General features: G+C 33.9%; 226 protein-coding genes, 5 pseudogenes, 2 riboswitches and 2 other annotated features (1 of these 235 only partly in view). Of the genes and pseudogenes, 178 read left to right on the top strand and 53 right to left on the bottom strand.

From position 1 onward, the window contains the following. The 6 genes and pseudogenes from FS802_RS04845 to FS802_RS04810 all read left to right on the top strand — a co-directional run. Positions 1 to 1,011, top strand: the 3' portion of a protein-coding gene (locus tag FS802_RS04845; RefSeq protein ID WP_141545868.1) for a bifunctional S-methyl-5'-thioadenosine deaminase/S-adenosylhomocysteine deaminase. It extends 315 nt beyond the left edge of the window; the window shows 1,011 of its 1,326 coding nt (coding positions 316-1,326); its start codon lies beyond the left edge, outside the window; it ends in the stop codon at positions 1,009 to 1,011. Between the two features lie 154 nt (positions 1,012 to 1,165). Continuing rightward, entirely contained in the window at positions 1,166 to 2,794 is a 1,629-nt protein-coding gene (locus FS802_RS04840) for a peptide ABC transporter substrate-binding protein (protein WP_098654399.1), read from the top strand. 443 nt (positions 2,795 to 3,237) lie between these two features. Continuing rightward, a complete protein-coding gene (locus tag FS802_RS04830; protein WP_144524905.1) occupies positions 3,238 to 3,447 on the top strand; it encodes a hypothetical protein in 210 nt (69 codons plus the stop codon). A gap of 59 nt (positions 3,448 to 3,506) precedes the next feature. Continuing rightward, on the top strand, positions 3,507 to 3,887 hold the full coding sequence (locus FS802_RS04825; RefSeq protein WP_000771817.1) for a BA_1872 family lipoprotein: 381 nt from the start codon (positions 3,507 to 3,509) through the stop codon (positions 3,885 to 3,887). 327 nt (positions 3,888 to 4,214) lie between these two features. After that, positions 4,215 to 6,260 carry a class I SAM-dependent methyltransferase gene (locus FS802_RS04815; RefSeq protein ID WP_078176846.1) on the top strand — a complete coding sequence of 682 codons (2,046 nt, stop codon included), beginning with the start codon at positions 4,215 to 4,217 and terminating at the stop codon, positions 6,258 to 6,260. A gap of 27 nt (positions 6,261 to 6,287) precedes the next feature. Next, positions 6,288 to 6,434, top strand: a pseudogene (locus tag FS802_RS04810) (radical SAM/SPASM domain-containing protein); the annotation flags it as partial. A gap of 166 nt (positions 6,435 to 6,600) precedes the next feature. Here FS802_RS04810 and FS802_RS04805 read toward each other — a convergent pair. Beyond that, a complete protein-coding gene (locus tag FS802_RS04805; protein WP_000483961.1) occupies positions 6,601 to 7,125 on the bottom strand; it encodes a GNAT family N-acetyltransferase in 525 nt (174 codons plus the stop codon). A 142-nt stretch (positions 7,126 to 7,267) separates the two neighbouring features. Here FS802_RS04805 and FS802_RS04800 point away from each other — a divergent pair, with 142 nt between their 5' ends. The 3 genes from FS802_RS04800 to FS802_RS04790 all read left to right on the top strand — a co-directional run bounded on the left by FS802_RS04800 (position 7,268) and on the right by FS802_RS04790 (position 10,047). Next, a complete protein-coding gene (locus tag FS802_RS04800) occupies positions 7,268 to 7,966 on the top strand; it encodes a response regulator transcription factor (protein ID WP_144524904.1) in 699 nt (232 codons plus the stop codon). Then, on the top strand, positions 7,956 to 9,023 hold the full coding sequence (locus FS802_RS04795) for a sensor histidine kinase (RefSeq protein WP_141528736.1): 1,068 nt from the start codon (positions 7,956 to 7,958) through the stop codon (positions 9,021 to 9,023). The genes FS802_RS04800 and FS802_RS04795 overlap by 11 nt, the downstream gene beginning before the upstream one ends. Positions 9,024 to 9,105: 82 nt before the next feature. Beyond that, positions 9,106 to 10,047 carry a M23 family metallopeptidase gene (locus tag FS802_RS04790; RefSeq protein WP_078183611.1) on the top strand — a complete coding sequence of 314 codons (942 nt, stop codon included), beginning with the start codon at positions 9,106 to 9,108 and terminating at the stop codon, positions 10,045 to 10,047. On the opposite strand, the gene FS802_RS04785 is transcribed toward FS802_RS04790, so the two are convergent. Further along, positions 10,004 to 11,299, bottom strand: coding sequence for an Nramp family divalent metal transporter (locus FS802_RS04785; protein ID WP_078183610.1), 1,296 nt, complete (start codon positions 11,297 to 11,299; stop codon positions 10,004 to 10,006). The two genes, FS802_RS04790 and FS802_RS04785, sit on opposite strands and share 44 nt — an antisense overlap. Positions 11,300 to 11,791: 492 nt before the next feature. Between FS802_RS04785 and trhO the strand changes: the two genes are divergently transcribed. Then, complete coding sequence (gene trhO / locus FS802_RS04780; RefSeq protein WP_000246220.1) at positions 11,792 to 12,751, top strand: oxygen-dependent tRNA uridine(34) hydroxylase TrhO; 960 nt, start codon at positions 11,792 to 11,794, stop codon at positions 12,749 to 12,751. 173 nt (positions 12,752 to 12,924) lie between these two features. Here trhO and FS802_RS04775 read toward each other — a convergent pair whose 3' ends face one another. Then, entirely contained in the window at positions 12,925 to 14,400 is a 1,476-nt protein-coding gene (locus FS802_RS04775; protein WP_064476412.1) for a hypothetical protein, read from the bottom strand. Positions 14,401 to 14,574: 174 nt separating this feature from the next. Here FS802_RS04775 and panE point away from each other — a divergent pair, with 174 nt between their 5' ends. Beyond that, positions 14,575 to 15,519 carry a 2-dehydropantoate 2-reductase gene (gene panE / locus FS802_RS04770; protein WP_144524903.1) on the top strand — a complete coding sequence of 315 codons (945 nt, stop codon included), beginning with the start codon at positions 14,575 to 14,577 and terminating at the stop codon, positions 15,517 to 15,519. 55 nt (positions 15,520 to 15,574) lie between these two features. Here panE and FS802_RS31465 read toward each other — a convergent pair whose 3' ends face one another. After that, positions 15,575 to 15,703 carry a hypothetical protein gene (locus tag FS802_RS31465; protein WP_000031869.1) on the bottom strand — a complete coding sequence of 43 codons (129 nt, stop codon included), beginning with the start codon at positions 15,701 to 15,703 and terminating at the stop codon, positions 15,575 to 15,577. A gap of 138 nt (positions 15,704 to 15,841) precedes the next feature. Beyond that, positions 15,842 to 15,988, top strand: a riboswitch (cyclic di-AMP (ydaO/yuaA leader). Positions 15,989 to 16,131: 143 nt separating this feature from the next. On the opposite strand from FS802_RS31465, the gene FS802_RS04765 reads away from it, so the two are divergent. The 13 genes and pseudogenes from FS802_RS04765 (at position 16,132) to FS802_RS04705 (ending at position 30,819) form a co-directional block, all read left to right on the top strand. Then, entirely contained in the window at positions 16,132 to 17,958 is a 1,827-nt protein-coding gene (locus tag FS802_RS04765) for an APC family permease (RefSeq protein ID WP_000254869.1), read from the top strand. A gap of 593 nt (positions 17,959 to 18,551) precedes the next feature. After that, positions 18,552 to 19,712: a non-hemolytic enterotoxin NHE subunit A gene (gene nheA, locus FS802_RS04760; protein ID WP_098720570.1), complete on the top strand. Its 1,161-nt coding sequence runs from the start codon at positions 18,552 to 18,554 to the stop codon at positions 19,710 to 19,712. Positions 19,713 to 19,743: 31 nt separating this feature from the next. Beyond that, positions 19,744 to 20,952 carry a non-hemolytic enterotoxin NHE subunit B gene (gene nheB, locus FS802_RS04755; protein ID WP_000162959.1) on the top strand — a complete coding sequence of 403 codons (1,209 nt, stop codon included), beginning with the start codon at positions 19,744 to 19,746 and terminating at the stop codon, positions 20,950 to 20,952. Positions 20,953 to 21,059: 107 nt separating this feature from the next. Next, positions 21,060 to 22,139, top strand: a complete 1,080-nt coding sequence (gene nheC / locus FS802_RS04750) for a non-hemolytic enterotoxin NHE subunit C (RefSeq protein WP_078183607.1) — start codon at positions 21,060 to 21,062, stop codon at positions 22,137 to 22,139. Positions 22,140 to 22,370: 231 nt separating this feature from the next. Beyond that, the gene (locus FS802_RS04745; RefSeq protein WP_078183606.1) at positions 22,371 to 22,997 is read left to right on the top strand and encodes a LysE family translocator; all 627 of its coding nucleotides are present in this window, start codon (positions 22,371 to 22,373) and stop codon (positions 22,995 to 22,997) included. 368 nt (positions 22,998 to 23,365) lie between these two features. Continuing rightward, entirely contained in the window at positions 23,366 to 24,313 is a 948-nt protein-coding gene (locus FS802_RS04740) for a DNA-binding transcriptional repressor DeoR (protein WP_048543254.1), read from the top strand. A 307-nt stretch (positions 24,314 to 24,620) separates the two neighbouring features. Continuing rightward, positions 24,621 to 25,292, top strand: coding sequence for a deoxyribose-phosphate aldolase (deoC, locus tag FS802_RS04735; protein ID WP_001017444.1), 672 nt, complete (start codon positions 24,621 to 24,623; stop codon positions 25,290 to 25,292). 102 nt (positions 25,293 to 25,394) lie between these two features. Continuing rightward, entirely contained in the window at positions 25,395 to 26,576 is a 1,182-nt protein-coding gene (locus tag FS802_RS04730) for a NupC/NupG family nucleoside CNT transporter (RefSeq protein WP_000876170.1), read from the top strand. Positions 26,577 to 26,612: 36 nt separating this feature from the next. Then, positions 26,613 to 27,914, top strand: coding sequence for a pyrimidine-nucleoside phosphorylase (locus FS802_RS04725; protein ID WP_001983022.1), 1,302 nt, complete (start codon positions 26,613 to 26,615; stop codon positions 27,912 to 27,914). Positions 27,915 to 27,947: 33 nt separating this feature from the next. After that, entirely contained in the window at positions 27,948 to 28,343 is a 396-nt protein-coding gene (locus FS802_RS04720) for a cytidine deaminase (RefSeq protein ID WP_000358539.1), read from the top strand. Between the two features lie 75 nt (positions 28,344 to 28,418). Next, a pseudogene (locus FS802_RS04715) lies at positions 28,419 to 29,763 on the top strand (IS3 family transposase). Between the two features lie 165 nt (positions 29,764 to 29,928). Further along, entirely contained in the window at positions 29,929 to 30,324 is a 396-nt protein-coding gene (locus FS802_RS04710; RefSeq protein ID WP_098275097.1) for a DUF2871 domain-containing protein, read from the top strand. A 15-nt stretch (positions 30,325 to 30,339) separates the two neighbouring features. After that, positions 30,340 to 30,819, top strand: coding sequence for a CcdC family protein (locus FS802_RS04705; protein WP_000561059.1), 480 nt, complete (start codon positions 30,340 to 30,342; stop codon positions 30,817 to 30,819). Positions 30,820 to 30,869: 50 nt separating this feature from the next. On the opposite strand, the gene FS802_RS04700 is transcribed toward FS802_RS04705, so the two are convergent. Next, the gene (locus FS802_RS04700; RefSeq protein ID WP_000789778.1) at positions 30,870 to 31,100 is read right to left on the bottom strand and encodes a DUF896 domain-containing protein; all 231 of its coding nucleotides are present in this window, start codon (positions 31,098 to 31,100) and stop codon (positions 30,870 to 30,872) included. Between the two features lie 146 nt (positions 31,101 to 31,246). Further along, positions 31,247 to 31,954 carry an alpha/beta fold hydrolase gene (locus FS802_RS04695; protein WP_000109161.1) on the bottom strand — a complete coding sequence of 236 codons (708 nt, stop codon included), beginning with the start codon at positions 31,952 to 31,954 and terminating at the stop codon, positions 31,247 to 31,249. Positions 31,955 to 32,097: 143 nt separating this feature from the next. On the opposite strand from FS802_RS04695, the gene FS802_RS04690 reads away from it, so the two are divergent. Beyond that, complete coding sequence (locus tag FS802_RS04690; protein ID WP_001100316.1) at positions 32,098 to 32,970, top strand: LysR family transcriptional regulator; 873 nt, start codon at positions 32,098 to 32,100, stop codon at positions 32,968 to 32,970. A 45-nt stretch (positions 32,971 to 33,015) separates the two neighbouring features. Here the strand turns inward: FS802_RS04690 and FS802_RS04685 are convergent, their stop codons facing one another. Both FS802_RS04685 and FS802_RS04680 read right to left on the bottom strand, forming a co-directional pair. After that, positions 33,016 to 33,732 carry an urease accessory protein UreH domain-containing protein gene (locus tag FS802_RS04685; protein ID WP_222129163.1) on the bottom strand — a complete coding sequence of 239 codons (717 nt, stop codon included), beginning with the start codon at positions 33,730 to 33,732 and terminating at the stop codon, positions 33,016 to 33,018. Positions 33,733 to 33,747: 15 nt separating this feature from the next. Further along, a complete protein-coding gene (locus FS802_RS04680) occupies positions 33,748 to 34,680 on the bottom strand; it encodes a F510_1955 family glycosylhydrolase (protein ID WP_078183604.1) in 933 nt (310 codons plus the stop codon). 221 nt (positions 34,681 to 34,901) lie between these two features. Here FS802_RS04680 and FS802_RS04675 point away from each other — a divergent pair, with 221 nt between their 5' ends. Next, on the top strand, positions 34,902 to 36,185 hold the full coding sequence (locus tag FS802_RS04675; RefSeq protein ID WP_078183603.1) for an aminopeptidase P family protein: 1,284 nt from the start codon (positions 34,902 to 34,904) through the stop codon (positions 36,183 to 36,185). Between the two features lie 187 nt (positions 36,186 to 36,372). Here the strand turns inward: FS802_RS04675 and FS802_RS04670 are convergent, their stop codons facing one another. Beyond that, entirely contained in the window at positions 36,373 to 36,918 is a 546-nt protein-coding gene (locus FS802_RS04670; protein WP_078183602.1) for a hypothetical protein, read from the bottom strand. Between the two features lie 332 nt (positions 36,919 to 37,250). Between FS802_RS04670 and topB the strand changes: the two genes are divergently transcribed. Next, a complete protein-coding gene (topB, locus tag FS802_RS04660; protein ID WP_078183601.1) occupies positions 37,251 to 39,395 on the top strand; it encodes a DNA topoisomerase III in 2,145 nt (714 codons plus the stop codon). Between the two features lie 675 nt (positions 39,396 to 40,070). Here the strand turns inward: topB and FS802_RS04655 are convergent. Further along, positions 40,071 to 40,712 carry a TetR/AcrR family transcriptional regulator gene (locus FS802_RS04655; protein WP_088045712.1) on the bottom strand — a complete coding sequence of 214 codons (642 nt, stop codon included), beginning with the start codon at positions 40,710 to 40,712 and terminating at the stop codon, positions 40,071 to 40,073. A gap of 155 nt (positions 40,713 to 40,867) precedes the next feature. Beyond that, a complete protein-coding gene (locus FS802_RS32030) occupies positions 40,868 to 41,116 on the bottom strand; it encodes a hypothetical protein (protein WP_260989058.1) in 249 nt (82 codons plus the stop codon). A gap of 804 nt (positions 41,117 to 41,920) precedes the next feature. On the opposite strand from FS802_RS32030, the gene FS802_RS04645 reads away from it, so the two are divergent. The 3 genes from FS802_RS04645 (at position 41,921) to FS802_RS04635 (ending at position 44,346) form a co-directional block, all read left to right on the top strand. Further along, positions 41,921 to 42,958, top strand: a complete 1,038-nt coding sequence (locus tag FS802_RS04645) for a glycosyl hydrolase family 18 protein (RefSeq protein WP_144524901.1) — start codon at positions 41,921 to 41,923, stop codon at positions 42,956 to 42,958. Between the two features lie 143 nt (positions 42,959 to 43,101). Beyond that, complete coding sequence (locus tag FS802_RS04640; protein WP_144524899.1) at positions 43,102 to 44,007, top strand: DMT family transporter; 906 nt, start codon at positions 43,102 to 43,104, stop codon at positions 44,005 to 44,007. Between the two features lie 198 nt (positions 44,008 to 44,205). Further along, positions 44,206 to 44,346: a YrzO family protein gene (locus FS802_RS04635; RefSeq protein ID WP_144524897.1), complete on the top strand. Its 141-nt coding sequence runs from the start codon at positions 44,206 to 44,208 to the stop codon at positions 44,344 to 44,346. Positions 44,347 to 44,800: 454 nt separating this feature from the next. On the opposite strand, the gene FS802_RS04630 is transcribed toward FS802_RS04635, so the two are convergent. The 4 genes from FS802_RS04630 to alr (FS802_RS04615) all read right to left on the bottom strand — a co-directional run bounded on the left by FS802_RS04630 (position 44,801) and on the right by alr (FS802_RS04615) (position 50,219). Continuing rightward, a complete protein-coding gene (locus FS802_RS04630) occupies positions 44,801 to 45,931 on the bottom strand; it encodes a Ger(x)C family spore germination protein (protein ID WP_144524895.1) in 1,131 nt (376 codons plus the stop codon). Then, entirely contained in the window at positions 45,928 to 47,031 is a 1,104-nt protein-coding gene (locus FS802_RS04625) for a GerAB/ArcD/ProY family transporter (protein WP_144524893.1), read from the bottom strand. The genes FS802_RS04630 and FS802_RS04625 overlap by 4 nt, the downstream gene beginning before the upstream one ends. After that, entirely contained in the window at positions 47,018 to 48,532 is a 1,515-nt protein-coding gene (locus FS802_RS04620; protein ID WP_144524891.1) for a spore germination protein, read from the bottom strand. Before FS802_RS04620 ends, FS802_RS04625 begins: the two co-directional genes overlap by 14 nt. A 571-nt stretch (positions 48,533 to 49,103) precedes the next feature. Further along, positions 49,104 to 50,219 (bottom strand): alanine racemase, encoded by a 1,116-nt coding sequence (gene alr, locus FS802_RS04615; RefSeq protein ID WP_098199399.1) that lies wholly within the window; start codon positions 50,217 to 50,219, stop codon positions 49,104 to 49,106. A gap of 1,319 nt (positions 50,220 to 51,538) precedes the next feature. Between alr (FS802_RS04615) and FS802_RS04610 the strand changes: the two genes are divergently transcribed. Both FS802_RS04610 and FS802_RS04605 read left to right on the top strand, forming a co-directional pair. Next, the gene (locus tag FS802_RS04610) at positions 51,539 to 52,786 is read left to right on the top strand and encodes a DUF4153 domain-containing protein (RefSeq protein WP_000354056.1); all 1,248 of its coding nucleotides are present in this window, start codon (positions 51,539 to 51,541) and stop codon (positions 52,784 to 52,786) included. 84 nt (positions 52,787 to 52,870) lie between these two features. Beyond that, positions 52,871 to 52,976: riboswitch (SAM riboswitch) on the top strand. 82 nt (positions 52,977 to 53,058) lie between these two features. Next, a complete protein-coding gene (locus FS802_RS04605; protein WP_000091039.1) occupies positions 53,059 to 54,300 on the top strand; it encodes an MFS transporter in 1,242 nt (413 codons plus the stop codon). A 46-nt stretch (positions 54,301 to 54,346) separates the two neighbouring features. Here the strand turns inward: FS802_RS04605 and FS802_RS04600 are convergent, their stop codons facing one another. Beyond that, positions 54,347 to 55,306 (bottom strand): arsenic resistance protein, encoded by a 960-nt coding sequence (locus FS802_RS04600; protein ID WP_144524889.1) that lies wholly within the window; start codon positions 55,304 to 55,306, stop codon positions 54,347 to 54,349. 294 nt (positions 55,307 to 55,600) lie between these two features. Here FS802_RS04600 and FS802_RS04595 point away from each other — a divergent pair, with 294 nt between their 5' ends. The 5 genes from FS802_RS04595 (at position 55,601) to FS802_RS04575 (ending at position 61,079) form a co-directional block, all read left to right on the top strand. Then, entirely contained in the window at positions 55,601 to 56,293 is a 693-nt protein-coding gene (locus FS802_RS04595; RefSeq protein WP_078183599.1) for an FMN-dependent NADH-azoreductase, read from the top strand. Between the two features lie 235 nt (positions 56,294 to 56,528). After that, positions 56,529 to 57,884: a branched-chain amino acid transport system II carrier protein gene (gene brnQ / locus FS802_RS04590; protein ID WP_001284769.1), complete on the top strand. Its 1,356-nt coding sequence runs from the start codon at positions 56,529 to 56,531 to the stop codon at positions 57,882 to 57,884. Positions 57,885 to 57,967: 83 nt separating this feature from the next. Beyond that, positions 57,968 to 58,387, top strand: coding sequence for a VOC family protein (locus tag FS802_RS04585; protein ID WP_000750864.1), 420 nt, complete (start codon positions 57,968 to 57,970; stop codon positions 58,385 to 58,387). A gap of 332 nt (positions 58,388 to 58,719) precedes the next feature. Continuing rightward, complete coding sequence (locus FS802_RS04580; RefSeq protein WP_098654396.1) at positions 58,720 to 60,369, top strand: copper resistance CopC/CopD family protein; 1,650 nt, start codon at positions 58,720 to 58,722, stop codon at positions 60,367 to 60,369. Positions 60,370 to 60,458: 89 nt separating this feature from the next. After that, positions 60,459 to 61,079 (top strand): YcnI family copper-binding membrane protein, encoded by a 621-nt coding sequence (locus tag FS802_RS04575; protein ID WP_078183597.1) that lies wholly within the window; start codon positions 60,459 to 60,461, stop codon positions 61,077 to 61,079. Between the two features lie 42 nt (positions 61,080 to 61,121). Here the strand turns inward: FS802_RS04575 and FS802_RS04570 are convergent, their stop codons facing one another. Then, a complete protein-coding gene (locus FS802_RS04570; protein WP_144524887.1) occupies positions 61,122 to 62,027 on the bottom strand; it encodes a DMT family transporter in 906 nt (301 codons plus the stop codon). Positions 62,028 to 62,124: 97 nt separating this feature from the next. Between FS802_RS04570 and FS802_RS04565 the strand changes: the two genes are divergently transcribed. The 4 genes from FS802_RS04565 to FS802_RS04550 all read left to right on the top strand — a co-directional run bounded on the left by FS802_RS04565 (position 62,125) and on the right by FS802_RS04550 (position 64,927). Next, positions 62,125 to 62,994: a LysR family transcriptional regulator gene (locus FS802_RS04565; RefSeq protein WP_144524885.1), complete on the top strand. Its 870-nt coding sequence runs from the start codon at positions 62,125 to 62,127 to the stop codon at positions 62,992 to 62,994. 120 nt (positions 62,995 to 63,114) lie between these two features. Further along, positions 63,115 to 63,546, top strand: a complete 432-nt coding sequence (locus FS802_RS04560; RefSeq protein ID WP_000704066.1) for an Rrf2 family transcriptional regulator — start codon at positions 63,115 to 63,117, stop codon at positions 63,544 to 63,546. Positions 63,547 to 63,616: 70 nt separating this feature from the next. Next, the gene (locus FS802_RS04555; RefSeq protein WP_088093077.1) at positions 63,617 to 64,267 is read left to right on the top strand and encodes a DsbA family oxidoreductase; all 651 of its coding nucleotides are present in this window, start codon (positions 63,617 to 63,619) and stop codon (positions 64,265 to 64,267) included. A gap of 57 nt (positions 64,268 to 64,324) precedes the next feature. Beyond that, a complete protein-coding gene (locus FS802_RS04550; protein WP_001277030.1) occupies positions 64,325 to 64,927 on the top strand; it encodes a nitroreductase family protein in 603 nt (200 codons plus the stop codon). A gap of 154 nt (positions 64,928 to 65,081) precedes the next feature. Here FS802_RS04550 and FS802_RS04545 read toward each other — a convergent pair whose 3' ends face one another. After that, positions 65,082 to 65,498 carry a GNAT family N-acetyltransferase gene (locus FS802_RS04545; RefSeq protein WP_000860623.1) on the bottom strand — a complete coding sequence of 139 codons (417 nt, stop codon included), beginning with the start codon at positions 65,496 to 65,498 and terminating at the stop codon, positions 65,082 to 65,084. A gap of 183 nt (positions 65,499 to 65,681) precedes the next feature. On the opposite strand from FS802_RS04545, the gene FS802_RS31455 reads away from it, so the two are divergent. The 3 genes from FS802_RS31455 to FS802_RS04535 all read left to right on the top strand — a co-directional run bounded on the left by FS802_RS31455 (position 65,682) and on the right by FS802_RS04535 (position 68,712). After that, the gene (locus FS802_RS31455; protein ID WP_000997339.1) at positions 65,682 to 65,816 is read left to right on the top strand and encodes a hypothetical protein; all 135 of its coding nucleotides are present in this window, start codon (positions 65,682 to 65,684) and stop codon (positions 65,814 to 65,816) included. A 105-nt stretch (positions 65,817 to 65,921) separates the two neighbouring features. Further along, entirely contained in the window at positions 65,922 to 67,532 is a 1,611-nt protein-coding gene (locus FS802_RS04540) for an amidase family protein (protein ID WP_144524883.1), read from the top strand. A 166-nt stretch (positions 67,533 to 67,698) separates the two neighbouring features. After that, positions 67,699 to 68,712: an AI-2E family transporter gene (locus FS802_RS04535; RefSeq protein WP_001006591.1), complete on the top strand. Its 1,014-nt coding sequence runs from the start codon at positions 67,699 to 67,701 to the stop codon at positions 68,710 to 68,712. Between the two features lie 86 nt (positions 68,713 to 68,798). Here FS802_RS04535 and FS802_RS04530 read toward each other — a convergent pair whose 3' ends face one another. Beyond that, on the bottom strand, positions 68,799 to 69,743 hold the full coding sequence (locus tag FS802_RS04530) for an L-lactate dehydrogenase (protein WP_000715323.1): 945 nt from the start codon (positions 69,741 to 69,743) through the stop codon (positions 68,799 to 68,801). A gap of 201 nt (positions 69,744 to 69,944) precedes the next feature. Here FS802_RS04530 and FS802_RS04525 point away from each other — a divergent pair, with 201 nt between their 5' ends. From FS802_RS04525 to FS802_RS04475, 11 genes are all read left to right on the top strand, one after another. Further along, complete coding sequence (locus FS802_RS04525; protein WP_098720805.1) at positions 69,945 to 71,381, top strand: flavin monoamine oxidase family protein; 1,437 nt, start codon at positions 69,945 to 69,947, stop codon at positions 71,379 to 71,381. 103 nt (positions 71,382 to 71,484) lie between these two features. Further along, complete coding sequence (locus FS802_RS04520; protein ID WP_180230933.1) at positions 71,485 to 72,408, top strand: CobW family GTP-binding protein; 924 nt, start codon at positions 71,485 to 71,487, stop codon at positions 72,406 to 72,408. Between the two features lie 130 nt (positions 72,409 to 72,538). After that, complete coding sequence (locus tag FS802_RS04515; RefSeq protein WP_141520034.1) at positions 72,539 to 73,144, top strand: TetR/AcrR family transcriptional regulator; 606 nt, start codon at positions 72,539 to 72,541, stop codon at positions 73,142 to 73,144. A 15-nt stretch (positions 73,145 to 73,159) separates the two neighbouring features. Next, positions 73,160 to 74,650 (top strand): o-succinylbenzoate--CoA ligase, encoded by a 1,491-nt coding sequence (locus tag FS802_RS04510; RefSeq protein ID WP_098720806.1) that lies wholly within the window; start codon positions 73,160 to 73,162, stop codon positions 74,648 to 74,650. Between the two features lie 4 nt (positions 74,651 to 74,654). Beyond that, entirely contained in the window at positions 74,655 to 75,071 is a 417-nt protein-coding gene (locus FS802_RS04505) for a MaoC family dehydratase (RefSeq protein ID WP_098653800.1), read from the top strand. Further along, the gene (locus tag FS802_RS04500; protein WP_098653799.1) at positions 75,071 to 76,066 is read left to right on the top strand and encodes a 3-oxoacyl-ACP synthase; all 996 of its coding nucleotides are present in this window, start codon (positions 75,071 to 75,073) and stop codon (positions 76,064 to 76,066) included. Before FS802_RS04505 ends, FS802_RS04500 begins: the two co-directional genes overlap by 1 nt. Before the next feature lie 181 nt (positions 76,067 to 76,247). Beyond that, on the top strand, positions 76,248 to 77,465 hold the full coding sequence (locus FS802_RS04495; protein WP_098653798.1) for a substrate-binding domain-containing protein: 1,218 nt from the start codon (positions 76,248 to 76,250) through the stop codon (positions 77,463 to 77,465). Positions 77,466 to 77,554: 89 nt separating this feature from the next. After that, the gene (locus FS802_RS04490) at positions 77,555 to 78,328 is read left to right on the top strand and encodes an ABC transporter ATP-binding protein (protein ID WP_098653796.1); all 774 of its coding nucleotides are present in this window, start codon (positions 77,555 to 77,557) and stop codon (positions 78,326 to 78,328) included. Next, positions 78,306 to 79,007, top strand: coding sequence for a branched-chain amino acid ABC transporter ATP-binding protein (locus FS802_RS04485; RefSeq protein ID WP_098653795.1), 702 nt, complete (start codon positions 78,306 to 78,308; stop codon positions 79,005 to 79,007). Before FS802_RS04490 ends, FS802_RS04485 begins: the two co-directional genes overlap by 23 nt. A gap of 21 nt (positions 79,008 to 79,028) precedes the next feature. Further along, on the top strand, positions 79,029 to 79,889 hold the full coding sequence (locus FS802_RS04480) for a branched-chain amino acid ABC transporter permease (RefSeq protein ID WP_098049250.1): 861 nt from the start codon (positions 79,029 to 79,031) through the stop codon (positions 79,887 to 79,889). A gap of 49 nt (positions 79,890 to 79,938) precedes the next feature. Further along, a complete protein-coding gene (locus FS802_RS04475; protein ID WP_141547110.1) occupies positions 79,939 to 80,892 on the top strand; it encodes a branched-chain amino acid ABC transporter permease in 954 nt (317 codons plus the stop codon). 92 nt (positions 80,893 to 80,984) lie between these two features. Here FS802_RS04475 and FS802_RS04470 read toward each other — a convergent pair whose 3' ends face one another. Then, positions 80,985 to 81,773 (bottom strand): LysR family transcriptional regulator, encoded by a 789-nt coding sequence (locus tag FS802_RS04470; protein WP_098653793.1) that lies wholly within the window; start codon positions 81,771 to 81,773, stop codon positions 80,985 to 80,987. Positions 81,774 to 81,893: 120 nt separating this feature from the next. Between FS802_RS04470 and FS802_RS04465 the strand changes: the two genes are divergently transcribed. The 12 genes from FS802_RS04465 (at position 81,894) to FS802_RS04410 (ending at position 95,386) form a co-directional block, all read left to right on the top strand. Then, on the top strand, positions 81,894 to 82,442 hold the full coding sequence (locus FS802_RS04465; RefSeq protein ID WP_088093088.1) for a DUF4865 family protein: 549 nt from the start codon (positions 81,894 to 81,896) through the stop codon (positions 82,440 to 82,442). Between the two features lie 41 nt (positions 82,443 to 82,483). After that, positions 82,484 to 82,891 (top strand): tautomerase family protein, encoded by a 408-nt coding sequence (locus tag FS802_RS04460; RefSeq protein WP_088093089.1) that lies wholly within the window; start codon positions 82,484 to 82,486, stop codon positions 82,889 to 82,891. Between the two features lies 1 nt (position 82,892). After that, positions 82,893 to 83,216, top strand: a complete 324-nt coding sequence (locus tag FS802_RS04455) for a carboxymuconolactone decarboxylase family protein (protein ID WP_088093090.1) — start codon at positions 82,893 to 82,895, stop codon at positions 83,214 to 83,216. A gap of 153 nt (positions 83,217 to 83,369) precedes the next feature. Then, the gene (locus FS802_RS04450; RefSeq protein ID WP_048543221.1) at positions 83,370 to 83,813 is read left to right on the top strand and encodes a MarR family winged helix-turn-helix transcriptional regulator; all 444 of its coding nucleotides are present in this window, start codon (positions 83,370 to 83,372) and stop codon (positions 83,811 to 83,813) included. Between the two features lie 83 nt (positions 83,814 to 83,896). Further along, the gene (locus FS802_RS04445; RefSeq protein ID WP_098079507.1) at positions 83,897 to 84,952 is read left to right on the top strand and encodes an LLM class flavin-dependent oxidoreductase; all 1,056 of its coding nucleotides are present in this window, start codon (positions 83,897 to 83,899) and stop codon (positions 84,950 to 84,952) included. Positions 84,953 to 85,569: 617 nt separating this feature from the next. Further along, positions 85,570 to 86,973, top strand: a complete 1,404-nt coding sequence (gene cydA / locus FS802_RS04440) for a cytochrome ubiquinol oxidase subunit I (protein ID WP_098079445.1) — start codon at positions 85,570 to 85,572, stop codon at positions 86,971 to 86,973. After that, entirely contained in the window at positions 86,960 to 87,976 is a 1,017-nt protein-coding gene (cydB, locus tag FS802_RS04435) for a cytochrome d ubiquinol oxidase subunit II (protein WP_000950065.1), read from the top strand. The genes cydA and cydB overlap by 14 nt, the downstream gene beginning before the upstream one ends. After that, positions 87,976 to 89,691: a thiol reductant ABC exporter subunit CydD gene (gene cydD, locus FS802_RS04430; protein WP_098653792.1), complete on the top strand. Its 1,716-nt coding sequence runs from the start codon at positions 87,976 to 87,978 to the stop codon at positions 89,689 to 89,691. The genes cydB and cydD overlap by 1 nt, the downstream gene beginning before the upstream one ends. A gap of 2 nt (positions 89,692 to 89,693) precedes the next feature. Then, a complete protein-coding gene (gene cydC / locus FS802_RS04425; RefSeq protein ID WP_000073468.1) occupies positions 89,694 to 91,418 on the top strand; it encodes a thiol reductant ABC exporter subunit CydC in 1,725 nt (574 codons plus the stop codon). Between the two features lie 431 nt (positions 91,419 to 91,849). Beyond that, positions 91,850 to 94,411: a glycosyltransferase gene (locus FS802_RS04420; protein WP_098653791.1), complete on the top strand. Its 2,562-nt coding sequence runs from the start codon at positions 91,850 to 91,852 to the stop codon at positions 94,409 to 94,411. A gap of 206 nt (positions 94,412 to 94,617) precedes the next feature. Next, complete coding sequence (locus FS802_RS04415; RefSeq protein ID WP_098096275.1) at positions 94,618 to 94,839, top strand: hypothetical protein; 222 nt, start codon at positions 94,618 to 94,620, stop codon at positions 94,837 to 94,839. Positions 94,840 to 94,939: 100 nt separating this feature from the next. After that, positions 94,940 to 95,386: a DUF6376 family protein gene (locus FS802_RS04410; RefSeq protein WP_098653790.1), complete on the top strand. Its 447-nt coding sequence runs from the start codon at positions 94,940 to 94,942 to the stop codon at positions 95,384 to 95,386. Positions 95,387 to 95,475: 89 nt separating this feature from the next. On the opposite strand, the gene FS802_RS04405 is transcribed toward FS802_RS04410, so the two are convergent. Continuing rightward, a complete protein-coding gene (locus tag FS802_RS04405; RefSeq protein ID WP_098653789.1) occupies positions 95,476 to 96,477 on the bottom strand; it encodes a S66 family peptidase in 1,002 nt (333 codons plus the stop codon). 188 nt (positions 96,478 to 96,665) lie between these two features. On the opposite strand from FS802_RS04405, the gene FS802_RS04400 reads away from it, so the two are divergent. After that, positions 96,666 to 97,619, top strand: coding sequence for a D-alanyl-D-alanine carboxypeptidase family protein (locus tag FS802_RS04400; protein WP_064476350.1), 954 nt, complete (start codon positions 96,666 to 96,668; stop codon positions 97,617 to 97,619). 245 nt (positions 97,620 to 97,864) lie between these two features. Next, positions 97,865 to 98,467 carry a nitroreductase family protein gene (locus tag FS802_RS04395; protein WP_002096693.1) on the top strand — a complete coding sequence of 201 codons (603 nt, stop codon included), beginning with the start codon at positions 97,865 to 97,867 and terminating at the stop codon, positions 98,465 to 98,467. 198 nt (positions 98,468 to 98,665) lie between these two features. Here the strand turns inward: FS802_RS04395 and FS802_RS04390 are convergent, their stop codons facing one another. Next, positions 98,666 to 98,836 (bottom strand): hypothetical protein, encoded by a 171-nt coding sequence (locus tag FS802_RS04390; protein WP_000789354.1) that lies wholly within the window; start codon positions 98,834 to 98,836, stop codon positions 98,666 to 98,668. A gap of 699 nt (positions 98,837 to 99,535) precedes the next feature. On the opposite strand from FS802_RS04390, the gene entFM reads away from it, so the two are divergent. Next, positions 99,536 to 100,828, top strand: coding sequence for an enterotoxin EntFM (entFM, locus tag FS802_RS04385; protein ID WP_144524879.1), 1,293 nt, complete (start codon positions 99,536 to 99,538; stop codon positions 100,826 to 100,828). Positions 100,829 to 100,926: 98 nt separating this feature from the next. Here the strand turns inward: entFM and FS802_RS04380 are convergent, their stop codons facing one another. Beyond that, positions 100,927 to 101,691, bottom strand: coding sequence for an alpha/beta fold hydrolase (locus tag FS802_RS04380; RefSeq protein WP_001194960.1), 765 nt, complete (start codon positions 101,689 to 101,691; stop codon positions 100,927 to 100,929). 240 nt (positions 101,692 to 101,931) lie between these two features. On the opposite strand from FS802_RS04380, the gene FS802_RS04375 reads away from it, so the two are divergent. From FS802_RS04375 to hitS, 3 genes are all read left to right on the top strand, one after another. Then, positions 101,932 to 103,692, top strand: a complete 1,761-nt coding sequence (locus FS802_RS04375) for an ABC transporter ATP-binding protein (protein WP_064476346.1) — start codon at positions 101,932 to 101,934, stop codon at positions 103,690 to 103,692. An 88-nt stretch (positions 103,693 to 103,780) separates the two neighbouring features. Beyond that, the gene (gene hitR, locus FS802_RS04370; RefSeq protein WP_064476345.1) at positions 103,781 to 104,458 is read left to right on the top strand and encodes an envelope stress response regulator transcription factor HitR; all 678 of its coding nucleotides are present in this window, start codon (positions 103,781 to 103,783) and stop codon (positions 104,456 to 104,458) included. Further along, positions 104,455 to 105,528 (top strand): envelope stress sensor histidine kinase HitS, encoded by a 1,074-nt coding sequence (gene hitS, locus FS802_RS04365; protein WP_098653788.1) that lies wholly within the window; start codon positions 104,455 to 104,457, stop codon positions 105,526 to 105,528. Before hitR ends, hitS begins: the two co-directional genes overlap by 4 nt. A gap of 23 nt (positions 105,529 to 105,551) precedes the next feature. Here hitS and FS802_RS04360 read toward each other — a convergent pair whose 3' ends face one another. Beyond that, entirely contained in the window at positions 105,552 to 106,145 is a 594-nt protein-coding gene (locus FS802_RS04360) for a DUF3139 domain-containing protein (protein ID WP_098275056.1), read from the bottom strand. A gap of 190 nt (positions 106,146 to 106,335) precedes the next feature. Between FS802_RS04360 and FS802_RS04355 the strand changes: the two genes are divergently transcribed. The 5 genes from FS802_RS04355 (at position 106,336) to FS802_RS04335 (ending at position 110,314) form a co-directional block, all read left to right on the top strand. Continuing rightward, a complete protein-coding gene (locus FS802_RS04355; RefSeq protein ID WP_000818989.1) occupies positions 106,336 to 107,055 on the top strand; it encodes a 3-ketoacyl-ACP reductase in 720 nt (239 codons plus the stop codon). 150 nt (positions 107,056 to 107,205) lie between these two features. Then, a complete protein-coding gene (locus FS802_RS04350; RefSeq protein WP_098653787.1) occupies positions 107,206 to 107,877 on the top strand; it encodes an O-methyltransferase in 672 nt (223 codons plus the stop codon). Positions 107,878 to 107,930: 53 nt separating this feature from the next. After that, positions 107,931 to 108,371 carry an ASCH domain-containing protein gene (locus FS802_RS04345; RefSeq protein WP_098653786.1) on the top strand — a complete coding sequence of 147 codons (441 nt, stop codon included), beginning with the start codon at positions 107,931 to 107,933 and terminating at the stop codon, positions 108,369 to 108,371. Between the two features lie 125 nt (positions 108,372 to 108,496). Further along, positions 108,497 to 109,369, top strand: coding sequence for an aminoglycoside 6-adenylyltransferase (locus FS802_RS04340; protein WP_098653785.1), 873 nt, complete (start codon positions 108,497 to 108,499; stop codon positions 109,367 to 109,369). Positions 109,370 to 109,486: 117 nt separating this feature from the next. Then, entirely contained in the window at positions 109,487 to 110,314 is an 828-nt protein-coding gene (locus FS802_RS04335) for a peptidoglycan-N-acetylglucosamine deacetylase (RefSeq protein WP_098653784.1), read from the top strand. Between the two features lie 88 nt (positions 110,315 to 110,402). Here the strand turns inward: FS802_RS04335 and FS802_RS04330 are convergent, their stop codons facing one another. Continuing rightward, positions 110,403 to 111,011 carry an NUDIX hydrolase gene (locus FS802_RS04330; RefSeq protein ID WP_098653783.1) on the bottom strand — a complete coding sequence of 203 codons (609 nt, stop codon included), beginning with the start codon at positions 111,009 to 111,011 and terminating at the stop codon, positions 110,403 to 110,405. Between the two features lie 82 nt (positions 111,012 to 111,093). Here FS802_RS04330 and FS802_RS04325 point away from each other — a divergent pair, with 82 nt between their 5' ends. From FS802_RS04325 to bcbE, 22 genes and pseudogenes are all read left to right on the top strand, one after another. Next, complete coding sequence (locus FS802_RS04325) at positions 111,094 to 111,741, top strand: pyridoxamine 5'-phosphate oxidase family protein (protein WP_144525005.1); 648 nt, start codon at positions 111,094 to 111,096, stop codon at positions 111,739 to 111,741. Positions 111,742 to 111,975: 234 nt separating this feature from the next. Next, positions 111,976 to 112,207: a binding site (T-box leader), on the top strand. A 115-nt stretch (positions 112,208 to 112,322) separates the two neighbouring features. Next, positions 112,323 to 112,554, top strand: a binding site (T-box leader). A gap of 154 nt (positions 112,555 to 112,708) precedes the next feature. Continuing rightward, entirely contained in the window at positions 112,709 to 114,004 is a 1,296-nt protein-coding gene (locus FS802_RS04320) for a homoserine dehydrogenase (RefSeq protein ID WP_144524877.1), read from the top strand. Beyond that, a complete protein-coding gene (gene thrC, locus FS802_RS04315; protein ID WP_098653781.1) occupies positions 113,997 to 115,055 on the top strand; it encodes a threonine synthase in 1,059 nt (352 codons plus the stop codon). Before FS802_RS04320 ends, thrC begins: the two co-directional genes overlap by 8 nt. Further along, the gene (thrB, locus tag FS802_RS04310; protein WP_098653780.1) at positions 115,052 to 115,945 is read left to right on the top strand and encodes a homoserine kinase; all 894 of its coding nucleotides are present in this window, start codon (positions 115,052 to 115,054) and stop codon (positions 115,943 to 115,945) included. Before thrC ends, thrB begins: the two co-directional genes overlap by 4 nt. 112 nt (positions 115,946 to 116,057) lie before the next feature. Continuing rightward, complete coding sequence (locus FS802_RS04305; RefSeq protein ID WP_000712287.1) at positions 116,058 to 116,267, top strand: DUF6366 family protein; 210 nt, start codon at positions 116,058 to 116,060, stop codon at positions 116,265 to 116,267. A gap of 210 nt (positions 116,268 to 116,477) precedes the next feature. Continuing rightward, positions 116,478 to 118,781 (top strand): glycoside hydrolase, encoded by a 2,304-nt coding sequence (locus tag FS802_RS04300; protein ID WP_098653779.1) that lies wholly within the window; start codon positions 116,478 to 116,480, stop codon positions 118,779 to 118,781. 283 nt (positions 118,782 to 119,064) lie between these two features. Continuing rightward, positions 119,065 to 120,066 carry an LCP family protein gene (locus tag FS802_RS04295; protein ID WP_098653778.1) on the top strand — a complete coding sequence of 334 codons (1,002 nt, stop codon included), beginning with the start codon at positions 119,065 to 119,067 and terminating at the stop codon, positions 120,064 to 120,066. Positions 120,067 to 120,230: 164 nt separating this feature from the next. Beyond that, positions 120,231 to 121,478 carry a hypothetical protein gene (locus FS802_RS04285; RefSeq protein ID WP_098653777.1) on the top strand — a complete coding sequence of 416 codons (1,248 nt, stop codon included), beginning with the start codon at positions 120,231 to 120,233 and terminating at the stop codon, positions 121,476 to 121,478. A gap of 13 nt (positions 121,479 to 121,491) precedes the next feature. Then, on the top strand, positions 121,492 to 122,181 hold the full coding sequence (locus FS802_RS04280) for a response regulator transcription factor (protein ID WP_001142159.1): 690 nt from the start codon (positions 121,492 to 121,494) through the stop codon (positions 122,179 to 122,181). After that, a complete protein-coding gene (locus FS802_RS04275) occupies positions 122,178 to 123,539 on the top strand; it encodes a sensor histidine kinase (protein WP_088058227.1) in 1,362 nt (453 codons plus the stop codon). Before FS802_RS04280 ends, FS802_RS04275 begins: the two co-directional genes overlap by 4 nt. A 101-nt stretch (positions 123,540 to 123,640) precedes the next feature. Further along, entirely contained in the window at positions 123,641 to 124,462 is an 822-nt protein-coding gene (locus FS802_RS04270) for a peptidoglycan-N-acetylglucosamine deacetylase (protein ID WP_000409390.1), read from the top strand. A gap of 14 nt (positions 124,463 to 124,476) precedes the next feature. Beyond that, positions 124,477 to 125,133, top strand: a complete 657-nt coding sequence (locus FS802_RS04265) for a YkyA family protein (protein WP_144524876.1) — start codon at positions 124,477 to 124,479, stop codon at positions 125,131 to 125,133. A 159-nt stretch (positions 125,134 to 125,292) separates the two neighbouring features. After that, positions 125,293 to 125,973: an MgtC/SapB family protein gene (locus FS802_RS04260; RefSeq protein ID WP_000119503.1), complete on the top strand. Its 681-nt coding sequence runs from the start codon at positions 125,293 to 125,295 to the stop codon at positions 125,971 to 125,973. Between the two features lie 96 nt (positions 125,974 to 126,069). Continuing rightward, positions 126,070 to 126,608 (top strand): annotated as a pseudogene (locus FS802_RS04255) (GNAT family N-acetyltransferase). 312 nt (positions 126,609 to 126,920) lie between these two features. Continuing rightward, positions 126,921 to 128,729 (top strand): IucA/IucC family protein, encoded by a 1,809-nt coding sequence (locus tag FS802_RS04250; protein ID WP_098653775.1) that lies wholly within the window; start codon positions 126,921 to 126,923, stop codon positions 128,727 to 128,729. 60 nt (positions 128,730 to 128,789) lie between these two features. Further along, a complete protein-coding gene (locus FS802_RS04245; protein WP_002203456.1) occupies positions 128,790 to 130,628 on the top strand; it encodes an IucA/IucC family protein in 1,839 nt (612 codons plus the stop codon). Continuing rightward, positions 130,615 to 131,853 (top strand): 3,4-dihydroxybenzoic acid-AMP ligase AsbC, encoded by a 1,239-nt coding sequence (asbC, locus tag FS802_RS04240; protein ID WP_098653774.1) that lies wholly within the window; start codon positions 130,615 to 130,617, stop codon positions 131,851 to 131,853. The genes FS802_RS04245 and asbC overlap by 14 nt, the downstream gene beginning before the upstream one ends. Further along, positions 131,850 to 132,104, top strand: coding sequence for a petrobactin biosynthesis protein AsbD (asbD, locus tag FS802_RS04235; protein ID WP_001250755.1), 255 nt, complete (start codon positions 131,850 to 131,852; stop codon positions 132,102 to 132,104). The genes asbC and asbD overlap by 4 nt, the downstream gene beginning before the upstream one ends. A 44-nt stretch (positions 132,105 to 132,148) precedes the next feature. Continuing rightward, entirely contained in the window at positions 132,149 to 133,132 is a 984-nt protein-coding gene (gene asbE / locus FS802_RS04230; RefSeq protein ID WP_098653773.1) for a petrobactin biosynthesis protein AsbE, read from the top strand. A 36-nt stretch (positions 133,133 to 133,168) separates the two neighbouring features. Continuing rightward, positions 133,169 to 134,011, top strand: a complete 843-nt coding sequence (gene asbF, locus FS802_RS04225; protein ID WP_098707364.1) for a petrobactin biosynthesis 3-dehydroshikimate dehydratase AsbF — start codon at positions 133,169 to 133,171, stop codon at positions 134,009 to 134,011. Between the two features lie 126 nt (positions 134,012 to 134,137). Further along, positions 134,138 to 134,344, top strand: a complete 207-nt coding sequence (locus FS802_RS04220; RefSeq protein WP_000113545.1) for an alpha/beta-type small acid-soluble spore protein — start codon at positions 134,138 to 134,140, stop codon at positions 134,342 to 134,344. 237 nt (positions 134,345 to 134,581) lie between these two features. Beyond that, a complete protein-coding gene (gene bcbE / locus FS802_RS04215) occupies positions 134,582 to 135,811 on the top strand; it encodes a bacillibactin exporter BcbE (RefSeq protein ID WP_098653771.1) in 1,230 nt (409 codons plus the stop codon). Positions 135,812 to 135,864: 53 nt separating this feature from the next. On the opposite strand, the gene FS802_RS04210 is transcribed toward bcbE, so the two are convergent. Next, on the bottom strand, positions 135,865 to 136,479 hold the full coding sequence (locus FS802_RS04210; RefSeq protein ID WP_001287293.1) for a LysE/ArgO family amino acid transporter: 615 nt from the start codon (positions 136,477 to 136,479) through the stop codon (positions 135,865 to 135,867). A 118-nt stretch (positions 136,480 to 136,597) separates the two neighbouring features. Here FS802_RS04210 and FS802_RS04205 point away from each other — a divergent pair, with 118 nt between their 5' ends. Together FS802_RS04205 and FS802_RS04200 are read left to right on the top strand one after the other, a co-directional pair. Next, positions 136,598 to 138,040, top strand: coding sequence for an aminotransferase-like domain-containing protein (locus tag FS802_RS04205; RefSeq protein WP_098653770.1), 1,443 nt, complete (start codon positions 136,598 to 136,600; stop codon positions 138,038 to 138,040). Between the two features lie 12 nt (positions 138,041 to 138,052). After that, the gene (locus FS802_RS04200; protein ID WP_000816376.1) at positions 138,053 to 138,220 is read left to right on the top strand and encodes a DUF3933 family protein; all 168 of its coding nucleotides are present in this window, start codon (positions 138,053 to 138,055) and stop codon (positions 138,218 to 138,220) included. A gap of 111 nt (positions 138,221 to 138,331) precedes the next feature. Here the strand turns inward: FS802_RS04200 and FS802_RS04195 are convergent, their stop codons facing one another. Together FS802_RS04195 and FS802_RS04190 are read right to left on the bottom strand one after the other, a co-directional pair. Next, positions 138,332 to 139,297 carry a patatin-like phospholipase family protein gene (locus FS802_RS04195; protein ID WP_000686805.1) on the bottom strand — a complete coding sequence of 322 codons (966 nt, stop codon included), beginning with the start codon at positions 139,295 to 139,297 and terminating at the stop codon, positions 138,332 to 138,334. 87 nt (positions 139,298 to 139,384) lie between these two features. Further along, positions 139,385 to 139,531 (bottom strand): YjcZ family sporulation protein, encoded by a 147-nt coding sequence (locus tag FS802_RS04190; protein ID WP_000540425.1) that lies wholly within the window; start codon positions 139,529 to 139,531, stop codon positions 139,385 to 139,387. Positions 139,532 to 139,751: 220 nt separating this feature from the next. Between FS802_RS04190 and FS802_RS04185 the strand changes: the two genes are divergently transcribed. From FS802_RS04185 to FS802_RS04170, 4 genes are all read left to right on the top strand, one after another. Next, positions 139,752 to 140,504 (top strand): YwqG family protein, encoded by a 753-nt coding sequence (locus FS802_RS04185; RefSeq protein ID WP_098707365.1) that lies wholly within the window; start codon positions 139,752 to 139,754, stop codon positions 140,502 to 140,504. Between the two features lie 145 nt (positions 140,505 to 140,649). Further along, positions 140,650 to 141,810: a transglutaminase domain-containing protein gene (locus FS802_RS04180; RefSeq protein ID WP_000520869.1), complete on the top strand. Its 1,161-nt coding sequence runs from the start codon at positions 140,650 to 140,652 to the stop codon at positions 141,808 to 141,810. 103 nt (positions 141,811 to 141,913) lie between these two features. After that, the gene (locus FS802_RS04175; protein ID WP_002203457.1) at positions 141,914 to 142,111 is read left to right on the top strand and encodes a DUF4083 domain-containing protein; all 198 of its coding nucleotides are present in this window, start codon (positions 141,914 to 141,916) and stop codon (positions 142,109 to 142,111) included. Positions 142,112 to 142,141: 30 nt separating this feature from the next. Further along, positions 142,142 to 142,603, top strand: coding sequence for an NUDIX hydrolase (locus FS802_RS04170; RefSeq protein ID WP_000024987.1), 462 nt, complete (start codon positions 142,142 to 142,144; stop codon positions 142,601 to 142,603). Between the two features lie 45 nt (positions 142,604 to 142,648). On the opposite strand, the gene nadE is transcribed toward FS802_RS04170, so the two are convergent. After that, on the bottom strand, positions 142,649 to 143,467 hold the full coding sequence (gene nadE / locus FS802_RS04165; protein WP_000174887.1) for an ammonia-dependent NAD(+) synthetase: 819 nt from the start codon (positions 143,465 to 143,467) through the stop codon (positions 142,649 to 142,651). 270 nt (positions 143,468 to 143,737) lie between these two features. Here nadE and FS802_RS04160 point away from each other — a divergent pair, with 270 nt between their 5' ends. The 4 genes from FS802_RS04160 to galT all read left to right on the top strand — a co-directional run bounded on the left by FS802_RS04160 (position 143,738) and on the right by galT (position 148,949). Further along, positions 143,738 to 145,618 carry an ABC transporter permease gene (locus tag FS802_RS04160; RefSeq protein WP_098653768.1) on the top strand — a complete coding sequence of 627 codons (1,881 nt, stop codon included), beginning with the start codon at positions 143,738 to 143,740 and terminating at the stop codon, positions 145,616 to 145,618. Positions 145,619 to 145,733: 115 nt separating this feature from the next. Then, entirely contained in the window at positions 145,734 to 146,021 is a 288-nt protein-coding gene (locus FS802_RS04155; protein ID WP_000648329.1) for an AbrB/MazE/SpoVT family DNA-binding domain-containing protein, read from the top strand. Positions 146,022 to 146,296: 275 nt separating this feature from the next. Continuing rightward, positions 146,297 to 147,247, top strand: coding sequence for a serine protease (locus FS802_RS04150; protein WP_001089046.1), 951 nt, complete (start codon positions 146,297 to 146,299; stop codon positions 147,245 to 147,247). A 211-nt stretch (positions 147,248 to 147,458) separates the two neighbouring features. Continuing rightward, positions 147,459 to 148,949, top strand: coding sequence for a UDP-glucose--hexose-1-phosphate uridylyltransferase (gene galT, locus FS802_RS04145; RefSeq protein ID WP_000640225.1), 1,491 nt, complete (start codon positions 147,459 to 147,461; stop codon positions 148,947 to 148,949). A gap of 304 nt (positions 148,950 to 149,253) precedes the next feature. On the opposite strand, the gene FS802_RS04140 is transcribed toward galT, so the two are convergent. Beyond that, on the bottom strand, positions 149,254 to 149,562 hold the full coding sequence (locus tag FS802_RS04140; protein WP_001259914.1) for an ArsR/SmtB family transcription factor: 309 nt from the start codon (positions 149,560 to 149,562) through the stop codon (positions 149,254 to 149,256). Between the two features lie 107 nt (positions 149,563 to 149,669). On the opposite strand from FS802_RS04140, the gene FS802_RS04135 reads away from it, so the two are divergent. From FS802_RS04135 to FS802_RS04120, 4 genes and pseudogenes are all read left to right on the top strand, one after another. Beyond that, the gene (locus tag FS802_RS04135) at positions 149,670 to 150,605 is read left to right on the top strand and encodes an aldo/keto reductase (RefSeq protein WP_098653767.1); all 936 of its coding nucleotides are present in this window, start codon (positions 149,670 to 149,672) and stop codon (positions 150,603 to 150,605) included. 202 nt (positions 150,606 to 150,807) lie between these two features. Beyond that, a complete protein-coding gene (locus FS802_RS04130; RefSeq protein ID WP_098653766.1) occupies positions 150,808 to 151,983 on the top strand; it encodes an MFS transporter in 1,176 nt (391 codons plus the stop codon). Positions 151,984 to 152,031: 48 nt separating this feature from the next. After that, positions 152,032 to 152,239, top strand: a pseudogene (locus FS802_RS31825) (hypothetical protein). Positions 152,240 to 152,382: 143 nt separating this feature from the next. Then, positions 152,383 to 152,745, top strand: a complete 363-nt coding sequence (locus tag FS802_RS04120; RefSeq protein WP_001198797.1) for a DUF805 domain-containing protein — start codon at positions 152,383 to 152,385, stop codon at positions 152,743 to 152,745. A gap of 164 nt (positions 152,746 to 152,909) precedes the next feature. On the opposite strand, the gene FS802_RS04115 is transcribed toward FS802_RS04120, so the two are convergent. Both FS802_RS04115 and FS802_RS04110 read right to left on the bottom strand, forming a co-directional pair. After that, positions 152,910 to 153,134 (bottom strand): hypothetical protein, encoded by a 225-nt coding sequence (locus FS802_RS04115; RefSeq protein ID WP_098775992.1) that lies wholly within the window; start codon positions 153,132 to 153,134, stop codon positions 152,910 to 152,912. Between the two features lie 84 nt (positions 153,135 to 153,218). Then, positions 153,219 to 153,566: a DUF4257 domain-containing protein gene (locus FS802_RS04110; RefSeq protein WP_000426320.1), complete on the bottom strand. Its 348-nt coding sequence runs from the start codon at positions 153,564 to 153,566 to the stop codon at positions 153,219 to 153,221. A gap of 196 nt (positions 153,567 to 153,762) precedes the next feature. Between FS802_RS04110 and FS802_RS04105 the strand changes: the two genes are divergently transcribed. From FS802_RS04105 to FS802_RS04085, 6 genes and pseudogenes are all read left to right on the top strand, one after another. Continuing rightward, entirely contained in the window at positions 153,763 to 154,290 is a 528-nt protein-coding gene (locus FS802_RS04105; protein ID WP_098653764.1) for a DinB family protein, read from the top strand. 182 nt (positions 154,291 to 154,472) lie between these two features. Beyond that, positions 154,473 to 155,522: a ribosome small subunit-dependent GTPase A gene (gene rsgA / locus FS802_RS04100; protein WP_141545891.1), complete on the top strand. Its 1,050-nt coding sequence runs from the start codon at positions 154,473 to 154,475 to the stop codon at positions 155,520 to 155,522. A gap of 206 nt (positions 155,523 to 155,728) precedes the next feature. Continuing rightward, a pseudogene (locus FS802_RS32025) lies at positions 155,729 to 156,769 on the top strand (cache domain-containing protein); the annotation flags it as partial. Beyond that, positions 156,764 to 157,711, top strand: a complete 948-nt coding sequence (locus tag FS802_RS32020; protein WP_442752348.1) for a methyl-accepting chemotaxis protein — start codon at positions 156,764 to 156,766, stop codon at positions 157,709 to 157,711. The pseudogene FS802_RS32025 and the gene FS802_RS32020, both read left to right, overlap by 6 nt. Before the next feature lie 196 nt (positions 157,712 to 157,907). Next, complete coding sequence (locus tag FS802_RS04090; protein WP_000539573.1) at positions 157,908 to 158,213, top strand: hypothetical protein; 306 nt, start codon at positions 157,908 to 157,910, stop codon at positions 158,211 to 158,213. Between the two features lie 296 nt (positions 158,214 to 158,509). After that, positions 158,510 to 158,878, top strand: a complete 369-nt coding sequence (locus tag FS802_RS04085) for a DUF3979 family protein (RefSeq protein WP_000965083.1) — start codon at positions 158,510 to 158,512, stop codon at positions 158,876 to 158,878. Between the two features lie 36 nt (positions 158,879 to 158,914). On the opposite strand, the gene FS802_RS04080 is transcribed toward FS802_RS04085, so the two are convergent. After that, positions 158,915 to 159,955, bottom strand: a complete 1,041-nt coding sequence (locus FS802_RS04080) for a YkvI family membrane protein (protein ID WP_098653762.1) — start codon at positions 159,953 to 159,955, stop codon at positions 158,915 to 158,917. Between the two features lie 241 nt (positions 159,956 to 160,196). Between FS802_RS04080 and FS802_RS04075 the strand changes: the two genes are divergently transcribed. From FS802_RS04075 to FS802_RS04065, 3 genes are all read left to right on the top strand, one after another. Next, positions 160,197 to 160,640: a Dps family protein gene (locus FS802_RS04075; protein ID WP_000105195.1), complete on the top strand. Its 444-nt coding sequence runs from the start codon at positions 160,197 to 160,199 to the stop codon at positions 160,638 to 160,640. A 106-nt stretch (positions 160,641 to 160,746) separates the two neighbouring features. Next, entirely contained in the window at positions 160,747 to 161,202 is a 456-nt protein-coding gene (locus tag FS802_RS04070; protein ID WP_000488201.1) for a DUF3939 domain-containing protein, read from the top strand. A 208-nt stretch (positions 161,203 to 161,410) separates the two neighbouring features. Next, positions 161,411 to 162,355: an alpha/beta hydrolase gene (locus FS802_RS04065; protein WP_098707369.1), complete on the top strand. Its 945-nt coding sequence runs from the start codon at positions 161,411 to 161,413 to the stop codon at positions 162,353 to 162,355. Positions 162,356 to 162,400: 45 nt separating this feature from the next. Here FS802_RS04065 and FS802_RS04060 read toward each other — a convergent pair whose 3' ends face one another. Next, positions 162,401 to 163,402 (bottom strand): LLM class flavin-dependent oxidoreductase, encoded by a 1,002-nt coding sequence (locus tag FS802_RS04060; protein ID WP_000594033.1) that lies wholly within the window; start codon positions 163,400 to 163,402, stop codon positions 162,401 to 162,403. Positions 163,403 to 163,506: 104 nt separating this feature from the next. Further along, entirely contained in the window at positions 163,507 to 163,698 is a 192-nt protein-coding gene (locus FS802_RS04055) for a DUF3896 family protein (RefSeq protein ID WP_098653761.1), read from the bottom strand. Positions 163,699 to 163,875: 177 nt separating this feature from the next. On the opposite strand from FS802_RS04055, the gene FS802_RS04050 reads away from it, so the two are divergent. Next, positions 163,876 to 165,339 (top strand): flavin monoamine oxidase family protein, encoded by a 1,464-nt coding sequence (locus FS802_RS04050; protein ID WP_098653760.1) that lies wholly within the window; start codon positions 163,876 to 163,878, stop codon positions 165,337 to 165,339. A gap of 84 nt (positions 165,340 to 165,423) precedes the next feature. Further along, on the top strand, positions 165,424 to 166,008 hold the full coding sequence (locus tag FS802_RS04045; protein WP_098653759.1) for a GNAT family N-acetyltransferase: 585 nt from the start codon (positions 165,424 to 165,426) through the stop codon (positions 166,006 to 166,008). A 24-nt stretch (positions 166,009 to 166,032) separates the two neighbouring features. On the opposite strand, the gene FS802_RS04040 is transcribed toward FS802_RS04045, so the two are convergent. Beyond that, positions 166,033 to 166,935 carry an aldo/keto reductase gene (locus FS802_RS04040; RefSeq protein ID WP_144524874.1) on the bottom strand — a complete coding sequence of 301 codons (903 nt, stop codon included), beginning with the start codon at positions 166,933 to 166,935 and terminating at the stop codon, positions 166,033 to 166,035. 165 nt (positions 166,936 to 167,100) lie between these two features. Here FS802_RS04040 and FS802_RS04035 point away from each other — a divergent pair, with 165 nt between their 5' ends. Further along, entirely contained in the window at positions 167,101 to 168,051 is a 951-nt protein-coding gene (locus FS802_RS04035) for a CobW family GTP-binding protein (RefSeq protein WP_098653757.1), read from the top strand. Positions 168,052 to 168,147: 96 nt separating this feature from the next. Here FS802_RS04035 and FS802_RS04030 read toward each other — a convergent pair whose 3' ends face one another. Next, on the bottom strand, positions 168,148 to 168,618 hold the full coding sequence (locus tag FS802_RS04030; RefSeq protein WP_098707372.1) for a GNAT family N-acetyltransferase: 471 nt from the start codon (positions 168,616 to 168,618) through the stop codon (positions 168,148 to 168,150). A gap of 135 nt (positions 168,619 to 168,753) precedes the next feature. After that, positions 168,754 to 169,704 (bottom strand): metal ABC transporter substrate-binding protein, encoded by a 951-nt coding sequence (locus FS802_RS04025; protein WP_087980876.1) that lies wholly within the window; start codon positions 169,702 to 169,704, stop codon positions 168,754 to 168,756. 267 nt (positions 169,705 to 169,971) lie between these two features. Between FS802_RS04025 and FS802_RS30955 the strand changes: the two genes are divergently transcribed. The 6 genes from FS802_RS30955 (at position 169,972) to FS802_RS04000 (ending at position 176,273) form a co-directional block, all read left to right on the top strand. Then, on the top strand, positions 169,972 to 170,121 hold the full coding sequence (locus tag FS802_RS30955) for a hypothetical protein (protein ID WP_000540925.1): 150 nt from the start codon (positions 169,972 to 169,974) through the stop codon (positions 170,119 to 170,121). Between the two features lie 115 nt (positions 170,122 to 170,236). Further along, positions 170,237 to 170,896, top strand: coding sequence for an oxidoreductase (locus FS802_RS04020; RefSeq protein WP_001042749.1), 660 nt, complete (start codon positions 170,237 to 170,239; stop codon positions 170,894 to 170,896). 859 nt (positions 170,897 to 171,755) lie between these two features. After that, positions 171,756 to 172,523 (top strand): ABC transporter ATP-binding protein, encoded by a 768-nt coding sequence (locus FS802_RS04015; protein WP_001244402.1) that lies wholly within the window; start codon positions 171,756 to 171,758, stop codon positions 172,521 to 172,523. Beyond that, positions 172,513 to 174,501: an FtsX-like permease family protein gene (locus FS802_RS04010; protein ID WP_000286985.1), complete on the top strand. Its 1,989-nt coding sequence runs from the start codon at positions 172,513 to 172,515 to the stop codon at positions 174,499 to 174,501. Before FS802_RS04015 ends, FS802_RS04010 begins: the two co-directional genes overlap by 11 nt. Positions 174,502 to 174,582: 81 nt before the next feature. Next, a complete protein-coding gene (locus FS802_RS04005) occupies positions 174,583 to 175,254 on the top strand; it encodes a response regulator transcription factor (RefSeq protein WP_000720522.1) in 672 nt (223 codons plus the stop codon). After that, positions 175,251 to 176,273 carry a sensor histidine kinase gene (locus tag FS802_RS04000; RefSeq protein ID WP_001020444.1) on the top strand — a complete coding sequence of 341 codons (1,023 nt, stop codon included), beginning with the start codon at positions 175,251 to 175,253 and terminating at the stop codon, positions 176,271 to 176,273. The genes FS802_RS04005 and FS802_RS04000 overlap by 4 nt, the downstream gene beginning before the upstream one ends. Before the next feature lie 776 nt (positions 176,274 to 177,049). On the opposite strand, the gene namA is transcribed toward FS802_RS04000, so the two are convergent. Beyond that, on the bottom strand, positions 177,050 to 178,087 hold the full coding sequence (gene namA, locus FS802_RS03995; protein WP_001086182.1) for an NADPH dehydrogenase NamA: 1,038 nt from the start codon (positions 178,085 to 178,087) through the stop codon (positions 177,050 to 177,052). Positions 178,088 to 178,220: 133 nt separating this feature from the next. Between namA and FS802_RS03990 the strand changes: the two genes are divergently transcribed. The 6 genes from FS802_RS03990 (at position 178,221) to FS802_RS03965 (ending at position 183,089) form a co-directional block, all read left to right on the top strand. Next, the gene (locus tag FS802_RS03990) at positions 178,221 to 178,673 is read left to right on the top strand and encodes a methylated-DNA--[protein]-cysteine S-methyltransferase (protein WP_000283909.1); all 453 of its coding nucleotides are present in this window, start codon (positions 178,221 to 178,223) and stop codon (positions 178,671 to 178,673) included. A 7-nt stretch (positions 178,674 to 178,680) separates the two neighbouring features. Beyond that, complete coding sequence (locus FS802_RS03985; RefSeq protein ID WP_078183102.1) at positions 178,681 to 179,685, top strand: DUF2628 domain-containing protein; 1,005 nt, start codon at positions 178,681 to 178,683, stop codon at positions 179,683 to 179,685. 84 nt (positions 179,686 to 179,769) lie between these two features. Then, on the top strand, positions 179,770 to 181,431 hold the full coding sequence (locus FS802_RS03980; protein WP_000824266.1) for a peptide ABC transporter substrate-binding protein: 1,662 nt from the start codon (positions 179,770 to 179,772) through the stop codon (positions 181,429 to 181,431). Between the two features lie 58 nt (positions 181,432 to 181,489). Beyond that, entirely contained in the window at positions 181,490 to 181,906 is a 417-nt protein-coding gene (gene fosB, locus FS802_RS03975) for a FosBx1 family fosfomycin resistance bacillithiol transferase (RefSeq protein WP_000911696.1), read from the top strand. 12 nt (positions 181,907 to 181,918) lie between these two features. Continuing rightward, positions 181,919 to 182,464 (top strand): short-chain dehydrogenase, encoded by a 546-nt coding sequence (locus FS802_RS03970; RefSeq protein ID WP_000543156.1) that lies wholly within the window; start codon positions 181,919 to 181,921, stop codon positions 182,462 to 182,464. Positions 182,465 to 182,477: 13 nt separating this feature from the next. Further along, complete coding sequence (locus FS802_RS03965; protein WP_000859200.1) at positions 182,478 to 183,089, top strand: phosphoserine phosphatase 1; 612 nt, start codon at positions 182,478 to 182,480, stop codon at positions 183,087 to 183,089. Positions 183,090 to 183,134: 45 nt separating this feature from the next. Here FS802_RS03965 and exsB read toward each other — a convergent pair whose 3' ends face one another. After that, entirely contained in the window at positions 183,135 to 183,713 is a 579-nt protein-coding gene (exsB, locus tag FS802_RS03960; RefSeq protein WP_000817494.1) for an exosporium protein ExsB, read from the bottom strand. 181 nt (positions 183,714 to 183,894) lie between these two features. Between exsB and cotH the strand changes: the two genes are divergently transcribed. The 8 genes from cotH to FS802_RS03915 all read left to right on the top strand — a co-directional run bounded on the left by cotH (position 183,895) and on the right by FS802_RS03915 (position 191,675). Next, entirely contained in the window at positions 183,895 to 184,971 is a 1,077-nt protein-coding gene (cotH, locus tag FS802_RS03955) for a spore coat protein CotH (protein ID WP_000937986.1), read from the top strand. A 106-nt stretch (positions 184,972 to 185,077) separates the two neighbouring features. After that, positions 185,078 to 185,695: an NUDIX hydrolase N-terminal domain-containing protein gene (locus FS802_RS03950; protein ID WP_000216907.1), complete on the top strand. Its 618-nt coding sequence runs from the start codon at positions 185,078 to 185,080 to the stop codon at positions 185,693 to 185,695. A 104-nt stretch (positions 185,696 to 185,799) separates the two neighbouring features. After that, positions 185,800 to 186,402, top strand: a complete 603-nt coding sequence (uptA, locus tag FS802_RS03945; protein WP_000881203.1) for an undecaprenyl phosphate transporter UptA — start codon at positions 185,800 to 185,802, stop codon at positions 186,400 to 186,402. Between the two features lie 97 nt (positions 186,403 to 186,499). After that, the gene (locus FS802_RS03940) at positions 186,500 to 187,879 is read left to right on the top strand and encodes a putative polysaccharide biosynthesis protein (protein WP_002096686.1); all 1,380 of its coding nucleotides are present in this window, start codon (positions 186,500 to 186,502) and stop codon (positions 187,877 to 187,879) included. 184 nt (positions 187,880 to 188,063) lie between these two features. Next, positions 188,064 to 189,005 carry a magnesium transporter CorA family protein gene (locus FS802_RS03935; protein ID WP_000932392.1) on the top strand — a complete coding sequence of 314 codons (942 nt, stop codon included), beginning with the start codon at positions 188,064 to 188,066 and terminating at the stop codon, positions 189,003 to 189,005. Between the two features lie 198 nt (positions 189,006 to 189,203). Next, positions 189,204 to 190,100, top strand: a complete 897-nt coding sequence (locus FS802_RS03930) for a permease (RefSeq protein ID WP_000418724.1) — start codon at positions 189,204 to 189,206, stop codon at positions 190,098 to 190,100. 3 nt (positions 190,101 to 190,103) lie between these two features. Continuing rightward, complete coding sequence (locus tag FS802_RS03925) at positions 190,104 to 190,973, top strand: TIGR03943 family putative permease subunit (protein ID WP_000488062.1); 870 nt, start codon at positions 190,104 to 190,106, stop codon at positions 190,971 to 190,973. Between the two features lie 195 nt (positions 190,974 to 191,168). Then, positions 191,169 to 191,675: an acyl-CoA thioesterase gene (locus tag FS802_RS03915; protein WP_000141167.1), complete on the top strand. Its 507-nt coding sequence runs from the start codon at positions 191,169 to 191,171 to the stop codon at positions 191,673 to 191,675. A 126-nt stretch (positions 191,676 to 191,801) separates the two neighbouring features. Here FS802_RS03915 and FS802_RS03910 read toward each other — a convergent pair whose 3' ends face one another. After that, positions 191,802 to 191,888, bottom strand: a complete 87-nt coding sequence (locus FS802_RS03910; RefSeq protein WP_000505094.1) for a YjcZ family sporulation protein — start codon at positions 191,886 to 191,888, stop codon at positions 191,802 to 191,804. 160 nt (positions 191,889 to 192,048) lie between these two features. On the opposite strand from FS802_RS03910, the gene cls reads away from it, so the two are divergent. The 4 genes from cls to FS802_RS03885 all read left to right on the top strand — a co-directional run bounded on the left by cls (position 192,049) and on the right by FS802_RS03885 (position 194,957). After that, positions 192,049 to 193,233, top strand: coding sequence for a cardiolipin synthase (cls, locus tag FS802_RS03905; protein WP_000680136.1), 1,185 nt, complete (start codon positions 192,049 to 192,051; stop codon positions 193,231 to 193,233). A gap of 31 nt (positions 193,234 to 193,264) precedes the next feature. Then, positions 193,265 to 193,723, top strand: coding sequence for a spore coat protein (locus tag FS802_RS03900; protein WP_000340554.1), 459 nt, complete (start codon positions 193,265 to 193,267; stop codon positions 193,721 to 193,723). Between the two features lie 189 nt (positions 193,724 to 193,912). Then, positions 193,913 to 194,092, top strand: a complete 180-nt coding sequence (locus tag FS802_RS03895; protein ID WP_001045960.1) for a hypothetical protein — start codon at positions 193,913 to 193,915, stop codon at positions 194,090 to 194,092. A 244-nt stretch (positions 194,093 to 194,336) separates the two neighbouring features. Continuing rightward, complete coding sequence (locus tag FS802_RS03885; RefSeq protein ID WP_000861615.1) at positions 194,337 to 194,957, top strand: NAD(P)-dependent oxidoreductase; 621 nt, start codon at positions 194,337 to 194,339, stop codon at positions 194,955 to 194,957. Between the two features lie 25 nt (positions 194,958 to 194,982). Here FS802_RS03885 and FS802_RS03880 read toward each other — a convergent pair whose 3' ends face one another. From FS802_RS03880 to FS802_RS03870, 3 genes are all read right to left on the bottom strand, one after another. Continuing rightward, a complete protein-coding gene (locus tag FS802_RS03880) occupies positions 194,983 to 195,465 on the bottom strand; it encodes a DUF456 domain-containing protein (RefSeq protein WP_000217333.1) in 483 nt (160 codons plus the stop codon). Position 195,466: 1 nt separating this feature from the next. After that, positions 195,467 to 196,774, bottom strand: coding sequence for a hemolysin family protein (locus tag FS802_RS03875; protein WP_000353741.1), 1,308 nt, complete (start codon positions 196,772 to 196,774; stop codon positions 195,467 to 195,469). 208 nt (positions 196,775 to 196,982) lie between these two features. Next, complete coding sequence (locus FS802_RS03870) at positions 196,983 to 197,852, bottom strand: hypothetical protein (RefSeq protein ID WP_000055288.1); 870 nt, start codon at positions 197,850 to 197,852, stop codon at positions 196,983 to 196,985. A 244-nt stretch (positions 197,853 to 198,096) separates the two neighbouring features. Here FS802_RS03870 and cbpA point away from each other — a divergent pair, with 244 nt between their 5' ends. The 4 genes from cbpA to FS802_RS03850 all read left to right on the top strand — a co-directional run bounded on the left by cbpA (position 198,097) and on the right by FS802_RS03850 (position 201,460). Then, positions 198,097 to 198,744: a cyclic di-AMP binding protein CbpA gene (gene cbpA / locus FS802_RS03865; RefSeq protein WP_001220512.1), complete on the top strand. Its 648-nt coding sequence runs from the start codon at positions 198,097 to 198,099 to the stop codon at positions 198,742 to 198,744. Between the two features lie 436 nt (positions 198,745 to 199,180). Then, the gene (gene brnQ4 / locus FS802_RS03860; protein ID WP_404487249.1) at positions 199,181 to 200,518 is read left to right on the top strand and encodes a branched-chain amino acid transport system II carrier protein BrnQ4; all 1,338 of its coding nucleotides are present in this window, start codon (positions 199,181 to 199,183) and stop codon (positions 200,516 to 200,518) included. A gap of 67 nt (positions 200,519 to 200,585) precedes the next feature. After that, on the top strand, positions 200,586 to 200,915 hold the full coding sequence (gene csaA, locus FS802_RS03855; protein ID WP_001263043.1) for a chaperone CsaA: 330 nt from the start codon (positions 200,586 to 200,588) through the stop codon (positions 200,913 to 200,915). 17 nt (positions 200,916 to 200,932) lie between these two features. Continuing rightward, positions 200,933 to 201,460 (top strand): DUF1572 domain-containing protein, encoded by a 528-nt coding sequence (locus tag FS802_RS03850; RefSeq protein ID WP_000351101.1) that lies wholly within the window; start codon positions 200,933 to 200,935, stop codon positions 201,458 to 201,460. On the opposite strand, the gene FS802_RS03845 is transcribed toward FS802_RS03850, so the two are convergent. Together FS802_RS03845 and FS802_RS03840 are read right to left on the bottom strand one after the other, a co-directional pair. Then, a complete protein-coding gene (locus tag FS802_RS03845) occupies positions 201,433 to 201,738 on the bottom strand; it encodes a permease (protein WP_116480642.1) in 306 nt (101 codons plus the stop codon). The genes FS802_RS03850 and FS802_RS03845 overlap by 28 nt on opposite strands. A 4-nt stretch (positions 201,739 to 201,742) precedes the next feature. Beyond that, positions 201,743 to 202,039 (bottom strand): hypothetical protein, encoded by a 297-nt coding sequence (locus FS802_RS03840; protein ID WP_000770742.1) that lies wholly within the window; start codon positions 202,037 to 202,039, stop codon positions 201,743 to 201,745. 89 nt (positions 202,040 to 202,128) lie between these two features. On the opposite strand from FS802_RS03840, the gene spoIIP reads away from it, so the two are divergent. The 5 genes from spoIIP (at position 202,129) to FS802_RS03815 (ending at position 206,887) form a co-directional block, all read left to right on the top strand. Then, a complete protein-coding gene (gene spoIIP, locus FS802_RS03835) occupies positions 202,129 to 203,283 on the top strand; it encodes a stage II sporulation protein SpoIIP (protein WP_001079285.1) in 1,155 nt (384 codons plus the stop codon). Between the two features lie 222 nt (positions 203,284 to 203,505). Further along, positions 203,506 to 204,003 (top strand): GNAT family N-acetyltransferase, encoded by a 498-nt coding sequence (locus FS802_RS03830; RefSeq protein WP_117616456.1) that lies wholly within the window; start codon positions 203,506 to 203,508, stop codon positions 204,001 to 204,003. Between the two features lie 11 nt (positions 204,004 to 204,014). Beyond that, a complete protein-coding gene (locus FS802_RS03825) occupies positions 204,015 to 204,755 on the top strand; it encodes a M15 family metallopeptidase (RefSeq protein WP_000747719.1) in 741 nt (246 codons plus the stop codon). A gap of 23 nt (positions 204,756 to 204,778) precedes the next feature. Continuing rightward, positions 204,779 to 205,225 (top strand): NUDIX hydrolase, encoded by a 447-nt coding sequence (locus tag FS802_RS03820; protein WP_000217590.1) that lies wholly within the window; start codon positions 204,779 to 204,781, stop codon positions 205,223 to 205,225. 186 nt (positions 205,226 to 205,411) lie between these two features. After that, on the top strand, positions 205,412 to 206,887 hold the full coding sequence (locus tag FS802_RS03815; RefSeq protein ID WP_000453672.1) for an amidase family protein: 1,476 nt from the start codon (positions 205,412 to 205,414) through the stop codon (positions 206,885 to 206,887). 45 nt (positions 206,888 to 206,932) lie between these two features. On the opposite strand, the gene FS802_RS03810 is transcribed toward FS802_RS03815, so the two are convergent. Next, positions 206,933 to 208,150, bottom strand: coding sequence for an MFS transporter (locus FS802_RS03810; RefSeq protein WP_001181388.1), 1,218 nt, complete (start codon positions 208,148 to 208,150; stop codon positions 206,933 to 206,935). Between the two features lie 276 nt (positions 208,151 to 208,426). On the opposite strand from FS802_RS03810, the gene FS802_RS03805 reads away from it, so the two are divergent. The 6 genes from FS802_RS03805 to FS802_RS03780 all read left to right on the top strand — a co-directional run bounded on the left by FS802_RS03805 (position 208,427) and on the right by FS802_RS03780 (position 213,556). Further along, positions 208,427 to 208,855, top strand: coding sequence for an NfeD family protein (locus FS802_RS03805; protein ID WP_000741980.1), 429 nt, complete (start codon positions 208,427 to 208,429; stop codon positions 208,853 to 208,855). Positions 208,856 to 208,857: 2 nt separating this feature from the next. Continuing rightward, a complete protein-coding gene (locus tag FS802_RS03800) occupies positions 208,858 to 209,829 on the top strand; it encodes an SPFH domain-containing protein (RefSeq protein ID WP_000257391.1) in 972 nt (323 codons plus the stop codon). Positions 209,830 to 210,093: 264 nt separating this feature from the next. Further along, positions 210,094 to 210,684 carry a histidine phosphatase family protein gene (locus FS802_RS03795; protein WP_001166451.1) on the top strand — a complete coding sequence of 197 codons (591 nt, stop codon included), beginning with the start codon at positions 210,094 to 210,096 and terminating at the stop codon, positions 210,682 to 210,684. A gap of 6 nt (positions 210,685 to 210,690) precedes the next feature. Continuing rightward, positions 210,691 to 211,467, top strand: a complete 777-nt coding sequence (locus FS802_RS03790; RefSeq protein ID WP_098653754.1) for a Cof-type HAD-IIB family hydrolase — start codon at positions 210,691 to 210,693, stop codon at positions 211,465 to 211,467. Positions 211,468 to 211,615: 148 nt separating this feature from the next. Further along, entirely contained in the window at positions 211,616 to 212,161 is a 546-nt protein-coding gene (locus FS802_RS03785; RefSeq protein ID WP_000534967.1) for a MarR family winged helix-turn-helix transcriptional regulator, read from the top strand. Between the two features lie 195 nt (positions 212,162 to 212,356). Next, positions 212,357 to 213,556: an MFS transporter gene (locus FS802_RS03780; RefSeq protein ID WP_033657810.1), complete on the top strand. Its 1,200-nt coding sequence runs from the start codon at positions 212,357 to 212,359 to the stop codon at positions 213,554 to 213,556. Between the two features lie 24 nt (positions 213,557 to 213,580). Here the strand turns inward: FS802_RS03780 and FS802_RS03775 are convergent, their stop codons facing one another. Continuing rightward, positions 213,581 to 214,042, bottom strand: a complete 462-nt coding sequence (locus FS802_RS03775) for a DinB family protein (RefSeq protein ID WP_000498023.1) — start codon at positions 214,040 to 214,042, stop codon at positions 213,581 to 213,583. A 171-nt stretch (positions 214,043 to 214,213) separates the two neighbouring features. On the opposite strand from FS802_RS03775, the gene alr (FS802_RS03770) reads away from it, so the two are divergent. Continuing rightward, the gene (alr, locus tag FS802_RS03770; protein WP_144524872.1) at positions 214,214 to 215,389 is read left to right on the top strand and encodes an alanine racemase; all 1,176 of its coding nucleotides are present in this window, start codon (positions 214,214 to 214,216) and stop codon (positions 215,387 to 215,389) included. A 20-nt stretch (positions 215,390 to 215,409) separates the two neighbouring features. On the opposite strand, the gene FS802_RS03765 is transcribed toward alr (FS802_RS03770), so the two are convergent. Genes FS802_RS03765 through FS802_RS03755 form a run of 3 tightly spaced genes read right to left on the bottom strand, consistent with a single transcriptional unit; the run spans position 215,410 to position 217,905 of the window. Beyond that, the gene (locus tag FS802_RS03765; RefSeq protein ID WP_000474000.1) at positions 215,410 to 216,123 is read right to left on the bottom strand and encodes a class I SAM-dependent methyltransferase; all 714 of its coding nucleotides are present in this window, start codon (positions 216,121 to 216,123) and stop codon (positions 215,410 to 215,412) included. Then, complete coding sequence (locus FS802_RS03760) at positions 216,116 to 217,003, bottom strand: GNAT family N-acetyltransferase (protein ID WP_001019657.1); 888 nt, start codon at positions 217,001 to 217,003, stop codon at positions 216,116 to 216,118. Before FS802_RS03760 ends, FS802_RS03765 begins: the two co-directional genes overlap by 8 nt. Before the next feature lie 23 nt (positions 217,004 to 217,026). Next, on the bottom strand, positions 217,027 to 217,905 hold the full coding sequence (locus tag FS802_RS03755; RefSeq protein WP_000941389.1) for a hypothetical protein: 879 nt from the start codon (positions 217,903 to 217,905) through the stop codon (positions 217,027 to 217,029). A gap of 385 nt (positions 217,906 to 218,290) precedes the next feature. On the opposite strand from FS802_RS03755, the gene FS802_RS03750 reads away from it, so the two are divergent. Together FS802_RS03750 and FS802_RS03745 are read left to right on the top strand one after the other, a co-directional pair. Beyond that, positions 218,291 to 219,499 carry a macrolide family glycosyltransferase gene (locus FS802_RS03750; RefSeq protein ID WP_000024483.1) on the top strand — a complete coding sequence of 403 codons (1,209 nt, stop codon included), beginning with the start codon at positions 218,291 to 218,293 and terminating at the stop codon, positions 219,497 to 219,499. Between the two features lie 169 nt (positions 219,500 to 219,668). Continuing rightward, positions 219,669 to 220,514, top strand: a complete 846-nt coding sequence (locus FS802_RS03745) for a YitT family protein (RefSeq protein ID WP_000831975.1) — start codon at positions 219,669 to 219,671, stop codon at positions 220,512 to 220,514. 46 nt (positions 220,515 to 220,560) lie between these two features. On the opposite strand, the gene pdxR is transcribed toward FS802_RS03745, so the two are convergent. Then, positions 220,561 to 221,961, bottom strand: coding sequence for a MocR-like pyridoxine biosynthesis transcription factor PdxR (gene pdxR, locus FS802_RS03740; protein ID WP_000366306.1), 1,401 nt, complete (start codon positions 221,959 to 221,961; stop codon positions 220,561 to 220,563). Positions 221,962 to 222,091: 130 nt separating this feature from the next. On the opposite strand from pdxR, the gene FS802_RS03735 reads away from it, so the two are divergent. After that, positions 222,092 to 222,514 (top strand): GNAT family N-acetyltransferase, encoded by a 423-nt coding sequence (locus FS802_RS03735; protein ID WP_001026086.1) that lies wholly within the window; start codon positions 222,092 to 222,094, stop codon positions 222,512 to 222,514. Between the two features lie 147 nt (positions 222,515 to 222,661). After that, positions 222,662 to 223,774, top strand: coding sequence for a metallophosphoesterase (locus tag FS802_RS03730; RefSeq protein ID WP_000411317.1), 1,113 nt, complete (start codon positions 222,662 to 222,664; stop codon positions 223,772 to 223,774). A gap of 26 nt (positions 223,775 to 223,800) precedes the next feature. Here the strand turns inward: FS802_RS03730 and FS802_RS03725 are convergent, their stop codons facing one another. After that, entirely contained in the window at positions 223,801 to 224,427 is a 627-nt protein-coding gene (locus FS802_RS03725) for a DUF1648 domain-containing protein (RefSeq protein ID WP_033657809.1), read from the bottom strand. 136 nt (positions 224,428 to 224,563) lie between these two features. On the opposite strand from FS802_RS03725, the gene FS802_RS03720 reads away from it, so the two are divergent. The 8 genes from FS802_RS03720 to esaA form a co-directional block, all read left to right on the top strand. Then, complete coding sequence (locus tag FS802_RS03720) at positions 224,564 to 225,130, top strand: GNAT family N-acetyltransferase (protein WP_001181828.1); 567 nt, start codon at positions 224,564 to 224,566, stop codon at positions 225,128 to 225,130. A gap of 6 nt (positions 225,131 to 225,136) precedes the next feature. Next, positions 225,137 to 225,676, top strand: coding sequence for a 2'-5' RNA ligase family protein (locus tag FS802_RS03715; RefSeq protein WP_000270867.1), 540 nt, complete (start codon positions 225,137 to 225,139; stop codon positions 225,674 to 225,676). A 17-nt stretch (positions 225,677 to 225,693) separates the two neighbouring features. Further along, positions 225,694 to 226,179: a GNAT family N-acetyltransferase gene (locus FS802_RS03710; RefSeq protein ID WP_000222829.1), complete on the top strand. Its 486-nt coding sequence runs from the start codon at positions 225,694 to 225,696 to the stop codon at positions 226,177 to 226,179. Between the two features lie 12 nt (positions 226,180 to 226,191). Next, positions 226,192 to 226,563 carry a hypothetical protein gene (locus FS802_RS03705; protein WP_000688084.1) on the top strand — a complete coding sequence of 124 codons (372 nt, stop codon included), beginning with the start codon at positions 226,192 to 226,194 and terminating at the stop codon, positions 226,561 to 226,563. Next, positions 226,560 to 226,988, top strand: a complete 429-nt coding sequence (locus FS802_RS03700) for a GNAT family N-acetyltransferase (protein ID WP_000570281.1) — start codon at positions 226,560 to 226,562, stop codon at positions 226,986 to 226,988. The genes FS802_RS03705 and FS802_RS03700 overlap by 4 nt, the downstream gene beginning before the upstream one ends. Positions 226,989 to 227,020: 32 nt before the next feature. Further along, positions 227,021 to 227,902 carry a phosphotransferase family protein gene (locus FS802_RS03695; RefSeq protein WP_001224474.1) on the top strand — a complete coding sequence of 294 codons (882 nt, stop codon included), beginning with the start codon at positions 227,021 to 227,023 and terminating at the stop codon, positions 227,900 to 227,902. 323 nt (positions 227,903 to 228,225) lie between these two features. Then, on the top strand, positions 228,226 to 228,522 hold the full coding sequence (locus FS802_RS03690; RefSeq protein WP_000918598.1) for a WXG100 family type VII secretion target: 297 nt from the start codon (positions 228,226 to 228,228) through the stop codon (positions 228,520 to 228,522). 126 nt (positions 228,523 to 228,648) lie between these two features. Beyond that, positions 228,649 to 230,686 (top strand): type VII secretion protein EsaA (esaA, locus tag FS802_RS31450; RefSeq protein ID WP_260989057.1); only part of this gene is annotated, 2,038 nt, incomplete at its 3' end.

Raw genomic sequence — 230,686 nt, 5'->3', positions numbered from 1 at the left:
GAGCTTGCGGTTGCTAGTACGGAATTAGGATTACTTGAAATGGTGAAAAGTGGTACAACATCATTCTCTGATATGTTTAATCCAATTGGAGTAGATCAAGATGCAATTATGGAAACGGTATCAAAGAGTGGGATGCGAGCTGCTGTTTCAAGAACTTTATTTAGCTTCGGAACGAAGGACGATGAGAAGAAAGCGATTGAAGAAGCTGAAAAATATGTGAAGCGTTACTATAACGAAAGTGGTATGTTAACTACGATGGTTGCGCCGCATAGTCCATATACATGTTCTACAGAACTGTTAGAAGAGTGTGCTCGTATTGCAGTAGAAAATCAAACGATGGTTCATATTCATCTTTCGGAAACAGAGCGTGAAGTACGTGATATTGAAACACAGTACGGAAAACGTCCAGTAGAATATGCAGCAAGTTGCGGTTTATTTAAACGCCCAACAGTTATTGCACACGGTGTAGTATTAAATGAAAATGAGCGTGCATTTTTAGCAGAACATGATGTTCGAGTAGCTCATAACCCGAATAGTAATTTAAAACTAGGTTCTGGTATAGCGAATGTAAAAGCGATGCTAGAAGCAGGAGTGAAAGTAGGAATTGCAACAGATAGTGTGGCATCTAATAACAATTTAGATATGTTTGAAGAAATGCGTATAGCGACTTTACTACAAAAAGGTATTCATCAAGATGCAACAGCATTACCAGTTGAAACGGCTCTTACACTTGCGACTAAAGGAGCTGCTGAAGTAATCGGCATGAAACAAACAGGATCACTTGAGGTTGGAAAGTGTGCCGATTTTATTACGATTGATCCGTCTAATAAGCCGCATTTACAACCAGCAGATGAAGTGTTATCACACCTTGTATATGCCGCTAGTGGAAAAGATATAAGCGATGTAATTATTAACGGAAAACGTGTCGTTTGGAATGGTGAATGTAAAACGTTAGATGAAGAGCGTATTATATTTGAAGCGAGTCGTTATAAACGAGGTTTACAAAGATAGGTAATTATATGTAGTTGAAAAAGCTATCCTTTTTTAAAAGGATAGCTTTTTTCTTGAACGAATAAATATTCAAAAGAATGTCGCATCTTTCTGTTCATATTTCTGCTATAATATATAACGCTTTATAATATTTTATACTTAAGGAGAACAATTCATGAAGCAAAAAAAGAGCCATTTAATGGTAATGGCACTTGTTACAACTTTATTATTAACAGCTTGTAATAATAAAGCGAATAAAAGTGATGCAGAAGCTAAAAAACAAGTGTTAAATGTAACAGTATCAGAAGAAATTCCTTCTCTTGATACTGCGAAAACGATGGATGGTACATCAGCGCACGTTATGCAAAACATATTTGAAGGTTTGTATGTATTAGATGATCAAGATCAGCCTATTCCAGCGGTAGCAAAATCGTTTAAAAGAAGTAAAGATGGTAAAAAATATACATTTGATTTGCGTAAAGATGCAAAATGGTCAAATGGAGACAGTGTGACAGCAAATGATTTTATGTTTGCGTGGAAACGTGCAATTAAACCTGAAACAGCATCTCAATATGCGTACATGCTCTTTCATGTGAAAAATGCGAAAGAAATTAATAAAGGAACAATGCCTCTTGATACACTTGGGGTTAAAGCAATAAATGATTATACGTTAGAAGTGGAACTCGAACAGCCAATTCCGTATTTTTTACAGTTGTTAGCACTGCCGATTTACTTACCACAGCATGAATCATTTTTGAAAGAACAAGGAAAGAATTATGCATTGGAACCTAGTAATCTCATATATAACGGGCCATTTGTATTAGAGAAGTGGAAGCATGAACAAGAGTTTCAATTAAAGAAGAATGCTACATATTGGGATCAAAAGAAAGTGAAATTAGACGAAATAAACTTTCAAATTGTAAAAGATACAATGACGGTTGTTAATTTATACGAAGCTGGTGATTTGGATCGAGTGCCTATTAATTCTCAATTTGTAGACAAGTATAAGGGAAGTAAGGACTTACATATGTCGAGCGATTCAGGAATTGCTATGCTACGTTTTAATGAAAAAAATAGTGCGTTAGCAAATAAAAAGGTGCGTCAATCTATTTCATTCGCGTTAAATAAAGAAGATTTCGTTGCTCACTTTATTAATAACGGGGCAAAACCTGCAAGCGAACTTGTACCGGCTGGTCATATAAATGAAGAGACTGGCAAAGATTTTAGAAAAGAAAACGGAGATCTTTCTTCATATGATTTGCAAAATGCGAAAAAGATTTGGGAAGAATCGAAAAAAGAGCTTGGAGTAGAACAAGTAAACCTAGAGTTTTTAACGTTTGAACAAGATAATGCAAAACGTATGGCAGAATATATAAAAGGTGACTTAGAAAAGAATTTGCAAGGATTAACGATACAAATTAAACAACAGCCATTTAAGCAAAAATTACAGTTAGAACAAACAGGAGATTACGATATATCTATGGCAAATTGGGGACCGGATTATAAAGACCCAATTAGTTATTTAGAACTCTTTACGACGGATAATCAGAATAACAAAATGAATTATTCTAACCTTCACTACGATGAATTAATAAAGAAAGCGAAAAGCGATTTTGTACTAGATCAAAAGAAAAGATGGGAAGCATTGCAAGAGGCCGAGCGTATTCTGCTAGAGGATGCTGCAGTTGCACCGCTTTATCAAATGGGATCAGCTTACGTACAAAAGGATTATGTAAAAGGAATTGAGAAGCATCAATTTGGTGGTGTTTATACGTATAAGAATGCTTATATCGCTAATGAATAAATACAAAAAACCTTACTTTTTAAAAAGTAAGGTTTTTTTAAAGAGTACATGGAATAAGGGAATACAGTACAAATCAGCATAAAAACAATCTCTTGTTGTAACTATGTTTGTTTTTAATTATATAAAAAATATTAGATTATATATTTTGTCATTGATATACTTAAAAGGTAATTGAGGTATTAAGATGAATCGATAGCGATGTTTGTGTGTAATTATTTGAGTATTATAAAAATAAGGGAGCTTAAGTGTTTGATTTGAACGGGGCTTTTTCTATATGAATTAATAGGTATGTATAATACTTGGGGATATTAATTTGGGAATCTCGGGGGATCCTTTGAAGCTAGAAAAAGCAGAGTCAAATTCCATGTACCATTAGGTCCTGGTGTAGGTTTATGGGGATTTGGTTTAGAAGTTAATGTTAAGGAATAAAGGGGATAATTAGTATGAATAAGAAAGTAAAAAGATTTAAATATTTTATGGTTGTATTAGCCTGTATTGCAATTTTTGGTACAATTTTACCTAATGCATTAGATCCAACTGAAACATTAGCAGGTAACATCTCAGTTGCAGTTTTTGGTACAATGGGTACTTGTTTATTATTTTCTATTACTTATTTTATTATAAAAACAGCTATTTTAAGAGGTGGGAAATAAGATGGTACAAAATTTAGAGTTAGAAATTTAATTCATATACATAAAAAAGGAGAATTTCTATGAAATTACTACGTTTATTTATGATTCTCACTCTTGTTGTATTGTTAAGCGCATGCAATACAGCAACACAAGTCACAAAGGTTCAAAAAAATGGCGAAACGACTTTAAAAATTGGTTCGTTGCAAGGGTATTACGATGTGCAAACGATTAAAGCTGAAAAAGGAAATGTGGAAATTCCTTATGAAGCAGCCGTTGAAGAAGGTACGATTTTATTGCAAGTTACAAAAGGTGATAAGGTTATTTATGAAGAAGAAGTCACTTCTCAACAAGAAGGTCTGCTTTCTTTTGAAGCGCCAAAATCCGGATCATATGATTTAATTGTACGAGTGAAGGGTGAAAAAGAGAAAGCAAAAGAAATTCAAATACATACTAAGCTATGAAAAAATGGCAAGTGGAGTGCACCCGCTTGCCGTTTCTATTTTCGGTTGATTCTATCACAACAAATGTTTATTAATGTAAGAAATGCTTCGCTGAGTCCTGCTGTTTATTCCGCCGAAATTCCTGATGAAGTTAAAATAAGAGATGAACAAAAGAATGTGTTACAAACTTGGCATGTTAGAAACGAAATTGATAACTCTCTTTTACATGATAAAAAGACTCGGTTTGATGCATTTGTATTTGAAAGAGATATAGATGGTAAAGGGGAGATAAGGTGATAATCTTTTTAGAGAAGATGTCCCAGACCATACTACTGATATTGATTATATATGGGGGTAAATAAGTTGAAAAATATTGAGGTTCTAAATAAATACATTGAAGGGTTTTCTAATACTCTCCCTACGTGGTTAAAGTATCTAATCGAGGCAGAGGAGATACATCAAAACTATGAGAATGTACAAGTACTTGGTGAATTAAAAACAGATGCGGTGTTGTACTATGTACACCGTACGCTGCAAGTGTTAGATGGATTGTCTTTAGATGAAGAAGCGTATCGCATTATTGAAAAAGTACTAACGTATAGTGAGCTTGCAAAGGTAGGCTCTTTAAAACAGCGAGAGAAATGGAAGAAGAACGGAATCAATCTATTGGTACATAACGAGGGTTCTGCTGATATCTTTAGTGATATTCAGTTTATCGAACATATAGAGACAAACTTAAACTCTACTGAGTATTTGTTTGTTCGAGATTTAATTAGAACACATGGATTAATCGGGCAGTATATCCGCGGAGAGGCTCGTTTGAACTCTCATATTGATTTAATTGACACATATAAAGAAGAATACGGAGACGTTAGGTTAAAGGAGATTCTATACTATCTTAATCAATGTATTATTGAAGGTGTATCAAAATCTTTGTGGAGCGAAGTAAAGAACGATGTGAAGATTACAATTGATGGGCTATTTGATGGTTATGTGGAGCCATTTACTTCTCGTGTACATAGACTCACGCCAAAACATAAGGAGTCAGTATTTGAAAAAGATATAATTATGGGGAGCGAGAAGAGAGACGTTCAAACATTTTTATCTGATAAGGATTTGTGGTATGTAGAACCGTCTATGCATGCCCTTAGCTTCGAGGATATTTGGACAGTTTTTGTTATGTTAAAGAACGAGATAGGCACTAGAAAGGTTCAGCATATCCATTTCGAGAAATTGATGCAGCAGTTGCACTATGATTTCAAAGGCGAGAAGAAGGACAATGTGTATCGTAAGCGGGTTATTGAGAAGTATCTACGGGAGTACCGTGAGAACGAGAAGCCGAATACAACACATGTTTCTTTTGAGGTTAAAGTCGATGAAGATATGAAGACTGCGTATGTGTCGTTTCAGTTTTCTGCTGTAGGTGAAGCGTTAATCATCTTCTGTGTAGAGGCAGAAAAGATAGATATGATGCATGCTCGGGCAAATGTACTGCTCTTTGATTTCTTCGGGTTACGAAAGGATGCATATGATAGATTCCATAACGAAGAAGTGTATTTGGAGCATATGAATAGTTCGGCTGATGATAAACGAATTATTCTTGATTATATAAAGGGAGATACGATTGTAGATGTCGGATCCGGTGGTGGTGTTATGCTAGACATGATTGAAGAAGAGACCGAGGATAAACGAATCTACGGTATCGATATTTCCGAAAATGTGATTGATACGTTGAAAAAGAAGAAACAGGACGAAAGTCGTTCTTGGGACGTCATTAAAGGGGATGCAATCAACTTAGGTAGCTCGTTTGATAAAGAATCGGTTGATACGATTGTGTATTCTTCTATCCTTCATGAGCTGTTCTCTTATATTGAGTATGAAGGTAAGAAATTCAATCATGAAGTAATTAAAAAGGGGTTACAGAGTGCTTACGAGGTGATAAAGCCAGGAGGTCGTATTATCATTCGTGATGGCATCATGACTGAAGATAAAATGTTAATGCGTGTGATTCATTTTAAAGATGCAGGTGGAATGAAGTTCTTAGAGCAGTATGTCCGTGAATTTAAGGGGCGTATAATCCAGTATGAGGTACTTGCAGACAATACAGTCAAAATGCCTGTTAACGATGCGATGGAGTTCTTATATACGTATACATGGGGTGAGGATTCCTTTGTTCACGAGGTGCAAGAGCAGTTTGGAATCTTTACGCCAAACGACTATAAGGATTTCGTAAAGGGTATCTTTGGAGATAAAGTAAACATCGTTCAAGCTATGAACTATTTACAGGATGGATATACACAACATCTTAGCGAGAAAATCGATTTTAAAGATGAGTCTGGGAATGCGGTTGTGCTACCGGATAGTACGTTCTTTATGGTTTTAGAAAAGAGGTAATGATATTGAAAACTTATAAAAAGTTTAGTTTGTGGGTTTCGATATGTTTGTGGAGGATCTCGTTCTAAATCATATGCAATGACGGGAGATTACATGGAAAGCGAACCTTTCTGTGTATACATTCCAAAAGCATTGCGAAAACAGAAAAAGAACGTAAAAAAGGGACATGAGTAAGAATATGCTCATGCCCTTTGTTTAGATTATATAATTTATTGTACTTCGCATCAGTCGTATGATGATCTAAGAAATGAAAAACGCTCGGTTTCCCATCTTTCGTTAAAAATCCACTATCTTGATTCATTATGCTGAAACGAGTTTTTACGTATAATTTCTATTAAACTCATTTTAATAAAGAATAATAATTTGTATCATATGGGATATCATCTTGATACATATAATTTTTTAGAACGCCTTCTTTTTCAAATCCTAATTTTAATAGCACTTTATTGGAAGCTTCATTTTCAAGAAATACAATTGCTCCGATCCGTTTTAAATGAAGTGTGTGGAAACCGTATGATATAACTTCAGAAACAGCCTCCGTCGCATATCCTTTTCCCCAGTGTTCAGGGAGAAAGGCATAACTTATATTGGCTCGTTTATGCTCAGAAGACCAATCGTGAAAACCAATGGTACCAATGAGTTCTTTATTGTCTTTTAATTCGATTCCCCACTTTATACCGCTTCTTGCATTGTAACTGAGCTTAAAGTTATGAATGACTTGTTTCACATGATCAACATTTTGTAATGGTTTTTGGCCATAATAGCGCAGTACATCAGTATTAGAAAAGCATTGTAGTATACTCGGTGCATCTTCTTCGGTAAGATCTCGTAAAATGAGTCGGTCGGTTTTTAATATAGGAAACATGCTTTCACTCCATTTCTTCTGAAACTAGAATGTGTTGTTATTATATAATTTAATCTGAAAAAAAAGATTATTCAAGAGGGAAGTATGGTTTTAATTTGTGATAAAATTGATTGTGGAATATATTTCAAAAAGAGGTTTATATATGGAGAAAAACTCAATTTTAATTGTAGATGATGATCAAGATATTGTTCGATTTGTTAACGCGAATTTAATGCAAGAAGGTTTTAAAGTTTTTAGTGCTCATAACGGAGAAGAGGCTTTAAAAATAATAAATAATAACAGTATCCAACTTGCTATTTTGGATATTATGATGCCACAAATGGATGGGATAGAATTGTGCAGAAGGATTAGAGAAAAACATAGTTTACCCATTATGTTCTTAAGCGCAAAATCATCGGACGTAGATAAAGTAATTGGATTTAGTACTGGGGCAGATGATTATATTGTGAAGCCGTTTAGTACAATTGAATTTATAGCGAGAGTGAAAGCTCAATTAAGAAGGTATACATATTTCAATCAAAATGCTGTCCAAGTAATAGAAAAGAAAATAAATATTAGAGGTTTAGAAATAGATGAAGTGTCTAGAACAGTAATATTATATGGAGAAACAATCAATCTTACGAAAACTGAATATGATATTTTGTACTTAATGGCTGCTGCAAAGAATCGTGTGTTTACTATTGAAGAAATATATGAGAGCGTTTGGAAAGAAAGAGCCTATGAAAGTAATAATACAGTAATGGTTCATATTGCAAGATTAAGAAATAAAATTGAAGAGAATCCAAAAGAGCCGAAGTTTATTCAAAATGTTTGGGGAGTCGGATATAAAATTGAAGATTAAATCATTACAAGGCATTAGAACTAAGTTTTTTATCGCATTCATATGTAGCATTTTGTTAGCAACTGTAAGTATAATAGCGTTTCAAATTGTAGTTGGAAATATATATAGTCATGTTACTGCATTAGAGGAAAAATATTCATTGTTATATTTAATGGCTTTTTTAACTTTTACTACAATATACTTTGCATTCATGACAAAAACAATGATGAAAAGGTTATCTGAAATAAATAAGAACGTGAAAGAAATAAGTAATGGTAATTTGGAAATACATATACCTATTTCAAAAAATGACGAGATTGGTGAATTAGCAACGAATGTTAATAGAATGGCCAAAAGTTTAAGAGAGTCTATCGAAAATGAAAAAAAATCGCAGGAAATGAAAAATGAAATGATTAGTAATATTTCTCATGACTTACGAACACCTGTAACATCTCTAATAGGTTACGCGGACCTGTTAGGAAATCAGCTTCATTCAAATGGAGAAGAATGTGAACAGTATGTAAGTATATTAAAGCGAAAAAGTTATGAATTAAAAAATCAAGTAGATGATTTATTAGAATATTGTCAAATAAATTATAGAGAAATCGAATTACATAAAAGTGTAGTAAATATGAAAGCGTTCATTGAACAAATCATGATTGATTTTGTACCACTACTAGATGATGCCGATATGAGCTTTTGTATTAACGGTGATAAGGAGTTACATGTGGAAATGGATGTAGCGCTTATGGTGAGGCTATTCGAAAATGTAATTAGTAATAGTATTATGTACGGGAAAGACGGAAAACAGATTTTGATTCAAGTTTCTAAAAGAGACATGAATGTTGAAATAGAAATTAAAAATTTTGGACAATGCATTCCGAATGAGGACCTTCCTTACGTTTTTGAAAAGTTTTATCGTGGTGAAAAATCACGTAGCTCTCATACGGGTGGAAAAGGGATGGGACTTGCAATTGCGAGAAGTATAGCAGAACTTCATAAAGGAGATATCACTGTGCGTAGTAACGATAAAGAAACTGTTTTCACTATCGTTTTACCGCGTTATAAAGAAATGTAAGAAAGTCGTAAGTATTTCTTTTTTATGTCGTAATGTTCACTTCGTATCATGTAGAACAAAGATATGAGAGTGGGGATACAACATGTGGAAGAAATATGTATTAGTAATTTTAGTTGCATTTTTAATTATAAGTTGGAGTGTAGTTTATTTAGTTAATGGTGTTATATCAGTCATTGTTTGGTGGAGTATACAAGCCTTTAGCGTAGTATCAATCTTTATTTTGATAGGGTCAGTATTACTATTTGTGTGGAAAGTTATTTTCAGAAAGCGAATAGATAGAACACTACTCTTCATAGTTCTTTTCTCTATAATTGGTGCTTGGCCTTTAGGGTGGTTTGCTAACATAGGCGGACTTGCTTACCCAGCAGATGTACAGACTATGAGTCCTAAAATAGTCGTTCGTTTTCCCTTAAATGAACGAGCACTAGTAGGATGGGGTGGTGATCGGTTAGAAACGAACTATCACGTTATAAAACCGAATGAAAGGTGGGCATATGATATTCTTATTCCGCCTGCTGAAGCGAAAAGTAGTAATTTAGGGGATTATGGAATATATGGAGCGAAAGTAATGGCACCAGCTTCTGGAACAGTTGTATCTATCAATAATGATGAAAAAGATGTAGTTCCAGGAGAGGATGATTTTCAGTCAATGGCGGGGAATCATATTTATTTACGACTAGATGAATCAGGGACATTTATGGTTCTGGCCCATTTAAAGAAAGGATCAATTAAAGTGAGGGAAGGCCAACATGTAAATGAAGGAGAGGTTCTAGCCCAAGTCGGTAACTCCGGAAGTTCAAGTGAGCCGCATTTACATATTCATCATCAAAGGCAGGATCCATCAAATGTGAGCATATTTCTTGCGGAAGGATTACCACTTTACTTTCGAACTGAGAAAGGTGTGATAATGCCAGAAAGAGGTACATACATAAGTGGTAATGAAAAAAGGTATTCCAGTTTTATTGGAATACCTTTTTCTATTACCCTACAAATGTTTGATACAGTAAGAAAATATTTAAAATGATAACAAGTGCAGCAATGATCCAAGCGATAAAGGTTGTTATGCGGTGGTTAACGAGTGCACCCATAATTTTTTTACTGCTTGTAAACATAATAAGTGGTACTAATGCAAAAGCAATACCGAATGATAAGACGACTTGGCTCATGACTAGAGCGTAAGTTGGATTTACACCTAAAGCGATAATAACTAAGGGTGGAATCATTGTAATAAAGCGGCGTAAATATAACGGAATATGCATTCGAATGAATCCTTGCATAATAATGTCACCTGACATTGTACCGACAGAAGAGCTAGATAGTCCTGCTGATAAGAGCCCAATTCCAAATAAAGCAGCCGATACTGGACCGACTAAAGTACTGAACTGGTTAAAAGCAACATCAAGATCTTCAACATGCAAGCCATTTTTAAAGAATAGTGCAGCAGCAACAATTAACATACTCGCATTAATTGCTCCAGCGATAACCATTGCAATAATGATATCAATAAATTCGAAACGGAAAATCTTTTTCTTTTGTTCGTCAGTTGTTCCAACCACGCGGCGTTGTGTCAATGCAGAATGTAAATAGATTGCATGTGGCATTACTGTCGCACCTAATATCCCTGCTGCAAGTAATATACTGTCTACACCTTGGAATTTCGGAATAAATAGTCCTGAAAGAAGGGGACTTAATTCTGGTTTTGCATAAAAAACTTGGATTCCAAATGCTATTACTACAATAAAAATCATCCCTGTAATAATAGCTTCTAGTGGGCGAAATCCTCTGCGTTGAAATTCAAGAATAATAAATGATCCGACTGCTGTAATTAAAGCAGCTGGTAACATAGGAATTCCAAATAATAAATACAATCCGAGTGCTGCCCCGATAAATTCAGCTAAATCTGTAGCCATAATAACGAGTTCACCTTGTATCCATAAGCCGATAGACACAGGTTTTGGAAAGTGCTCGCGAGCTATTTCAGGTAAATTATTTCCCGTAGCAATTCCTAATTTAGCTGATAAAGTTTGAATTAATACTGCCATTAAGTTAGAAGCGAATATAACCCATAATAGTAAATATCCGTATTGTGAACCAGCTGCGATATTTGTAGCAAAGTTACCAGGGTCAATATAAGCTACGGATGCGATAAAAGCGGGTCCTAAAAACGGTAACAGTCGTTTCCAGCCTTTCGTTTCGCCACTTAAAGCTAAGTGTGCGGATTGAACAGTTGTACTTTGAGAAGGGACTTGTTCATCTTTTGATATATCTTTATTCATAGTAGTTTTCCCCTTTGAAATGTTAACTTGATGAAATTATTGTAAGTATTCTTATTGTTTATTTCAATACATTTAGATGTATTAGATGATATTTTTATTTGAACACAAATGTTTCCTTGGTGCAAATTATATGCCTTGCTGCAATAGATGGTGTCGTGTTATAAAAAATTGGGAGTTTATGGTGTGATGACGTGGGGAAACATAATGAATTAAAGGGCTATTTTTGAAATTTATGTGAACCTAAAGCCTATAATACAGCATATTAATTGATGGAATTGCATTTGTATGATATATAATATATTGGGATTACAACTTAACCATAGTGTTTTGATGTGTAATCTTGTTTTTTATTTTTGTTAACTTATAGAAAATAGTATAAAGAGAAGAAAATGGGATGCATAAAACTTTGGATACATTTTCTTATTATATATGTTTTGATATGAACGTTAACTTATACATGATTTTAAAAATTAGATAGGTGGTAGAAATACATTGGCAACTACAAAACCATACAGAGTATTACTATATTACATGTATACAACAATTGAAAACCCTGAAGAATTCGCTGCAGAGCATTTAGCATTTTGTAATTCACTTGAATTAAAAGGAAGAATCCTTGTAGCTAAAGAAGGAATTAACGGAACTTGTTCTGGAACTGTAGAACAAACAGAGAAATACATGGAAGCAATGAACAACGATCCACGCTTTGACGGTATCGTATTTAAAATAGATGAAGAAGAAGGGCACGCATTCAAGAAAATGCACGTACGTCCTCGTCCAGAGTTAGTGACACTTCGTCTAGAAGATGACATTAACCCACACGAAATAACTGGAAAGTATTTAGAGCCAAAAGATTTTTATGAAGCAATGAAACAAGAAGATACAGTTATTATTGATGCACGAAATGATTATGAGTTTGATTTAGGACACTTCAAGGGTGCAATTAAACCAGATATCGAATCATTCCGTGAATTACCAGATTGGATTAGAGAAAACAAAGAAACACTTGAAGGTAAAAAGATTTTAACATACTGTACAGGCGGAATTCGTTGTGAGAAGTTTTCTGGTTGGTTAGTTCGTGAAGGCTACGAAGATGTAGGTCAGCTTCATGGCGGTATTGTAACGTACGGCAAAGACCCAGAAGTACAAGGTGAGCTTTGGGATGGACAATGTTACGTGTTCGATGAGCGTATCTCTGTACCAGTAAACCAAAAAGAGCATGTTATCGTTGGTAAAGACCACTTTACAGGTGAACCTTGTGAGCGCTATGTAAACTGTGCAAATCCAGAATGTAATAAGAAAATTTTATGTTCTGAAGAAAACGAAGCAAAACATTTACGTGCATGTTCTCATGAATGTCGTGTACACCCACGTAATCGTTATATCGTGCAACACGAATTAACTGAAGAGCAAGTAGCTGCTGCATTAGAGAAAATCGAAGCAGGAAAGTAAGATAAATTAGTGTAATAAAAAAGTACTCCAAATTTTATTTTGGAGTACTTTTTTTACTATGCGGTACTTTTTTTGTCAGTTTTTGTCGGTAAGTCGATAGAATTTAAAAATCGCTAATAAAAATTTCATTTACTGAAGCGTACCACGTATTTGTAATTTGAAAATAACCTTCTTTACTTCTTATCATCTTTCTCTTTCACAGCAGAAAGTACAGTTTGTTTTACCCATGATTTTCTTCGTTTATGTTGTAGACTCCATTGGTATAAACTTTGCGCGCCTAAAATAAATGAAATGACTATGCCGCTGATTGCTATTAAAAGTGCGAAAAATTCAAGTGGCGACGAGATTTTGTTTGAATCGGTGTTTCTTAAAAGATCAATCATAGTAAACCCTAACATTTGGCCTACTACAGAGTAGAGCGTTAAAATTAATAGTAAAAGGCTATCTTTTTTAGAAGCGACATTTTCTTGATATTTAAACAAACTATCGAGATTTTGTTTTGCATTCGAGTAAAGTACTTCAATATTAAATAGTTTTCTTAAGCGGAAAAAAATATCTTCACTCTGTGATTGGGATACTAACTCTAAAGAAAAGTAATTCGCTGTAAATGAATTGATTGAATAAATTAATTTCTCTATTTCATTTGTATCTTGATCAATGTTTAGTTCAGCATAAGCGTTTGCCATCTTTAATAAAACAACTTTATGAAATAGATTTAATAACAAAGCGTAATAAAACTCTCCGTACATTTGACTAGCAAGTTTAGCGAATTCGTGTTCATCCTCGTTTGTTATACATGTGAAAATATGTTCTTCCATAATAAAGTAGCGATTAGGAGCCCATCTTTGATAAGAATGTTTTGTTAAATAATCTTGAATATAAGGAACATTATTTGCGCTAATATAGGGCTTGCCATTGTCTGTTAATCCGGAAAGACTGGAAGCTCGGTATACATCGATTACATGAAGGTCTGACTTTTTGTTTATGGATAATAAAGTTTGTACATACATTCGTTGATCTTCAAAGAAGGGGAATGTTTGAAAGTAAGAACTCCGCAATCTCTTTTTCTCAAAGAAGTCTGTTAAGCCATGAAATAAATCGCCGAATATGAGCTTCTCTACTTGTGAATATTGTTTTCCGTTACATTCAATACAGATAGTTTCAGTTGTATCATTTTTAGTTTCAAGGACACGGAAGCGGGCGGCAAATTCGATTGCTTCTGACAATGTCATGTTTGGAGCGGTTTCTACTTCTGTCCGAATTGTTAAGAAGCCAAGCTCATAAGGACAAAGTGTTACGTCAATAGAATGAATTTTGAATGGAACGGAAATCAAATTTGTTGTTAAATGTCCAGTTAAGTTAAGGTCTTTAGAATAGCGCTGCAATCCTTTTTGGTGCTCTGAGTGAGGAAATAGAATTTTATTTGTAAATGAAAGATAGTATGCTTCCATATTTTGATGTGAAACTTGAAACTTTCCGTAGTATGTATTTTCATTTTCAAGATGATCGAGTCGAAAAGGGCGAAAATCATTTTTCTGTAAGAAAGGGAACATATTTTGTTCATATCCGGTTTTAAAAGAAAACGGGAATATAAATTGAAATATAGCTGTTGCTACATCTTTTTCCTCGATTGTCTGTATTGCCTCCATTTACATTGTTTCCTTTCATATATGCTATAAAAACAACATGCCCAAATTTATTTGAAAATAACCACTGTTTTATACTTGATTAAGAATGAAAATTCAGCTTATTTAGTAGAGGACATGTATAATGTTATGTATACTACATGTTATAAAATTGTATTTTGAAAAGGGGGATGTTGTATGCGTATTTTAGTATTAGGAGCTGGTGGCGTCGGAGGATTTTTTGGTGGCCGATTAGTCGAAAAAGGGGAAGATGTTACGTTTCTTGTTCGTAGTAAAAGAAAACAGCAATTAGAGGAAAAGGGACTTGTTATTCGTAGTGTGAATGGGGATTTTTCCTTCCAACCGAAATTAATAACGAAAGAAGATCGAACTTCTCCATTTGATGTCATTTTATTTTCAACAAAAGCGTATCACTTAAACGAGGCGATTCAAGATTTGAAGCCGTTTGTAGGTGAAAATACTGTCATCATTCCATTGTTAAATGGTATTGCTCATGTATCACTATTACAAAAAGAATTTGGTGAAGAGAAAGTGATTGGCGGTCTATGTTTTATCGAGACGACGTTAAACGATCAAGGAGAAATTGTACAAACTAGCGCTGCCAACAGACTTCTGTTTGGAGAAATGAAGTTTCAAGATTCAGAGAGAATACAGCATATTGCTAAAGCATTTGCAGGTACGAAATCTAGTTTTGTTTTAAGTGAAAATATTACGCAAGATATGTGGCATAAATATTTATTTATTACTGTAATGTCAGGTGTGACAACATTAATGCGTACACCAATAGGACCGATTCGTGAAAGCGAAGGTGGACGTGATTTTATTCAAAACTTATTTGAAGAATGTGTGCAAATCATGAGATATATAGGGGCACCAATTAAGGAAGATATTGCCCAGGAACATATGAAAACAATTGATAAAATTTCGTATGATATGAAGTCATCGATGCAGCGTGATATGGAAAAAGGTTCGTCCATTGAAGGGAAGCACATACAAGGATACTTACTAGATGTAGCAGAACAGTTTTCTATGGAAGCACCATTATTGGGTGCGGTATATCAAAATTTAAAAGTGTATGAAGAAATGATCTTTAACAAATCAGCAATAGAATTGGATGTATGAAAAAATAAAAAAGAAAGCAATATATAAGTGTATTGCTTTCTTTTTTTATGACAACTTATTTATTTCTTTTCGTTCTATCTGTCAAATTTATTTCCTGTTCACGTTTACCGTATAATTGATTAATTTCATTTGCTAATGCATCTAAATAGGAATCGGAAAAAATAGGCTTCTTTTCTTTAGACATATGGGTCTCCTTTATCGTTTTTTAGTATTCATTATGTATATTTACCAGCGGATTATGCGCAATCATTTTATTTTTTTCTTTTTCAAAATTTTTGTTTACATTTTGAAAATAAAGGAGTATTATAATCCACAGTTTCAATTTTCTAAATCGCTGAAACCGCATGGTGCGGGGGACCCGTTCTTATGGATTAGTACTTAATCCAATGGGGTGAATCCTTGAAAAAGGTAGGGCTACTCATAGGCCCGAATCCGACAGCTAACCTCGTAAGCGTTATATTGAGAAGGAAGGTGGAGCTTGTGCGACAAAAAATATAATGTCTACAAGTCTATTTCGTTATGGCTTGTAGACATTTTTGTTTTCTGAAGAAATTGTTTATCCGCTGTAACTAGCAGAATCGTTCGTACAAAATTATTGGAGAGTGGACAGCATTGGTTTCATCTATTAAAAGGTTTTTAATTGGAAGACCGTTAAAATCAACTGAGTTAGGAGAGCAAAAGCTTAATAAAACGAAGGCGTTAGCCATTTTATCTTCTGACGCATTGTCATCGGTTGCATACGGACCAGAGCAAATTTTAATTGCTTTAGCAGGTCTTGGAGCGATTGCTTATTGGTATTCAATTCCAATCGCTGTTGGGGTATTAGTGTTATTGACAGCCCTTATTTTATCTTATCGTCAAATTATTTTTGCTTATCCTCATGGCGGAGGCGCGTATGTTGTATCAAAAGAAAATTTAGGGATGAATCCAGGGTTAATAGCTGGAGGATCTTTATTAGTCGATTATATTTTAACTGTTGCAGTAAGTGTGTCCGCAGGTACAGATGCGCTCACATCAGCTTTTCCAAGTTTACATGCACATAATGTAATCATTGCGATTATATTTGTTATATTGATTACTATTTTAAATTTAAGAGGGGTAACGGAATCAGCTTCCGTTTTAGCATATCCGGTTTATTTATTCGTTCTAGCACTATTTATATTAATTGGGGTAGGGATATACAATATTTTAACTGGTCACGTTTCACCGACTTTACACACGCCGATTGGAACGCCGGTTGCGGGAATTAGTTTGTTCTTACTGCTACGAGCATTTGCATCGGGTAGTTCGGCTTTAACAGGTGTTGAGGCAATCTCTAACGCAATTCCAAACTTTAAGGATCCTGCACCTAACAATGCAGCGAAAACATTGCTTGCAATGGGTGCATTACTTGCCGTTTTATTTTCAGGAATTGTCTTTTTAGCTTATTACTACGGAATTAATCCAAGTAAGGAAGTAACAGTTGTTTCACAAATTGCTGAACAAACTTTTGGACGTAATTTCATGTACTATTTCATACAAGGTACAACTGCTTTAATATTAATTCTTGCTGCTAATACAGGTTATTCTGCATTTCCACTATTAGCAGTTAACCTTGCAAAAGACAAATTTATACCGAGAATGTTTACGATTAGAGGAGACCGCCTAGGTTACTCAAACGGTATTATTATACTTGGGATAGCTTCGATTATTTTAATTGTAGCTTTCCAAGGGCAAACAGAACATTTAATCCCGTTATATGCAGTAGGTGTATTTATTCCATTTACACTTTCTCAAACGGGTATGGTATTAAAATGGCTTCGTGAAAAACCTGAAGGATGGGCTTTGAGATTAACGGTTAATTTAATTGGTGCAGTTATTAGTTTTATCGTAATGAGCATGTTCTTTTTAACTAAATTTGCACAAGTTTGGTCAATCCTTATTTTCTTACCTGCCATCATCTTCTTGTTCCATAGAATTAAGAAGCATTACGATGCAGTGGGCGATCAATTAAGTTTAAAAACTTGTGAACCACTTGTTCCAATTGAGGGAAATGTAATTGTCGTTCCTGTAGCGGGCATGACTCATGTGGTGGAAAATTCATTGAACTATGCGAAGGCTCTTTCTGCAGATCAAGTTATCGCTGTATATGTTGCTTTTGACAGAGAAGAGGAAAAGAAATTTGAAGAGAAATGGAAGAAGTGGCAACCTGAAGTAAGACTTGTTACCTTACATTCTCACTATAGAAGTATTATTCAACCGCTAACAAAGTTTATTGATACAGTGCAATATAAAGCGAGTGAATCAAATTACCGAGTTACTGTCGTTATACCACAGTTCATTCCGAAAAAAGGTTGGCATAACATTCTTCATAATCAGTCTAGTTTACTCATTCGTGCGTATTTACTCTATAAAAGAAATGTTGTTATTACAACAGTTCCATATCATTTGAAAAAGTAAGAAGATTTTTTAAGGATAGCTTTACGAAAGTGAAGCTATCCTTTTTATGTATACGCTATGCATAATTGCATATGAACCTAAAAGATATATTGATATAATTTTTATATCTATGAGTAAGTAGGAGTTTTTGTTGTGATATATGGATATTTCAATTGAAAAAGTGAAGTGGATTATATTTTGAAATAAGGACAGGAAAGCTTGAAAATAAAGGGAATGAAAATACTTCTTTACGATAGATAAATAGCTGTGTTTAAATGACCTTACAGTACAAAACTTACATGAAAACAAAACGAAATTTCATATTTGCGTACGTTATTTAGCTTAAAATGAATAATATTTTTATGTAATATATTCACTGTGTGAATGTGGAAATGGCTATGAAATAGAAATTTTATACAATGTTATTCATACTAATCACATATGAAATGTTTTAGAACGATAAGTGAGTACTGTAGCAATAAAAGTTGGGAGAGATGGTTCGTATATGAATCACGGTAAGAACGTTCTCTATTTTAACCATCTCAAATTACGTGCAAGAAAATAGAATAATAAAATGCGATAGTAATAGTTGCTAATACATAGGAGGAGTTAAAGTGAAAAAGACTTTAATTACAGGGTTATTGGTTACAGCAGTATCTACGAGTTGTTTTATTCCTGTAAGCGCTTACGCTAAGGGGGGGCAAACAGAAGTGAAAACAGTATATGCACAAAATGTAATTGCTCCAAATACATTATCCAATTCAATTAGGATGTTAGGATCACAGTCACCACTTATACAAGCATACGGATTAGTTATTTTACAACAGCCAGACATTAAGGTAAATGCTATGAGTAGTTTAACAAATCATCAAAAGTTTGCAAAGGCAAATGTACGAGAGTGGATTGATGAATATAATCCGAAGCTAATCGACTTAAATCAAGAGATGATGAGATATAGTACTAGATTTAATAGTTATTATAGTAAGCTCTATGAACTAGCAGGAAACATAAATGAAGATGAAAAGGCAAAAGCAGATTTTACAAGTGCATATGGAAAATTACAATTGCAAGTACAAAGCATCCAAGAGAGTATGGAGCAAGACTTATTTGAGTTAAATCGATTTAAAACGGTATTAGACAAAGATAGTAGCAACTTATCAATTAAAGCTGATGAAGCGATAAAAACGCTACAAGGATCAAGTGGAGATATTGTGAAATTACGAGAAGATATTAAAAGAATTCAAGGGGAAATTCAAGCGGAATTAACGACTATTTTGAATAGACCTCAAGAAATTATTAAAGGTTCTATTAATATCGGTAAACAAGTATTTACAATTACAAATCAAACTGCACAAACGAAAACAATTGATTTCGTTTCTATCGGTACTTTAAGTAATGAAATTGTAAATGCTGCAGATAGCCAAACGAGAGAAGCAGCTCTTCGCATTCAGCAAAAGCAAAAAGAGCTATTACCACTTATTCAAAAGTTATCACAAACTGAAGCAGAGGCAACACAAATTACATTCGTTGAAGATCAAGTAAGTAGCTTTACAGAACTAATTGATCGCCAAATCTCAACTTTAGAAACGTTATTAACGGATTGGAAAGTTTTAAATAGTAATATGATTCAAATTCAAAAGAATGTTGAAGAAGGCACGTATACAGACAGTAGTTTACTACAAAAACATTTCAACCAAATTAAAAAAGTAAGTGATGAAATGAATAAGCAAACAAATCAATTTGAAGATTACGTTACAAACGTTGAAGTACATTAAAAATAAGTAACGATATAGGGAGAGAAGAAAAATGACAAAAAAACCTTATAAAGTAATGGCTCTATCAGCACTTATGGCAGTATTTGCAGCAGGAAACATCATGCCAGCCCATACGTATGCAGCTGAAAGTGCAGTGAAACAGGCTCCAGTTCATGCGGTAGCAAAAGCTTATAATGACTATGAGGAATACTCATTAGGACCAGAAGGCCTAAAAGATGCAATGGAAAGAACAGGTTCAAACGCTTTAGTAATGGATCTGTACGCTTTAACAATTATTAAACAAGGTAATGTTAACTTTGGTAATGTATCGTCTGTTGATGCGGCTTTAAAAGGGAAAGTAATTCAGCACCAGGATACAGCTAGAGGAAATGCGAAGCAATGGTTAGATGTATTAAAACCACAGCTTATTTCAACGAATCAAAATATTATTAATTACAATACGAAATTCCAAAACTATTATGATACTTTAGTTGCTGCGGTAGATGCAAAAGATAAAGCGACTCTTACGAAAGGTTTAACTAGATTATCAAGTAGTATTAATGAAAATAAAGCGCAAGTAGATCAGTTAGTAGAAGACTTGAAGAAATTCCGAAACAAAATGACGTCCGATACGCAAAACTTCAAAGGTGATGCAAATCAAATTACATCTATATTAGCTAGTCAAGATGCAGGAATCCCTCTTCTGCAAAATCAAATTACAACGTACAATGAAGCAATTAGTAAATATAATGCAATTATTATCGGTTCATCAGTTGCGACAGCTCTAGGGCCAATTGCAATTATTGGTGGTGCAGTAGTTATTGCTACAGGTGCAGGAACGCCGCTAGGAGTCGCATTAATTGCAGGTGGTGCAGCAGCTGTAGGCGGTGGTACAGCTGGTATCGTATTAGCGAAGAAAGAACTTGACAATGCACAAGCTGAAATTCAAAAAATAACAGGGCAAGTTACAACTGCTCAATTAGAAGTAGCTGGGTTAACGAACATTAAAACACAAACGGAGTATTTAACAAATACAATTGATACTGCAATTACAGCGTTGCAAAACATTTCAAACCAATGGTACACAATGGGATCAAAATACAATTCTTTACTTCAAAATGTAGATTCAATTAGTCCGAATGACCTTGTTTTCATTAAAGAAGATTTAAACATTGCGAAAGATAGCTGGAAAAACATTAAAGACTATGCAGAAAAGATTTATGCTGAAGATATTAAAGTAGTAGATACGAAAAAAGCTTAATCAAATACGAATCGTTAGAGCGTTACGTATTGATGAAAGATTTGAAGCTCCTGTTCAGTTGTGGGCAGGAGCTTTTTATACCCTTATAAAGAGAATAGGTGAAAAGTATGGAGAAAAGATTTTATAAGAAATGTCTTTTAGCAATAATGATTGCTGGAGTGGCAACGAGTAATGTGCTTCCTTTACATCCTTTTGCAGCGGAACAAAACGTAAAAACATTGCAAGAAAATGCGAAAAACTATTCTCTCGGACCAGCTGGATTCCAAGATGTTATGGCACAAACGACATCGAGTATATTCGCAATGGATTCATATGCAAAATTAATTCAAAATCAGCAAGAGACGGATTTAAGTAAAATAAGTTCCATTAATAGTGAGTTTAAAGGAAATATGATTCAGCACCAACGAGATGCAAAAATTAACGCGGCGTATTGGTTAAATTATATGAAGCCTCAAATTATGAAAACAGATCAAAATATTATTAATTACAATAATACTTTTCAAGCGTATTATAATAGCATGCTAATTGCGATTAATCAAAAAGATAGTGTAAAGTTAAAAGCGGATTTAGAAAAGTTGTATGCGGATATTGTAAAGAATCAAAATGAGGTAGATGTATTATTAAGGGATTTGAAAGCTTTTCGCGATAGAATGGCGAAAGACACAAATAGTTTTAAAGAGGATACAAATCAATTAACATCGATTTTGGCAAGTACGAATGCCGGCATTCCAGCTCTAGAGCAACAAATTAATACATATAACGATTCAATCAAAAAGAGTAATGATATGGTCATTGCTGGTGGTGTACTATGCGTAGCGTTAATAACATGTCTTGCTGGCGGACCGATGATTGCGATTGCGAAAAAAGATATCGCAAATGCAGAAAGAGAAATAGCCAATTTAAAAGATAGAATTTCTGGCGCACAAGCAGAAGTCGCAATTTTGACAGATGTGAAAAATAAAACAACAAATATGACAGAAACAATTGATGCAGCAATTACAGCACTGCAAAATATATCAAATCAATGGTATACGGTAGGGGCAAAATATAATAATTTACTACAAAACGTAAAAGGAATTAGCCCTGAAGAATTTACCTTCATAAAAGAAGATTTAAATACAGCAAAAGATAGCTGGAAAGATGTAAAAGATTATACAGAAAAATTACATGAAGGCGTGGCGAAGTAAACAGTGGACTAGTTCCGCTGTTTATTTTTCATCCTTTTTTGTGAGAGTTGGACTTGTAATTTGATATATAAACTTGCCATGTTTTTTGTTAATGTAGCTTTGGGGTCATGTTTAATCAAATCGATACTAATAACTTAGATAAACTTCTGATCAAGCTTTTTATATTTAATGTTTTAATGAAAAAAGCTATACTGTAAGCAAAATTAAAAATTGGAAAGGAAGTACTAGAACATGGAAAATTATTTGTTATTTATCCTTACAGCAATGTTAATCATAATAATGCCTGGTCCTGGTTTTGCACTAGTTACAAAAAACACTATCTCGCATGGTCAAAATGGTGGGATAAAGACTGTCTTAGGAACGATATCTGGAATGATGATTCATACAATAATGGCTACGCTAGGACTCTCTGCCATCCTAATGAAATTTGCTATGTTATTTACATTTATAAAATATGCTGGGGCTTTTTATTTAATTTACTTAGCTGTTAAGTCAATTAAAAGTGCTTTACATAAAAAAGAAGATATGTCAGGTTCAGTAGAAATGGACTCTAAGGATATTGGGGCAATTAAAAGCTTTAGACAAGGATTTACTACGGCAATTTTAAACCCAAAAACTGCTGTGTTTTTCCTTAGTTTTTTACCCCAATTTATTGTAAGTAATCAAAATCATTTCCTCCAATTTCTTGTATTAGGAGTCACATTTACGACTTTGACAGCAATATGGTATTTACTGTATATCTCACTCATACGCCAATTAAGAACTTTTCTAAGAAAAGAAAGAGTGAACCGTACAGTAGAGGGTATTACGGGCGCAGTATTATTAGTATTTGGAGTTAGATTGTTTTTCCAAAAATAAATATGTATATGAAAAGAGAAATAATCAATAGTGGTTATTTCTCTTATTTACTTATTCTAAAACTACCATTTTACAATTGATTTCATACCTTCATACTAATTTTACACACGTATCTAATTTGAACTTTAAAAATAAGTTCCTCAATAACCTGACCGGTTTGCTTTATAAGAAAAAATCTTACATTATGAGGGTCGGGCTGATAATCGGTAGGGGGATGGACAAAAAACCATTGATTAAAGTGTCATTGCATACATTAAGTGAAGTAGCAGTATAGGCGGATAAAATTCGGTAGTCGAAATTTCTTGCATAAAGCTGTATAATGCTTGTAACGAAAAGGAAATACAGGAAAGGATATGTAATGAGTTACTATGGATAAAGATAAACAACAATTAAGCGTTGAAGTTGCAAGATTATATTATCAATCAGATTATAGTCAGCAAGAAATTGCTAATAAATTAAATATTTCAAGACCGACTATCTCTAGATTATTAAAGTACGCGAAAGAAAAAGGATTTGTTCAAATTAGCATAGCCGATCCATTTGCTGATTTAGATAACGTTGGAAATTTACTGAAAGAAAAGTACAACTTGTTAGAGGCGCATGTCGTTTTTTCACCAGTGCCAGAATATGCAACGATTACAGAGTATATTAGTAAATATGCAGCTGAGTATATGGAAAAGACGGTTAAAAACGGTGATATCGTTGGTGTAAGCTGGGGAATGACGATGTATGAAATCGCTAGAAAAATCGTACCGCAACATGTAAAAGGTGTAGAAGTTGTTCAGTTAAAAGGCGGTATTAGTCATTCGAGTGTAAATACATATGCGAATGAAACGATTGCTTTATTTGCAGATGCTTTTCAAACGACGCCAAGAAATCTACCCCTTCCAGTTATATTTGATAATGCAGTGACAAAAGAATTAGTAGAGCAGGATCGACATATTCATCACATTATCGAAATGGGGAAACAAGCGAATGTTGCAATTTTCACTGTAGGAACAGTGAGAGACGAAGCACTATTATTCCGATTAGGTTATTTCGATATGGATGAAACGAATTTGCTCAAAAAACAATCGGTCGGTGACATTTGTTCACGTTTCTTTGATGGAGACGGAAAGATTAGTAGCGAAGAGATTAATCAGCGTACAATTGGAATTGAGTTAGAAGAACTGAAATTAAAGAAACGTTCTATTTTAGTTGCTGGTGGTAATAGAAAAATAAAAGCAATTGATGGTGCGTTACGTGGCGGGTATGCAAATGTATTAATTATCGATCAGCATACAGCAAAAGAATTGTTACATTATCAAAAAGGTTAGAAATAAAAGGCTTTCTCAAGATGTTAATTTTGAGAAAGCCTTTTATTTTGTTATGTATGAATTATGGGAGTGTTTTTTGAATGCAAATTGCCTTTTTAAAAATAATTATGGATATTGAGATACATACTACCATTGTTAATATAAAAGTTTTGATTTTAAATAGGAATTGTTTCTTAGTTAGAATGCGCTTTATTTACTACAAGAAAATTCCTTTTTGAAAAGAATGAACAAAATTTCAAAAGTGTATTTACATTTGTTCAACTAAGAGTTAGAATGAAGTTGTTAAAAGATATGAGGAGTGAAGATAATGAATATTGCAAAGTTAATTGACCATACAATTTTAAAAGCTAATACTACAAAAGAAGATGTTATGAAAGTAATCGAAGAAGCAAAGGAATATAAATTCGCTTCTGTTTGTATTAACCCTACATGGGTAAAGCTAGCTGCTGAAGAATTAGCTGGACATGATGTAGATGTTTGTACTGTAATCGGTTTCCCATTAGGAGCAAGCACTACTGAAACAAAAGCTTTCGAAACAAAAGATGCTATTGCAAAAGGTGCAACTGAAGTTGATATGGTAATCAACGTAGGCGCTTTAAAAGATGGCGATAACGAGTTCGTTGAAAAAGATATTTATGAAGTAGTACAAGCAGCAAAAGGAAAAGCTCTTGTAAAAGTAATCATTGAAACTTGCCTTCTAACAGATGAAGAGAAAGTACGCGCTTGTGAATTATCAGTTAAAGCTGGTGCTGACTTCGTAAAAACTTCAACTGGATTCTCAACTGGCGGAGCAACTGCTGAAGATATCGCATTAATGCGTAAAACAGTAGGACCAAACGTTGGTGTAAAAGCATCTGGTGGCGTTCGTACACGTGAAGATGCAGACAAAATGGTAGCTGCTGGAGCTTCTCGCGTTGGAGCTAGTGCTAGTGTTGCAATCGTATTAAATGATGCAAAAGGTGCTACAGATAACTACTAATCATTAATGAAGACAAAAGCAATAGATACACAAAGTAAAGTGTATCTATTGCTCTAACAATTGAAAAAAATGTAAGCGGATACGAATGGGAGGAGACGGCTTATGAAATACTTAATTGGTATTTTTGGCCTCGTATTGATTTTAGGTATCGCTTGGCTTGCTAGTAATGATAGAAAGAAAGTCAAATATCGCCCAATCATAACGATGGTTATATTACAATTCATTTTGGGGTTTTTATTATTAAATACAAGTGTAGGGAATATATTAATTAGCGGAATAGCAGATGGTTTTGGAGAGTTATTAAAATATGCCGCAGATGGTGTGAATTTCGTATTTGGTGGATTAGTAAATCAAAAAGAGTTTTCGTTCTTTTTAAGTGTATTAATGCCAATCGTATTTATATCAGCTTTAATAGGTATTTTGCAACACATTAAAGTATTACCTATTATTGTGAAATCTATCGGTCTAGCATTAAGTAAAGTAAATGGGATGGGGAAACTAGAATCATATAATGCTGTTGCTTCTGCGATTTTAGGACAATCTGAAGTGTTTATTTCAGTTAAGAAACAACTAGGGTTATTGCCAGAGAAAAGAATGTATACATTATGTGCATCTGCAATGTCTACCGTTTCAATGTCTATCGTTGGATCATATATGGTGTTATTAAAACCGCAATATGTTGTAACCGCTTTAGTGCTTAACTTATTCGGTGGTTTTATTATCGCTTCTATCATTAACCCTTATGAAGTTACTGAAGAAGAAGATATGTTAGAAGTACAAGAAGAAGAGAAAAAGACTTTCTTTGAAGTATTAGGGGAATACATTATAGATGGATTTAAAGTTGCGATTACAGTAGCAGCTATGTTAGTCGGTTTCGTTGCTCTTATCGCATTCATTAATGCAGTATTTAAAGGTGTAATCGGTATTTCATTCCAAGAAATTCTTGGTTATGTATTTGCACCATTTGCATTTATTATGGGTGTACCTTGGCATGAAGCAGTTAATGCCGGAAATATTATGGCAACAAAATTAGTATCAAATGAATTTGTCGCTATGACAGATTTAGCACAAGGAAACTTTAATTTCTCAGATAGAACGACAGCGATTATATCTGTATTCTTAGTTTCATTTGCAAACTTCTCTTCAATTGGAATTATTGCAGGGGCAGTTAAGAGCTTAAATGAAAAGCAAGGGAATGTAGTCGCAAGATTTGGTTTGAAATTACTTTTCGGTGCAACATTAGTAAGTTTCTTATCAGCAACAATCGTTGGCTTATTATTTTAACAGATTCATATTATATAAAAAGGAATGGTGATTGTAATGAGAATGGTAGATATTATTGCGAAAAAACGTGACGGCAAAGAATTAACGACTGAAGAAATCAAATTCTTTATTAATGGATATACAGACGGAAGTATTCCTGATTATCAAGTGAGTGCACTTGCAATGGCAATCTTCTTTAAAGATATGACAGATCGTGAACGTGCAGATTTAACGATGGCAATGGTGGAGTCTGGAGAAACAATCGACTTATCAGCAATTGAAGGAATTAAAGTAGACAAACATTCAACTGGCGGTGTTGGTGATACGACAACATTAGTATTAGGACCATTAGTAGCTGCTTTAGATGTACCAGTAGCAAAAATGTCTGGTCGTGGATTAGGACATACAGGCGGAACAATTGATAAATTAGAAGCGGTAGAAGGATTCCACGTTGAAATTACGAAAGAGCAGTTCATTGATATTGTAAACCGTGACAAAGTAGCTGTTATTGGACAAACGGGAAACTTAACACCTGCAGATAAAAAAATCTATGCACTTCGTGATGTAACAGGAACTGTAAACTCGATTCCTTTAATCGCAAGTTCAATTATGAGTAAAAAAATTGCAGCTGGTGCTGACGCAATCGTACTTGATGTAAAAACAGGTGCTGGCGCATTTATGAAAACAGAAGAAGATGCAAAAGAATTAGCACATGCAATGGTACGTATCGGAAATAACGTAGGACGTCAAACAATGGCTGTTATTTCAGATATGTCACAACCGCTTGGTTTTGCGATTGGTAACGCTCTAGAAGTGAAAGAAGCGATTGATACGTTAAAAGGTGAAGGTCCAGAAGATTTAACAGAATTAGTACTCGTATTAGGAAGTCAAATGGTTGTACTTGCGAAAAAAGCAAATACATTAGAAGAAGCTCGTGAAATGTTAATTGAAGTTATGAAAAACGGAAAAGCAACTGAGAAGTTTAAAGAGTTCTTAAGCAATCAAGGCGGAGATAGTTCAATTGTAGACAATCCAGAAAAAATGCCACAGGCGAAGTATGTAATTGATGTACCTGCAAAAACTTCAGGTGTTATTTCAAACATTGTTGCAGATGAAATTGGTATCGCAGCTATGCTACTTGGTGCTGGCCGTGCGACAAAAGAAGATGAAATCGATTTAGCGGTAGGATTAATGTTACGTAAAAAAGTTGGCGATGCAGTAAAAGAAGGCGAGCCATTCGTAACAATCTATGCAAATCGCGAAAATGTAGAAGATGTAAAAGCTAAAATCTATGAGAACATTTCTATCGCTGAAACAGCAGTGGCTCCTAAATTAGTTCATACAGTTATTACTGACTAATCATAATTACACTTACTTTAAGGAGGAAATAATATGGATAAGAAAAAATATATTGAAGAAGCAAATAAGATGTTATCGAAAGCATATATTCCGTATTCGAAATTTCCTGTTGGTGCAGCATTAGTTACGAAAGAAGGTAAAATCTATACTGGTTGTAATATAGAAAATGCTTCTTACGGTTTATGTAACTGCGCAGAAAGAACAGCGATCTTTAAAGCAGTATCAGAAGGGGAGCGCGACTTTAGTTACTTAGTTATTACAGGCGAAACAGACGGACCGATTTCACCATGTGGTGCTTGTAGACAAGTAATTGCTGAATTCTGTGAACCGAAAATGCCAGTTTTACTAACGAATGTAAAAGGTGATGAAAAAGAAGTGACTGTTGAGCAATTACTTCCAGGTGCTTTCTCAATAGAAGATTTAAAATAAGTTGAAAAGCCATTCCGCAATGAACTGCACCCCAATTGTTAGACACAGTCTAACAATTGGAGGTGCAGTTTTTTTATGACAAAATTTACGAAGGATTCAAAGTTCAAGCTCGTTCAAGGATTTAATCCAAAAACAATTTCTCAAGCAGAATATGCAAAACAGATGCATATTACAAAGGCACAATTTCAATACTGGTTGCGCTTATATGAACTCCATGGAGAAGAAGGTTTACACGAGGTCTATACAAATTACACCGTAGAGTTTAAACTAAACGTACTAAATTTTATGGCTCAATCGGGTATATCGTTAATGGATACAGCGGCTATATTCATGATTCCTTCTTTTACAACGGTTTATCAATGGAAGAAGCAATTTGAATTAGGTGGCTTAGATGCCCTTGAACCAAAGAAAAAGGGGCGTCCATCCATGAAAAATAAAAACACAAAACAGGATACGAAAAAAATTCCGGCAGAAGGTTCAGTTGAAGCGTTACAAGCTGAATTAGAACGCTTACGTATGGAAAATGGTTGAATGCCTTAGTTCAAAACAAGGAAAAATCACCAAACAAGATAAGGCACAAGTAGTCTATGAATTAAGGCATGAGTTTCAAGTGAAAGAATTAGTAAAGTTAGCGGGTATCCCTCGAAGCACCTATTATTTTTATGTAAAACAAATGGATAGAATCGATTCAGATGCCGAGTTAAAAGTAGAAATCAAAGCGATTTATGACGAACACGAAGGTCGTTATGGATATCGTCGTATTCGTGATGAATTAGCCAACCGTAATCAAATAGTGAATCATAAAAAAGTGCAACGAATTATGAAAGAGTTAGGTTTAAAATGCCTTGTACGTATGAAAAAATATAAATCTTATAAAGGAACAGTTGGTAAAATTGCATCCCATATTTTAGAGCGTAATTTTACGGCAGATGCGCCAAATGAAAAATGGGTAACCGATATTACGGAATTTAAATTATTCGGTGAGAAACTTTATGTATCACCTGTATTAGACTTGTATAATGGTGAAATCATTACTTATACAATTGGCTCGAGACCGACGTATTCACTTGTTTCAGAAATGTTAGAGGTAGCATTAGAATGTTTACCTGAAAATCACCAACTATTGATGCATTCAGATCAAGGGTGGCATTATCAAATGAAACAGTACCGTCACGCATTACAAGAAAGAGGTATCGTACAAAGTATGTCTCGTAAAGGCAACTGTTACGACAACGCAGTAATGGAGAATTTCTTTGGAATCCTGAAGTCTGAATTTCTCTACGTAAAAGAGTTTGAAAGTGTAGAGTATTTCAAAATAGAATTAGAAAAATATATAGATTATTATAATGCAAAGCGGATAAAGGCAAAATTAAAAATGAGTCCGGTGCAATACCGGACTCATTTTTATCAAGCTGCCTAATGAAATAACCGTGTCTAACTTTTAGGGGTCACTTCACAAATATTAATTGTGGAATGGCTTTTTTATTTTCAAAAGTTGAATGTAATATTTTGTTCATATTCCGTTCATAAACTTTCCGTAAAATGATTGCAGCGAATATAGAAAGTTTACAGCAGGAGGAATAGAATGAAGAAATTATATAATGCAGCATTCATTTACTTAATTATCGGTTTATTATCAGGAGTATTTGCAAGAGAGTATTCGAAAGCACAAGGAATTAAAGGATCCACAATGTTGCAATTAGTGCATACACACGTATTGGTGCTCGGCTTCGTCTTTTTTTTAATCGTTTTGGCTCTATTTAAAGTATTTAATGTCCATGAAACAAAGAGTTTTCGTGCATGGTTTGTTGTTTATAATGTAGGATTAATGTTTACTATTGCTACAATGTTATGGAGAGGTCTTCTACAAGTAAACGGAACTGACTTTAACGGTCTAAGCCATATGGCTGGATTAGGTCATGTCATTATAAGTATCGGGCTCGTTTGGTTTATGATTTTACTTAAAAAATCTTTTAAATAGATAGGAGTGGATAGTATGATAGCACTTTTATCAAGTATTGTAGCAGTTTGTATGGCTGTTGGTGTCATGTTTCTTCGCTTTAAAGCAGCGAAAAAACCGGTAACGAAAAAGAAAATTATATTACCACCAATCTTTATGAGTACTGGCGCAATGATGTACTTCTTACCGGAGTTTCGATTAACATCGTTAGAAATAGTAGAGGCGATTAGCATAGGACTTATTTTCTCTATATTGCTTATTAAAACAACTAAGTTTGAAATAAGAAGTGAACATATATATATGAAACCGTCAAAAGCATTCATATTTATTTTAGTCGGATTATTGGCTGTACGAGTAGCGTTAAAATCATATTTAAGTCAATCAATTGATTTAGCAGAGTTAAGTGGAATGTTTTTCTTACTCGCATTTGCTATGATTGTTTCGTGGAGAATTGCGATGTATCGCTCATTTACTAAATTGGAAAAAATAATAAAAAGAGCTGGAATTTCTAAATAGGAATTCCGGCTCTTTTTATGTTTTATACGATTGTTTTTTTAGCTTTGATTTCATTTGCTTAATTTTAAACGTATTTGAGCATCTTGTAATGCGGCTGGTGTAACGTTAAGACCATATTGATCAACAATTTTTGTGTTTAATAAAATGGAATCCAAGCTTCCACGAAATGTTTTTGTATAGTTTTGACGCAACATTTGTTGTTCTTGTTTTTCGTCAACTGTTAATCCAGATGCTTTTTCTTTTTTTGATAATTCGTTAATACGGAATAAAATGTTTTTCATTTTGTTCACCTCTAATTTTAAATTAAATTAGTTACTTACTAATTTATAGTTATTTTAACTTTTTTATATGAATATGTCAAGAAGGGTAAAAGAAAAGTAGACACCCGTATTACAGTAAGTGGGTGTCTACAAGGAAAATATAAAGCTTAGCTTAATTCATGTAAGTGACTAACAAGTTCTGATGTTTTAGAGAAGAACGGTGAATGATCAGCTTCTAAAGTAATAACCTTCGCGCAAGGAGTTTCTGTATTCATTCGGCGCTGAAAATCAATTGGAATCGCTCTATCTAGAGTTGTTTCAATATAAATGCGATCTATAGTTCCGAAGTTTTCTTCAGAAATTTTTAGCTCTTGTTGAAACGGTCCTAGTGGCTGAGGACGCATTTGTTTGAAAGAAGATTCTTTAATAGCTGCATTTTCTGTAGCATTTAAAAATGTTTGTTCAGTCAACTCTGGTATAAGTTCTGCAGTCATGTCATTCTCATTAATTGAGAATTGTGGACCAGCTTCACCATCTAATTTACTACTAAGACTTTCTCCGTTTTGTGGTAAGAATGCGCAAAGATATACTAATTTATCGATTTTATTTGGTATAAGTTCAGCTGTTTGCGTGATTACAATTCCACCCATACTATGTCCAACAAGAATAATTTTTTCATTTTGTTGATCTATAGTAGCTGTTACTGCATTAACATAAGAATCTAGCGTTATATTTTGTGATGGAGTCATATCTTTTCCACTTCCAGGTAAGTCTAGTGTAACAACTGTATGTCCGAAAGCCTCTAGTTGAGGTTTTACTAATTCCCATGCCCATTCACCTTGCCATGCTCCATGTATTAAAATGTAAGTACTCATTTAATCAACACTCCTCTAATGTTTATATGCCTTATTTTTTCGTAATATTGATGATGTATACTTAGTGTATAGGAAGTGGTTTGATAAATATAATGAAGGTTATTTATAGATGATATAAATATCTTTTATATAAGGAGAACAGAATGAACGTTTTTGATTTTAAAGTTTTTAAAAATGTGGCTCGGTTGAACAGCATTAGTTTAGCAGCGAAAGAATTACATATGACACAGCCCGCTATAACTCATATCATAAACAAATTAGAGAAACGATATGCTTTAACTTTATTTGATCGCTCTAGACAAGGAACGATGTTAACTGAAAATGGAAAGGAATTTTTAGTTTGTGTAGATCGACTTCTAATGGAGTATGAAAACCTTGAAGAAACAGTTTTACAATTAAAAAATAGAAGCTTGTATAAGATTGTACTAGCTACGTATCCTTCCGTTACTGTATATTGTTTGGCGGAGTGTATCCAACTAGGTAATATTGATCAAAGTCAGTACGTGCTTGCAGTTCGAGAAGGAAGCTATCAAGAAGTATTAGATTGGCTGTCTTCTGGAAGTGCTGATTTTTCTATTTCTATAAAAGAAAATTTAATACCAGGATTTCATTATGAAGTTATTGGTGAAGATCCTTATGTTATGGTTTCTTCAAAGACAATTCCACCTAACCTTACTATTAAAGAGTTGAAAAATTATCCTTTTATTATGCCGCTTTCTGGTTGTAAAGAAGTACTTGAACCATATTTGATGAAAAATGAAATAACAGTTAATAAAGTGATGGAGTCAGAGTCAATTAGCTCGGCATTAGCACTTACTGTACAAGTTAACGGTATAACAATCGTTCCGTTATCAGGACTGCATAAACAAATCATTCATGACTTTATCGTGCAACCGATAGAAATTAAAATTCCACGACAACTTATTATGCAATGGTCACCTAAAAAAGAGAATGATCCGCTGTTCTTAGCGTTTGTTAAGAATTTACTAAATCAACTACAACAAAAGAAAAAATGATACAAAAGGTAAGCTCATTTCACTGAAGCTTACCCTTTGTATGTATTACCAATAAAGAGTAGTATCATAAAGTCCGATTAATATCAGAAGAACACCGGCTATAAGCTGAATAATTTTCCCTATTTTTCGGCTCTTTTTCAGTAATGCTCCGTTTAATCCGAGGTAGAAGATGATGAACATAAGGACAACGATTGGTAGAGCAGTTCCTATCGAAAAGAATGTTGGAAACAAGTAACCATAATTATATGAGAAAGATAAAGGGATTAACGTTCCAAAAAATAGAACGAACATGGTCGGACAGAAAGCTAAGGAAAAGAAGAATCCAAGTAAAAATGAGCCAACTTCATTTTGTTTTCGTATAAATTTGATCGAGAAGAAACTTCTGCTCTTTATAATACCTGCCAACATTAACCCCATTAAAATTAATAAAGGTCCAATTATTTTTCGTAACCATGGGAAGTACAAAGTTAATGTTTGCTGAAACTCTTTTCCTAAAAACCATACTAGTAGTCCAATCGTTGTAAAAGCTATTATTTTTCCTAAAATGAATAACAATATATGTTTCCATGCATGTCCTTTTTGTAAAGATTGATTGCTATAAAGTGTAACAGCGCTAATGTTTCCTGTTAATTGGCAAGGAGCAAGGGTTCCTACTACGCCTAATAAAAACGGAAATAATAGAGGTACTGATTTCGTAGCACTCGCGACATCCATTAAAGGAGACATGAGTTGATAGCTCCATTCACTAATTGTTGAAAACACGTTATATTCACCTTTCTAATTAAATTGGAATGCGCCCTCCTTAGTAATCTGCTTCCACGTTGTACCATCATCTGCAGAAAGGAACACATTTGCTTTCATTGTAGCAAATACTATTTCAGCTGAATTTTGAGGGTTTTGTGAAATATACATAATTGCATCTTTAGGATCTAAAGGTGGAATTTGTATATTTGTCTCTTCATTTGTAGCAATTGATTTCTTCGTTATTATTTGCTTATTGATAGGGGAGTAAATAACATCTTCATTACTTAATGTAACTGCGGTCGATTCAAGTGATGTAGAGAATAGTTCAAATGTATTTCCGTAATCTGTAGATAAGTAAACACCGTCTTTAGCACTTACCGCGACTACACTAGACTGATCAGGATGTACTGAAAAGGAATGAATTGTACTTGAAAGACCTTTTAACTTACTATTTTTCCATTCTTGACCGTTGTTCGTACTGAAATAAAAGCCTTGTTGCAATTTGGAATTAGGACGCTCATTGTATAAATAAATTGCTTCCGTATTGTATCCGACAGCAAGGTTATGAAAATCAGATTCTCCATAAAAAGCTAGCTTTTCAAGGGTATTACCGCCATCAGAACTTTTCATTAACCCTAAAGGATTTTTTAAATTTGCGCCTGGTGCAGGATGACCGCTGGCAAAGAATCCGTTCTTCGTTGCCTGAAATCCCATATAATCATGTAGCTCAGTCTTAGTTTCAAGCCATTTTCCATTTTGATAAACTTTTATCCCGCTATGAGTGGCGATAGAAACCCCAGGCATATTTCCTGCATAGCCAATTCCGTGAATGTGCTCGATTTTTCCAAATGTAGTTTCCTTATAGAAGTTTTGCGAAATTGTATTTGCTGTTTCTGCGTTGCTAGAACATCCTGTAATGAACAATAAAGAAGTAATTGCTAATCCTGTTGCTACATAATGTTTCAAAGTAGTAGCTCCTTTCCTATATATGAGATTTTAAGTATATGGAATAAATGTCAAGAAATTGTGGAGTGGTATGCATAATTTCGATTGTAAGTGGTCCTAGTAATGAAAAATTTCCTTTCACTATGAGTACTATTAATTGACGAAAAATTATAACAATAATAGAATGAATTGTATTGGGTAATTAGATTTACCAGTATACATAGAACGCTAGGGGGAATATTATGAAATCAACATTTTTTGCTCAAAATAGAGAACGATTAGTAAACACATTACCAGATGAATCTATTACTATTTTATTTGCTGGACAAGCACCTCATATGTCAGCGGATGCACATTATAAATTTGTGCCGAATCGAAATTTTTACTATGTAACAGGAATCGAGGAACCAAATGTTATTTTCATGTTGAAGAAGTTTGGAAATAGTGTTGAAGAAACACTGTTCATTGAAAAATCGGATCCAGTCATGGAAAAATGGGTCGGTAAAACAGTTTCTAACAAAGAAGCAGAGAAAATTTCAGGTATAAAGAAAGTTGTATATTTAGATAGCTTTGAAAAGACAATTTCAAATATACTTTTTACAGAAAATGTGAAGCATCTATATTTAGATTTAGAGCGTCGTGAGTGGAATGGTACGGAGACCAAAACGCATGCTTTTGCTAAACATGTAAGAGAACAGTATCCACACGTTTTAATTGGTAATGTATATCCGAATATTTGTGAATTACGAGTGTTTAAAACAGAAGAAGAAGTTGAAATTATTAAAGAAGCGATTGCTGTAACGAAAGAGGGCATTTACAACGTACTTAAGCATGCAAAAGCAGACATAATGGAGTATGAATTAGAAGCTCAGTTTGATTTCACATTGAAGTCATCTGGCATTAAGCATCATGCATTCAATACGATTTTGGCAAGTGGGAAAAATGCTACAGTTCTTCATTATGAAGATAATGATGCACAAATTCAAAATGGTGATTTAGTACTGCTAGATTTAGGCGCTCAAAAAGATTACTATAATGCTGATATTAGTTATACATTCCCGGCAAATGGAACATTCTCTAGTCGCCAAAAACAAATGTATAATATTGTATTAAAAGCATTGAAAGAAACAACAGAACTCATTAAGCCAGGAGTAAAGTTTGCTGAATTAAATGAGCATACAAAAAAGGTACTAGCAGAAGAGTGTAAAGAAATTGGTTTAATTCAAGAAGACGAGGAACTATCTAAATACTATTATCATGGTGTTAGCCATTTCCTTGGTTTAGATACGCATGATGTAGGGACATACAAAGATAGAGTATTAGAAGAAGGCATGGTTATAACAATTGAACCTGGTCTTTATATTGAAGAAGAATCAATTGGAATTCGTATTGAAGATGATATTCTTGTAACGAAAGACGGACATGAAAACTTGTCAAAAGATATTATTAGAGAAGTTAAAGAGATTGAAGCGTTTATGAGAGAAAACAATGTAAATGTAAAAAAGGATGAAGTTGTTACGAAATAATCATTAGAAGAGGCGCTCAATTTTGGGCGTCTTTTTATTTTGTTCATTTTAAACCTCGATATTTTTTCGAAAAGCATTTTCTGTTTATAAATCTGATTATGTTCCAAAACCAAACATTCCTAATAAGCCAGATTAATATGAAGCAGTTATCCTATGGATAGCTGCTTATTCATTTTCGGTGCAAGTATCAATGTATATGTTGATCATGCCCAGGTGAAGGTGGGGGAGTATGATCTGGGAATGTCACGAATACGGCAACGATAATTATCACACTAATTGATAGTAATAACAAAAAACGCCGTTGAATAAAAGTAGAAAAGGTGTCTGATAAAAGTTGAATCATACATGACATAGTTATTGTTATAGTAAGTAAAAGACTAATAAACAGTATACTATGAGCTTGTTGAGCGTTTAACATTTCTGTAATCATTGCTCCCATCATACTTGCCATTAATCCAGAGAACATTCCTTCTAAAGCAGTATATAGGTGAAAACGTAGACCGACTAAAAAACCGATACAACTACTAATCAAAATCGCAAGCAAAGTAGAATATAGTAATTCACCTTTAAAAAGAATACCTAAATAAAAACCGATACTTAAACCCGTACTCATACTAAAAGACATAATAAATACCATATACTCCATTAGGGTACCCTTGCGTTTAGATATATATGATGTAATAAGAATCGAGATACAACAAAGTGTTAAGGCGGTTAAGGTGTAAGCGAACATTATGATACCTCCCTGTCCTATCATTCATTTCATCATATGTTCATATGGAGAGTACTTATGCTTATGTATATCTGCATATTATCTGCACAATTTCATAAATGTAAGCAAGAAGGCTTCTGATTTTTTGGGACGTCTTTTTAATTATGAGCATGTGAATGTAAGAGTTAAATGAAGAGTTTCTATTGTGAAGCCATAAAGAATAAGCGTATAATATTATAGGTCTCCCATTTGCGAGACAAACCGCGAATGATAAATAAGATTGTTGTTTTATCATCGCTTCTAAACAGATAGACAATGAAAGTAACACTGGAATACAGATAGGGAGTTATAAAATGAAATTAATTATTGCCGAGAAACCAGATCAAGGTTTGGCTCTTGTTTCACAATTTAAATACCGCCGGAAAGATGGATATTTAGAAGTAGAAGCGAATGAGTTATTTCCAAATGGAGCGTACTGTACATGGGCAATTGGTCATTTGACGCAGTTATGTAATCCAGAGCATTATCACGCAGAGTGGAAAAAATGGTCACTTAATACGTTACCAATGATTCCTGAACGTTTTCAATTTGAAGTAACAAAGTCAAAGTATAAGCAATTTAATGTTGTGAAACAGCTGTTACATAATCCTCAGGTAACAGAAATTATTCACGCGGGCGATGCTGGGCGTGAAGGGGAATTGATCGTACGAAATATTATTAATCTTTGTAACGTGCAAAAGCCGATGAAGCGTCTTTGGATTTCTTCTTTAACGAAACAAGCTATATACCAAGGATTTAAAAATTTATTAGATGAAGCAGATACAATTAATACGTACTATGAGGCGTATACAAGGTCATGTGCGGACTGGGTCGTTGGTATGAATGCATCGCGTGTCTTTAGTATTTTGCTAAAGAAAAAAGGAATGAACGATGTATTTTCAGCTGGTCGTGTACAAACACCGACACTCGCATTAATTGTAAAGCGTGAAAAAGAAATAGAGAACTTTAAGTCTGAGCCGTTTTGGGAAGTGTTCGCAACCTTTAATATAGAAGGAAAGAAGTATGAGGGGAAATGGGAGAAGGATAGTGAATCCCGCTTACAAGACCCTGATATGGCAAATAAAATTGCAGCATTTTGCCAAGGGAAACCGGCCGTAGTAAAAGAAATGAAAACGGAGCGTAAAGAGTTTCAGCCGCCGTTTTTATTTAATTTATCAGCACTGCAAGCGACAGCTAATAAAGCTTTTAAATTTTCACCGAAAAAGACGCTTGATATAACACAAGCACTATATCAAAAAGGAATAGTTTCTTATCCTCGTTCGGATTCTAACTATGTTACACAAGGAGAAGCAGCGACGTTCCCTGATATTTTACAGAAGTTAAGTCAGTTTGATGAATATAAAGGTTTATTACCAGCTCCAGTTGAATCGATTATGAATAATAAGCGTTATGTGAATGAAAAAAAAGTGACAGATCACTACGCTATTATTCCGACAGAGCAAGTTACAAATCCAAGCAAACTATCAGGTGATGAAAAGAAAATTTACGATATGATCGTAAGAAGACTGATTGCGGCGCATTATGAAGTAGCAATCTTTGACTACACAACGATTACAACTCTTGTAGATGAACGTGCTGAATTCATTTCAAAAGGAAAACAGCAAATTCAAGAAGGTTGGCGTAAAGTTATTTTCCAAGACGATAAAGATGACGAAACAATTCTTCCAATTGTCGCAGAAGGTGAACAAGGAAAAGTTGTAAAGGTGAAAGTGAAAGAAGGAAAAACACAGCCGCCGAAGCGTTATACAGAAGGACAACTTATTACGTTAATGAAAACGGCCGGTAAGTATTTAGAGAATGAAGAGCTGGAGAAAGTATTAAAGAAAACAGAAGGTTTAGGTACTGAGGCAACGCGTGCGGGTATTATTACGATGCTGAAAGATCGTAAATATATAGATGTGCAGAAAAATCAAGTGTACGCAACCGATAAAGGGAAAGTATTAATTACCGCAATCGGTGATAAAATACTAGCTTCACCAGAAATGACAGCGAAATGGGAGCAGCGCCTTGCGGAAATTGGTGAAGGCACAGCATCACCAGCTACATTTATGGAGCAAACGAAAAAGCTATCAGCTAAAATTATTGAAGATGCAGTGGAAATGTATGAGAAATGGGATTTCACTGGACTACATGTTGAATCGATTGAACGAAAAGGATCGAAATTTACAACAGGGAAAAAGGTTGGTAGCTGTAAAAAATGTGATGGCGATGTGATTGATAAGTCAACGTTTTACGGTTGTTCTAACTACAACACGACACAATGTGATTTTACCATTTCGAAGAAAATATTAAGCAAAACAATTTCGCAAAAGAATATGACAAAGCTTTTAAAAGGTGAGAAGACCGATTTAATTAAAGGCTTTAAAAAGGGCGAGAAAACATTTGATGCGAAGTTAGAGTGGAAAGATAATAAGATGAATTTTGTGTTTGAGAATTAAGTGGTGTCAATAAATAAAAAAGTTCTTTCTTGAGTAAAAGCTTCTGTAACAGACTAGGTTTGAAAAAATATTTATAGAAAAGAAAAAGCATGACAAATTTATGTCATGCTTTTTCTACAATTAGTCAAGCTATATTTATCTGGAACATCTGGGTATGAAGGTGCATTGTATATGGTGGAAACAATTTTCCACCATATTAATTTAATATAGCTTGGTCCAATTGAAGTGTCCAAAAGGAAAAATTAATTAGACTGGGGAACAATTAACTAGGCTAGAGAAAAATCAGAAGGAAATAATTTTCTGTTCGTTATTATTCTGATAAAGTTTTTTCTGATTAATTCTTTTTTAGTATATAGGGATCATAAAATTGTTTGAGTTTTTTCTCAAGGACAATAATATTCCTTCCGCAAAGCGGATAAGGTTAAATTTTCCGTGCGCAAATATATACTTTTTATAATCATCAAAGATTTCAAAAGAAATTAAATAACCTGAGTCCATATAAATATAGAACTCAGGTTGCTTAGTTGCGCTTTTTAAATCCTGTCTACTTGACAGGGGGTCACTGCATATGGAATGGGGTTTCTTTTTTTATTTTTAATAATAAACTGTTAGGTTTCAAATTTAATAATAAAGTATACGTAGCTTTTTGAATTATAAGAAAAGCTAGTATAGCCATCAGTGAGAAATAGAAGTAATTAAAAAGCTAATTAAAGTTTGTAACAATTGATCAGAACAATCTATACTTTCTTTCTCATATACCTCGCTTCTAGTAGCCATTCTGTATAAAGTACCTAATAAGATATGAGTAATAGTTAAGGCAAGTAATCGAGAATCGATATCTTTACGGAATGAACCATCTTTTATTCCTTCTTCAACTAATTCTTGGAATGAGAATAAAGATTGTCCTGTAATAGACGTATATTTTTCTTCTAATTCTGGTGTAGGATATGATTTTGAATAAAGTTGATCAAACAAACCTATAAAGCGGAACTGTGAGGGGTTTTCTTTGAATTGATGACTTATAAATTCAAAGAGGGCTTCCATCTTTTCAAAAGCATTAGTACCTTTTTGAACTTCTGCTTTCTCCGCTTCTAATAATTCTGTTAAAATTCTGATTTGAACATTAAATAAAATCTCATGAATGGATTTGTAATATTTGTAAAGGGTAACCCTACTAATTTTTGCACGCTTCACAATATCCACAATAGTAATATCCATTAATCCCTTTTCTAAGGACAACTCTAATGCAACATCTAAAATTTGTTTTCTTCTACCATTACGAATTTGTTCTAATTCTAGTTCCCATGTTGAGACCATTAATTTGCACTCCATATTGTAAATAGTTTTAATTCATTAATATTACCCCTTATTTTAATATGAAATAAATTACAAATCAATGGTAACTATAAGGTTTTTGGTTTGTAATATTATACTGTGTTACCGATCCTATTTCCCAAACCTATAAATGCCAATTAATATCGCCAACCACCATCACCTTCGTTAGTAAATTTACCACTTTCAAATACCCAAATTCCATAAGTTATTCCATCATATACTGTTGTAGCAAAGAATTTAACCCCTTTAAAATTGTAATTGTAGCCTTGATATAGGTTAAAAACCATAACATTATATTGTTGAACTGCCCCATAAAATGCTGACTCTTTAACCTCTTTTACAAATCTTGCTCGGTTAGCACTGCTATTAATAGAATCTCTAATCATATTAGCAATTCCTAAAACATCTACACTTACATTCAGATTGGTACCAAAACTCTTACCCGCTTTCTTGTTTTCTCCCTTTTTTGAAAATTGTGATTCAGTAGAGATATTATACTTGGGTTTTGAAAGCTCAGCTGCACATGCATTTGTTGATGTAAAAGCTATTACTCCTCCTAAACTGATAGTTCCTTCTAAAGTAATGTTTGATATGCCCCTAATTTTTTTTCATTCAATAAACCTGCTAGATTTTTTGTAATTTCCCAAGCTGTTATTCTTTGAGTGTAAATGGTGTTAATATTATGTATTTACCTTAGCAACTTGAATTATATATATGTGATTACACATTGTAATTTTTAGATAATTTAAGTTCTACACCTCAAATATAAAGTCGAATTATTTGTTTGGCAGATAAGAAAAATGACATGTAAAATCACCAAGGCGACTTTAGAAAGGAGTCTGGACAAAGTATTTTTTTATAGTAATATTTTTTACTAAAATATTTTCTTATGAATTAATGTTAGAAATCACCGGTATATAAAGTTGCATATGAAACTATATTGTTTTAAAAATATTAAATTCAAAAAACGTGTTGACTTTTCAAAATATTGTAGTTACTATATGTTAGTACTGTTTACACTATGTAAGCGCGCGCGGTGTAATTAGTAGAATAAGGCTTTTGTTAGAGAAATAAGCTAAGAGCTATTTACATTATATTTAACTAATTATTTATACAAAATTAAATGTATTAAAAGTTAAGTAATAGTATGTTGATTTCTCGAATTTTAAAGCATAAAGGGGTAAGAAAAAATGAAATTAAAACAATACTTAACAGCTTTGAGTCTATCTGCAATTATGGCATGTCATACCATTTCAGCCTCTGCAGCTAGTACAGAAGAACCTATTGTTCTTGGATATACAGTATATGGTACATCCACTGATTCACTAAAAGTAACACAGCCAGTAATGAATCAAGTATCGACCGACAACTTTTTCTTTTATTCAGATGGTACTGTAGATGGTGAAGTACCCAAGGAAGTATTGTCCTATTCACAAAATAATAAAATAAAAAGTTATGCAGCTTTATCTAACTTTAATAATAATATTAATTACTTTGATTCAGAGTTAGCTCATAACGTTCTTTCTAACCCAGCAAAAAGAAATAAATTAATAAATCAAATATATAGTATAGTTGTTAAATATAAATATGACGGCGTAAATATTGACTTAGAAAATATTAAGCCGGAAGATCGTGACTTACTTACTACTTTTGTAAAAGAAACATCAAAAAAATTCCATAGTTCAGGTCATTCTGTTATGGTATCGGTTCCTGCCAAAAGTGAGGATAATCATTGGAATACTTGGACATGGCCATTCGATTATGCCCAATTAGGTAAAAATGCAGATTTCCTTCAAGTAATGACTTATGATGAGCATGGTACGTGGAGTGAACCAGGATCTACTATTAGTAAACCATGGTTAGAAGAAAATCTAAGTTACACTACTAGAGTGGTAGACAACAAAAAAATCATTATGGGTATACCAGCTTATGGGAATGATTGGGATCTGAATGATAAAAACAATAATAAGATGCTTGCATGGAAGGATGTAAATGAACTTATTCAAAAGACGAACGCAACACCGCATCGTGATGTAGCATCTGGTTCAATGGTATTTACTTATACGGATAATAATCATCATAAGCATGAAGTTTGGTATGAAGATGAAACAAGTATAAAACAAAAAACTCACTATACAATTACAAAGAATCTTGCTGGGGTTTCTGTTTATGCAATAGGGAAAGAGAACAAACAATTCTGGACAGCAGTCTCTAATGGTTTAAAATAACCTATCTAGATAGTATCAAAAAACTGGTTAAGTATTGGGAGGTACTGACTCATGAAGCAGATTGAGGTGAGGAATTTACTTCCGATTTTTTAGGAATTTGTGGTGCGTTCTTTTTTTCTTTTACATTTACAATTAATCGAGCGATGGAATTATCAGGCGGTAATTGGATATGGAGTGCGTCACTAAGGTTTATTTTCATGATTCCATTCCTTTTACTTATTGTTATAAGTAGAAAAAAATTAAAGCAACTATTACAAGTTATGAGAGAAAATCTAGGAACGTGGGTTCTTTGGAGTTTTGTAGGATTTTTCCTGTTTTACGCTCCATTATGTTTTGCAGCTGCACATGCACCAGGATGGATAATTGCTGGAACATGGCAAATTACGATTATATCAGGAGCTTTATTAGCGCCTTTTTTCATCCAAAACATTCAAACATCAGATGGAATTCACAAGAAAAGAGGAGAAATACCAATAAAAGGGATGGGTATGTCACTTATTATTCTTCTTGGCATTGTGCTTATGCAAATGGAGCAAGCGAAATTTCTTGCTGTAAAAGACATTTTGTTTGGTATTATCCCTGTTATTGTGGCTTCTTTTGCTTATCCATTAGGTAATCGTAAAATGATGGAGGTTTGTGGAGACCGTCTGGATACTTATCAACGTGTGCTTGGAATGACATTAGCTAGCTTGCCATTTTGGGTTTTATTATCCTTGTATGGTTTTTTCACATCAGGAATGCCTAGTAAAGGACAAACTATACAGTCTCTCTTAGTTGCTACTTGTTCAGGTGTAATTGGAACTATTTTATTTTTCAAAGCAACTGAAATGGTAAGAGGAGATATGCAAAAACTAGCCACTGTTGAAGCGACACAATCTATGGAAGTACTTTTTGCTGTTATCGGAGAGTTAGTTTTATTACATTCTTCTGTTCCGTCTATTTTATCTTGGTGCGGTATGTTTATAATAATGCTAGGAATGATGGCACACAGTTATGTTTCTTATAAAGGTGATATGACACCTCATCAAGGTAGAGTAGTGCCTAAATGATGTTTTAAAACTAATTTAATAATGTAGAGTGCATAGTATCCTTTAGTTAGTTTAGTCATATCTTTCTTATTTTTACTCATAAAATTCAAACTAAAGTTACAACGCTTATAAAATCAGCGTAAATAAGAATAAACAGGTTTTACAAGAAAAACATTTGCACAAAGCTGACTAATAGACAATGCTTGTGGAGGATTTTATATGGTAGAAAGTTTATTGTTTTTCTTTGCCGTTGGAATTGCATGTGAACTTGCAGTAATTAACCTAAATGGTCGTAAGAAGATAAAACAACAAGCTGAAATAATACAGCTATTAAAAGAATTGAGTGAAAGAAAAAGATAATGACAAGTCGATAGTGGCTCTGTAGAAAAGTTTAGCTTACTTTTAAACTTTTTACAGAAACGGGGAAGGAGATGTGTAAAACATTCTACTTCCAGTCCCATTTTCCTTCATTACTATAAAAATTCATAAATTAACAAAAACGCAGGAGGTTTTAAGTCCTGCGTTTTTTCTTTCCTTAATTAGCTGATAGAGGGATAGCACCACATTGCTTTATTAGGAAACGAATCTTGCCTATGTTAGGACCAACATGGTGTGATACAGCTACATCCATTCTTTTTAGAGTAGGAGCTATGCATACAATTCAAAAGAATAAATTGATATACAAGATTATTTCATCCAAAATCAGAACGAATTCATCCATTAATTGTCTGAACTTGTAGCATAAAATACAATACAATTCTGGTAAGAAAATAAGTGTTTTCTTAGCTTTTCATTTTATTTTCGAACCTTAATATTATCCTCTAATAATACCAGTGTTCCCGATTTTTATTAGGGTTTTAATTTTTATATTAGAATTTGATATTTCGTTCCCCCAGTTTTTTTTGTGCAGTTTCCATTGCTGATATTGATTCGCGCTTGCATACATGCTAAGTCCGAGAGGGTCAATTTTATTGCTTTGAATTTTTTTTATAATTTTATTCAATTCTTTATCAATAGATTTTGTTATTTGTCTTTCTAAAAGGCTAATAATTTTTCCTTGGTCATCATTGCTAGTAATTGTTGGACCATTAACTCCTTCAATAATAGACAATGCTATGTCTAATTTTATATCAAATTGAAATTTATCATTTTTAAATCCAACATCAATTTGTCTGTTAGCCTTTTCAATTAAAACACTTACAATTCTAGATTTATCACTTGCAGAATCGTTAAGAATAATATTCAATATCATACGCCCTTGTAGTTTTTCTTTTTTTAAGAGGGAGTATATGGGGACATCTTTTGTAGGCAAACTTGTAACGTACCTGCTTAATTGATCAAAAAAAGCAATACCCTTTGTTTGAACGGTATTATTTACTTTCTTTACAATTGGGATAGCTTGTGTCATTCCTTCTTCATTTTTTTGTCTAAGAACTTCTTGAATATCAGAGGGAACTATCATGTTATCGTATAATGATGCTTGAATTATATCTTGTAGGTACATGGAAATAGAAAGATTATTAGGTGGCTTAATAGTAAAAAAATCTTTTATTTGCCCGTCAACTTGTATTAATTTTATATTAGAAGTACTCGAGGGATCTCGAACAATAGCATCTAGTTTATTTGGCCAATTAGATTGCTTAGTAAATTCTTTACCAATTAATAAGATTTGTGCTTTTGATGAAGTCAAATAGCCTGTTGTTTTTGTGTTGATTTTTGAAAAAGCACTATAAACAGACGGTGCTTCTACGACTTCTTCATATGTGTTTTTTTTGCTTTTTCCTTTAAAAACTGTTGTGCTGGTACCTACAATTAAATTTTTATTAGCACCTTTGTCAACACCAATTAATAAAATTAAGGCACCATTCTCTAAAGGTACCTTCGTACTATAACCAGTGAAAAAAATAGCCACTACAATGAAACCAGATAGCCATTTTTTTGTCATTTTGCTTTCCTCCTAGTGACAAACTTGAAGATAAATGTGTAACCAAATAAAAAAATTGGTATTGTTATAAAGAAAATTAAATCAATGTGATTGATGAAAGCATAAATATTTAATAAATCCTTCACGTTAAATTTTATGATGACAAAAACTATAGTTAACATGAAAATTAAACAACCAATAATATAGTTAGCATTTATTTTTGGTAAAACATGTGAAACGATATATGTCGCAGAGAATAAGTAGGGAATAATGGTAGTGGAAAACATTAATAAATAATAAGCTACAAATAATATTTCGAGTCTCTCTAAAAAAGAAAAATGAACAACTTTTAATAAACTAAATACGGGCCAAATAACGGTTTTCATACCTTTTGGACTCATATGTATAAAGCATAAGATGGTAACATAAATCAATAGAAGCATTGATAGGGTATTTGCAATTAGGATACCTGAAATGGCTTTTTCTTTTTTCTTTAGATATGGGTAAAGAATATACGCAATTTCTAAGCCGCTATAAGGATAAATTGTCTCTTTTAATCCTCTAAAAACAGGTAGCCATCCTTCTTTAATAATTGGTAATAGGTGTACTGGATAAAAACCTTCTTTTAACGCAAAAATAAGCAACACAGGTAAAAACAAAGTAAGGAAAAATATTACCTCATTATATCTACATACAGCGAATATACTATCCTTTGCCAATATATAAAAAGGTATGAGAAGTAATAATGCAATTTGATAAGGTGGTGTATTAGGTAAAATCCATACAATTACGATATCAATACACCTTAATAGAGCGATGAAACCTGCCAGAATGAAATATATGCAATAAGAAAAGAGTAAACAAGTCCCTAGCCATTTTCCGAAATATTGAATGAGTATACTTGGGAAATTCATATTTGGATTTTTTTGCATCGTTAAAATAATGAGAATACCGATGATATTTGTGCATAGCCATCCTAAAATAATGGAAATCCAACCATCTGTTCCAGCAGTTCCTGCAATAATACTTGGCAAAACTAATATACCAGCCGCAGTTTGTATAGTATGAATCCCCAAGATGTATTGAAGAGGTGTTATATACTCCATTTTAGAATTCATCATTTGAATCCCCTTTATTATATATCGTTCTTTTTTTTGTGCTTTGTTTAGGTCGTCCCGTAGAAGAACGATTAGTAAGCATGGAAGTGGGGAAGCGAACAATAGTGTCTTTTAAATCTTTTAGATTAAAGGGAGATAAAGGTACAGTATAGGGTGTACCAAAAGATTTAATTGTTACAGAATGTGCGACAAGTACCATAACGACACAAACAATCCCCACTATACCGTATAGAAAAGCAAAGAACATCATTGGAAATCGTATTAAACGAATGGAGCTAGATAAATCATAATTAGGAATAATAAAGGAAGCAATAGCGGTAATGGATACAATAATCACCATGATATTACTTACAATTCCCGCTTGAACAGCTGCTTGACCAATAACAATTCCACCCACGATGCCGATTGTTTGTCCAATAGGCTGTGGTAAGCGTACACCAGCTTCTCGTAGCATTTCTAATGTTATTTCCATAATAATTGCTTCCATTATAGGTGAAAATGGAACTTTCACCCTTGACTGAGCAATTGATGTATATAAATCTAAAGGAATGACTTCAAAATGAAAAGATACAATAGCTATATACATAGCTGGCAGTAAAGTTGCAATTAAGAAACCCAAAAAACGTAGTAAACGCAAAAAGGATGCTACAAACCAATGAAGAGAATAATCATCGGGTAGATTAAAAAAACCAGCTAAGTTTATAGGAACAACCATAGCACTTGGAGATCGATCAATTAAAATAGCAACCTTACCATCGAGAATTTGACTGGCGATAACGTCTGGTCTTTCACTTAATAAAGTTTGTGGAAATGGCGTATAAGTATTGTCACTTATATAGTGAGAAAGCTCTCCAATACCAATTATTGTATCGGTATCGATATTTTGTATTCTACTTTCTGCTTCATGTATGACAGTATCGTTTGCAACATCTCCTAAATATATAATAAAAACAGAAGTGGCTGCTCTTTCCCCTATATTTATTTTTTTAATTTTTAATTCCACAGAAGGAATATAACGCCGAATTAATCCTATATTTTTCGATGCATTTTCTACAAATCCGTCATGTGATCCCTTAATTGTAGACTCACTAATAGGTTCTTGAATGGCTCTTTCAGCCCAGCCTTTCGTATTAATAGCCATTGCTCCTAAATGACCTTTCATAAATAAAACACTTTGTCCTTCTAATAAACAATCTATAACTTCATTCCAACTCCAGATTTCTTTTGTATAGGCAGCAATAATATTAGATTCAAAAATTTTTTGATTACCACTAGTGTTCTCTAATATTGGTTTAATTACATTATCTTTTAAAGCGATACCATCTGTTAGTCCTTCAAAGTAATACAGTATAAATTCATCCTCACTTTTTAATTGGTGTTCAATCAGATCAGCGCTTTGATCAAATATTTTATTGACTATATCTTTATTAATAGCTAATTCTTCAGAATTAATATTACCTAAATCATTTTTTATCTTTTTACTATGTTGCTTAGAGAATTCCATAATTTTCACCTTTTTAACATTTGTGATTTTATTATGAGTAGTTCACCTTAGTTATATACCATTTTTCAGGTGATGAAACAGAAAGACACAACTATATAGATACGTAATAATTAACAACAAAAAGTTTCAAAAAGAAAGTAAACTTTAAACTATTAGTTTACTTTCATTTCGCCGTAATTGTAAAAAGACAATAAAGCTATTAACTTTCAAAACCTAAAATCAGCATAACCCCGTTCTAAATTTAGGACGGGGTTAAAATATAGTTGTTTAATTTTCGAGATAAGATACTTCACTGTACTCAAAAATATAAAAATAAAGTTGTTTGAAAATCTTAGGTTTATTCAACAATAGCTCCCTTTAATGGAAGGCTTGATTTCAAAATAAATTATATGAATGGGAGTGTTGTAAATTAGGTAGAAGTATAAATATTAACAAAGAACATGTTTTGAATAAAGCTACGTATTTATTCTGGAAAAAGGGTTATGACGCTACATCCATTTCATATCTTTTCAACATAGTGACCTAATACATAACAATTGAGATAATTATAATGAATACTGTCTTTAGCTGGTTATTTGTAAATTCTAGGAACTCTCTGACCCAAGTTACAAGCAACTTCATACGATATGGTTCCTAACATATTTGCCACTTCATCTAATGATATGAAATAATCCCCTTGACCTCCATAAACTACCACTTCATCACCAATATTTACATCCTTAATATCAGTAACATCAATCATACAAAAATCCATACATATTCTACCAAAAACAGGAGCTATTTGTCCGTGTATAAGGACATAAGCCGTTCCAGATAATCGCCTCGAATACCCATCTGCATAACCAATTGGAATAGTTGCAATAATTGCTTTATCTCTTTCAATGCTAGTTGCTCCATATGATACGCCATCCCCCTTCTCAAGTGTCTGGATATAGATGACTTTGGTTTTTAACTGCATTGCTTGTTTAAGATTAACTTTTGTTTTATTCACCTCTTTAGATGGATAAAGGCCATACATTGAAATACCAATACGAACCATATCGTAGGTCATATCTGGCATTTCTATTGTTGCAGCACTATTGGCAATATGAAATATGGGAATAGAAACTTTTTGTTTCTCCAATTCTTCCAATAACCTTCTCCAGCGGTTCTTTTGCTTTTCTGCATACCGTATGTCGGCTTCATCTGCGGTAGCAAAATGCGAGTACACTCCTTCTAGATACAGCCCATCCATTTTTGACACGATATGGATAAAATCACTTGCTCCTTCTGCTTGAAGTCCCAATCGTCCCATTCCTGTATCGACTTTGACGTGAACCTTTGCCTTTTTTCCTAAGATTTGCCCAGAATTTGATAAAGCTTCTGCATGTTCCATATCAAAAATTGATTGTGTTAAATCCCAATAAACAACATGATTCGATGCTGATGGAGGTGTGTATCCAAGTATAAGTATAGGTGCCTGAATATCTGATTTTCGTAGTTTAATAGCTTCTTCTAAACTGGCCACCGCTAGATAATCCACTCCACTATTAATCGCTTCTTGGGAAACCTCGACAGCACCGTGCCCATAACCATTCGCTTTTACGGTGGCCATTATTATTGTTGAGTTAGGTATTATTTTTCGAAATTCACTAATATTATGTGAAATATTACTAAGGCTAATTTCAGTCCATATTGGTCTATACATCATTTCCCCCCACTTTAGGTGAATTTTCAATGATCGTTTCAAGTAGCTCATTAAACGGATTGCCCACTGATTGTGAACTTTTTAAGAGCAGACTTTTTTTCGTCTTCCTAGGGAATTAATTAACTTCCAACACATAAGGGAGACTATACAGGACGGCCGTCTGTAAGCTTAAAGGCGTTAAACACTATATTCATACCATTGCTAAAATTTTTACATACCTGCACTAATCCAAAAAGGTCCACACAATAAGTATTTTTACGGTCTTATGGTAGGGTGTGGAACCACCATGATAGATGGTAGCTAGAAAATATGATGGTGGGTCATCCCCCTTTAGATTAATTAAATTCAAATAAATTGTATAAGGAGTTATTCTATTAAATGGCTCAATTGTTAAATAACATGACCAGCATTTTTAAACAACTTTATTATGTTTTAAAAGAATTTATTGTAAATTAAAATTTTTTTATCTCTGGACATTTTCATTTACTCTTACATTTTGAAACTTTGAGTTTTGTTCTTCATCTTAAATATGTGTTAGAAAATAAATTTAGTAATAAAAGAGCTACTATTGCTAAAATAAAAATGTTAACGAGCCTATATCAAGGGTTGAAACCAGAAGTAGCGAAATACTTAGAAGAAAAAGTCTACTTTCATAATAAACAAATTTCTAATGTGGTAAATAAAATGTGATTATTTTAAAAGATACTGATTCATAAAAGAGTAGTAAAAAGCAAATCGAAGTTGCTGTTATCTTATTTAAAGTGGATGAAAATATATAAAGGAAGATTAGATATTTTAGGATTGCTTAGAGTTTATTTTTGGCTAGGAAACTTATATATTTATCATTACTATTTCGTGAGTCATAAGGTACATTTTACAATTTACAGGTGAAAAAATATTCCTTTATAGGTGAAGGTACTTTTTATGTCAGGTATTTTAATTTTAAAAAACTATGAAGCATAAAAATTCGGAAGAAAAAGTTCTTTACTTTGGGACAAGTGGTTTCAACAAATAAAAAAGTATGCCAATTAAACTGTACCCTATAGAGTAGACACTGAAAAAATCTATTTTATAGGGAACTTCTTTTATATAAAGGGAAAATAAGGAATTAGAAAATGGAAATAAGCAATTAAGAGAACAACCAAAAGTAGCTTACATTAATGTTTGTGGAAGTATGCAATGAAAATATCGTAAAAAATAATAAAAATTTATTGTAAAACGATAAATTTTATATTAAAATCAAAAACATAATAAATAAGTGTGGTGCTTTTTATAGAAAAGGTAACAACGTTATTTTTAAAATTAGAGGAGGTATAAATATGGACATTAACAATTTGATTATTGAAAATATGGATAACCCTCATGAGTTGGAGAGAATGTATAGAAAAGACCCGAAAGCTTTTAAAAAGTCATTCTCACAAGCATGGGATGAAAACCCTGATTCTCAGCTTCTAGCTGCTTGGTATGAAAGATTGAATTTCAAGGAGACGGCAAATAAAGAAAAAATATCGCTGTTTCAAAAAGGTTTCTTATTCATGGGCATGTTAGCTATTCTAGCTGGGCTAAGCACTAGAATCATTTTCCACTTTGTCGAGCAGGAAGCAATTGCTCCAATTAACTTGGCTTTTGGTGTAATTCCCTTTATTGCTGCTTATTTTATTTACAATAATACTCCGAAAAAAAGTATTATTTATTTCCTTGCAGCGTTGTTCTTAATTGCCGGGTTGTATCTTAATATGTTGCCATTAAATTATAAAGACAGCAGTATCCTTGCGTATTTACATCTTCCTATATTGTTATGGGTCTTATTGGGACTTGCGTTTACAGGAAATGAATATTCAAAAGGCAGTACAAGATTAGCGTATATTAAATTTAATTTAGAATATTGTCTTCTCTACGCGAGTATGGCAGTGAGCGGAATGGTACTAGCAGTATTCACGATGAAGTTATTTAGCTTCGTTGACTTGGATATAGGAGAATTCTATTTTAGTAATGTTGTTTTATTTGGTGCTGCGGCTCTCGCTATTGTGGCTACATACTTAGTATCAATGAACCTTAAACTTGCTAAAAATATTACACCATATATAGCTAAAATTTTTAGTCCGCTTGTACTGATTACATTGTTGATCTATCTTATAACGGTTATATGGAGTGGAAAAAATCCATTCTTGGACCGCAATTTCCTAATGGCGTTCAATGGAATACTTCTTGGTGTATTGGCCGTTACCATATTTTCTATTGTTGAAAGTGACTCAGACGAGAAAAAGAGCATTTCAGATTATATAAATTTTGCCTTAATTGTTCTGGCGCTTATTATTGACACTGTCGCATTATCAGCCATCGTATTCAGACTTTCTTCTTACGGGATTACACCTAATAGACTTGCTGTTTTAGGCGTAAACATACTGATTTGGGCAAATCTCATTTGGATTATGTTTTCCTATATGCGTTTTCTACAAAACAAATCAGGACCGACAGCTATCCAAGATGCTGTTACGAAGTATTTGCCAATCTACGGACTTTGGGCCGCTTTTGTTATATTTACTTTTCCTATAATTTTTAATTAGATAGGCTTTGTTAATTGGATAGAAAAAATATATTGAAAGTATTTTGATGCAATATATAATAAATTTAGAGAATTGAATAATGTCTTCTTATAAAGAGAGGTGGAGGGACTGGCCCTTTGAAACCTCAGCAACCTAATGTTATATAAAGGTGCTAAATCCTGTAGGATCTAAAAGTCCTACAAGATAAAAAGATGGGTATAAGTAAACCTTCTTCTTATTTTGAAGAAGGTTTTTTGTATTTTAAAGGGTGGTGACGAAGAGAAGGAGAATATGTGAGTAGAAGGGAGAGTACAGTGAATAGTGAAGTTAGTAATATAAAAGAGAATAGCTCTAGTATATGGAGTAATAAAGTTTTTTCTTATTTTTTCTTAGCAAGTTGTATTTCTTTAATAGGTAATTCTATGGTTACACTTGTTTTACCATTATGGGTAATGAAATTAACAAACTCGCCATTACTCGTTTCGGGGGTAAATATTGCAATTGCAACGGCAGCGATTCTGTTTGCTCCTATTACAGGAACATTAGCAGATCGAATGTCGAGAAGAAAACTTATGATAGTTGCAGATGTGATAAGGTGTATTGTCATGATTTTAATTGCTGTAATAGCATTTTATAATAATATGTTGTACATTCCATTACTAATTTTACTAATTTTACGCTCAATTGGAAGTGCCTTATTTACACCAGCTTCAAATGCAGCGTTAGTTACATATGTGGAAGAAAAGCATGTTCAACAGGCGATTACATTGAGACAAGTATCAATACAAATCATATCGATCGCAATTCCTTTAATGGCGAGCTTTCTAATTAGTATTTTTAGTTTTCATGGAGTATTTGTGTTAGATGCACTTACATTCTTTATATCGTTTTTAATTTTGATGACAATTAAATTTCCACGTGAATTGAAAGTGGAGAAGAAGAAGCCATTTTATGAAGATTTTAAAGAGGGATTTTCTATTATTAATAATAATAAATCGCTGAAAATCTTACTAACGAGCGCTGCAGTCATTAACTTACTTGGAGCAGCGTGTATGCTTTCACTGCAAGTAATAGTTGTTAGAGAGATGGATCTTCCTACGCAGTGGTATAGTATCGTCTTTGCGGCATCTCCTATAGGGATATTAATTGGGGCATTTATTACTAAAAAAATTCGTGCATATAAAACAATAACAACAGCACTTATATTTACTGCTATTATGGGGATTTTTAACGCTGCAATGGGTACGACATTGAATCCAATATTATTTTCAGTTTATTATTTTCTGTCAGGGATAGCTTTTGGAGTGAGTAATGTATATTTCGGGGTACTGTATAGAAAGTTAATTCCAAATGAAGTGCAAGGAAGATTCTTTGGTTTCTTAAACTCGTTATTATTAGTATCAACTCCGATTGGAATTGCAATAACGGGGTATTTCTTAGAGTCAATTTCAGCTTCCATTATATTTATTATAACTGGTATCATTACGATTTTAGTTTCAGTTATTTCATTTTTAATAATGAATAAGGGTAGATAATTCTATAATTTCTCGATAAAAAAACGTCCCAAATTAGGACGTTTTTTTATGTATATTGCTGCTTTTTCTTAATAAGTAATAACACTTGTGATACACAAGCTAGTACAGGTAGTTCTATTAATGGCCCAATAACTAATGCGAGAGCAATAAGAGGCTCATCTGGAAAAGCTGTTACAGCAATAGCAAGTGCAACAGGTGAGTTTCTTGCTAATGTTGTTAAGTTTAAACTTACTGTATCTTTATAAGATAAACGCATCATGCGTCCGATAAATTGTCCGAGTACGAAATTAATGATGAAGAATAATAGAACAGGAATGAGTAATAGTAAAACGACATTCATATTTTGTAGTAAATATTTACCTTGTGATGCAAACATCGCTACGATTGCTAAACTTAAAAATACAATTTGAGCAGAGCTGAAAAACGGAATGAGACTATTCTCGAGTGTTTCAGCTTTTTTCAGTTTATTCATAATGAATTTTGTAGCGTGTGCAAGTATAAATGGTAAGACGATTACGATAACAATACTTTCTACTAAAACAGAAACAGTCTTCATGACACCAGCAAATAAAAATAAATAAATGGGAAGGAGTAGTACTTGCAAAATTAAATTTACAGGCAAAATGGCAGTAGAAAGTGCTACATTTCCTTTCGCTATTTCAGTAAAGATTAAGTACCAATCTGTACATGGAGTAACCATTAACATAATAAATCCAACCCAAAGTGCTGGGTGATCTGAAAGAAATAGTGCACCTAATCCCCAAGCGAGTAAAGGTGTCCATACAAAATTAATAGTAAGGCTCGTTCCAGCGAATTTTAAATTGCGGAATCCATTTTTTATTTCTTTCAATGGAATGCTGAGGAATAATCCATACAGCATGAAAAATAAGAAGGGGACAATAAATTGCTCTGAATACATATGTATCAAATTAAATTGCCCGAGTACGATGCCGCATGTAACAGCAAAAAGAATAATAAAAGTTTGAATCTTTTCTATAGTGCTCATGAGTAAATCCTTTCTAAATATGAATTGCCCTCTCTATCTCCATTATACAAATAATAAAGTTACAATGGATGTTTTAATTGTATCGAGGTTTTTATTTTTAATTCGAGATATTATTCTTTATTTAAAGTTACTTGACTAAAGTAAGTTACTGTATTACAATCACTTACATAAGGTAATTAAATAACAAAAAGTTTTTTGTGTTTTTCCTTAAGGTATCTATTGGAACTTTTTACTAGAATAAGAATTTTTATGATGATGAATAATGAATATGATAAGAAAGTTTAGGTGAAGAAAGTGGGATTATTTAGCTCATTATTTGGTAAAAAAGAAGAAAATACAAAAGTAGAGGGGAATAAAACAATGTCAAAAGTATTATTTGTAAAAGCAAACGATCGTCCGGCGGAGCAAGCAGTTAGTTCAAGAATGTATGAAACATTTGTAAGTGCTTATAAAGAAGCGAACTCAAATACAGAAATTACGGAGTTAGATTTATTCGCATTAGATCTTCCGTATTACGGAAATATCGCTATTTCAGGTGGATATAAACGTAGTCAAGGAATGGAGTTAACAGCAGAAGAAGAGAAGGCTGTAGCTAAGGTAGATCAATATTTAAATCAGTTTTTAGAAGCTGATAAAGTTGTATTTGCGTTCCCACTATGGAACTTCACAGTGCCAGCACCATTAATCACATATATTTCATACTTATCTCAAGCTGGAAAAACATTTAAATATACAGCAAATGGCCCAGTAGGTTTAGCTGGTGATAAGAAAGTCGTTGTATTAGGTGCGCGTGGTTCGGATTATTCTTCAGAACAAATGGCTCCTATGGAAATGGCAGTTAATTATGTAACGAATGTGCTTGGGTTCTGGGGAATTACAAATCCAGAGACTGTTGTAATTGAAGGGCACAATCAATATCCAGATCGTTCACAACAAATTGTTGAAGAAGGTTTAGAGAACGTTAAGAAAGTAGCGGCAAAATTTTAATTGATAGTAAATGTAAAAAACCAACATGGATGACCATGTTGGTTTTTTAGTCTATTTCTATGTTAAAAAATGTATATTTATAAAATAAATGAAAAGTTTGAAAATAGTATTGCAAAATATTATATGACAAACTATAATAAATTCAAGAATAGTTGATAGTTGAATTAAATATTCAGAAAATTCAATTAGTTAAAAATGGAAAATGAGATAAGGAAATTTGAATGGGGGTTATATTATGGCGAATAAAGTACCGTTTTCGTTCATAGTAGTTATTGGATTAATGTTATTTGCACTATTTTTTGGAGCAGGAAATTTAATATTCCCGGCAATGCTCGGTCAATCGGCAGGAGAGAATGTATGGATTGCTAACGCTGGATTTTTAGTAACGGGTGTTGGATTACCACTACTAGGTGTACTGGCATTTGGTTTTTCGGGTAAAGATGATTTACAGTCACTAGCAAGTCGTGCTCACCCAGTATTCGGGATTGTGTTTACAACAGTTTTATACTTAGCGATTGGCCCGTTATTTGCAATACCAAGAACAGGAAATGTATCTTATGAAATTGGTCTTAAACCGTTTATGCCAGAAGGATTAGGTTCTACACCTTTAATTCTTTTCACAATTGTATTCTTTAGCATCACTTGTTTTTTTTCGCTAAATCCTGCGAAAATTGTCGATATTGTTGGAAAAATCTTAACGCCAATTAAGTTAACTTTCATTGGTATTTTAGTAATCGTTGCTTTTATACATCCGATTGGAGATATGCAAGCACCAGTGGAAGCTTATACATCACATGCATTCTTTAAAGGATTTCAAGAAGGATACTTAACAATGGACACGCTTGCATCATTCGTATTTGGAATCATCATCATTAATGCAATTAAAGAAAAAGGTGCAAAAACGAAAACACAGATTATGATCGTTTGTGCAAAAGCGACAATCATTGCAGCATCTATTTTAGCAATTATCTATACAGCTCTTTCTTATATGGGTGCTTCAAGTGTTGCAAAGCTTGGACATTTAGAGAACGGTGGAGAAGTATTAGCGAAAGTTTCTAACTACTATTTCGGATCATATGGTGGAGTATTATTAGGGTTAATGATTACAGTAGCGTGTTTAACAACTAGTGTGGGACTTGTATCAGCATGTTCTTCATTCTTCCATAAGTTATTCCCAAATGTTCCTTACAAAGCGATTGCCATCACGCTATGTGTATTTAGTGCAATTGTTGCAAACGTAGGATTAACACAATTAATCGCAGTTTCTGTTCCAGTACTAACAGCAATTTATCCATTAGCAATCGTATTGATTTTCTTAACATTCTTCCATTCATTATTCAAAGGAAGAGCTGAAGTTTATCAAGTGAGTTTAATCGTAACATTTATCATCAGCTTATTCGATGGATTAAGTGCAGCTGGAGTTAACATTGAAGTAGTAAGCCGAGTGTTCACTAAATTCCTTCCGATGCAAGAAGTAGGATTAGGGTGGATCTTCCCAGCAATTATCGGTGGATTTATCGGATATGGTATTAGCGTTTTAAAAGCAAAAAATCAAGTTCAACCAGCTAGTGCGAATAAGAAAATAGGTTAAATAAAAAAGTTATAGAACTTGTTTCTATAACTTTTTTTGTTACTATTAATAATGAAAGAAAATAAAGTAGTAGGGGAAATAAAATGAAAAAAACAATTGATCATATCGGCATCGCAGTTCGAGATATAGAAAGTACGATACATTTTTATGAAAAGGTGTTGTTAGGAACTTTAATAGATCGTTACGTAAGTGAAGCTCCTGGTGTGGAAAGCGAAGTAGCCATTCTTGAAGTGGATGGAGATAGAATTGAATTACTTGCGCCTACGAATAATACGACATCTCCAATTGCCCGATTTATAAAGCAAAAAGGTAAAGGTGTTCATCACGTTGCGTATCGTGTCGATGATTTAGATGTAGCTTTAGAAGAGTTAAAAGAACAAGGTATTCGAACGTTAGAGCATACACTTCGAATTAATAAACACGGTAGAAGATTAATATATCTTAACCCAGCGGATACAGAGGGAACAATCATTGAGTATTGTGATTATCCAGAAGAGAAGTAAAGAAATTTTATGATGGAAGAAGGGTATTGCGTAATAACGTAATACCTTTTTCATTTATGTATTTCACACTTCTTTCACAAATGATTCACGATAACTTTTCTTCTTTAGGAACTTACATAAATATATTTTATGATATAATAACAATCGACTTTAAAAATGTAAGTTGTATCTATGAAGGTAGTTACTATTGTATTGGAAGTTAAGAGGTGAGAGAGAAATAAAAAGTTACACTGTATAGAAATTTATATTTAATCAGGTTAATATTTCGTCGAAGAATGAAACTTGGGAAGTTTAAGGAATGAAAAGATAGTGATGAGGAAGAAAGAAGTGAAATGATTGTGAAAGTAATGAGAAGGTTAGGGGCATGGCTATTAATTGCGTGTGTACTTATCATATTGATACCAAAAAGTGCATCTGCTCATGCGTACATTGTGAAATCAAACCCTGCTGAAAATGAAACGTTGAAGAAAGCACCATCTGTAGTGAAAATTGAATTTGATGAGGATATACAAGTTTCGCATTTTAATACATTGTTTGTAAGAGATACCTCAGGTACAAGAGTAGATTTAAAAGATGCTCATATCGATAAGAAAAACAAAAAAATATTAGAAGTAGGCTTAAAAGAAAACTTGAAAAACGGACTCTACTCTATTCAGTGGAAAGTGATTTCTGCTGACGGGCATCCTATTCAAGGAGTTATTCCGTTCCGAATTGGGTCAGAGGAAGCGGGAGCAGACGATATACAAGTAGAAGAGATGGGGTATGTCCCGCAAATAGATATGATTATGGAACGTGGAGTTTTATATACAAGTTTCTCACTATTTATAGGCGTGCTATTCTTTAATCTTATTATGTATAAAGGGAATGCAACCTCGGTTCGATCAAGGAGTAAGAACATAATATGGATCTCATTATTGGGTATATTGATTAGCTTATTATTCAATCTACCATTGCAAGCGAAAATAAATGCTGATGTTTCATGGTTAGAAGCATTCGATCCGTTACTATTAAAAGAAACATTACAGCTTTCTGTTTTTGGATATGTATGGATTACTCAAATGGTTCTTATTAGTTCGCTTATAATTGTTACGTATTTTGCGATGAAGTGTGAGAAGCTGTCGTCGTTTAAAGTATGGAGCATTCCAATACTATTGTTTATCGGGATACTTGTTATGAAAGCCTTTAATAGTCACGCATTTGGTTTAAAGTTTAAAGAGATTGCGGTCGTTATGGACTTTCTACATTTATTCGCAGCTTCGTTATGGATTGGTGGTCTATCATCTATTGTTCTTCTTTTACGTAAAGAGGATGATAAGTGGAGTATGTATTGGGATATGATTAAGCGCTTTTCACCGTGGGCAACAGGTGCTGTCATCGTAATTTTAATAACAGGTCTTTTTAACAGTACATTCTTTATACCAACAATACACTCGTTATTTGATACGAAGTATGGATTAGTTTTATTAGCAAAGATACTTTTATTCATTTTCATGGGGATATTGGGAATTGTTCATTATGTGAAAGGGAAAATGAGAGCGGAGCAAGGTTTAGGCGCTACGGTGAAAGTAGAGTTTATCATAGGAATTATCATTTTCGTAATCGTAGCTTTTATGACAAACGTACAAACACCGCCGATGCCTCCAACTGGACCTTTTACAGAGAGTAAGCAATTAGATAATGGATATGAACTTACTTTACATGTAAGTCCTAATAAAGTAGGACAAAATACATTCCATATTACTTTAAAGGATGAGAACGGACAACCTGTTACTGATATGGAGCAAATTATTTTAACCACGCAATCATTGGATATGAATATGGGGAAGGGTACATTTAAAGTTTCGGCCGTGTCACCAGGAGAATATGAAGCGGAAGGTATGTATATTAACATGACAGGAAACTGGAATATACAAGTGCACGGATTAACAAAATCTCTTGATAGTTTTGATACGGATTATAAATTTATTGTAGGCGGCAGATAAAGTGAAACTTTAATCAGCCCTCATCAATCGGGTTATCCGGCGAATAGCGGGATAAAGAGAAGGTATAGATAAAAAGGAGCTAATAGAAAATGAAACGTATAAAAAAATTTGGCACAACAATGATCGCAACAATAATTGCAATGGGGATTTTTTCGTTACCTGTTAGTGCGCACGTCACTGTGAAACCAGAAGCTTCGGACGTTAATTCTTGGGAGACTTACACGATAAAAGTACCAGTTGAGAAGAATGTAGCAACGACAAAAGTTACATTGAAAATACCGTCTGGAGTAGAGTTCCAACAGTATGAACCAGTGCCAGGATGGAAAGTGGAAGAGCAGAAAGATAATGCCGGAAAAGTTAAAACTGTAGTATGGGAAGCAACAGGAGAAGGGATTTTACCCGGTCAGTTCCAGCGATTTACTTTCGTCGCTAAAAATCCGGATAAAGAACAAAAAATAGCTTGGGATGCATATCAACAATATAAAGACGGAGAAATTGTTGAATGGACAGGCGATGAAAAAGCTGAAAAACCACATTCACTTACTACAATTGCAAAAGGTACGTCATTAACAGGAGAACATGGTGAAGTATCTAGTGTAGAAAAGAATGAAGGTACTAGTAATATGCAATTGATAGCAATTGTTTTATCTATTTTGGCGATTGTATCTTCGGTAGGTGCGTGTGTTTTTGTAGTACGTCGTAAAAAGTAAGATATAAGAAAGAGCCTACAAACCGTAGGCTCTTTCTTATATCTATTTCACTTCAACCTGCTGCCTTACAGCAAGTGTTTTCGGCTTTATATTTACGAAACAAATACTCACCACAATAAATAATAGTCCGATGAATAAGCTAATAGTAATGGCCTCATGTAAGAAAATTGAACTTACAATAATAGCGATTAGTGGAATAAGAAATGTATTAGCCCCAACTTTACTTGCTTCACCAGCTCCAACAAGAGTAAAGTATGCAAGCCATCCCATTGCAATAACAAAGAATGAAATAAAGAGTAGTACGCTAACAAATGGTATACTCCAAGCGATACTAGACCAGCTTTCAAACTCTGAACCAAATCCAATTAAGCAAAGCCCGCCAATAATAAGCTGCAGTGTTACCATCCAAATGGAATTAACGCGGTGCCCAGTCTTCTTAATAAATACTGTTCCAAGTGCCCAGCCAATAGCGCATCCTATCGCGAGAAGGATTCCGATAATAGAAATATGTCCAGTTAAACTACTAGAGCTAATGACACCTACGCCAATAAATCCAAGAACAAGCCCGAAAATTTTTAAGCCGTACATAGATTCTTCAAGCCAAATCCATGAGAAAATGCCGAGTAAAACAGGTTGTAGAAATACAATGGCGGAAAATAACCCAGCGGGCATATATTGAAGGCCTACAGTTTGTAATCCGTAAAATATAATGATGTTAAGTAAAGAAGAAATAACGTATAAATGCCAAGTTTCTTTTAAGTGTAACTCTTTGTATTTCGGTAATGCGAAAAGGAGTAAAATAAATCCTCCAATTAAAGTTCGAACGCCTGCAAATAAAACGGGTGGTGTATAATGCAGGGCAAACTTAGATAAAGGCCAATTGATTCCCCACATGAAAACGAGAAAGGTAAGGATTATGGCCGTCTTAGTTCGAGAAAGCTGTGTCACGGTAAGACCTCCTTGTTGTTATTCATTTCACTATGATATGATATCGACTGTAATAAATAAAATGAATCTTTTTTATAAGGAGTATAAGTGATTAGTTATGACCATTACACAACTGCAAGTATTAATAAAAACTGTTGAGTTAGGTAGTTTTACGAAGGCTGCTCGGGTGCTAAATATGACGCAGCCAGCTGTAAGTCATGCGATTTCAAGTATTGAGTCAGAGTTAGGAGTTACGATTCTTATACGTGATAAACGAAAAGGGTTAATCGTTACGGATGTAGGAAACAGAATTCTTGTGCATATTAGAGAGATTTTGAACGGTGTAGAGAAGATTGAACAAGAAGTTGCGATGGAGAAAGGGCACGAAGTTGGGACGATTCGAATTGGGAGTTTTCCGAGTGCCTCTGCACATTTCTTACCCAAAATGATAAACCTTTTTAAGGAGAAGTATCCGAACTTAGAAGTCGTTCTTTGTGAAGGAACGATTAAAGAAGTTGAAGATTGGTTAGTATCGAGGGTTGTTGATATAGGAATTGTTATTTTGCCTAATAAAGAGATGGAGATTGTCCCATTAACGAAGGGGAAAATGGTTGCTATCTTAAGAGATGATCATCCTCTTTGTAAGAAGGACTCTATTGCAATTAGTGATTTAGAGAATGAACCGATCATATTATGTAAGGGTGGATACGAACCACCCATTATTGATATGTTTAAACAAGCCAACGTACCACTTCGGGCTGAGTATGTAATATCGACCGTTACTACAGCTTTAAATATGATTCAAGAAGGGTTAGGTATTGCAATATTAGCTCAATTATCTTTAACGAATTTACCACAGAATGTGCAAACGAGAGAATTGGAACCACAAGTATGGAGAGAAATTGCTTTAGCTGTTCCTTCATTAAAGGATTCCTCAATCGCTGTGCAGCTATTTATTGAAGAATTTCAAGCGCTATTTGCAGAATAAAAAGAGGTGTCTCATATATCATAATGGGACACTTTTTAATTTACTTATAAAAAATCTATGAAAAGGATTGACTTATCTTTTTGTTGTAACTATAATGATTACATCGAGGTGGTGATCACGATGAAAATTAGTAGCCGCTTTTCTATAGCTGTTCATATTTTATCTATTTTGAAAAACAATCCATCTTCACTTTGTACTTCAGACTATATAGCTGAAAGTGTAAACACAAATCCAGTAGTCATTCGTAAAATGATGTCGTACTTGAAACAAGCTGGTTTTGTATATGTAAATCGCGGTCCAGGTGGTGCGGGATTATTAAAGGATTTACATGAAATCACATTGTTAGATGTATACCATGCAGTAAATGTAGTCGAAGAAGACAAACTATTTCATATTCACGAGCAACCAAATCCAGATTGTCCAATTGGAGCAAATATTCAAGCGGTGTTAGAAGTTATATTAATACAAGCGCAATCCGCGATGGAAGAAATTTTGAGAAATATTACGATGGGGCATTTGTTTGAAACTTTGCAAGAAAAAATGAATGCTTAAATCATATTTATATTTTTTTATTATTAATGTAACTGTTTTGATTACAACTATAAAGGTAAGGTGTAAAAGTATGACTGTAAAAATGAAAGTATACTCAGATTTTATATGTCCATTTTGTTTTTTAGCAAAAGGTCCATTAGATGAAGTAGCGAAAGAGAAAGATGTAGAAATTGAATGGATGCCATTTGAATTACGTCCAAGTCCATATTCAAAAATAGATCCATGGAATGAGCCAGAAAAATTAGGTTCATGGGATGCTTTTATTCTTCCAACTGCGAAGAAGTTAGGAATCGATATGCGTTTGCCACGTGTTTCTCCGCATCCATATACACATTTAGCTTTCGAAGGGTGTCAATTTGCGAAAGAACGTGGACTAGGAAATGAGTATCATCACCGCGTATTCACAGCATTTTTCCAAGAAGAGCAAAACATTGAAGATATTGATGTTTTAACAAAATTAGCGGTAGAAGTAGGTCTTCCTGAAGTTGAATTTAAAGATGCGTTAGTAACTCGTAAATATAAAGAAAAGCATCAAGAAGCAATTCAGCATGCATATGATGAAGCGAATATTATGGCTGTTCCTACTGTCATGATTGGAGATGAAGTCATTCAAGGGCTTGCTAGTAAAGAAACGCTACAAAGAGTCATTGATAAAGAAATTGAAAAGGATAAAACAAATTCATTTGAAGGTATGCAATGTAATACAGATGGATATTGCTAAATCGCTTGTTATGAAATAACAAAATAAATTATAAAACAAATATTTGGAGGAATTAAAATGTCAGCAACTACAACAAACTTAAAAGAAGCAATCGTGAACCGTCGTTCCATTCGTAAAGTAACAAAAAACGATGCAATTACGAAAGAAAGAATTGAAGAAGTTTTAAAAACAGCGTTACACGCACCAACATCTTTCAATATGCAAAGTGGTCGTATGGTTGTATTAATGGATGGAGAGCATGAAAAGTTTTGGGATATTGTTAAAGAAACACTAAGAGCCCGCGTACCAGCAGAAAACTTTGAAGCGACTGTAGAAAGATTAAAAGGTTTCCATACAGGTGTTGGGACTGTGTTATTCTTTGAAGATCAAGCAACAGTAGAAAAAATGCAAGAAAATGCACCATTATATAAAGATCAGTTCCCATTCTGGTCTCATCAAGGAAATGCAATGTTACAACATACTGTATGGATGTTATTATCGGCTGAAGGAATTGGTGCATCATTACAACACTACAATCCAATCGTAGATGCTGAAGTGAAAGAAACTTGGAACATTCCAGCAGAGTGGAGCTTAGTAGGACAAATGCCATTTGGTGAGCCAAATGAACAACCAGGAGAAAGAACTTTCTTACCTACTGAAGATGTAGTGAAATTTTATTAAGAAATTTAATATATAAAAAGTTAAATAAAAGGAGAGTACATATTAGCCATATATGTACTCTCCTTTCGTATGCAATGTTAAACTCTTACTGCAAGAACGACTTCCTTCATATGAATCGAAGTCTTTCCTTACAATTAAAAATCTGTTATGTTTATTATTTTGAAATGACAGTAAACATCCCCGTCATGTTTGGTGAGTAATCCTTAAAATCAAATTTTTCATAGAATGATTCTTTATCTTGTGATGCAAACAAACCGACAAACGCCTTATCAGGGGCATTCTCATGTAAGTATGCAACTAAACGATGCATGATTTCTTTCCCAATACCATGTTTCTGATAATCCGGATGAACCACTATATCTTGAATATAGAAATAGATAGCTCCATCACCAACAATTCTCCCCATGCCAATCATTTGTTCATTATCTTTCACTGTGATGCAGTGAATAGAATTCTTCAGTGAAGTATCCGCTACTTCAAAATTCATATAATTAGTCCATCCAACAGAATCACACAAGTATTTGTACTCTTCTAATGTTGGAATGTTCTGTTTAAACTCATATGTTTTCAAAATGTAACCTCCAAGTCCTTAAATACAACAAGTATATAAATTCGACATTTTTTTATCTTTTCCTCTTATGTAACTGAATCCCTTTTGGCTATTGAATTTCGTACAGTTTCCTTATTTGTATTAATTTATAAGAGTTTAGGGGAAAAATATTAGAAATAATGCAGTAGAAAGGGAAGTGGAAAAATGAATGATGAGAAAAAATATACAGTGGTAGGTACTGATGTTGAGGAGGTAAAACGTTTAAATAAGGATTCAGGGTTAACGTATAATCAAGTGAAGGAATTATTAGCGAAGCAAATGAAAAAAAGAATGAATTAAATTGAAATTCTTCATTTTTTCATTTAGCATTTTAATAAGAGAGGGTTATAAGGATAACTCTCTTTTTCAATACAATTGAGCAACTTTTAGAGCGGAGGAAACAGCATGAAAAAGTGGATAAAGATAACGCTGTCAATTGCTGAGGGGATCGTCCTATTGACATGTGCCGGAGGATATTACGTGTATAAAAATTATTTTCCAAAGGAACCTGAGCGTATCGTATATGATAAAGATAGAGTGTTAAAACCGATACATAATCAGTTGAAAGGGATTAACATAGATAATGTGAAGATAAAAGAAAAAGAGGTTGTAAATGCGACTGTGAACGAGCTTCAAAAAATGATTGATGATGGAAAATTATCATATGAAGAATTAACGAGTATTTATCTTTTTAGAATACAAGAACATGACCAAAATGGAATATCATTAAATGCTGTTACAGAGATTAATCCAAATGCAATGGAAGAAGCGCGAAAGTTAGATAAAGAAGGGTCTTCAAATAAGAAGTCGAACTTATACGGCATGCCGGTTATCGTAAAAGATAATGTACAAACAGAAAAGGTGATGCCGACAAGTGCGGGCACGTATGTGTTAAAAGATTGGATTGCAGATGAAGATGCGACAATCGTGAAGAAGTTGAAAGAAGAAGGTGCGTTTGTTTTAGGGAAAGCGAATATGTCTGAGTGGGCAAATTATTTATCCTTTACAATGCCTAGCGGATATAGCGGGAAAAAAGGACAAAATTTGAATCCATACGGTCCGATTACGTTTGATACATCGGGATCAAGTTCTGGATCTGCTACAGTAGTTGCGGCAGATTTTGCACCACTTGCAATCGGGACGGAAACGACTGGGTCAATTGTAGCACCCGCGACGCAGCAATCAGTAGTTGGGTTACGTCCATCACTAGGTATGGTGAGTAGATCTGGCATTATTCCGTTAGCTGAAATACTTGATACAGCAGGACCGATGGCAAGAACGGTAAAGGATGCGGCAACGTTATTTAATATAATGGTAAGTTATGATGAAAAAGATGCTATGACAGAAAAAATGAAAGATAAAGAAAGAATTGATTACACGAAGGACTTATCAATAGACGGATTGATAGGGAAAAAAGTAGGAGTTCTTTTTTCAATAGATCGACAAGATGAGAATAGAAAAGAAGTAGCAGAAAAGATTAGAAAAGACCTTCAAGATGCAGGTGCGATATTGACTTATGATATTCAGTTAAACGATGGGGGAGTAGATAATCTGCAAACATTAGAATATGAGTTCAAACATAATGTTAACGATTATCTTGCACAGCAAAAAAATGTACCGGTAAAATCGCTAGAAGAGATTATAGCGTTTAATAAAAATGATAGTAATAGACGAATAAAGTATGGGCAAACATTAATCGAGGGATCTGAAAAATCTGCTATAACGAAAGATGAGTTTGAAAAAATAGTGCGATCGAGTCAAGAAAATGCAAGAAAAGAGCTAGATAGATATTTAGTAGAAAAAGGTTTGGATGCTTTAGTTGTGATTAACAACGAAGAAGTTCTTCTATCAGCTGTAGCTGGTTATCCAGAATTAGCGGTGCCAGCAGGATATGATGACAATGGAGAGCCGGTAGGTGCAGTGTTTGTCGGGAAGCAATTTGGTGAAAAAGAACTGTTCAATATTGGATATGCGTATGAGCAGCAGTCTAAAAATAGAAAATCACCAAAACTGTAAAAAGGTAAACGAAAAAAAGCTCTATGAGTGGGGTAATATGAAAAGAATCTAACAATATAAAAAGAAAAAAAGGATTCTTCTCAATTAGTAAGAAAGATTGTCTATAGAAGTTCATAAAATGTAATATATTCAATTTCCATCCATTGAAGGGGGAGGTTAAATCTAAATGAATGAAGTGAAAAATTTCTTTCGAAGTAGAGGGTTCCAACGGTTTCTCGTTTTAATAATAGTAGCGCTTGTATTATATGGATTAAGAAGTATGATCAATTTAATATTAATTACGTTCATACTTACATTTTTAATGGATCGGTTTCAACGTTTTATTTCAAAGAAATTGAAAGTGAATCGGAAAATTGTTATCGCATGTTTGTATATAATATTAGTTACTTTTATCGGCACAACATTATATAAATATTTACCTGTGCTAACGATACAAATTTCCCAATTGATTTATCAGTTTAGGCTGTTTTTTCAAAATCCACCTGATAATGAGATCATTAAATATGCACTTTCAACAATTAATGGGATGGAAGTATCAAAATATATAGAACAAGGTGTAGATGTCATATATCAATCGATTGCAAATATAGGAAAAGTCAGTTTGCAAATACTACTCTCTCTTATTCTAAGTTTATTTTTCTTGTTAGAAAAAGAACGCATAATATCATTTACTTCGAAATTTAAAGATAGTAGTCTGAAGGTTTTTTATGAGGAGATTGCATATTTTGGTGAAAGGTTTGCAAGATCGTTCGGTAAAGTAATTGAAGCACAGTTTTTAATTGCGGTTGTCAATTGTGTACTCACTGTAATTGCACTTGTGATTTTAGGATTTCCGCAGCTTCTTGTATTGGCCGTCATGGTCTTTCTACTCGGTTTGATTCCAGTTGCTGGTGTTATCATTTCCTTGTTTCCACTTTGTATTATTGCTTATAACGTAGGCGGAGTAATGTACGTTGTATACATACTTGTGTTCATTACAGTAATCCATGCTCTTGAAAGCTACTTTTTAAATCCGAAGTTTATGTCTGCGAAAACGAATTTACCAATCTTTTATACATTTATGATTCTCATCTTCTCAGAACATTTCCTTGGAATATGGGGGCTTATTATCGGGATACCAATCTTTATCTTTTTATTAGATGTACTTGATGTAAACAATGAGGAACAGTTTAAAAAATAGAAAAAGATAGAAAATAAATGATGTTTTCAAGGAACAATCAAAAAAAGCAATCCAAAGTAAATTGGATTGCTTTTTTGAATTCACGATTACAGAACAGGAGCCATTGTTTCTTTCAACACTTGAACAGAGTGATCGAATTTTAATTCTTCTTCTTCACTTAATTCCACTTCTAAAATCTCACGAACACCGCCGCGATTTAAAACAGCAGGTACGCCGATATAAACATCTTTTTGACCGTATTGACCTTCTAAATATGCTGAAACAGTTAATACACTATTTTCGTCGTTTAAAATGGCCTTAGTAACACGTAGAAGTGACATACCGATACCATAGTAAGTTGCACCTTTTCGCTCAATAATATGGTAAGCTGCGTCACGAACATTTATGAAAATTTTGTCTAAATCTTCTTGCGTGTATGTGTTGTCTTTATCAAGAAGCGTTTGTAGTTTTTGAATACCAATTGATACGTGACTCCAAACAGGAAGTTCTGTATCGCCATGTTCTCCGATAATATAAGCATGAATGTTGTGTGGACCAATATTGAAGTACTCACCTAACATATAGCGGAAACGAGCAGAATCAAGAGTTGTACCAGAACCGATTACGCGTTCTTTTGGTAAACCAGATTCTTTCCAAGTTACGTAAGTTAAAATATCGACAGGGTTAGTTGCGATTAAGAAGATACCATCAAATCCGCTATCCATAATACTACGAACGATTTGTTTAAAGATTTTCGCGTTTTTTTCAACTAAATCTAAACGTGTTTCGCCTGGTTTTTGTGGTAATCCAGCCGTAATGACTACAAGATCAGCGTCTTTACAATCTTCGTAGCTACCTTTCCATACTCTAGTTGGAGCTGGTGCAAAAGGAACAGCATGACTTAAGTCCATCGCTTCTCCTTCAGCTTTTGCCTCGTTTACATCAACTAAAACAAATTCTTCAGCTACAGCTTGGTTAATCATGCAGTAAGCATAACTACATCCAACTGCTCCTGTTCCTACTAATACAACACGGTTAATACCTTTTTTCATTTCAAAATTCCTCACAATTTCATTGATTTTATTATGTAAGATAGTACGTCTTACTTCTATAGAGTCATATCTAGTTTATTACATTTTATAAAAGATATTCAAGTAATTGAAAATGTATCCGTGCAATTCTTTGCACGAAACATAGGAAGTGAGTGAACCGAATATAATGCAATAAAATCCTTTATCGAAGGGGAAAAGGGCATGATGCAGCCATTAACGATGGAAAGAATGCTCCATATTATTAATGTGGGGCTCGTTAAAACGAATAATCCAAAGCAGATTATTATTGCAGGTGCAGGGATTTCAGGATTAGTTGCAGCATCGTTATTGAAAGAAGCAGGGCATAACATAACAATTTTAGAAGCGAATAACCGAATAGGCGGAAGGATATATACGATTCGTGAACCATTTAGTTCTGGTTTATATTTTAATGCAGGACCAATGAGAATTCCTGAAACACACGGGTTAACTTTAGCCTACATTCGTAAATTTAAATTACCGTTAAATCTTTTTGTAAATAAAACCGCTTCAGATATTATTTATACGAATAATATTAAAACGAGATTGAGCGTGTTTGAAAAAAATCCAAGTATACTTGGATATCCAATTGTAGAGAACGAAAAAGGAAAAACAGCCGAAGAGCTAATGTTAGTAGTATTAGAACCAATACTTAATTTTATAAAAAAAGATCCTAATAAAAACTGGATCATCGTTGAAAAAAAGTATAAAACATATTCGCTCGGATCATTTTTAAGCGAGTATTATTCAGATGGAGCAATAGATATGATTGGGGTACTTCTAGATATGGAAGCATATATGGGAATGTCTTTAATTGAAGTATTACGTGAAATGATCTTTTTTACTTCAACGACAAAATATTATGAGATAACGGGCGGAATGGATACATTACCAAATTCATTTTTACCGGAGTTAAAAGAAAATATTTTTATGTCGTATAAAGTAGAAAAAATTATACAGGAAGATAATAAAGTAATGATGCAAGTAACAAATGAACAAACGTTACATCCATTTGTGGTAACAGGCGACATTGCTATTATCACAATTCCATTTTCAGCGTTACGATTTGTAGAAGTTCAGCCATATCATTTATTCTCTTATTTTAAAAGACGGGCAATTCGTGAATTAAACTATATAGCTTCGACTAAAATTGCGATAGAGTTTAAAAGTAGATTTTGGGAAAGAGTGGGGCAGCGTGGCGGTAAATCTATTACAGATTTACCTATACGATTTACATATTATCCGAGTTATGGCATTCATACACCAGGGGCGGCTATCGTTTTAGCGAGTTATACGTGGGCAGATGAGGCGTTAACGTGGGATAGTCTCCCGCAAAGAGATCGTATACGTTACGCATTAAAAAATTTAGCGGAAATATACGGTGACATCGTCCATAGTGAGTTTGTTACTGGAACATCTTTTAGCTGGAGCCAAAATCCGTATTCTTGCGGCGCATTTACGGCTTTCGAACCAGGTCAAGAGCTCGAGTTATTTCCGTATATTACGCCGCCAGCTGGCAAAGTACACTTTGCAGGAGAGCATACGACATTAACACATGGATGGATGCAAGGAGCAATAGAGTCTGGAATTCGAGTTGCTTATGAAGTAAACGAACAGTGAAGATATATTTACAAATCACTATTCTTTTAATAAAATGATTAATATAAATCGTAATTATTACGCTTTGAATATGTTTGAAATAAAGAAATGGAAGGTCGATCAAATGAAAAAAGTAGAAATTCATATATTAGGTGGCTTTTTAGGAAGTGGAAAATCAACATTATTACAAAATTTATTGTTAGCGGAGAAAAAGAAGAATAGAAAAGTTGCAGTATTAATGAATGAAATTGGTGAATACTCGGTAGATACAGATATTATTGGAAAAGAGAATGTTTTAAGGGAACTTCTGAAAGGATGTATTTGTTGTACGCTAAAAGAAGAGCTTGAAATACAATTACACTCGTTATATCAGCAAGAAAGACCAGATGTCATTTATATAGAAACGACAGGTGTTGCACATCCAATTGAAGTATTAGATGCGTGTGTATCACCAATTTTAGCACCTTTCTTAGAAGTGAAATCAATTGTAGTCGTGTTAGATACAGTAAGATGGTTAAATCGAAATGTATTAAGTGCAAATGTTCAGCAATTATTGCATGAGCAACTGAAGTTTGGTAGCCACATTTTAATTAATAAATCAGATTTACTAACAGATGCGGATAAGAACAAAGTAATTGAAGAAGTGAAAGCAATAAATAATCATGCGAAATTGTTTGAAACAAAATATTGTAATATATCTTTAGAAGACATAGAAGAAGCTGAATTTACGAATGATGGGGAACATGAGACACTACATGTAAAACAGCATTTACATATACAAACGATGACATATCAATTTACGAAATCGATTGATCAAGATAAATTATACGAATGGCTTTCGAATTTACCAGATAGTATTTATCGTGTAAAAGGATTTGTGAAATTCCATGGAGATAAATACCCGCACTTATTCCAATATTCATTTGGGGTACCAACTTTACTGGAACAAGATTTCGGTTTCCCGACGAACTTGGTTGTAATAGGAGAAGGGCTAGATAAGAAACAATTGGCTGAAGGATTAGAGAAAGTAGAACTTAATTCTAATTAAGATTAAAGGACTAACTTCAAATTAAGTTAGTCCTTTTTTATATGTAGAAAAACGCTTGCGGATTTTGTCTAATGAAAATAATTGTAAAATTCAGAAATATATTTATAATCAAATCTAAGAGGTGATTCAGGTGTCAGAAAAAATAATAATGGATGTAAAAAACTTAACAACAAAAGGATTAGAAACGAGAGAGAAATTATTGTGTGCTGCAGAAGAGGTGTTTGGTAGTAAAGGATATTACGAGGCTTCTATTGTGAATATTACACAAGAAGCAAAGGTAGCGCACGGAACTTTCTATAATTACTTTCCATCTAAAAAAGATATATTTGATGAATTGATTTGCAGATTGAACCGTGAGTTACGCTTAATTATTAAAGAAGAAATGAAGGGAATATCAAGTTATGAAGAGGCACAAAGAAGAGGTTTTCAGGCGTTTTTTCGGTGGGTGAAAGATCGTCCTAATCTATATAACATTGTACAACAGGCAGTAGTTGTTGATGATAACTTATATAGATGGTACTATGCAAAGCTCGCAAATGGATTTTTAAAAAGTTTATCGGCTGGTATGGAAGCGGGAGAGTTTAAACAATTTGATAAAGAAACAATTGCGTATTGTCTTATGTCAATTGGGCAATTTCTAGGAATGCGATGGGGCTATTGGGAAGAGAAAGATGTTCCGGAAGATGTATTTGAAGCAGCGATGTCATTAATATTTGAAGGATTGAGAAAGAGATAAGGGAGTGGGGAAAATATGCAAGGCATTGCTTATTGGATTGAAAAACGGTCCTATTTACATCCAGATCGCATTGCCATTATTACAGAAGAGGAGGAAATGACATATAAACAGTTACATGAGTATGTAAGTAACGTAGCAGCATATTTAATTTACGACTTACATGTGCAAAAAGGAGAAAGGATAGCTATTTTATCACAAAATAGCTTGGAATATATTGTACTTTTGTTTGCTATAGCAAAGGTAGAATGTATTGCTGTTCCATTGAATATACGATTAACAGAAAATGAACTTATATTTCAGTTAAAAGATAGTGGAACTACAGTTTTATTTGTAGAGGAAACATTTCAAAATATGGCACTGTCAATGCACAAGGTATCGTACGTACAAAGAGTTATTTCGATTAAAAGTTTAAAAGAAATAGAAGATAGAAAAAGTGACAACTTTGAAGAGATAAATGAAAGCGCATCCTTTATTATATGTTATACATCAGGTACAACAGGAAAACCGAAAGGAGCCGTACTTACACAAAAAAATATGTTTTGGAATGCGCTAAACAATACATTTGCGATTGACTTAACTATGCACGACCGCTCTATTGTATTATTACCTTTATTTCATATTGGTGGAATTGGTTTATTCGCATTTCCAACTTTATTTGCAGGTGGCGTAATCATTATTCCAAGAAAATTCGAACCAACCACAGCTCTTTCAATGATAGAAAAACATAAAGTGACTGTAGTAATGGGAGTACCTACAATTCATCAAGCATTAATTAATTGCCCAAAGTTTGAAACTACAAATTTCCAATCAGTTCGCTGGTTTTATAACGGCGGTGCTCCATGTCCAGAAGAGTTGATGAGAGAATTTATAGATAGAGGATTTTTATTTGGTCAAGGCTTTGGCATGACTGAAACATCACCAACCGTATTTATGCTTTCAGAAGAAGATGCAAGACGTAAAGTAGGATCAATTGGGAAACCAGTTCTGTTTTGTGATTATGTACTTATTGATGAAAACAAAAATAAAGTTGAGGTTGGTGAAGTTGGAGAGTTACTTATAAGAGGACCGAATGTAATGAAAGGGTATTGGAATCGGCCAGATGCAACAGAAGAAACGATTCAAGATGGTTGGTTATATACGGGAGATTTAGCTAAAGTTGATGAAGATGGTTTTGTATACATTGTCGGTAGAAAAAAAGAAATGATAATTTCCGGTGGTGAAAATATTTATCCACTTGAAGTAGAGCAGGTCATTAATAGGATTTCGGAGGTATATGAGGTAGCGGTCGTTGGTAGGCAACATGTAAAGTGGGGAGAGATTCCAATCGCCTTTATTGTGAAAAAGAGTAGCAGTGAATTAACTGAAAAAGAAGTCATTGAACATTGTCGTTTATTTCTAGCAAAATATAAACTTCCAAAAGAAATTGTGTTTCTAGAGGAATTGCCTAAAAATGCAACTGGTAAAATTCAAAAAGCACAGTTAGCAAATCAATTGAAAAGCAGGTGAAGAGATGACGATGTATAGCACTGGTCAACAGGCATCATGTAGTAAAACAATAACAGAAACAGATTTGGTATTATTTGCAGGTTTGAGTGGGGATTTTAATCCAATTCATATTGATCATGAGTATGCGAAACAAACTAGATTTAATCAAAGAATAGCACATGGTTTACTAACTTCTAGTCTATTATCACAATTGCTTGGGATTCATTTACCTGGAAAAGGATCCGTTTATATGGAACAAACTATTAAATTTACAGCACCAGTCTTTATAGGAGATACGGTTACAGCTACGGCAACAGTACAAGAATTTATGATAGAAAAGAGAGTTTTGAAATTGTTAACGGAGTGTCATAACCAAAAAGGAGATTTGGTATTAACTGGTGTAGCAACTATGATGGTACCAAAAGAAGGAGGAGTAGTCTAATGAATATTGGGATTGAAGCGACTGGTGTTTTCTTCCCAAAAGACGTAGAGACGGCGGCAGACCTATCTCAAAAAACAGGTATCCCTGAGAATATTATTATAGAAAAGTTTGGATTATATGAAAAACATGTCGCAGATGAAACGATGCATGCATCAGATTTAGCTATTGCTGCTGCAAAGCCAATATTATTACAAGTAGATCCTCAATCTATTGATGTAGTCATTTATTTTGGCAGTCCACATAAAGATTACCACGTATGGTCAAGTGCCCCAAAAATTCAGCATGAACTTGGATTGAAAAATGCTTATGCTTTTGAAATTATGAATGTTAGTTCTTGCTTTCCTATTGCTCTCAAAGTCGCAAAAGATATGCTTTACTCCGATAACTCAATTGAAAATATATTATTAGTAGGTGGATGTAAAGAATCTCAAATTGTAGATTATGATAATCCACGCTCACGTTTTATGTTTAATTTCGCTGATGGCGGAAGTGCAGCTTTAGTGAAAAAGGACGCTAGAAAAGGTGAAATATTAGGAAGTGCGATTATAACAGATGGTTCATTTCATGAAGATGTACGTATTCCAGCAGGTGGATCAAAGCAGGTTGCGAGCTATGATACAGTTGAGAATCGGCAACATTATATTGATGTAATAGATCCTAATAGTATGAAAGAACGTCTAGATCGGGTTTCAATCCCTAATTTTGACAAGGTGATTCGGGAGGCGTTAAAAAAAAGTGGGTTAACTCCTAAAGATATTAAAGTATTGTTACCACTGCATACAAAACGTTCTATGTTAATAGAATTGATACAGGGACTAGGGCTAGAAGAAGAACAAGTTGTATATTTAGATCATTATGGACATATGTCAGCGCTTGATCCTTGCATTGGTCTTCACTTTGCAAATGAACAGGGAAAATTACAGCCTGGAGATATTGCAGTAGTAGTTAGTGCCGGGACTGGGTATACGTGGGCAGCGACTGTAATTAGGTGGTGAAAAATACTAGATGAATATATGGTAAATGGAGGTATTTGGAAAGAGGCGGCGAATGTAAAGGTACTTCATTAAATTTTTAAAACAGATTTGTTTGTATGATTTAAAGGAAAAGTCATAATTACGGATGGGTAACTTTGGCGTGTTTGATTCTATCAGAAAGAAAAGTATGGGGAGGATCACAATGTCGATGAAAAAACGTAAATGGCTAAGAATGATGGCTACTGGTTGTGTTTTAGGTTCGTTATTAATAACGGCAGCTTGTTCAGGAAAGAAAACAAGTACAGAGGATGAAAAGACGATTAAGGTAGGGGTTCTTGCATCATTAACAGGTCCATTAGAATCGTATGGAAAACAAACAATGAACGGATTTGAATTAGGGTTAGACTATGCGACGGGTGGAACTGGGAAGGTGGAAGGGAAGAAGATTAAGTTTGTTGTAGAAGATACGGAAACGAAAGCAGATGTAGCAGTGAAGAAAGCTACGAAGTTATTAGAAGAAGAGAAAGTCGATTTTTTAGTCGGATCGTCTAGTTCAAGTGATACATTAGCGGTTTTACCATTAGCTGAAGAATATGAAAAAATTATGGTTGTTGAACCGGCAGTAGCTGATAGTATTACCGGAAAGAACTGGAATAAATATATTTTTAGAACAGGAAGAAATTCATCTCAAGATGCAGTCGCTGGTGCTGCAGCAATTGCTAAAAAAGATGTGAAAATAGCAACGTTAGCACAAGATAATGCTTACGGTCGTGAAGGAATTGCGGCATTTAAAGCTGGAGCGAAGAAATTAGGTGCGAATATTGTAAACGAGCAATATGCTGATACAAATTCGACTGACTTTACTGCAAATATTCAAAATATCATTAGCTCAAAACCAGATTATTTATTTATCGTTTGGGCAGGGGCAAACTCACCTTGGAAACAGTTAAAAGATATGAATGTGGAAGCACAAGGTATTAAAATTTCTACCGGTGCACCAGATATACCGGCATTAAAAACGATGGATGCGTTAGTAGGAATGCAAGGTTTTTCTGTTTATTATCATACACTCCCGAAAAATAAGGTGAATGATTGGTTAGTGGAAGAACATAAAAAACGATTTAATGGTGCGGTGCCAGATTTATTTACAGCAGGAGGAATGTCAGCGGCAATTTCTATTGTAGAAGCTTTAAAGAAAACAAAAGGTGATACAGATGTAGATACGTTGATCAAGAAAATGGAAGGAATGGAATTTGATACACCAAAAGGAAAGATGAGGTTTAGAGAAAAGGATCACCAAGCGATGCAGACACTTTATTCTATCACATTGAAAAAGCAAGATGGTGTTGATTATCCGGTGCCAGTATTAGAGCGAGAATTAACGATGAAAGAGACAGAACCACCACTTCAAAAAAAATAGACTGAATTTTCTGTTGTTTTTGTATAAAGAGGGGATACCCTCTTTATACGTATTTCTTTCATACTTAAAGTTTTACAGGGAGGGATTTCGTGACACATTTGCTAGAAACGAAAAATCTTAGCGTATCTTTTGGCGAGCATCATGTTATTAAGGGCGTGGATTTAACAGTACAAAAAGGAAAGCTCATTTCCATTATTGGACCAAATGGTGCAGGAAAGACAACGTTATTTAATTTACTTAGTGGACAAATTTCTCCAACGAAGGGTGAAGTATATTTTAAAGGACGAGAGATTACAAAATTATCAATTTCGGATCGAACTCGATTAGGAATTGGTCGTTCTTTTCAACTTACAAATATATTCCCAGAGTTAACGGTACTTGAAAATGTTCGTTTAAGTGTTCAATCATTTGTTCAAGATTACTATAGTTTTTTTCCGAGTTCGGCAAAATCTAAGCAACAAGTGGGAGAGGCGAGACGTTTCTTAAAAACAGTCTTACTTCAGGAGAAAGAACATGTATTAGCGAAAGATTTAGCGCATGGAGAAAAACGAAAGTTAGAGCTTGCGATGTTATTAGCTTTAAAAACGGATGTGTTACTACTTGATGAGCCGACGGCAGGTATATCAGTCGAGGAGGTACCAGCAATTTTACAAGTGATTGAAAATATTAAGAAACATCCAGAGAGTACAATTGTACTAATTGAACACAAAATGGATATGGTACTAGGTTTGTCAGACCATCTTATCGTTTTATTCCATGGGGAGTTATTAGCAGAAGGTTTGCCTGAAGAAATTATGAAAGATGAGCGTGTACAAAGTGCTTATTTAGGGGGATTATATAGTGGCACTATTACAAGTGAATAATATAGAGACGTATTTAGATCAGTTTCATATTTTACAAGGGGTATCTCTTGCTGTTGAGAAAGGAACGATTACTGTACTGTTTGGAAGAAATGGGGCAGGGAAGACGACGACATTACGTTCGGTTATGGGATTTCACCATATCGCACATGGTGAAATTTATTATGATAGTACACAAGTAAATGGATTATCTACACATTTAATTTCAAGAAAAGGAATAGGGTATGTACCAGAAAATCAAGGTATCTTTCACGACCTGACAGTAGAAGAAACATTTGCTCTTGCTAGAGGTAAGGGAGAAGAAGCGGAAGAAAAAATAGAATGGATGCTTGAACTATTTCCAGATTTAAAGCAATTTTGGCACAAAAAAAGCGGACTCTTAAGCGGAGGACAAAAGCAAATGCTAGCAATTTCAAGAGCATTTATTAATAGTGATGGTTTATTACTTATTGATGAGCCGAGTAAAGGCTTGTCCCCTATTATGATAGAAAAATTAATGATAGCCATTTTGAAAATGAAGGAGAAAACAACAGTTTTACTCGTTGAACAAAACTTTATGATGGCTAGTCAAATTGGTGATGACTTTTATATTATGGATAACGGAAAAATTGTTCATAACGGTTTTATGCATGAATTAAAAGAGGATAAGGAAATGTGTCAAAAATATTTAGGAATCTCTTAACATGAATCCGAGGTGAGAAGGATGGATGTGTTAATCAATTTATTTGTAAATGGGATTTCAACAGGGATGCTCATTTTTTTATTAGCATCAGGTCTTTCACTGATTTTCGGTTTAATGAGCGTTCTAAACTTCGCACATGGTGGTTTATTTGCGTGGGGAGCGTTTACAGGTGTTTGGCTATTTAATATGACAGGTAGTTATGTATTAGCGTTAATTGGAGCAATTGCTATGGGGATGTTTCTTGGCTTCATTTTAGAAAGATTCCTTATTAGACCGGTATATGGAAATCATGTTCGCCAGCTTCTTGTGACGCTTGGAGGAATGCTTGTACTTAGTGAATGTATTAAAGTATTTTGGGGGCCAAATCCAATTGGTGCTAAATTACCGTTATGGTTACAAGGTAGTTATTCATTTGAAGGTATTATATTAATTAAATATCGTCTATTCGTTATTTTACTTGGGATCATCATTTACATTGCCTTACTATTATTGCTGAAAAAAACAAAGATAGGTCTAATGATTCGCGCAGGTGTAATGGATAAAGAGATGGTTCAAGCGCTCGGTATTAACGTAAAAGCGATATTTTCTTTCGTCTTTTTATTAGGAGCAGGGATGGCAGCATTGGGAGGATTTCTATTAGCACCTTATTCAGGCGTTATTTTTGCCGAGATGGGTATGCAGTATGCGATTTTAGCTTTTATAGTAGTAATCATTGGAGGATTAGGAAGCGTACAAGGTTCAGCAATCGCTTCTTTAATTGTCGGATTAGCTGGTGCTTTTACAGCGTATTTTATACCGGATTTATCACTTGCAATCAATATGTTAATGTTGCTATTTTTCTTAATAGTGAAGCCAAATGGACTTGTTAGTGAAAAGGGGTGAAATGGTGAACAGCACTTCAAATCGAATTAAAGTATACTTCGGAGTATGTATGCTCATTTGTTTAAGTGTATTTCCATTCGTAAATGATTCACGGAGCTTGTTAATTTTGTTCACTCAAATCTTCATCTTTGCTATTTTTGCAATGAGTTTTGATGTATTGCTTGGATATACAGGAATTGTATCATTCGGCCATTGTATGTTCTTTGGAATAGGGGCATATGGGGTAGCGCTTTTATTTGATCGGCAAGGAGTATCTATAACGAACTTTTTTATAGGGATAGTAGCTGCAATTATTATTTCAGCAATTGTTAGTTATATAATCGGTTTGCTTTCTTTACGACTGAAAAGTCATTTTTATGCAATGTTAACACTTGCTATTTCACAGTTGTTTTTCGTACTTGCTGAAAAGTGGCGTGGTCTCACTCACGGAGGGGATGGTTTTACATTTGGTGTACCAGACTTATTCCGTGATCGTCTTACCTTTTATTATGTAACACTTATATGTTTAATTTTCATTTTTATACTGTTACGTCTTTTCACCAAATCTTCTATTGGAAAAGTATTAAAGGCAATTTCACAAAATGAGCAACGTGTGGAAGCACTAGGATATAAAGTTCTTCATTATAAAATTATTGCTAGTATTGTGGCAGGAGTAGTAGCTGCGATTAGTGGTGGTTTATTTGTTATCACATTGCGCTTTGTAAATACGACTGTATTTTCAATTGAAATGACATTAAATGCATTATTGATGACGATGATTGGAGGCGTTGGAACGTTAATTGGAGCAATTGCTGGAGCAGGAATTATTGAATCACTGAAATACTATTTATCAGAACTAGCTACAGCGTATCCGATTTTTGAACGATGGACGATTATTCTTGGTTTATTGTACATTATCGTATTGCTAGTTTTCCCGAAAGGATTAGTTGGAACGGTAAAGAGTTTGAAGAATATAAAACGGAATAAGAAGGAGAAAAGTGCAAAAGTGGAGCAAAATGTGTGAAAAATCAATTGTATAGAATATAAAAATCCCTCTTTTAGATTCGTAAAGGAGGGATTTTTATTGGTGTATGTAATTAGTTTATAGCTATTATATTAATCAAATAGTTCATCAGGGATTTGTTTTAAAGAGTTTTGATTTGTAAAAAAATGAACAGCTAATTTCTCAATTGGAACATTTTCAATTGGTACCAATGTATCATTTCTAATCGGCAAAAAGGCTATTCCTTTTCCATCCTGAATAAACTCTTCCATAAGCGAATAAGAATCTAATTGTTGAAGTTGACGCTGAGATAAATGATTTTCTTTTAGAAATTGTATCGTCTTATTTCTAAAAGGGCACTTTTTGTCATTACTAACGAAGAAGAGTTCCTTTGAATAGTCAATGGTTCGTGTTTCTTTCGCTTTTAATAAGCCTACAGAAATTGAAGTAGTAAATACTTTTTTAAAAGCTGCGTCGGGATCATCCTCATAAGTGATGACCATATCAACCTTTTGTTGTTGCAGTAATTTTTGTAAATGACTACTATTTTCTACATATATTTGATAATTCCTGAAATTTTCTTTAATACGCTTACTTACATAATTAGTCAAAATAGATTGTGACGTCGCAATTATATAAGAAGAACCATTCGTTTTAATTTTATCTTTTGCTTCTTCTACTAGAGTTAATATTTGATTCGTGTAGTCTAATAAAATGTCACCAGAAGGTAACAAGGAAACGCCTTTGTTATCTCTATGTAGTAAAGGTGTTTCTAACTCTTGTTCTAATTTTTTGATTCGCTCAGTTACGTTTGGTTGAACATACCCTAACTCTTTCGCAGCTTTACTAATAGAACCTTCGCTAGCTACAGTTTTGAATATAATAAGATCATTTATTTCCATTTATCACAGCCCCTTATACGATATCATTATAAATGATACCAAACATAATTTATACCTATTTTACGTTAGTCAATCATCGCCTTATCATTGTGTATATAAGATGGAAAGTGAGTGATAAACATGATTGGAATGCAATATAAGGTCATTTTGCCAAAAGATTATGATATGGAGATTATTAAGAAAAGGGTAAAGGATAATGGGTATAAAACGGATGGTTTTCAAGAATTGAATTTCAAAGCATATTTAATGACTGAGGCAGGTAAGCATGGGAATTTCTATAACTGTTATGCACCTTTATATATTTGGAATGGCCATGAAGGAATGAACAAATTTATCTTTGAAGGGTATTACGATAATATTTTACAATCTTTTGGATGGCAACAAATAAATATAGGTGTTCCATTAGTTGTTAATTTAAGTGATGATTTTAAGAAATGTAAGTATGTTGTTGAATATGTAGGGAGTATTTCTCAAAGTAATTCATTGAGGGGGACTCAATTAAAAACTATGAATGAATGTGTACAAAATATAGAAAAATGTTTAGGAAATATAATGATTTATAATCCAGATAAATGGAGGTATAGTCAGTTTAATTTTTATGAAGAAAAGCCTGAAATGGTAACAAATAAAGGTGTTACAGTATATGAGATTTTGCACATTTCACGATGAAAACTTGTTGAAGTTAAATTAGGAAAAAGGAATGAAAATGTATGCCTTTTGTGAACGTTTATTATCATGAAAATATATTAAATAAAGAAGAGTTGAAAAAGATAGGTGAATGTATTCATCTGTCATTAATTGAACATTTTAACATCCTTGAAAATGATTTTTTTCAAATGTTTTTACCTTATCAACAAAATCACTTTTTATATAATCCATATTATTTATTAGAAAGAGGAGAAAAGAGAACAGAGAATATGATTTATGTTTCTATTACATGTGGACCGGAAAGAACGATAAAACAAAAAAGGAATCTATATCAGTCGATATCCTCGAAGGTTTCTGAATGCTCCGGTATAAAAAGTGCAGATATTTTTATTACGCTAAATGAGACATCTGCTGAAAATTGGTCATTTGGTCAAGGATTGGCACAATTGGTAAAAGTGAAGGGTGAGTGAAATGATGAATAAATCCATTGAATATTGTATTCAAAAGAAAATGAGAGAAATGGCACCTGCATTTGCTCATTATAGTGAAGAGATATTGTTCGAGGAAGTGTGGCGGGATGACACTTTAACATTAAGAGAAAGAAGTTTATGTACAGTGTCGGTATTAATCAGTCTTGGTCATACAGAACAATTACCATTTCATTTGCAGTTGGCCAAACAAAATGGAATTGCAGAAAATGAAATGATTGCATTAATAACACATATGGCTTTTTATGTTGGTTGGCCCAAAGCAGTGGGAGCTTTAAACATAGCAATGAATGAAATGGAAAGTTAAGAATCACGATAAGAAAGAATTCATTTAAATATGAATTCTTTCTTATCGTGATTCATGCAATACTCTAATGAGATATTTTTCGCATGTTCTCTTGCTTTTTTATCACTTGCGTAGTAAAGTGATAGTAAGATTCACGATAGGAAGTGATCAAATATGCGTGATAATACGATAGGATCATTAATATGGTTACGTTTAATACGATTTACGAACCAAAGTAATCAGATGTCAAATGAGTTTTTAAAACGGTTTGATTTAACGACAGCTCAATTTGATGTGCTTTTGCAAATACGTACGTATCAGCCACTAACGCAAATGGAGTTAGCTGAAAAGGTAACTGTTACACAAGGCGGTATTTCTCGAATGTTAACTCGTCTTGAAAAAGAAGGATATATTGTGCGAAAACAAGACTGGAAAACGAAAACAATTAGTCTTACAGAGCAAGGGGAAGCAGCTTTAGAGAGAGCGTTGCCAGAGCAACTTGCATTTCAATCATCGTTTTTTGATGATGTATTAAATGAAGAAGAGCAGAAAATATTATACGAGCTGATGACGAGAGTTCATAAGCATAGTGAAAAAAAAGAATTGCCGCAAGAGTAATTTTTTTTACACCATCAATTGACTAATCAAGTGATAGGTGATTGAAGAAAATGAATACGACTGAATTAAAGGAGAGAGAAACTATGGAAAAATACCGTATGGATACAAGTAAAGGAATGGAGTTTGGATTATATTCAATTGGGGATCATGTTTTAAATCCACATAACGGAGAGAAAATTAGTGCAGAACAAAGAATTCATGAATTAATTGAAACAGCTAAGTTAGCGGATGAATCTGGACTTGATGTATTTGCTGTCGGTGAAAGTCATCAAACGCATTTTACAACACAAGCTCATACAGTTATTTTAGGAGCTATTGCACAAGCTACGAAAAATATAAAAATTGCAAGTTCAGCAACGATAGTAAGTACATCTGATCCGGTACGAGTATATGAGGATTTTGCTACAATTGACTTAATTTCTAATGGACGTGCAGAAATCGTAGCTGGTCGTGGATCTCGTATTGGGGGATATAGTTTACTTGGTTATGATGTGAATGATTATGAAGAGTTATTTGAAGAGAAAATGGATCTATTATTAAAAATTAATAAAGAGGAACATGTAACATGGAACGGACAGTTCAGAGCGCCGCTTGCACATGCATCGGTTATTCCGAGAGCTAAAAATAATAACTTACCAATTTGGCGTGCGGTTGGTGGCCCACCAGCTAGTGCGATTAAAGCGGGACGTGCGGGTGTACCAATGATGATAACAACACTAGGTGGCCCAGCTATTAACTTTAAAGGATCGGTAGATGCCTACCGAGAGGCTGCGGCGCAAAGTGGATTTAATCCAGCAAGTTTGCCAGTTGCAACAACGAGTTTATTTTATACAGCAAAAAATTCACAAGATGCATTTAGTGAATACTATCCTCATATTAATGCTGGTATGCTTACACTGCGCGGTGGTGGGTATCCGAAGCAACAATTCACAAATGCAGTAGATTACCGTGACGCATTAATGGTTGGTAGCCCGCAACAAATTATTGAAAAAATGCTTTACCAATATGAATTATTTGGGCAACAACGTTTTATGGCACAAATTGATTTTGGTGGCGTACCACTTAATAAAATTGAGAAAAACATTGAATTAATTGCTACTGAAATTTTACCGGCTATTAGAAAACATACAGCAAAATAATTTGAAAAATACCGAGAGTCTAATCGATTCTCGGTATTTTTTTATGTATTAATTTAGTTTGAAAAAATGGCAAAAAAATGAATTTTTAGACTAGAAAGAGGGAGGGGATTTTCTATTTTTGAATAACATTATTTCGTGTTTGAATTTTAGAAATATATTTTTCTCTTGACAAAAAACCAACTGATTTCTCCGTTAATTTAGAGGACATTTTTTCGCGCGAAAGTCAAGTGTATGAAGAGAAAAATGATTGTTTTATTGATATGGAAGTAAGTCTTATATTAAAAAAATACATTTTATTAATGAGAAAAATCTAATTCAAAAAAATGACAAAAGACATATTTCAGACAAAATGATGTCAATAATACGTCAAAAATCAGCTGAATTTACTATGCAGGTATATTATACAATTCGATTAACGGATAAAACACTACTGAAATAGTGAAAAGATAAATTTTATGAGAAAGTTCTTTTGTAATTATCTTGAAAACTGAAAATTTATATTTTCTAAAAGTACATAAACAAATTTATCTTTCTATATTTCTAAGATTTGAGTTGTTTTATTCATACAACTCAATTGAAATTACGATATAAAAAATTATGAAGGAAGTGATTGTAGTATGGAAACGCTCGAATTGGCACGAATACAATTCGCCTCAACAACGATTTTCCATTACTTTTTTGTTCCGCTGTCTATTGGTTTAGCTTTTATCATTGCGTTAATGCAAACGTTATACGTGGTAAAGGGACAAGAAATTTATAAGAAGATGACGAAGTTTTGGACACAAATATTCCTAGTTAACTTTGCGGTAGGTGTAGTAACTGGTATTTTACAAGAATTCCAGTTTGGCATGAACTGGTCAACATATTCACGTTTCGTAGGTGATGTGTTTGGTCCATCACTTGCAATTGAAGGCTTATTAGCATTTTTCATAGAGTCTACATTCCTAGGTTTATGGGTATTCGGTGAGGACAAATTACCGAAGCGAATTCACTTGTTATGTATTTGGCTCCTTTCAATTGGAACAATGTTATCAGCATTTTGGATTTTAACTGCAAGTGCATTTATGCAATCGCCAGTAGGATATGAAATGGCAGCAGATGGACGTGCACAAATGAATGATTTCTTAGCGATTATTCAAAACCCACAATTATGGGTACAATTTCCGCATACAATTACAGCAGCAATTGCAACTGGTGCATTCTTTATTGCAGGTGTGAGTGCATGGAAAATAACGAAAGCTCAAGAAACTGAAGTGTTTAAAAAATCGTTCCGCATTTCTATCATTGTTGGAACACTTACAACTGCGCTAGTATTATTCTTCGGTCATGCGCAAGCACAACAATTAATTAAGACACACCCAATGAAAATGGCAGCAGCTGAAGCGTTATGGAATACGAGTGAGGATCCAGCGCCATTTACAGTATTTGCGAAAATTGATGCAGAGAAGCAAGAAAACTCGTTTGAAATTCAAATCCCTTATATGCTAAGTCTATTATCATATGATAAATTTAGCGGTCAAGTAGAAGGGATGAATCAAATTCAAAAGCAATATGAAGAAAAATATGGGCCTGGAGATTATATACCGCCAGTACACACTATGTTCTGGAGTTTTAGAGCGATGGTAATGAGTGGAACATTTATGCTTCTTCTAGGAGCATACGGATGGTTTTTATCAAGAAAAGATCGTTTAGCTGAAAAAACTTGGTATTTAAAATTAATGGTGTATGCAATTGCACTACCGTTTATCGGTAATACAGTAGGATGGATTATGACTGAAATGGGACGTCAGCCTTGGGTAGTTTTCGGTGTTATGAAAACGGAAGATGCTGTATCTCCAAATGTTACGTTCGGAGAAGTATTATTCTCTTTAGTTTCATTCACATCACTATATTTAATTATAGGAGGAATTACTGTTTACTTATTCGTTCGTGTCATTAAAGGACATGAGAATAAGAAAACGAAAAAGGATTCTCAAAGCCATGATCCATTTGATAAGGAGGAAGAGTATGTTATCTCTTAATGAGTTGTGGTTTATCATTATTGCAATTTTATTCGTAGGCTTCTTTGTACTTGAAGGTTTCGATTTCGGTGTAGGTATAGTTTCAAGGTTTTTAGGGGAAAACGATTTAGAGAAAAGAATATATTTAAATACAATTGGTCCATTTTGGCACGCGAATGAAGTATGGCTTGTGTGTGCTGGTGGAGCTATGTTCGCGGCATTCCCGCACTGGTATGCAACTTTATTTAGCGGGTTTTACATTCCGTTTGTATTTATGCTTCTTGCTTTAATTATAAGAGGGGTTTCCTTTAAATTCCGTGCGAAAATAGATAATCATAAATGGAAAGGTTTTTGGGATTGGGGTATGTTTTTAGGAAGTTTACTACCGCCTGTTCTTTGGGGCGTTGCCATTGCTAACTTTATGGTAGGTATTCCAATTGATGAGACGAAAAATGCTGTAGGTGGATTCTTACCATTACTACATCCATTTGCATTACTTGGAGGAGTTATGTTCCTTCTGCTATGTATTGTTCACGGATTGCAATTCCTTACTATACGTACAACTGGTAAGTTAAGAGAACGTGCACGTATTGCTGCGTTGAAAATTGCACCACTTGCAATTATAGCACTTCTTATTTTTGCCGGTGTAGGGTTATGGAAAACAGATATATTCACTGGTCATGGTACAGAGTGGATTATGGTTCCGATTGGAGCTTTTGTAGCATTATGTGCGTCAACATTATTAAATAAAAGAAGAAGAGATGGTTGGGCTTTCGTTATGACGAGTTTAACAATCATTTTACTAAGTGCGAGTGTGTTTGCCGGCATGTTCCCACGTGTCTTAATTAGCTCGTTAGGGTCAATATACGATTTAACAATTTATAATGCAGCATCAGGAGATTATGCACTAAAACTGATGACGTATTTTTCAATTGCTATATTGCCATTTGTTTTGGGAAGTCAAATATGGAGTTTCTATGTGTTTAGACAACCTGTTAAGTCAGATAAAGATTTGGAGTACTAATGAAAAGAAAAAGAGGACTTCCGTCGTATCCTGGTAGCCGAGTTTTATATGTAGTGTTAACAATCATTAGCATTTTAGAAGCTGTAAGTATTATTGCGCAAACAGTGTTTTTAGCACGGGCTATTACGTTTTTATTTCAAGGAGAAATAGTGCAATCTGTGTTAAATGAAACTGTTTATTTTGGGATCACGTTTGCAGTACGTCATATGCTAGTGCGAATATCGCAAATATTAGTGGAACGTTTTGCTGAAAAAACAGGATCGCTACTAAGAAAACAATTAATAGAGGCATATTTCACGTTAGGTCCACGTTATGTTCAAACTGCTGGAACTGGTCATCTGGTTACCTTATCGATAGAAGGTATTGAGAAGTTTAAAACATATATAGAATTAACAATTCCTAAAATGATTAGAAGTAGTATCGTACCGGGACTAATTGTACTATATGTTTTTACGCTAGATATTGAGTCTGGAATCATTTTAGTTGTAACGATTCCTATCGTGATTATATTTATGATCCTACTAGGATTAGCAGCGCAAAAGATGGCGGATAGTCAGTATGAGTCGTATCGTGTACTTTCTAATCATTTTGTAGATACGTTAAAAGGATTAGAAACATTAAAGTATTTAGGTAAAAGTAAACAGCACGAAGGAAAGATTGAAAAAGTAAGTAAAAGATATAGAAAAGCAACGATGCGTACTTTGCGAGTTGCTTTTCTTTCTTCTTTTGCATTAGATTTCTTTACGAGTTTATCAATTGCATTTGTGGCGGTCGGATTAGGGATACGTTTAATAGACGGAACAATTGTACTATTGCCAGCCCTTACGATTTTAATTTTAGCTCCGGAATATTTCTTGCCGATTAAACAAGTTGGAGCGAATTATCATGCTACATTAGATGGACAACTTGCAATGGAGCAAATAGAAGAGATTTTACAACAACAAAAAGAAATAGGAACGAAAGAATCTAATGTAGGTCTAATATGGAATTCCGCTAGTAACTTGAAATTACAAGATGTAAAAGTAAAGAATGATGAATCTGAAAAAGCTATATTAGAGGGAATTGATTTTACTTGGAAAGGCACCGGCGCTATAGGTGTAATTGGTGAAAGTGGGGCAGGGAAATCGACGTTAATTGACGTATTAGCAGGATTTTTAACTCCTTCGGGTGGAAAGCTGATAATAAATGGTGTGAAAATTGACGGGTCTACTCGAGAAGATTGGCAAAAGAATATTGCTTATATTCCGCAGCAACCTTATATTTTCCCGCTTTCATTAAAAGATAACATTTGTTTCTATGAAACAAATACAACTGATGCAGAAGTGGAAAGAGTTATTAATGAAGTTGGTCTTCGTTCACTCGTTACATCGCTTCCGAATGGGATGTATGAAAGAATTGGAGAAGGTGGACGTATGCTTAGTGGCGGGCAAGAACAACGTGTCGCTATGGCGCGTGCACTTTTAAGCAAAAAGCCAATCATTCTATTAGACGAGCCTACAGCACATCTTGATATTGAAACTGAATTTGAAATAAAGCAAGCGATGTTACGTCTGTTTGAAGGTAAGCTAGTATTTCTTGCAACACATCGTCTTCACTGGATGAAACAGATGGATCATATTCTTATTTTAAATAAAGGGGAAATGATAGAAAGCGGAACGTATGAAGAACTTTTAAAGAATGAGGCATTACATTTTCACAGGAAAGAGAGGGGATAGAGATGAGTAACTGGATTAAACCTTATATACAGCAAAATAAAGGTAGAATGACTTTAACTATTTTCCTTGGTCTTCTTGGAGTTAGTTCAGGTGCAATGTTACTTTTCATTTCAGGTTATTTAATCTCTAAATCTGCTCTTAGACCAGAAAATGTAATGGCTGTATATGTTCCTATCGTTGCAACACGTGCGTTTAGTATAGGACAAGCGGTATTTCATTATTTAGAGCGTTTAGTTGGACACGATGTCGTACTACGCATATTAGAAAAGATGAGAACGAAACTATACAGAATAGTAGAACCGCAGGCGTTATTTTTTCGCTCACGATTTCAAACGGGCGATATGTTAGGTATATTATCCGAAGATATAGAGCATTTGCAAAACCTATATTTACGTACAATATTTCCTAGTCTATTAGCATTAGTTGTATATAGCATATTCGTACTTGTTATCGGTGCATTTGACGTAGTATTTGCACTTATTGCAGCATGTATGTTGGCTATTATCGTTTTTCTTCTTCCGTTTGTATCATTACTTTTAATGAAGCAGCATCATGTTACTTTAAAGCAAGGAAGAAGCCGTTTGTATCAACAACTAACAGACGCTGTTTTTGGGTTATCTGATTGGCAAGCAAGTGGTAGAAAAGATGAATTCATTGATAAGTATGTAGAGCAAAATGCTCAGTTGTTAAAAACGGAAAAAAGAATGAAGCGCTGGAATCATATTCGGGACAGTATCATTCAATTAGTAGTGGGGATTGTAGTTATTTCAATGATCATATGGACTGGAAATGAGGCGGCAAGTGAACAGATTGCACCTACCGTTATTGCGGCTTTCGTCTTAATGACGTTATCAGTCACAAACGCGCTTATTCCTCTTTCAGATGCTATCGATCGAATTCCATCATATGTAGAATCTGCTCATCGTCTAAATAAAGTAGAAGCTAATGATGTTTTACAGGATGAAAAGGAATTACATGAGGATAAAGATTATGTTGCATCAAAACATATAGACATTGAATTAAATAATGTATCGTATCGTTACCCAGATAGTAATGAATTTGTATTGAAAGAAGTATCACTGCAAATAAAGGCAGGAAAGAAAATCGCCATTTTAGGAAGAAGTGGAACAGGAAAATCTACTTTGTTAAAATTGTTAGCAGGTGCGCTAAGCCCGTTACATGGTGAAGTTTTATTGAATAGTGAACATGCTCATACGAATCTTTTATCAAAATATATTTCTGTATTGAATCAAAAGCCGCATTTATTCGATACGACAATTGGAAATAATGTGCGAATCGGTAAACCAGAGGCTACGGATGAAGAGATATGGATAGCTTTAGAGAAAGCACAATTAGCTTCGCATATAGCTTCTCTTCCAGATGGATTGCAAACAAAAATGCATGAAATGGGAAAAAGGTTTTCTGGTGGAGAAAGACAACGGGTTGCTTTTGCTAGAACGCTAATGCAAGAGGCTCCAATTATTGTACTTGATGAACCTACGATTGGCTTAGATCCAAAGACAGAATTATCTTTAATAGAAACAATGTTTTCTGCAACAGAAGAAAAGACTGTTATTTGGATTACACACCACCTTGTAGGAATTGAACATGTAGATGAAGTTATATTCCTTGATCGTGGCCAAATTGTGATGCAAGGCAGTCATGAACAACTTCTGAAAGAAAACGAGAAGTATCGTAAGCTGTATGAGTTAGATAAAGGAATATAGTTTGAATAAGTAATAATTGTAAAATAGCTACGCCTAATGGTGCAGCTATTTTTTTGTTAAGAAATATATATTCTTTTTAAGGTATAGATTTATCTCGCTATTTGCAGGGCAAGATCCGGCTGATGTGAGGAAGTTAGGCGGGAGATTAACTGTACGTAAAAGTCCGATTGGTGAGGGGGATAATCAGAAGGGATGGAGAAGCCCCCCTGATTAAAGTTTCGTTTTATTTGTCTTACATTATTTTATGATAGAAATCAAATGTATAAAAAACAGTTAATCAAATGCTTAAATTATTGAATATGTATATTTTGGAGTGAAAAGTAGGATATTTTGTTATGGGCTTGCATAAAAGTATAAAGGTTTCATACGGTTTAAGTAATGTGATATTATGTCGCGTATATAAATAATATGCGAAAAGGTGGAGGGAAAAGATGGGGAATCGTTTTGAAAAAAGTGAAGAGGCGATAGATCGAATTCCGTTGGTAAGTGTATTAATTCCTACTTATAATCGTCCTGGCTACTTTGAAAAAGCATTGTGTAGTGTATTACAACAAACATATTCTAATATAGAAATTATTGTTGGAGATGATAGCACGAATGACGAAACGGAAAATGTGTTACAAAAATACTTATGTGATCATTCAAATATTATTTATATAAAAAACAGGTCAACTCTCGGACAATTTGAAAATGCGCTAATGTTATTTAATGAAGCGAACGGTGAGTATATAAATTTTTTAATGGATGATGATATATTTCATATGAATAAAATTGAAAAAATGATGAAGTATTTTTTCAATGATTTAGATAATAAAATCAAGCTTGTAACATCTCATCGTCAAGTAATTGATGATAAAGGGAAAGAACTACGACATATTTATTCAACTGTCCGTTTATTTGAAGAGGATACGATTATAGAGGGAACAGAACTAGGAAATAGGGTAATTGTGGATCAAAAAAATTATATTGGAGAACCGACAACAGTTTTATTTCGTAAAAATGATTTACAAGAACCGTATGGGATTTTTGATAAGAGAAGGTATCTATGTAATGTAGATATAGCCTCATGGTTATCTTTATTAAGTAAAGGAAAAGCAGTATACATAGCGGAGACACTTAGTTACTTCCGATTACATTCAGGTCAACAGTTGAATGAATCTAATAAACTTATGGATGGAGTAGAGGATTTTTCACATTGTATTATAGTTGGAGAAAAGTATGGTTTTTTATCTACTGAAAAAGAGTTATATAAAGCGATAACTAATTTCCTAGACTATGCAAAAAAATTAGTTCCATCATCAATATTATATACATTAGACTATTACCGAAAAATTAAGCGAAAGGAAATAAATATAGAAAAGAAAAAACAGTATCGGAATAACAACTCTCATTTACCGAAAGTCAGTATACTCATTCCTGCCTATAATAAACCCCATTACTTGGAATTAGCTCTCAAAAGTGCTTTGAATCAAACATATGAAAATATCGAAATAATAATTTCTGACGAGAGTATAAACGGTGAAATTCAAGCGATGATCCAACCATATTTAAGTGAATATGAATGTATTACATATGTTAAAAATAAACCTCGATTAGAAGCAGAGAACTTTAATAAGTGTATAGAACTTGCAAATGGAGATTATATAAACTTTTTATTAGATGATGACTTATTTCATCCTGAAAAGATTAAAAGAATGATGAACTGTTTTTTTAGTCTAGAAAACATTTCGTTTGTGACGTCATATCGTGAATTAATTGATGAGAATGGAAAAGTATTATCACCATCAACATTGAATATGAAAATCGCCAAAGAAACTACACTTTTTGAAGGGAAAGAATTAGGGGATTATATGTTAAAAAACTTAAAAAATGTAGTTGGTGAGCCTACAACAGTTCTATTTAATCGAAAATTTTTGGGAGGGGATTTTGGGTGTTTTAAGGGGAAGGCTTACTCTGCTATTAATGACATTGCAACATGGCTAGATATGATGAAGAAAGGAAAAGTAGTTTATATAGAGGAACCCCTTAGTTATTTTAGACAACATAGTGGGGAAAATCAAAAACAAATGCAATTTACATTAAAGACAATTGAAGAATGGATTGAATTAATAATAGATGCATATAATAGTGGGTTTTTAAATTGTGAGCAAGATTATAAAGAGTGTTTAACTAATTGTTTGGAAAATACGGTTTTAATAATTAAGGATGTGGTAAAAAATAGTCAATTAAATCAAATTGATAATGAAAAGATAGAGAAGGAACTAAATAAGCTAGTTAATCGTATATTTGAGAAAGAAGTCTGCTATTGTCAATTTTGCAATCAACAATTTGAAAAATTTTCTCCTTGGCCAGAACATTACGCTTTTCCAAAATATAAATTCGAGATGTGGAATAAAGATACGGGGATTTGTCCGGTATGTGATTCGATGGACCGTGAAAGGTTATATCGTGTATATATTGAAATGGAAACGGATTTATTAAGTGGAAATGATACTATGCTTCATATTGCACCAGAAGCGAAGTTAAGAAGTTGGTTTGCTCAGTATAAAAATATTATATATGTGTGTGGAGATATTGAACCAAAGGATCCATTAATGCAGGAAATTGATGTTACTAGAATTCCATATGAAAATGATACATTTGATGTGATTTTATGTGGTCATGTATTACAGTACGTTCAAGATGATGAAAAAGCGATGAGAGAGTTATATAGAGTATTAAAAACAAATGGATGGGGAATTATTCAAGCTCCAATCGTAATGAATGTAGATATTATTATAGAGAATGAATTAATTTTAACGCCAAAATTGAGAAAATTAGCTTTTGGTCATGAAGAACATGTAAGAATTTATAATCAATCAGGATTTATACAACGATTAATGAATGTAGGATTTAAGGTGGAATTGTATAACATAGCTGAAAAACAAGGAATGAAAAGTGCGAGGAAATTTGGTTTATCTGAAACTGATGTACTCTATATTGTCCGGAAATGAAGAATTGAGGGGAATTGAAATAATTCGTATAATACGGATTATGGACAATTAAATCAAAGTTTTGAAGAAGCATTAAACTAAAAAAAAAGAATTAATGCTTCTTATTTTAATTATAGAGCGATGTGCAACTTATTTTTTTGTTTTAAATTTAGCTGACAAAGGCAATACTGAGCCATAGTGAATGTAAAGTTGGAGGGCGAGTGTATATGTTTGAAGAGGATGGAATTGTTTTAATTATGGAGCCTGCTGATGAAAGAAACTTGAGAAGATTTATTTTTTCAGTGCCAAAGTCAGTGTATGAAAAGAAGGGGCTTACATTACGCTATGGAGCAGCTATAGGACAAGGGTATATGGATATAATTGAAGATATTATTAGCGTACATATAGAAATAGATGTTGTAACGATAATAGGGCATGTGAGAGGTTAAATAGCTATTTGAAAAAGGTTGTAGATGATTTAGCTAGAAGTTATGATGAAGTTATGATAAAGAAGATTACAGACAAGTATAATGACGAAGGGAGTCTAAAATGAAAATCAAATCAATTTTATTAGTATGTATGGTTTCAATTGGTTTAATGGGGTGTTCACTAGTAGAGCAAGGAAAGAACTCCATAGATTATGCTCAAAAAGCGACAGACTATGTAAATGAAATAAGTGCATTTGCAAATGATGCACCAGCATTAGCTGAAAAGGCTGTTAATGATAGTGAGGCTCGAAAAGAATTAGAAACGAAGCTTAGTGAAATTAAACAACATATACCCGCTTTCAATGAATTAACACCACCTGATGTAGCAAAGGATCTTCATCAGCAAATCGTCGGATATAACGAAAAGTTAAATACATTAATTGATACGGCAATGACGAAGATAGAAGAAGGAAAAGTGGATGTAGAGCAATTTAAAAACTCTGAGCTTATGCAGACGATTGATCAAGTTCGTGAGTTGAAAGAGAAGGTTCAAAATTTAGGACAATAATAAAAAGCTCCGTTTTGTGATGAACGGAGCTTTTTTATGTTTTCTAATGGAAAGTTTATAATATTTTCTTCCTATAATACAGGCGTTTTTTATATCTTCCATTTTTCTAAAATATGTATTGTTTTATTGGTTACATCCATGTTCACTTGAACACCTATCGGCATAGTGATCATCGGGTGGGTATGACAACAATCAAAGTCAGCTAATAAAGGAATGCTTTGGTTTTGCAGTACTTCTAATAATATTTCGTACGGTTTGCGCTTTGTACCACAATCATCAAATTGCTCATGTTTTCCAAGAAGTATACCTGAAACTTTATCAAATACACCGTTAATTTTAAGTAATGAAAAGCTTCTTTCAATAGTAGCTGCATCTTTTGAACTATCCTCAATAAATAAAATATCGCCTTCTTGAATGCTTGGCATATAAGGGCTACCCAAAATTCCTTGCATTGTATTTAAGTTCCCACCAATAATACGTCCAGTAGCTTGTCCATTTGTTACGGAAATCCAATTATTTGGTCTAAGTTCTTTTTCTTTCGTTTTCACTTCCCAATTAATAAATTCATCTGACCAAAATAAAGGCTGTTTTATGTTGTAAGGAAGCGATTGATCATGTAGTAATGTTTCTACAAAATATTTGTATGTATAATCTACAAAAGGCTCAAATTCTCCAAAGGAGGGGACGAGTGCCGGACCGTAAAATGTAGGGATTCCTGTTTTGGCATAAATCCCTAGCAATAAAGCTGTTGCATCTGAATAGCCAATCATTATTTTAGGGTTATTTTGAAAAGCATCATAATCAATATAAGGTAATAAGGAATTGGAATTCATACCGCCAATTGTTGACATAATACAAGATACATTAGGATTCCTTATTAAAGCATTCAGTTCCTCGGCACGCTCTTGTATACTGCCAGAGCGATAATAATCATTTCGACCTGTTAGTGAACCTTCTAATATGTGAAATCCTTTCTGTTGTAAATAAGATTTCGCTCGTTCAAATCTTTTAGGAGAAGTGTAGGTTGCTGGTGAAGAGGGCGAATAAATGCCGATTGTGTCTCCGTATTTTAATGTTTTTGGAAGTAGCATTGTAAGAATCCTTTCTATTAAGTAGTTAAATTACGACAATATAACATTGAATATTCTTATATTTTGGTATTTTAATTGTAACATAAATGTATTAGATGAATAAATATGCTTTTTGCCTTGACGATATAAAGTAATTATTGTTATGGTTAAACGTGAGTGTATAAAAGGTTTGCTAAAGGAGTTTTGAAATGAAGCGGTTAAAATGGGGAAGGCTGACGATCCTAGTAGTCATTATTTTAGGGATATGTTGGTTCTTATTCCAAGGAACTCAAAAGAGTGCAACAAATATAGAGGGACAACCTTTACAAGTGGCAGAACTACCTCAAACAGGATTAGCTGAAAAAGTAGTGCCACCAAAGTACATACCACCGGAAATTGATGCAAAAGCAGCTATGATTATCGATGCGAGTAATGGAGATATTATTTATCAACATAATGAAAATGAAGCTTTTGCGCCAGCAAGTATGTCTAAGATGATGACAGCGTACCTTCTATTAGAAAATGTACATAATGGGAAAGTTCGCTGGGAAGATCCGGTGAAAATGAGTGCGAAAGCGGCACAAACAGAGGGTGCGAGAATCCCAGTCCAAGTGAATGACACATTAACTGTTAAAGATTTGTACCATGCATTAATGATTGAATCAGCAAATAATTCGGCTGTAGCTTTAGCTGAACATATGGCAAAAACAGAGAAAGATTTCGTTCAGCTTATGAATGAAAAAGCAAAGCAGTTAAAAATGTCGGATTATGCTAAATTCGCAAATGCGTCAGGACTACAAGAACCTGATGGAAGTGAGACGAAGATGACAGCTGCTGATGTAGCAAACTTGGCGTATCATCTAATAAAAGACTATCCAGAAATATTAGAAGTGACTCACTTACGTCAAAGTCAGTTAGCATTTAATAATATTAATGTTGTAAGTACAAATGATATGTTAAACAAAAATAATAAAGCTTTATATATAGAAGGAATAGACGGATTAAAAACAGGATTTACAGATAGCGCGGGGTATTGTTTTACGGGTACAGCAAAACAAGGTGATACTCGTATTATTACTGTTGTAATGGGAACGAAAGGTAAAACGAAGCGTTTTACAGAGACGAACAAGCTAATGTCTTATGCATTTGGCTTAGTTAATTAAGTGAAATACTGAGTTGGATCATCATATAAGAAAGGCAATTTGTTGTTACTTATTATCGGTAACAATAAATTGCCTTTTTATTGTTAGCATTAGGAAGTAAAAAGGTGAAAAATGTGAGTGTTATTATTTGAGTTTATTATTGTTTGTTGATAGTCTAAAGTTAGAAGCTTATTAATGATAAGTTTTAAGAGGCGGAACATGATGTATACATATGAAAAAGCCTCAAATGAAAATTGGAGGGAATTATGATGGCAAAAGATTTTTACACAGCAATTGAAGACAGAAGATCTATTTACGCGATTAGTAAAGAGCAAGTAGTTTCTGATGAAAAAATTCAAGAAGTGATTTATCATGCTGTAAAACATACACCTTCAGCTTTTAACTCTCAGAGCGCCCGCGTTGTCGTCTTGCTAGGAGAACAACATGATAAGTTATGGGATATTACGAAAGAAACGTTACGAAAAATTGTACCTGAAAATAACTTTGCATCTACTGAAGAAAAAATGAATGCATTTAAAAGTGGTTATGGAACGGTTTTATACTTTGAAGACAGTCAAGTAGTGGAAGAACTGCAAGAAAACTTTGCATTATACAAAGAGAATTTCCCAACGTGGTCACAGCAATCCTCAGGAATGTTACAATTTGCAATTTGGACAGCTTTAGAAATTGAAGGATTTGGTGCTACATTGCAGCATTACAATCCATTAATTGATGAAGAAGTGAGAAAAGAATGGGAAGTTCCAGAAAATTGGAAACTTACTGCGCAAATGCCGTTTGGTAAACCGGTGGTACCTGCAGGTGAAAAAGAATACCACCCTTTAGAAAACCGTGTGAAAATTTATAAATAATGTAGGAATGATAAAGTGAAACTTTAATCAGTGGGGGAGTTGTTCATCCCCCACTGATTATCAGCCCACACCAATCGGGCTTTTACGGGCAGTTGATCCCCCACCTAACTTCTTTGCTTTCGCTGAATTTTGAGGTGGGAGTCTTACTGCCCGTTAATGCGGGATAAAAGGTGAACAGGGATACAACCTGTTCACCTTTTATAAGTAATAAGGATTTTTTTGATAGGAATTTTTCATCTGATTTTTTAATTCGTTTTTACGTGTTTCAATAGTTGATATTTTTTGTAAGGTAATAATTGAAACGAATTGAAAAAAAGCATAGTACAATTCTATATTTTTATTTATAGGATCCTCTATAATGTTTTTCATAAATATACCTCCTTTTTTTATCCCATTATTTGCGGGCAATACGACTTCCATCTTAAAATTCAATATACCGACCTGTAAAAGTTCGATAGGTTTCAGTGTAGGGTAAATAAAATATGTATTGGTTAAAATACTACTATATATATAATAATGTAAATATCCTAGAAATTCCATAGTTAGTGAAAAGTGGGTAGTGGAGTGTGTATTTTCGTCAAATTAGAACAGAATTTTTGGAGTTAAATCTTACAAATCGTCAAATCTTTTATAAACGATAGATAGTATCGGAAGAAACTTTCTGAAAATATTATACTATTGATAAAAAAAGTATTTTTTGTCATGATAAGAGTATGCTTCATGGAAGGGACTTTACTAGGAAATACATTCTTTGCATTGGATTAGATGAATAGAGTTTTTCAAAGTGGATAGAAAATGTATATTAAGATAATGAATGAAATGTCGAATTTTCAATGAAATACATAAGAGAATTGAAAAAAGCATTGCAAAAATACTAAGTTTAATGGTAAAGTTCACATGAAGTTCACGCGGAATTCACTTCATTCGTTTAAAATGAACTCTGTGTGAAAAATAAAACTCTTGTTAAAAAATGGAACTTAATGAATATTTTACTTTGATAATATTGTAATGTATTAAGTTTATAAGTTTTTTTAAGAGGATAGTAGGGAAAGGAAGTAAAGACAACTTATGAAAAAAGTAATTGCAGGTTTAGCAGCAGCTTCTGTAGTGGGTGTTGCAGTTCCAGGTATGGATTCTGCTCAGGCACAAGTTTCAAATGAGGCGCTAAAAGAAATTAATGGACAAACTCAAACTCAAACTCAAACGACTGTAACTGAAACAAAAAAGGTAGAAACAACTTCTGAATTAAAATACACGGTAACAGCTGATGTATTAAATGTACGTTCAGGTGCTGGTACAGGACATAACGTTATTTCTAAAGTGAAATCAGGTCAAGTACTACAAGTAATTGGACAAGAAAACGGTTGGTTCAAAGTAACTGTAAACGGTCAAACTGGTTATGTAAGTGGTGACTTCGTAACGACTGGTGGTAAAACAGGAACTACTGTTCAACAAGGAACTGGTACTTACACAGTAAACGTTTCTTCACTTAACGTACGTACAGGCCCAAGTACATCTCATACAGTATTAGGCTCTGTAAATAAAGGTAAAACAGTACAAGTTGTAGGTGAAGTACAAGATTGGTTTAAAATCAACTTCAATGGTGGAACTGGATACGTAAGCAAAGACTTCGTAACAAAAGGTGGTTCTGCTGTATCTAACGAAACTAAACAACCAACTACAAACAACAATACTACTACAGTTCAAACTGGTGGTTCTTATGTTGTTAACACTGGTGCTTTAAAAGTACGTACAGGCCCAGCTACATACAACGCTGTAATCGGTGGCGTAACAAACGGTACAGTATTAAACGTTACTGGTGCTGAAAATGGTTGGTACAAAATTAACCATAACGGCCGTACAGGTTACGTAAGCGCAGACTTCGTTAAGTTTGTAAAAGGCGGAGTAAACAACGTTACGAATAACAATAACAATAACGTTACAAATAACGTTCAACAACCAGGTAAAGACGTACAAAAACCAACAACAGGTGGAGATACATCTTCAATCGCTGGATTCGCTAGATCTTTAAATGGTTCACCATACAGAACTGCTGGTACAACACCTGCTGGTTTTGACTGCAGTGGATTCATTCACTACGTATTAAATCAAACTGGTCATAAAGGCGCTCGTCAAACAGTTGCTGGATACTGGAGCTCTAAAACAAAAACTAGCAATCCACAACCAGGTGATTTAGTATACTTCCAAAATACTTATAAATCAGGTCCTTCTCACATGGGCGTTTACTTAGGAAACGGTCAGTTCATTAGTGCAGAAACTGATGCAACTGGTGTACGAATTAGTTCTGTAAGTAACTCTTACTGGAGCAAGCACATGTTAGGTTACACAAAAGCATACTAAGAAAAAGTAGTTTATATACTTTTCGTATAGAGAAAAGGCTTTCCAGGGAAACTTGGGAAGCCTTTTTATAGTTGAATAAATTGGGAATGTAGTAGTTTTTACTGTAACTTCCCATTTAAAAATCGAGCATATAGGTCATGAAAGTAGTTCGGGCGAAATAAGTTTGCTGCATGTCCTGCAAGCGGTATTTCTTTATATAAAACGTTAGGAAGAATGGATTTCAAATCAAATAGACAAGATTTATAGAGATGATCATGTTCACCCATTACCCATAGAATAGGGTGGGGAAGTGATTTTAATTTAGATTTTAAATCGAATTCTAAACGATGCCGTAATGATTGGGCAATAATTGATGAATGTAATTGCAATCCGAAACGGTAATAAATATTTCTTGAAATGACTGCGAACGGATTTGCCTTTAATATGCCACTTGGAAAAATAGTATTTGCGTATTGAGAGAGCCATTTAGAGTAATCGTCTCCTCGCTTCTCCCAAAACTTTTGAAATACGTTATATAAAAGGGAAGGGTTATTATAATGTCCACCAATATGACAAATGCTCAAAACTTTTTCTGGGTGCATTTGTGCAAAAATTGTAGAGATATAACAGCCGTAGCTTAAAGCGCAAATATGGGCCTTTTTAATGCCTTCTTTTTCGTATAAATTCAATAATTGATCTACGAGACGCTGTAATGAAAATTCGATAGCTTCTCCTTTATCGTCGCCGTGACCTAATAAGTCATAAGTAATAATGTTGTAAGAGGCGGAAAATCGTTTATGCTCTTTTTTGAAGGCACGACGATTGCCAACTAATCCATGAATAAAAATGATTGTTTCTTTTTCGGAATGTATACTTGTTTGCAAAAAGGATACTCCTTTCAATAACGGGAGATTTATATAGTATCGTAAATTGGTTATTTATAATTCACATAGAATAATATTTAGTACTAGGTAATAATATCAGATGTTTATATCTGTTGTAAAGATGCGTTTTTATGTATATTTTGTAAAAATAGAAAAAGTGTGTTTACATTCAGTTTACATTCGTATTGTATTCTATTTTTAGAAAGAACAGTTTGGTTTAACACGAGGAGATGAACAGGAATGGAAGTTAGAAATGAGATGAAGAAAAAAGGGAGCTGGAGGCAGTTTTTACGCCTTATTCAAGATACAAATCCTCCGAAAGGGATTCTTGCTTTTGCATTATTAATGAGTTTGCTTTCTACGGGAGCGAGTTTATTTATTCCGATGTTAACGAAGGGGTTAGTAGATAATTTTTCACTTTCTTCAATTAGTACAGGGCAAATTGTTGGGCTAGTTGCATTCTTTATTATGCAAACTATAGCTGCAGGATTGTCTATATATTTATTAAATTATATTGGACAGAAGATTGTAGCTGGACTGAGAGAACGTTTGTGGAAAAAGGTGCTTATTTTACCGGTAACTTATTATGATCAAAATAGAACAGGCGATACAATTAGTCGTATGACAAATGATACAGGAGTTGTGAAAACGTTAATTTCTGAGCATTTGTCAAATTTATTAACAGGCGGTATTTCAATTGTTGGATCATTAATTGTATTATTTGTTTTAGATTGGAAAATGACACTTTTACTTTTAACGGTTATTCCATTATCAGTACTCATTTTAGTTCCGCTTGGACGAAAAATGTATAAGATTTCAAAAGCACTTCAAGATGAAACAGCATCTTTTACTAGTGTATTAACACAAGTGTTATCAGAAATTCGTTTAGTGAAATCTTCGAACACAGAAAAAAAGGAATATGAAACTGGAAATAAAGGTATTGAAAAGCTATTACAATTTGGTTTGAAAGAGGGAAAAGTGCAAGCGTTAATTTCACCAGTTATGTCGTTTGTTTTAATGGCATTGCTTGTTATTATCGTAGGGTATGGTGGAATGCGAGTTTCTAGCGGTGCATTAACAACAGGAGAACTAGTAGCGTTTATTTTATATTTAGTTCAAATTATAATGCCAATGAGTCAATTATCTATGTTCTTTACACAATTTCAAAAGGCGATTGGTGCAACGGAAAGAATTAATACGATTTTAGAATATGAAGTAGAAGATCATGAAACTGGTGTGAAGGTCACAAATGCTAAGCAGCCGATCGTTCTTGAAAATGTACATTTCGAGTATAACGAAGAAGAGCAAGTTTTAAAGAATATTGATTTCACAATTGAATCAGGAAAAGTAACAGCAATCGTAGGACCAAGTGGTAGCGGGAAAACGACGTTATTCTCACTATTAGAACGTTTTTACGAGCCAACTAGCGGTGCTATTAAATTAGGAAAAGACTCAATTACGAGTTATTCATTGCAATCATGGCGACGTCAAATTGGTTACGTTTCACAAGATAGTCCGTTAATCGATGGGACAATTCGTGATAATATTTGCTACGGTGTTGAGGGTGAAGTGACAGATGCAGAAATTGAAAAAGTAGCAGCGATGGCATATGTTGATGCATTTATTCATGATTTGCCAAACGGATACGCAACAGAAGTTGGAGAACGTGGTGTGAAGCTTTCAGGAGGGCAAAGACAACGAATTGCGATTGCTCGAGCGTTACTTCGAAATCCACAAATTCTTATGTTAGATGAAGCAACTTCAAGTCTAGATAGTAAATCAGAGTCTGTCGTTCAGAAAGCGTTAAATAACTTAATGAAAGGCAGAACAACATTAGTTATTGCACATAGACTTTCTACTGTTGTGGATGCAGATAAAATTATCTTTATAGAAAAAGGGAATCTTACAGGAAGTGGTACACATGATGAATTATTACAGACACATGATATGTATCGTGAATTTGCAACGCAACAATTGAAAATTAAAGAGGGCGTATTATAAAATGAATCATCAGTGGGGTTTTTACTCCACTAATGATTCATTTTTAAAAGTTTTATAAAGGATGCGAATTAGAAAGGAAATGGTTTCTTTGATACCTAACATTTTAATAGTAGACGATGATCCGCATATTAGAGAACTTGTTTCTGTATTTTTAGAACGAGAAGGTTTTCAAACATATGAGGCAATTGATGGACTAGATGCACTTCAGAAAATAGACGAAGTAAAAGTTGATATGGTTATTCTTGATATCATGATGCCAAATATGGATGGATTTGATGTATGTTTTGAATTAAGGAAGTACTATGATATTCCGATTTTGATGCTAACTGCTAAAGGGGAAACGTCTCAAAAAGTAAAAGGATTTCACCTTGGCACCGATGATTATCTTGTAAAACCATTTGATCCTATAGAACTAGTAGTGAGAGTTAAGGCGTTATTGAAACGTTACCAAATTACAGTGTCGCAATCGATTCAAATTGGGAATGTACTGTTAAATCGTAAAACATTTGAAGTTACAGCCGGAGAACAAACAGTCACATTACCGCTAAAAGAATTCGAATTGCTCTTTACTTTAGGTTCTAAAGCAGGAAGAACTTGTTCGAGAGAGCAGTTAATTGAAGATGTATGGGGATATGATTTTGAAGGGAATGAACGTACACTAGACGTTCATATTAATCGACTACGTGAGAAGTTTCAAGAAGAGAAGTCGAAGTTTAGTATTAAAACGATAAGAGGATTAGGGTATCGCTTAGAGGTAAGTAAATGAGGAAAAGAAAACGAATGAGTAAGTTGAAGATGTTGAAAGTAACGGGAGCGGTATTAGCGCTTTTTTCTTTTCTCACTATAATTTGGTCTATCGCATTTTATGTAGCAACTAGTATATTGAATGCTTTTGAAGTAAACGTATCGTCGTTTGTGGCCTTTCTAATTAGTGATATGGTCGGTTTTGTATTTATTGTTCTTATCTGGACATTGATTGGGATATTAATGAGACCAAAACGAGAGGCAATGATTTGGACTATTATTGAACCGATACAAAAAATTGCAAAAGGAGACTTCTCCGTAAAAATACGAAATGAAGAAAAGTATGATGGAGAAATTGGTGTACTCGTAAAAAGTATAAATGATATGACAGATGAACTGAATGCGATGGAGAAAATGCGCCAGGAATTTGTATCGAATGTTTCTCATGAAATACAGTCACCTTTAACTTCTATAAAAGGATTTGCTAGAGCACTACAAGATAACAATCTTTCGGAGGAAAAAAGAAAGCATTATCTTACCATTATTGAAACGGAAACGACGAGATTATCTAAACTAAGCCAAAATTTACTGAAACTAACTCTTTTAGAGTCAGAGGAGTATACACCAGAAAAAGCGACTTATCGATTAGATCAACAGTTAAAGCAAATTGTGTTAAATAGTGAACCGCTCTGGGCTGAAAAAGAAATTGAATTAGACCTTGATTTAGAAAAAGTGCATATAACTGCCGATCAAGAAAGTATGAGTCAAGTGTGGATTAATTTAATTCATAATAGTATTAAATTTACTCCAAGTCGTGGCACAATTACAATTCAGTTACAAGAACATGAGAAATTCGTAGAAATACGTATTCGTGACACTGGAATTGGTATATCTGAAAAACAGAAACAACATATTTTTGAGCGTTTTTATAAAGCGGACTCTTCACGAAATCGCACTTATGGAGGAAGTGGATTAGGTTTAGCTATCGTAAAAAAGGTACTCGACCTTCATCAAGGAAAAATAAAAGTCGAGAGTGAAGAGGGGAATGGGACAGAATTTATTGTTTGTATTCCAAATTCTGAAGAGAAATAGTGTTAGGAGGATATCTTCTAACACTATTTCTCTTTAAAAATACATTTTCCATTACTGCAACTATATTGATAAGCTTTTCCTTCGTTATTCATACGGTATGAATAATCTGATTTTTTATCTTTCTTAAAGTCAACATATGCTTCTGCACCGTTTTTATCATTATCGATATCAATGAATTGAACGTAGCGTATAGAATAATCTTTCTTTTCACTTAAACCTCTTTTTTGCAGGTTTGTATGAATACCGTCTACTAACTCGTCAAACAATGACCAGTTTAAATTAAGACTTTCAAATGACTCAGTATGTCTTCCTAAAATGCCGTTGTCTTGTATTATTTTCTTATTCTTATCGTATGTATAAGAGTATGTAAAATAAGGTTCGTCTTTATATACGACCTCTGCATAATAGCCGATATTATAAATGAGAGTATATTTTCCGGTTATGCTTTGTATTTCTTTTTGCTTATAGCCTTTTATAGTATAGAGGTAGTCGCTAGTATCTTTTTCTATTACTTTATAATGTAATGGATTACCAAATATAAAGTACATAGCCAAAAATATGATACATAGTCCGACTGCAGTTAGTGATAAGAACCATTTTTTTCTTTTCATACACATGCACTCTCCTATGCAGGATTTATTTTTATTTTACATGAATTATGGCAAAAACATGAGACTTATCAATAAAAACTTTCCATAGTTACCTATAAGTAACCTACGCACATGAAAGTGCATCATTGCCTTTTTACATAAACATAGATACAATTTTAATATAGTACATAACTGAGATGATTAAGGAGTGTTATACTTGGCAGAATTATTACAAGGCAAAAATGCTTTAATTACAGGAGCAGGTAGAGGGATTGGTCGTGCTGTAGCGATCGCATTAGCGAAAGAGGGCGTAAATGTCGGTCTTTTAGCTCGTTCAGAAGAAAACTTAAAAGCTGTAGCGAAAGAAGTAGAAGCAGAAGGCGTAAAAGCTGTTATTGCGACTGCTGATGTTTCTTCATATAAAGAAGTGACTACTGCAATTGAAACGTTAAAAAATGGTTTAGGATCTATTGATATTTTAATTAATAACGCTGGTATTTCTAAATTTGGTAAGTTTTTAGAATTAGACGTTGCTGATTGGGAAAAAATCATTCAAGTAAACTTAATGGGTGTATACTATGCAACTCGTGCAGCTTTACCAAGCATGATTGAACAACAATCTGGTGATATTATTAACATTTCATCTACAGCAGGACAAAAAGGTGCACCTGTAACAAGTGCATATAGCGCTTCTAAATTTGGTGTTCTTGGCTTAACAGAATCGTTAGCGATGGAAGTTCGCAAACATAACATTCGTGTAACAGCTCTAACTCCAAGTACAGTAGCAACTGATATGGCTGTAGATTTAGGATTAACTGACGGAAACCCAGATAAAGTAATGCAAGCAGAAGATATTGCAGAATTTATCGTAGCGCAGCTGAAATTAAATAAACGTACATTTATTAAATCAGCAGGACTTTGGTCTACTAATCCGTAAGGGATAAATTAAATAAAAATAAAGAAGGGATATCTATTCTGTAATGGAGGAGATGTCCCTTCTTTATTTTTGCATATGAGACAAAATTTTCGATATAATCGAAAGTGAATGGTAGAAAAGCATTGAGAAATTGAAGGGGATGGTATTTACATGAGTACGATTGAGAAATGGACGGCTGTTGATCAATATGTGAGTGATGTATTAATACCGAAAGATTCTACATTAGAAGAAGTTCTTCAAGCAAATGCTACAGCTAATTTGCCGGCACATGATGTATCGCCAACGCAAGGGAAGTTTTTGCAACTATTAGTACAAATTCAAGGAGCGCGTAACATTTTAGAAATTGGTACGCTAGGCGGATATAGCACGATATGGCTTGCGAGGGGATTGCCATCTGGGGGCCGAGTTGTTACATTGGAAGCAAATGAAAAACATGCAGAAATTGCACGTAACAATATTGAGCGTGCCGATTTGAATGATAAAATTGAAGTACGAGTAGGATTAGCTTTAGATTCTTTACGGCAAATCGAAAATGAGAATTATGAACCATTTGATTTTATTTTCATAGACGCTGATAAACAAAATAACCCTACCTATTTTGAATGGGCACTGAAACTATCACGCCCTGGTACTATAATTATTGGGGATAACGTAGTACGTGAAGGAGAAGTTATTGACAATACGAGTAAAGATCCTCGCGTACAAGGGATACGTCGCTTCTATGAATTAATAGCTGCAGAGCCACGTGTAAGTGCTACTGCGCTTCAAACTGTTGGAAGTAAAGGATACGATGGGTTTGTAATGGCAGTTGTAAAAGAGTGATACGGTTCGAAAGTCTATTACACTTATAGTAGAGTTTAGGGGAGTGAGAGATAATGAATGAAGCAGCGCAACAATACTGGACGGAGTATTGGAAAGGTGCTGAGATACCAAAATCGGTGAGTGCATGGAAATTTGGTGATACCCCAAATCGTCTTGCTAAGCAAGTAGTTGACGGAACGAAAACGGCAACTTGTTCTGCATATCTCTTCTATGAATTAAAGAATGTACCGTTACCAACTACAGAGGACTACTCTGTTATTTTGGATCACGATGAAAATCCGGTAGCAATTGTAAAAACAATTGAAGTAACAATAGTACCTATGAATGAAATTACAGAAGAGTTTGCAATTGCTGAAGGGGATGAAAGCTATAAAAATTGGAAGGAGATTCATGAAAGATATTTCAGAAGTAAATTGAATGAAGTGGGTCATGATTTTTCTGATGATATATTGCTTGTATGTGAACGATTTAGAAGAATAGATATAAAAAAATAGGAGGAGAGAAAATGAAAAAGAAATTTCAAAAATTATAACATGTATCGTGTACAACGCAGCTACCTCGTGGACCTCCAACATACTTGGAAATATAAGTTTATATAAAAATTGGAGGTTAGGAATAGATGAGAACTGAAAAAGAAATGTTAGACTTAATTATAAATACAGCAAAAGAGGATGAAAGAATCCGAGCAGTTATCATGAATGGATCACGTGTAAATTCAAATGTGAAGAGAGATTGTTTTCAAGACTACGATATTATGTATGTTGTAAATGATATACAATCTTTTACGTCTAATCATAATTTGATTCATAGATTTGGAGAAATAATGATTGTACAAATGCCAGAAGAAATGTCATTAATTCCAGCGGACGAAGACGGGAAATTTCCGTATTTAATGCAGTTTATGGATGGAAATCGAATTGATTTAACGCTCGTTCCATTTGATTTGATAAATAAGTTCGTTGGACAAGATAGTTTAAGTAAACTGCTTCTGGATAAAGATAATTGTATTGTTGAATTTCCACCAGCAAGCGATAAAGATTACTTAATAAAAAAGCCTACAGAAAAAGAATTTTTAGATTGCTGTAATGAATTTTGGTGGTGTAGTACGAATGTAGGGAAAGGACTATGGAGAGAAGAACTTTCTTATGCGAAAGGGATGCTTGATGGTCCAGTACGAGATATGTTCATCGTAATGCTAGAATGGCATATTGGTATGAAAACAGACTTTACAGGTAATGCAGGAAAGTTTGGGAAGCATTTCGAGCAATATATTGAAAAAGATATGTGGGAGCAATTTAAAAGAACTTTTTCTAATGCAGAATATGAAAACATATGGGAGTCATTCTTTATCATGGGTAATTTATTTAGGGAAGTAGCGAATGAAATTGCTAACACATATGGATATCAATACCCGCAAGGTGATGATGACAGAGTGACAAGCTATTTAAAACATGTGAAAGCTTTGCCGAAAGATAGTACATCGATTTATTAATAATAGTAAGCAATAAGACTGTCCTAATTACGGACAGTCTTATTTTTGTTCATGAATAGGAATTTCTCTAACAAAGTGCAGATGAATCACATATGAAATTTTAGGGAGGTTTTTATCATGTATTATTTTTATTCACCAGAAATATTTGCTCCATATGAATGGGGACTAGAACGAGATGTTTCGTACGCCTATATGCCATATCACTCATTTTATTATGGAGACTATATAAGCTCATTGCCATACGCATATATCCCTCAAAACTATGAAGTACAAATGAAAGCATATGAGCGTGGATCGTGGACACCATTTTCGTGGGTCGAAAAATATGCGTATGCATTTTCCGGACCGTACAATAAAGCGGAAGTCGCTCTTACATTTGATGATGGACCAGATTTAGAATTTACGCCAAAAATTTTGGATAAGTTAAAACAACATAATGTAAAAGCGACTTTCTTCTTGCTTGGTGAAAATGCGGAAAAGTTTCCGAATGTAGTAAAACGTATTGCGAATGAAGGGCATGTAATTGGTAATCATACGTATAGCCATCCGAATTTAGCGAAAGTAACTGATGCTGAGTACCGTAATCAAATTATAAAAACAGAAGAAATATTAAATCGTTTAGCTGGTTATGCACCGAAGTTTATACGTCCACCGTACGGTGAAATACTTGAAAATCAATTGAAATGGGCGACAGAGCAAAACTTTATGATTGTACAGTGGAGTGTTGATACGGTTGATTGGAAAGGAGTAAGCGCTGATACGATTACAAATAATGTGTTAGGGAATTCATTTCCTGGCAGTGTCATCCTTCAGCATTCAACCCCAGGTGGGCATTTACAAGGATCTGTAGAGGCGCTAGATAAATTTATTCCGCAGTTAAAAACGAAAGGGGCACGCTTTGTAACGCTGCCAAGTATGTTTCAAACATCGAAAGAGAGAAAATGAAGTGGAGTTTTAATCAGTCGGGTATTGTCAATCATCCATTATTAAGAATAGGACTCCCAAGTATTTTAAAATGGGAGTCCTATTTTGTTTATAAACTATTATTTTTTAGTAATTCTTTTCCTTGTTCTACAACGAATTCATAGTATGCAAGATCATATGGATAAATATCTTCAAATGTTATCGTTATCGGTTTATTGCTTAAAACAGAAATAGTTGTTAAAGATGCAATCTCTTTTTTTAATAGTTGTAAAAAAGAGGTTGCATGTACTTTCATCACATCATCTACTTCTTCACCTGGTGCAAATGGAAGTGGATTGATGACATTGTGAAAATACATATGACAAAATTCACGATCAGTAAGATCCGAAATTTCATAATCTATTTTAAAAATTCCTTTGTATGCTAAATCAGCCGTTTGAAAAGAGAGTCCCAATTCTTCTTCGATTTCACGAAGGCCACCGATGTCTACTTTTTCATCATGCATAATATGTCCAGCTGAAGTAATATCCCATATACATGGAGCTTCTTTTTTATTTTTAGAGCGTAATTGGAAATATAAGAACATATCTTCAGCATCTTTTTCTACAAACCAACAATGAAATGTTTCGTGCCAATCACCGTCACGATGCACTTCATCACGCAATTTCTTCCCAAGTGTATTTCTTTCAGGATCAAATATTGTTAACCACTCTGTCATTTTAATTCCCCTTTCTGCAAATTTTATTATACAATATCTGTATTGAATTTTGGGAAAATAAAGAAAAATGGAGTGGTTAATAGTGGGGATAGAGAGTAAAGAAATAAAATCGATTATTTCAACAGAGGAAGAATTACGGAAAATATTGGGGCAACCAAGTGAGCGAGCGTTAAAGAAAGTTATTTCATCATTAGACCACCATTGCGTAGATTTTCTGTCTAAATCTCCTTTTCTAGTATTATCTACTGCAAATAAATTAGGAGAGTGTGATGCTTCGCCGAGAGGAGACGCACCTGGATTTGTATTCGTATTAAATAATAATCAAATTATCATTCCAGAAAGACCAGGTAACCGTCGTATAGATTCCATTTTGAACATTATTTCAAATCCATACGTAGCATACGTAGGGTTACTCTTTTTTATTCCAGGCCTTGGGGAGACGCTTCGGATAAACGGCCGAGCGTATATTACAAACGACGAAGAGATATTGCAAGAAATGCAGGCGAATGGGCGCAATCCGTTACTTGGAATTGTCGTTGAAATAGAAGAGTGTTATATTCATTGTGCAAAAGCTTTTATCCGATCTAAGATGTGGGATCCAGAATCTTGGTTACATAAAAAAGAGTTACCTTCAGCAGCAAAAATGTTGCTGGAGCATGCGAAAGTAAATACTTCTGAAGAAGATGTTGCACGTTCTTTAGAAGAAAGTTATACGAAAAGATTGTATTGAAAAAACTTTATAGATATAGTTTTGTAAGGTGAATATGTACACATTTTAGAATGTGATATTTATATAAGAATCGTTGATTTACAAACTGGAGAAATAACAAAATAGGTAAATCAAGTGGTAGTTGCATAATGCTATTTTGAAATACAATAAAAAATGATTTTGAAAATAGTTAGTAAAAATAGGCTTGCTTTTTAAAAAGTTGATAACTATAATAAGTTAACAAATAGACATGAACGAAAAGTAACGATAAGGATATGAAATCATTTTTACGGTTTACAGAGAGGGAAGCCAAGGGTGTGAGCTTCCTAACACGAGAAATGATTTTACCACCTTTGAACTTCAATAGTGAACGAGTAATCTAGTAATTATTGACGGAATCAGCCGTTATCTGAACTTGAGCAATCTAGAAGGAAATAAGTCTGGATTGGAACAAGGGTGGAACCACGAAAACACATTCGTCCCTTTCCTAGGGATGAGTGTGTTTTTTTATGGAATTAGAGATTGAAAATTAAAAATAATTAAAAAATAGTATTGATTTTGTTGTTTATGCGAGTATAATGAATTAACAAATAAACATGAGCGAAAAAGTAACGATAAGGACACGGAATCATTTTTACGGTTTACAGAGAGGGAAGCCAAGGGTGTGAGCTTCCTAACACGAGAAATGATTTTACCACCTTTGAACTTCAATAGTGAACGAGTAATCTAGTAATTATTGACGGAATCAGCCGTTATCTGAACTTGAGCAATCTAGAAGGAAATAAGTCTAGATTGGAACAAGGGTGGAACCACGAAAACACATTCGTCCCTTTCCTAGGGATGAGTGTGTTTTTTTATTACTTTGAAAGGAGGTGCTGTAACATGAAACGATTTGTACGTACGGAAATAACCACCACCTGCATGATTAAAAAGCAGAGCAAGGTGATTGATAGAGATAAAAAATAAAATTGTAGGAGGAGATTAGAAAATGAATAACGTTATTAATGTTGGGGTGTTAGGCTTAGGTACGGTCGGAAGTGGTGTTGTCCATATTTTGAAAGAACATTATAAAAAAATTGCACTTGATACAGGGTATGAAGTGAAGGTAAAGACAGTCGTTGTACGTGACTTAGAAAAAGAACGTGATGTTTGCATTGATGGGATCGTAGTAACAAGTCATGTCGATGAAGTTCTAAATGATCCAAATATTGATATTGTAGTAGAGGTAATGGGCGGAATTGAAGAAGCAAAGCAACATATTGTTAAGGCTTTACGAAATAAAAAACATGTCGTAACAGCAAATAAAGATTTAATGGCTGTATACGGTGCAGAGCTTCTCCAACTGGCGAACGATAATGATTGTGATCTATGTTATGAAGCAAGTGTAGCGGGCGGTATTCCGGTGTTAAGGGGATTAACAGATGGATTAGCTTCAGATCAAATTGAAAAAATAATGGGGATTGTAAATGGTACAACAAATTACATGTTAACAAAGATGAGTCAAAAGGGATGGTCGTATGAAGAGGCTTTACAAGAAGCCCAAAAATTAGGTTTTGCAGAATCGGATCCAACAGCGGATGTAGATGGGCTAGATGCGGCGAGAAAGGTAGCCATTCTTGCAAACTTAGGTTTTTCGATGAATGTTTCTTTAGATGATGTACAAGTAAGAGGGATTCGAAAGGTCGAAAAAGAAGATTTACAAATGGCAGAAAAGTTAGGATTTACTATGAAATTAATTGGTAAAGCAGAGAAACAAGGGTCAGCCATTCATTTAAGTGTAGAACCGACTCTTTTACCAAGTCATCATCCATTATCGAATGTAAATAATGAATTTAATGCAGTATATGTTCACGGTCAAGCAGTAGGGGAAGTAATGTTTTACGGACCTGGAGCTGGGAAGTTACCGACAGGTTCTGCTGTAGTAAGTGATATTATTTCAATCGTTAAAAATATGAATCAAGTCCCGAAAAATAAAAGTGCGTTAAAAGAACCAGAGCCATATGAATTACAAGGAGATGAAGAAGTCGTTTCGAAATATTTCTTACGTATTTCATTACGAGATGAACCTGGGATGTTACAAGAAATAACAGAATGTTTCGTTAATTGTTCTGTAAGTTTAAAAGAAGTTATTCAATTACCTTTAAATCGTGAACTTGCAGAAGTCGTTGTTGTGACACATCAAACTTCAAAGTATCAATTCGAACGAGTACTAGGAGTGATAGAAAATGTCGCAAGTGAAATAAACAGTTATTACATTATTGAGGAGGAAAAACAATATGTATAAAGGATTATTAAAACAGTATGCTTCTTATTTACCGGTGAATGGAAATACACCTGATGTGAGCTTAATGGAAGGAAATACACCGCTTATTCCGTTATTAAATATATCAAAACAATTAGGAATTCAGTTATACGGTAAGTATGAAGGAGCGAATCCGACAGGTTCTTTTAAAGATCGTGGTATGGTAATGGCTGTTGCGAAGGCGAAAGAAGAAGGTTCGGAGGCAATTATTTGTGCATCAACAGGTAATACCTCGGCATCGGCCGCAGCATACGCGGCACGCCTTGGAATGAAATGTATAATCGTAATCCCTGAAGGAAAGATTGCACATGGAAAATTAGCGCAAGCAGTCGCCTATGGAGCTGAAATCATTTCAATAGAAGGAAATTTTGATGATGCACTTAAGGCTGTAAGAAATATTGCTGCGGAAGAGCCGATTACATTAGTAAACTCAGTGAATCCTTATCGAATTGAAGGGCAAAAGACAGCAGCATTTGAAATTTGTGACCAGTTGCAAAGTGCACCAGATGTTTTAGCGATTCCTGTTGGGAATGCCGGAAATATTACAGCATACTGGAAAGGTTTCTGTGAATATGAGAAAGAAAAAGGCTATAAGAAGCCAAGAATTCACGGATTTGAAGCAGAAGGAGCAGCAGCAATTGTAAAAGGACATGTCATTGAAGAACCTGAAACAATTGCAACAGCGATTCGTATCGGTAACCCCGCAAGTTGGTCATATGCAGTAGAGGCTGCTGAACAGTCTCACGGTGAAATAGATATGGTATCAGATGAAGAAATTTTACATGCGTATAGATTATTAGCAAAAACGGAAGGGGTTTTCGCTGAGCCAGGATCAAATGCTTCATTAGCAGGTGTAATTAAACATGTTCAATCTGGAAAAATCAAAAAAGGAGAGACAGTTGTTGCAGTTTTAACTGGAAACGGCTTGAAAGATCCTGATATCGCAATTTCTTCTAATACATTAGACATTGCAAGTGTTTCAAATAATATAGAACAAATTAAAGAACATATTAAAGGGGTGATTATGTCGTGATACCATTAAGTATTCGTGTTCCTGCTAGTACAGCGAATGTTGGACCTGGATTTGATTCAGTAGGAATAGCTTTGTCATTATATTTAGATGTGGTGGTAAAAGAAAAAGCTGATAGATGGCAAGTAATCCATTCCTTTGAAGAATCAATTCCGACAGATGATAAAAATTTAATCGTTAGCACGGCATGTAAAGTATGTCCTTCTTTATCACCTCATATAATAGAAGTTACTAGTAATATCCCGCTTACAAGAGGACTAGGAAGTAGTGCATCAGCAATTGTAGCAGGGATAGAGCTTGCGAATCAACTTGGCAATTTAAACTTAACGACTGATCAAAAAGTTCAAATTGCAACAAATTTTGAAGGGCATCCAGATAATGTTGCGGCTTCTATATTAGGAGGAACTGTAATCGGAGCACTTGATGGAAAGAATGTTTCGGTTGTAAGAATTGAAAGTAAGGAATTAGGTGTAATTTCTCTTATTCCAAATGAAGAGTTAAATACAGAGGAAAGCCGATCTGTATTACCAGATGTGTTTCCGTTTCATGAAGCAGTTAAGGCTAGTGCAATCAGCAACGTATTAGTAGCTGCGTTTTGTCAAAAGAAGTGGGAAGTTGTAGGTGAAATGATGGAAAGAGATCATTTTCACGAGCCGTATCGTTTAGAACTCGTACCGCTATTACCCTCAATTCGTAAATGTGCAAAAGAGTTTGGATCATACGGCACAGCGCTTAGTGGTGCAGGTCCATCCATTTTTATATTAACGCCATATGATAAGCGTCAAGAAATTGCTGAGCAATTAGCGAGAGTATTTACGTCTATGAAAGTGTGTGAGCTAGAAATCGATCATAGAGGAATTACTGTAAATAAAGAAGAACATATAGAACTATAAAAAAGCTAGCATTGCTAGCTTTTTTTGTTGTAAATATCTTTTCAGTTTTCATATAAAAGAAAAGTAATAATGTATAATTTAGTAAAGCGTGTATTCATTTGGAGGCGATCGTATGAAAAAAGAGTCACCAGAAGAAAACAGAGAACGTATAAGGCAAAGTGAATTGAAAAATAATCCTACCGGTTCTTTACATGATGGATTCAACAGAGCTGAATCAGGTAGTCCAGTTGATATGACGGGTGGTATGAATTGGAAAGGTACAGCGCTAGTAATTTTAGTGCTAGTTTTAGGGTGTATTATATACACTTATTTTTTTAGTTAAAAAATAAGTGTTAAAGCTTCGAATTATTTGCTTTTATATTTAGTGGGGATGAAAAAACACTATTGTACTACATATACTTTAAGCAGATTATAGTTGTTCATACACACTTATTTATAATACTCAAAATAGAGCTAGCGTTATGCTAGTTCTATTTTTTTGCCACATTCCTGTAACAAAGCCCCTGTATATTCAGTGGTGGAGGTGCAGAAGATGAAAAAAATGATAGCAATATGTCTTCTTACAACGATGTCATTTTCGACTTTAGTCGGGTGTGATGTAAAAGGTAACAAGGCTGTACAAGAGTCTAAAGTAAAGAAAGCGACGTATAAAGAGTTCACTTACGATGTAAATCCAGAGACTTTCACGTTAACTGTAGAACATGATGGTGTAAAGGAACAGGCATCACAGCCGTTACCGAAAATGAAGGTGTCGAATGTAAAAAAAGACAAGGATCGCACATCTTGGGAATACCCAGATCAAAAAGTAAAAGTGAATCTAGAAAAGAAAAAAGATCACTTAAATATTGAAGTGGAATCGACTGGTGCAGAAAGTTTTACATGGCCGAAAGTACAAGCTGAAAATTATACACTTCCGTTATGGGAAGGAAAACAAATTCCGAGTAATGATGAAAATTGGAAGAAGTTTTTAAAGGATGATGCATATTCATTTGCTGAATCATTTTCTATGAAGTTTTTTGCGTTAAATGGTTCGAAATATTCCATTGTATATATTGCGAACAATATGTTTAATAATGAATTGAAATTTCATTCGGATCCGAAAATAGGATTTGATTTTATACATGAATTCCCGCGTATAAATAAAAATAAAACATATGGATTTCAATTATATGTGACAAATAATGATGCAGTCAGTATTGCTAAACTGTATAAGGATAATATTGCTCGAAAAGGTGAATTTAAAACATTACAAGAAAAGGCTAGAAAAAATAAAGAGATTGAAAAACTTTATGGTGCGGCTCATTTTTATTTTTGGAATCAAAATGGTTTGTCTGACAGTAACATAAATTGGCCTAAAATAAGAGAGCAAATAAATAGTCCTGTGTTTAGTCATATAAAAGGGCTTATTCAAAAGAATAGTTCGGAGCCTGGAGAACTGAGTGTGTTTGAGCAAGTAAGTAAACAAGATTTCATTGATAAGTATCAAAAAAATGTTATTTTGCGTTATGTAAATGAAGTATTATCAATGAAGGAATTGTATAAAAAGGATATTTTCCAAAATGTTGATCAGAACGCTAGTGAGTTATTAAACAAAGGGGTAGATCACTTATCGAAGATGGAGTTATATAACTTAAATAAGCATGTATTAAAGTCGGCGCTCGGTGATGCGGTTGAAGAAGTAAGTAAATGGGGTAAAGCAGATGGAACGGATATTATAAAGGAAATGAAAGCGGCAGGAATAGACAATGCATGGATTGGGCTACCGAATTGGGAACAAGGGTATATGCAGCCTGATTTCGTGACAGAAGCTAAGAAAATAGGATATTTAGTTGGTCCGTATGATTCTTATCATTCTATTCACGAAAAAGTAGATAAAAATTGGAATACAGCTTCTTTTCAGGATCCATCGCTATATGAAGAGGCAACTGTGACGAAGAAAAATGGAGAAAAAGTGCAAGGATTTTTAGGTAGAGGACGAAAGTTAAATCCAACTTTATCTCTTCCTAGTGTAAAAGAGCGAATGAACGATATATTACAAAATGGACCTAAATATAATTCATGGTTTATTGATTGTGATGCAACAGGTGAAATTTATGATGATTATTCGGCAAAACATATAACGACACAAGAACAAGATTTAAAAGCAAGATTGCAACGAATGGATTATATTGCGCAAGAAAAGGGTATGGTAGTTGGCTCAGAAGGCGGAAATGACTTTGCAAGTAGCACGATTGCATTTGCTCACGGTATTGAAACACCGGTTATTAAATGGGACGATGAAGATATGAGGAAAAATAAAACAAGTCCGTATTATGTAGGCGGATATTGGTCACCGAATCAAAATGTTCCAGAAAAATATGCAAAACAAGTACCGTTAAAAGAAGAATATAAACAAGTATATTTAAACCCTGTATATTCAGTACCATTATATAAATTAGTATACAATGATTCTGTAATTACAACGCACCACTGGGAATGGGGAAGTTTGAAAGTAAAAGATGAGGTAGGAAACCGTATGCTATACGAATTATTGTATAATGTTCCTCCGTTGTACCATTTAGATGAAGTAGAGTGGAATAAGCATAAACAAGAAATTACGCAGCATCTGAAAGTTTGGAATGAAGTTCATGAAAAGGCAGTAAAAGAAGAAATGACGAACTTTGCATATTTGTCAGAAGATAAATTAGTTCAATCTGCTTCTTATGGAAAAGATATTAAAATTATTGTGAATTTCTCGAATGAAGAGATAGAAATAGAAAAGACGAAACTAAAAGCAAAATCCGCTTTCATTAATAATCATGGGAAGAAAACAATGTATACACCGCTTGAGGGATAAAATGAAATGTATTGTTGCATTACTGATTTTTTAGGTGAAAATTGAAGGATTCGAAACGGATAAATTTATAAATCTGTAATTTCGGATGTTGCGAAGTGTTAAATATTTGAAGTTGGAAAATAGTGACTTGCCAAAAATAAGCACGAGAGTATAATGTGAAATGGAATACATATTGGATTCATCATGTAACCTTACAAAAATGTAAGGTGTTTGAAAGGAAATTCAATATGAAGAATACTAGACATACATTATACTAGGGAAAGAGAAAGAGAGGCGAATGAAGATGAGCTCTGAATTAGAACAAAATACGAGAAGCAATAAAAAACGTTCTAAAAGAAGGTCAATAAAATGGTTCATTTTAATTCCATTTTTCCTACTTATTTTTGGAGGAGTAGGATATGGATCATTAATATATAATAAAGCAAAAGCTGTTGTAAGTGATGCGTATGCACAAATTGATAAATCATCAAAACGTGATAAAGAAGTTGAGCCTTTAAAGGATAACATCTCTATTTTAATTATGGGTGTAGATGGTAGTGAAATGCGAAAAAGTCAATATGGTGAAGCTGTTCGCACAGATGCACTTTTATTAGCAACAATTAATAAAGATGATAAATCAGTTAAATTAGTAAGTATTCCGCGTGATTCACGTGTATATATTCCATCTAGAAAGAAATTAGATAAAATTACACACGCACACGTATTTGGTGGTGTTGAAAGTACACGAGATACAGTGGAAAGATTTTTAAATGTTCCTGTTGATTATTATGTGAAGTTTAACTTTGAATCATTCGTACAAATTGTCGATTCACTTGGTGGTATTGATATTGATGTACCTGTTACTTTCACAGAGCAAGATAGTAAAGACCAAGCGGGTATGATTCATTTAGAAAAAGGCTTCCAACATTTAAATGGAGAACAAGCACTTGCACTTGCAAGAACGCGTAAAATTGATAGTGACGCAATGCGTGGACAAAGACAACAACTTGTAATAGAAGCAATTGCAAAAAAAGCGATGTCTGTGCAATCAATTAGCAAAATGGGTTCTTTACTTGAGGCGGTTGATAAAAATATGAAAACGAACTTAACTTTCGATGATATGCTTGCGATTACAAAAAATATGGCAGGATCTAATTTAGAAATGGAAAAAATGCAAATAGAAGGTACGGATAAACGTATCGGAGGTATTTATTATTACATTCCAAACGAAAAAAATGTAAAAGATATTTCAAAAAAATTAAATGAGCATTTAGGTGTAACACCAAAACCAGTTCGAAATGAATAATAAAAAAAGATTGGCCTTTGCCAATCTTTTTTTGTCGGAATGGATTTGTAACTTTTCTGTAACGATTTTTTATTTTAGAAAAATTATACTCATATGTATGAGAATATTGGAGAAGCAAAAAGTAAAGAAAAATAATGAAAATCTGTAATAAGGAAAGATATCATATGCAGAAATGGATAGGCATTATGGGAATCATTTTTATGTTGACTGGATGTAAAATGTCTGAAGCTCCAACAAGTTTAATGGGTGCTCCTGCCAATGAAAAATGGATTAATGAACTAAAAGAGCAAATAGATAAAGATTTGCCTGTTAATTATCGATTGCTTACTCCAATGTCTAATAAAGATAAACAGATGATTTGGTCAATGGATTTTAAACAAGATAATAAGAAAGAAGCCATCTTATTTTATAAATTACCGAATGAAGATCATAGCGTATATTTAGCTGTCTATGAAGAAGTTGGAAATGGATGGAAAGTAAAGTCCACGCATAGATTTGATGGTGGAGATGTAGATATCGTTGAAGTCGGTGATTTTACAGGGAACGGGAAGCGAGAGTTATTAATCGGAATTTCTGTAAATCGTGAATCGTTAGAACATGTTATGTATGTTTTTTCGGAAGAAAATGAAGATATGAAGGAAATATATAATCGAAGTTATACGAAGTTATTCATAGAGGATCTAAATAAAAATGGACTGAAAGATATAAGCCTTGTTACGTATGAAAAAGATGAGAAGTTGACAGTTGAGTTTATGGAACAATTTAAAACTTTATCTGAGGCATCATTCGATCCATTTATAAATAGCATTCAAAGAATACAAATGGGCCGTGTTTCTAAATCACTAAAGGCGGTTGTAATTGATGCAGGAGTTGGCGCTCATTCAGGGATAACGTATGTAGCAAAATTTGATAAGGGTCATTATGAGGTATTACCTATAGATGGGAAAGAAGATTTGTTCAATGAATATGTTGTAGAAAGTAAAGATGTTAATGAAGACGGCATTATTGAATTTGTTCGTACAGTGCGTCCACAAGGTTGGGAAGATAAATCACATGGTGATAGTCCGCTTTTCGAACGCTACATACAGTGGAGTGAATCTGGAATTAAACCAATTGAAGAAAGATATATCGATATAGAAAAAGGATATTATGTGAAAATTCCTGAAGAATTAATTGGAAAAATTACGATACCAGATGAGCGAAAGGAATCAAATTCTCAAAAGTTTTTGGAGACAAGTACAAAAGAATTATGGCTTGAAGTCCATATATTTAAGCGGAAAGAATGGTTCAAAATAAAAGGATACGAAGCAGCAGTTAAAACAGCTTCTCACGTATATGCTGTACCGAAACAATCACATTTTGAAAAAGTGAAAGCATATGTAAAACCGCTAGCGGATTATCAACAAGAGTAGGGAGGTGGAAATTATGCCAACAATTTTAGTTTTAGAAGATGAAATGCCTATTCGTAGTTTTATCGTCTTAAATTTGAAACGTGCTGGATTTTATGTGTTAGAAGCTAGTACGGGAGAAGAGGCGTTACAGATTTTATGTGAACATACTGTTGATGTAGCATTGCTTGATGTAATGTTACCAGGAATTGATGGTTTTCAAGTTTGTAAATCCATCCGGGAAGAAAATAAAAAAATAGGTATTATTATGTTAACCGCACGCGTACAAAATGAAGATAAAGTACAAGGACTAGGAATTGGTGCAGATGATTATATCGCAAAACCGTTTAGTCCAGTGGAATTAATTGCACGTATACAATCGTTACTAAGAAGAATAGAAGTACATGATGAAAAAGCGAATATGATCATATCTGGCCCGTTTTCGTTAAATGTTATAGAAGAAAGATTATATAAAAGTGGACAATTAGTTGATTTAACCCCTACAGAGTATATGATATTACAGTATTTGATGAATCAGGCTTCAAAGCCGGTTTCACGTGATGAAATTTTAAATATGATTTGGGGAACGAATTATGTAGGTGAGACGAAAGTAGTAGATGTAAATATGAGGCGGTTACGCCAAAAGATAGAATGTAATCCATCAGAACCTGAATTTATTCTTACTGTGTGGGGAAAAGGATATGTGTGGAAGGAAAGTATAAGATGAAAAGAAAAGTGACTTTATATTTTATGACGGTCATTATACTTATGCTCGTATTATTTGAAGTCGTATTTTCAGTCTCCATTTATCGATATTATTATAATGGTATTGTGCAATATATAGAATCTCATGCGAAGACAAGTACGCGATTTTTCTCTGAATACAATTCCCTATACTTTATTCGTTTGCAAGAATACAGCGGGGATATAATTGAGAGCTTTCAGTTAGAAGGAACCGAATTACAATTAATTGATCGACATGGTACGATTATACAGTCGTCAAGTGGACAAAAGGTAGAAGGTAAAGTAGTTATTCCGTATTCTTTACTAGAAGGAGAAATGTATCATCAAGTGACTGCTACGAAAGACAATGTGAAACAATTGGAAGTGATTAGTCCACTTATTCATCAAGGACAAACGATCGGTGTTTTGAAATATACAACTGTTTTAACGAATGTAAATGCAAAGATTATTGAAATTATTATGTTTACTATTTCAGTTGGAATTGTCATTTCTGGTATCGTATTCTTAATCAGTAGACGATTAGCGAATTCGTTTGTTAAACCTATCGAATCTATTATTCATGCTTCTTCACAAATTGCAGAAGGTACATTAAAGAAGAAAATTAAAGAGGATTATCCAGGTGAATTAGGTGAGTTAGCATATAGTTTAAATCATATGTCTAATAAAATAGAAAAAGCGGAACAGATGAAAAATGAATTCATTGCTTCTATTTCTCATGAAATACGAACGCCTTTAACTGGAATTAAAGGTTGGAGTGAGACGTTAAAAACGGTAGATCATTTAACAGAAGAAGAGATAAAGCAAGGCATGGGAATTATTTCAGGTGAGACAGACCGATTGATTCATTTAGTAGAAGAATTGCTAGATTTTTCAAGATTACAATCAAATCATTTTAATTTATATAAACAAAATGTGCAAATGTACGATATACTAGAGGAGACGATTTGGCAATTAACTCCTAACGCTGAAGAGAAACAAATTCAATTTATTAATACGATAGAAAGAATTGAATTGATGGGAGATCGAAATAGGCTAAAGCAAATTTTCTTGAATATCGTTCAAAATGCTATTAAATATTCACATGAAAAAGGTACAATTCATATTGAAGCGACTAAAAATGAAGGACAAGCAGTGATAAAGGTGAAAGACGAAGGGATTGGAATTGCTAAAGAGCATTTACCATATATAGAACAGTCATTTTACCAGATTAATAACAATGCTACAGGTGCAGGTCTCGGTTTAGCCATCGTTAAAAAAATGGTAGAGCTTCATGGAGGCACACTTAATTTTATAAGTAAAGAAGGAATAGGAACAACCATTTTGATAAAACTCCCACTATAATACATATATAGGTCTGTTTATATAGTGTAATAAAATAAATAGATGTATAATTATATTGGGTGATTTATATATAAGATTAATAGGGAGAGGAATTCGATAGAATGGAAAAAGCTTTTAAAATTAAACGAGTAGTAGTCGTTTTAATAGCGATTGCAGCAGTAGCTATTGGGTATTTCATGTTTCAATCTATTACTTCACCAGCAAAGGCTGTTGCAAAACAAGAAAACGTAGTACAGCTTGCAAGTGAACAACCGAAAGTAGAAATGAATAAAACGGCACCAAGTCGTTTTAATGGAAAAGAAAGAAAAGTTGCTTATCTTACATTTGATGATGGCCCAGGGAAATATACGGCTGAATTGTTAAATATGTTAAAACAGCATGATGCGAAGGCGACGTTCTTTTTAATTGGAGCGAATGTAAAAGAATTTCCGGATTTAGTGAAACGTGAAAATGCAGAGGGTCATTATGTAGGTATGCATAGTATGACACATAATTTTGCGAAGTTATATAAAAATGGCGAGTATGTAAATGAAATGAAAGAAGATCAAAGCTTAATCGCAAATATTATTGGAAAATCACCTAAATTAACACGTCCACCATACGGTTCGATGCCTGGATTAAATGAAGGTCTTCGAAATAAAGTGGTAGAGGGCGGTTTTAAAGTATGGGATTGGACAATTGATTCATTAGATTGGAAATATAACAAAATGCAAGTTGATGCAGCGGCAGCACAAATTGCTCAAAACGTAATAACACATGCAACAAAACCACAGGAAGTTATTTTAATGCATGACATTCACCCACAATCAGTTGCTGCTGTGCCAGCAATTTTAAAAGGGTTAAAAGAAAAGGGTTATGAGTTTGAAGCTTATCATGAAGAGAGTCACTTCCCAGTGAATTTCTGGCATGATAACCGTATGTAATGGAGGAATGAACGTTGAAGTATGGAAAAGTAGCAGTAGTTGGAGCACTATCAGTAGGACTATTAACAGGTTGTTTCGGTGAAAAACCAGAAGAAAATCTATATACAGCTTTTGAAACAGCAGCGACACAAGAAAAATCATTAGTTGATGAAGCGAAGAAGTTAGAGAAATTAGAGAATGAAGGTCAAGAACTATATTCTCTAATTTTACAAGAAGGTAAAGATCATAATGACGCTGTTATGAAGAAGATAGAGCAAGCTACTGCAAATGTAGATGACCGTGAAAAAGTATTAAAAACTGAGAAAGAGATGCTAGAAAAAGCTCAGAAAGAAACAAAATCTGTTCAAGGAAATATAGAGAAGCTTGAAGATAAGAAGTTACAAAAACAAGCGAAAGCAGTAGAAGAGTCGTATAAAAAACGTTATGATGCATTCCAAAAAATGAATGAAAATTATACGAAGGCGTTAGCGACTGAAAAAGAACTGTATGAAAAATTAAAAGTAAAAGAAACGAAATTAAAAGAGATTGGTGAAAAAGTTAAGGCTGTTAATGAATTAACTGTGGAAGCACAAAAATTAAAAGATCAATTTAACAATTTTACAAAAGAGTATAATGACAGTAAATTAGCATTCTACAAAGATGCAGAGATTAAGATTAAAGATCAGAAATAAAGAAGAATCTTAAGCATAATAAAAAGCCGGAGAAACATCGTTACAAATGTTTTTTCGGCTTTTTACGTTAAATGAATAGAAAAGACTGGAATTGATATCATAAAAGAGTTATAGTGAATTATTCCAAGGGAAACATTGTAAAGTAAGGAGAATGGAAATATGTCATATGAATTTTTACTCAAATTAGGTTTAGCACTCTTTTTAGGATTATTCATCGGGATAGATAGGCAGCTAAAGAATAAACCGCTTGGTGTGAAAACAAGTATGGTTATTTCTGTAGCAAGTTGTTTAATTACGATGGTTTCAATTGAAGCCGTACATGTATATTCTGTTCCAGGGCATACAAATATGGATCCAATGCGTCTAGCTGCTCAAATTGTGAGTGGGATTGGTTTTCTTGGGGCAGGTGTTATTTTACGAAGAAGTAATGATGTTATTTCTGGATTAACGACAGCTTCTATGGTGTGGGCTGCTTCAGCTTTAGGTATAGCAATTGGGGCGGGCTTTTATTTACAAGCGACGGTTGCTATGATTTTAATTATTTTAGCAATTAACGTACTTCCACAACTTGTGAAAATTGCAGGTCCGTATTCATTAAGACAAAAGGATTTATCTATAAAAATTACTGTAAAAGAGCATCATGAGTTAGATGGTATATTTAAGCAAATTAAAAATTTAGGTATGCATGTGAAACGAGTGAAAATTAAAGATATAGATAGTGGAGCATTTCAGCAACTGGAAATGGTTATTTTAGCTCCAGAAGATTTATATACAACAGAGTTGTATAGTTCCCTGAAAGAGATTGATCGTGTTGTTTCAGTTGAAGTGGAAAGTAGATAATTGTGATAAAAAAGAGTGAATTTACTGCACTCTTTTTTTATTTAGATTTTTAAGGAAATAAATTGATATAATGATGAATAACAAGGGGGAGAAATGATGGAAATACATATTAGAAGAGCGATAAAAGATGATATACGAGGTATAGCAAAGGTGCATGTTGATAGCTGGAAAACAACGTATAAAGGGATATTTGCTGACGAATTTTTAGAAAATATAACATATGAGCAACGAGAAAAAAATGGGAAAATATTTTTCAACAAGAGGATAAATCCAAATATAGATTTGTAGCAGAGACGTCAGATGAAACAATAATCGGATTCATTGACGGGGGAGTGGAAAGAAGTGGTGCATATAATTGTGATGGGGAATTATATGCAATCTACCTTTTACAAGAGTATCAAGGAATGAAAATAGGACAAAAGTTATTTCAATCTCTATTATCAGAATGTATAAATAATGATATGCAATCATTTTTAGTATGGGTTGTTACAAATAATCCGTCTAAAAATTTTTATGAAAAATTTAATCCAGAAAAAATTGATACAAAATTTTTAGAGCGAGTACAGGTAGAAGAGACAGCGTATTGTTGGAGAGATTTGAATTTTTTATATAGCCATACAACTAATTATAAATAATATTATTATGTAAATTTATTATTTGAAAGAGGTATGCCAATTAAGGTATACCTCTTTTGTTTAACTATTTTGGCTGGATTTCTAATGAAAAAAAGTAAGTATGTAGTTTGAAATTGAGTATTTTTTTCCGTGTATTTTTAACTAGATTAAAGAAAAGAGAGAAAACAAGGAAAATTAAATTAGATAAAAAAATTCTGAAATATACTATTGAATTGAATATCGTTATCAATTAGAATCATAATTGATAACGATATTCAATTGTTGTTTATTATATAAAATTTCGATAGCTTTAATATAAAGAGGAGGAACAACATGCAGCTTGCGAAACAAATCGCAGAACATGCAACATTACAAAGTTTTTTAAACTGTTATTTAAGGGAAACAGGGAGTGGAGAATGGATTACAGAGGATGAAAAAATGAAAAGTATCTTCAGTAATACGTTGAATAGAGGTATAGTCCCCACATATTTATATTGTCGGCTATCGGCGCAAAACGTTACTTTGTATGGAGAAGTTATATATAAATCAGCAACAGATCGCCATTTGTTTGGAGTACAATTTTATTATCAAATGGGAGAAAATAAGAATGTTATAAAAGCAGATTACGTTACAGTTATTACATTCTTAATAAAAGAGATGTCTATTAACTACGGAGAAGGGACGAATCCTGCTGAACTTATGCTTCGAGTTATTCGTAGTTGTCAAAATATTGAAGAATTTACAAAGGAGAGAATAGAAGATACATCTGCATTATACGGTTTCCATACATCCTTTATAGAAGCGGAGCAATCTTTATTATTTGGACATTTAACTCATCCAACCCCAAAGAGTAGACAAGGTATTTTGGAATGGAAAAGCGCAATGTATTCTCCAGAATTAAAAGGAGAATGTCAGCTTCATTATTTTAGGGCACATAAAAATATAGTAAATGAAAAATCATTATTGTTAGATTCTACAACAGTAATTTTAAAAGAAGAGTTACGTAATGATGAGATGGTTTGTAAAGAATTTATATCGAAGTATTGTAATGAAGATGAATATTCATTACTTCCAATTCATCCGCTTCAGGCAGAATGGCTATTACACCAATCATACGTACAGGATTGGATAAATCAAGGAGTACTTGAATATATCGGTCCTGTCGGTAAGTGTTATATGGCAACATCATCACTTAGGACGTTATATCATCCCCAATCAAAATATATGCTTAAGTTTTCATTTCCAGTAAAAGTAACAAATTCAATGCGTATTAATAAATTGAAGGAACTAGAGAGTGGTCTTGAAGGAAAGAAAATGCTAAATACAGCAATTGGTGAAGTGTTAGAGAAGTTTCCAGGTTTTGATTTTATTTGTGATCCAGCATTTATTACATTAAATTACGGGGCAAAAGAATCTGGATTTGAAGTAATTATACGAGAGAATCCTTTTTATAGTGAACATGCAAATGACGCTACTTTAATTGCTGGATTAGTGCAAGATGCTATACCTGGGGAACGTACTCGTTTATCGAATATTATTCATCGACTAGCAGATTTAGAAGGTAGAAGCTGTGAAGAAGTAAGTTTAGATTGGTTTAGACGATATATGAATATTTCTTTAAAGCCGATGGTATGGATGTACTTACGTTATGGTGTTGCATTAGAAGCGCATCAGCAAAATAGCGTTGTTCAGCTAAAGGATGGTTATCCGGTCAAATATTATTTCCGTGATAATCAAGGGTTTTATTTCTGTAATTCAATGAAAGAGATGCTTAATAATGAGTTGGCGGGCATTGGAGAGCGTACTGGAAATTTATATGACGATTATATTGTAGATGAGAGATTTCGTTACTACTTAATTTTTAATCATATGTTTGGTCTCATTAACGGTTTTGGCACAGCAGGATTAATTAAGGAGGAATTTCTTCTCTCTGAATTAAGATCTGTACTTGAATCGTTCCTTCCGTATAACCGTGAACCTTCTACCTTTTTAAGAGAATTGTTAGAAGAGGATAAGTTGGCATGTAAAGCAAATTTATTAACGAGATTTTTCGATGTCGATGAGTTAAGTAATCCTTTAGAACAAGCAATTTACGTACAGGTACAGAATCCGCTCGTTAGAGAAGTGGCTGTTCGTTCATAAATAACGTTAAAATTTCACGTAATACAAATAATGGTGTTTTTTCGTAAGGCGGAGGGAGTTATGAGAGTGGACATGTATCATACGAGAATATTGAAAGCGCTTGAATCAGAAGATTACATTTCAGTACGAAGAAGAGTGTTACGTCAATTAGTAGAGTCGTTAATTTATGAGGGGATTATTACGCCAATTCGCATAGAAAATGAAGAACAAATTCTTTTTCTTATACAAGGACTTGATGAGGACAACAAAAGTGTCACGTACGAATGTTACGGAAGAGAACGAATGACATTTGGACGTATCTCTATAGATTCATTAGTAATAAGAGTTCAAGAGGGAAAACAAGAAATACACTCAGTCTCTCAATTTTTGGAAGAAGTTTTTCGGATTGTTAACGTAGAACAAACGAAATTAGATTCTTTTATTCATGAATTAGAACAAACGATATTTAAAGACACGATTGCACAATATGAAAGACATAATAAGGTGAAATATACTCAAAAATCGTACGATGACTTTGAGTGCCATTTAATAGACGGTCACCCATATCATCCTAGCTATAAAGCACGAATTGGGTTTCAATATCGTGACAATTTTCAATATGGATATGAATTTATGAGACCAATAAAAATTGTATGGATTGCAGCGCATAAGAAATATGCGGCTGTAGGTTATGAAAATGAAGTAATCTATGACAATATTTTAAAAGGTGAGATAGGCGAGCATAAATTAGAAGCATATATGGAACGAATTCACATTGCGGGATGCGATCCAAAGCAGTACGTGTTTATACCTGTTCATCCTTGGCAGTGGGAGAATTTCATCATTCCAAATTACGCTGACCATATACAGGATAAAAATATAATTTATTTAGGACAATCGGCGGATGATTATTGCGCGCAACAATCGATGAGGACGTTAAGAAATGTTACGAATCCAAAGAGACCATATGTAAAGTTATCGCTGAACATACTTAACACTTCAACACTCCGTACGCTGAAACCATATTCAGTTGTGAGTGCACCAGCTATATCGAATTGGTTAAGCGATGTCGTAAGTCAGGATTCTTATTTAAGGGATGAATCGCGCATTATTTTGCTAAAGGAATTTTCGAGTGTAACGTATGATACGAATAAGAAAGCCACATATGGTTCATTAGGATGCATTTGGCGTGAAAGCGTTCATAAATATTTAAATGAGAAAGAGGATGCGGTTCCCTTTAACGGCTTATATGCAAAAGAGAAAGACGGGACACCAGTTATTGATGCATGGTTAAACAAATATGGGATAGAAAATTGGCTACGATTACTGATTCAAAAAGCGATCATACCAGTTATACATCTTGTTGTAGAGCATGGAATCGCATTAGAATCACACGGACAAAATATGATTTTAGTTCATAAAGAAGGGCTACCTGTCCGTATTGCATTAAAGGATTTCCATGAAGGACTTGAGTTTTATCGTCCATTCTTAAAAGAAATGAATAAATGTCCAGACTTTACTAAAATGCATAAAACGTATGTGAATGGAAAAATGAATGATTTCTTTGAAATGAATCGTATTGAATGTTTACAAGAGATGGTATTAGATGCACTGTTCTTATTTAATGTAGGAGAATTAGCTTTCGTACTTGCAGACGAATATGATTGGAAAGAAGAAATTTTTTGGATGATAGTTGTCGAAGAAATTGAAAATCATTTTAGAAAATATCCATACTTGAAAGATAGATTTGAAAGTATTCAGCTATACACTCCTACATTCTATGCTGAGCAATTAACGAAGCGACGATTATATATGGATGTGGAATCGCTTGTTCATGAAGTTCCAAATCCATTGTATAGAGCAAGCCAACTTATGAAACAAAAATCAGTTGTTACAGGGGGAAATTATGCTAATCGTTAATAAACAAGAGTATAGCAAAAGTGATTTTGATTTGAGATTACAAGTTTATGAGGAAATGGAACAATTTCAAAAAGCAGCAGGAAATAGATTTGCGCTTTGTCTGAAAGATCCATTCGATATTATTACGCTTGTGTTTTTCTTAAAAGAAAAGAAATTATCAGTATTGCTTATACATGAAGATACGCCAAAAGAAACGGCTATTGAAATGGCAAAGCGTGCAAATTGTATCGGGATATTATATGGAGAATATAGCGATTTTACGAAATTAGAAGTAGTGAACGCTTTACTAGAAGAGCCTTCTTTATTGCAATATAGTTCTGGAACAACAGGAGAACCAAAACTGATTCGTAGAGCATGGGCGGAAGTGGATACAGAAATTACGGCTTATAATGAAGCTTTAAACTGTGAAGTAGATGAAGTGCCGATTGTTATGGCTCCTGTTTCACATTCATACGGACTAATATGTGGTACGTTATCTGCAATTACGCGGGGAAGCAAACCTATCATCATTACGAATAAAAATCCTAAATTCGCCTTAAATATAGTTCGCAATACAGAAAAACATATCATATATGCAGTACCACTTATGTTACATATTATGGGGAGTTTCCCGCAAGGAACATTTCAGTTTCATAAAATTATGACATCCGGAGCGCCTTTGCCAGAAGCATTGTTTTATAAACTAAAAGAAACGACAACATATATGATGCAGCAATACGGTTGTTCTGAAGCAGGTTGTATTAGTATATGTCATGATATGAAAAGCCATTTAGATTTAGGAAATCCACTACCTCATGCGAGTATAAGCATAGGTTCAGATGAAAATATGCCTGAAGAAATCGTAGTGAAAATGAACGATAAGGAAATTTTTACGAAAGATTTGGGGTATAAATCTGAGCGCGGCCTTCATTTTATGGGGCGCATGGATGATGTGATTAACGTTTCAGGATTAAAAGTCTTTCCTATAGAGGTAGAAGAAACGATGCTTCGACTAGAAGGTGTTCAAGAGGCAATTGTATATCGAGGGAAACATCCTGTGATGGGCGAAATAGTTAAAGCGAAAGTAATCTCTCATATTGAGCCGGTTCGAATAAGAGAATGGTGTATACAGCATTTACCAGCTTATAAAGTTCCACATGAGATTGAAAGTGTAACTGAAATTCCGAAAAATAAAACTGGAAAAGTAAGTAGAAAGTTACTAGAGATGGGAGAGGTTACAACATGAGACGTGAAACATTAAAAAATGAAGTATTGAAAATTATGAAAGAAAAAATGGAACTAAAAAATGTAACGCATTTAGAAGAAACGATGCGTTTAAACCAAGATTTATATATAGATTCGGTAATGATGTTACAACTCATAGTTTACATAGAAATGGATGTAAAGCTATGCGTTCCAGAGGATGAGGTAGATCCAAAAGCATTTCTTACTGTAGGATCTTTACTTGATTTTATGGAGGAGCTACAGCCGGTATAAGAAGTAAATGTGAATAATTAACTTTTAGGAAAGTGGATGAGAATATGACTTCAATTAAAGTTCACTGTTTAGTGAGTTGTTTTTGCGAAATTATAAAAAGGCGTAGCGATATAGATTTTCGTCCCTTTTATTTTGGACTATGGGACGGCGATTTTGATATAACAGAAGGCGGAATTATATCGTATCACTCCGAAAATATTAACCACGATAATTATTTATTATGGTATGAAAAATTGTATGGCATGAAAGTGAACGAATGGTATGATCATGCAAAAGATAAGGATAGCAATGTAGAAACGTTTTTACAATTAGTAGAAAACAAGCCAGAGAATCGCTATGTCATTGTAATGGTAGATATGTCTCTATTACCAGAGAGGGAAAATAAATTCCATCAAAAACCGTTTCCGCATTATTTGATGATATCAAAGACGGAGAAAGAAGAAGAATGGTTCATGCTAGATCCTGATTTTCGCTGGGAAGGGAATATGGAAAGAGAAAAAGTGCTCCACTCTGTTCAAGATAACCCATTTGGTGGAGGGTATTTCATTGATATAGAAGAAATTCAGGAGCCAACAGAAGAAATGGTAGCAAGTTATTTCATAGAAACTTTCAAAAGAACTGACAATGAACTGACTATGGAGCTGAAAAATTTAATTATAAAAATGGCAAATGAAGAAGATGGGTATTCGCTTTCTGGTCTTGTACCGGCAGTCAAACAAATACCAGTACTTGCGATTCGTAAATATAGTTATGAACATGCCTTTGCATACTTCCGTGAAACGTTGCAATATTCGGAGCAAGAGTTTGATTATTGGTGTGATCGAGTAGAGGATATTGTACAAGGATTTACAAATGTACAGTATCGAGCAATTAAAATGGCAATGACGAATAATACAGGCATGTTATTATCAATTGTTGAAAAGTTGGATGAAATGAATGCAATTGAACTGCAAATTAAGGCTGAATTAGAGAGACAGTTTTTATTATGGAAAGAAATGAAAACAAACGAGTCTGTCTTAGTATTATAAAAGCTAACTGAATTTAAGATAAGGGAGTTCAAACCTATGAAATATTCATTATGTACTATTTCCTTTCGTCATCAATTAATTTCATTTACTGATATTGTTCAATTTGCATATGAAAACGGTTTTGAAGGAATTGAATTGTGGGGGACTCATGCACAAAATTTGTATATGCAAGAGTATGAAACGACAGAACGAGAATTGAATTGTTTAAAGGATAAAAACTTGGAAATTACGATGATAAGTGATTACTTAGACATATCATTATCAGCAGATTTTGAAAAAACGATAGAGAAATGTGAACAACTTGCAATATTAGCTAATTGGTTTAAAACAAACAAAATTCGTACGTTTGCTGGACAAAAAGGTAGCGAAGATTTCTCGGGACAAGAGAGAAAAGAGTATGTGAATCGTATTCGCATGATTTGTGAAGTATTTGCTCAGCATAATATGTATGTACTTTTAGAAACACATCCAAATACGTTAACGGATATGCTGCCTTCTACTTTGGAATTATTAGGAGAAGTAGATCATCCGAATTTGAAAATAAACCTTGATTTTCTTCATATATGGGAGTCTGGTGCAGATCCAATAGACAGCTTCCATCGACTAAAGCCGTGGATACAACATTACCATTTTAAGAATATATCGTCAGCAGATTATTTGCATGTGTTTGAACCAAATAATGTATATGCAGCAGCGGGAAGTCGAATTGGTATGGTTCCATTATTTGAAGGTGTGGTAAATTATGATGAGATTATTCAGGAAGTGAGAGATACTGACCATTTTGCTTCACTCGAATGGTTTGGACATCATGCGAAAGATATATTAAAAGAAGAAATGAAAGTATTAACAAATAGAAATTTAGAAGTAGTAACTTCTTAATATAAAATGATGTAAGAGTCTCTCATTGTAGAGACTCTTTTTAAAAAAATATAAATAACCAAAAATTACCATGTATTTAAATTAAAATTTAACACAATTTATATATAAATAAGGAGGTGATTGGTAATGGCTAGAAATCGTAATTCTAATCAATTAGCATCACATGGAGCACAAGCAGCTTTAGATCAAATGAAATATGAAATTGCACAAGAATTTGGTGTACAACTTGGAGCTGACACTTCTTCACGTGCAAACGGTTCTGTAGGCGGTGAAATTACAAAACGTCTAGTAGCGATGGCAGAACAACAACTTGGTGGCGGATATACTCGCTAATTGTAAAAGGTTATAGGAGAAAGGAAGGATTCTTCCTTTCTTTTTTTTTCAATTAATTGGTATGAATATATTGCGAACTGGATTCAAAGAATAGGAATAATACTATATTTTCCCCAATTTCTTTTGTTGTAAATGGGAAGTAGTAAAGATGTAATAGCCCTGGTGGAATGAAAAATTAAGTTCCAGCAGGGCTATTATATGGTCAGAAATATACGATGAAAGGGTTCCGAAGCCAACATGTTAAAAAAAGAAAACTGTTGTTTAATTGCGCTTGCATCAGTTCCACTTGTTATGACATTAGGGAATTCAATGCTCATTCCAATCCTACCGACTATCGAAAAGAAATTACATATTTCATCGTTTCAAGTATCCATGATTATTACAATTTACTCTATTGTAGCCATTTTACTTATACCGATTGCTGGTTATTTATCAGATAGATGGGGACGAAAAATGATAATGGTTCCGAGTTTGCTGATTGCGGCTATAGGAGGAGCGATAACTGGTTGGGTATCATGGAAAGTTGATAATCCCTACACTTGGATATTGATCGGTAGAGCGATTCAAGGTATTGGTGCTGCTGGTGCAATGCCAGTTGTTATACCGTGTGTTGGTGATTTATACAAAGATGAAAAACAAGTTAGTACAGGTTTAGGAATCATTGAAACATCCAATACATTTGGAAAAGTGCTGAGCCCTATTTTAGGATCTGCTCTTGCTGCCATTGTATGGTTCTTACCATTTTGGGCAATTCCAGTTTTATGCATAGTATCAATTGTTTTATTACTTGTTCTAGTAAAGGCAAAGAAACAAGAAGGAGAAGTGCCACCACTTAAAGAGTTTATAAAATCTATTATCTCTACGTTTCGAGAAAAGGGAAGATGGTTAATTGCCATTTTTGTATTAGGTGCAATTATTATGCTTATTTTATTCGGAATTCTCTTTTATTTGTCGACGATACTGGAATCAAAGTATGACATACATGGTATATGGAAAGGGTGTGTACTTGCTATCCCGCTACTTGTACTGTCACTTAGTTCATATATGGCCGGTAAAAAAATTGGAGATAATCAAAATGTTATGAAGAAGTGTATTTATATTGGTTTTTTAATGGCAGCTGCATCAGTCATCATTCCTTTATTTATAAAAGGGATTTATTTACTACTTCTTTGTCTCATTATCATGGGGATAGGAATTGGTATGGCACTCCCATGTTTAGACTCCCTAATTACACAAGGAATTGAAAAGGAGCAAAGGGGAACGGTTACATCTTTTTATAGTTCAATGCGATTTATCGGTGTAGCAGCTGGCCCGCCTCTATATTCTTTTTTCATGAAAGGTGCTGACCATGAAGTGTTTTATGTAACAAGTATTTTCGCTGGTATTGGTGCTGTTATAGCAATGATTTGGATTAAACCAGCAAAAGATGCAAAGAACGTAAAACAGAAATCGGAACCTACTTCATAATTTGAAAGAGAATTGCATGATGCTTTAGATAACATGCAATTCTCTTTCGTTCATTAAGAATACATAACTTGTTTTAACATATAAAGCGCGACGCCCCAAATGATGAGACCCGAAAACTTATTTAATAATACGATTGTCTTTCCAGTTGAGTCTATTCTTTTTAGAAATTTCCCCGCTAAGGCTAAGCTTATAAACCAAATCCAAGAAACGATAATAGTTGCAAGTGTGAAAGCCCATTTTTCACTTCCTATGTATTGAATAGAATTTGTTCCGATTACACCGATTGTATCTAAAATTGCATGTGGATTTAATAACGAAACCGATGCAGCGAAAAGGATTTGCTTTTTTAATGGCATACTGTTTTCTTTTTTTATATCGTTGGAAGGGTTACTTCTCCAAATAACAAAGCCCATATATAGGAGAAAGAAAAATCCAATTATATATAACGTGTTAGTTAGCCAAGAAAAAGTAAGGAGTATAAGGGAGACACCCTGCACTGCAATCAATATGAGTAACGTATCACATATAGAGGCAGTTAATACTACAGGGGCTGCCCTCCAAATGTTTGGTTGGCTCGCACCTTGGTTAAAGACGAAAACATTTTGGACACCTAATGGAATGATAAGACCAAATGCAAGAATGATACCATGAATAATTGCTTCACTCATCATATTACCTCCTATTTTAATTCAGTATGATAGTGTATATTGTATAGAAGAAATGAAAATTTGTATCCATCCATATGGTTGGAGAGGTTACCAACCAAAAAGAATATAAGGTGATATGATGGAAAGCTTTGTTTGGAAACCGAATATGTCTCTAGCGACTCCTCTGTATAAACAAATAGAAACGTATATAAAAGAAAGAATCGTTAATGGAGAATGGACTGTTGGAACGAAATTGCCTTCACAAAGAGATTTGGCACATATATTCGGTGTGAACCGGAGTACAATTGTAATGGCTTTCGATGAACTAGTGGCAAAGGGATACATTGAAGGGAATGGCAGGAAAGGAACAATTGTTGTAAATAATAATGAGAATGCTTCAACGTACGCGCCCCCGCCTAATTGGCAGTCTTATGTAGAAACAGGACTTCATTATCCGAATCTGCCTGCTATTCAAGAGATTAATCAAGCTGAATTTTATCCGCATGTAATTCGTTTAGGAACAGGTGAGCTCGCGCCAAGTCTTTTACCTGAAAAAAAGATGAAAGATATTATGAATAAGATTTTAAAGTCGAGTATGATACTTGGGTATGAAGAACCGAAAGGGAATTTCTATTTAAGGAAGAAAATTGCGGACTATTTAAAAGGACATGGTATAGATGTAACTCCTGATTCTATATTAATTGTTTCAGGAGCGATTCAAGCGTTGCAACTTATTTCTATGGGGCTTCTTCAAAAAGGGGCATCCATCTTATTAGAAAAACCATCTTATTTATATTCTCTTAATGTTTTTCAATCAGCAGGAATGCGTTTAATTGGTATACCAATGGATGAGAACGGTTTACATGCATCATATATTACGAAATATAAGAAGCAATTTAATGCATCTATTTTATATACAATCCCGTCTTTTCATAATCCGACGAACTTTAGTATGAATGCGAAGAAACGAATAGAAGTGATGGAAATATGTAACGAAATTGGTTTGCCTATTATAGAAGACGCGGTGTACCAAGACTTATGGTTTGATGAGCCTGTTTCAAAGCCTTTAAAAGCATATGATAAAAACGGAATTGTACTACATATTGGGAGTATGTCTAAAGTTATTAGTCCAGGGTTAAGAATTGGATGGATTGTTGGATCTGAGCCAGTCATTCAAAGATTGGCAGACATAAAAATGCAAACAGATTATGGTTCAAGTTCTATATCCCAGCAAATTGCAGCGGAATGGTTTGCAGATGGATTGTATGATGAACATTTACAGTTTGTAAGAACTAAGTTGAAAAAACGTAGAGATTTTATGTTGCAAATGTTAGAGAAATATTGTCGTGATATAGCAACATGGTATGAACCGACAGGTGGTTTTTATATTTGGTTACATATGAATGTACCCGTTTCGAACCGTAGCTTATTCGACAAAGCTTTGAAAGAAAAGATTTTATTAAATCCAGGTACTTTGTATGATAGAAGTGCAAACCAATTTTTGCGTCTATCCTATTCATACGCAACGTTAGAAGAAATTGAAATAGGTATCAAAAAACTTGCACAACTAATGAAAAAGTAAGAGGAGAAAATAATGAAACAATACGTAATTTGCCAAATTATCAATGGAGAAAAATATTTAGCTGCTTATGCGGAGTCGAAGCAGGATGCAATTGAAAAAGCAGAATTGTTAGGATTACGAACGGGAAATCGATACACAGTTATTACTGCGGAAGAAGCTGAAGGGTTAACGTATCCTTAAGCAACGAATAATAATGATGCAGCAGGAAGTAAATAAGCCTCGTAATCTATGATATTACTAGGCTTATTTTTTTTGAAAGCGTTACGTGTTCTCGTATGAAAAATAATAGTATTATGAGTCAAGTTGACGGAAATACCGATTTGTTTTTCGGTCCTGATTTCCGTTTCTATAGTCATCGATATATTGTCTGAAGTTCCAAGATTGTAAAAACTTATTTGCGGCGTTATAACCAGAATTGTAAAGCCACTCTTTTTCTTCCTTTGTTAACTCAAAGTTTGTACTTGTAATGGATCCTGTTGGAATTGTAATCGTTCTTGCTTTTGATTCCTTATCTAAATGACGTAAATCATGGGCTTGCATCATTGTTTTAAAAAGTCCTTTGAACATGGAAATAGGCTCATTGTAGTGGGCAGGATCAGCTTGAATCTCATCTTTTACGAAATGAAATCCAAATGTTGGCCAGCGAGGAGAGGAAGGTGAGTCGAAAATCCAAATTGGGTAATTGCTTAAAATCCCTCCATCAACCATATAACAAGGTTGCTTCCATTTAGGGGTTCTCCATTTTACCGGTTCAAAGAAGAAGGGGATTGTACTACTCATTCTTACAGCTTTAGCAATAGAGAAGCGATAATTTAAAAATCCGTAGTTTGGTAAGTCATCAGGAAAGATAACCATTTTACCATTACTTATATCAGAAGCGATAATTTTAAGCTTATTTAAATCAGGTAAATCTGTAAATAAGTGAACTCCTTTTTTGCGAAGTAATTCTTCAATCCATTCTTCTATAAATATATTGGAGTAAATACCAAGAGTAGTCCATGCACTTAATCCTTTTCCGATAAAGGGGATTCTGTCAATAAAGGTTCTCTTCGTAAATTTATTATAATCGATATCAGTTATAATCGTTTTTAACTCTGAACAAGAATATCCTGCTGCTAGGAGCGCAGCGATAATGGAACCAGCTGATGTTCCAGCTACACGCTCCCATTCATAGCCTTTTTCAGCTAACGCGCAAATTGCCCCTACATGTGCAATCCCGCGTACACCGCCTCCTTCAAAAACACCATCAATCTTCATCAATCATACTTCCTTTCGAATAAAAGATTTGAAAATGGAAAAAAAGCACGTATTGTACGTGCTTTTTTACAATAGTTTTTAAATTTACTAGCAGCCTACAAAGCCGCCCCAACAGCTAGCTCCGATGATGATTAGAAGGATAAATAAAACGATTAATAAAGCGAAACCTCCATAACCACATCCACCACAACTACCGCCGTAACCGTAACCGCCGCAACTATATCCGTAACCCATGTGGAATTCCTCCTTAAATTAAAAATAAAAATGAACGAGGGGAAAATGTACTGGAAGAAATAATGAACTATCGTGTTTGTAGGAACAATGTATACTATGCTTTTTTTAACTTGTTCGCGTATGAAGGAAGAGCCCGTTTTTTTGGAGGCTTGTTGTTTTTACAAAGAATGGAGTATAATTTTTGTGCGATGATATAAATATGTAAATGTAAGGAGAATTTATGAATAAACAAATTGAAGTATTAATTGATAAATATGGGCTGACACATTTAAAAGAAGAACTTATTAATACTGTATTTCCTAGTGTGAAAGTTGTGCCAAAGCAGGAGGAAACAGTTGCGGTAGGTAGTTCGAAAATGGGAGGAGTTCCTGATTTACCATCTGCATTTGAATACCCAATGTACAAAGGAAACCCGTTACAGTTTATCGCTCAATTTAATTTAAATGATTTACAAAATGTTGGTATGGAGCACAATCTTCCTAAGACAGGGATGTTATATTTCTTTAGCATTGAAAATTACTTTGAAGAAGATGTGAATCCAACTGAAGCGGGGCGTGTACTTTATTATGATGTTACTGTAGAGCAATTACAAAGGGCCGATGAATTGCAAACAAATTATAACCAGTGTGTAACTACTTTTGAACTGACATATAAATTGCCAGAGCTTTTCATTGAAGATGAGGCTGATTCAGATCGTTTCTTACAATTGCTTGAAGAACTAATCCCAGACAACTATGATAACCATCAAATGTTTGGTGAGCCATTTTCTGTACAAGAGGAAGTATTATATGAGACAGGAGAATATATGGGGATAGACCCGCAGCAAATGACGCTTTTATTCCAAATCGATTCAGATACTAAAAATTGTAATATGATGTGGGGAGATTTAGGAATGCTTTATTTCTGTATTGGAAATGAAGACTTGAAAAATCGACGTTTTGAAAATACATGTTGTGTATTACAAACTTGTTAATGAAAAAGGTTGTTCTTGTAAAAAGAACAACCTTTTTACAATGTTAAATATGCATAATCTCATATGACCTATACGAAAAAGTATTGTATACTCTGAAACTATACGATACTTTTTCGTATAGTTATAGAATATAAGGAGTGACATGATGGGAAAGACAAGTAAGTATGTGACAGCTGCCGCACTTTGTTCAACTATAGTAATGGGAGGCTTACAGGCGTCATCTGTATCTTATGCAGCTACGAATTCAACTGTAGCGACATCACAATCAGATGCAAAGTTGTTAAATGATTTTAGAAAAGAATTAAAAAAACAGGTTGATAATCGAGAAGAAAATATTACAATCACATATAAATCAAAAGATAGAAATGCTAGAAATGTTATGGACCAATTGTATGGCGAGTTTAATAAAATTGTAGATGCAGATGAGTATGTAAAATATAATGTAGCGTCTACTAAATATTCTATTAAAGGGTTACCAGGAAACTATACGTTTACACTGCAAGTTAAGTACCGTGAATCAAAAGAGCAAACACAATATGTGAAATCTCAGGCAAAAGCAATTATCGGTTCAATTGTAAAACCTGGAATGGATGAGCATGAGAAAGTAAAAGCGATTCATGATTATGTTGTGAAACATGTATCTTATGATACGTCTTATAAAGCGTATACAGCATATGAAGCATTAGCGAATCGTTCTGCCGTTTGCCAAGGCTATACGTTATTAACGTATGAGTTGTTAAAAGAAGCAGGTATTCAAAATCATATTGTAACAGGCACTGGGAATGGACAAGCTCATGCATGGAATTTAGTAAACATTGAAAATAAATGGTACCACATTGATACGACATTCGATGATCCAGTACCAGATAAAGCTGGGCGTGTAACATATTCATATTTTAATATGTCTGACGAGCAATTAAGTAAAGATCATGAATGGGATCGTAGTAAATATCCGGCGGCAACTGCAAGTTACTTTAATGAATTAACAAACAAAATAAAAACGGGTAGTTCAAAGACTGCTGCGTATGAACAAATGTTAAAAGAAACAAATTTAAAATATTTGTCTGCACAATACGGGGCAGATAATTATAGTGAATTTAAGAAAAAATTACAGCAACAATTCGCTTCTAAGCCAGAAAAGGTAGAAGTACGATATAAGCAATCTATGGATGGAACAATGCAAGATATAAAGAAAGTGTTAAATGAAATAAATTGGCCAAAAGGTGCAAAACGTGTATCTTATGAAGTAGCACCATATAGTGCGATGGCAGATTATTCATTAGCGACAATTACATTTACGTATTAATTAATGAAGAAGAGCATCTGTAAAAGGTGCTCTTTTTATTATGTATCACTTTAAAAAACAGAATTGTGTGATAAAATATAAAAAGGAAGGATGTGGGATTGGAATGAATTTGTTCGAAAGTAATATTTTTACATTGATATATACTTGTTTAGTAATCGGACTTATCGTTTTGTTTTTCCTATCATTTACTTTGTTCCTTAGAAGATTATTGCAAAACAGCGCTGCAAAAAAACAACATGTAATTAATATGAATAAGAAGCTAGATCGAATGATTGAATTGCTTGAAAAAGATAAGAAATAGTGATAGAAGATGTATGAAAAGGGGAAGAGGATGGCTAATTATATAAAAGAATTACGTGAAAAAGTAGGGCACGACTGTGTTCTCATAAACTTTGCGGGTGGTTGTGTGTTAAATGAATCTGGCGAAGTATTACTGCAAAAAAGAGGTGATTTTAATGCTTGGGGATTTCCTGGCGGTGCAATGGAAATCGGAGAATCTGCCGCAGAAACCGCGATTCGAGAAATAAAAGAAGAAACAGGTTATGATGTAGAAATAAATGAGCTTCTCGGGGTGTATACAAAATATTTTCAAACATATCCAAATGGTGATAGAGCTCAGTCAATTTTAATATTCTTTTCATGCTCAATTGCCGGTGGAGAGCAAAAAGTAGACGGTGATGAAACGTTGGAATTGAAGTTTTTCCCGCTAAACAAAATGCCACCATTGTTTAATCAACAACATGAGGATTGTTTACAGGACTTACTAGAGAAAAGAGTAGGGGTGTATCGTTAACATAAAAAAGAAGCTAATGAGATTAGCTTCTTTTTTATGTTTTATTTATTTCCACCAATCATCAAACATTGATGCTGGAACTTGTCTTTTATGTTCGCTCACTGTGTAACGTTTTTCAATTTTTTCTGCAACGTCAGTTGGAACTGCTTTACCTTCTAAATAATCATCTAGTTGATCATACGTAATACCTAACTCTGTTTCATCAGCTTGACCTGGTTTTTCATCTAATAAATCAGCTGTTGGCATTTTTAAGTAAAGTCGCTCGTCTGCACCTAATTCTTGTAATAGAGCGCGTCCTTGGCGTTTCGTTAATCCCGTTAATGGTAATAGGTCTGCACCACCATCTCCGAATTTTGTAAAGAATCCTGTAACAGCTTCTGCCGCGTGATCAGTTCCAATTACAAGTAGCCCTTGTTGACCACCGATTGCGTACTGCGTAACCATACGGATGCGTGCTTTCACGTTACCTTTATTGAAATCTGTTAATGATTCACCTAATAAGTTTTCGTATTGATTTGAGAAAGCATCAACTGTTGAAGCGATATCAAATGCAATAGATTGATCAGCTTGAATAAATTGTAATGCTAATTGCGCATCATCTTCGTCTTTTTGCACTTTATAAGGAAGGCGCACGGCGATAAACGTTGCGCTACCACCTTCATTACGAATTTCCTCCACTGCAAGCTGAGCTAAACGTCCAGCTAATGTAGAGTCTTGTCCGCCACTAATTCCAAGTACAAATCCTTTCGCACCTGTTTTTTTTACATAATCTTTTAAGAAATCAACACGTTTACGGATTTCTGCTTTCGGATCAATTACAGGCTGAACATGTAATGCTTTCATAATCTGTTCTTGTAATGTCATTATGTTTCCTCCTATTCATATTAAAGCAGTAATTAAGTTTATATGTATATTGGTACATACTTCTATCCTTTATTATTTCGCAAAACTAGCGAATATACAATAGGATGCGTGTATGAATATGAATGTAGTCATTATAATGAAACTGCTTCGTTTAAGCAATTTTTTTGAAACCTTTCAATAATGTAAGGTTTTTGTCATTTGAATCGATGGAAGGTATTTCCGTATTTTACTAATATAAAAACATAGTTAGTAGAAGGGCGGAGAAGTAATATGAATATTAGAGAACTCGCATACCGGAATGTAACGCGAAATAGACGAACATACTCAGCATATTTTTTAAGTAGTGCATTTGCTATTATGGCCTTTTTTGTGTATTCATTTTTTGCGTTTCATCCGGCATTAAGTGCTGGAGAACTGGGGCAATACGTGTTCGTAAGTATGTCTTTTGCACAGTCCATTATTTACTTATTTACATTTTTCTTTATTTTATATTCGATGGGAATGTTTTTAAAAACGAGAAAGCGTGAATTAGGAATTTTAATGATGTTAGGTATGACGAAATATCAATTAAAGCGTCTTATCTTCTTTGAAAATATTATGATTGGGATAGGGGCAATTATTTTTGGAATACTTGCAGGAATGCTATTTTCCGGAATGTTAATATTTGTAGCTCCGATGATATTAAAATTAGATATTTCCTTAGCTTATTACATACCAATGAAAGCCATTGTTGTAACGAGTATTATGTTTTTCGTATTATTTATGATCATTTCATTGTTTAGTGCAGGAATGATTCGGAAAAATAAAATTATGAAATTGTTTAGAGGATCAGCAGAAGCGAAGCCGGAACCGAAAGCTTCCATTATTTCTTCTATATTAGCAGTCATATTGCTTAGTGCGGGATATGCGGGAGCACTTATGTCACACGGTGCAATGGTATTTGTCATGATGATTCCTGTTACAACGGTAGTCATTATTGGTACGTATTTGCTGTACAAGCAGTTGAGTGTCTTTATTATTAGACTATGTAAAAAAAGTAAACGTTTCTATTGGACACAGACAAATATTGTTACGTTATCAGATTTAGCTTACCGTATGAGAGACAACGCCAGAATGTTCTTTATTGTAACTATTATTTCAACTGTAGCATTTTCAGCAATAGGTACATTAGTTGGTTTCGCATCAATGACGAAAGAAATTATGGAAAGACCAATTGCGTTTCATTACCACTCCAAGCAAGGAAATAGTAATGAATCACAGCATTTGAAGATAATTGATGAAGGATTAAAGAAGCATAGTATAACAGCTTCTAAAGCTACTATTTCAACGAAAAGGTCAGAGGAGCAGTCTTTAAGAAGTGCTATTTTCATAAAAGAATCAGATTATAAGGAGTATGCGAAGTTAACAGGAGAACCATTTCAAACTGTAGCAAGTAAAGAAGCTTTATTTTTATCAGTCGATATACCAGGCCCACCGATGAAAGAAAGAAAAGAAATTACTTTACCACATTTGAATGAATCTTTAAAAGTGAAAAAAGTTAATACTTCTTCATTAAGTAAAATACTAAGAGGTAACGTTTATGTAATCTCTAAAAATCAATATGATGCATTACAAGAAGGATTTAAAGAGGAAAAAGATTATGTGTACAAAACAGAAGGAACGAAAGATGAAATAGAGGTTGGTAAAGAGCTTACTCATCAAATGAAGATTTATGAAGAACATGCAATGTTTAGTGCAGAAGAGTACGAACAAAACCAAAGTTTACAAATCGCAGGACCAATTCTATTTGTAGGTTTCTTTATTGGTATAGTATTTTTCGTATGTGCAGGAAGTTTCCTTTACTTCCGTTTGTTTTCTGATTTGGAGGATGATACTCGTTTGTTTGAAATGATTCGAAAAGTAGGCTTAACGAGTGGAGAGTTATCGAAAGTAGTTACAATTCGATTGGCACTTTTATTCTTCGTTCCAATAGGCGTTGCAACATTACATGGGGCAGTAGCATTAACTGCACTCGGACAGATGTTTGAGTACTCACTATTTAAAGAAAATGCGATTGTATTAAGTATTTTCGTAGGAATTCAAGTTGGTTACTTTTTACTGATAAGATCTCGTTATTTAAAACAATTGAAAGAGAGATTACGTATTCGTTAAATGTGTTTTTTTAACTTGAGTACAAAATTTTCTAAAAAGAGACAAGTATTACCAAAAAGTGATAAAATGGAAAGAGCGAGGTGGAAAAAATAATAGAAAGTAAGGGGGGAGTATTATGAAAGCAACAGGAGTTATTCGAAAAGTAGACGAATTAGGACGAATTGTTATTCCTAAAGAATTACGTGATGTATTGGGAATACAAATCAAATCACCACTTGAAATTTTCGTAGAAGAAGATAAAGTCATTTTACAAAAATATCAACCTTACAATGCTTGTCAAATAACAGGTGATGTTTCAAATCAAAACATATCATTAGCAAATGGAAACATTACTGTTAGTATAGATGGAGCGAAACATTTAATAAAAGAAATAGAGAAGTTTTTAAATAAGAGTGAGGCTTAGTCTTAATTTATTTTATTTTTAAAATTTCATATCATTCTTTAAAAACTATGAAAGGACCATTAAATTGGTCCTTTTATTTTTGTTATTGGTTGTACCAATTGGATTTTTGGTGAATAAAAATTACGAGATAAATAAAAAGAGTAGTATAAAATTAGTAAGCTATATTGAGAAATATTTTTAAGGAAGGAAAACGAAACGAATAAAACGAATTTTACATTTAAACCTTTTCAAAAGTGGTCTGAAATGAAAATAATATATTTTCAGGAGGGATTACGATGAATAGTAGTACAGCGAATAAACAAAAAGGTATACAATTGATTCCTTTTACAGTAGATAAGGTGGTTGAACAAGTAAATGAAATTCCACCAGGTGTACAACTCATTCATGCTCCACAAGTATGGGAGAAGAGTGCGAAAGGAAAAGATATTGTTGTTGCCGTATTAGATACAGGTTGTGATGTGAATCATATAGATTTAAAGGATCGCATTATCGGTGGAAGAAATTTCACGAAAGATTACGAAGGGGATCCAAATATTTATCTTGATAATAACGGACACGGTACTCATGTAGCGGGGACAATTGCAGCGACTGAAAATGGTGTCGGTGTTTTAGGAGTCGCACCACTTGCTAAAATGTTAGTGTTAAAGGTTTTAGCGGGAGATGGTTCTGGAAGTTATGAGCAAATTATTGAGGCGATTCATTATGCTGTAAATTGGAGAGGACCTAATAAAGAAAGAGTTAGGGTCATTTCAATGTCACTTGGTGGCCCGCAAGACGTTCTAGAATTACATGAAGCAATTCAAAATGCGGTAAGACAAGATGTTCTCGTCGTATGTGCTGCTGGGAATAATGGAGATTGTAATGATAATACAGAGGAACTAGATTTCCCAGGTGCTTATTCCGAAGTAATTGAAGTCGGCGCTGTCAACTTAGAACGGAAAATCGCATGTTTTAGTAATTCGAATCAAGAAATTGATTTAGTGGCGCCAGGTGATGAAATATTATCTACGTATCCCGAAGGAAAATATGCGGTATTAAGTGGTACTTCTATGGCAACACCGCATGTTGCTGGAGCGCTGGCATTGCTCATTAAGCAGTGTGAGAGAGAATATGGTAGAAAGTTATCAGAGCCAGAAATATATGCACAACTTATTAAAAGAACTGTACCTTTAGGGTATGAACGTACATCTGAAGGGAATGGATTAATAGATTTATTAAAAGAATAGCAAATACGAAAAAACATCTCATATGAATATGAGATGTTTTTTCGTATGGTTCTGTCGCATATACAGGAGAATCTAGTATTTAATTCTTTTTCATGCAACGTATATTAGAATGGTAGTTATCCTATACGTCTGTTCATAAAATTATAAAAAGTACATAGAACTTGCATCGTAACAACGAAAACCGCTATAAGGTTAGAGGAGGTATATACTGATGATATATCAAGCTATCCAGCAGTTAATTGATCGTGCTATTGAAGTTCAATTAATTGAAAAAGAAGATGAAATATATACAAGGAATCAAATCCTTTCCTTACTTCGTTTAGATGACTTTGTAGTGGAAGCGTCAGCGCCCGCAAAGAAAGCAATTTCGGAGTTATTGGAAGAGTTAATTGAATATGCTTGTATGCATAAAGTCATTGAGGCAGTAATGGACGAGAAGGAGATTTTAGCAAGTGCAATTATGGATGTATTTATGTCCAAACCGTCCGTTATCAATTCTCTATTTTATGAAAAATACGAGCAAAATCCGAAGGCTGCGACAAATTACTTCTATGAGTTAAGTAAAAACAGCAACTATATCCAAATGAAGCAAATTGCCAAAAATATAAATTATAAAGTAAATACGGAATATGGACCCATTGATATAACGATTAATTTATCAAAACCGGAAAAAGACCCGAAACAAATTGCTAGAGAGAGAGTATTGGAAAGTACAAATTATCCAAAATGTTTACTCTGTATTGAGAATGAAGGATATAGAGGCAGAATTGGACATCCAGCACGCTCGAATCATCGTATGATTCGTATGAATCTTACAGATGAAAGCTGGTTTCTACAGTATTCTCCGTATATATACTTCAATGAACACTGTATTGTATTGTCTTCAGAACACCGTGATATGAAAATTGACCGTCAAACATTTTTACGTTTGTTAAAATTTGTAGAAAAATTCCCGCATTATTTCCTTGGTTCTAATGCAGATTTGCCTATTGTAGGAGGATCTATTCTAACACATGACCATTATCAAGGTGGAAATTATGAATTTGCTATGGCAAATGCATCAAACGACTTAATTTTTGAACTCACTAACTTTCCAGAAATGCAATGTTCTATTATTAAATGGCCAATGTCAGTTATTCGCTTAAGAAGTAACGACATAGAACAAATAGTAAATACAGGGGAGTACATATTAGAGAGGTGGAAGGGATATAGTGATCCTTCTGTTCATACATTTGCATTTACGAATGATGTTCCACATAATACGATTACGCCGATTGCCCGCTATCGGAATGGTATATACGAATTGGACCTTGTTTTGCGAAACAATCGTACAAGTGAAGAACATCCGCTAGGTATTTTCCACCCTCATGCGGAAATACAACATATTAAAAAGGAAAATATCGGACTGATTGAAGTAATGGGGTTAGCTGTACTTCCGGCGCGTTTAAAAACAGAACTTCAGGAAGTGGAAAAATTCTTACTTAACATTCCAAGTGATATTCCAACGCCTCATATACGATGGGCAGAACAATTAAAAATCAAATATGACAATCGGATACATGAACACAATGTACAGGAGATTATAAGAGAAGAAGTGGGACGGAAATTTATACAGGCGCTTGAAGATGCTGGTGTTTTTAAGCGAGATGACGAAGGGATATCGGCATTTAAACGTTTTATTCAGAGGTTAAATAAGGAATGAACTTAGTAGTGATGGTGATTACAAAATGACCTAATTATATGATAAGGGAGGTAATAATATGGAGGAGTGTGAGCATAAGCAACTACAGGAATTGAAACAGATAGGCGGCCCTGTATTAATGATGTGTATAAAATGTAATCAAATAATTAAAGTGTCCAAAGGATCCAGTACAAAAATAAAGTGAAAAAGAATGAAGCGTATATATTTCTAGTGTGTGATGAACAAAGTTCCTTCTGATTAAAGTTGCATTTTATTAAAAGAATAGAAAAAATTAAAAACATCTCATATGAATATGAGATGTTTTTTAGTATGGTTCTGTCGCATGTAATACGACCTCTAATAAACCGGGGAATCTAGCATGTAAGTCATCTTCACGAATTGAAATGAAACGTTGTGTGCCTTCAAGGCGTGTATACATAACACCAGATTCACGTAACACTTTGAAATGGTGAGATAAAGTTGATTTCGCAATTGGAATGTTTAACGCACCGCAAGATTGTTCATTTTTCTCTAATAGCATAGTTACAATTTGTAAACGGATTTGATCGCTAAGTGCGTATAAGACAGAAGAGAATTGAATTTCTTCTCGATTTGGATGATAGAGAGTACGCATTTTTCACCTGCTTGTATAAGTTAATATAGTTTGCACTATAACATATAAAGTGATATATTTCTATTGTTCGAATATAATCGAACAATAGAAATATAGGGGGAGAAAAAATGAAATATACCAAATTGCAAAAGGCAGGACTAAATATTTCAAAGTTAGGGCTAGGAACAAACGCTGTAGGGGGACATAATTTATATGCTGATGTGAATGAGGAGGAAGGAAAACGATTAATAGAAGAAGCTATCCAGCAAGGGATTACATTTTTTGATACAGCAGATTCATACGGATTCGGTAGATCAGAGGAATTGGTAGGGGAAGTATTGAAAGGAAAACGCCAAGAAGTTGTACTTGCTACAAAAGGTGGAATACAGCCGTTATTAAATGGAGAGGTTTATATTAATAATGAAAGAAGCTATTTAAGAAATGCTGTGGAAAATAGCTTAAGAAGATTACAAACTGATTATATTGATTTATATTATTTACATTTTACAAATCCAGAAACAAGTTACATAGATTCAATTGGTGAGCTTACTCGCCTAAAAGAAGAAGGGAAAATTCGTTCAATTGGAATATCTAACGTTAATGTAGAGCAGTTAAAAGAAGCGAATCAGCACGGACATATAGATGTTGTACAATCACCATATAATATGTTAGATCGTAATGCTGGGGAAGAACTTTTGCCGTATTGTATAGAATCAGGTATTTCATTTATTCCGTATGGGCCTCTTGCCTTTGGGATACTAGGCGGAAAATATACAGAAGATTTTAAATTGAACGAAGGCGATTGGCGTCAAAGTGTAAATCTATTTGAAGAAAATACATATAAGAGTAACTTTAAAAAAGTTGAGAAGTTAAAAGGTTTAGCTAAAGAAATGAATCTTGAAGTATCACATTTAGCTTTAGTATGGCTATTAAATAAAAAAGGAATTGATACTGTTATTCCTGGTGGGAAACGAGCGGAGCAAATAAGAGAAAGTGTAAGAGCGGTGGAAGTTTCATTGAATGAAAAGGTTATGGAAGAAATTAAATCTATTTTAGAAGATTAGTTGAGAAGAGGGGTACTTCCCTCTTTTTATCCCGCATTAACGGGCAGTAAGACCCCCACCTCAAAATTTAGCGGAAGCAAAGAAGTTAGGTGGGGGATCAACTGCCCGTAAAAGCCCGATTGGTTCAACTAATAATCAGTGGGGGATTGAACAAAACCCCCACTGATTAAAGTTTCACTTTATATAAAAGGAGAAGGTTTAAATGAAAAGAGTACTAGCTGTATTCTTTACGATAATGTTTATGATAGGTACAGATACTTTCTTAATTTCACCACTATTACCGACATTACAAAAGGTGTATCATGTTTCAACTGAGCTGTCAGGGTGGATGGTGAGTTCATATGCTTTAGGATACGCTGGATTTGCGCTTATTGCTGGTCCTATATCAGATGGCTTAAACAGAAAAACAGTGATGGTAATAGGAATGAGTTTTTTTGCGTTAAGTACGTTTTTATGTGGAATGGCACCGAGTTTTCTATGGATGCTAGCATTTAGATTTTTAGCAGGTGTAAGTGCAGCCTTTGTATCTCCACAAGTGTGGGCATCTATTCCGCTCCTTATAGAGAAGGAGCAAATTGTAAAGGCAATTGGATTTGCAACAGCAGGGTTAGCAATCTCTCAAATTTTAGGGTTGCCAGTTGGATCGTATTTGGCAATCATACACTATACAACACCATTCTTCGTCATTGGTATATTATCAACACTACTTGTAATTCTTATCTATGTAGTATTACCAGAAATAAAACCGGTTCATATAGGTGGAAGTAAAACAAACATCTTAAAGCGCTATAAACAATTACTTACAGATTCAAAGGTTTCAATTTCTTATTTTGCATATTTTGTTTTTCAAACTGGTAATTTTGCTGCATTTTCATTTTTGGGTGTATGGCTTTCCATTCAATTTGGTTTACAAGTTCATGAAGTAGGTACAGCTATGCTCGTATTAGGACTAGGAAATTTAACTGGTAATATTTTTGGCCCTAGAATCGTAAATAAAATTGGTTATAACCTTTCTTTCTATGGTGGAATTATATTTACAGCAGTGCTATATGTATTACTTCCTCATGTAAAGAACATCGTATTGGTGGAGTTATTGTTCTTTGTTTTGTTTTTTGTGACAGGAATTTTGTTTGTATTAATGATGAGGCACTTACAAAACATATCTAGTGTAGCAAGAGGAACAGGAGCCGCGCTTGCTAATGCTTCTATGTATATTGGTCAAATGATTGGAGCTGCAATAGCAGGACTGCTATTTGCAGCATCTCACAATTTTATACTTATAGGTAGTTTTACTGCGTTACTATATATAGGAGCTTTATTTTTGTTTAGAAAAAGTGAAAAGCTTAATGAAGATAGTGAAACAGGAATTGCATCATAAAGTCTGTATAAATATTTTGCAAATCAGAATTAATAAGAGTGTGAATACATGAATGTGCTATTAATTACAGTGGTTACTAAAAGTATAGAAATAGTAGTAGAAATGTATTGTAACAAAGTTATGAGGAATTCAAAAATAAAAAATCCCTACAAAGATAGGGATTTATATATCGGCATATAGTTCCTCGGAAAAGGATATATGTAGTTTAACATATAGAACTACTTATATTTGTGAAATAGATGTGAAAGTAATGTGAAAAATGCTGAAAGAAAAAACTATTTAAATAGAGGATAATTTAGATGAGGATATGGATTTTACATAAATGCTGTGTTATATTTCTACTTATCTGTTAATAATTACATGTTTTAATTTTATTGGGGATAAAAGGGAGAGATTTAAATGCAATGGTATTTGAAAGCTCTAAAGAATTATGGGAATTTTAGTGGTAGAGCTACGCGAAAAGAGTACTGGACTTTTAGTTTATCGAATATCGTAATTTTTTGGTTATTGTTATTTTTATCATCATTTTCAGAGGTGTTAGTTGCTATTATTGCGTTGCTATTTATGTTAGTAATGATTATACCAAGTTTTTCGGTTGGTGCACGACGATTGCATGATATTGGGAAAACAGGATGGTGGCAACTATTAAATTTTGTACCGTTTGGTAGCGTTGTTTTACTTGTATTTTTTATCATTGAAAGTGAAGAAAATGACAATCAATACGGACCAAATCCGCATTCAGATTTAAAAGAAGCGATTTAATAAACCTATTATTAAAATGGTTTGCACGGGCTAATATTATTAAGTTGATCTCTAGGCCTATATGACTTTTGAAACTGTAAAAATGGGAAGAATAAAGGCAGAGAGAATATAGCATGGCAAGAAGAAAAAACTCTAAATAAAAAGCACTGTTTTAGCTAATGTAACTAAAACAGTGCTTTTCTCTTTGATTGAACTGTTGCTGCATTTTCATCATGTATGCCTGCATCTTTAATAATTCGTTGTTTTGCTTTATTTAATAGATGGTCTACTGCTTCACCAAAATAATTAGCTTCGCTTTTTGTGCGGGCTTCTCGTAAACATTTATAGTTATCTAGCAGTTCCTCTTTTTCAGTGTTTGTTAAGAAATCTTCTATTTTCTTTTTTGTCATACGAAACACCCTTTCTTCTGACAAACGACGCAATAGAAAATATTTATTGTTTATTATAGCAATAATTTTTAAAGAAAGTATAGACTAACGTCGTAATAATTTGTCAATTTCTTGAATCTTCTCATCAGCTTTCCCAATTTGTGTATTTTTAGCCTGCTCACCACCAAGCGCTTGGTGCAGTAAGAAAGTCTGACCGGAAATAGCAGTCACAATGGATACTTTTATAATTTCTTTTATTAAGGTGACATCGAATAGAACGAGTCCAAGAAGTGCAGCTAAGCTACCAGTGAAAATATCAGTCAAAAACCCAAAGTGAAAAAAAGTTTTCAAACGGCGTGGAAGCAATAACTTGCCTTGGTTATTGATAAGATGGGAAACGAAACCAGTAATGCCACCAACGAGAACAGCAGTTAGCCATTGATACATTTCCATCGAATCCACTCCTTTTAGTGAATAAGATTCGATTCTTTTATATTGATTCCTTTTAATATTTCATAGAAGCATATTGAGAAAGTTTGTTTGGGTTTATTATGAATTCAATTTAATTATAACAGAAAAACCTGATATCTTTCAGTCTATTATATGAAGCGGCTATTCCTTAATATGAATGTAGAAAGGGGTGAGTGATATGAATATAGATTATCGAATAAGAAGTGCAGATGGTTATACAAAAAATATAGGGGAATTAGTAAGCATGCTGGAGCATACGAGGGCTGTAACATTACAGGAAATAAACGGTCTATCTGTTGAGCAATTAGATTTCATTATGACGAGTGGAGGGAATTCCATCGGAGCGTTACTAAAGCATATAGCAGCTATAGAAAAAGCCCATCAACTTATTTCATTTCAAGAGCGCGACTTTACAAAAGAAGAATTAGAAATATGGGAAGACGCACTGTATTTAGGGAAAGCGGGGAGAACAATCCGTGGTCATGAAATACAGTATTATGTACAACTTCTACAAAGTGTTCGAGAAGAATCTCTGAAGTATTTGAATGAACAAGATGATGAATGGCTTATGTCAGAAAGAAAGTGGCCTAACGGTGTAGCGTATAACCAGCACTATCTGTGGTTTCATGTGCTAGAAGATGAGGTTAGTCACCGTGGACAAATTAGAATGATGAAAAATAAAATATTTGAAAATTGCGTTAAATAAGGTAGCTTTTTAAATAAATATTCCATATAATGAGAGTAATTAAAATGAGAACGGAGTGATGTATTATGGCGAAGATAACGTATATGAATAATAAACCAAATACAAAGGTGGATGGAAAGGGCGAGACTGTATAAGTGAGCGCACGATCCTTCCGCTTAGCTCAAACTAGGGAGGATATCAATTTGAATCAAAATATTTTAAAATCATTCGGCTGGGATTCTTTTTTTGAAGAACAAGCTGTAGAGAACTTTGAAGTAGGGCGTATTTTACTTGAGCATAAACATGTATATCGAATTATTTGTAATGATGGTGAATATATGGCAGAGCTGTCTGGAAAGTTTCGGCATGAAGCAGTAACGAAGGGAGATTATCCAGCGGTTGGTGATTGGGTGTATATAAAGAAAATAGAGAATGAAAAGAAAGCAATTATTCATCGTATTTTTCAAAGAAGAAGCTCTTTTTCTAGACAAGAGGCTGGTAATCGAACGGAAGAACAAGTAATAGCAGCAAATGTAGATTATCTATTTTTAGTAAATGCACTTAACCATGATTTTAACGTAAGAAGAATAGAACGTTATTTACTATTAGCGTATGAAAGTGGTGCAATGCCTGTTATTGTTTTAACAAAGAGTAGCTTATGTGAAGACGTGGAGCAGAAAATTGTTGAAACGGAAGCTGTGGCAATTGGTGTTCCGATCTTCGTCGTTGATAGTTTAGAGCATACTGGTATTGAATCGTTGCAGCAATTTGTTTCTTCAGGAAAAACAATTGCTTTAGTCGGGTCATCGGGGGTTGGAAAATCCACTTTGTTAAATGCACTCATAGGACTTGAAGTAGCAAAAACGGGAGATATTCGTGAGGAAGATAGTAAAGGAAGGCATACGACAACTCATCGTGAATTGTTCCGATTACCGAGTGGTGGTTTAGTTATTGATACTCCGGGTATGAGGGAGCTGCAGCTTTGGGAAGGAAGCGATGCAATTCAAACAACATTTTCTGATATTGAAGAATTAGCAAAAACGTGCCGTTTTAGGGATTGTAAACATGAAAATGAGCCAGGGTGCGCAGTGCATAATGCAATTGATAACGGAATTATTACGATAAATCGTTTGCAAAGCTATAAAAAATTACAAAGAGAACTGGCGTATTTTATGAGAAAACAAGATGCTATTCTTGCGAGAGCAGAGCGTGATAAGTGGAAAAAGATTTCTAAACAGCATAAAAAAATATGAAAAGCCAAAGGGTGGTTCCCTTTGGCTTTTTTTGTATTTGTAAATTTTATAATAATATTATTCAAATATATAGACAAAGGGAATTTAATTGTTTAAACTTTACAAAGTATCCATCGTAATAGATTATGAAAATAATAATTTAGGGATGGGAAATGTTTACAACTCGCTAGATTTAACTATTGAAATTGAAAAGCAGGAGGTTTGTAATGGGTAGACTATTAAATTGGTTTCGTGATATGAAAGTAGCAAAAAAACTACTAATTTCGTTTTTTGTCATTTTAATTGCGGCTGTCTCTATTATTGGAGGCATGTCTTATCAAACAGCTAAAAAGAATTTTGAATCACAAATTACGAGCAGTGCTCACGACAATATAAAAATATTAGATAATTTAATCAATCAAATGATTGAGGCAAAATTTAATGATGTAAATAATTTTGCACGGGTGATTCAAGGTAATATGTATCAAGGGGATAATCAAGATGAAGTAAGAAAAATGTTATCTCAATATATTAATTTGAATAAAGATGTTGAACAAGTATACGTTGCTGGGAATGATAAGAAATTTGTGCAAGAACCAAATATACAAATGGCAGCAGACTATGATCCAACAGAACGTTCTTGGTATAAAGATGCAGTGGCAAAACAAGGTGGTATTGTCGTTACTGAGCCGTATAAGGCGCAAGGAAATGGACATATTGTCGTAACGATTGCAAAACAAGCAGAAGATAAAAACGGTGTTGTAGCAATAGATTTAAGTTTAGATAATTTATTAAAAACAACAAAGTTAATCAATATCGGTAAAAAGGGATATGCTTTCATTTTAGATGGAAAACAAAAAATAATTGCACATCCTCAAGAAAAATCTGGGGAAAAAGCAGCTGATTCTTGGGCGAAGAAAATTTATGAAGATAACCATGGTGCTTTTTCATATATGTATGATGGCAGCGAAAAACAAATGGTATTTGCTACAAATGTAAAAACAGGTTGGAAAATCGGTGGAACGATGTACTCAAATGAAATAATTGAAGCTGCGCAGCCTGTATTTTATAATATGTTAATTGTTATGTTCATTTCATTAGTTATAGGCGGAGCACTTATTTATTTTGTGACACTTTCTATAACGAAGCCATTAAAAAGATTAGTTGCCACTTCTAAAGAAATAAGTGAGGGAGATTTAACGCAAACAATCGAGATTCATTCTAATGATGAAATTGGCCAACTTGCAAAAGGATTCAATGAGATGACAGATGCATTGCGAACGTTAATTGGAAGAATTAATACTTCGGCTGGACATGTTGCAGCAGCATCAGAAGAGCTAACGGCAAGTGTAAGACAAGCGAGTGAAGCGACTGAGCAAATTACAATGGCAATGGATGAAATATCGAGCGGGGCAACAACGCAAACAACGAGCGTAGAAAATGGTGCAATGTTATTATTTGATGTAACAGAAGGAATTCAGCATGTAGCAAATAGTTCATCATCAATTAGCACGGCTTCTGCTCATACTCGTGAAAAAGCAGAAGATGGTGGAAAACTAGTCGAAAAAACAGTAAATCAAATGCAGTCTATTGCAGAATCTGTTTCACAATCAGATGAAGTTATACAGTTGCTAAATAATAAATCAAAACAAATTGGTGACATACTAGAAGTCATTCAAAATATTGCAGATCAAACGAATCTTCTAGCTTTGAATGCGGCAATTGAAGCTGCAAGAGCAGGAGAGCACGGAAGAGGATTTGCAATTGTTGCAGATGAAGTACGTAAATTGGCGGAGAAGTCTAGTGTATCTTCTAGTGAAATTAGTAAATTAATATGTGAAATACAAGATGACATGAGTAAGACGGTAAAATCTATGGGGCATGTAAATGAAGAAGTTCAATCTGGACTTGTTATTGCGAATGAAACGAAGCAAAACTTTACTGAGATATTACTATCTACAAATGAAATTGCAGATCAGATTAAAACGATGGTTGAAACGGCTAATGGGATGTCAAAAGGTGCAAATGAAGTGTCTATTTCAGTAGGTCAAATTGCAATGACAGCACAGAACAATGCGACGAGTACTCAAAGCGTTGCAGCATCAGCAGAAGAACAACTAGCGTCCATTGAGGAGATTAGTTCGGCGGCTGGTACATTATCTCAAATGGCCGAAGAGTTACAAGGGTTAATTGAAAGATTTAAAGTGTAACAGAGGACAGACTACTCCAAAATAGCAGTATGCGATTTTGGAGTAGTCTGTTTTTATTATGTAACATGAAATGGGATAGAGAGTATTTTTATGATGTTTAAAGGTATATCATGTATAATATTTGTCGAAAAATAGAGGTATTTGTTAACTTTGTGTATAATTATAGTCATATAAAATGCAAATAAAGGAGATTACTATGGGAGTTTATTGGGGTACCAAAAGACATTCTTGGCTTAGTTATGTCTCGTTTTGGTTAAGTATTTCATTTTTTATTGTCTTTTTAATTGAAGTGTTTATTTTAAAAACACTTTCGAATAGTTCGGTGCAAATTGTTAAATATTTTTATTTTATACTTGTACCAGTAAACATCTTTCTTAGTTTAAAGTTACTCTTTAAGAAGAATGAAAAGAAAGCATTACCTATTTTTAGTTTCATTGTATCATTATTATTTACAATTTTAATACTAGTATTAGCGTTAGTAGCTACGGGGAAATTCTTTTAAGGGGAGTGATAAAAGTCACTCTTCTTTTTTGTTATTGTAAGGAAATACTAAGCGGAGGATGGACAAAGAGTGCATTTACTTATGTTTGATATGATTGGAAAGCGTTAGAAGCATATTAAGAAATATAATGAGAGACAATTCATATAAAAATGAAGAGAATCAGGTGTTTTACATGCAATTATGAAGCAAATGAATACGGTAAAAACGACGATATATGGTACAATACATATGGATAGTGATAGAGATAAAGGGTATATAAAATACTCATCGTTTTTTAGTAAGAGAGGGGTTATCTTATGCTATACGAGGATTTGATGACATTATTTCAAGCAGCTCCGAAAGAAGAAGGTAGAGGCGGCTGGAAATATATAATCCAGGAACGAAATGATAAATATGAAATTGTTGATGAACTGTTGAAAAATCAAATGAGTGTTGAATTGTATTTTAATGAATATGATGAGGTGAAAATCACTTTATATAAAGATGGAATGCCTATTTCTACTATGCAAAGAATTGCGATTTCAAAAGTTGAATTAGACGAAGAGGAAGAAGGAATTCAATTCGTTTTAGAACGTATGCCTAGTCGGATGATTCGGTTGCAATTAAAGCCATATTTAGCACTCGAAATGGGGCCGTACTGGGAAGTATGCGATGATTGTGAATGAACATAAAAGAAGCATCCAATAACATGGATGCTTCTTTTATGTTTTTTGAAGTTGTTTAAAAGCAATAATTGGCAGTAAAATGATGCTGACCCATCCAATTATAGGATATAGAATGTGGAGTAATTCACTGTAACCAATGTAACTAAAGCAATAACTAATCAGTAAAATGAAGAAAATAATATTGTTACTTTTCCATCCGGTGATGGATTGCATTTGTTTTGTCATTCCGAACACATTACCAACTAAAGTTGTGAACACTTCACCGAAAATGATAAGGACAAAGAAAAAGTGAAAAGTTGCATTGAATTTTCTTATGACTTCAGCCATTGGGATATTATATTGATAAAATTGATCGACTGATAAAATAGCTAAATGGCTACATAATAAAATTAAAGAAAGTCCTGCACCGCCTAAAATACCGCCCCATAAAATGGCCTTTCGATCTTTTACTTCACTGGCTAACGGGACGAGAACGCTTTGGGCGAGAGAAAGATTTAAGGCGACATATGTAATAGGACTAGTAATCCACTTCATATTCCAGCTTTCTGCAGGAATAGTGTCACTAATAGGAGTTGTACCGTGAAAAAAAGTTGTAATAGCAAGTCCGATAATAAAAATCATCATAATAGGTACGACAAGTGTATTAACTTCAAAAACCCCTTGTAATCCGCGACTACCTATAAGGAGACAGGCGATCAATATAATGAAAATACCAAGTTGTCTTGGTAAACGAAGTTGCTCTTCAAATACCGCCCCAGCTCCTGATAACATAACGCTCGTTACACCAAATAATACGAGTAATAATAGTGTGTTTACAACATTTCCAAATACATCCCCAAATAAATATTTGTTAAATTCTTGCGCTGAAAATGCACCAATTTGTGATGAAAGTAACATCATCTTTGTGCCAAGCCAAATAAAAAAAAGTCCACTTACACATATGCCAATTGTTCCATATAATCCGTTCACTGTAAAAAATTCAACAATTTCTCGTCCAGTAGCAAATCCAGCTCCAACGACTGTTCCAATATAAGTAGCAGCGACCTTCTTTGCTACTTGCCATTGTTGATTTTCCATGTTATCCCTCTTTCTACTACGATGAGCTTGATTTACTATTATGCATATGTATGAGCTTGGACAATTAGACTTATGAAGTGTTTGAAAACATACATGAATTAAAAGATATTAGGGAAGTATTAAAGGTGTTAAAACTTTGTTACATATGAGCCAATCGTTCGAAAGGGTAGGAAATGTATGGTAACATGTAACTAGGTTATTAAAAGATAAACATTATGAAATGATAAGAGGAGTGGATTGTATGAGTACGAAAACAAATGTTGTTGAAGTATTAAACAAGCAGGTAGCAAACTGGAATGTGTTATATGTGAAACTACATAATTATCACTGGTATGTGACAGGACCACACTTCTTTACGTTACATGAGAAATTTGAAGAGTTTTACAATGAAGCTGGAACAAATATTGATGAATTAGCAGAACGTATTTTAGCGTTGGAAGGTAAACCGCTAGCGACAATGAAAGAATATCTTGCAACATCTAGTGTGAGTGAAGGGACAAGCAAGGAATCTGCAGAAGAAATGGTGCAAACATTAGTGAATGATTACTCTGCACTTATTCAAGAATTAAAAGAAGGTATGGAAGTTGCTGGCGAAGCTGGCGATGAAACATCAGCAGACATGTTGTTAGCGATTCATACAACATTAGAACAACATGTATGGATGCTAAGTGCGTTCTTAAAATAAATATAAGTATATTAAGGAAAAGTCGTTGAAAAATTCGTTCAATGGCTTTTTTTGTCATTTTTCAGTTTTCTTTTATGCTATAATATAGTAAAAAGGAGGCGATGCAATGTTTCGCTTTTTCAGAACTGGAAAAGAAGAGCGTGAAATTACGAAAGATGAATTAGAACAAGCGATGGCTAAGTTTCTAGAAACGAATGCTAATATCGTTTATACAGTATTAGTAAATGATGATTATACAGTAAATTATGATTTGTTAAAGCCGTATTTACTTGCATTTCCAACAAATAGTTTTCTTATTACGAAGGAAACGCTTGAGGTATTTGAACATACAGAAGAAAATCTAAACCTAGTTAAAGAAATTGATATCGTACAAAAAGCAGTAGATCAGTACGTAACAGAAAAAGAAATGTTTCCACTTGTTGAAGGTAGTGAAGAGCGTCTTATATGCGGGATAAAATTAGGACCATATTTGAAGCGTATATTAAAAAGAGACCTATATATTTCAGAAAAACATTATTTAGTTTCAAGTAAACCGGACAGAAAAAAACAAAAGAGTGGGTAGATGTATTGAGAACAACAATAAATATATTGTTGTCTTTTTTTTGTTTTTGAAAACATTGATTTTTCTGTTTATTAAACTTTATACTAAACTTATTGGACGAAGAGAAGTAATGATTAAGTATTGTTAGCGTGAGTTATATACAGTGATTACAGAATGGTATAAAGGTTTGAGAAATAAATATTATAAAAGATTACGGGGGAATGGGTGTATGAAAAATAGTATGACTTACATTCAATTATTAAATGAAACGTTACATTGTTACGCAAATAAAGGGAGTTTGGAAGCGTACACTTATATAATGGAGCATGCGAAAGGCATAGTGGGGAATGAGGCGCAAATATATAATTTCAAATATGCACTAGCGGGTGCAGCAGGACTTGAAGAAGAAGCGATGCATGTAATGAAGGAAGCCATTATAGAAAAGGGTTTTTGGTATGGAAATGAATATTTAATTACCGACGACGATTTAAAATCACTACATAAATTTGAAGAGTTTCATAAAATGGTTCAATTATGTAAAGAGAGAGAAGAATTAGCAAAGAAAACAGAACGAGCAGACGTGAAATTTATAGATGGTAAGAAAAAAGAAAAACTATTTATTGCAATGCACGGAGATCAAGAAAATATAGCAATAGTAGAACCATATTGGAAATCTGTTTTGGATCAAGATTATACGTTAGCTTTACCACAGTCTTCGCAAATTCAGTTTTCAGATGGGTTTGTTTGGGATGATATACATAGAGGGAAAGAAGAATTAAAAGAGCATTACGTTACGTTTATAGAAAATCATACAGTAGAAAGTTTAATAATTGGTGGTTTTTCTGCTGGTGCAAGAGTAGCTTTGTATACGATTTTACAAAAAAATATAGATGTAGATGGTTTTATTTTTGTGGCGCCGTGGCTTCCAGAGGTTGATGAATGGAATGAGTTATTGGAAGTGCTACAGAATAAAAATATAAAGGGATATATAGTGTGTGGGGATCAAGATGAAGATTGTTTCGAATGTACGCAGCAATTTGTACAATTATTAAGAGATAAGAATATAGAACATGAGTTTAAAGTTGTACCCAATTTAAATCATGATTACCCTAAGGATTTTGATGAACTATTAAAAGAAGCTATTGAATATATAGACGACAAAAATAATAAGTAGTAAAAAAGGGAGATGCATCATAACTGATGTATCTCCCTTTTGTCATTATAAATGAAAAGCATTTGCTAGTAAGCGATAAGAATTCAATTTATCTTCAAATCGATGAGTAATTGTGACAATCATAAATTCATCAGTATTGTACGCTTTGCTTAAGTTTACGATTTGTTCTTTCACAGAAGATGGATCACCGACAATCATACGTTGACGATTTTCTTTTATACGGAATAAATCATAAGCGCTGTATGAATAATTTTGTGCAGTTTCGATAGAAGGAGTACCAGTTGTACGCTTTCCTTGTTCTAGTAATAAGATTGATAAATCTAAACTAGAAGCAATTTTTTCCGCCTCTTCATTCGTTTCTCCGCAAATAACAAAAATAGAGACGATTGATTTTGGTTTATCTCCTAAATAAGAAGGTTGGAACTGTTCCTGATAAGCATTCATTACTTCAGGGCCACCGTATCCGTTAATGAACTGTGCAAATGCAAAAGAAGCACCTTGTTTTGCGGCAATCATTGCACTCTCTCCGCTAGAACCAAGCATCCACATCTCGGGAGATGTTGGAATGACAGGAGTAGCCTTTAAATTTGCATAATGATGGTTTTCTGGTACTTGATCATGTAAGTACATTGCAACATCTGCAATTTGTTCTGGGTATTGATCAAGTGAGACCATTTTGCCTTCTTGAAGTGCGCGAGTTGCAATTGGCATACCACCAGGTGCTCTGCCGACACCAAGATCAATACGATTTGGATAAAGCGCTTCTAAAACGCGGAAATTCTCAGCAACTTTATAAGGGCTATAGTGCGGTAACATAACACCACCTGAACCAACTCTCATACGATCCGTTTTTGCTGCAATATGAGAAATAAGTATTTCAGGGCTTGAACCAGCAAGGCTGATGGAATTATGATGCTCAGATACCCAAAAACGTGTGAATCCTAATTTTTCAACTTCTTGTGCAAGTGTAACTGTATGTGAAAAAGCTTGGGCTGCTGTACTACCATCTGAAATAGGGGATTGGTCTAACACACTTAATTTGATCATAGAATATACCTCGCAATCTTAATGTACATCCTATTATATATTTACTTACGAAAAATGCGTAATGAAATGCTCAAAATGAGAAGTGGATACACTTATATCCACTTCTAACGAGAAAAGCCCCGTTCATAATAATTCATTTCGACTAAATTTAATATATATTCGTAGTTATCAATCTCAAGTTTTAGTTGTTCACGCTCTTTTTTACATAGTTGTTTACTATTAAGTTTGTTGCATAGTTGTTGTTTCTTTCCTTCTAAATACTTCTTTGTAGCGTGGTAGTCGTAAGTTTGTTTCATTTTCACCCACGCCTTCTTTGCTGTTGCTATATTATACGAAGCGTGAAGAGATGTGAAAGCTACCTCTTATGTACTTTTAGTGAATATTCCACTTGCTATGTTGTTATGTTTATAGGAATTTATGAATAAAATGCACTAAACCACTAATGCCCATTTTATGAAGTAAGGGGTGGAATTGTGCGGAAAGATATAATGTATAACACTGAAATGGATGAAACGTTAAAAGTTATAAATAAAGGGTTAAAGAAGACGACACGTCCGAAACAAATTATAGTAGTAGGGGCTGGTATGGCTGGGTTGGTTTCGGCATCTTTATTAAAGGCTGCAGGACATGATGTGAAGATTTTTGAAGCAAACAACCGGGTAGGTGGCCGCATAGAGACGGTTAGAATGGAAGATACCGGATTATATTTAGATGTTGGGGCAATGAGAATTCCGTATTCGCACACATTAACGATGGCATATATAAGAAAATTTGGGCTACAGGTGAGCCCGTTTATTAATAGGAATGAGACGGATATTATTTACGTAAATGGCCGGAAAACGACATTAAAACAATATGAAAAGGACCCAAGTATATTAAAGTATCCCGTGGAAATGAATGAAGTCGGGAAAACGTCTGAGGAACTATTATTGTTAGCGGTACAGCCCATTATAAATTTTATAAAAAAGAACCCAGAGAAAAATTGGGATGTTGTAGTAAAGGATTTTGGGAGATACTCTACAGGACAATTTTTAAAGTATCATCCTTATCAATATAATACTTACTTTTCACCAGTAACAATTGAGATGATCGGTGTTTTATTAGATTTAGAAGGTTTTTTGGAAAGGTCATTTGTTGAGACACTACGCTTTTTATACATTATGCAGGAGGAGAGTGGATTTTGTGAAATAGTAGGCGGAAATGATAGATTACCAAAGTCCTTTTTACCACAATTAGAAGAAAATATTATATATAATCAAAAATTAATGAAGCTACATCAACACGATAATGGTGTGACAGCTTTTTATCGAAACGAGCAAACTTTTGAGTATAGTAGTATTACAGGGGATTTAGTTATTATTACAATTCCATTTTCGACAATGCGCTTTGTGGAAGTAGATCCATTTAATTCTATATCTCATGAAAAATGGAAAGCAATTCGTGAATTGCATTATATGCCAGCAACGAAAATAGGAATTCAATTTAAAAGTCGATTTTGGGAAGAACAAGGACAATTAGGTGGCAGGATTATAACGGATTTGCCAATTCGTTATGCCTATTATCCAAGTCACGGAATTGGAGAAAAAGGACCTGCTATGATGTTAGGAAGCTATACATGGTCTTATGATGCGTTGTTATGGGATGGGTTATCAAAAGGTGATCGTATTTATTACACACTACAAAATTTAGCGACAATATTAGGCGATCAAGTATATGATGAGTTCATGTCTGGCATATCAAAAAGTTGGACATTGGATCCATATGCACTTGGAGGGTTTGCACTATTTCAGGCAGGGCAAGAATCTGAGCTACAACCAGCGATTATAAAACCAGAGGGGAGATTATACTTTGCAGGTGATCATACAACGTTATATCACGGATGGATACAAGGTGCAATTGAATCTGGAGTTCGTGTAGCGGTAGAGGTAAATGATTAAAATGTGTAAAATTCAGAAATTTCTTTACTGTATGGTTTGAGATGGATATTATTATATATAAAAGAATTAAAAGGAGTGTTGAAAGTGAATCCGTTATTATTCGATTTTCCTTCTGAATTTTATACTGATAGGCTAATTATTCGAATGCCGAAACCAGGTGACGGTAAAGTTGTATACGATGCAATTCAAGCTTCTATGAAAGAATTAAAACCTTGGATGGTTTTTGCACAAAAAGAGCAAACAGAGGAAGAAGTAGAAGTGAGCATTAGAAAATCGCATATTCAATTTTTGCAGCGTGAGGATTTAAGATTACTAGTTTTTTCGAAAGAAACAGGTGAATTTATTGCATCAGCTGGATTGCATCGTATTAATTGGGATATACCTCAATTTGAAATTGGGTATTGGATCGATGCGAGATTTAGTGGAAAGGGTTATATGCTAGAGGCTGCAAAAGGTATAATGGAGTTTGCTTTCACTGAATTGAAAGCAAACCGCGTAGAAATTCGATGTGATTCTTTAAATAAGAAGAGTAGAGCGATACCTGAGAAATTAGGATTTAAGTTAGAAGGTACATTGGAAAGTGCGAGTGTAGCGGTAGATGGAAATGGATTAAGGGATATGTGTGTATTTGCCATGACTAGAAATACATATGAAAAAGAAGAGCTGTAAAGAAACAGCTCTTCTTTTTGTGTATTATGGTACAGGATGTCCATTAGAGCTTTCGAAAATTGTAAACCATTGTTGACGATCTAAATCAACTTTTGTAGCAAGAGCGGCTGTTTTAACACGATCTAATTTACCAGATCCAACGATTGGCATCATGTTAGCTGGATGAGCAAGCAGCCATGCATACATAACTGTATCGATGCTAGTAACATCTAGTTCAGTAGCAATCTTTTGTAACGTTTCACGTAAACGTACGGCACGTTCTGATTGACCAATAAAGATTTCTCCGCCAGCAAGAGGCGACCAAATCATAGGATTGATTCGCTTTTCTTGGCATAAATCAATTGTCCCTTTTTCGAAATGTTCAAGCTGCATCGCAGATACTTCAATTTGATTTGTAATGAGCGGGAAATCTAAATAAGAACTTAACATATTAAACTGTGAAGGTAAAAAGTTAGATACACCGAAGTGACGGACTTTTCCTTCTTGCTTTAAGCGTGAGAACGCTTCTGCTACTTCATTTGGATCCATAAATGGATCAGGGCGATGAATGAGCAGTACATCAATATAATCTGTATGTAAGTTTCGTAATGAGTCTTCCACGCTTTTTATTATATGTTCAGTACTCGTATTGTAGTGCGCAACATATCGATCTGGAAATTTTGGTGATGGGGGAGCGATTCCACATTTTGTGATAATTTGCATGTCTTCGCGTAAGGAAGGCTTGAGTTGTAATGCTTCTCCAAATAATCCTTCACACGTATATCCGCCATAAATATCAGCATGATCGAAAGTAGTAATTCCCATATCCATACAAGCTTCCATAAAAGAAAGTAACTCTTGCTTTGGCATATTCCATTCTGCTAAACGCCAAAAACCTTGAATAATACGAGAAAATTCTAGTGTTTCGGCCATTTGAACTCGTTCCATTATAATTACCTCCTTGATGAATGAATCATTTTTTGAAAAGGCTTTCTTGCTACATATTATTATATAGTTACAGTGTCGTACATACAATAAATATGTTTTGCCACAAAAACGATTATTTCTATATGCTATAATGTAAAAACATATAGCTATAAGGAGATGTACGAAATGATTCCAGTAACAATATTAACTGGTTTTCTTGGTTCAGGGAAAACGACATTATTAAATCGCATTTTGTCAGAGAATCACGGTCAGAAATTAGCGGTGATTGTAAATGAAATAGGGCAAATTGGTATCGATAATCAGTTGATTATGAATGTTGAAGAAGAAATTATGGAAATGACAAACGGTTGTTTATGCTGTACTGTACGGGGAGATTTACTCGTTGCATTAAAACAATTACTAGATGTAAAAGCAGAAGGGAAAATGGACTTTGATGGATTAGTAATTGAAACGACTGGTCTTGCAAATCCAGGTCCGATTATTCAAACATTCTTTTTAGACCCAGTCATTCAATCTGCATACCAAATTAACGGTGTTGTAACAGTAGTAGATAGTTATCATATACATAAACATTTTGAAAAAGGGCTAGAAGCAAAGGAACAAATTGCATTTGCTGATGTCGTTTTAGTAAATAAATTAGATTTAGTGAATGAAAGTGAAAAGGAAAATCTATTGCAGGAACTGCAAGGTATTAACCCAACTGCAAAGTTAATCGAGGCGACTAACTGTGATGTAGATATTGCGTCATTACTACAAATTCAAACGTTTAAAACGAAAGATACGTTACAAATTTATCCTCATACAGAACATAACCATTTAGAAGGTGTAAAATCGTTTGTATTACGTGAAGAGCGCCCGTTAGATTTACAAAAACTAAATGAGTGGATGTCAGCTGTCGTTCAAGAGCTAGGGGAGTATTTATATCGCTACAAAGGAATTTTATCGATTGATGGAGTAGATAAACGTATCGTTTTCCAAGGTGTGCATACACTGTTTGCTGCATCATATGATAGAGAGTGGCAAGAGGGCGAAGAACGAGTAAGTGAAGTTGTGTTTATCGGAAAAGATATTAATAAGGAATGGTTCCAAGAACATTTCGGGGAGTGTGTGAAATAAGTCTGCATATATTGCAGGCTTATTTTTTGACTTAACTAAGTATTTTGTAGAAAAATGCTAGATTGCAAAAAACGAAGGATAATAAAAAGCCTGTTTTCACAGGCTTGTATGTTCATCTAATAGTAACTCCATTACAACACCTACAACTGGACCATCGTCATCAATATCACCATTTAAACGGAAACCAAATGACTCGTATAATCCCATTGCGAGTTTGTTGTCTGGATGTAAACTTAAATAAATTATTTTACATTCATATTTATCTTGTAAGAATTGAATGAGTATGCGAAGGAAACGTTTTGCATATCCTTTTCCTTGATATTGTTGGTCAATCATAAATCGATCTAACCATACGCTTTTGCGTTTTTCCAAATACCATCCATACATTGCATACCCTACAAGTGTTTCTCCATCATATAAACCTACTGACGTTCCGTTTCCTTCAAATAATGATTCTGCTAGAGAAAACGAATTGCTTTCAATAAATTGCTGCTGGTCTTTTGCGACGTTTAAAGCAGCTACTGAACGCCAATTTTTTTCTGTTACTTCACGAATGTGAAGAGTCATAATTCCAACTCACCTTCTAAATTAATATAGCTTAAAAGCTAATATGGATAATTTTACTTGTTATTTTGGTCAAGTCAAGTAAGAACAAATAAAAAAGAAGCTGAATGACATATTCAGCTTCTTTTAAAAAATTGATTAGTTAGTAGCTTCTTTTAATGTATTTACGTTTTCTTCCATTAAAGTGAAATAATCTTTATTGCTCTTCGCATCATCTTCAGAAATAGTAGCAAGATGATTTAAGCGTAAAATTTTTGTACCCGTCTCTTTTTGAATTACAGATGCTACTTTTGGAGTAGAAAAAGTTTCAAATAAAATATATTGTAGATTATGTTCTTTTACTGTTTTTGTAATGTCAGCAAGCTGTTTTTGAGATGGTTCATCAGAAGCTGAAATACCAGCGATAGCAATTTGTTTCAGGCCATAGCGTTGTTCCCAGTATCCATAAGCCGCATGAGAAACTAAAATGTCTTTCGTTTTTGCATTCGAAACAGCTGCTTTAAATTGATCATCTAAATCAGTAAATTTTGTTTGAAGTGCTGCGAAGTTTTTTTCGAACTCTTGTTTATGATCAGGTTGTAATTCTACAAGTGCATTTTTAATTTTTTCTGCCTGTTTCATTGCTAAAGTAGGGTCTAACCAAATGTGCGGGTCTTTATCGTGATGATGTTCATCCTCTTTATGGCCGTCTCCGTGATCATGATGCTCTTCTTCAGTAGAAGTACGCAGTTCAATACCTTTTGATGCATTTACAATTTTAACATTTTCTTTTTGTAATGCTTTTTCCATTTTTTCAGCAAATGGTTCTAATTCAGCACCGTTATAAACGAATAAATCCGCTTTTGCAACTTGTACTGTTTGTTTTTGACTTGGTTCAAATGTATGTGAATCTGCACCAGGTGGGTAAATCGCTTCAACAGTTACATAGTCGCCACCAATTTTTTTTGCAAAATCTGCAAGAGGAAAAATAGTAGTATAAACAGTTAGCTTTCCGTCTTTCTTGGCATTACCTTCTTTTTTATTTGAGCAGCCAGTAAAAATTAAAGTGAAAATAAGTAAGAATGAAAATATAGTCAATCTTTTAGGCATGAAGTTCTCCTCTTTTCTTTTTTTACGGATATATTTTCCCCAATTATAGAAGAAAAATATCATTTTAATACAAAACGGAATAATTACGTTTTAGTTTGCGAACTTAGTATAATACATCTTTTATAAAGTTGCAATAAATAATAATCATTCCGATTTGTTTTTGTTATAAAGTTGTCAAATTTGGATGTATTATTTTTAGGAATGCATGCATATGTGACAACGCTACGTTCATATATTTGAAAGGAGGGTGCAGAGGGGGATGAGTGTTTGGGTTACTTAATGGAAGCTATTTTATTGATATTAGCGGTAGTATTACCATTAGCATTAGTCTTAATTTTTTTAAGAAGATTAATAAGTAATTTAGGAGATGCATCAACAGTAACAAAATTGCGAGAGAAAGATGAGAAAAAAGAGTGAGTAAAGCACTATGCGTACGCATAGTGCTTTACTTGTGGTAAAATGAGAGAAGGAAACTCCTAAAAGTTGTATTTTACTGAAGGAGAGAAAAGTAAAATAAGAGGTATATGCATATATGAATAAGCGAACAGCGTTAGTACTTGGTGCAAGTGGTTTAGTTGGACAAGAGATAACGCGTCTATTACTTGAATCAGATTACTACGATTCGGTTACTATTTTTGTAAGGGAACCAATGCAATGGCAACATGAAAAGTTACAGCAAAAACAAATAGATTTTTCGGTGTTAGAGGAATATAAAGAGTTTTTTGCTGTAGATGATGTATTTAGTTGTCTAGGAACAACAATCAAAAAAGCAAAAACAAAGGCAAATTTCAAAAAGGTAGATTATGAATATACGTTACGAGCTGCTTGTTTAGCTGAAAAACAAGGGGTACAAAATTTCCTTGTTGTGTCTTCAATGGGAGCAAAACCTAAATCGTTTTTCTTTTATTCGCAAGTTAAAGGGAGAATGGAAGAGGAATTACAAAAGTTAGTCATTGGTGGTATTCATATTTTTAGGCCATCTTTATTAGTAGGAAATCGACAAGAATTTCGTTTCGGTGAACGAATGGCTGAAAAGTTATCTCGTATCATTCCTTTTATATTTAAAGGTGCTTTCAAAAAGTATAAACCTATTTCAGCTAAAGATGTGGCGAAAGGGATGTATATAACTGCATTGCGAGAAGAATCGGGTATCCATATTTATAATTCAAATGAAATTACAACGATAGAATAAAAAACGAGAAGAATGGCTTTTACTGAAAGACAAAGGAAATAGAGTTTTAGGCTTGGATTAACAGTAAATACATGTTGTTTAACACTTATACTAAAATGAAAGAGGAGTGGGGAATCCACTCCTTTTATCACGCCAATTTATGATCTTAATTCTACTTTTATCCCTCATACGTCTCAAATACGTCTGATTTTATGGTACAGAAATGTTAAAAGAACATAAACCTGAGATGATTGGAATGTCAGCTGATGCGATTTAAAAGCTGAAAGAAACAATTTCAATAGATGTCTCTATTGCTAGAGAAAATGACACTTTCTTATAACCAATTGTGGTTGTGGTAATTGGTTTAGGATTGAAATTATGCTTAAAAAACAAAAAAGATAAGGGTTTCTAAATAAAATTTGAACTTTAAGATTAGGTTAGATTAGAAATGGATAACTAGTCCTTTGATCTAAAATATTTTTTGGGGAGAAAATTAATGATATTTTATTAATAGTAAAGTTCTTTCTCCAATATGTTTGCCAAACGTAGATAAAGTATGTTTAATCAATATTTGGAATGAAAACTCTAGATTTTCTATGCTACATAGAAAATCTAGAGTTTTTTTATAACCTATAATTACATAAGTCTTATCATTTTTGCACCAGAAACGATATCCCTACATTTATCTGACCATTTGGTTAAGGCATCGAATAGACCTTACGTATACCACTGCGATTTCTGATAACTTACATGTAGAGGTATCACTCAATATAACAAAAATGTAATGTTAATGAAATGTAATTCCACCGATACTATTAATGAAATTATATAAAATGAAGGGGAGTTAAAGAATTTTTATAATGAAAAAGGAGAAGTATTAATGCGAAATATATTAAGTGTAGAAAAAATTGAAAAATATTATGGTAATAAAGATAATGTAACAAAGGCTATAGATAATATTAGTTTTAAGGTAGATGAGGGAGAATTTGTTGGGATAATGGGGCCTTCAGGAAGTGGCAAAACTACATTACTTAACTGTATATCAACGATTGATAATGTTACTACGGGAAAAATAATGATAAATAATAGTGACATTACTCGGTTAAAATCAAAGTCACTAGATAAGTTTAGACAAAATGAATTAGGGTTTGTATTTCAGGACTTTAATTTATTAGATACCCTTACTGCTTATGAAAATATTGCTCTAGCGTTAACTATAAAAGGTGAGGCAAATTCAAAAATTGATGAAAAAATACAAGCGGTTGCAAAATATTTAGACATTGAACAAGTATTAAGCAAATACCCTTATCAAATATCAGGCGGACAAAAACAAAGGGTTGGTTCGGCAAGAGCTATCGTAACAGATCCATCTTTAGTACTTGCAGATGAACCAACAGGATCGTTAGATTCTAAATCAGCTAGATTATTACTCGAAAGATTTGAAAGTCTAAATAAGGATTTAAAAGCTACAATACTTATGGTTACTCATGATGCATTTACAGCAAGCTATGCTCGTAGAATTCTTTTTATTAAAGATGGAAAAATATTTATCGAGTTGGTAAGAGGGAATGATTCCAGAAAAGAATTCTTTACTAAAATTATCGAAGTTATAACTCTTCTTGGAGGTGACGATAATAATGTACTCTAAGATTGCTATTGGGAATGTAAAGAAAAGTTTTAAAGATTATGCAATATATTTCTTAACACTAACACTGGCTGTTTGTATATTTTATAGCTTTAACTCAATAGAATCACAAAAGGCACTTATGGAAATTAACGCTTCAGATAGAAAGTATGTGCCTACAGTAATGAACGCTATCTCAAATGTGTCAGTATTTGTATCTGTAATATTAGGTGGTTTAATATTGTATGCAAATAATTTTTTAATTAAAAAACGTAAAAAAGAATTAGGAATATACATGACTTTAGGTATGGGAAGAAGAAACATATCCAGAATATTAGTAATAGAGACATTTCTAGTTGGCGTTATATCTTTAGTGAGTGGACTTATAATAGGTATTGGAGTATCGCAGGGGTTATCTACATTTGCATTAAAGCTATTTGACTTGCCCATCAATAAATATAAATTTGCAATTTCAACAGGTGCTATAGGTAAAAGTGTATTATACTTTGGAATCATGTTTTTACTTGTTATGTTATTTAATGTATATGTTGTTTCTAAATACAAAATAATTGATTTGTTAACAGCAGGTAAAAAAAACGAAGATGTAAAATTTAGAAATCCTCTTATCTATGTAATCATATTTATTATGTGTGTAGCATCACTTGGATATGCATATGTGACTGTACTAAAAATCGGATTGAATTATAATAATCCTATGCTCATGGTATCAATCATACTTGGCATATTAGGTACATTGCTGTTTTTCTTTAGTTTATCTGGATTTATATTATATGTTGTAAAGAAGAATAAAAAAATCTATTTTAAAGGTTTAAATATATTTATCATCAAACAAATAAATAGTAAGGTTAATACAAATTTTATATCCATGTCTGTAATCTGTTTAATGTTATTTCTTACAATGGTGGCCCTATCTACAGGAATCAGCTTTAACAGAATGATGGACGCAACAACGAAAGAAGTAACACCATTTGATGCCAGTATTACGTTGGAGAATAAGGATGAAAGTTACACTATAGAAGACGTATTAAATAAAGCTAATTTTAAAATAAGTAATAACGAAAAATATGTATCTTATAATGTATATCCAACAGGAATGGAAGTGGGGGACTTAGTACCGGAAGTACGTAAAGATTATAAGAAAAGCGGTATGGATTTCATTGAATTATCTGATTATAATAAAATTTTAAATCTTAAAGGTGAAAAGGAAATCACTTTAAATAACAATGAAGTTTTACTTTTATCAAATGATAAGCGGTTGCTTAATTCGATAAATGAAAGATTAAAAAATAGCAATAAGGTAAATATTAAAGAAAAAGAATATCTGGTAAAATACGCTAAAATTATACAAGAGAGTCTTTACACTTCTGATACGCAACCTTATTTCTTCAAAATCGTTATAAATGATGATTTTTTATCAGACTACAAAATTATTGAATCCGTACTTAATGTAAATTATTTAGATGGAAATAGAGAAGAATATAATAAAAAATATGATAACGTTGCACGGAGATTTCATGACGAAAATGGCCCGAAATTAAATATTAATCGTATAGCAGGCAAATCAAAGGATGAAGTTTGTGCAGAAATTAAGGGAATGAAAACTATCGTACTGTTTATTGGGATATATATAGGTATTGTATTTTTAATAACGAGTATGGCTGTATTAGCTCTTCAACAATTATCAGAAGCCAGTGATAGCATAGATCGATATAAATCTTTGAAGAGAATTGGTTCAAACGGAACAATGATCGACAAAGCGATTTTCATTCAAACTTTCGTATACTTCAGTCTTCCAGTTTTTCTTGCTTTAATTCATTCTGCAGTTGGAATTTATGTAGTTAATGATTTTATTAACGCATTTCAACAAGTAGACATTACTTTACCAGCATTGATGACTGGCTTAGTATTTCTTGTAGTTTATGTAATATATTTCTACACGACATATGTCGGTTATAAAAATATTGTAAAAAGTAATACTTGATTTTATAATGCTCATTAAGGCTATTACACCTTGTTTCTCAAGATGTAATAGTCTTATATTCTGTATAGGGAGGGAAAAGTCATGAAAAAAATCATTCTGATTGAAGATGATGAAATCATCAGAGAAGAATTACAACATTTTTTTATAAAGTATGGATATGAAGTAAAGGCTCCCACAGATTTTAATCATATTATCGAATATATAGAAAGTGAGAATGCAGACCTTATATTACTAGACATAAATCTTCCTGTGTTTGATGGCTATTATATATGCAGAGAAATACGTAAAACTTCAGATGTTCCAATCTTCATGGTTACAAGCAGAGATAGTGATGTAGATGAACTAATAAGTATGAATTTAGGAGCAGACGATTTTATAACAAAGCCGTATAATACAGAAATACTATTAGCAAGAGTAACAAACATTTTAAGAAGAACAACTGGAGATTTCAAGACGAATCATATCTTAGTTTATAGAGACTTTAATTTAAATCTTTCAAATGCAACAGTTACTTATCAAGACAAGTCTGTAGAATTAACTAAAAATGAAGTTAAAATACTCTCATGCTTAATAAATAATCGCGGAAATATTGTAAAAAGAGATTCACTCATAGAAACTTTATGGAAATCTGATTATTTTGTGGATGATAGCACCTTAACTGTTAATATAAATAGATTAAGAAAAAAGCTTGAAGAGATAGGTATAGAAAATCCAATTGCAACAAGAAGAAGCTTAGGGTATATAATGCCATGAATATAGGTGAATTTATTAAAGATAAAATAGTAGTAATACTATCAAATGTACTGGTATATATCATACTAGCAGGTATATTGCTGACTGCGCACATTCCGTTCATTATCATATTTTTTGTCTTTTGTATTTGGTTTTTTCCATTAATTTCATATATGGCTATAGAATTTATAAGATGTAAAAATTATTATAATGAGATTAACAGCATATTAGAAAACTTGGAGAAAAAATACTTACTTCCAGAGGTAGTAAAGGAAGCAAACTTTATACATGGGGAAAAGCTTAACGCTATACTGAAAGAAGTAAGTAGAGATATGCATGAAAATGTAAAATATTATAGAGATATGCAAATAGATTACAGAGAATATATAGAGACATGGGTGCATGAAATTAAGACACCAATAGCTTCTACAAAGCTAATAATTGAAAATAATCAAAATGAAGTAACTAATAAAATTGACTCTCAAATGGATCGAATCGAGGGTTTTGTAGAACAGGTTCTGTATTATTCTCGAAGCAATAACGTTAATAAAGACTATATTATAAAACCAATCAAACTTGATGATGTAGTAAGAACTGTAATTAAAAGAAATTATAGAGATTTTATTCATAAGAGAATAAAATTAGATATAAAAGATATTAATGAAATCGTATATAGTGATAGGAAATGGGTTGAATTTATTATTAATCAAATATTAGGAAATTCCATAAAGTACTCAAATAACAAAGAACAAATGATACGTATATACTCAATTAAGAAAACTAACTCAGTAATACTAAATATAGAGGATAATGGAGTAGGGATAGTAACTCAAGATATAAATAGAGTTTTTGAGAAAGGATTTACTGGAGAGAATGGAAGAAGATTTAGCAAAAGTACAGGAATGGGCTTGTATCTATGCGAAAAACTGTGCTCAAAATTAGGTATGGAAATTGCCATTGATTCTGAAGTGAATATAGGAACTAGAGTTACATTAATATTTCCATTGTCAGGTATGGTAACTTTTGAGCCTTATTTATAAAATAGATGCTGCTATCTTTCCACGAATTTCATATAAAACTTAAGAACAAATGTAAAACGGTATGAAAAGACTAGAAATTCTCTTCATACCGTTTGTATTATTTAGCCATTTAACATATTGATATATTTAATTGTGAATCGGATGTTTTGTGTCTAAATTGTGTTCGAACCTACTATTTTCTTTTTTGATATGGTGACTCCCACTACGAGAATGATATTTTAGTCTATAGATATTGACCTCATTAGATCCCCTTAGTTCACTGAAACTTTCTTAGCGTTGTAAAAATCTACATATTTTCTAGACAGTTCTGTGTCTAAACTTATATTACACTTAAAGTAAGTATGAATAATTTCAATTTTTTAAGGTCTAATTTAATCAAACTTTATTTCCAAGCTACAACGGTTGCGTTATTTGAATAGAAATAAACTAAGTTGTTTCTATTTATCTATTTTATTACTCTCACAATAAAACGCCTTTCTTTAATAAGGTGGTATTTTTTCACATGGATAACACTTTTAAGAGATTGAATTTATTTAGGTGGAAAAATTGTGAAGTATTGTACTTAAAGTAAAGAGGGCAGTTTTAAAAGAAAGGACATAACATATTTGTTGACTTAATGAATGTAGTGATAAATGGGTGATAAAAAACATAAAAAATAGGTGTATCAAGCAAAGTGTTGATACACCTTAAAACTACATTGTTAAACAACATGTGTTGTCCTGTAGCATATCTTATATTAATTATTTTAGGTTCAGTCTTACATATTCTTCTCGGTTTTATTTATTCGTATGAATTTTTCTTGGTGCTCGCTTATATTGGTGAGGTTCTTGTAATTCAAAGCCAAGTTCATTGGCCGCAATTCTCGGGAAGTACGGATTGCGAAGTAACTCACGTCCGATGAAAATTAAATCTGCTTCGTCATTATTTAAAATTTGCTCTGCTTGTGACCCAGTCGTAATCAATCCAACTGCACCAGTTGCAATCTTAGTATGCTCTTTAATATGTTTGGCGTATTGTACTTGGTAACCGGGATACACATCAATATGTGCTGGTACAACTGCGCCAGAACTACAATCGATTAAATCTATTCCCTGTTCTTTCATCCACTTTGTATACTGAACGTAATCTTGAACCGTTAGCCCGTCAGGGTGATAATCATTTGCTGAAATACGAACGAATATTGGTCCGTCCCAAACTTCATTTACAGAGTCGATGATTTCGCGTAAGAAACGATAGCGGTTTTCAGGTGAGCCGCCGTATTCATCAGTTCGTTTATTAGTAAGTGGTGATAGGAATTCATTGATAAGGTAACCGTGAGCGCCATGTAGTTCGATAATATCAAATCCGGCTTGTTTTGAACGTAACGCGGCCCTCTGAAAAGCTAATATAGTCTCTTTGATTTGTTGTATATTCATTTCTACTGGTATTTTCATCGTATCATTAAAAGGAATTGCAGAAGGAGCGAAAGCATTCGTATTTAATTCAGCTTTTCTTCCGGCGTGAGCGAGTTGAATGGCAGCTTTTGCACCGTTATCATGTATAAAAGTAGTCGTTTTATGTAAGCCTTCAATTAGGTTGTCATCCCAAATGCCTAAGTCTTTGTTAGAAATTCGTCCTTCAGCTAACACCGCAGTTGCTTCAACCATAACTAAACCTACTTGGCCAGCAGCGCGAGTTCCATAATGAATGAGATGAAAATTCGTAACGCTGCCATCCTCATTCCCCGATGAATACATACACATAGGCGACATAACGATACGATTTTTTAGTGTAACGTTCTTAATTGTATAAGGTGAAAAAAGCTTGGAATTCATCAAATAGCCTCCTTGATTGAATTTTCTTATATTTTACCATTCTCTTTTTTGTTTCTCTAATAAAACGCTTATACGAAAAATTTTGTTTATTCGTGTTACAATGACTAATATGAACTGAATTGGAGGATGACATATGTACCAGGCTTATTATGAAAGCGAAGTAGGTTTGCTAGAAATTAAAGCAAATCAAGAAGGAATTACGTCTGTTATATTTGTTGATGAACGACAAGAAGAAAATAAAAATGAAATGATAGAACAATGTATAAATGAGTTAGATGAATATTTTAAAGGGAAAAGAAAAGAGTTTACGGTCCCGCTGTCTGCGGAGGGCACATCATTTCAAAAAAATGTATGGGATGCACTTTATACTATTCCGTACGGCGTAAGTGCTTCATATTTAGATATTGCAGAGAAGGTTGGAAATACAAAAGCTGTACGGGCAATAGGAGGAGCAAATAGTCGGAATCCAATTTCAATAATCGTTCCATGTCACCGTGTAATAGGAAAGAGTGGAAAGCTTGTTGGATATGCTGGTGGTTTATGGAGGAAAGAGTGGTTATTAAAACACGAAGGTATTTTGAAATGACGTATGGATGGGAAGAGGGATTGTTTTGAAATGTATAAATTGTGGGCAACTTTGCGAGGGAGATCAGTTGAATTGTGAAAGTTGCCAGCGGACTTTGCATACTGAACAAGGTGAAGGATGCTCGCTAATAGACAAGGAATTAGAAGTATATGTAGGGAGACAATATCCGTATTACAAAAGGAAATGGGAGCTTGAGAATAAGCGGATTGCTAGGTGGAGCTGGAATGGTTGGGCTGCTATTTTCAATATAGGCTGGCTAGGATATCGTAAGTATTATGTACCAGCTACTTTATTTATGTTGTTATTAGTAGCGTGTGATGCATTTTCGTATTATATGGGATTTAATGTAGCGTTGCCAATCATTAATATGGTGCCTCTTACGTTTTTATTACTCATTTTTATTCTGTTTGGAATGGGGATTTTTGCAAATGGATTATACTATCAATTTGCGGAAAGACGTATATACCGAATAAAAGCAAGAGAAATAAAAGATAAATCAGTTGAAAACTATCTTATCCATGATAGCGGCGGAACGAGCAAAATGGGAGCGACAATTGTTACTATTTTAGCAGTTGCTAGCATATTTTTTAGTCATTTCTTTTTTCCGACTGATCGAGACGTTATTCAAAAGGTTCGTACAAGCTCGCTTTATGAATATCCTTTCTTTTCCATAGGTGAATCTTTCGAAAATTATTTTCAAAATTCAGGTTGGATATATTATCGTGGAACGGAAGGGTTAGAATTAGTAGAATTCCAAGGATATAACGCTGGAACGCCAAGGCAAAAGGTGGCGATTCAATTTGTTGTCGATTATAAATTGGGTGAAGTGGAACCATACTCACTTACGGTTAACGGTGAATCTAAAAATGAAGAAGAGTTTTTGAAGATGATGGAAGAAATATTTAAGGTCCAAAATCCATTTGATATAGAGGATGGATTACAAGTAAATGCTATTCAACAAAGCGGCTGGAAAGAAATTTCTGACCGCTTTTTTCTATGTTTGTTAAAATAAATATTTAAAATAATCAGAATCTTTTGTATAATGAAATATATTATATAGGATTTAACTTATACATATAGATTGGGGGAAGGAAGAATGAAGAGAAAGACAACAACAATTGCTGCACTTGCGTTAACGACGAGTGTATTGGTTGCAGGATGTGGGAATGGTGAGAAGGCTTCGACAACGAAGAAAGAATCGAATAAGGGAGCAGCAGATAAGCAAGTATTAAACTTACTAGAAACAGCAGAAATCCCTTCAATGGATACGTCAAAATCAACAGACTCTGTATCATTCCGTGCCTTTGTAAATGCAATGGAAGGGTTATATCGTTTAGATAAGGATAATAAACCAACACCAGGCATGGCAAAAGATGTGAAGATTAGTGAAGATAAAAAGACATATACATTTGAATTACGTGATGCGAAATGGTCAAATGGTGATCCAGTTCGAGCACAAGATTTTGTATATGCATGGCAACGTACATTAGATAAAGCAATAGCGGCAGAATATGCATTTATTTTATTTGATGTGAAAAATGCACAGAAAGTAAATAAAGGAGAATTACCATCAGATCAATTGGGTGTTAAAGCGAAGGATGATAAAACGTTAGTAGTAGAATTAGAACAGCCAGCACCATATTTCCTTGAGCTTACTTCATTCCCTACATTTTTCCCTTTAAATGAAAAATATGTGAAAGAACAAGGGGATAAATATGCATTAGAAGCAGATAAACTATTATATAATGGACCATTTACGATGAGTGAATGGAAACATGAACGAAGTTATCAGTTAAAGAAAAACCCTAATTATTGGGATAAAGATACTGTGAAGTTAGAAGAAATTAATGTGAATATTGTGAAGGAAACGAGCACGGGAGTAAACTTATATGATAGTGATCAAGCGGACCGTGTTATTTTAAGTTCTGAATTTGTTGATAAGTATAAAAAGAATAAGCCGGATGAATTTAAAACGAAGTTAGATCCACGTATGTATTTCTTACGTTTTAACCAGAAAAATGCAACGTTTAAAAATCAAAAAGTTCGTGAAGCGATTGATCTGGCATACGATAAAAAAGGAATTGCAAATGTTATTTTAAATGACGGATCATTACCAGCATATTTCTTAGTACCTGAGAAATTTACGACAGGACCAGATGGGAAAGATTTCCGTACTGTAAATAAAAATTTCCGTGACAGCAAAGATAATGCTGAAAAAGCAAAAAAATTATGGGAAGAAGCGAAGAAAGAGCTTGGCCAAGATACAATTACAGTAGAATTTCTAAATGATGATAACGGTAGCCGTAAAAAAGTGGGTGACTTTATTAAAGAAGAGTTAGAGAAAAATTTACCTGGTATTAAAGTGAATTTGAAACAACAACCATATAAGCAAAAGCTAGAGTTAGAAAAGAAATTTGAATATGAATTCTCATTATCTGCATGGAGTCCGGACTATCCAGATCCAATGACTTATATTGATATGTTTGTTACTGGAAGCTCATTTAATGAAATGGATTATTCTAATCCGAAGTATGATGATTTAGTAGCGAAATCAAAAGGAGAACTATTAAAAGATGATAAAGCACGCTGGAATGCCCTTGCAGAAGCTGAAAAAATCTTAATTGGTCAAGATGCTGCCATTTCTCCTACGTACCAACAAAGTACGGCTTACTTAGAGAAGCCATACGTAAAAGGTATTGCGAATCATACGTTTGGTGGGGACTTCAGTTATAAATGGGCATATATTACAAAGAAATAGTATAATAAAAGATGAGTGAATTTTCGCTCATCTTTTATTTGTATAGGAGGAATTAGAGTTGTTAAAGGGAATCAATCATCTTTGTTTTTCAGTGTCTAATTTAGAAAAATCTATTATATTTTACGAAAAAGTACTAGAAGGAGAATTATTAGTTAAAGGGAGAAAACTTGCGTATTTTAATATATGTGGGGTATGGGTAGCACTTAATGAAGAAACACATATTCCGAGAAATGAGATTCATCAATCTTATACGCATATTGCGTTTTCAGTTGAACAGAAAGACTTTGAACGTCTACTGCAACGATTAGAAGAAAACGATGTTCATATTTTACAAGGAAGAGAACGGGATGTAAGGGATTGTAAGTCTATATATTTTGTTGATCCTGACGGCCATAAGTTTGAATTTCATTCAGGGACATTGCAAGACCGACTGAACTATTATAGGGAAGATAAGTCTCATATGACATTTTACTAAGGGTGGAAGAAGTTGCATGCGCTAGTAATTGGTGGAACAGGAATGCTAAAGAGAGTTTCTATGTGGCTTTGTGAGCAAGGATTTCATGTTTCTATTATTGGACGAGATAAAGTGAAATTAGAAAATGTTAAGCGAGAGAGTGCTGCGCCAGAAAGTATCACATGTCTTCCGTTAGATTATCATAATGATGACGATGTAAAGCTAGCTATTAAAAGCACAATTGTGCAGAATGGCCCAATAACATTAGTTGTCGCATGGGTACACGCAAGTGCGAAGGATACGTTGTCATTCATATGTAGAGAAGTGGATTTGTCGTCTGAAACATACAACGTTTTTCATATTTTTGGTAGTAAAGCGTCGCGTATACCCGCACAAAAAATAGGTGGTACGCGATGTAGCTACCATAGAATAATATTAGGTTTTATATTAGAAGATACATACGGGAGATGGCTTACCCATGAAGAAATATCGGATGGGGTAATAAAAGGAATTGAGAATAAATGTGATGAATGGATTGTAGGACGAGTAGAACCGTGGGAATTGCGGCCAAAATGGTAAGGGGGAATGTGAAATGAAAACAACTGTATATGTAACAAGGCACGGTGAGACGGAATGGAATGTATCGAAACGAATGCAAGGCCGGAAAAATTCTGCTTTAACTGAAAATGGTATGTTACAAGCAAAGCAATTAGGAGACCGAATGAAAGATTTATCTATCCATGCGATCTATAGTAGTCCGAGTGAAAGAACCCTTCATACTGCAGAGTTAATAAAGGGCGATCGTGATATACCGATAATAGCGGATGAGCATTTCTATGAAATTAACATGGGTATATGGGAAGGACAGACAATCGCTGATATAGAAAGGGAATACCCAGATGAAATACAATTGTTTTGGTATGAGCCACATCTTTTTCAGTCAACATCAGGAGAAAATTTTGAGTCTGTTTATAAAAGGGTAATTGAGGGGATACAGCTTCTTTTAGAAAAGCATAAAGGAGAAAGTATATTAATTGTTTCCCATGCGGCAGCGGCAAAACTACTTGTAGGACATTTTGCGGGTATTGAAATAGAAAATGTGTGGGATGATCCATTTATGCATAGTGCTAGTCTAAGTATAATAGAATTTGAAGAAGATAAAGGTGAAGTGAAGCAATTTGCAGATATAAGTCATTTTCAATGAACGTAAAAAAGGCCGCAAAACGGCCTTTTTTTGTAGGCATAAAAACTAGCAATTACGTTTTTTATACCAGAAGTGATCGAATTTCTTGTTTTTGCAAGATGGGAATTTATGTCCGCCTTTGCAATCATTCCATTTGTGTCCATTATCGTGACAGTCTCTGCCATGATCACATGAATCATCGCACGAGTGACCGTCTCTATGCGGGAAGAATTCGCATTTTTTACAGAAACTTCGTTTTGTCCAGAAAAATTTCTTTTCAAAGCGTATGCATTTTGTAACGAAAGTACAATGTTTTCTACGAGTACGTTTTGTAACTAAAACGCATTCTTTTCTACGAGTCACTTTCGTAACGAATGTCCATTTTTGAACGCGCACACGAGTACATTTTGTAACAAATGTCCATTTTTTTACGTGCGTACATTTTGTAATAAAAGTACAATGTTTCACGCGAGTACATCTTGTTCTTGGACATTTACCCCCAGTTGTACATTTACAACCTGTTGTACATCGATGATGAGAGAATTTATCATCATCGCACTCAAAAGTACTTGGATCTTGGTGTAAGAAATCCTCCATCCCAGCACTTTTGATTTCTTCAACAGCTTTTCTAATATCACGTTTCATAGAAATCCTCCTTATCATGTATTCAGGTGAAAAGGTATTCTTTTTCCTTAACATGATATGAGATATGACGTCTTTCTGAACAAGACAAGAGTGTAATTTTATATAAATGGATGATAGCGGATGTATGGACAAGACAAGGCGCATACATTGAATGAAGAGAACTGAGAAGGGATGAGAAAACATGCTACCTTCATATGATTTTTTTATTCATCCAATGTACTTAGTGGAATTAAAAAAAGACATTTGGTCAGATAGTCCAGTGCCAGCAAAATTAACTTATGGAAAAAAGAAGTATGATATTGATATCGTATACCGGGGGGCTCATATTCGTGAGTTTGAGAAAAAGTCTTATCATGTTATGTTTTATAAACCGAAAAAATTTCAAGGTGCGAAAGAAATTCATTTAAATTCTGAGTTTATGGATCCGTCTCTCATACGAAACAAATTATCTTTAGACTTTTTTCATGATATTGGTGTACTTTCACCAAAATCACAACATGTATTTATAAAAATTAATGGTCAAATTCAAGGTGTATATTTACAGTTAGAATCAGTTGATGAAAACTTTTTGAAAAATAGAGGATTACCAAGTGGTTCTATTTATTATGCAATAGATGATGATGCGAATTTTTCTTTAATGAGTGAGAGAGATAAAGATGTTAAGACCGAGCTCTTTGCGGGTTATGAATTTAAATATTCGAATAAAAATAGTGAAGAACAACTGAGTGAATTTGTATTTCAAGCGAATGCTTTGTCGAGGGAAGCTTATGAAAAAGAAATTGGGAAGTTTCTACATGTTGATAAATATTTAAGGTGGTTAGCTGGCGTTATTTTCACACAAAACTTTGATGGTTTCGTTCATAACTATGCACTATATCATAACGATGAAACAAATTTATTTGAAGTGATACCGTGGGATTATGATGCAACTTGGGGGCGAGATGTACAAGGGAGACCACTTAATCATGAGTATATTCGCATTCAAGGCTATAACACGTTAAGTGCAAGATTGTTAGATATACCTGTATTTAGAAAGCAATACCGAAGTATTTTGGAAGAAATACTAGAAGAACAATTTACGGTTTCGTTTATGATGCCGAAAGTTGAAAGTTTGTGTGAATCGATTCGTCCATATTTACTACAAGATCCATATATGAAAGAAAAATTAGAAACATTTGATCAAGAAGCTGATATGATCGATGAATATATAAATAAAAGAAGAAAGTATATACAAGACCACTTACATGAATTAGATTAATTTTGAAAGAGATTGGAACATTATCAATCTCTTTTTTTGTATAATAAAGATGTATCAACAAAACTGACTTACTATTCACTTAAAAGAGTATGGGGGATGTGGAAACATGACGGTAAAATGGATTGATTGGGTAAAACAAATACAAGCTATAGCCCAAGCGGGTTTAACGTATTCTAAAGATGTGTATGATATAGAGCGTTTCCAACAATTACGGGATATTTCCATTTCGATGATGTCACATTACACAAAGACAGATTGGGAAATAGTAGAGAAATTATTTGCAAGTGAGACAGGCTATCAAACACCAAAAGTTGATATAAGAGCAGTCGTTTTTCAAAATGAAAAGTTATTATTTGTGAAAGAAAAAAGTGATGGGAAATGGGCATTGCCAGGTGGATGGGCCGATATCGGTTATACGCCAACAGAAGTAGCAGCAAAAGAAGTTTTAGAGGAGACGGGTTATGAAGTAGATGATTTTAAGCTATTCGCTATATTTGATAAAGAAAAACATCAACCATCGCCTTCAGCAACACACGTATATAAAATTTTTATTAGCTGTAAGATTATTGGTGGCGAAAAGAAAACTAGTATTGAAACAGAAGATTTGGAGTTTTTTGGTGAGAATGAATTGCCTAATTTATCGATTGCTAGAAATACAGAAGAGCAAATTAAAGAAATGTTTGCCTACATGAAAGAACCTCAAAAAGAAACTTTAATAGATTAATCATGCTTATGCCGATAAAATTGTTGAAATGAAGATATTGGCAGAATGCGACCTTTATGTAATAATGGGATGGTATGTGAAGAAAAAAGGAGATAGAAAATAAAATGTTAGCAAGCATAATAGATCAGTTATTGCAATTTTTTGCAAGCTTAGGTTACTTTGGAGTAGCGCTAGCTTTAATGATTGAAATTATCCCGAGTGAAATTGTACTTTCGTATGCTGGATTTTTAGTAGCGGATGGTAAAATTAGTTTTGTTGGTGCAGTTATCGCCGGAACTATTGGTGGTACTTTAGCCCAAATCTTTTTATACTGGCTTGGATATTACGGAGGGCGTCCGGTTGTAGAGAAATATGGAAAATATCTACTTATTAATAAACACCATTTAGACATAGCAGAAGGTTGGTTTAAGCGTTACGGGGCAGGAGTGATTTTTTCTGCACGCTTTATCCCAGTCGTACGTCATGCAATCTCTATTCCAGCAGGATTAGCTAAGATGCCATTAAAACTATTTACACTGTATACTGTAGTTGCGATTATTCCATGGTCAATACTATTTATATACTTAGGTGAAAAGCTTGGTGGAAATTGGAGACACATTAAAGAGTATGCATCTGATTACACACATTACATAATTATAGGAGCTGTTCTCTTTGTTGCTTTATACTTCGGTTTAAAGTATTTAAAAAAGAAAAAAGCAGCGCGTTAAAGTCAATGATTGTTCATTGGCTTTTTTTATTTGTTTCGGTTCTAAAAAAAAGGAGTTGTCCATAATGTGTAATAATAAAGCGTAGCGGAGGAATGTGATGAAAGGGTCACCGTTTATACGTGGAACGATATTTTTAACGATGGCAACGATGATATCTAAAATGTTAGGATTTATATATGTTATACCGTTTACAGCAATGGTCGGTACGAGTGGGTACGTTTTATACACGTATGCTTATCGCCCATATACGATTATGCTCAGCATTGCGACGATGGGACTACCACTTGCAGTTTCAAAAATGGTATCAAAATATGATCAACTGAATGATTATCATACAGTTAAGAGAGTACTTAAGAGTGGTATCTTTTTTATGTTAATAATGGGAGTCATCTCATGTTTAGCGCTATATATATTAGCTCCACATTTAGCTAAACTTGTAATCGATGGAAATGATCAAACGGGGAATAGTATAACAGCGGTTACTAATAATATTCAAATTGTAAGTTTTGCGTTAATACTTGTACCAGTAATGAGTTTATTAAGGGGCTTCTTTCAAGGGTTTCAATCGATGGGGCCTTCTGCTTTAAGTGTAGTTGTTGAGCAATTTTTTCGGGTCTTAACCATATTAATAGGAAGCTTTGTCGTTTTATATATTTTAAAAGCTTCTATCTCGCTAGCGGTTGGTATTTCAACGTTCGGTGCTTTTATGGGAGCGATAGGTGGATTAACAGTTTTAAGTGCGTATTACATAAGGAGGAGAAAGCACTTAAAGAAAAAAGAGATGGCAAGTATACCGCAAACAACGAAATCTTTCTTCTCGCTGTATAAGGAGCTCTTTACATATTCAATACCGTTTGTTGTGGTTGGTTTAGCAATTCCGTTGTATCAGACGATTGATACATTTACAATTAATAAACTACTTATACAAATAGGGTATATGCAAGGAGAAGCGGAGAAGATTAATGCAATAATTGGTCTTGTCCAGATGGTTGTACTTATCCCGGTTTCCGTTGCGACTGCTTTTAGTATGTCTCTCGTACCTGAGATGACAAAAGCCTATACAGCAGGGAATGTGAAGTTACTGTACAAACATTTTACGAGGACGAATGTATTAGTAGTAGCAATTACGGTACCAGCGGCAATTGGAATGATGTTGTTAGCAAAACCAGTATATACTCTTTTATTTGGTGCCGGAAATGATCCGGAGATGGGGAGAGTTATTTTACAGTATTATGCTCCTGCCTGTATACTATTTTCGCTTTTTACAGTTACAGCTGCGATGTTACAAGGAATTAATCAACAACAGAAAACAGTGCTAGGATTAGTAATTGGTATTATTGTGAAGATAGTTTTAAATATCGTATTGCTTCCTTATTTCGATTATGTAAGTTTTATTATTTCAACATACGCTGGTTATACGATTTCAGTTGGCTTTAACTTGTGGATGCTTTCTAAATATGTTATAAAGGCAACATAAGCTTTTTAAGGCAGAGAGCACTCTGTCTTTTTCTTTGTTTAGAATATTTTTCTTATAAAAACGTTTTCAAAATAATTTTTCTATTGAAATTTAAACGTATGTTTCATATGCTGAGAATGGCGGTTCAAAAACTGTTATGTAAGAGAGGTAGATTCCTACATGTAAAAAGAATCGGGGTGATAGTATGTTAAATATTTATTTAACAGACCGAAACGGAAAACTACAAGAGGTTGAGGAAATGCAAAAGGGTTGCTGGATTAATGTACTTCATCCAACGGAAGAAGAAATTCAATATCTAGTACAAACTTTAAATGTAGACTTAGATTTCATTAAAGACCCTTTAGATGATGAAGAACGCTCTCGTATTGAAAAGGAAGACAATAATACTTTAATAATCGTGGATATTCCAACAGTTAGACATGATGAAGAAGGAAATTCGATTTATGACACGATTCCAATAGGTATGATTGTAATGCCAGATTGCTTTGTGACAATTTGTTTAGAAGAAAACCCAATTTTTGAACGCTTTATTAATCAACGTATTAAAGAATTTTATACGTTTAAAAAGACACGCTTTGCACTTCAGCTCTTATATACGATTTCTACTTATTATTTAAGATACTTAAAGCAAATTAACAGAAAAACAATCGATTTAGAGCATCAATTAAATAAGTCGATGAAAAATAAAGAGATTTTCACATTGCTAGGCCTTGAAAAAAGTTTAGTTTACTTTACAACATCATTAAAGGCGAATAAAATTGTAATTCAAAAATTAATGCGTAATAGTACATTTTTAAAAATGTATGAAGACGATCAAGATTTATTAGAAGATGTATTAATTGAAAATAAACAGGCTATTGAAATGGCGGAAATATATAGTCACATTTTAAGTGGAATGATGAATACTTTTAGCTCCGTTATATCAAATAATTTAAATAGTGTTATGAAACTGTTAACGTCTATTACAATCATTTTATCGTTACCAACGATGGTTTCTAGTTTCTTTGGAATGAACGTAAAGGTACCGTTTGAAGGGGAAGCACATGGTTTTGTAATTGTACTCATAATATGTGTAACACTATCTTTCACATTAGCATTTGTTTTTTGGAAGAAACGTTACTTTTAATGAGAAGAAAGCTGCTCTAGCATAGTTGTGTAACTGCGCTAGAGCAGCTTTTTTGCTATGAAATCCTAAATTTTGAATAGAATATAACTTATAAAATGTAATGTATATGAAAGGGGTGAATTCCGTATAAGTCTTGTCCAATTCATAAAATGAGGTTAAAATTACATATTGTTAATGAAAAGTTGGAGGAAATACATCATGGAATTGTTTCAATTACCGAAAGCATTCCTGCAAATGAATACAATTTTTATCTCCATATTGATCGAAGCACTTCCTTTTGTGCTCATTGGTGTATTTATTTCAGGATTCATTCAAATGTTTGTAACAGAAGATATGGTAGCAAAATGGATGCCGAAAAATCGATTTCTGTCTGTTTTAATGGCTACTTTTTTAGGGATGATGTTTCCGGGCTGTGAATGTGGAATCGTTCCGATTGTAAGGCGATTAATCGGAAAAGGGGTTCCGCCATATGCCGGGATTGCATTTATGTTAACTGGACCAATCATTAATCCAGTCGTATTATTTGCAACATACGTTGCCTTTGGAAGTAGTATGCACATGGTATGGTATCGTTCTATTGTAGCGATTATCGTAGCAATTATCGTTGGAATTATATTATCATTTATGTTTAAAGAACATCAATTACGAGATGATCACTTCCCAGAAGTGAATCATAAGCGTCCATTACGTAAAAAAATGTGGGATGTATGTACGCATGCTGTTGAGGAATTTTTCTCGATGGGAAAATATTTAGTATTAGGTGCGTTAATTGCAGCGGCAGTTCAAACGTTCGTACAAACTTCAACACTTCTTGCTATAGGACAAGGGCCGTTCTCTTCACCAGCTGTTATGATGGGACTAGCTTACATATTATCACTTTGTTCAGAAGCGGATGCGTTTATTGCTTCGTCATTCCAAAGTACATTTTCAACAGCGTCACTTGTCGCGTTCCTCGTATATGGACCGATGGTGGATATTAAAAATATGTTTATGATGCTTGCAACGTTTAAAACGAAATTTGTAATTGTCGTTACAGTTACAGTTACACTTGTTGTTTATGCAAGCTCACTACTCATTTATGCGATGGGGTGGTAGGTTATGTTTCGAGCATATATATTGTTAGGTTTTACAATCTTAATCGCGCAGCTTCATATTTCCGGTAATATTACGAAGTATATCAATATGAAGTATGCTTATTTATCAACAACAGCAGCTATTATTTTAGGTTTTTTAACGGTCGTTCAAATTATTATCGTATTCCAAAAAGAACATCAGAAAGAACAAGAAAAACAAGATTGTAGTTGTGATCATAGCCATTGCGGGCATGATCATTCAAAAGATGAGAATACATGGTGGAAAAAAGCATTTTCGTACTCATTGTTTTGTTTTCCGATTGTCTCAGGATTGTTTTTCCCGATTGCAACGTTAGATTCAGATATCGTTAAGGCGAAAGGATTTCATTTTCCTGTTGCGCAAGCAGAAAGTACAGATCCATTTATGACAAGGCAATTTCTAAGACCTGATACGAGCATTTATTACGGGAAAGAAGGATACCGTGGTGTAATGGAAAAGGGGAAAAAAGAGTTTGTTACGAAAGATAGTATTACTTTAAAAGATGAAGATTTTCTAAAAGGAATGGAAACAATTTATAATTATCCTGGCGAGTTTACTGGGAAAAAATTATCTTTTAAAGGGTTTGTTTTCAAAGATGACTCTTCTCAAAAAGAACAATATTTCTTATTCCGTTTCGGGATTATACATTGTGTAGCGGATTCTGGTGTATATGGTATGTTAGTGAAAAAACCAGAAGGTGTAGAATGGAAAAATGATGATTGGATTCAAGTTGAAGGAGAAATATCAACGGAATTTTATCAGCCATTCCATGCGAATATCCCTGTATTAGAAGTAACGAAATGGAATAAGGTTGAACCGCCAAAAGAACAATATGTATTTAGAGGAGCCGATTGATAACATCGGTTCTTTTTTGTGGACTAAGAGTTCTGAATGTTGTTAATATTAAACGTGTAGTGATAGTAAGCTCATGCCGTTCTAGTGTTAATAGGAAATAGAACTCTTACCGAACTTCTTTGCTCCAGCCGAATTTTGTGGTGGGAGTCTTAATGTCTGCAAATAGCGGGTTAAATAATCAAAGAGGTGATAACAATGACTGAAGTAAAAGGGAAAACAGCGAATGAGTCTAGAGTGTTTAAAACGAGCCGAGTATTTCCAACAGATTTGAACGATCATAATACGCTATTTGGTGGGAAGATATTAGCCGAGATGGATATGGTTGCTTCTATTTCAGCAACGAGACATGCAAGAAAAGAATGTGTCACAGCATCTATGGATTGGGTAGATTTCTTACATCCTGTTCGCTCTTCAGATTGTGTTAGTTATGAATCTTTTGTAATTTGGACGGGTAGAACTTCTATGGAAGTATTTGTGAAGGTAGTAGCAGAAGATTTAATTTCAGGTGAGAAACGTATAGCAGCAACGTCATTTGTTACTTTTGTTGCGCTTAGTAAGGAAAATAATCCGGTTCCTGTGCCGCGAGTTATCCCTGAAACAGAAGAAGAGAAAGAATTACATCGCATTGCAGTGTTACGTGCAGAACAACGCCATATACGTAAGGCGGAGAGTAAGAAAGTAGCTACATTATTAACTTTTTGAGTTGAATATGTAGTCGTTAAAGGTACAATAACAAACGGAAATATTTTTCATATGAAAAGCGGACACCTAAAAATAGGTGTCCGCTTTTATAGTTTTTTCATCCACATATCATATGACGATAACTACTTAGCAGAAGCAAGCAGCACCGACGATGATTAAGAGGATAAATAATACGACTAATAGCGCGAATCCATTACCATGTGCGAAGCCCATTGTTATTTCCTCCTTTTATTTTAAGATACAACATACAATATGCAAATGAGCTATCGTTTGATATGGACATATATCATGTAATGACATATTTTCTTGAATGATATTGTATTAAAAAAGGGAAGATATAGAAATAACAGTAAGTGGAGGAAGGAAAATATCCATGAAACACTTTTTCGTTGTAATCCTTTGTTTAATAGGTGTATTCATATGGATGAACATCGATGTGGAAATGGGGAAAAAAATGGCTAGTGAATATGAATTAGGACAAGTTCGATTAGGTGAATTTCAACTATATACGAACGGTGAAGAGTTATATACGAAATTATTTGAGGATATACGTAATGCAGAAAAATACATATATATCCATTTTTATATTGTAGGTAAAGATGAAATAAGCAAAGAATTTTTGCAGTTACTCGAGAAAAAGGCATCGAGTGGAGTAGAAGTGAAATTGTCAGTTGATCGAATAGGTGGATATAAGCTGAAGAAAAAGATAATTCGTCAACTAAACAGCAATGGTGTCCAGTTTACGTTTAGTAAAAAACCTAAATTGAAACATTTATTCTATTCGTTGCATCAACGAAACCATAGGCGCATTGTTACGATTGACGGAAAAGTATCATATATCGGCGGCTTTAATATTGGAAAGGAGTACCTTGGACAAGATCCGAAATTTGGCCCGTGGCGTGATTATCATGTGCGAGTCAACGGGAATGGTGCCACGGATATGGAAAGAAAATTTGCTGCTGACTGGAAAGAAGATACGGGAGAAAAAATGCCTGTACATAAAAGTATACCTGCAATTGGACATGTAAAATATCAATATTTATTTTCAAATGGAAAAGGGTTATGGGAAAAATATGGAGCGCTTTTAAAGCAGGCTAAAAAGTCTTTAATTATTGCTACGCCATATTTTGTACCAAGTAAAGAAATGATGAAAGAGTTAAAAGGTGCATTAAACCGAGGTGTCAATGTGAAAATTCTCGTACCATTTAAAAGCGACGCAGTATTGTTAAAACAAGCTGCCTATCCGTATTTGAGAGAGATGAACCATGCTGGAGCAGAGATCTATCAATATCGGAATGGTTTTTTTCACGGGAAAGTAACAATCATTGATGGAGAAATTGTTGATATAGGTACAGCGAATTTTGATAATAGAAGTTTTTATTTAAATTGTGAGTCTAACTGTATCATATATGATACAACAGTTGTTGCTGACGTATGGAGCCGATTAAAAGAAGACTTTCATAAATCAAAAAGATTTTCAGAAGAAGACTTTGAGAAAATTAGTAAGTGGAATTGGTTTTTAGCAAGAATAGCAAATGTTATAGCATCATATTTATAACATATAGACAAAAGAGAAGGGAGGCATTTTCATGGATTGTATGAAAGAATTAATGAGGTATAGTTATATGCTTATTTATAAGGTTGGGGAGTATACAGGAAAGGTAAGAGACGAAGAATTAAAGGAGCTATTACAGCATCATTTACCATATATGTTGCAAGCGTATAATGAACAAGTGAATTTTCAAGAAGGAGAGAATGTACAGCATATAACTTGTGAACCAATTTCATCTCATTTTCATGAAATGGAAAAGGAGACTGATAGTAAATATACAGGGGATGTCCATATTGCAACTTGTTATATTTCGCATTTAAAACGGTTAGCACTAAAGTTCGCTCAAGTAGCAGTTGAAGTTGCGAATCCAGAATTCCGCTCGTTTTTAGAAAATTGCTTCCTGAAAATGAATCGTTATGCCTATAGTGTATGGCAATATGTTGTGAAGAAAGAGTATAAGATTAAACATGTATATGAAAATGAGGAGTTTGCATAAGAAACTAAGGCGGAAAGATAGGCGCCTTAGTTTTTTTACTTTTCATGGAGAAAAAAAGAATAGGTGTCTGTATTTATTATCAGAAAATTTACAAATATTTACCGTTTATTTACTATTTTTCAATCTTTCCTTTAAAAATAGAGAGTAATATGGGGGTTGTACATATTCTATCTAAAGGAGGAAACGCAAATGAACAAATGGGTTAAATCATTAACTGCTATGGCACTTGCAAGTTCTTTATTAATGGTAGGTTGTAGTAAAGGTGAGGACAAGAAGAAAGAAGACGATACAACAACACAACAAGAGGACAAAAAGGATAAAGAAACAAGTGGAACTGAGAAATCTACAGATTCTAAAGAAAAGAAATAAAGTGAAACTTTAATCAGTGGGGGCATCCCCCACTGATTATTAGTTGAACCAATCGGGCTTTTACGGGCAGTTGATCCCCATCTAACTTCTTTGTTTTTACTGAATTTTGAGGTGGGGTCTTACTGCCCGTTAAAGCGGGGTAAAATAATAATAGAGCTTCCTCTTATATATGAGGAAGCTTTTTTGTTGAAAATTGATTAAAATTATTGAAAAATAGAGAAAGAATGAAAAAGGGGGAAAACAAATGAAAGTATGTATATTGGGAGCAACTGGTCGAGTAGGTTCAAATATAATAAAATTAGCATTAAAGGATGCAGCTGAAGTGACTGCATTAGCGCGTGATTTAAATAGAATAGAAATAAATCATGAAAGGTTACGAGTTATAGAAGGTAATGTATGGAATGAAAATGATATAAAGAAAGTGATAGAAGGAAGCGATATAGTAATTAGTGCACTTGGAACGGATCAAAATGGGACATTGGCAAAGAGTATGCCACATATTATAAAGAAAATGGAAGAAGTAGGGGTTCATAAGATCATTACAATAGGAACAGCTGGTATTTTACAAGCAAGAACAAATCTAAATTTATATCGTTTTCAATCAGCTGAATCAAAAAGGAAAATGACAACAGCAGCAGAAGATCATTTAGCTGCATATAAGATACTTAGTAGTAGTAATTTATGTTGGACGGTCGTTTGTCCGACGCATTTAATAGACGGTGATGTGACAGGAGTGTATCGAACTGAAAAAGATGTATTACCAGAAGGGGGAGCGAAAATAACAGTTGGTGATACAGCGCAATTTACGTGGAATCTGTGTAGTGAAAACAAATATAAGAATAGTCGAGTAGGTATTTCATATTAAAAAAACCATCCCGAAATTGGGATGATTAAAAGATGATATAACATACAAATATGAGAATCATAATGATTTGGAGAATAGCTTTCGCTACTGTACTGCTTAAAAAACCAACTACAGTAGCAACTCCTACTAGAAAGGCGTCTTTTGGCGCTTTTTTATGCATTAGTTCTGTAATAAATACCGATAAGAACGGTATGATAATTAAACCGAATGGTGGGAAGAAGAAAGATCCGACAATGATAGAAATCATACCGACACGCTCTCCCCATTTAGAACTCCCGTATTTCTTTAAGAAATATCCATTTGCAATAAAATCAGCAATGAAAATAAATAGTGTGAAAATGACTTGAATAATCCAAAAGGAAGTTGTTAGTTCTCCGCCATTTATACCAAAATGGTAAATTAAATATCCAGCCCAGACAGCAAGGATGCCTGGAATGATAGGATAAATAAAGGCGAGAAATGAAACAATGAAACAGGCAATGATACAGATTGTTAATAATACTGTCACTTTATAACTCCTTCTTCGTGTCTAATTTATGCACCGCAATTTTTTTCACTTGATGTCCATCAAGTTCTAGTGCTTTAAATTGAAAACCGGCAAATTCAATGGAATAACCAGCTTCAATATTTAAATCAACTGCTTGAGAGAGGAGCCAGCCTCCAATTGTATCTAAATCGCTATCATCAATATGCAGGCCAAACATATCATTTACTTCAGAAATGAGCACCTTCCCATCTAAAACAGTAAGCTTCGGCGTACGTTTTTCAATCATAGGTGATTCATCCGCATCAAACTCATCTTGAATTTCTCCAATGATTTCTTCAAGAATATCTTCCATTGTTAAAAGTCCAGCAGTACCACCATATTCATCCATAACGATTGCCATCTGAACGCGATTCTTTTGTAGATGTACTAATGTTTTGCGAATTGGAACAGTTTCAAATACAGTTAGTACTGGATGTATGTAAGATTCAAGTGGTTTATGAATGTTTTTCGTTTGATCGTGAAATATTTCTTTCGTATTGATCATACCGATAATATCATCTTTATCTTTTTCGATGATCGGATAGCGTGTATACTTTTCAGTTGCGACGATATCCATATTCTCTTCTAACGTATTTTCTGTAGATAAGCAAATCATTTCTGTACGAGGGACCATAATTTCTTTCGCGACCCGGTCGTCAAATTCAAAAATATTATTTACATATTTATATTCGGTTTGGTTTATTTCGCCGCTTTTGAAACTTTCACCTAAAATGAGTCGTAGTTCCTCTTCAGAATGGGCAAGTTCATTTTCTTTCGCAGGCTCTAAACCGAGTAGTTTTGTGAAAAAGATTGCCGTACTATTAAGTAGCCAAATGAATGGATACATAATTTTATCAAATAAAATAAGTGGTCGTGCAAACTTAAGTGTGATTGCTTCTGCTTTTTGAATGGCGAAAGACTTTGGAACTAATTCACCTAATACAACATGGAAAAATGTAATAACACTAAAAGCAATAATAAAGGATAAAGTATTCGCCATTGTTCCAGTAATATTAATCTTTTCAAAGAGCGGTCGTAGTAAATGTTCCACAGTCGGTTCACCGAGCCAACCAAGCCCTAAAGAAGTAATCGTAATCCCGAGCTGACAAGCTGATAAATAAACATCTAAATTAGATAGGACACTTCTTGCAGCTAAAGCTTGTTTATTGCCTTCATTTGCAAGTTGGTCAATGCGACTTTTTCGTACTTTTACAACAGCGAATTCTGATGCAACGAAAAAGCCGGAAATAAGGATGAGTACAAAGATGAGAAAAATATTTAATATGTCCAAGTGTGTTCTCTATTCCGTAGTTTGGAATAAAGATGTCACCTCCTGCGATTATGTTATACTTTTATAATAAATCCAAACGAAAAGAATAGTCAAAGAAAAAGGGTAAATATTGGTATGTTTCTGCAATTGTTTTTGAATTTGCTGTTATTTTGTCCGCTATACAAAAGGAATAACCCCCTACTTTCAGATTATAGAGGGTTATTTCAAATTAAGGTTTTGGAATACTTCTCGTTAAAGCGTATGATTGTTGTTTAACGTGATTTGTCGTCCATAGTGTTTGAAGGAAAGAGAGTATGCAATATGGGATATACAAAAGTAATAAGCTAATTGTAACAATAACAGGGGCATTTCCGCCGAATTGAACGATAAATTGCAATAGTCCGCTTGCATGAAAAACGCATTCCATAATAACGAATGAAAGAATAATGGAACCTAGAATAGATTTGTGATTCGAAGTAAGCGCTAAAAACAATGTATCTACAAGGAAAGAAGATTGTTTTATTTCATATTCATTTGTGTTACTTAAGAAAGGAACCCACTTTTTTATTGCTTGCATAACGATAATCATGGAAGTACTACAAACGATGATAAAAGATGAGTAGTAAGGAAGCTTTATCAATTTTGTGATGTATAGGAGTAGTAATAAGACTGAGCATTGTAATAATACAGTACAAAAAGAGTACGGTATCCATTTTAATAAAGAAGTGAACTTCTTAACCGATTGAGGTGCTTTAAAAAATAAATGGCCGATCCCTAAGCTGATAAAGAATCCGATTGCAAGAGTAAAGGTAAAACGAACAATCGATAAAAAATATATTTCCCATATGTAAGGGAATAACGGTGTTGAATGATTAGAAGTGTTAACCATTTGATTTGCTGAGAAAAAGATAGATTCGTGCATCCAATCAATCTTTGGAATTGTCATAGAAGAAAGTTGTGCGAAGTTATGAAAAATGCTTATAAAGCCAGTTATGTATGAGTATTTATGTGTAATGAATAATGCAGGAATAGGACTAATGATAAATATAATGAGAACACCAACGATAAATTTACATATATGTGAGCGCAATAAAGACATGTAATCACCTACTCTTAGAATATTCAGAAAATTCTTATTCTTATTTTAGCTTTTTTTGGCGTAAGTTACAATATATTTTTCTTAAAGAAATTTAGTATTGTAGGGGATATAAGTGAATGAAACGTGAATAAATTATGACAAGAAAATGAATAATTTTCAGAAAAGTAAAATAAATCATTTATTTTTTTCTGAAAATATAATATAGTTATGGCACAGAAAGTATTTTAACATAAGGAGGCTGTTTATGAGGATTAAAGGGAATTATGTGCCGAAAAGGGAAGTTTTATTTTGCTCAAGTTCAATTACGATAGGGGAAGCACTGGAGCATTTAAATAAAACTGGGTATCGTTGTGTACCAGTTTTAGATGAAAAAAAAGAGAAATATTTAGGGAATGTATACAAAGTAGATATTTTAGAATATAAAGGTTCGCTTGAAGAGAGTGTAGTACAATTATTAAACGATAAAGAAGGTTATGTTAGAGAAGATTCTTCGTTCTTTAAAGTGTTTTTTACAATAAAAAAATTACCTTATTTATCAGTAGTTGATGAAAATGGAGTCTTTCTTGGAATTTTAACGCATAAAAAGGTTTTCGAGTTATTAGAAGATGCTTGGGGCGTTCATTCTAGTAAATATTCTGTCATGATTGGGACACAAGATTATAATGGGGCCATTCAAAAATTATCGACAGTATTAAAAAAATATACAGGTATCCAAAGTTTAATGACTTTTGATAATGATGCCTTATTAGTTCGTAGAATTATGTTTACATTAGGAGAAGAGTTTAACGATGGTGAATTAGAGACGTTATTGAAAGATTTAGAAGATCATGGATTTAGAGTTGTGTATGTGGAAGAGATGAAAAATCCACGTGAAGTTGAAACGATAGAGTAACATACAAAAGCCATCTAATTATGTTGGATGGCTTTTACTATGTTACGTGTATAAAATTATTTGAAAATAACGATAGGATAAAAGTTGAGATTGTAACAATATTTGTGTGAAAGAATGAAAAATGTAGATAATTTTGATTTTCAAAAAAATCAATTTGAAAATATGTTTTTATTTTTCAACTAAATATGTTACTATATGTGTGATAAAAACAAAGAGGTCTGACAACTATACTCCACGCAATACCACTCTAATGAGTTAAAAATTCAAAAAAATCAAAAATTAATAGTTAGAGTAAGAATAAGGGGAATGGAGAAATTATGGAGAAAGACACTGCTTTGTAAGGGGCATATTTTATCATCTTGAGCAGAGAGGAGGATGCATAGCATATTGTGAAAATAGAGAAAAACAATGAAAAAGTGCTATGCAAATGAAAAGTATGAAGGGACGTTTAAGGCCAGGTGATACGGTAGCAATTGGTTTAATGTTATTTGCACTATTTTTAGGAGCAGGAAATTTAATTTTCCCACCAGTTTTAGGGCAACAAGCTGGAGAGAATGTTTGGATTGCTACAATTGGATTCCTAGTAACGGGAGTCGGATTACCCCTATTAGCTGTAACAGCTGTCGCGTTTGTAGAGGGGGACTTGAAAGCGCTATCTTCTAGAGTTCACCCTGTATTTGCGTTTATTTTCCCATTGATTAGTTATTTAGCGATTGGACCATTTTTCGCGATTCCGCGTACGGGAGCTGTTTCATTTGAAATGGGTATGAAGCCATTTCTATCAGAGGCATTGGTTTCAGAGTGGTACATGCTATTTCTTTTCACTATAATTTTCTTCGGAATAACGTGGTATTTATCATTAAATCCATCTAAATTAGTGGATTGGTTCGGGAAATTTCTTACACCATTGTTAGTATTGATTGTTGCTGTTATTGTCGGAAAGGCAATTATTGATCCGATTGGAGAACCAGCTGCACCGCTAGCGGCATACAAAGAAAATGCTTTCTTTGGTGGATTTATTCAAGGATATTTAACGATGGATGCAATTAGTGCACTTGTCTTTGGAATTGTCGTTGTACAAGTTATCCGCTCTAAAGGGATAAAAGAGAGTAGTGAAGTTGCAAAAATAACAGTAGTATCAGGTATTATTGCTGTACTTGGTTTAACGTTAATCTATTTATCACTTGCTTATCTTGGTTCAACGAGTACATCACTTGGTGTCTCGGAGAATGGTGGACTTATTTTAACGAATGTTGTAAATGAGTTATATGGAACAAGTGGTAAAATTTTATTAGGACTTGTTATTATACTTGCTTGTTTAACAACTTCTGTTGGATTAACATCAGCTTGTGCTGGTTTCTTTACAAACATATTCCCAAAACTTTCGCATAAAGCGATTGTAACGATGGTATGTGTGTTTAGTTTAATTGTATCTAACCTAGGTTTAACACAATTAATTGCAGTCACTTTACCAGTGTTAATGATCATTTATCCAGTTGCAATCGTATTAATTGTACTTTCTTACTTCCATAAATGGATAGGGAAGCGTAATACCATTTATATTGGGGCTATTTTAGGCGCATTGTTAATTAGTTTCTTTAACGGTTTAGAAAGTGCGAATATTAAAATTGACGCGATTTCTAACGTACTACAAATGTTACCATTATATAATGAAGGAATAGGATGGTTAATCCCATCATGTATTGGCGGGATCCTCGGTTTCTTCTTCTATAAATCAAATGAATCAAGTGAACTACAAAAGAAAGGTGCTTAGGCGCCTTTCTTTTTTTAAAAGGGAATTTTTGTGTTTTGTCTAAGTAATAATTGGGAGGAATGATAAAATGGCTAATTTTGAAGATTTTTTAACTTTGGATGTAAGAATTGGAACTGTAACACATGCAGAGGAATTTAAAAAAGCTAGAGTTCCAGCAATTAAACTAGAAATTGATTTTGGAGAGCTTGGAATTAAGCAGTCGAGTGCTCAAATTACGAAGAGATATACCCCAGAAGATTTAATCGGTCAGCAAATCGTTGCTGTTGTAAATTTTCCGCCAAAACGTGTAGCTGGATTTAAATCAGAAGTGCTTGTTCTTGGAGGAGTACCTGAAGATGGTGATGTCGTATTACTACAGCCTAATATGGAATTACCAAATGGAACGAAAATTAGTTAGTGTAAAGGCGGGGGAACATGGATATTGGACGAGAATATTTACAATGTGCGATTTCGAATTTTAAAGCAACAAAGAAACAAGGGGAACGGGTGCTTTCTCAATTATCATATGAACAAATCGAATGGTCTTCTCATGAAGCAACAAATAGTATAGCGGTTATTATAAAGCATCTGCATGGTAATATGCGTTCTAGATGGACGGACTTTTTAACGTCTGATGGTGAAAAAATAGATCGTAACCGAGATGCTGAATTTGAAGCTGGTTATTCTTCTAAGGAAGAGGTACTCAAATCATGGAATGAAGGATGGGAATATGTTTTGAAAACGATGCATGTGCTAACGCCAGAAGATTTATTACAGACGGTATATATTCGTGGTGAAGCACATACTGTCATGCAAGCAATAGAAAGACAAATTTCTCATTATGCTTTGCATATAGGACAAATTATTTACATCGGTAAAATGTTAAAAGAAAACGAGTGGGAATGTTTAAGTATTCCTAGAGGACAGTCTGCACGTTATGTAGAGAAAAAACGTTCAACATAACAATAGGAAAGAAACCGATATAAAATGGGAAATAAGAAAATCACCCAAATAATAGATGGTTCTGTAATCATAAGCATGCTACCAAAAATAAGTCCATATATAATAAGAAAGAAATTAAAAAGCGTATTTACGGGGATAAATCGTGAGATGAACACTTGCTGTCGCTTAAAGCAATCACTGTGAAATAAATAAAAGCGGAAGTACGATGTGGCAGTAATAAGATCTTTCTTTCGCGCAATTCTTTTTTTGCATGTATGACAGATGAATGGTGGTTGCATTTCATTACGCTCCATTTTTTATTTTCGTAATAATGTAAGACAAGATTAAGTGCAAGGTGTATATCCCTATATACGCTCCTGATATAAGAAAAAATGGATTTAGTAAAATTCCATGAATGCTTGTCATAAAAACTAAATCTTGTATTAAAACGTCATATATATTAATAGAAATAATTGTACCGAGTACATAAAGTGCTAAGTAAGCTGAAATATGTAAAGCAACACGGATTGTAGGATGCTTAGCAAGCCAATAAAAAATAAATGATAGTACAAAGGGTAATGTTCCAATTAGTAGCTTCAATTCATTTCACCTCATTAACAATATAGCCGGAATTTAGACGGTCTATTCTCTAGAGCTTGTACATAACTTGGAATAGAGAGGGTGATAGTATGAATCGAGGCTTTTTTTATGTGAAATTCACAAGTGTACGTAAGTTAATTTTACTTATTATTGCTACAGTACTTGCGACTTTTTTTCTTATTAGTATGATGGTAACTTCTATGAAAGAGACAAAGTCAACGTATTTATATAATTGGTTAAATGAGTTATCGATGAATGGTTACATGTACGTACTTGGGAAAGAGAATCATTATTTTACACAGGAGTATCGAAATTTAAATCAAGATTTTTCGATTTCTTCTTTTCTCTTTTCGATGGCTACGAATATTCGTTTTAATGATGTACGCAGTTTTGTCGGCAAAGAGCTACCTGGTTTTGGTAAGTACGATACAGAAATTGTAATTGCGGGTGAAGGGACAAATTATTCTAACTTACCGATAGAGTCGAGCGTTCCACTTGAAGAAGTGGTAAAAGAACGGACTGGTGAAGGTGGACAGGCTCAAAAGCCAGATACGAACAAAGAGAAAAAGCAACCGGCTCAAACGACAGGAAAAAGACAAGTTGCGTTTATTTATCATTCGCATAGCTGGGAATCTTATTTGCCGTTACTAAATTTAGCAAACGATCCAAATCCGAATAAAGCGACCAGTTCTGTCACGAATATTTCAATAGTCGGCGAACGATTTCGTGAACAATTAGAAAGTGAAGGGATTGGAGCTGCTAACGACAAGACTGATGTCGGCCAAAAGTTGATTAGTAAAGGGTTAAATAGTAATAGTTCTTACAAAATGTCGCGGGAAATTGTACAAGAAGCAATGACCGGCAATAAAGAACTGCAGTACTTCTTTGATTTACATCGTGATAGTGCTCGGAAGAATGTTACGACAAAAGCAATTGGAGATAAATCATATGCAAAGCTTGCTTTCGTAATAGGGAAAGGCAATAAAAATTATGAAAAGAACTTACAATTAGCAACGGCTTTACATGAGACGATTAGCAAGAAGTATCCAGGAGTGAGTCGTGGTGTCATTCAAAAAGGATTCCAAACAGGAAATGGTGTCTACAATCAAGACTTGTCAGGGCAAGCGATATTAATTGAAGTTGGTGGCGTAGATAATACGGAGGAAGAACTAAATCGATCGATTGATGCCCTTGCTAAAGCATTTGGTGAATATTTCTGGCAGGCAGAAAAGGTGAATGGATAAAATGAAACATAAATTTGTGGGAGAGTCTGAAAAAACGTGAGTGTAATGCTTGCGTTTTTTGTCATGATGAGACGTCACAGAATAGACATAATTTGTCGTTGTTATATTAATATCGAAATTTGTCAAATTATACTGGGAGATTTACAAAGGGATTTTCGGGAAAGTAGAGAAAATCTTTTTACAAGGAAAACTTTTTATTATAAAACTGGTAGGGTGATAGAAGTGATTAGGGAGATCAAAATAGAAGATGCAGCACCATTTTTGCAATTAAGTAAGCAACTAGATGAAGAAACGAAATTTATGCTATATGAACCAGGAGAAAGAAAATTTACAACCGAGCAACAAGAACAAATGATTCATCGCTTTATAGAAAATGAATATGCAACAATATTCGTAGCAGTTGAAGAAGAAAGTATAGTAGGGTTTATTTTAGTGAATGGAAATAATATTCAAAGAAAGAGACATGTAGCAAGTATTGTAATTGGTATTTTGCAAGAGTATAGCGGGCGAGGTATCGGGACGAGATTGTTTAAAGATGCTGAGAAGTGGGCAAGATTACATGATGTATGGCGTTTAGAATTAACGGTAATGGCCCACAATACAAGAGCTCAGGCACTATATAAAAAAGCTGGATTTGAGAAAGAAGGTGTCAAAAGAGCTGCTCTTATTATCGATGGAGAGAACATCGATGAGTATGAAATGGCCAAATTATTAAAATAAGAGGTCGTTATATGAAAAAAAGATGGACACTACTTGGTATCGTAGCGATGATACTCATTGTTGGAGTAGCAGGAATCAATTATAAAATGTATAAGGATAAGCAGGCGCGCGAGGTAAATGTAAATAACATATTTCCGAAAGCGAAAGAAACGATTGCGAATATGGATGGTGATATTGCGGTCATTAGTAATCCGAATTCGATACTTGTGCTTGTGAATAAAAGTAGGCGTTTGCCAGATGGGTATAGACCGCCAGATTTAGTTATTCCGAAAGTACGTTACTCAAGTGAAGGTGATCAAGAAAAGAAAAAAATGAGGAAAGAGGCAGCAGGGGCACTTGAGGAAATGTTTCAGCAAGCTGATAAGGAGCGTATTTTCCTTTTTGCAGTCTCTGGATTTAGATCTTTTGATCGACAAAAAGCATTAAATACGATGTATAAAAAACAAGATGGAGAAGCAAAAACAGCAATGTCGAGTGCAGTTCCTGGAACGAGTGAACATCAAACTGGACTAGCTATGGATATTACATCGCAATCTGCTAAGTTTCAGTTAGAGACAATTTTTGGTGAAACGAAAGAAGGGCAGTGGCTTTCTGAAAATGCCCATAAATTTGGTTTTGTCATTCGATATACAAAAGAGAAAGAATCGCTTACGGGCTATCGATTTGAACCATGGCACGTGAGGTATGTGGGAAATCCACAAGCTACATATTTATATGAAAATCAACTGACACTTGAAGAAGTAACAGAGTGAACAATTGAGGGGAGAGAAGGGTTATGACGGTGTTATATAAGAAAAAGGTACACGTGTATGTAACAAGAGAAAAAGAAGGAGTTATGCAACTGCTTGTTTTTAAACATCGTGATATACCTGAAGCTGGTATACAAGTACCAGGGGGAACAGTTGACGAAGGGGAAACGTTAGAAACAGCAGTGTTACGTGAAGTACAAGAAGAGTCTGGATTACGTCATTTATGCATAGAACGATTCCTAGCCGACTACATCATACATGTAAAGGAGAAAAAGGAATATCAAAAACGCCATTTTTTCCACGTAACGTTACCAACAGATGTAAAGGATAATTGGGAACATACTGTAAGTGCCGGTGAGGAAGATGAAGGTTTAGTATTTTGCTACGAATGGATTGATATTGCAAAATGCCCTGCATTAGCTGGGAAACAAGGTGAGTTTTTACATTTGTTAGATGAAGTATATGTAAAGTAATAAAAGGGTCTGAAGCGGAAGTTCATTCGTTTCAGACTTTTTTTATTTTTCAGGAAATAAAAGGTTTTTATATTGGTAAGTTGAATTCTTTTAAAGGGATTGTAATTGTATATGTGAGGAGTGGAGAAAATGAAAAACTAATAGGTACATGTAATCAATAAAAGGCTTTATAGAAGGAGAATGATGATGGAGGTTCAGTTCAATACACTGTTACAAAAAGAATTAACAATTCATGATATACAAAAAGCAATGGCAGCTGGGCAATTAACTTCAAAAGAATTAGTTATGTATTACCTTCATAGAATCGCAAAGTATGATCAAGACGGACCAAAAATCAATTCTATTTTAGAAATCAACCCAGACGCTATCTTTATTGCAGAAGCGCTAGATCATGAAAGAAAAACAAAAGGTGTAAGAGGTCCACTACACGGTATACCTGTTTTACTTAAAGACAATATTGAAACGAACGACTCTATGCATACAAGTGCAGGTACGATTGCTCTAGAACAAAATATAAGTATTGAAGATGCATTTCTCGTAACAAAGCTGCGAGAAGCAGGAGCAGTGATAATAGGAAAAACAAATATGACAGAATTAGCAAATGGAATGTCTTTTGATATGTGGGCTGGATATAGTGCAAGAGGTGGACAAACAATAAACCCTTATGGTACAGGTGAGGATGATATGTTTGTTGGAGGCTCAAGTACAGGATCTGCGATAGCAGTTGCTGCTAATTTTACAGTAGTATCTGTTGGAACGGAAACAGATGGTTCTATATTGAGTCCAGCTGTTCAAAACTCTGTAGTCGGTATTAAACCGACTGTTGGTCTAATTAGTCGTAGGGGAATTATTCCGCTTACTTATTCACAGGATACAGCGGGACCATTTGCTAGAACGGTAACAGATGCTTCTATTTTGCTAGGGAGTTTAACTGGGGTAGATGAGAAGGATGTAGCTACTCATAAAAGTGAAGGTATGGCAGAGCAGGATTATACAAAATATCTTGATGTTAATGGCTTAAATGGCGCAAAGATTGGTGTATTTAGCAATGCACCTAAAGATTATTATGAAACTGGTGAGTATGATGAAAAATTGTTTAAGGAAACGATTGAAGTGTTGCGTAGTGGGGGTGCGACAGTAGTAGAGGATATTAATATTCCGTCTTTTCATAGAGAATGGAGCTGGGGTGTATCGCTCTATGAATTAAAGCATAGTTTAGATAACTATCTTTCAAAATTACCTTCTACTATTCCAGTGCATTCTATTTCAGAGTTAATGGAGTTTAATGAAAATATAGCAGAAAGAGCTTTGAAATATGGACAAACTAAGTTGGAGAGAAGAAAAGATGTTCCTAATACGTTAAGAAATCCAGAATATTTAAATGCAAGATTAGAAGATATATATTTTTCTCAAGAACAAGGCATTGATTTTGCACTGGAAAAATACAATCTTGATGCGATTCTGTTCCCTTCTTATATAGGCTCCACTATATGTGCGAAAGCAGGTTATCCGTCTATAGCAATACCGGCGGGATATATGGATAACGGGAGACCGTTTGGAATTACTCTTGCAAGCACTGCTTTTTCTGAGGGGACCTTGATTAAACTAGCATACGCTTTTGAACAAGCGACAAAGCATCGGAAAATCCCTAACTTATCATGAATAAAATAAATAGGACAGGAATTCCTGTCCTATTTATTTTGTTAATTAAAGTGAAATATCTTTTTGCTCTGTTTTATCATATTTTAATAAGTTAAATGATAAACAAACAGAGCACAATATAAGGAAAGAAGCGAGAATATAAATAGTACGAACACCGAACAGGTCGGTAATAATTCCAACGCTAAGCATAGAAAGACCAGAAGCTGTCGAGAGGATTGCACCATGAGCTGTATACATTTTTGATAATAAAGTAGGGGCTACACTAGATTGTAGTACTGTCGTTTGAGAAATATCTCTAATTTGATAACATGGCCCCATTAGAACGCATAGAAAAAGCGCAATAAACCCGCTACTTGTCATACCATATAAAAATGTAAGAATACTAAACATAAGAGAGCCTATCGCCATGGAGCGTATTAAATTGTTTTGAATGTATGTACTCATTTTCCATGCTAATATCCCGCCAATTAACGTCCCTACATAATAACTTGTATTAATATATCCCCACCATTCTTCTCCTTTATGAAGAACAGTCGTTACATAAGCCATTGTAATAGCACCGATCCATATTGTCCCTGCGAAAGTTTCAATTAAGTCCATACATGTAACGATACGGAGAGAAGGGTATTGAAATAAGAGTTTCCAACCTTCCAATAAAGCAGCGCCTTTTGAAGAAGAAGGCTCTATTACTCGTTCAGTATGTAGGGAACGTAATGAAAGGTGTAGTGCAACACATCCAAAAATCATCAAAATGTTATTCATCATGAGTGTAGAAGTAGCACCGATATGAAGAACGATGACACTTGTAAATGAATAAGCAGCGGCTTGCGCAATTTGTGTGGAAAAGGAAAAAATACTATTTACTTTTACTAATTGTTCTTTTCGTGTAAGGCGAGGAAGGATACCGTATAATAATGGCGCGCTCCAACCGCTACATAATGAAATGAAAAAAATGAAAATGAATAGTGCTACAATATTTGTGGACAGGGATGGGAATAATATCATTAATAAAAATAATAGAGCAGTTTTTGTCCATTGTAGTGTGAAAAGTAATGAATAAGATGAAAAACGATTCATTATAAGTGGTGCAGATGTATTTGCTATAAGATTAGTTATGACTTGTACTAATGGAAAAAGAGCGGTTAATGTAGCTGATTTCGTTGTGATATACATATGAGTTGTAATAATCATGATGTATACGATGTCAGCGAGAGTAATGCATATTTTAGAGCCTAAATAGTAAATTAGTGAACGGTTTTGCAACAAGCACACCACCTTCCTAAAAAATAATATTTTAGTAGTTAAAATAATTATAAATTGAAAATTAAATTTTCGAAAGAATTTCATTTTTTTGTCGCTTTTTGAAAGGGATTTTCATGTATAATGAAGAATATATTAATATAGTATTTTATTAATACTTTTTATAACAGTGAATATGTACAATAGCTTGTAGTAAATGCCCTGGTATAAGAAAGGGCGGATAAACCATTCTTTTCTTCATATACATATAGAAAATGAGAAAGAAAGTGAGGGTTGCATATGGCTGCTTGGGTGATTTGGTTTATAATAGCTGGTATTTTATTTATTGCGGAAATGTTGTCGATTACGTTTTATATGCTTTGGCTTGGAATTGGAGCTGTTGTCGGAGGTCTAATTGCTTTGTTTGCTCCTGAAGCACTACTGTTACAAGTTGTTGCTGGTGCAATTGTAAGTTTAACATTGACTTTCTTTACGAAAAGAATTTCAAAAAACTTTCGAGAAGCAAAAGGTTTTACTGATACAGTAGATATGCTTGTCGGTAAAAAAGGCATTGTTATGCAAGCGATTACAAAAGAAGCGAATGGTATTGTGAAGGTGGATGGAGATATTTGGACAGCTATTGCAGATGATCCAATTGATGCTGGAGAAAAAGTTATTGTTATAAAGAGGCATAGTACTATATTACAAGTAAAAAAGGAGAGTGAATAAATATGGCAGTAGCATTAACATTAACGATTATTTTCGCACTAATTGTTGTTACATTTATCGCATTAACAATTAAAATTATTCCACAGCAAAAAGTTGGAGTCGTTGAAAGATTTGGTAAGTTTCAGCGTATTATGGAGCCGGGATTAAATTTATTAATACCAATTGTAGACCGCGTTCGTGTATATCATGACTTACGTATTCAACAAACGAATGTACCACCGCAGAAGGTAATTACGAAAGATAATGTACAAGTAGAGATTGATACAATTATTTTCTATCAAATTGTAGAACCAGAACTTGCGACATATGGTATTTCGAACTATGAATATGGTGTTCGTAATATTACTTCTGCAACGATGCGCCAAATTATCGGTAAAATGGAACTGGATGAAACGCTATCTGGTCGTGAAAAAATTTCAACAGAAATTCGCTTAGCACTTGATGAAGCAACAGAAAAATGGGGCGTTCGCATTGAGCGTGTTGAAGTTGTTGATATTAATCCGCCAAAAGATGTGCAAGCATCGATGGAAAAACAAATGAAAGCAGAACGTAATAAACGTGCGATTATTTTAGAAGCTGAAGCTGCAAAACAAGATAAAGTTCTTCGTGCTGAAGGTGAAAAGCAAAGTAAAATCTTAATGGCTGAAGGTGATAAAGAAGCACGTATTCGAGAAGCTGAAGGTATAAAGGAAGCAAAAGAACTAGAAGCGCAAGGGGAAGCAAGAGCGATTGAGGAAATTGCAAAAGCAGAACAAAATCGAATTGAATTACTTCGTGCAGCAGATTTAGATGAACGCGTACTTGCTTATAAATCATTTGAATCATTGATTGAGGTTGCAAAAGGTCCAGCAAATAAAGTCTTTATTCCGTCTAATGCAATTGAAACACTTGGTACTCTCGGGGCAATTGGAGAAATCTTTAAAGAAAAACAAGCGAAGAAATTGCCTTCTTCAGATACACCAAAAGAACAATAAGAGTGAAAAAGAGAAATGGGATGCCATTTCTCTTTTTATTTTTGAGTAGGATAAAAAATATTAGTCCTTTGCCATTATGGATAGGGCTTTTTTGTTTGTCACTTTTCAAAGAATTATAAGTTTAGAGTGTTTGGAATTGTTAAGTGGAATAACACGTTTACTAGACGGTTAAAAAACTGTCAAAGTAATATATTTTTGTTAAAGAAAATTTAAAATATGATATAATGGAATTTTGTGGATATTAAACAAGGGAGTGGGAAACAAGTGCAAATATTATTAATACGTCACGGTGAATCCGAAGCAGATATTTTACATGTACATGAAGGACGAGCTGACTTTGAATTAACAGAAAAGGGAAGACAGCAAGTGCAAAGGCTTGTACAGAAAGTGAAAGCAGATTTTCCACCAGATTTCATTTGGGCAAGTACATTAAAGCGTGCTCGTGAAACTGGTGAAACGTTAGCTGAAGGAATTGGATGCCCAATTCAACTAGAAGAGGAATTAATGGAGTTTAATAACGGAGTGCAAGCAGGCTTATCTTTTGAAGAAGCAAAGAAATATCCAGAGCCAAAGTTTCTTCATGACCGTTTTGAAAATGGGGAATCATTTATTGAATTTAGAATGAGAATAGAAGGAATCTTTTCTAAAATCGTGACGGAGAATACTTATGAACGGATAGCAATCGTTGCACACGGTGGTGTAATAAATAGTCTATTACGTGCGTTTTTCAAAATGCCCATTTCAATGGACTATTATTTTAAAATGGGAGATACGGGAATAAGCTTAATTGAAATTGATGGCGAACAAAAAACGGTGCATTTCATTAATGATACGAATCATTTGGACGGGATGTAAAGACCCGTGTACAAAGTAGTGTTTTTTGATGTTGACGGTACGCTTTTAAGTGAGATTGATAGAAGTATGCACGAAAGTACAAAAGAAGCGATACAAAGATTAATAGATAAAGGAATTCACGTAGTTGTTACAACAGGGAGACCATATAGCTTATGTTCGCAATTTAAAGAGCTGGGCATACATACAATTATTTCTGCAAATGGTGCACATATTAAGTGTGAGGAATCAGTTATACATAAATCAGTACTTTCCAGTGAAATCGTTCATGATATCTCAGAGTTTGCAGAATTACATGGTCACGGCGTTTCTTATTTTACTGAGGGTTTTACAATGAACGGAATAGCCTCAGATAATGAGCGTGTAATGCAAGCACTTAGCGAGACGTTAAATTTAGGGGAGTACCCTGAAAAAAGCAAGGATTTGTCTGAAGAGATCTATTGTTTATGTCTGTATGCGGATGAAATAGAATCTCAAAAATTTATTGAAAAATACCCAATGCTTACATTCGACCGTTTTCATGGTTATGTCATAAATGTATTGGAAGATAATAAAGTATCGAAGCTCACCGCAATTCAAAAAGTATTGGATCACTTAAACATTTGTAAATCAGAAGCAATTGCTTTTGGTGATGGTGGAAACGATATTGAGATGTTGCAATATGTAGGATTAGGAATTGCGATGGGGAATGGCGGAGAAGTACTAAAAACAAAAGCTGATTTCGTTACAAAGAAGGCAAGTGAAGGTGGTATTTCCTTTGCCTTAAAGGAGTTTCGTATTATTTAAAGATAATAGCTAGTCAGTTTGAAAAATCCTGTTTTCATGACAGGATTTTTTGTTTAACAATATTCTTGCAATAAAAGTAAAAATGTGAGTATAATGAAAAAGTAGTTAGGTAAGCTAATTAATTAAAAGGAAAGGAGAGTGAAGATAAATGGGTTCAAAAAATGATTCTCTTCCTTTAGGGATTGGGCCGTATACAGAGTTAATAAAAAAGACAGCATCAGCGGATACGGATCCAATCGCAGCAAAACTTGGTTTGTTAATGTTATGGACGTCTGATAATGTTCTTGATGCTGTTGACGTAGATTTAGCTCCACTTGGTATATCGGAAAGTAAATTAGATTTTTTACTGTTGTTTATTTTGCGTGAAATGGAATCAAATGGGGAAGAAGTGAACATGAGTCCTTCGGATATTGCGAGTCGATTAGGGATAACACGTGCTTCTGTCACTGGCTTATTAGATTGGATGGAGAAACGAGAGTTAATCGTAAGATTTCATCATTCTGAAGATCGAAGAAGGTTAAAAGTGAAAATTACTTCGAAAGGAAAAGAATTAGTAACGCAATCTTTACCAACTTTTTGGTTATCTTGCGCTTCGTTAGTTGACGACTTTAATCAAGAAGAGCGTCAAGTTTTAGAGAAGCTATTAAATAAAATACAAATAAATATGCAGGTGAAATTAGGAGAAGGTAGGTAAATAAGTTGATTATGAGGATCAACTTATTTATTTGGGAATATAATTAGCTTACCTTATTATATGTTTGACTAACTTTTGAGGCAGTCATACTTTTTACGATGTAATTAAAATAAGCAGCAGTTAAAGAAATACCATTTTGCGCACTTTAGAGGTTTTAAATTGATAAAAAAATTGTAATAAGGGAGAGATATTATGATGGAAATAGGAAAGGAAATAAATAGTGAAAAGAATTACACAATAATGACCGTTGTATTATGTTGGTCGGGTATGGTAGTTATGTCTAGCTTATATGTAACAATCCCTTTAATTGCACTATTTTCAGATCTTTTTAATGTTTCACTAGCACAATCTGCAGCTACAGGCAGTATATTTTCTGTTGGATTTGCTATAGGTTGCTTGTTATTTGGGGCAACCTCTGATAAATATGGGCGAAAAAAAGTGATCTTCATTGGATTACTTGCTCTGTCGATTATTTCGTTTTCCTTAGGGTTTGTGGATAGTATATTGTGGCTTGTTATTTTTAGGGGCTTACAGGGTATTGCAGCAGCAACATTTTCTCCGGTAGCGTTAGCTTATGTTGTAGAAATGTTTCCAGTAGAAAAAAAGGTTACAACAATAGGATTTGTTAGTACCGGTTTTTTAGTAGCTGGAATTGTAGGTCAGGTAATAAGTACGGTTGTTAGTCAACATTTTGGATGGCATATGGTGTTCTTTCTTCTTAGCGTGGTCTATATGATTACTGCTGTATGGATTCAATATTCTCTTCCGAAAGGGGAGATATCTCAATCCTATACTGATATTTTGGGACCGATTAAGCAGATGGGCAAAGTCTTTACACATAAAAGCTTAGTATTGAGTTATATGATTGCGTTTGTTTTATTGATGGCTTTTGTTAATATGTATACTGTTTTAGGGAATTATTTGAGCTCTCCTACTTATAATTTAACTGCAGAACAAATCCTTTATTTTCGCTTAGCGGGGTTATTTGGTATGATTCTATCACCAATTGCGGGTCGTTTAACGAAGAGGTTCGAAGTAAGGAAAGTTCTTCAAGGTGGATTGCTGGTCGCTATTTTTAGTCTAAGTGCAATGGGCTTTGTTTCGTATCTGCCCCTTCTAGTCATAATGAGTGTCTGTTTTGTAATAGGTATTGCTATATCCGTTCCGTCTTTAGTTGCTCTTGTCGGCCAATTGGGAGGGAAAGCAAGGGGAATAGCAGTTTCTATCTATACCTTTGTTTTATTTTTAGGTACTAGTATAGGACCCCTCATTTCTATTTATCTTATGAAAATAGGAAGTTATACTCAAACGTTTATTTTATTAGGAATGTTACTTTTTATTGGATTTATTGCTTCTCTATTTATTAATAATGAACGTGTATTTGATGATATGTAAATTGGATAATGAATGAGTGGAAAATCACTCAAATAAAGGAATGCGAGGATCTTTCATATGCTCGCACAATAAAATATGAACTTGCCCACGATGATGATAAAAATGTGAGAGAATTTCAAGTAACCATTCAAACCGAGAATAAGAAACACCCCAATAGGCAGTCATAACTTCTGCTAATTCTTCTTGGGAATAGGAAAGAAATGTTTTAGAGAGAAGATTGTATCCTTCAATCATTATTTGTTGCATATGGGCAATTGTTTCCGGTGTATATTCTAAATAAAAAGTACGTAACTCTTTATCCGTACTACCATTTAAAATGAGTAAATCCGCATGGCAAATCAGAGAAAGATGTGCACACATTTCAAATAAAGATCGCTTCGAGTGAATTGGTTGTATTTTTAAACTATCTTCATTATATTGGTTAAGCATTTGAATAGAAGTATCAACAGCAACTTGTAGTTGATGCAATGCAGATTGTACAAACATTGTAATTCTCCTCTTCTCCGTATATAATAGTTTCTTAAGAGTATTATATCATACTCAAAATTCCGAAAATTCTAGTAGTTTGACTAGCATATTGAAAAGTATTATATTGTAAAAGGTCATATGAAACGTGAAATAGAATGGAATGCAATTATTGAGTTAGGAGTTAGACCAATGAGTTTGAAATATGGAAGAGATACAATTATTGAAGTTGACTTAAATGCAGTAAAACATAATGTAAAAGAATTTAAAAAGCGTGTGAATGATGAAAATATTGCAATGATGGCTGCTGTAAAAGCAAATGGGTATGGCCACGGGGCGGTTGAAGTTGCGAAAGCTGCTATTGAAGTAGGAATAAATCAGCTTGCAGTTGCATTTGTAGATGAAGCGATAGAGTTAAGAGAAGCAGGAATTAACATGCCGATTTTAATTTTAGGTTATACATCAGTAGCAGCTGCGGAAGAGGCAATTCAATATGACGTTATGATGACTGTTTATAGAAGTGAAGATTTACAAGGTATAAATGAAATCGCAAACCGTCTTCAAAAGAAAGCGCAAATTCAGGTGAAAATTGATACAGGAATGAGTCGTATCGGTTTACAAGAAGAAGAGGTTAAACCATTTTTAGAAGAATTAAACCGTATGGAGTATGTAGAGGTAGTAGGAATGTTTACACATTACTCTACGGCAGATGAAATTGATAAATCATATACGAATATGCAAACAAGTTTATTTGAGAAAGCTGTCAATACAGCAAAAGAATTAGGAATTCATATTCCATATATTCATAGTTCAAATAGTGCAGGTTCAATGGAGCTTAGCAATACATTTCAAAATATGGTCCGTGTAGGTATTGGAATATATGGAATGTATCCTTCAAAAGAGGTAGATCATGCAGTCGTTTCTTTACAGCCTGCGTTGTCGTTAAAATCAAAAGTAGCTCATATTAAACATGCGAAGAAGAATCGCGGTGTAAGTTATGGGAATACGTATGTAACGACTGGTGAAGAATGGATTGCAACTGTACCGATTGGTTATGCTGATGGCTATAATCGTCAGTTATCTAATAAAGGGCATGCATTAATAAATGGAGTTCGAGTACCTGTTATTGGCCGTGTTTGTATGGATCAGCTCATGTTAGACGTTTCAAAAGCAATGCCAGTACAAGTTGGGGACGAAGTAGTATTCTACGGTAAACAAGGCGAAGAAGAAATTGCGGTAGAAGAAGTAGCGGATATGTTAGGTACAATTAACTATGAAGTTACATGTATGTTAGACAGAAGAATCCCGCGAGTTTATAAAGAAAATAATGAAACGACTGCTTTCGTAAATATACTAAGAAAAAACTGAATCGATATGATTCAGTTTTTTTATTTTTGACAAATGAAAAATGCTCTATTTGTACCGTGTAGTTGAATATTCTTAAAACCAACGGATTTCAACAAAGATATTATTTCTTCATTGGAATAACAAGCTTCTTCAAAAGTAAAGTCACTTCTTTTCCAATTATTATCTATATCATGTTGAAATAGTATAAAGTTCATTTCTGCTTTTTTATTTTCGTTATCATATGTAGAATCAATCGTACATACATATTCTTCCGCTGAAATATGAAATGAAGCAATCCATTTTTCAAGAAAACCTTTCTCCATATTCATATCAAATGCAAAAGTACCTCCATCATATAATGCTAAATAAACATGATGAAAAGTATCTTTGAGCTCATCTAATGTCAGTATATGATTTAAACTATCACCTGCTGAGATGACATAGTGGAAAGGCTCATCTACTTTAAAAAAGCGTGCATCGCCGACGATAAAGGATGCATCTGGCGCATTGTGAAGTGCGTGTTCGATCATTTTTGCAGAACCGTCTATACCAGTTACTATAAAATTATGATCAAGTAGTTTCCTAGTAAGATGACCAGTCCCGCAGCAAAGATCTAATATACGGGAGTGGGGAGGAGCGTCTTGTAAAACGAATTTATGATAGGCTGGATAGGAGTGTTCAGCAAAATGTCCCCAATGTTTATTATAGATGTCTGCAAAAATATTATAATTAGAATAAATTGGTTTTTTAAACATATGTATTCTCCTCAAAATTCATTACATTATAATAGTCATGCTTCGTTTTTATTTCAAAACCACATTGTGTATATAGCTTTAAAGCGTGGTTATTTTTCGTTTCGACGTCCAATTCAATTGTTGAAATTCCTTTTGTAATAAGGGTATGTACCATATAACTAAGAATATCTTTACCATATCCTTTACCTTGATAAGAAGGATGAACGGCGAATCCTGATAGTGTAGTAGATTGTTCTTGCTCAGAAACTGTAATCGTTCCTATCAATTTTTCGTTGATAAGAGCACTGTAAACTTGATGAGAAGGTGAATTCATCATTTTTTGTAACCATATAGCGGTATTTTCTGCTGAATCTCCAAAAGCTTTACTGGAAATTTCAATAAGATCAAGAAGTGATTCTGAAGAGGCAAGAGGGAACTGTATAGTATTCTTTGGTGTTTTTTGAACTTCTTTTGCTTTGAACTCCATACTATATTCACTATATAAATAAGGTAACTTCATATGTTTTGCAAATTCTTTCCCGGAAATAGAATCTCCATTCGTAATAAGAAGAGCTTCATCTGCCTCTCTTATTCGTATTTCTTTTATTGCAGCTTGTAAAAGAGTAGTGCCTATATGTTGTTTCCTATAGTTCGGATGAACAAACCCTATTAACTCCAGTTTTGTTGGTCTTTCAAAGTCATACATACTTAATGAACCGATTAATTGAGTATCGTCATAAAGTAGAAAATCATTTATCTCTTCATTAGTACGAGCAGTTAAAAAGTTTATATGTAAATTTGACGAATAATCAATTTGATCGTATTCCCCGCAAATATGAGCTAAATCTTTCATTTGCTGAATTGCATTTGCTGTTAAAGATTTCTTTTGTTCAATATTCATTTCATAATCCCTCTCATTCGTATTTAAAAATAGACTGGATGACTTAGCCACTTTTCTAACTCCACGCTGCCCTGAACAGATAATAATCGGTACAAATATCGATAGGGATGTCTACATTCTTCAAGACGGGGAATGGGCATAATGGTTTCGTAACCTTGTTTAAAAGCATGAGCCTCTTTTTCAGTAAATATATATTCTAAGCCGATAAAATCAAACTCCCGGGGAGCAACTGCGTAGGCTTCTGTATCTACTAATCCCGTAATAGTTGTACCATCTGATAAAAACTGAGTAGGGTCCATATCAATTAAAACGAGCGTTGATTCCTTTGGTGCTGGTAAGGAAGAAAGTTGTGATTCAAAAGTAGGAAATGCATTTTGTATGCTTTCATTATCGGAATAAAACATATTCACAATCTCTTTACTCACATTCAAAATGTGTGATTGGAATTCATCTAGTGTAACTTGAAATGAGCCTGGTACATTTCCTATGTAATCGGTTTTAAATTTATGTATTTCTGCAAGCCCTTTTCCTAGATTGAATAAAATAGAATCTGGTTGCCCGATAAAAGATTGAACTGTGTTACCTACTAACTTTTCGGCTACAACGAACTCACGACCATTTAAAATATGTTTTTCTAATATTGCGGGGATAGGAAGATTAGTATGTGCTTGCAACAATGTATGTACAGCTTCTAAATGATGTACGTTCCTTGGGTCAATTCCAAATAGGTTTTTACATCCCCACCAAAAATCATTGTTTGGCTCTTCCGTTATTTTTGAGGAACGAACAATAACTTCTTCAGCTGCTGTTTTAACAAGAAACACATCGCTTGCATGGTCTTCATAACCTGGGTGTAAAGTTTGGACAGATAAAATAGGTGAAGTGAATAGTTGTTGTAGCATAAAAACGCTCCTTTTTCTGTAAATTCTATAAATTCATTATATAACAGAATATGTTCCAAGTGGATAATGATAGGGACAACATAGAACTTAAATAAATTTATAGTGAGAAATCAGTGTGAAAATTATATTTTTCTACTTTTGTATGAATTATCAAAATAATATTTCTGATGATAAATCTGTAAAAACACCCGAATGTAAATCTCTTATTTTCAGTAAATGAAGAGTTAAGCGCTCTTTTATAAGAATTATAATGTTGGTTATGAAAAATATTTCTCAATAATAAAATGAAGAGAAAAATGTGAAGAAATAGAATAGATTCCTTTATAATAGTTTTAAATTAATTAATATAATTAATTATTAATAATATTAGATAGGAGAGAATATGATGGCAAATGTACTCGTAATAAATTTCCCTGGAGAAGGTCATATAAATCCGACTTTAGCTATTGTAAGTGAGTTAATTCGGCGAGGGGAGACAGTTGTTTCGTATTGTATTGAAGATTATAGAAAGAAGATTGAAGCAACAGGTGCAGAATTCCGAGTGTTTGAGAATTTCCTCTCTCAAATTAATATTATGGAACGAGTAAATGAAGGTGGGAGTCCTTTGACGATGCTATCTCATATGATTGAGGCATCAGAGCGTATTGTGACTCAAATTGTAGAAGAAACAAAAGGAGAAAAGTACGATTACTTGATATACGATAATCATTTTCCCGTAGGACGTATTATAGCCAATGTTTTAAAATTACCTAGCGTTTCTTCTTGTACAACATTTGCTTTTAATCAGTACATTACTTTTAATGATGAACAAGAATCAAGACAAGTAGATGAAACGAATCCATTATATCAATCTTGTTTAGCGGGAATGGAAAAATGGAATAGGCAGTATGGAATGAAATGTAATAGTATGTATGATATTATGAATCATCCTGGTGATATTACTATCGTATATACTTCAAAAGAATACCAGCCGCGTTCAGATGTATTCGATGAATCGTATAAGTTTGTCGGCCCATCAATTGCTACTCGAAAAGAAGTAGACAGCTTTTCTATGGAGGATTTAAAAGATGAAAAATTGATTTTCATTTCTATGGGAACAGTTTTTAATGAACAACCTGAACTATATGAAAAATGTTTTGAAGCGTTTAAAGATGTAGAAGCGACAGTCGTATTAGTAGTTGGTAAGAGGATAAATATAAATCAATTTGAAAACATTCCGAATAACTTTAAGTTGTATAATTACGTACCGCAATTAGAAATATTACAGCATGCTGATGTATTCGTGACACATGGTGGTATGAATAGTTCGAGTGAAGCACTATATTACGGTGTCCCGTTAGTTGTAATTCCTGTAACAGGAGATCAGCCTTTAGTTGCGCAACGAGTGACTGAAGTAGGGGCTGGAATAAGGATTAATCGTAAAGAATTAAGTTCTGAATTGTTACGTGAGACTGTAGAGAAAGTAATGGATGATGTAACGTTTAAAGAAAATAGTCGTAAAGTTGGAGAGTCACTTCGAAATGCTGGTGGGTATAATAGGGCAGTTGATGAAATATTAAAAATGAAAATGAATTCATACTCAAAACTTAAATAAATGTTTGGAGCACACTTACTGTAATATGTAAGTGTGTTTCTATAAATAAATTACATAAAAAATCACTGTAAAGGTGAAACTTTTGTGTATATAAACTCATATCTTTGAATCAGTAGTAAAATTACGTTAAAATAATACTAAGAAAATACATAAGTTTTGGGGGTAATGAATGAAAAGAGTATTTGAATACGTATTATTAACAATTGGATCGATTATTGTAGCGGGTTCATTAGAGCTTATTTTAGCACCTAATGGCTTAGTAGATGGCGGGGTAACGGCCATTGCTATTATGGCAAATAAAGTTGCTGGATTACCGCTTTACGGAGTGTTTTTAGGACTTAATATTCCTATCCTGCTATTTACCGCAAAAGTAATGGGGAAGAAGTTCTTCATCCGTACATCTTATGCAAATGTAGTTACAACACTCGGATTAATCTATTTAAAACCATTTCCGGCGATTACAACTTCTGAATTATTAATTGTACTTTATGGTGGCGTACTGTTTGGAATAGGCGTTGGGATTGTTGTTAAAATGGGTGGAGCAATAGATGGATCAGAAATGTTAGCGGTTTGGATGAACAAACACTTTAAAGTACCGATTAGTACATTTTTACTTGCTGTAAATGCAGTTATTTTCACATTTGTAGCGATTTTATTTTCAATCGAACAAGCGATGTTCTCATTAGCAATTTTCTATATTGTTACGAAGATGATTGATTTCATATTAGATGGTATTAATCAAGGAAAGAGCGTCATGATTATTTCTGGTAAAAATAAAGAAATAGGCGATCTGCTTATGAAAGAATTGCAATTATCCGTTACGTATCTACATGGAGAAGGTGGTTTTTTAGGAGAACATAAGAGAATCATTTATTGTATTACAAACCGTTTCATTTATCCAAAAATGAAAGATCTCGTTCTCTCTGTAGATCCAACTGCTATCATTGAAGCTTCCTATTCAACAGAAACAACTGGTGTCAAACGTCCGGGAAGGGCAGCGAGATCAGAAAAATAGTGAATGAAAATAGCTCCACGTAAGTATAACTTACGTGGAGCTATTCTTATTTAGGGAACCAGGCCTTTTTCAGTAATTGAACTACAGTTTCGATACAATCCTCTGGAATACTGCCAAAACCGAGCAATACATACGACTCATCCATTACATTATGAACCGAATCGTATGTGGAGAGAGGGTATAACTTAATACGTTCTTTTGCGGCTGCATGAATAAGTTCTTGTTCATTCATTCCGTTATGAACGTGAAGTACAATATGAAGTCCGGATTGTTCACCGAGTATATGAACGTTATTTCCCATCTCGTTTGTAATAGATTTAATTAAAGAAATATGTTTTCTTTTATATAACGTCCGACTGCGGTTAATATGACGTTCCCAATCACCATTTTGAATAAAGGTGGCAAAGGTAAGTTGTTGCAGCGTAGAAACTGTTTGTTTAAACATACCACCAAGCTCTTCATAGGCTCTTAACAGATGAGGTGGTAAAACAATATATCCCATTCGTAAAGAAGGTAAAAAAGATTTCGAGAAAGTTCCCATATAAATAACGCGTTCATTTGCATCTAGTCCTTGTAAAGAAGGAATAGGTTTTCCTATATAACGGAATTCCCCGTCGTAATCATCTTCAATAATATAGCCCTTACAATCATTCGCCCATTTTAATAACTCGAGTCTTCTAGATAACGGCATAATGATTCCAAGTGGAAATTGGTGAGATGGAGTGACATACGCTACATTACAACCCGATTCACGTAAAGCGGAAATATGAATCCCTTTATTATCTAAAGGGATGGGGTGAACGGTAAGACCAGAACTTTGAATCATAGCAGGAATACGGTGAAATCCAGGGTTTTCGATTCCGAATTCCTTTTTTGAACCAAGTAGTTGAAGTAGTAGCCAAAGAAGAGGCTGCGTACCTGCTCCAATAATAATTTGATCAGGTGAAGAATGTACCCCGCGAGCATGATATAAATACTTTGAAATATGTTCTCGTAGAACGAGCTCACCTTGTGGATCTTCCTTAGCAAATAATTCATTTTCATACTGAAATAAAGTTTCGTGTATTGCTCTTTTCCAGTTTGTTATTGGAAAAGCTTTTTGATCAATAAGTCCTTGACTACAATCATAATCATATTGTTCGTCTTTTTTATTGTTAGCACTGTTTGACGCAATTTGCTGTTTCTTTTGAATGACATCAATATCAACTTCTGCAACAAAAATCCCACGTTTCGGTTTGCTTTCTACATACCCTTCAGCTAGTAATTGTTGATAAGCGGATTCCACTGTAATACGGCTCACATTAAGTTGTACTGCTAAATTTCTGTGAGAAGGAAGGCGTGTACCGGCACATAGTGACCCATGAGAGATTTCTCGTTTCATATATTCATAAATTTGTAAGTAAAGGGGTGTTTTACTTTGTAATACTAATGGGATAGTCAGATCCATTCGTGGACGCTCCTTTTCATACTGGCCTTATAAAAAAGAATAAAACTGTCACTTAAGCTAAGGGCAGTGGCTTTCTATAATGATGATATAACATTTAGAAAATTTTATAAATAGTAAGGGGAGAATCAAAATGAATATTAGAGAAGTAGTAACAGAAGCGGATTTACATGATGTATTTCCCGTATTACAGCAGTTACGAACGAAACTTTCAAGAGAAGAAGCAAGTTCTTTGTTTCAAAAAATGAAAGAAGAGAATTATAAACTATTTTCGCTACGTAATGAAGAGCATGAAGCAGTTAGTCTAGCTGGTGTAGCGATTTGTACGAATTTTTATAATGAGAAACATGTTTTCGTATATGATCTTGTAACTGCGGAAGCACACAGATCAAAAGGATATGGTAAAGTTCTGCTGTCATATGTAGAAAAATGGGGGAAAGAAAAAGGGTGCAGCTCTATCGTTCTTACATCTGCGTTTCCAAGAATGGATGCACATCGTTTTTATGAAAGAGAGGGCTATGATAAGGTAAGCTATTCTTTTTATAAAGAGCTATAATATTAAGTAGGTTCCATGTTTAAAAATATATGGAACCTATTTTCTTTTCTGGATTTGAGCTAGCAACAGGTCCAGTAATATAATTTGTCGAATATTAGAAAATAACAAGGGAATATTGAATTTGGAGAATGTTAGGAGCGTTTATACTTGGAAAAAATAAAGAAATTATCTATACCAAATGATGGAAGAGTCATCATTATTTCTGATATTCATGGAGAATTAAATCTTTTTAATGAACTACTACATAAAGTTAATTTTAAAGATGAGGATTATTTAATTATTAATGGTGATCTTTGTGAGAAAGGAAGAAATAGCATTGGCGTCGTAAACTATGTGATGGATCTAGTAGTTAGCAAGCCAAACGTTTATGTAATTGAAGGGAATTGTGAAGTTGTAGTTGAAGCACTTGTGAATGAAAATCCCGCGCTAATAAATTATTTATGTACGCGAAAGAATACAATTTTTAATGAGTGGCTAGCGGAATTGAGTGTTACCGTTAATGAAGAAAGTGATATTTGTGAAGTGAAAAACATATTGATGGGGCATTTTTCAAAAGAAATAAAGTGGCTAACAGAATTACCAACAGCGATTGAAACAGAAGATTATATTTTTGTACATGCTGGCCTTGATGATAAAGAAGATTGGAAAGAAACAGTGCGCAAAAATGCGATAGCAATGCCAGAGTTTTTCAATAAATCACATAGAGCAAATAAGTATGTAGTTGTCGGTCATTGGCCTGTTGTAAACTATTCAGACAAGGCACCGTCTAACAATCCAGTTATTGATGAGGAGAAAAAGATTATTGCAATTGACGGTGGAAATGCGATTAAAGAAGCAGGACAATTAAACGCATTTATCATTCAAAGGACAAGAGCAGGTGATACGTTTTCTTATACATATGTAGACTATTTTCCAGAGTTTGAAGTGATAGCGGATTTTAATGCGAACACATCAATGCAGGGCGGGGTGACATATCCGTATTATTACATAGATCCTATAGAGAAGATGAAAGATTATACGGTATGTAAGCAAAGAGAAACGAATAAATTACTCTCTGTGAAAAATGAATATATTAGGCAACTTAATTCAGGTGAATACACAGTGAAAACCGATATTTCTTGTGCACAAATAAGTGTAAGAAAAGGGGACATTGTGTCTCTCATTGATAATAGCTGCTCAGGATATGATTTAATTAAAAGAGACGGAGTAGAAGGCTGGATAGAGAAAGGTATTTTAGTTGAGATAGAAAAGATGAAATAGGAGGTATGGAGCCTCCTATTTTTTTATTACCTTTTTAAATGAGTAGATTGCTTGCTGTCTTTCATAAGTAAGTAAATCGTACTCGGTAAAATGGCAAGCGTCATTCCTAAAATAATTACGATTATAGCATAACCTCTATACGGAACAGGAACGATAAATGGAAGCCCGGCTAGGAAAATACCTGCTATTATCATTGAAATACTACAAATATTTGAAGCTCTTTTTTCAAGGTGTTTATCATTCCATTCCAATGAAACCGTTGATTTACTCGTATTAATTTTGGAACTGAAATAGCCTATTAATATAAATAAAAGCCCTAATGCTAAAAATATTAAATGATCAAGAGGAAGAGTGAAGCCAAGAGCGATGAGAGCAATGACAATATCGACAAAAAATAAAAATAGTAAAATTGTGTTGCCAATCCAAAGGAGAAATTTCTGGTTACTCGCTGCTTTAGATAAAGCTAAAAATAAAAAGAATAAGAAGGTACATATAATTATATTTACGATAACAAAAGTGCTTTTATCCATTGTTGATGTAGGCGTTCCATTGAAGTCCCATTTTGTAACAATACGTAATGGTAAGAAGAAATAGAGAATAATATTTGTTGTAATAATAGTGAGAAATAAAGTAATACTAAATCGATTATTCATTGAATCACCAGCTTTCCACATGAATAATTGGTATCTTATAACAAAATTATACAATATAATAAAGGATATTTGTTTTGATTTTTCTGAAAAAATATTATAATTATATATGAAATAAAGAGGAGTGTAGGAGGAAATTATGCAAAACGTAAGAGTAAAAGGGGATAAAGTTACAATTCGTGCAATTGAAGAATCAGATATAAAAACATTATGGGATCTCGTATTTAAAGAAGAAAATCCAGAATGGAAAAAATGGGATGCACCGTATTTTCCGTTTTCAATGCAAGAATACTCGTCTTATAAAGAGAAGATGAAAACTCGTTTAAAAGAAGAACCTCTATCCAATTTAATTATAGAAAATAACGGTCAAATTATAGGGACAATCGGGTTTTATTGGGAATATAAACCGACGCGTTGGTTAGAGATGGGGCTTGTTATTTATAATCCAAATTACTGGAATGGTGGTTATGGTACAGAGGCGTTAACGTTATATCGAGATTTACTATTTGAAAAGATGGAGATTGGCAGAGTAGGAATCACGACTTGGTCTGGCAATGAACGAATGATGAAAGTAGCGGAGAAAATAGGAATGAGCTTAGAAGGTAGGATGCGAAAATGTCGTTATTATAACGGGACGTACTATGATTCTATTCGAATGGGAATGATTCGTGAAGAATGGGAAGCGTTATATGTAACGAAGGGGTAAGGAAGTATGTACGCTATTATTGCTACATTTGATCGTGTGTTTACTAATAAAATTATAGAATTACAAAATGAAATAACAAATATCATTGGCACAAATCAATTAGCAGGAGTAGAACCTCATATTACATTAGCTGATTACAATGAGTTAGATGTTAACTTGTATACTAAGAAACTAGAGGAGTTTGTAGCTGTTCAAGCGAATATGGCTGAGGTAATTTTTCCTTCTGTTGGAATTTTTCCTACTAACGGAACAATCTTTCTAGCACCGACCATTACAGATGAATTGATAAGGTTTCATCATTTTTATCATGATTATTTTAAAATTTTTCATGATAATTTAAATTCATATTACGTGCCAGGAAAATGGGTTCCGCATTGCACGATTGCAAATAGGTTACATGCAAATCAGTTTTTAAGTGTAATGGAATATATATATGAAAAATTTGATTATGCAACAGCTTCAATTGAGAAATTAAAATTAATTAAAGTGAATTATGAAAATGGTTCTGCCATTTCTTCTAGTATATTAGCAGAATATAATTTATAAAGAATGGAGACAACGAGATGACATATGTAATTAGAGAAATGAAGCAAGAAGATATTCACGCTGTACAATCCGTAGCGAAAATAGCTTGGCATGATACATACGAAAGAATTATTCCGAGAGAGATTCAAGACAGATTTTTAGACGAGGCCTATTCTGATGAAAAAATGAAATATCGTCTTGAAAATACACATTTATTCGTTGCGGAAGACGAGGGAGAAGTAATTGGCTTTGCGAATTTCTCGCCTGTTAGACTGCAAAACGAAGCAGAATTAGGAGCGATTTATTTGTTACCAGATCAGCAAGGGAAAGGGGTAGGAAGTGCTTTATTACAAAAAGGGTTAACGGAATTAAAAGGAATTCGGAAACTATACATTCATGTAGAAGCAGCGAATGAAAAAGGAAAACGTTTTTATGAAGCGAAAGGTTTTGCACAATTAGAGGAATTTGAAGAAGATTTTGAAGGACATATGATGCAGACAGTAAGGATGGTTTTATACGTATAGGGAGGATTAGTAATGAAAATTTTTGATTTTAGTGAAAAAGTGGGAAAGAAAATCTCAGCATTTCAATCTAATTTCATAATGTCAAAAATATTAAACCATCAAGGAAATGTACATATCGGTGCTATGCATTTACGAGAGAATGGAATAATTGGATATCATGAAGCAGTTGCATCACAGCTGCTTCTTATTGTGGACGGAGAAGGATATGTATGCGGAGCAGATAAAGAAAAAGTGAAGGTGGAAGCGGGACAAGCTGTGTTTTGGGAGAAGGACGACTCTCATGAAACGAGTACGGAACAGGGATTGATGGCAATTGTGATTGAGTCGGAGGAACTTGAACGAGCAATATTAATGCCTATTAAAGAGGAGAGTTGTGAAAAATGATAGAAAAGGCGAATCGGGAAGAAACGGACGAAATAATACAATATGCAGCTCAATCGCTTTTTGAAGGAACGAGGGGAAATTGTCAGTTAAGTACAGAGAAAGCAATTGAAATTACAAGGCCGATTGTAGAAAAGGGAGCATATTATTTAGTCGTTAAAAAAGAAAACAATGTAATGGGGTGGATATTAATAGGGGAAAATACGGACTATTTTTCTCACAAAAAACTAGGGTTTATATACGAATTGTATGTTTTTCCAGAGTACCGCGGAAAAGGGTTGTCAAGAAAGTTAATGGGGGCTGGTATTAAGGAATTACAAAAAAATTATTCAGAAATTCGTTTGAATGTATTTGCTGGAAATTTTGCGAAAGAGATGTACGAAGAGCTTGGTTTTGTTGAAAGACAGGTAATTATGACTTTGAAGTGAGAACAATAGGCTTGAACGGGAGGAGGGAAAGAATGAGAAAAGAAAATGAGTATATTTCGTATTTACAAAGAGTATGTCCTGAATTAAAAATAAGATCCGCTTATATAAATGAAATAGGCCAAAATAATGATGTATTAATTGTAAATAAAAATATAGTATTTCGTTTCCCGAAATATGAAAAAGGTATTCAGAAACTGCGAATAGAAACGCAGTTGCTAGAGAAAATAAGACCCTTCATTACGCTTCAAATTCCCAACCCGAGTTATCAAGGGTTTCAAGATGAAGTACCAGGGAAAGTATTTGCAGGATATGAAATGATTGAAGGGGACCCGTTTTGGAAAAATATCTTTACGGGAATAAATGAAGAAAAACAATTACAGAAACTTGCGTGCACATTGGCGGGATTTTTAAAAGAGTTGCACGAAATTCCGTTATCTATATTTGAAGGTATTATGCAATATGATAGTGCTGATATGTATTCAGAAATAAATAGTTTATATAGTCAATTAAAAGATTATGTTTATCCATACATGAGAGAAGAGGCAAAAAAAGAAGTTTCATTATCTTTTGAAACGTATTTAAATGAAGAGAGTCATTTTAATTTTACACCGAGTCTCGTTCATGGGGATTTTGGCATGACAAACATTTTATATAGTGCAACAAAAAAGGATATTTCAGGAGTCATAGATTTTGGTGGTGCGAGCATTGGGGATCCTGCTTATGATTTTGCAGGGATATTAGCTAGTTATGGAGAGGAGTTTTTACAACTATTTGCAGCCTATTACCCTAATTTAGAAGCAGTAAAGGAACGAATGTATTTTTATAAAAGTACATTTGCGCTTCAGGAAGCGTTATTTGGGGTGATTAATAATGACAAGAAAGCTTTTAGAGCTGGAATAGCCCAATATGTTTAAAAATTTGATTGGTGAGAATGAACAGTCAGTGGAGAAGGGAAAATAGTGATTTAGTGAGCACTTTATTGCTGGAATTTAAAATGGAAAAGTCCTTAAAGATATATATATAATAAAAGGTTTTCTTTAAATTTATAGTTGATTTATAGAGTATGCCTAAAAACACTGAATTAATATTATATAATATAGTGTTATTATAGTAAAAGAGAAATTTTGGAAAAATATCATTTTTTTGTTTAGAAATTTTTAAATTATTGATATAATCAATTTGTAGAATTGATTATTGGTTAATTTTACTATTTTTAAATTTTAAGGGGGATTTATTCATGGCAGGACAAATTCGCATGTCACCAGAGGAGCTTAAATCGAAAGCGACTCGATATGGACAAGGTGCAAATCAAATTGAGGACATTTTACGTCAACTACAAAACTTACAAAATGAATTAAGAGGAGAATGGGAAGGTCGTGCTTTCGAAGGTTTTGATCAACAGTTCAATCAATTAAAGCCAAAAGTACAAAACTTCGCAGAGTTATTACAAGAAATTAATATGCAGCTTAATAAAACTGCAGAAGCTGTTGCAAGACATGACGAAGATCTTTCTCGTAATTTCGGTCTACAATAAGACAGATAAAAAGAACTATATAATTTAGCCATGCAACCATACGTTGTATGGCTAAATTACTTTAAAATTAGAGTAAGATACGAAGTCTTTAACTTAAAAGACTCGCAGTCGCAGGAGTGATAGGTAGTGAAAAAGTTCAAGTGGAGCATCTTGTTGTTTATTATTTTAGCTCTTGTGTTATCAACAGGGGTCTCCTATTTAGCGTTAAATCAAAATGTTAAGAAAGCAAATGAGAATACTACGCAAAAAATGACAGTTGCATTGGTAAATGAAGATCAAGGTACTGTATTTGAAGGTAATAAAATAGCGTTTGGAGATCAATTTGTTAAAAATGTAAATAAAAATACGAAACAAGAATGGTACGTAGTAAGTCGTGGTGTAGCAGAAAGTGGTTTGAAAAATAATAATTACAATATGATGATTGTAATACCTAACGATTTTTCTAGAAAGGCTGTTGCAATTGATTCAGAACTTCCAGAGAAATTAACTTTAAATTACAAAGTAAATGCAACTGGGAATAAAGATTTGAAAGCTGAGGCAGAAAATACAGCTTCTGCTATTTTAGAAGATTTTAATAAGCAAATCATCGACGTTTATTTTGCAAGTGTTATCGGTAAGTTGCAAGGTGCACAAGATAATATAGGTAAAATAATTGAAAAAGGGACCAATCAAACGACTATGTATAAAAAAGATGTACATAGCCCGTTGGCAAATTATACAAACCAATTTAAAACGGTACAAGATTACACTGGTATTTCTGTTAATAGTTTTAAAGGATTCCAAGATGTTTTAAAAGGGTTTGGACAAGCATTAGATGAAGGGAATAAATCTAATAATACGTATTTAGAAGGATTTAATAACTTTCAAAAAATACAAACTGATAATAATCTGTTAGCGAATAATTTTACAAATCAATTTAATCAGTATATGAGTGATATGAATTCAGGCGATGTTTTAAAGCAGTTAAGCGCATTAGAATCTGCGAATAAAATTATCGCAAATCAGTTTACACTTTCAGAGAAAGATCCTAATATTTTAGCTGATGCTTCAACAATACAAAAATATTTAACGGATGTAAAAAAACAAGTGTCAGAATATGATACAGAACTTGCAGAGAAATTAGAAAGTGACATGCAAGCGACAATCCTTAAACGATTACAAAAGTCTATATCAAATGATGGACAACACGAAGTAGTTATAAATTCGTTAATGAAACAACCAGATATTCGTATCAAGCAACAAATTGAAAATTTAATTACAAAGTTGCCTAGTATGAACATGGAAGAAATCGTTCAAAGTGATTTGCCTGATGTAACGAAAGTACAACTGAAAAACGTAATCCAATTTACGAATAAATATAATAAAGAAAATAATTTTAATTATGAACCAGTAAATAAAATATCTTTAGGGAATTCAATTAAAGAAGTAAAAGCAAGTTTGTCTAAAGATGGGATTATATTCAGTGATACAGCGAAAGTAATTCGAATGGATTCTTCACAAACTATGAATATAAGTATTCCTAGTGGCTTTGAGTTATATGGAAGTACAGATTCACTATTAATTGATGGTGTGGACCGTACAAGTGAATTCTTGCAAAACGGAGCAGTTGCAATATCAGCACGTAATGAGGGAGATTTGAAAATTAGTCTTCATGTGAAGCTAATAGATCCAAGTATCAATATAGATGTTTTCTCTCCTGTAACATGGGAATGGAAATTGAATGGTAATTACGAAAAAGAAACTAGTACTGGAAAAGAAGAACCTAAAAAAGAAGAACCAAATAAAGAAAATGAAGGAACAAAAACAGATAACAGCAAGGTAGAAAATGTAGTTAATAAAACGCAGTATGGAATAATGCCGCTAGTAAACACTGTTAACAAGCCTATCATTCAAAAGACAGAACAGAGTAATAATAACACCGAAGGAAACCCAGGAGGCGGAACGGGAACAGATAATGGAGGAAACCCAGGAGGCGGAACGGGAACAGATAACGGAGGAAACCCAGGAGGCGGAACGGGGACAGATAACGGAGGAAACCCAGGAGGCGGAACGGGAACAGATAACGGAGGAAACCCAGGAGGCGGAACGGGAACAGATAACGGAGGAAACCCAGGAGGCGGAACGGGGACAGATAACGGAGGAAACCCAGGAGGCGGAACGGGGA

The organism is Bacillus sp. DE0042, from assembly GCF_007680225.1.
Taxonomy (GTDB): Bacteria; Bacillota; Bacilli; order Bacillales; family Bacillaceae_G; genus Bacillus_A; species Bacillus_A wiedmannii.
Note: the sequence above shows the minus strand (reverse complement) of the source record. Positions and strands in the feature narration are given on the sequence as shown.

Bases quoted from the DNA above. Each gene is read 5' to 3' on its own strand.
- FS802_RS03950 (WP_000216907.1), top strand. From the start codon at position 185,078: ATGACGGTAAAATGGATTGATTGGGTAAAACAAATACAAGCTATAGCC.
- FS802_RS04180 (WP_000520869.1), top strand. From the start codon at position 140,650: ATGGGAAAGACAAGTAAGTATGTGACAGCTGCCGCACTTTGTTCAACT.
- FS802_RS03720 (WP_001181828.1), top strand. From the start codon at position 224,564: ATGCAAAACGTAAGAGTAAAAGGGGATAAAGTTACAATTCGTGCAATT.
- FS802_RS04745 (WP_078183606.1), top strand. From the start codon at position 22,371: ATGGAAAATTATTTGTTATTTATCCTTACAGCAATGTTAATCATAATA.
- FS802_RS04250 (WP_098653775.1), top strand. From the start codon at position 126,921: ATGCAGCTTGCGAAACAAATCGCAGAACATGCAACATTACAAAGTTTT.
- FS802_RS04415 (WP_098096275.1), top strand. From the start codon at position 94,618: ATGTTTGAAGAGGATGGAATTGTTTTAATTATGGAGCCTGCTGATGAA.
- FS802_RS32030 (WP_260989058.1), bottom strand. From the start codon at position 41,116: ATGATTAGAGATTCTATTAATAGCAGTGCTAACCGAGCAAGATTTGTA.
- FS802_RS04400 (WP_064476350.1), top strand. From the start codon at position 96,666: ATGAAGCGGTTAAAATGGGGAAGGCTGACGATCCTAGTAGTCATTATT.
- FS802_RS04775 (WP_064476412.1), bottom strand. From the start codon at position 14,400: ATGGAGGCAATACAGACAATCGAGGAAAAAGATGTAGCAACAGCTATA.
- asbF (WP_098707364.1), top strand. From the start codon at position 133,169: ATGAAATATTCATTATGTACTATTTCCTTTCGTCATCAATTAATTTCA.
- FS802_RS03775 (WP_000498023.1), bottom strand. From the start codon at position 214,042: ATGTTTGTACAATCTGCATTGCATCAACTACAAGTTGCTGTTGATACT.
- FS802_RS04025 (WP_087980876.1), bottom strand. From the start codon at position 169,704: ATGCCTAAAAGATTGACTATATTTTCATTCTTACTTATTTTCACTTTA.
- FS802_RS04710 (WP_098275097.1), top strand. From the start codon at position 29,929: ATGAAGAAATTATATAATGCAGCATTCATTTACTTAATTATCGGTTTA.
- FS802_RS04150 (WP_001089046.1), top strand. From the start codon at position 146,297: ATGAATAGTAGTACAGCGAATAAACAAAAAGGTATACAATTGATTCCT.
- asbC (WP_098653774.1), top strand. From the start codon at position 130,615: ATGCTAATCGTTAATAAACAAGAGTATAGCAAAAGTGATTTTGATTTG.
- FS802_RS04535 (WP_001006591.1), top strand. From the start codon at position 67,699: ATGAATGAAGTGAAAAATTTCTTTCGAAGTAGAGGGTTCCAACGGTTT.
- FS802_RS04260 (WP_000119503.1), top strand. From the start codon at position 125,293: ATGTCATATGAATTTTTACTCAAATTAGGTTTAGCACTCTTTTTAGGA.
- FS802_RS04105 (WP_098653764.1), top strand. From the start codon at position 153,763: ATGAATATAGATTATCGAATAAGAAGTGCAGATGGTTATACAAAAAAT.
- FS802_RS04645 (WP_144524901.1), top strand. From the start codon at position 41,921: ATGAAATTAAAACAATACTTAACAGCTTTGAGTCTATCTGCAATTATG.
- FS802_RS04220 (WP_000113545.1), top strand. From the start codon at position 134,138: ATGGCTAGAAATCGTAATTCTAATCAATTAGCATCACATGGAGCACAA.
- nadE (WP_000174887.1), bottom strand. From the start codon at position 143,467: ATGACATTACAAGAACAGATTATGAAAGCATTACATGTTCAGCCTGTA.
- FS802_RS04350 (WP_098653787.1), top strand. From the start codon at position 107,206: ATGAGTACGATTGAGAAATGGACGGCTGTTGATCAATATGTGAGTGAT.
- FS802_RS04825 (WP_000771817.1), top strand. From the start codon at position 3,507: ATGAAATTACTACGTTTATTTATGATTCTCACTCTTGTTGTATTGTTA.
- FS802_RS04020 (WP_001042749.1), top strand. From the start codon at position 170,237: ATGAATAAGCGAACAGCGTTAGTACTTGGTGCAAGTGGTTTAGTTGGA.
- FS802_RS03980 (WP_000824266.1), top strand. From the start codon at position 179,770: ATGAAGAGAAAGACAACAACAATTGCTGCACTTGCGTTAACGACGAGT.
- FS802_RS04670 (WP_078183602.1), bottom strand. From the start codon at position 36,918: ATGTTCGCTTACACCTTAACCGCCTTAACACTTTGTTGTATCTCGATT.
- FS802_RS04205 (WP_098653770.1), top strand. From the start codon at position 136,598: ATGGAAAGCTTTGTTTGGAAACCGAATATGTCTCTAGCGACTCCTCTG.
- FS802_RS04345 (WP_098653786.1), top strand. From the start codon at position 107,931: ATGAATGAAGCAGCGCAACAATACTGGACGGAGTATTGGAAAGGTGCT.
- FS802_RS04550 (WP_001277030.1), top strand. From the start codon at position 64,325: ATGTCAGCAACTACAACAAACTTAAAAGAAGCAATCGTGAACCGTCGT.
- FS802_RS04475 (WP_141547110.1), top strand. From the start codon at position 79,939: ATGCTCATTTGTTTAAGTGTATTTCCATTCGTAAATGATTCACGGAGC.
- FS802_RS04410 (WP_098653790.1), top strand. From the start codon at position 94,940: ATGAAAATCAAATCAATTTTATTAGTATGTATGGTTTCAATTGGTTTA.
- FS802_RS03695 (WP_001224474.1), top strand. From the start codon at position 227,021: ATGAGAAAAGAAAATGAGTATATTTCGTATTTACAAAGAGTATGTCCT.
- FS802_RS04520 (WP_180230933.1), top strand. From the start codon at position 71,485: ATGAAAAAAGTAGAAATTCATATATTAGGTGGCTTTTTAGGAAGTGGA.
- FS802_RS03870 (WP_000055288.1), bottom strand. From the start codon at position 197,852: ATGTCTTTATTGCGCTCACATATATGTAAATTTATCGTTGGTGTTCTC.
- FS802_RS04140 (WP_001259914.1), bottom strand. From the start codon at position 149,562: ATGCGTACTCTCTATCATCCAAATCGAGAAGAAATTCAATTCTCTTCT.
- FS802_RS04525 (WP_098720805.1), top strand. From the start codon at position 69,945: ATGATGCAGCCATTAACGATGGAAAGAATGCTCCATATTATTAATGTG.
- FS802_RS03990 (WP_000283909.1), top strand. From the start codon at position 178,221: ATGTACCAGGCTTATTATGAAAGCGAAGTAGGTTTGCTAGAAATTAAA.
- FS802_RS04720 (WP_000358539.1), top strand. From the start codon at position 27,948: ATGGATAAGAAAAAATATATTGAAGAAGCAAATAAGATGTTATCGAAA.
- FS802_RS04115 (WP_098775992.1), bottom strand. From the start codon at position 153,134: ATGACAAAAAAGAAAATAGAAGATTTCTTAACAAACACTGAAAAAGAG.
- FS802_RS04270 (WP_000409390.1), top strand. From the start codon at position 123,641: ATGGAAAAAGCTTTTAAAATTAAACGAGTAGTAGTCGTTTTAATAGCG.
- FS802_RS04585 (WP_000750864.1), top strand. From the start codon at position 57,968: ATGAAAAAAACAATTGATCATATCGGCATCGCAGTTCGAGATATAGAA.
- FS802_RS04690 (WP_001100316.1), top strand. From the start codon at position 32,098: ATGAACGTTTTTGATTTTAAAGTTTTTAAAAATGTGGCTCGGTTGAAC.
- FS802_RS04635 (WP_144524897.1), top strand. From the start codon at position 44,206: ATGGTAGAAAGTTTATTGTTTTTCTTTGCCGTTGGAATTGCATGTGAA.
- FS802_RS03910 (WP_000505094.1), bottom strand. From the start codon at position 191,888: ATGGGCTTCGCACATGGTAATGGATTCGCGCTATTAGTCGTATTATTT.
- FS802_RS04040 (WP_144524874.1), bottom strand. From the start codon at position 166,935: ATGGAACGAGTTCAAATGGCCGAAACACTAGAATTTTCTCGTATTATT.
- FS802_RS04625 (WP_144524893.1), bottom strand. From the start codon at position 47,031: ATGATGAATTCTAAAATGGAGTATATAACACCTCTTCAATACATCTTG.
- FS802_RS03935 (WP_000932392.1), top strand. From the start codon at position 188,064: ATGTTAAATATTTATTTAACAGACCGAAACGGAAAACTACAAGAGGTT.
- FS802_RS03750 (WP_000024483.1), top strand. From the start codon at position 218,291: ATGGCAAATGTACTCGTAATAAATTTCCCTGGAGAAGGTCATATAAAT.
- csaA (WP_001263043.1), top strand. From the start codon at position 200,586: ATGGCTAATTTTGAAGATTTTTTAACTTTGGATGTAAGAATTGGAACT.
- FS802_RS04620 (WP_144524891.1), bottom strand. From the start codon at position 48,532: ATGGAATTCTCTAAGCAACATAGTAAAAAGATAAAAAATGATTTAGGT.
- hitS (WP_098653788.1), top strand. From the start codon at position 104,455: ATGAGGAAAAGAAAACGAATGAGTAAGTTGAAGATGTTGAAAGTAACG.
- FS802_RS04295 (WP_098653778.1), top strand. From the start codon at position 119,065: ATGAGCTCTGAATTAGAACAAAATACGAGAAGCAATAAAAAACGTTCT.
- FS802_RS04245 (WP_002203456.1), top strand. From the start codon at position 128,790: ATGAGAGTGGACATGTATCATACGAGAATATTGAAAGCGCTTGAATCA.
- uptA (WP_000881203.1), top strand. From the start codon at position 185,800: ATGTTAGCAAGCATAATAGATCAGTTATTGCAATTTTTTGCAAGCTTA.
- FS802_RS04600 (WP_144524889.1), bottom strand. From the start codon at position 55,306: ATGAGCACTATAGAAAAGATTCAAACTTTTATTATTCTTTTTGCTGTT.
- FS802_RS04460 (WP_088093089.1), top strand. From the start codon at position 82,484: ATGCCTTTTGTGAACGTTTATTATCATGAAAATATATTAAATAAAGAA.
- FS802_RS04790 (WP_078183611.1), top strand. From the start codon at position 9,106: ATGTGGAAGAAATATGTATTAGTAATTTTAGTTGCATTTTTAATTATA.
- FS802_RS31455 (WP_000997339.1), top strand. From the start codon at position 65,682: ATGAATGATGAGAAAAAATATACAGTGGTAGGTACTGATGTTGAGGAG.
- FS802_RS04450 (WP_048543221.1), top strand. From the start codon at position 83,370: ATGCGTGATAATACGATAGGATCATTAATATGGTTACGTTTAATACGA.
- FS802_RS04285 (WP_098653777.1), top strand. From the start codon at position 120,231: ATGCAGAAATGGATAGGCATTATGGGAATCATTTTTATGTTGACTGGA.
- cydD (WP_098653792.1), top strand. From the start codon at position 87,976: ATGAAAAGAAAAAGAGGACTTCCGTCGTATCCTGGTAGCCGAGTTTTA.
- FS802_RS04480 (WP_098049250.1), top strand. From the start codon at position 79,029: ATGGATGTGTTAATCAATTTATTTGTAAATGGGATTTCAACAGGGATG.
- FS802_RS04405 (WP_098653789.1), bottom strand. From the start codon at position 96,477: ATGCTACTTCCAAAAACATTAAAATACGGAGACACAATCGGCATTTAT.
- FS802_RS04700 (WP_000789778.1), bottom strand. From the start codon at position 31,100: ATGAAAAACATTTTATTCCGTATTAACGAATTATCAAAAAAAGAAAAA.
- FS802_RS04280 (WP_001142159.1), top strand. From the start codon at position 121,492: ATGCCAACAATTTTAGTTTTAGAAGATGAAATGCCTATTCGTAGTTTT.
- FS802_RS04540 (WP_144524883.1), top strand. From the start codon at position 65,922: ATGAAAAAGTGGATAAAGATAACGCTGTCAATTGCTGAGGGGATCGTC.
- FS802_RS03785 (WP_000534967.1), top strand. From the start codon at position 211,616: ATGGGTTCAAAAAATGATTCTCTTCCTTTAGGGATTGGGCCGTATACA.
- FS802_RS03800 (WP_000257391.1), top strand. From the start codon at position 208,858: ATGGCAGTAGCATTAACATTAACGATTATTTTCGCACTAATTGTTGTT.
- brnQ (WP_001284769.1), top strand. From the start codon at position 56,529: ATGGCGAATAAAGTACCGTTTTCGTTCATAGTAGTTATTGGATTAATG.
- FS802_RS04495 (WP_098653798.1), top strand. From the start codon at position 76,248: ATGTCGATGAAAAAACGTAAATGGCTAAGAATGATGGCTACTGGTTGT.
- FS802_RS04420 (WP_098653791.1), top strand. From the start codon at position 91,850: ATGGGGAATCGTTTTGAAAAAAGTGAAGAGGCGATAGATCGAATTCCG.
- cydA (WP_098079445.1), top strand. From the start codon at position 85,570: ATGGAAACGCTCGAATTGGCACGAATACAATTCGCCTCAACAACGATT.
- cls (WP_000680136.1), top strand. From the start codon at position 192,049: ATGAAACACTTTTTCGTTGTAATCCTTTGTTTAATAGGTGTATTCATA.
- FS802_RS03925 (WP_000488062.1), top strand. From the start codon at position 190,104: ATGTTTCGAGCATATATATTGTTAGGTTTTACAATCTTAATCGCGCAG.
- FS802_RS04085 (WP_000965083.1), top strand. From the start codon at position 158,510: ATGCTATACGAGGATTTGATGACATTATTTCAAGCAGCTCCGAAAGAA.
- FS802_RS03780 (WP_033657810.1), top strand. From the start codon at position 212,357: ATGGAAATAGGAAAGGAAATAAATAGTGAAAAGAATTACACAATAATG.
- FS802_RS04010 (WP_000286985.1), top strand. From the start codon at position 172,513: ATGTACTCTAAGATTGCTATTGGGAATGTAAAGAAAAGTTTTAAAGAT.
- nheC (WP_078183607.1), top strand. From the start codon at position 21,060: ATGGAGAAAAGATTTTATAAGAAATGTCTTTTAGCAATAATGATTGCT.
- FS802_RS04640 (WP_144524899.1), top strand. From the start codon at position 43,102: ATGGAATTATCAGGCGGTAATTGGATATGGAGTGCGTCACTAAGGTTT.
- FS802_RS32020 (WP_442752348.1), top strand. From the start codon at position 156,764: ATGACAGATGCATTGCGAACGTTAATTGGAAGAATTAATACTTCGGCT.
- FS802_RS03985 (WP_078183102.1), top strand. From the start codon at position 178,681: ATGGGAAGAGGGATTGTTTTGAAATGTATAAATTGTGGGCAACTTTGC.
- FS802_RS04075 (WP_000105195.1), top strand. From the start codon at position 160,197: ATGAGTACGAAAACAAATGTTGTTGAAGTATTAAACAAGCAGGTAGCA.
- FS802_RS04170 (WP_000024987.1), top strand. From the start codon at position 142,142: ATGGCTAATTATATAAAAGAATTACGTGAAAAAGTAGGGCACGACTGT.
- thrC (WP_098653781.1), top strand. From the start codon at position 113,997: ATGTATAAAGGATTATTAAAACAGTATGCTTCTTATTTACCGGTGAAT.
- FS802_RS04575 (WP_078183597.1), top strand. From the start codon at position 60,459: ATGAAACGTATAAAAAAATTTGGCACAACAATGATCGCAACAATAATT.
- alr (WP_144524872.1), top strand. From the start codon at position 214,214: ATGAGTTTGAAATATGGAAGAGATACAATTATTGAAGTTGACTTAAAT.
- alr (WP_098199399.1), bottom strand. From the start codon at position 50,219: ATGTATAGACCAATATGGACTGAAATTAGCCTTAGTAATATTTCACAT.
- FS802_RS04070 (WP_000488201.1), top strand. From the start codon at position 160,747: ATGTTTCGCTTTTTCAGAACTGGAAAAGAAGAGCGTGAAATTACGAAA.
- FS802_RS03845 (WP_116480642.1), bottom strand. From the start codon at position 201,738: ATGCAACCACCATTCATCTGTCATACATGCAAAAAAAGAATTGCGCGA.
- FS802_RS04705 (WP_000561059.1), top strand. From the start codon at position 30,340: ATGATAGCACTTTTATCAAGTATTGTAGCAGTTTGTATGGCTGTTGGT.
- FS802_RS03900 (WP_000340554.1), top strand. From the start codon at position 193,265: ATGGATTGTATGAAAGAATTAATGAGGTATAGTTATATGCTTATTTAT.
- FS802_RS31465 (WP_000031869.1), bottom strand. From the start codon at position 15,703: ATGTCTAAAGAAAAGAAGCCTATTTTTTCCGATTCCTATTTAGATGCA.
- FS802_RS04740 (WP_048543254.1), top strand. From the start codon at position 23,366: ATGGATAAAGATAAACAACAATTAAGCGTTGAAGTTGCAAGATTATAT.
- asbE (WP_098653773.1), top strand. From the start codon at position 132,149: ATGACTTCAATTAAAGTTCACTGTTTAGTGAGTTGTTTTTGCGAAATT.
- FS802_RS03765 (WP_000474000.1), bottom strand. From the start codon at position 216,123: ATGTTTAAAAAACCAATTTATTCTAATTATAATATTTTTGCAGACATC.
- FS802_RS04200 (WP_000816376.1), top strand. From the start codon at position 138,053: ATGAAACAATACGTAATTTGCCAAATTATCAATGGAGAAAAATATTTA.
- entFM (WP_144524879.1), top strand. From the start codon at position 99,536: ATGAAAAAAGTAATTGCAGGTTTAGCAGCAGCTTCTGTAGTGGGTGTT.
- FS802_RS04175 (WP_002203457.1), top strand. From the start codon at position 141,914: ATGAATTTGTTCGAAAGTAATATTTTTACATTGATATATACTTGTTTA.
- FS802_RS04675 (WP_078183603.1), top strand. From the start codon at position 34,902: ATGAAATCAACATTTTTTGCTCAAAATAGAGAACGATTAGTAAACACA.
- FS802_RS04300 (WP_098653779.1), top strand. From the start codon at position 116,478: ATGAAAAAAATGATAGCAATATGTCTTCTTACAACGATGTCATTTTCG.
- FS802_RS04190 (WP_000540425.1), bottom strand. From the start codon at position 139,531: ATGGGTTACGGATATAGTTGCGGCGGTTACGGTTACGGCGGTAGTTGT.
- FS802_RS04335 (WP_098653784.1), top strand. From the start codon at position 109,487: ATGTATTATTTTTATTCACCAGAAATATTTGCTCCATATGAATGGGGA.
- topB (WP_078183601.1), top strand. From the start codon at position 37,251: ATGAAATTAATTATTGCCGAGAAACCAGATCAAGGTTTGGCTCTTGTT.
- FS802_RS03915 (WP_000141167.1), top strand. From the start codon at position 191,169: ATGACTGAAGTAAAAGGGAAAACAGCGAATGAGTCTAGAGTGTTTAAA.
- FS802_RS04465 (WP_088093088.1), top strand. From the start codon at position 81,894: ATGATTGGAATGCAATATAAGGTCATTTTGCCAAAAGATTATGATATG.
- cotH (WP_000937986.1), top strand. From the start codon at position 183,895: ATGCTACCTTCATATGATTTTTTTATTCATCCAATGTACTTAGTGGAA.
- pdxR (WP_000366306.1), bottom strand. From the start codon at position 221,961: ATGGATCTGACTATCCCATTAGTATTACAAAGTAAAACACCCCTTTAC.
- namA (WP_001086182.1), bottom strand. From the start codon at position 178,087: ATGAATTCCAAGCTTTTTTCACCTTATACAATTAAGAACGTTACACTA.
- FS802_RS03725 (WP_033657809.1), bottom strand. From the start codon at position 224,427: ATGAATAATCGATTTAGTATTACTTTATTTCTCACTATTATTACAACA.
- cydC (WP_000073468.1), top strand. From the start codon at position 89,694: ATGAGTAACTGGATTAAACCTTATATACAGCAAAATAAAGGTAGAATG.
- FS802_RS04445 (WP_098079507.1), top strand. From the start codon at position 83,897: ATGGAAAAATACCGTATGGATACAAGTAAAGGAATGGAGTTTGGATTA.
- FS802_RS04120 (WP_001198797.1), top strand. From the start codon at position 152,383: ATGCAATGGTATTTGAAAGCTCTAAAGAATTATGGGAATTTTAGTGGT.
- FS802_RS04655 (WP_088045712.1), bottom strand. From the start codon at position 40,712: ATGGTCTCAACATGGGAACTAGAATTAGAACAAATTCGTAATGGTAGA.
- FS802_RS03885 (WP_000861615.1), top strand. From the start codon at position 194,337: ATGAAAGTATGTATATTGGGAGCAACTGGTCGAGTAGGTTCAAATATA.
- FS802_RS04360 (WP_098275056.1), bottom strand. From the start codon at position 106,145: ATGTGTATGAAAAGAAAAAAATGGTTCTTATCACTAACTGCAGTCGGA.
- cbpA (WP_001220512.1), top strand. From the start codon at position 198,097: ATGAGGATTAAAGGGAATTATGTGCCGAAAAGGGAAGTTTTATTTTGC.
- FS802_RS04210 (WP_001287293.1), bottom strand. From the start codon at position 136,479: ATGAGTGAAGCAATTATTCATGGTATCATTCTTGCATTTGGTCTTATC.
- FS802_RS03825 (WP_000747719.1), top strand. From the start codon at position 204,015: ATGAAAAAAAGATGGACACTACTTGGTATCGTAGCGATGATACTCATT.
- FS802_RS03700 (WP_000570281.1), top strand. From the start codon at position 226,560: ATGATAGAAAAGGCGAATCGGGAAGAAACGGACGAAATAATACAATAT.
- FS802_RS04330 (WP_098653783.1), bottom strand. From the start codon at position 111,011: ATGACAGAGTGGTTAACAATATTTGATCCTGAAAGAAATACACTTGGG.
- FS802_RS04805 (WP_000483961.1), bottom strand. From the start codon at position 7,125: ATGTTTCCTATATTAAAAACCGACCGACTCATTTTACGAGATCTTACC.
- FS802_RS04130 (WP_098653766.1), top strand. From the start codon at position 150,808: ATGAAAAGAGTACTAGCTGTATTCTTTACGATAATGTTTATGATAGGT.
- nheB (WP_000162959.1), top strand. From the start codon at position 19,744: ATGACAAAAAAACCTTATAAAGTAATGGCTCTATCAGCACTTATGGCA.
- FS802_RS04320 (WP_144524877.1), top strand. From the start codon at position 112,709: ATGAATAACGTTATTAATGTTGGGGTGTTAGGCTTAGGTACGGTCGGA.
- FS802_RS03760 (WP_001019657.1), bottom strand. From the start codon at position 217,003: ATGAATATTGAACAAAAGAAATCTTTAACAGCAAATGCAATTCAGCAA.
- FS802_RS03705 (WP_000688084.1), top strand. From the start codon at position 226,192: ATGAAAATTTTTGATTTTAGTGAAAAAGTGGGAAAGAAAATCTCAGCA.
- FS802_RS04610 (WP_000354056.1), top strand. From the start codon at position 51,539: ATGGACATTAACAATTTGATTATTGAAAATATGGATAACCCTCATGAG.
- FS802_RS04560 (WP_000704066.1), top strand. From the start codon at position 63,115: ATGAAAATTAGTAGCCGCTTTTCTATAGCTGTTCATATTTTATCTATT.
- spoIIP (WP_001079285.1), top strand. From the start codon at position 202,129: ATGAATCGAGGCTTTTTTTATGTGAAATTCACAAGTGTACGTAAGTTA.
- FS802_RS04305 (WP_000712287.1), top strand. From the start codon at position 116,058: ATGAAAAAAGAGTCACCAGAAGAAAACAGAGAACGTATAAGGCAAAGT.
- galT (WP_000640225.1), top strand. From the start codon at position 147,459: ATGATATATCAAGCTATCCAGCAGTTAATTGATCGTGCTATTGAAGTT.
- FS802_RS04000 (WP_001020444.1), top strand. From the start codon at position 175,251: ATGAATATAGGTGAATTTATTAAAGATAAAATAGTAGTAATACTATCA.
- FS802_RS03940 (WP_002096686.1), top strand. From the start codon at position 186,500: ATGAAAGGGTCACCGTTTATACGTGGAACGATATTTTTAACGATGGCA.
- FS802_RS04155 (WP_000648329.1), top strand. From the start codon at position 145,734: ATGAAAGCAACAGGAGTTATTCGAAAAGTAGACGAATTAGGACGAATT.
- FS802_RS04580 (WP_098654396.1), top strand. From the start codon at position 58,720: ATGATTGTGAAAGTAATGAGAAGGTTAGGGGCATGGCTATTAATTGCG.
- brnQ4 (WP_404487249.1), top strand. From the start codon at position 199,181: ATGAAGGGACGTTTAAGGCCAGGTGATACGGTAGCAATTGGTTTAATG.
- FS802_RS04110 (WP_000426320.1), bottom strand. From the start codon at position 153,566: ATGGAAATGTATCAATGGCTAACTGCTGTTCTCGTTGGTGGCATTACT.
- FS802_RS04005 (WP_000720522.1), top strand. From the start codon at position 174,583: ATGAAAAAAATCATTCTGATTGAAGATGATGAAATCATCAGAGAAGAA.
- FS802_RS03710 (WP_000222829.1), top strand. From the start codon at position 225,694: ATGACATATGTAATTAGAGAAATGAAGCAAGAAGATATTCACGCTGTA.
- FS802_RS04055 (WP_098653761.1), bottom strand. From the start codon at position 163,698: ATGAAACAAACTTACGACTACCACGCTACAAAGAAGTATTTAGAAGGA.
- deoC (WP_001017444.1), top strand. From the start codon at position 24,621: ATGAATATTGCAAAGTTAATTGACCATACAATTTTAAAAGCTAATACT.
- FS802_RS04375 (WP_064476346.1), top strand. From the start codon at position 101,932: ATGGAAGTTAGAAATGAGATGAAGAAAAAAGGGAGCTGGAGGCAGTTT.
- FS802_RS04555 (WP_088093077.1), top strand. From the start codon at position 63,617: ATGACTGTAAAAATGAAAGTATACTCAGATTTTATATGTCCATTTTGT.
- FS802_RS04510 (WP_098720806.1), top strand. From the start codon at position 73,160: ATGCAAGGCATTGCTTATTGGATTGAAAAACGGTCCTATTTACATCCA.
- panE (WP_144524903.1), top strand. From the start codon at position 14,575: ATGCGTATTTTAGTATTAGGAGCTGGTGGCGTCGGAGGATTTTTTGGT.
- FS802_RS04185 (WP_098707365.1), top strand. From the start codon at position 139,752: ATGAATAAACAAATTGAAGTATTAATTGATAAATATGGGCTGACACAT.
- FS802_RS03735 (WP_001026086.1), top strand. From the start codon at position 222,092: ATGAATATTAGAGAAGTAGTAACAGAAGCGGATTTACATGATGTATTT.
- FS802_RS04090 (WP_000539573.1), top strand. From the start codon at position 157,908: ATGGGAGTTTATTGGGGTACCAAAAGACATTCTTGGCTTAGTTATGTC.
- FS802_RS04195 (WP_000686805.1), bottom strand. From the start codon at position 139,297: ATGAAGATTGATGGTGTTTTTGAAGGAGGCGGTGTACGCGGGATTGCA.
- FS802_RS04500 (WP_098653799.1), top strand. From the start codon at position 75,071: ATGAATATTGGGATTGAAGCGACTGGTGTTTTCTTCCCAAAAGACGTA.
- FS802_RS04800 (WP_144524904.1), top strand. From the start codon at position 7,268: ATGGAGAAAAACTCAATTTTAATTGTAGATGATGATCAAGATATTGTT.
- FS802_RS04160 (WP_098653768.1), top strand. From the start codon at position 143,738: ATGAATATTAGAGAACTCGCATACCGGAATGTAACGCGAAATAGACGA.
- FS802_RS04530 (WP_000715323.1), bottom strand. From the start codon at position 69,743: ATGAAAAAAGGTATTAACCGTGTTGTATTAGTAGGAACAGGAGCAGTT.
- FS802_RS04080 (WP_098653762.1), bottom strand. From the start codon at position 159,955: ATGGAAAATCAACAATGGCAAGTAGCAAAGAAGGTCGCTGCTACTTAT.
- FS802_RS04470 (WP_098653793.1), bottom strand. From the start codon at position 81,773: ATGGAAATAAATGATCTTATTATATTCAAAACTGTAGCTAGCGAAGGT.
- FS802_RS03895 (WP_001045960.1), top strand. From the start codon at position 193,913: ATGAACAAATGGGTTAAATCATTAACTGCTATGGCACTTGCAAGTTCT.
- FS802_RS03755 (WP_000941389.1), bottom strand. From the start codon at position 217,905: ATGCTACAACAACTATTCACTTCACCTATTTTATCTGTCCAAACTTTA.
- FS802_RS04630 (WP_144524895.1), bottom strand. From the start codon at position 45,931: ATGACAAAAAAATGGCTATCTGGTTTCATTGTAGTGGCTATTTTTTTC.
- FS802_RS04135 (WP_098653767.1), top strand. From the start codon at position 149,670: ATGAAATATACCAAATTGCAAAAGGCAGGACTAAATATTTCAAAGTTA.
- FS802_RS04840 (WP_098654399.1), top strand. From the start codon at position 1,166: ATGAAGCAAAAAAAGAGCCATTTAATGGTAATGGCACTTGTTACAACT.
- FS802_RS04505 (WP_098653800.1), top strand. From the start codon at position 74,655: ATGACGATGTATAGCACTGGTCAACAGGCATCATGTAGTAAAACAATA.
- FS802_RS03965 (WP_000859200.1), top strand. From the start codon at position 182,478: ATGAAAACAACTGTATATGTAACAAGGCACGGTGAGACGGAATGGAAT.
- FS802_RS03815 (WP_000453672.1), top strand. From the start codon at position 205,412: ATGGAGGTTCAGTTCAATACACTGTTACAAAAAGAATTAACAATTCAT.
- FS802_RS03745 (WP_000831975.1), top strand. From the start codon at position 219,669: ATGAAAAGAGTATTTGAATACGTATTATTAACAATTGGATCGATTATT.
- FS802_RS04390 (WP_000789354.1), bottom strand. From the start codon at position 98,836: ATGAAAAACATTATAGAGGATCCTATAAATAAAAATATAGAATTGTAC.
- FS802_RS04340 (WP_098653785.1), top strand. From the start codon at position 108,497: ATGAGAACTGAAAAAGAAATGTTAGACTTAATTATAAATACAGCAAAA.
- FS802_RS03690 (WP_000918598.1), top strand. From the start codon at position 228,226: ATGGCAGGACAAATTCGCATGTCACCAGAGGAGCTTAAATCGAAAGCG.
- FS802_RS04455 (WP_088093090.1), top strand. From the start codon at position 82,893: ATGATGAATAAATCCATTGAATATTGTATTCAAAAGAAAATGAGAGAA.
- FS802_RS04730 (WP_000876170.1), top strand. From the start codon at position 25,395: ATGAAATACTTAATTGGTATTTTTGGCCTCGTATTGATTTTAGGTATC.
- FS802_RS04785 (WP_078183610.1), bottom strand. From the start codon at position 11,299: ATGAATAAAGATATATCAAAAGATGAACAAGTCCCTTCTCAAAGTACA.
- FS802_RS03805 (WP_000741980.1), top strand. From the start codon at position 208,427: ATGGCTGCTTGGGTGATTTGGTTTATAATAGCTGGTATTTTATTTATT.
- FS802_RS04060 (WP_000594033.1), bottom strand. From the start codon at position 163,402: ATGATCAAATTAAGTGTGTTAGACCAATCCCCTATTTCAGATGGTAGT.
- FS802_RS04815 (WP_078176846.1), top strand. From the start codon at position 4,215: ATGGGGGTAAATAAGTTGAAAAATATTGAGGTTCTAAATAAATACATT.
- FS802_RS04395 (WP_002096693.1), top strand. From the start codon at position 97,865: ATGATGGCAAAAGATTTTTACACAGCAATTGAAGACAGAAGATCTATT.
- asbD (WP_001250755.1), top strand. From the start codon at position 131,850: ATGAGACGTGAAACATTAAAAAATGAAGTATTGAAAATTATGAAAGAA.
- FS802_RS04830 (WP_144524905.1), top strand. From the start codon at position 3,238: ATGAATAAGAAAGTAAAAAGATTTAAATATTTTATGGTTGTATTAGCC.
- exsB (WP_000817494.1), bottom strand. From the start codon at position 183,713: ATGAAACGTGATATTAGAAAAGCTGTTGAAGAAATCAAAAGTGCTGGG.
- FS802_RS04030 (WP_098707372.1), bottom strand. From the start codon at position 168,618: ATGACTCTTCACATTCGTGAAGTAACAGAAAAAAATTGGCGTTCAGTA.
- cydB (WP_000950065.1), top strand. From the start codon at position 86,960: ATGTTATCTCTTAATGAGTTGTGGTTTATCATTATTGCAATTTTATTC.
- FS802_RS03930 (WP_000418724.1), top strand. From the start codon at position 189,204: ATGGAATTGTTTCAATTACCGAAAGCATTCCTGCAAATGAATACAATT.
- FS802_RS04065 (WP_098707369.1), top strand. From the start codon at position 161,411: ATGAAAAATAGTATGACTTACATTCAATTATTAAATGAAACGTTACAT.
- FS802_RS04035 (WP_098653757.1), top strand. From the start codon at position 167,101: ATGATTCCAGTAACAATATTAACTGGTTTTCTTGGTTCAGGGAAAACG.
- FS802_RS03715 (WP_000270867.1), top strand. From the start codon at position 225,137: ATGTACGCTATTATTGCTACATTTGATCGTGTGTTTACTAATAAAATT.
- FS802_RS03850 (WP_000351101.1), top strand. From the start codon at position 200,933: ATGGATATTGGACGAGAATATTTACAATGTGCGATTTCGAATTTTAAA.
- FS802_RS04275 (WP_088058227.1), top strand. From the start codon at position 122,178: ATGAAAAGAAAAGTGACTTTATATTTTATGACGGTCATTATACTTATG.
- FS802_RS04725 (WP_001983022.1), top strand. From the start codon at position 26,613: ATGAGAATGGTAGATATTATTGCGAAAAAACGTGACGGCAAAGAATTA.
- FS802_RS04695 (WP_000109161.1), bottom strand. From the start codon at position 31,954: ATGAGTACTTACATTTTAATACATGGAGCATGGCAAGGTGAATGGGCA.
- bcbE (WP_098653771.1), top strand. From the start codon at position 134,582: ATGTTAAAAAAAGAAAACTGTTGTTTAATTGCGCTTGCATCAGTTCCA.
- FS802_RS04565 (WP_144524885.1), top strand. From the start codon at position 62,125: ATGACCATTACACAACTGCAAGTATTAATAAAAACTGTTGAGTTAGGT.
- FS802_RS03820 (WP_000217590.1), top strand. From the start codon at position 204,779: ATGACGGTGTTATATAAGAAAAAGGTACACGTGTATGTAACAAGAGAA.
- FS802_RS04015 (WP_001244402.1), top strand. From the start codon at position 171,756: ATGCGAAATATATTAAGTGTAGAAAAAATTGAAAAATATTATGGTAAT.